The organism is Sphingobacterium sp. PCS056, assembly GCF_023273895.1.
Lineage (GTDB): Bacteria > Bacteroidota > Bacteroidia > Sphingobacteriales > Sphingobacteriaceae > Sphingobacterium.
Genome location: NZ_CP096883.1, coordinates 1,903,156 through 2,133,841 on the forward strand (window position 1 = coordinate 1,903,156; position 230,686 = coordinate 2,133,841).

Annotated in this window: 179 protein-coding genes, 5 tRNA genes and 1 pseudogene (2 of these 185 running past the window's edge); 96 read left to right on the top strand and 89 right to left on the bottom strand. The window is 35.6% G+C overall.

Features of this window, described 5'->3' with window-relative positions; translation table 11 throughout:
* The 3 genes in view from MUB18_RS07875 to MUB18_RS07885 are tightly spaced (at most 59 nt apart) and all read left to right on the top strand, a layout consistent with a single transcriptional unit that may run on beyond the window.
* Window positions 1-311: the 3' portion of an AraC family transcriptional regulator gene (locus MUB18_RS07875; RefSeq protein ID WP_045754457.1), read on the top strand. 571 nt of this gene lie to the left of the window's left edge; 311 of the gene's 882 nt are visible here — the last part of the coding sequence; its start codon lies off the left edge, out of view; the stop codon is at window positions 309-311.
* A 22-nt stretch (window positions 312-333) separates the two neighbouring features.
* Entirely contained in the window at window positions 334-2,070 is a 1,737-nt protein-coding gene (locus MUB18_RS07880; RefSeq protein WP_248755553.1) for a M64 family metallopeptidase, read from the top strand.
* A 59-nt stretch (window positions 2,071-2,129) separates the two neighbouring features.
* On the top strand, window positions 2,130-3,578 hold the full coding sequence (locus MUB18_RS07885; protein ID WP_248755554.1) for a hypothetical protein: 1,449 nt from the start codon (window positions 2,130-2,132) through the stop codon (window positions 3,576-3,578).
* Between the two features lie 135 nt (window positions 3,579-3,713).
* Here the strand turns inward: MUB18_RS07885 and MUB18_RS07890 are convergent, their stop codons facing one another.
* The 4 genes from MUB18_RS07890 to MUB18_RS07905 form a co-directional block, all read right to left on the bottom strand.
* Window positions 3,714-5,183, bottom strand: coding sequence for a glycine--tRNA ligase (locus MUB18_RS07890; RefSeq protein WP_248755555.1), 1,470 nt, complete (start codon window positions 5,181-5,183; stop codon window positions 3,714-3,716).
* Window positions 5,184-5,391: 208 nt separating this feature from the next.
* Complete coding sequence (gene bcp, locus MUB18_RS07895; RefSeq protein WP_248755556.1) at window positions 5,392-5,853, bottom strand: thioredoxin-dependent thiol peroxidase; 462 nt, start codon at window positions 5,851-5,853, stop codon at window positions 5,392-5,394.
* Between the two features lie 37 nt (window positions 5,854-5,890).
* A complete protein-coding gene (locus MUB18_RS07900; protein WP_248755557.1) occupies window positions 5,891-7,612 on the bottom strand; it encodes a M23 family metallopeptidase in 1,722 nt (573 codons plus the stop codon).
* Between the two features lie 6 nt (window positions 7,613-7,618).
* Window positions 7,619-8,230, bottom strand: coding sequence for a fumarylacetoacetate hydrolase family protein (locus tag MUB18_RS07905; protein ID WP_248755558.1), 612 nt, complete (start codon window positions 8,228-8,230; stop codon window positions 7,619-7,621).
* A gap of 310 nt (window positions 8,231-8,540) precedes the next feature.
* On the opposite strand from MUB18_RS07905, the gene MUB18_RS07910 reads away from it, so the two are divergent.
* The 7 genes from MUB18_RS07910 to MUB18_RS07940 all read left to right on the top strand — a co-directional run bounded on the left by MUB18_RS07910 (window position 8,541) and on the right by MUB18_RS07940 (window position 18,662).
* A complete protein-coding gene (locus MUB18_RS07910; RefSeq protein ID WP_248755559.1) occupies window positions 8,541-9,179 on the top strand; it encodes a DUF6266 family protein in 639 nt (212 codons plus the stop codon).
* Between the two features lie 32 nt (window positions 9,180-9,211).
* Complete coding sequence (locus MUB18_RS07915; RefSeq protein WP_248755560.1) at window positions 9,212-9,862, top strand: HAD family hydrolase; 651 nt, start codon at window positions 9,212-9,214, stop codon at window positions 9,860-9,862.
* Between the two features lie 89 nt (window positions 9,863-9,951).
* Window positions 9,952-10,452, top strand: a complete 501-nt coding sequence (locus tag MUB18_RS07920) for a gluconate 2-dehydrogenase subunit 3 family protein (RefSeq protein ID WP_248755561.1) — start codon at window positions 9,952-9,954, stop codon at window positions 10,450-10,452.
* 1 nt (window position 10,453) lies between these two features.
* Complete coding sequence (locus MUB18_RS07925) at window positions 10,454-12,169, top strand: GMC oxidoreductase (RefSeq protein ID WP_248755562.1); 1,716 nt, start codon at window positions 10,454-10,456, stop codon at window positions 12,167-12,169.
* Between the two features lie 533 nt (window positions 12,170-12,702).
* The gene (locus MUB18_RS07930; RefSeq protein ID WP_248755563.1) at window positions 12,703-15,852 is read left to right on the top strand and encodes a SusC/RagA family TonB-linked outer membrane protein; all 3,150 of its coding nucleotides are present in this window, start codon (window positions 12,703-12,705) and stop codon (window positions 15,850-15,852) included.
* 17 nt (window positions 15,853-15,869) lie between these two features.
* On the top strand, window positions 15,870-17,432 hold the full coding sequence (locus MUB18_RS07935; RefSeq protein ID WP_248755564.1) for a RagB/SusD family nutrient uptake outer membrane protein: 1,563 nt from the start codon (window positions 15,870-15,872) through the stop codon (window positions 17,430-17,432).
* 54 nt (window positions 17,433-17,486) lie between these two features.
* Entirely contained in the window at window positions 17,487-18,662 is a 1,176-nt protein-coding gene (locus MUB18_RS07940; protein WP_248755565.1) for a glycoside hydrolase family 76 protein, read from the top strand.
* A gap of 55 nt (window positions 18,663-18,717) precedes the next feature.
* Here the strand turns inward: MUB18_RS07940 and MUB18_RS07945 are convergent, their stop codons facing one another.
* From MUB18_RS07945 to MUB18_RS07965, 5 genes are all read right to left on the bottom strand, one after another.
* A complete protein-coding gene (locus tag MUB18_RS07945; RefSeq protein ID WP_248755566.1) occupies window positions 18,718-20,526 on the bottom strand; it encodes a M60 family metallopeptidase in 1,809 nt (602 codons plus the stop codon).
* Between the two features lie 364 nt (window positions 20,527-20,890).
* Window positions 20,891-21,877, bottom strand: a complete 987-nt coding sequence (gene nrdF / locus MUB18_RS07950; RefSeq protein WP_248755567.1) for a class 1b ribonucleoside-diphosphate reductase subunit beta — start codon at window positions 21,875-21,877, stop codon at window positions 20,891-20,893.
* A 101-nt stretch (window positions 21,878-21,978) separates the two neighbouring features.
* Complete coding sequence (nrdE, locus tag MUB18_RS07955; RefSeq protein ID WP_248755568.1) at window positions 21,979-24,084, bottom strand: class 1b ribonucleoside-diphosphate reductase subunit alpha; 2,106 nt, start codon at window positions 24,082-24,084, stop codon at window positions 21,979-21,981.
* Window positions 24,044-24,451: a class Ib ribonucleoside-diphosphate reductase assembly flavoprotein NrdI gene (gene nrdI / locus MUB18_RS07960; RefSeq protein WP_052627489.1), complete on the bottom strand. Its 408-nt coding sequence runs from the start codon at window positions 24,449-24,451 to the stop codon at window positions 24,044-24,046. The genes nrdE and nrdI overlap by 41 nt, the downstream gene beginning before the upstream one ends.
* A gap of 30 nt (window positions 24,452-24,481) precedes the next feature.
* Window positions 24,482-24,715 carry a thioredoxin family protein gene (locus MUB18_RS07965; RefSeq protein WP_021191847.1) on the bottom strand — a complete coding sequence of 78 codons (234 nt, stop codon included), beginning with the start codon at window positions 24,713-24,715 and terminating at the stop codon, window positions 24,482-24,484.
* A 364-nt stretch (window positions 24,716-25,079) separates the two neighbouring features.
* Between MUB18_RS07965 and MUB18_RS07970 the strand changes: the two genes are divergently transcribed.
* Window positions 25,080-27,482, top strand: a complete 2,403-nt coding sequence (locus MUB18_RS07970; protein WP_248755569.1) for a prolyl oligopeptidase family serine peptidase — start codon at window positions 25,080-25,082, stop codon at window positions 27,480-27,482.
* Between the two features lie 219 nt (window positions 27,483-27,701).
* On the opposite strand, the gene MUB18_RS07975 is transcribed toward MUB18_RS07970, so the two are convergent.
* The 20 genes from MUB18_RS07975 to MUB18_RS08070 all read right to left on the bottom strand — a co-directional run bounded on the left by MUB18_RS07975 (window position 27,702) and on the right by MUB18_RS08070 (window position 54,983).
* Window positions 27,702-28,220: a DUF2911 domain-containing protein gene (locus MUB18_RS07975; protein ID WP_045755287.1), complete on the bottom strand. Its 519-nt coding sequence runs from the start codon at window positions 28,218-28,220 to the stop codon at window positions 27,702-27,704.
* 309 nt (window positions 28,221-28,529) lie between these two features.
* On the bottom strand, window positions 28,530-29,783 hold the full coding sequence (ilvA, locus tag MUB18_RS07980; RefSeq protein WP_045752782.1) for a threonine ammonia-lyase IlvA: 1,254 nt from the start codon (window positions 29,781-29,783) through the stop codon (window positions 28,530-28,532).
* A gap of 139 nt (window positions 29,784-29,922) precedes the next feature.
* On the bottom strand, window positions 29,923-31,086 hold the full coding sequence (locus tag MUB18_RS07985) for a 2-isopropylmalate synthase (protein WP_084405278.1): 1,164 nt from the start codon (window positions 31,084-31,086) through the stop codon (window positions 29,923-29,925).
* Between the two features lie 35 nt (window positions 31,087-31,121).
* A complete protein-coding gene (leuB, locus tag MUB18_RS07990; protein ID WP_045752783.1) occupies window positions 31,122-32,195 on the bottom strand; it encodes a 3-isopropylmalate dehydrogenase in 1,074 nt (357 codons plus the stop codon).
* Between the two features lie 135 nt (window positions 32,196-32,330).
* Window positions 32,331-33,794, bottom strand: a complete 1,464-nt coding sequence (locus MUB18_RS07995) for an ATP-binding cassette domain-containing protein (RefSeq protein WP_248755570.1) — start codon at window positions 33,792-33,794, stop codon at window positions 32,331-32,333.
* Window positions 33,794-34,378, bottom strand: a complete 585-nt coding sequence (gene leuD, locus MUB18_RS08000; protein WP_045752785.1) for a 3-isopropylmalate dehydratase small subunit — start codon at window positions 34,376-34,378, stop codon at window positions 33,794-33,796. The genes MUB18_RS07995 and leuD overlap by 1 nt, the downstream gene beginning before the upstream one ends.
* Window positions 34,379-34,683: 305 nt before the next feature.
* A complete protein-coding gene (locus MUB18_RS08005; RefSeq protein ID WP_248755571.1) occupies window positions 34,684-35,505 on the bottom strand; it encodes a methyltransferase domain-containing protein in 822 nt (273 codons plus the stop codon).
* 39 nt (window positions 35,506-35,544) lie between these two features.
* On the bottom strand, window positions 35,545-36,942 hold the full coding sequence (gene leuC, locus MUB18_RS08010; protein WP_045752787.1) for a 3-isopropylmalate dehydratase large subunit: 1,398 nt from the start codon (window positions 36,940-36,942) through the stop codon (window positions 35,545-35,547).
* Between the two features lie 96 nt (window positions 36,943-37,038).
* Window positions 37,039-38,520: a ketol-acid reductoisomerase gene (gene ilvC, locus MUB18_RS08015; RefSeq protein WP_045752788.1), complete on the bottom strand. Its 1,482-nt coding sequence runs from the start codon at window positions 38,518-38,520 to the stop codon at window positions 37,039-37,041.
* Between the two features lie 39 nt (window positions 38,521-38,559).
* Entirely contained in the window at window positions 38,560-39,036 is a 477-nt protein-coding gene (locus MUB18_RS08020) for a DinB family protein (protein ID WP_094773239.1), read from the bottom strand.
* 62 nt (window positions 39,037-39,098) lie between these two features.
* The gene (gene ilvN, locus MUB18_RS08025) at window positions 39,099-39,689 is read right to left on the bottom strand and encodes an acetolactate synthase small subunit (protein WP_045752790.1); all 591 of its coding nucleotides are present in this window, start codon (window positions 39,687-39,689) and stop codon (window positions 39,099-39,101) included.
* Window positions 39,690-39,691: 2 nt separating this feature from the next.
* Window positions 39,692-41,437 carry a biosynthetic-type acetolactate synthase large subunit gene (ilvB, locus tag MUB18_RS08030; RefSeq protein ID WP_045752791.1) on the bottom strand — a complete coding sequence of 582 codons (1,746 nt, stop codon included), beginning with the start codon at window positions 41,435-41,437 and terminating at the stop codon, window positions 39,692-39,694.
* 60 nt (window positions 41,438-41,497) lie between these two features.
* Window positions 41,498-43,198 (bottom strand): dihydroxy-acid dehydratase, encoded by a 1,701-nt coding sequence (ilvD, locus tag MUB18_RS08035; protein ID WP_045752792.1) that lies wholly within the window; start codon window positions 43,196-43,198, stop codon window positions 41,498-41,500.
* Window positions 43,182-44,072, bottom strand: a complete 891-nt coding sequence (gene ilvE / locus MUB18_RS08040; protein ID WP_094773240.1) for a branched-chain-amino-acid transaminase — start codon at window positions 44,070-44,072, stop codon at window positions 43,182-43,184. The genes ilvD and ilvE overlap by 17 nt, the downstream gene beginning before the upstream one ends.
* 971 nt (window positions 44,073-45,043) lie before the next feature.
* Window positions 45,044-45,292, bottom strand: coding sequence for an ATP synthase F1 subunit epsilon (atpC, locus tag MUB18_RS08045; RefSeq protein ID WP_045755062.1), 249 nt, complete (start codon window positions 45,290-45,292; stop codon window positions 45,044-45,046).
* A 156-nt stretch (window positions 45,293-45,448) separates the two neighbouring features.
* Entirely contained in the window at window positions 45,449-46,951 is a 1,503-nt protein-coding gene (gene atpD / locus MUB18_RS08050) for a F0F1 ATP synthase subunit beta (RefSeq protein WP_045755061.1), read from the bottom strand.
* A 464-nt stretch (window positions 46,952-47,415) separates the two neighbouring features.
* Entirely contained in the window at window positions 47,416-48,048 is a 633-nt protein-coding gene (locus tag MUB18_RS08055; protein WP_248755572.1) for a hypothetical protein, read from the bottom strand.
* A gap of 252 nt (window positions 48,049-48,300) precedes the next feature.
* Window positions 48,301-50,208: a DUF294 nucleotidyltransferase-like domain-containing protein gene (locus MUB18_RS08060; protein WP_248755573.1), complete on the bottom strand. Its 1,908-nt coding sequence runs from the start codon at window positions 50,206-50,208 to the stop codon at window positions 48,301-48,303.
* Between the two features lie 10 nt (window positions 50,209-50,218).
* Window positions 50,219-50,845 carry a 3'-5' exonuclease gene (locus MUB18_RS08065; RefSeq protein ID WP_248755574.1) on the bottom strand — a complete coding sequence of 209 codons (627 nt, stop codon included), beginning with the start codon at window positions 50,843-50,845 and terminating at the stop codon, window positions 50,219-50,221.
* An 85-nt stretch (window positions 50,846-50,930) separates the two neighbouring features.
* A complete protein-coding gene (locus tag MUB18_RS08070; protein WP_248755575.1) occupies window positions 50,931-54,983 on the bottom strand; it encodes a two-component regulator propeller domain-containing protein in 4,053 nt (1,350 codons plus the stop codon).
* A gap of 477 nt (window positions 54,984-55,460) precedes the next feature.
* Between MUB18_RS08070 and MUB18_RS08075 the strand changes: the two genes are divergently transcribed.
* The 24 genes from MUB18_RS08075 to MUB18_RS08190 all read left to right on the top strand — a co-directional run bounded on the left by MUB18_RS08075 (window position 55,461) and on the right by MUB18_RS08190 (window position 96,664).
* The gene (locus tag MUB18_RS08075; RefSeq protein ID WP_248755576.1) at window positions 55,461-56,573 is read left to right on the top strand and encodes a glycoside hydrolase family 88 protein; all 1,113 of its coding nucleotides are present in this window, start codon (window positions 55,461-55,463) and stop codon (window positions 56,571-56,573) included.
* Window positions 56,570-57,808 carry a DUF2264 domain-containing protein gene (locus tag MUB18_RS08080; protein ID WP_248755577.1) on the top strand — a complete coding sequence of 413 codons (1,239 nt, stop codon included), beginning with the start codon at window positions 56,570-56,572 and terminating at the stop codon, window positions 57,806-57,808. Before MUB18_RS08075 ends, MUB18_RS08080 begins: the two co-directional genes overlap by 4 nt.
* A gap of 12 nt (window positions 57,809-57,820) precedes the next feature.
* Entirely contained in the window at window positions 57,821-59,176 is a 1,356-nt protein-coding gene (locus MUB18_RS08085; protein ID WP_248755578.1) for a BNR repeat-containing protein, read from the top strand.
* Window positions 59,177-59,178: 2 nt separating this feature from the next.
* On the top strand, window positions 59,179-61,203 hold the full coding sequence (locus tag MUB18_RS08090; RefSeq protein WP_248755579.1) for a DUF2264 domain-containing protein: 2,025 nt from the start codon (window positions 59,179-59,181) through the stop codon (window positions 61,201-61,203).
* A gap of 547 nt (window positions 61,204-61,750) precedes the next feature.
* Complete coding sequence (locus MUB18_RS08095) at window positions 61,751-64,762, top strand: SusC/RagA family TonB-linked outer membrane protein (protein ID WP_248755580.1); 3,012 nt, start codon at window positions 61,751-61,753, stop codon at window positions 64,760-64,762.
* A 70-nt stretch (window positions 64,763-64,832) separates the two neighbouring features.
* Window positions 64,833-66,575, top strand: coding sequence for a RagB/SusD family nutrient uptake outer membrane protein (locus MUB18_RS08100; protein ID WP_248755581.1), 1,743 nt, complete (start codon window positions 64,833-64,835; stop codon window positions 66,573-66,575).
* 188 nt (window positions 66,576-66,763) lie between these two features.
* A complete protein-coding gene (gene rhaT / locus MUB18_RS08105) occupies window positions 66,764-67,840 on the top strand; it encodes an L-rhamnose/proton symporter RhaT (protein ID WP_248755582.1) in 1,077 nt (358 codons plus the stop codon).
* 16 nt (window positions 67,841-67,856) lie between these two features.
* Window positions 67,857-69,965 (top strand): bifunctional aldolase/short-chain dehydrogenase, encoded by a 2,109-nt coding sequence (locus MUB18_RS08110; RefSeq protein WP_248755583.1) that lies wholly within the window; start codon window positions 67,857-67,859, stop codon window positions 69,963-69,965.
* A gap of 77 nt (window positions 69,966-70,042) precedes the next feature.
* A complete protein-coding gene (locus tag MUB18_RS08115) occupies window positions 70,043-71,317 on the top strand; it encodes a TIM barrel protein (RefSeq protein ID WP_248755584.1) in 1,275 nt (424 codons plus the stop codon).
* 10 nt (window positions 71,318-71,327) lie between these two features.
* The gene (locus tag MUB18_RS08120) at window positions 71,328-72,686 is read left to right on the top strand and encodes an FGGY-family carbohydrate kinase (RefSeq protein WP_248755585.1); all 1,359 of its coding nucleotides are present in this window, start codon (window positions 71,328-71,330) and stop codon (window positions 72,684-72,686) included.
* Window positions 72,687-72,697: 11 nt separating this feature from the next.
* Entirely contained in the window at window positions 72,698-74,014 is a 1,317-nt protein-coding gene (locus MUB18_RS08125; protein WP_248755586.1) for a rhamnogalacturonan acetylesterase, read from the top strand.
* A 116-nt stretch (window positions 74,015-74,130) separates the two neighbouring features.
* The gene (locus MUB18_RS08130; protein ID WP_248755587.1) at window positions 74,131-75,492 is read left to right on the top strand and encodes a glycoside hydrolase family 105 protein; all 1,362 of its coding nucleotides are present in this window, start codon (window positions 74,131-74,133) and stop codon (window positions 75,490-75,492) included.
* A gap of 55 nt (window positions 75,493-75,547) precedes the next feature.
* Complete coding sequence (locus MUB18_RS08135) at window positions 75,548-76,489, top strand: glycoside hydrolase family 43 protein (protein WP_248755588.1); 942 nt, start codon at window positions 75,548-75,550, stop codon at window positions 76,487-76,489.
* 502 nt (window positions 76,490-76,991) lie between these two features.
* On the top strand, window positions 76,992-79,853 hold the full coding sequence (locus MUB18_RS08140; RefSeq protein WP_248755589.1) for a glycoside hydrolase family 2 protein: 2,862 nt from the start codon (window positions 76,992-76,994) through the stop codon (window positions 79,851-79,853).
* A gap of 242 nt (window positions 79,854-80,095) precedes the next feature.
* Window positions 80,096-81,418, top strand: a complete 1,323-nt coding sequence (locus MUB18_RS08145; protein WP_248755590.1) for a glycoside hydrolase family 28 protein — start codon at window positions 80,096-80,098, stop codon at window positions 81,416-81,418.
* 29 nt (window positions 81,419-81,447) lie between these two features.
* Window positions 81,448-83,298, top strand: coding sequence for a rhamnogalacturonan lyase (locus MUB18_RS08150; RefSeq protein WP_317233182.1), 1,851 nt, complete (start codon window positions 81,448-81,450; stop codon window positions 83,296-83,298).
* 53 nt (window positions 83,299-83,351) lie between these two features.
* Window positions 83,352-84,119 carry a rhamnogalacturonan acetylesterase gene (locus MUB18_RS08155; protein ID WP_248755591.1) on the top strand — a complete coding sequence of 256 codons (768 nt, stop codon included), beginning with the start codon at window positions 83,352-83,354 and terminating at the stop codon, window positions 84,117-84,119.
* Window positions 84,120-84,344: 225 nt separating this feature from the next.
* Window positions 84,345-85,139, top strand: a complete 795-nt coding sequence (locus MUB18_RS08160; protein ID WP_248755592.1) for a rhamnogalacturonan acetylesterase — start codon at window positions 84,345-84,347, stop codon at window positions 85,137-85,139.
* A 261-nt stretch (window positions 85,140-85,400) separates the two neighbouring features.
* Window positions 85,401-86,561 (top strand): glycoside hydrolase family 88 protein, encoded by a 1,161-nt coding sequence (locus MUB18_RS08165; protein WP_248755593.1) that lies wholly within the window; start codon window positions 85,401-85,403, stop codon window positions 86,559-86,561.
* Between the two features lie 146 nt (window positions 86,562-86,707).
* Complete coding sequence (rhaM, locus tag MUB18_RS08170) at window positions 86,708-87,019, top strand: L-rhamnose mutarotase (protein WP_248755594.1); 312 nt, start codon at window positions 86,708-86,710, stop codon at window positions 87,017-87,019.
* 24 nt (window positions 87,020-87,043) lie between these two features.
* A complete protein-coding gene (locus MUB18_RS08175; RefSeq protein WP_248755595.1) occupies window positions 87,044-89,827 on the top strand; it encodes a glycosyl hydrolase in 2,784 nt (927 codons plus the stop codon).
* A gap of 395 nt (window positions 89,828-90,222) precedes the next feature.
* Window positions 90,223-93,351 carry a SusC/RagA family TonB-linked outer membrane protein gene (locus MUB18_RS08180; protein WP_248755596.1) on the top strand — a complete coding sequence of 1,043 codons (3,129 nt, stop codon included), beginning with the start codon at window positions 90,223-90,225 and terminating at the stop codon, window positions 93,349-93,351.
* A gap of 37 nt (window positions 93,352-93,388) precedes the next feature.
* Window positions 93,389-95,461, top strand: a complete 2,073-nt coding sequence (locus MUB18_RS08185; RefSeq protein WP_248755597.1) for a RagB/SusD family nutrient uptake outer membrane protein — start codon at window positions 93,389-93,391, stop codon at window positions 95,459-95,461.
* Window positions 95,462-95,626: 165 nt separating this feature from the next.
* Complete coding sequence (locus tag MUB18_RS08190; protein ID WP_248755598.1) at window positions 95,627-96,664, top strand: GntR family transcriptional regulator; 1,038 nt, start codon at window positions 95,627-95,629, stop codon at window positions 96,662-96,664.
* A gap of 66 nt (window positions 96,665-96,730) precedes the next feature.
* Here the strand turns inward: MUB18_RS08190 and MUB18_RS08195 are convergent, their stop codons facing one another.
* Window positions 96,731-97,291 (bottom strand): DUF4136 domain-containing protein, encoded by a 561-nt coding sequence (locus tag MUB18_RS08195; protein ID WP_248755599.1) that lies wholly within the window; start codon window positions 97,289-97,291, stop codon window positions 96,731-96,733.
* Between the two features lie 73 nt (window positions 97,292-97,364).
* Window positions 97,365-99,005 carry an NAD+ synthase gene (locus MUB18_RS08200; protein WP_248755600.1) on the bottom strand — a complete coding sequence of 547 codons (1,641 nt, stop codon included), beginning with the start codon at window positions 99,003-99,005 and terminating at the stop codon, window positions 97,365-97,367.
* A gap of 257 nt (window positions 99,006-99,262) precedes the next feature.
* Between MUB18_RS08200 and MUB18_RS08205 the strand changes: the two genes are divergently transcribed.
* Window positions 99,263-99,946: a hypothetical protein gene (locus MUB18_RS08205; protein WP_248755601.1), complete on the top strand. Its 684-nt coding sequence runs from the start codon at window positions 99,263-99,265 to the stop codon at window positions 99,944-99,946.
* 689 nt (window positions 99,947-100,635) lie between these two features.
* Here MUB18_RS08205 and MUB18_RS08210 read toward each other — a convergent pair.
* On the bottom strand, window positions 100,636-101,262 hold the full coding sequence (locus MUB18_RS08210) for an FKBP-type peptidyl-prolyl cis-trans isomerase (RefSeq protein ID WP_248755602.1): 627 nt from the start codon (window positions 101,260-101,262) through the stop codon (window positions 100,636-100,638).
* 291 nt (window positions 101,263-101,553) lie between these two features.
* Between MUB18_RS08210 and MUB18_RS08215 the strand changes: the two genes are divergently transcribed.
* Together MUB18_RS08215 and MUB18_RS08220 are read left to right on the top strand one after the other, a co-directional pair.
* Window positions 101,554-102,414, top strand: coding sequence for a M57 family metalloprotease (locus MUB18_RS08215; protein ID WP_248755603.1), 861 nt, complete (start codon window positions 101,554-101,556; stop codon window positions 102,412-102,414).
* Between the two features lie 140 nt (window positions 102,415-102,554).
* Window positions 102,555-103,412, top strand: a complete 858-nt coding sequence (locus MUB18_RS08220) for a hypothetical protein (protein WP_248755604.1) — start codon at window positions 102,555-102,557, stop codon at window positions 103,410-103,412.
* Window positions 103,413-103,593: 181 nt separating this feature from the next.
* On the opposite strand, the gene MUB18_RS08225 is transcribed toward MUB18_RS08220, so the two are convergent.
* From MUB18_RS08225 to panC, 7 genes are all read right to left on the bottom strand, one after another.
* Complete coding sequence (locus tag MUB18_RS08225; protein ID WP_248755605.1) at window positions 103,594-105,954, bottom strand: outer membrane beta-barrel family protein; 2,361 nt, start codon at window positions 105,952-105,954, stop codon at window positions 103,594-103,596.
* A gap of 79 nt (window positions 105,955-106,033) precedes the next feature.
* Complete coding sequence (locus tag MUB18_RS08230; protein WP_248755606.1) at window positions 106,034-106,720, bottom strand: hypothetical protein; 687 nt, start codon at window positions 106,718-106,720, stop codon at window positions 106,034-106,036.
* A gap of 634 nt (window positions 106,721-107,354) precedes the next feature.
* Window positions 107,355-107,822 (bottom strand): thioredoxin family protein, encoded by a 468-nt coding sequence (locus tag MUB18_RS08235; RefSeq protein WP_248755607.1) that lies wholly within the window; start codon window positions 107,820-107,822, stop codon window positions 107,355-107,357.
* A 19-nt stretch (window positions 107,823-107,841) separates the two neighbouring features.
* A complete protein-coding gene (locus MUB18_RS08240; protein ID WP_248755608.1) occupies window positions 107,842-110,169 on the bottom strand; it encodes a TonB-dependent receptor domain-containing protein in 2,328 nt (775 codons plus the stop codon).
* A gap of 237 nt (window positions 110,170-110,406) precedes the next feature.
* Window positions 110,407-110,766, bottom strand: a complete 360-nt coding sequence (locus MUB18_RS08245; protein ID WP_248755609.1) for a hypothetical protein — start codon at window positions 110,764-110,766, stop codon at window positions 110,407-110,409.
* Window positions 110,767-110,856: 90 nt separating this feature from the next.
* Entirely contained in the window at window positions 110,857-111,207 is a 351-nt protein-coding gene (panD, locus tag MUB18_RS08250) for an aspartate 1-decarboxylase (protein WP_094773256.1), read from the bottom strand.
* A gap of 57 nt (window positions 111,208-111,264) precedes the next feature.
* The gene (gene panC, locus MUB18_RS08255) at window positions 111,265-112,110 is read right to left on the bottom strand and encodes a pantoate--beta-alanine ligase (RefSeq protein ID WP_248755610.1); all 846 of its coding nucleotides are present in this window, start codon (window positions 112,108-112,110) and stop codon (window positions 111,265-111,267) included.
* Window positions 112,111-112,261: 151 nt separating this feature from the next.
* Between panC and MUB18_RS08260 the strand changes: the two genes are divergently transcribed.
* Window positions 112,262-113,086: a glycogen/starch synthase gene (locus tag MUB18_RS08260; protein ID WP_045755033.1), complete on the top strand. Its 825-nt coding sequence runs from the start codon at window positions 112,262-112,264 to the stop codon at window positions 113,084-113,086.
* 199 nt (window positions 113,087-113,285) lie between these two features.
* Window positions 113,286-113,765, top strand: coding sequence for a 2-C-methyl-D-erythritol 2,4-cyclodiphosphate synthase (gene ispF / locus MUB18_RS08265; RefSeq protein ID WP_045755032.1), 480 nt, complete (start codon window positions 113,286-113,288; stop codon window positions 113,763-113,765).
* On the opposite strand, the gene MUB18_RS08270 is transcribed toward ispF, so the two are convergent.
* A complete protein-coding gene (locus MUB18_RS08270) occupies window positions 113,762-114,979 on the bottom strand; it encodes a TCR/Tet family MFS transporter (protein WP_248755611.1) in 1,218 nt (405 codons plus the stop codon). The two genes, ispF and MUB18_RS08270, sit on opposite strands and share 4 nt — an antisense overlap.
* Before the next feature lie 559 nt (window positions 114,980-115,538).
* On the opposite strand from MUB18_RS08270, the gene MUB18_RS08275 reads away from it, so the two are divergent.
* Together MUB18_RS08275 and uvrC are read left to right on the top strand one after the other, a co-directional pair.
* A complete protein-coding gene (locus tag MUB18_RS08275) occupies window positions 115,539-117,671 on the top strand; it encodes a transglycosylase domain-containing protein (protein ID WP_248755612.1) in 2,133 nt (710 codons plus the stop codon).
* 74 nt (window positions 117,672-117,745) lie between these two features.
* A complete protein-coding gene (gene uvrC / locus MUB18_RS08280; protein WP_248755613.1) occupies window positions 117,746-119,557 on the top strand; it encodes an excinuclease ABC subunit UvrC in 1,812 nt (603 codons plus the stop codon).
* Window positions 119,558-119,636: 79 nt separating this feature from the next.
* Here uvrC and era read toward each other — a convergent pair whose 3' ends face one another.
* Window positions 119,637-120,515, bottom strand: a complete 879-nt coding sequence (gene era, locus MUB18_RS08285) for a GTPase Era (RefSeq protein WP_045756147.1) — start codon at window positions 120,513-120,515, stop codon at window positions 119,637-119,639.
* 115 nt (window positions 120,516-120,630) lie between these two features.
* On the opposite strand from era, the gene MUB18_RS08290 reads away from it, so the two are divergent.
* The 11 genes from MUB18_RS08290 to MUB18_RS08340 all read left to right on the top strand — a co-directional run bounded on the left by MUB18_RS08290 (window position 120,631) and on the right by MUB18_RS08340 (window position 132,920).
* Window positions 120,631-120,703, top strand: a tRNA-Met gene (locus tag MUB18_RS08290).
* 48 nt (window positions 120,704-120,751) lie between these two features.
* Window positions 120,752-120,824: transfer RNA gene (locus MUB18_RS08295), tRNA-Met, on the top strand.
* Window positions 120,825-120,872: 48 nt separating this feature from the next.
* A tRNA-Met gene (locus MUB18_RS08300) sits at window positions 120,873-120,945 on the top strand.
* A gap of 49 nt (window positions 120,946-120,994) precedes the next feature.
* A tRNA-Met gene (locus MUB18_RS08305) sits at window positions 120,995-121,067 on the top strand.
* Window positions 121,068-121,115: 48 nt separating this feature from the next.
* A tRNA-Met gene (locus MUB18_RS08310) sits at window positions 121,116-121,188 on the top strand.
* 556 nt (window positions 121,189-121,744) lie between these two features.
* Entirely contained in the window at window positions 121,745-124,822 is a 3,078-nt protein-coding gene (locus tag MUB18_RS08315; RefSeq protein WP_248755614.1) for a SusC/RagA family TonB-linked outer membrane protein, read from the top strand.
* Window positions 124,823-124,842: 20 nt separating this feature from the next.
* A complete protein-coding gene (locus tag MUB18_RS08320) occupies window positions 124,843-126,576 on the top strand; it encodes a RagB/SusD family nutrient uptake outer membrane protein (protein WP_045752611.1) in 1,734 nt (577 codons plus the stop codon).
* A gap of 172 nt (window positions 126,577-126,748) precedes the next feature.
* On the top strand, window positions 126,749-128,896 hold the full coding sequence (locus MUB18_RS08325) for a beta-N-acetylhexosaminidase family protein (RefSeq protein WP_248755615.1): 2,148 nt from the start codon (window positions 126,749-126,751) through the stop codon (window positions 128,894-128,896).
* A gap of 318 nt (window positions 128,897-129,214) precedes the next feature.
* Window positions 129,215-130,516, top strand: coding sequence for a ribosome biogenesis GTPase Der (der, locus tag MUB18_RS08330; RefSeq protein ID WP_045752609.1), 1,302 nt, complete (start codon window positions 129,215-129,217; stop codon window positions 130,514-130,516).
* 20 nt (window positions 130,517-130,536) lie between these two features.
* Entirely contained in the window at window positions 130,537-132,003 is a 1,467-nt protein-coding gene (cysS, locus tag MUB18_RS08335; RefSeq protein WP_045752608.1) for a cysteine--tRNA ligase, read from the top strand.
* A gap of 32 nt (window positions 132,004-132,035) precedes the next feature.
* Window positions 132,036-132,920, top strand: coding sequence for a DUF4440 domain-containing protein (locus MUB18_RS08340; RefSeq protein ID WP_248755616.1), 885 nt, complete (start codon window positions 132,036-132,038; stop codon window positions 132,918-132,920).
* A gap of 83 nt (window positions 132,921-133,003) precedes the next feature.
* Here the strand turns inward: MUB18_RS08340 and MUB18_RS08345 are convergent, their stop codons facing one another.
* Window positions 133,004-134,353 (bottom strand): peptidylprolyl isomerase, encoded by a 1,350-nt coding sequence (locus MUB18_RS08345; RefSeq protein WP_045755246.1) that lies wholly within the window; start codon window positions 134,351-134,353, stop codon window positions 133,004-133,006.
* A 356-nt stretch (window positions 134,354-134,709) separates the two neighbouring features.
* On the opposite strand from MUB18_RS08345, the gene MUB18_RS08350 reads away from it, so the two are divergent.
* Window positions 134,710-135,804: a lactonase family protein gene (locus MUB18_RS08350; protein ID WP_248755617.1), complete on the top strand. Its 1,095-nt coding sequence runs from the start codon at window positions 134,710-134,712 to the stop codon at window positions 135,802-135,804.
* Here MUB18_RS08350 and mnhG read toward each other — a convergent pair.
* From mnhG to mbhE, 7 genes are read right to left on the bottom strand one after another with little or no spacing between them, the layout of a single operon-like run.
* Window positions 135,794-136,192, bottom strand: a complete 399-nt coding sequence (gene mnhG, locus MUB18_RS08355; RefSeq protein ID WP_045752605.1) for a monovalent cation/H(+) antiporter subunit G — start codon at window positions 136,190-136,192, stop codon at window positions 135,794-135,796. The genes MUB18_RS08350 and mnhG overlap by 11 nt on opposite strands.
* Window positions 136,185-136,460, bottom strand: a complete 276-nt coding sequence (locus MUB18_RS08360; protein ID WP_045752604.1) for a monovalent cation/H+ antiporter complex subunit F — start codon at window positions 136,458-136,460, stop codon at window positions 136,185-136,187. The genes mnhG and MUB18_RS08360 overlap by 8 nt, the downstream gene beginning before the upstream one ends.
* On the bottom strand, window positions 136,457-136,933 hold the full coding sequence (locus MUB18_RS08365; RefSeq protein ID WP_045752603.1) for a Na+/H+ antiporter subunit E: 477 nt from the start codon (window positions 136,931-136,933) through the stop codon (window positions 136,457-136,459). The genes MUB18_RS08360 and MUB18_RS08365 overlap by 4 nt, the downstream gene beginning before the upstream one ends.
* Window positions 136,934-136,942: 9 nt before the next feature.
* A complete protein-coding gene (locus tag MUB18_RS08370) occupies window positions 136,943-138,445 on the bottom strand; it encodes a proton-conducting transporter membrane subunit (RefSeq protein ID WP_248755618.1) in 1,503 nt (500 codons plus the stop codon).
* Window positions 138,442-138,798 (bottom strand): Na+/H+ antiporter subunit C, encoded by a 357-nt coding sequence (locus MUB18_RS08375; protein ID WP_045752601.1) that lies wholly within the window; start codon window positions 138,796-138,798, stop codon window positions 138,442-138,444. Before MUB18_RS08375 ends, MUB18_RS08370 begins: the two co-directional genes overlap by 4 nt.
* Window positions 138,799-138,805: 7 nt before the next feature.
* The gene (locus MUB18_RS08380; protein ID WP_045752600.1) at window positions 138,806-139,219 is read right to left on the bottom strand and encodes a Na+/H+ antiporter subunit B; all 414 of its coding nucleotides are present in this window, start codon (window positions 139,217-139,219) and stop codon (window positions 138,806-138,808) included.
* 1 nt (window position 139,220) lies between these two features.
* Window positions 139,221-141,530 (bottom strand): hydrogen gas-evolving membrane-bound hydrogenase subunit E, encoded by a 2,310-nt coding sequence (gene mbhE / locus MUB18_RS08385; protein ID WP_248755619.1) that lies wholly within the window; start codon window positions 141,528-141,530, stop codon window positions 139,221-139,223.
* Between the two features lie 517 nt (window positions 141,531-142,047).
* Here mbhE and MUB18_RS08390 point away from each other — a divergent pair.
* The 12 genes and pseudogenes from MUB18_RS08390 (at window position 142,048) to MUB18_RS21970 (ending at window position 154,874) form a co-directional block, all read left to right on the top strand.
* Window positions 142,048-142,584, top strand: a complete 537-nt coding sequence (locus MUB18_RS08390; RefSeq protein ID WP_248755620.1) for an RNA polymerase sigma factor — start codon at window positions 142,048-142,050, stop codon at window positions 142,582-142,584.
* Between the two features lie 229 nt (window positions 142,585-142,813).
* Window positions 142,814-143,980: a FecR family protein gene (locus tag MUB18_RS08395; RefSeq protein ID WP_248755621.1), complete on the top strand. Its 1,167-nt coding sequence runs from the start codon at window positions 142,814-142,816 to the stop codon at window positions 143,978-143,980.
* A 201-nt stretch (window positions 143,981-144,181) separates the two neighbouring features.
* The gene (locus tag MUB18_RS08400) at window positions 144,182-147,772 is read left to right on the top strand and encodes a SusC/RagA family TonB-linked outer membrane protein (protein WP_248755622.1); all 3,591 of its coding nucleotides are present in this window, start codon (window positions 144,182-144,184) and stop codon (window positions 147,770-147,772) included.
* A gap of 16 nt (window positions 147,773-147,788) precedes the next feature.
* Window positions 147,789-149,258: a RagB/SusD family nutrient uptake outer membrane protein gene (locus MUB18_RS08405; protein WP_248755623.1), complete on the top strand. Its 1,470-nt coding sequence runs from the start codon at window positions 147,789-147,791 to the stop codon at window positions 149,256-149,258.
* A gap of 16 nt (window positions 149,259-149,274) precedes the next feature.
* Complete coding sequence (locus MUB18_RS08410) at window positions 149,275-150,714, top strand: substrate import-associated zinc metallohydrolase lipoprotein (protein WP_248755624.1); 1,440 nt, start codon at window positions 149,275-149,277, stop codon at window positions 150,712-150,714.
* Between the two features lie 17 nt (window positions 150,715-150,731).
* Complete coding sequence (locus tag MUB18_RS08415) at window positions 150,732-152,039, top strand: DUF4302 domain-containing protein (RefSeq protein WP_248755625.1); 1,308 nt, start codon at window positions 150,732-150,734, stop codon at window positions 152,037-152,039.
* A 272-nt stretch (window positions 152,040-152,311) separates the two neighbouring features.
* Entirely contained in the window at window positions 152,312-153,193 is an 882-nt protein-coding gene (locus MUB18_RS08420) for a hypothetical protein (RefSeq protein ID WP_248755626.1), read from the top strand.
* 503 nt (window positions 153,194-153,696) lie between these two features.
* The gene (locus MUB18_RS08425; protein ID WP_248755627.1) at window positions 153,697-154,011 is read left to right on the top strand and encodes a transposase; all 315 of its coding nucleotides are present in this window, start codon (window positions 153,697-153,699) and stop codon (window positions 154,009-154,011) included.
* Window positions 154,012-154,043: 32 nt separating this feature from the next.
* Window positions 154,044-154,388 (top strand): IS3 family transposase, encoded by a 345-nt coding sequence (locus MUB18_RS21955; RefSeq protein ID WP_411028112.1) that lies wholly within the window; start codon window positions 154,044-154,046, stop codon window positions 154,386-154,388.
* Window positions 154,366-154,551 carry a DDE-type integrase/transposase/recombinase gene (locus MUB18_RS21960; protein ID WP_411028113.1) on the top strand — a complete coding sequence of 62 codons (186 nt, stop codon included), beginning with the start codon at window positions 154,366-154,368 and terminating at the stop codon, window positions 154,549-154,551. Before MUB18_RS21955 ends, MUB18_RS21960 begins: the two co-directional genes overlap by 23 nt.
* A 90-nt stretch (window positions 154,552-154,641) precedes the next feature.
* Window positions 154,642-154,764: pseudogene (locus MUB18_RS21965) on the top strand (integrase core domain-containing protein); the annotation flags it as partial.
* A gap of 2 nt (window positions 154,765-154,766) precedes the next feature.
* Complete coding sequence (locus MUB18_RS21970; protein WP_411028118.1) at window positions 154,767-154,874, top strand: IS3 family transposase; 108 nt, start codon at window positions 154,767-154,769, stop codon at window positions 154,872-154,874.
* A gap of 1,252 nt (window positions 154,875-156,126) precedes the next feature.
* On the opposite strand, the gene acs is transcribed toward MUB18_RS21970, so the two are convergent.
* Window positions 156,127-158,043, bottom strand: coding sequence for an acetate--CoA ligase (gene acs / locus MUB18_RS08430; protein ID WP_248755628.1), 1,917 nt, complete (start codon window positions 158,041-158,043; stop codon window positions 156,127-156,129).
* Between the two features lie 181 nt (window positions 158,044-158,224).
* On the opposite strand from acs, the gene MUB18_RS08435 reads away from it, so the two are divergent.
* A complete protein-coding gene (locus MUB18_RS08435; RefSeq protein WP_248755629.1) occupies window positions 158,225-159,094 on the top strand; it encodes a hypothetical protein in 870 nt (289 codons plus the stop codon).
* 15 nt (window positions 159,095-159,109) lie between these two features.
* Here MUB18_RS08435 and MUB18_RS08440 read toward each other — a convergent pair whose 3' ends face one another.
* From MUB18_RS08440 to rsmA, 4 genes are read right to left on the bottom strand one after another with little or no spacing between them, the layout of a single operon-like run.
* A complete protein-coding gene (locus MUB18_RS08440) occupies window positions 159,110-160,042 on the bottom strand; it encodes an NAD(P)-dependent oxidoreductase (RefSeq protein ID WP_248755630.1) in 933 nt (310 codons plus the stop codon).
* 8 nt (window positions 160,043-160,050) lie between these two features.
* Window positions 160,051-161,196 carry an FAD-dependent monooxygenase gene (locus MUB18_RS08445; protein ID WP_248755631.1) on the bottom strand — a complete coding sequence of 382 codons (1,146 nt, stop codon included), beginning with the start codon at window positions 161,194-161,196 and terminating at the stop codon, window positions 160,051-160,053.
* 15 nt (window positions 161,197-161,211) lie between these two features.
* Window positions 161,212-162,087 carry a hypothetical protein gene (locus tag MUB18_RS08450; protein ID WP_248755632.1) on the bottom strand — a complete coding sequence of 292 codons (876 nt, stop codon included), beginning with the start codon at window positions 162,085-162,087 and terminating at the stop codon, window positions 161,212-161,214.
* 35 nt (window positions 162,088-162,122) lie between these two features.
* Complete coding sequence (gene rsmA, locus MUB18_RS08455) at window positions 162,123-162,902, bottom strand: 16S rRNA (adenine(1518)-N(6)/adenine(1519)-N(6))-dimethyltransferase RsmA (RefSeq protein WP_248755633.1); 780 nt, start codon at window positions 162,900-162,902, stop codon at window positions 162,123-162,125.
* A 192-nt stretch (window positions 162,903-163,094) separates the two neighbouring features.
* Between rsmA and MUB18_RS08460 the strand changes: the two genes are divergently transcribed.
* The 5 genes from MUB18_RS08460 to miaA all read left to right on the top strand — a co-directional run bounded on the left by MUB18_RS08460 (window position 163,095) and on the right by miaA (window position 167,835).
* On the top strand, window positions 163,095-163,586 hold the full coding sequence (locus MUB18_RS08460; RefSeq protein WP_248755634.1) for a GNAT family N-acetyltransferase: 492 nt from the start codon (window positions 163,095-163,097) through the stop codon (window positions 163,584-163,586).
* A 70-nt stretch (window positions 163,587-163,656) separates the two neighbouring features.
* Entirely contained in the window at window positions 163,657-164,712 is a 1,056-nt protein-coding gene (pdxA, locus tag MUB18_RS08465) for a 4-hydroxythreonine-4-phosphate dehydrogenase PdxA (RefSeq protein ID WP_248755635.1), read from the top strand.
* A gap of 117 nt (window positions 164,713-164,829) precedes the next feature.
* Entirely contained in the window at window positions 164,830-166,263 is a 1,434-nt protein-coding gene (locus tag MUB18_RS08470) for a CCA tRNA nucleotidyltransferase (protein ID WP_248755636.1), read from the top strand.
* A gap of 70 nt (window positions 166,264-166,333) precedes the next feature.
* Window positions 166,334-166,921: an IS1096 element passenger TnpR family protein gene (locus MUB18_RS08475; RefSeq protein ID WP_045752488.1), complete on the top strand. Its 588-nt coding sequence runs from the start codon at window positions 166,334-166,336 to the stop codon at window positions 166,919-166,921.
* Window positions 166,921-167,835, top strand: coding sequence for a tRNA (adenosine(37)-N6)-dimethylallyltransferase MiaA (miaA, locus tag MUB18_RS08480; RefSeq protein ID WP_248755637.1), 915 nt, complete (start codon window positions 166,921-166,923; stop codon window positions 167,833-167,835). The genes MUB18_RS08475 and miaA overlap by 1 nt, the downstream gene beginning before the upstream one ends.
* A 125-nt stretch (window positions 167,836-167,960) precedes the next feature.
* Here the strand turns inward: miaA and MUB18_RS08485 are convergent, their stop codons facing one another.
* Window positions 167,961-169,031, bottom strand: a complete 1,071-nt coding sequence (locus MUB18_RS08485) for a branched-chain amino acid aminotransferase (RefSeq protein ID WP_248755638.1) — start codon at window positions 169,029-169,031, stop codon at window positions 167,961-167,963.
* Between the two features lie 388 nt (window positions 169,032-169,419).
* On the opposite strand from MUB18_RS08485, the gene MUB18_RS08490 reads away from it, so the two are divergent.
* A complete protein-coding gene (locus MUB18_RS08490) occupies window positions 169,420-169,566 on the top strand; it encodes a hypothetical protein (protein ID WP_248755639.1) in 147 nt (48 codons plus the stop codon).
* A gap of 66 nt (window positions 169,567-169,632) precedes the next feature.
* On the opposite strand, the gene MUB18_RS08495 is transcribed toward MUB18_RS08490, so the two are convergent.
* Genes MUB18_RS08495 through recJ form a run of 3 tightly spaced genes read right to left on the bottom strand, consistent with a single transcriptional unit; the run spans window position 169,633 to window position 173,656 of the window.
* Window positions 169,633-171,147: a GH3 auxin-responsive promoter family protein gene (locus MUB18_RS08495; RefSeq protein WP_248755640.1), complete on the bottom strand. Its 1,515-nt coding sequence runs from the start codon at window positions 171,145-171,147 to the stop codon at window positions 169,633-169,635.
* Window positions 171,148-171,163: 16 nt separating this feature from the next.
* Window positions 171,164-171,904, bottom strand: a complete 741-nt coding sequence (lptB, locus tag MUB18_RS08500) for an LPS export ABC transporter ATP-binding protein (RefSeq protein ID WP_045753297.1) — start codon at window positions 171,902-171,904, stop codon at window positions 171,164-171,166.
* Between the two features lie 51 nt (window positions 171,905-171,955).
* On the bottom strand, window positions 171,956-173,656 hold the full coding sequence (recJ, locus tag MUB18_RS08505; RefSeq protein WP_045753298.1) for a single-stranded-DNA-specific exonuclease RecJ: 1,701 nt from the start codon (window positions 173,654-173,656) through the stop codon (window positions 171,956-171,958).
* 113 nt (window positions 173,657-173,769) lie between these two features.
* Between recJ and MUB18_RS08510 the strand changes: the two genes are divergently transcribed.
* The 3 genes from MUB18_RS08510 (at window position 173,770) to MUB18_RS08520 (ending at window position 176,502) form a co-directional block, all read left to right on the top strand.
* Window positions 173,770-174,354 carry an MBL fold metallo-hydrolase gene (locus tag MUB18_RS08510; RefSeq protein ID WP_317233183.1) on the top strand — a complete coding sequence of 195 codons (585 nt, stop codon included), beginning with the start codon at window positions 173,770-173,772 and terminating at the stop codon, window positions 174,352-174,354.
* Between the two features lie 401 nt (window positions 174,355-174,755).
* The gene (locus MUB18_RS08515; protein ID WP_045753300.1) at window positions 174,756-175,235 is read left to right on the top strand and encodes a cation:proton antiporter regulatory subunit; all 480 of its coding nucleotides are present in this window, start codon (window positions 174,756-174,758) and stop codon (window positions 175,233-175,235) included.
* Window positions 175,236-175,260: 25 nt separating this feature from the next.
* Window positions 175,261-176,502, top strand: a complete 1,242-nt coding sequence (locus MUB18_RS08520) for a cation:proton antiporter (RefSeq protein ID WP_045753301.1) — start codon at window positions 175,261-175,263, stop codon at window positions 176,500-176,502.
* 30 nt (window positions 176,503-176,532) lie between these two features.
* Here the strand turns inward: MUB18_RS08520 and MUB18_RS08525 are convergent, their stop codons facing one another.
* Both MUB18_RS08525 and MUB18_RS08530 read right to left on the bottom strand, forming a co-directional pair.
* Complete coding sequence (locus tag MUB18_RS08525) at window positions 176,533-176,862, bottom strand: metal-sulfur cluster assembly factor (RefSeq protein WP_248755641.1); 330 nt, start codon at window positions 176,860-176,862, stop codon at window positions 176,533-176,535.
* A complete protein-coding gene (locus MUB18_RS08530) occupies window positions 176,859-178,034 on the bottom strand; it encodes a glycosyltransferase (protein WP_248755642.1) in 1,176 nt (391 codons plus the stop codon). Before MUB18_RS08530 ends, MUB18_RS08525 begins: the two co-directional genes overlap by 4 nt.
* 117 nt (window positions 178,035-178,151) lie before the next feature.
* On the opposite strand from MUB18_RS08530, the gene MUB18_RS08535 reads away from it, so the two are divergent.
* Window positions 178,152-179,120 (top strand): polyprenyl synthetase family protein, encoded by a 969-nt coding sequence (locus tag MUB18_RS08535; RefSeq protein ID WP_248755643.1) that lies wholly within the window; start codon window positions 178,152-178,154, stop codon window positions 179,118-179,120.
* 92 nt (window positions 179,121-179,212) lie between these two features.
* A complete protein-coding gene (locus tag MUB18_RS08540) occupies window positions 179,213-179,989 on the top strand; it encodes an amidohydrolase (RefSeq protein ID WP_248755644.1) in 777 nt (258 codons plus the stop codon).
* Between the two features lie 6 nt (window positions 179,990-179,995).
* Here MUB18_RS08540 and MUB18_RS08545 read toward each other — a convergent pair whose 3' ends face one another.
* Window positions 179,996-180,379 carry a hypothetical protein gene (locus tag MUB18_RS08545; protein WP_045753306.1) on the bottom strand — a complete coding sequence of 128 codons (384 nt, stop codon included), beginning with the start codon at window positions 180,377-180,379 and terminating at the stop codon, window positions 179,996-179,998.
* A gap of 173 nt (window positions 180,380-180,552) precedes the next feature.
* Between MUB18_RS08545 and MUB18_RS08550 the strand changes: the two genes are divergently transcribed.
* The gene (locus MUB18_RS08550; RefSeq protein ID WP_045753307.1) at window positions 180,553-180,999 is read left to right on the top strand and encodes a MarR family winged helix-turn-helix transcriptional regulator; all 447 of its coding nucleotides are present in this window, start codon (window positions 180,553-180,555) and stop codon (window positions 180,997-180,999) included.
* Between the two features lie 59 nt (window positions 181,000-181,058).
* Here MUB18_RS08550 and MUB18_RS08555 read toward each other — a convergent pair whose 3' ends face one another.
* The 4 genes from MUB18_RS08555 to MUB18_RS08570 form a co-directional block, all read right to left on the bottom strand.
* Window positions 181,059-182,609 carry an FMN-binding glutamate synthase family protein gene (locus MUB18_RS08555; protein ID WP_045753308.1) on the bottom strand — a complete coding sequence of 517 codons (1,551 nt, stop codon included), beginning with the start codon at window positions 182,607-182,609 and terminating at the stop codon, window positions 181,059-181,061.
* Between the two features lie 215 nt (window positions 182,610-182,824).
* Window positions 182,825-183,589 carry a Rossmann-like and DUF2520 domain-containing protein gene (locus MUB18_RS08560; RefSeq protein ID WP_248755645.1) on the bottom strand — a complete coding sequence of 255 codons (765 nt, stop codon included), beginning with the start codon at window positions 183,587-183,589 and terminating at the stop codon, window positions 182,825-182,827.
* On the bottom strand, window positions 183,589-186,060 hold the full coding sequence (locus MUB18_RS08565; RefSeq protein WP_248755646.1) for a heme lyase CcmF/NrfE family subunit: 2,472 nt from the start codon (window positions 186,058-186,060) through the stop codon (window positions 183,589-183,591). The genes MUB18_RS08560 and MUB18_RS08565 overlap by 1 nt, the downstream gene beginning before the upstream one ends.
* Before the next feature lie 21 nt (window positions 186,061-186,081).
* Window positions 186,082-186,492: a cytochrome c maturation protein CcmE gene (locus MUB18_RS08570; protein ID WP_045753311.1), complete on the bottom strand. Its 411-nt coding sequence runs from the start codon at window positions 186,490-186,492 to the stop codon at window positions 186,082-186,084.
* A 322-nt stretch (window positions 186,493-186,814) separates the two neighbouring features.
* Here MUB18_RS08570 and MUB18_RS08575 point away from each other — a divergent pair, with 322 nt between their 5' ends.
* Window positions 186,815-187,738 carry a lipid A deacylase LpxR family protein gene (locus MUB18_RS08575; protein WP_248755647.1) on the top strand — a complete coding sequence of 308 codons (924 nt, stop codon included), beginning with the start codon at window positions 186,815-186,817 and terminating at the stop codon, window positions 187,736-187,738.
* On the opposite strand, the gene MUB18_RS08580 is transcribed toward MUB18_RS08575, so the two are convergent.
* Entirely contained in the window at window positions 187,727-188,977 is a 1,251-nt protein-coding gene (locus tag MUB18_RS08580) for a dicarboxylate/amino acid:cation symporter (RefSeq protein ID WP_248755648.1), read from the bottom strand. The genes MUB18_RS08575 and MUB18_RS08580 overlap by 12 nt on opposite strands.
* 343 nt (window positions 188,978-189,320) lie before the next feature.
* Between MUB18_RS08580 and mnmD the strand changes: the two genes are divergently transcribed.
* From mnmD to MUB18_RS08615, 7 genes are all read left to right on the top strand, one after another.
* A complete protein-coding gene (gene mnmD, locus MUB18_RS08585) occupies window positions 189,321-189,986 on the top strand; it encodes a tRNA (5-methylaminomethyl-2-thiouridine)(34)-methyltransferase MnmD (protein WP_094773332.1) in 666 nt (221 codons plus the stop codon).
* A gap of 920 nt (window positions 189,987-190,906) precedes the next feature.
* The gene (locus MUB18_RS08590) at window positions 190,907-192,232 is read left to right on the top strand and encodes a hypothetical protein (RefSeq protein ID WP_248755649.1); all 1,326 of its coding nucleotides are present in this window, start codon (window positions 190,907-190,909) and stop codon (window positions 192,230-192,232) included.
* A 7-nt stretch (window positions 192,233-192,239) separates the two neighbouring features.
* On the top strand, window positions 192,240-192,650 hold the full coding sequence (locus MUB18_RS08595) for a Dabb family protein (RefSeq protein ID WP_094773293.1): 411 nt from the start codon (window positions 192,240-192,242) through the stop codon (window positions 192,648-192,650).
* Between the two features lie 31 nt (window positions 192,651-192,681).
* Window positions 192,682-193,170: a hypothetical protein gene (locus MUB18_RS08600; RefSeq protein ID WP_045753768.1), complete on the top strand. Its 489-nt coding sequence runs from the start codon at window positions 192,682-192,684 to the stop codon at window positions 193,168-193,170.
* A gap of 145 nt (window positions 193,171-193,315) precedes the next feature.
* Window positions 193,316-194,002 carry a response regulator transcription factor gene (locus MUB18_RS08605; RefSeq protein WP_248755650.1) on the top strand — a complete coding sequence of 229 codons (687 nt, stop codon included), beginning with the start codon at window positions 193,316-193,318 and terminating at the stop codon, window positions 194,000-194,002.
* A complete protein-coding gene (locus MUB18_RS08610) occupies window positions 193,999-195,372 on the top strand; it encodes a sensor histidine kinase (protein WP_248755651.1) in 1,374 nt (457 codons plus the stop codon). Before MUB18_RS08605 ends, MUB18_RS08610 begins: the two co-directional genes overlap by 4 nt.
* 252 nt (window positions 195,373-195,624) lie before the next feature.
* Window positions 195,625-196,680: a sugar phosphate isomerase/epimerase family protein gene (locus MUB18_RS08615; protein WP_045753771.1), complete on the top strand. Its 1,056-nt coding sequence runs from the start codon at window positions 195,625-195,627 to the stop codon at window positions 196,678-196,680.
* A 148-nt stretch (window positions 196,681-196,828) separates the two neighbouring features.
* On the opposite strand, the gene MUB18_RS08620 is transcribed toward MUB18_RS08615, so the two are convergent.
* The 5 genes from MUB18_RS08620 to MUB18_RS08640 all read right to left on the bottom strand — a co-directional run bounded on the left by MUB18_RS08620 (window position 196,829) and on the right by MUB18_RS08640 (window position 203,133).
* Entirely contained in the window at window positions 196,829-198,316 is a 1,488-nt protein-coding gene (locus MUB18_RS08620; RefSeq protein ID WP_248755652.1) for an MAC/perforin domain-containing protein, read from the bottom strand.
* Between the two features lie 188 nt (window positions 198,317-198,504).
* Window positions 198,505-199,761, bottom strand: coding sequence for a S41 family peptidase (locus MUB18_RS08625; protein WP_248755653.1), 1,257 nt, complete (start codon window positions 199,759-199,761; stop codon window positions 198,505-198,507).
* Between the two features lie 332 nt (window positions 199,762-200,093).
* Window positions 200,094-200,591 (bottom strand): peptidylprolyl isomerase, encoded by a 498-nt coding sequence (locus MUB18_RS08630; RefSeq protein WP_021190473.1) that lies wholly within the window; start codon window positions 200,589-200,591, stop codon window positions 200,094-200,096.
* 30 nt (window positions 200,592-200,621) lie between these two features.
* Complete coding sequence (locus MUB18_RS08635) at window positions 200,622-202,625, bottom strand: thioredoxin domain-containing protein (protein WP_248755654.1); 2,004 nt, start codon at window positions 202,623-202,625, stop codon at window positions 200,622-200,624.
* Window positions 202,626-202,647: 22 nt separating this feature from the next.
* Window positions 202,648-203,133 (bottom strand): SixA phosphatase family protein, encoded by a 486-nt coding sequence (locus MUB18_RS08640; protein WP_248755655.1) that lies wholly within the window; start codon window positions 203,131-203,133, stop codon window positions 202,648-202,650.
* A 172-nt stretch (window positions 203,134-203,305) separates the two neighbouring features.
* Here MUB18_RS08640 and MUB18_RS08645 point away from each other — a divergent pair, with 172 nt between their 5' ends.
* The 7 genes from MUB18_RS08645 to MUB18_RS08675 all read left to right on the top strand — a co-directional run bounded on the left by MUB18_RS08645 (window position 203,306) and on the right by MUB18_RS08675 (window position 209,988).
* Complete coding sequence (locus tag MUB18_RS08645; protein WP_248755656.1) at window positions 203,306-204,538, top strand: hypothetical protein; 1,233 nt, start codon at window positions 203,306-203,308, stop codon at window positions 204,536-204,538.
* Window positions 204,539-204,612: 74 nt separating this feature from the next.
* Window positions 204,613-204,888 (top strand): glycosyltransferase family 2 protein, encoded by a 276-nt coding sequence (locus MUB18_RS08650; protein ID WP_248755657.1) that lies wholly within the window; start codon window positions 204,613-204,615, stop codon window positions 204,886-204,888.
* Window positions 204,889-205,004: 116 nt separating this feature from the next.
* Window positions 205,005-205,646 (top strand): hypothetical protein, encoded by a 642-nt coding sequence (locus tag MUB18_RS08655; RefSeq protein ID WP_248755658.1) that lies wholly within the window; start codon window positions 205,005-205,007, stop codon window positions 205,644-205,646.
* Entirely contained in the window at window positions 205,643-206,893 is a 1,251-nt protein-coding gene (locus MUB18_RS08660) for a glycosyltransferase (RefSeq protein WP_248755659.1), read from the top strand. The genes MUB18_RS08655 and MUB18_RS08660 overlap by 4 nt, the downstream gene beginning before the upstream one ends.
* A gap of 11 nt (window positions 206,894-206,904) precedes the next feature.
* On the top strand, window positions 206,905-208,062 hold the full coding sequence (locus tag MUB18_RS08665; protein ID WP_248755660.1) for a glycosyltransferase: 1,158 nt from the start codon (window positions 206,905-206,907) through the stop codon (window positions 208,060-208,062).
* Window positions 208,063-208,108: 46 nt separating this feature from the next.
* Window positions 208,109-208,963, top strand: coding sequence for a glycosyltransferase (locus tag MUB18_RS08670; RefSeq protein WP_248755661.1), 855 nt, complete (start codon window positions 208,109-208,111; stop codon window positions 208,961-208,963).
* A 26-nt stretch (window positions 208,964-208,989) separates the two neighbouring features.
* Entirely contained in the window at window positions 208,990-209,988 is a 999-nt protein-coding gene (locus tag MUB18_RS08675; RefSeq protein WP_248755662.1) for a hypothetical protein, read from the top strand.
* 31 nt (window positions 209,989-210,019) lie between these two features.
* On the opposite strand, the gene MUB18_RS08680 is transcribed toward MUB18_RS08675, so the two are convergent.
* From MUB18_RS08680 to MUB18_RS08760, 17 genes are all read right to left on the bottom strand, one after another.
* Window positions 210,020-211,009 carry a glycosyltransferase gene (locus tag MUB18_RS08680; protein WP_248755663.1) on the bottom strand — a complete coding sequence of 330 codons (990 nt, stop codon included), beginning with the start codon at window positions 211,007-211,009 and terminating at the stop codon, window positions 210,020-210,022.
* Window positions 211,006-211,761, bottom strand: a complete 756-nt coding sequence (locus MUB18_RS08685) for a glycosyltransferase family 2 protein (protein WP_248755664.1) — start codon at window positions 211,759-211,761, stop codon at window positions 211,006-211,008. The genes MUB18_RS08680 and MUB18_RS08685 overlap by 4 nt, the downstream gene beginning before the upstream one ends.
* A gap of 515 nt (window positions 211,762-212,276) precedes the next feature.
* Entirely contained in the window at window positions 212,277-213,422 is a 1,146-nt protein-coding gene (locus MUB18_RS08690; RefSeq protein WP_248755665.1) for a glycosyltransferase family 4 protein, read from the bottom strand.
* A 30-nt stretch (window positions 213,423-213,452) separates the two neighbouring features.
* Entirely contained in the window at window positions 213,453-214,493 is a 1,041-nt protein-coding gene (locus MUB18_RS08695) for a glycosyltransferase family 9 protein (protein WP_248755666.1), read from the bottom strand.
* Window positions 214,493-215,098 (bottom strand): DUF4254 domain-containing protein, encoded by a 606-nt coding sequence (locus MUB18_RS08700; protein WP_248755667.1) that lies wholly within the window; start codon window positions 215,096-215,098, stop codon window positions 214,493-214,495. The genes MUB18_RS08695 and MUB18_RS08700 overlap by 1 nt, the downstream gene beginning before the upstream one ends.
* A 180-nt stretch (window positions 215,099-215,278) precedes the next feature.
* Window positions 215,279-216,769, bottom strand: coding sequence for an NADH-quinone oxidoreductase subunit N (locus tag MUB18_RS08705; protein ID WP_248755668.1), 1,491 nt, complete (start codon window positions 216,767-216,769; stop codon window positions 215,279-215,281).
* A 4-nt stretch (window positions 216,770-216,773) separates the two neighbouring features.
* Window positions 216,774-218,375: a NuoM family protein gene (locus tag MUB18_RS08710; RefSeq protein ID WP_045753784.1), complete on the bottom strand. Its 1,602-nt coding sequence runs from the start codon at window positions 218,373-218,375 to the stop codon at window positions 216,774-216,776.
* Between the two features lie 3 nt (window positions 218,376-218,378).
* Window positions 218,379-220,421: an NADH-quinone oxidoreductase subunit L gene (locus MUB18_RS08715; protein ID WP_248755669.1), complete on the bottom strand. Its 2,043-nt coding sequence runs from the start codon at window positions 220,419-220,421 to the stop codon at window positions 218,379-218,381.
* A 2-nt stretch (window positions 220,422-220,423) separates the two neighbouring features.
* Window positions 220,424-220,729, bottom strand: coding sequence for an NADH-quinone oxidoreductase subunit NuoK (nuoK, locus tag MUB18_RS08720; protein ID WP_045753786.1), 306 nt, complete (start codon window positions 220,727-220,729; stop codon window positions 220,424-220,426).
* Entirely contained in the window at window positions 220,726-221,274 is a 549-nt protein-coding gene (locus MUB18_RS08725) for an NADH-quinone oxidoreductase subunit J (protein ID WP_248755670.1), read from the bottom strand. The genes nuoK and MUB18_RS08725 overlap by 4 nt, the downstream gene beginning before the upstream one ends.
* Window positions 221,274-221,837 carry a NuoI/complex I 23 kDa subunit family protein gene (locus MUB18_RS08730; protein ID WP_045753788.1) on the bottom strand — a complete coding sequence of 188 codons (564 nt, stop codon included), beginning with the start codon at window positions 221,835-221,837 and terminating at the stop codon, window positions 221,274-221,276. The genes MUB18_RS08725 and MUB18_RS08730 overlap by 1 nt, the downstream gene beginning before the upstream one ends.
* Window positions 221,838-221,852: 15 nt before the next feature.
* Entirely contained in the window at window positions 221,853-222,926 is a 1,074-nt protein-coding gene (locus MUB18_RS08735; RefSeq protein WP_084405323.1) for a complex I subunit 1/NuoH family protein, read from the bottom strand.
* 169 nt (window positions 222,927-223,095) lie between these two features.
* Complete coding sequence (locus MUB18_RS08740; RefSeq protein ID WP_045753790.1) at window positions 223,096-224,382, bottom strand: citrate synthase; 1,287 nt, start codon at window positions 224,380-224,382, stop codon at window positions 223,096-223,098.
* A 308-nt stretch (window positions 224,383-224,690) separates the two neighbouring features.
* Complete coding sequence (locus MUB18_RS08745; RefSeq protein ID WP_094773301.1) at window positions 224,691-225,602, bottom strand: molybdate ABC transporter substrate-binding protein; 912 nt, start codon at window positions 225,600-225,602, stop codon at window positions 224,691-224,693.
* Between the two features lie 13 nt (window positions 225,603-225,615).
* On the bottom strand, window positions 225,616-226,083 hold the full coding sequence (locus tag MUB18_RS08750) for a DsrE family protein (protein WP_045753792.1): 468 nt from the start codon (window positions 226,081-226,083) through the stop codon (window positions 225,616-225,618).
* Between the two features lie 3 nt (window positions 226,084-226,086).
* Window positions 226,087-227,067 carry a c-type cytochrome gene (locus tag MUB18_RS08755; protein ID WP_248755671.1) on the bottom strand — a complete coding sequence of 327 codons (981 nt, stop codon included), beginning with the start codon at window positions 227,065-227,067 and terminating at the stop codon, window positions 226,087-226,089.
* 80 nt (window positions 227,068-227,147) lie between these two features.
* The gene (locus MUB18_RS08760) at window positions 227,148-228,053 is read right to left on the bottom strand and encodes a LysR family transcriptional regulator (RefSeq protein ID WP_045753794.1); all 906 of its coding nucleotides are present in this window, start codon (window positions 228,051-228,053) and stop codon (window positions 227,148-227,150) included.
* A 391-nt stretch (window positions 228,054-228,444) separates the two neighbouring features.
* Between MUB18_RS08760 and MUB18_RS08765 the strand changes: the two genes are divergently transcribed.
* Window positions 228,445-228,810 (top strand): BlaI/MecI/CopY family transcriptional regulator, encoded by a 366-nt coding sequence (locus tag MUB18_RS08765; RefSeq protein WP_045753795.1) that lies wholly within the window; start codon window positions 228,445-228,447, stop codon window positions 228,808-228,810.
* A 2-nt stretch (window positions 228,811-228,812) separates the two neighbouring features.
* The gene (locus tag MUB18_RS08770) at window positions 228,813-230,558 is read left to right on the top strand and encodes a TonB-dependent receptor plug domain-containing protein (protein ID WP_248755672.1); all 1,746 of its coding nucleotides are present in this window, start codon (window positions 228,813-228,815) and stop codon (window positions 230,556-230,558) included.
* A gap of 83 nt (window positions 230,559-230,641) precedes the next feature.
* On the opposite strand, the gene MUB18_RS08775 is transcribed toward MUB18_RS08770, so the two are convergent.
* On the bottom strand, window positions 230,642-230,686 hold the final stretch of the coding sequence (locus MUB18_RS08775) for a beta-N-acetylhexosaminidase (RefSeq protein WP_248755673.1). 1,992 nt of this gene lie beyond the right edge of the window; 45 of the gene's 2,037 nt are visible here — the last part of the coding sequence; its start codon lies off the right edge, out of view — the gene reads right to left on this strand; it ends in the stop codon at window positions 230,642-230,644.

Below are 230,686 nucleotides of genomic sequence, written 5' to 3' on the forward strand. Positions count from 1 at the left end.
AATATACATTTAAGCATTTTGAGCAAAAGATATCGCTAGAAGATATTTCGGGAGTTGCTCATATGACCCCGCACGCATTTTGTAAATATTTTAAGAAACATACGCGAAAGACTTATATCACCTTTCTTAACGAGATTCGTATCGAACAAGCCTGTAAAATGTTGATCCATGGTCTATCGGAAAATGTATCGGATATCGCTTTTAAAACAGGTTTTAATAATGTGGTCAATTTTAATCGCGTTTTTAAAAAAATCACTAAACTCTCTCCAAGTGAATACTTAGTACAACATAAAATAAAAGACATGAACTAATACTCATCCATACCCTATATTCATGAATATCAAATTACAACCCTTATTTTTAAGCTTTTTCCTTTTATTTCTTTTCTTTCCAAGTTGTTTTGCACAACGTTATGCCATAGATACGTTGCAGTATCAAGGAACCGATCAAAAGGTAGTGAACCTCGTAATTTTAGGCGATGGTTATACACAAGCACAATTGACAGATTTTGAAGAAGATGCCAAACGTTTCACGGATTATTTCTTTCAGACAGAACCTTTTCGTCAATACAGTAATTATTTTAATGTGTTTGCAGTCAAAACACCTTCACCAGAATCTGGTGCAGCACATGCCTGTAGCGCGAGTGACTGTGTGCATGGCCATACAGATTTGAGTAAATATCCTGCGCGATTTAATAAGTTTACAAAAAAATATCCCGTTCCTGTTGCCTCTCCCAATACCATATTTGGAAGTAGCTTTGATAATGGAGGATTACATCGATTGGTCGTTCCCCAGAAATATCGGGTCATCGATCAGGTGTTGAAAGATTATATTCCAAATTATACACAAGTTGTAATTTTGGTCAACTCTCCCTTTTATGGAGGTTCTGGTGGTAAGTATGCGACTGCTACAGTTAACTTTATGAGCAATGATATTGCAGTACATGAGATCGGTCATTCATTCTCTATTCTGGCAGATGAGTACTGGGCTGGTAATCAGTATGCCATAGAGGGACCCAATCGTAGTCAAGAATCCGATCCAACAAAAGTGCCTTGGAAGCATTGGGTGGGTACGCAAGGTATTGGCGTGTATGCTTATGGCGGAACAGGATCAAAGTCTACTTGGTTTAGACCTCATGAATTTTGTAAAATGCAATATTTGGTAGCTCCATTTTGTGCGGTATGTCAAGAAGTTTTTGTGGAAACGATACACCAGAAGACGAATCCAATCGTCGCGACCTTGCCAGTAGAGAGTAAACTAATAGATGCAGATAGTAGTATGTCTGTTTTTACGCTAAAATTATTAAAACCATCTCCCAATACATTGGATGTGAAATGGTATCTCAACGATCTTTTAATTGATCAAAACATCGATTCGATTTATTTGAATGTAGGGATGCTTCAATTGGGAGACAATCAATTAAAAGCGGTTGTGAAAGATACAACGTCTTTAGTTCGGATCGATGACCACCATAGCCATCAATACGAAGCAGTATGGTCGATTACCAATAATAAAGATCGTGAACTTAGCGCCCCATTATCCAATTGGGGAGATACGTTGGAGACCTGTTTTAATGGTGGACAGGTATTGACTATCAAACAGGCAAGTCGCGGATTAACGTACAATTGGTATCGTGAAAATCAAGTAGATGTTCCTTTTGCTTCTGGACCTAATGTGAGTGTGAATGAAGTCAAAGAATCAACTAGTTATTTCGTTGAAAGTGTGTGGAAAGGTAAGACATCTCCTCGAAGCAAAGTATTAGTTAAAGTTTTTGATATGATTGAAAAGCCTAGTGGTGCGAAGGTGAAGTTAGATAAGAAATTAGGTAAAATTCGTATTTCTTTAGATGAAAAATATGATGATCGTTACAATTATTTATGGTGTAACGAAGATGGTACATTGTTGTATGAATGGGATGAGGTTAATGGCGAATATGTGCGTCCTAAAGGAAATAACAATGAATTTGTCTTGAATAAGTCAGATAATAAATCTAAAGTATATGTGCTAAAAGTTAATAAATTAACAACATGTCGTAGTGAAAGATTGGAAATCAATATTCCTAAATTTTAATGTTTAGAAGTAATAAGTATCTTTAAAGTTATTGTTGTATAACTAACCTTAGATATTTTATGAAAAAGAATGCCCAATTTAATTTGAGCATATCTTCTTTATTATTCATCTTTTTATTAGCCGCTGCTTCATCATGTCAAAAGAATAAGAAAATTTCAGATGAATTAGAAGAAAATGTGTTCGCCGTAAAATTCAAGATTAAAGATTTTGAAAGCGTGGTAACGCCACTGCAAAAGACCAGTGCCGTCAAGAAATTAGCCTCTGGAAAAGTCGCAGGAAGTGCACAAGAAGAGATTCTCTTTCAGTGGACTTTTGATTTAGGTAACACTGATCCTGCTATAGCAATTAATCCTTTACCTATCATTGATTATAATAACGGTAAAGTTGATTATAGCTTTACAGCTGGATGGCCAACGACTGGCAAATCAATCAACTTTAAAGGAGCACAGTCAGTTCTGATAAAACTGCCCGTCCAAAAAATTGAATCTCTTCATATCTTGAGCATGGATGTGAATAGCTCGGGAACTGGACCTCGAGCAATATTGATTGACTATTCAACCGACCTCGGAAAGTCTTTCTTTACACTTTCAGATACCCTCCATTATCCAATTGAATTGACAAATAATGGTGTCGCCAAATTTGCCGTGAACCAATCATTGACTGGAATATCTACCGTAGAAAAAAATGATGTTTGGATTCGTTTGCGTTTATTTGAAGGCAAAAGACCTACTGGCAGTATCTACAATCCCACGACTGGGACCTTTAAAATGGACAATTTAGTGATAACAGGAGTGGTCGATGGATCAGTATTAAAAAATAAACTCTATTATCATATTTATAATTCTGAAAGTCAGGCATTGGTTAAACAAGGAGGAATCTCTGCTCAGGAAACCTTTGAGATCGACCTGCCTTTAGGAACTTATTATTTGAGTGTAGTGACTAAAAACTCCAATAGTCCCATTGTTTTTGCGAATAGTGGTCATCGAAATGGTTTTTATATGAGTAATTCATTTCAGGAAAAAGAAGTGGAAATCTATGCTGCAAGAGATACATTTGAGGTGAGCAAAGCAATGGAAAGAGTGTTGACATTAGATCGGATCTTTAGCGAGATTAATGTCGAATTTACGGATATCGAAGATTTAAGTAATATTGACAGTATCCGTATTCAGCAAAAACATCCTAGCTTTTATTATTACCCTTTTAGTAACAGCAGCAATACCCAAATGGATGCCAGTGTCCTGCTGATAGAACCACAATTTACAGCAAATAACAAGAAGTTTTATTTTAATCAATTTATGGGATTTCATGAAACAGATCAATCCATTAAGTATGAACTGAAAGTATTTGCTGAAGGCACTATAATTCGGACATTCGAGCTGAGTACTGATGTTAAAAACAATATGCAAGTTCTTTTTAAAGGATTACTCTTAGCCGGGTTAGATCCTATTCAGGGATTTACAATCCGAAAAAATGAAATCTGGAATGGCAAGCTAGATGTCGATTTTTAAAAATGAAGAGACCCGCATGGGCTAGGTTGTTCTCAAAAGAAACCAGTTAAAAAAGGGTGTAACTGCAATGCCCCCAGAAAGTGTCTAACTTTTGGGGGCATTGCACACTTCAAAGAAGCGACATCCTTTTATCAATTACAAAACCTTTTTTAATAAAGTATTCCAACCCACAAGGTCAGAAACAAATTTTTCCAGATCAGCAATTGCTACACGCTCTTGTTGCATCGAATCACGGTGACGAATAGTAACCATGTTATCTTCTAATGATTGATGGTCAACTGTAATACAGATCGGTGTACCAATAGCATCTTGACGACGGTAACGTTTACCTATTGAATCTTTTTCATCATATTGAACATTGTAGTCTAATTTCAAAACAGACATAATCTCACGCGCTTTCTCCGGAAGACCATCTTTCTTGGTTAAAGGTAAGATAGCTGCTTTTACCGGTGCTATTGCAGGAGGGAATTTCAATACAACACGGGAATCTTGTTTTTCATCTGTAGAAAGATCTTCTTGGACCAATGAATTACATAATACCGTTAAAAACAAACGATCTAAACCAATCGATGTCTCTACCACGTAAGGGATATAATTTTGATTGATCTCGGTATCAAAATATTGCATTTTTTTACCAGAGAACTCTTGGTGTTGTTTCAAGTCAAAATCTGTACGGGAATGAATACCTTCTACTTCTTTAAATCCAAATGGAAAATTGAATTCAATATCCACTGCTGCATTAGCATAATGTGCTAATTTATCATGATCGTGGTAACGGTAATTATGTGGGTTAAACCCTAAAGCTAAATGCCATTTAAGACGAGTTTCTTTCCATTTGTTGTACCATTCCATTTCTGTACCTGGACGAACAAAAAATTGCAATTCCATTTGTTCAAATTCACGCATACGCATGATAAATTGACGCGCAATGACTTCGTTACGGAAAGCTTTACCTATCTGAGCGATTCCAAAAGGAATTTTCATACGGCCAGTTTTTTGCACGTTTAAGAAGTTAACAAAGATACCTTGAGCAGTTTCAGGACGTAAGTATACTTGTTCAGCACCATCGGCCATTGCTCCCATCTGTGTAGCAAACATCAAGTTGAATTGACGAACATCAGTCCAGTTTTTTGTTCCAGAGACAGGACAAACAATATTATGATCTTCAATAATTGTTTTCAAACCAGCAAGGTCGTCAGCGTTTAAAGCAATGTTTAAAGCTTCTAATAAAGCAGTTGCTTTATCAGTTTTACCATCCGCTTCGTAACGGGCTATTTTATCTTCGATCAACTGATCAGCACGGTAACGTTTTTTAGAATCTTTATTGTCGATCATGGGATCGTTAAATCCATCCACGTGACCTGAAGCTTTCCAAGTCGTTGGATGCATAAAAATAGCAGCATCGATACCGACAATGTTTTCATTCAATTGCACCATGGATTTCCACCAATAGGTCTTCAAGTTATTTTTCAATTCAGAACCTAATTGACCGTAGTCATAGACAGCACTTAAGCCATCATATATTTCACTCGATTGGAATACAAAACCATATTCCTTGGAGTGTGATACTATACTTTTAAAGAAGTCGTCTGTTTGTTTGCTCATAAGTAGCAAATATAAATATTAGTATTTAGATTTCAGATAGTAGGGCTTAGATATTGCGATTTAGATTTTAGTACGACATGAATGCATACGTCCATCTGTGTGAAAAGCCTCTTTTGCAGCAATTGAAATGATTACTGCAAAAGGGGGTTTCCAAAGTTGCCGATATCACATGTGTTTTCTGTGAACCAGCAATAGGGTTATCTGCTCTCTATTTTATTAGATCACGGATTTGTTGTGAGGCATTTTTATTATCTACCTTTTTAACAATATGTGCAATATTTCCTTGTTCATCAATGACAAATGTTGTACGTGCTGTCCCCATGTATTTTTTGCCGTACATGTTTTTCTCGACCCATACGCCGTAGTCATTGACAATTTTTTGGTCTTCATCCACCAGCAGTTGAAAGGGTAGTTCATGCTTGTTGATAAATTTTTGATGCGATGCTTCTCCATCAATACTGACACCTATAACTTCGAAACCTTCCTTTTTTAGAGACTGGTAATTATCTCTAAAATTGCAAGCTTCTGTCGTGCAGCCTGGCGTATTATCTTTTGGGTAGAAATACAAAATTACTTTTGTGCCCATAAAATCTGACAAAGAAATGCTTTCTCCATTTTGGTTTGTAGCCGTTATTGCAGGTGCTTTTTGTCCTACTTCTAGTGTTGCCATATGGTATTATTATTAGTCTTACGTACTAAGATACTGATTATCTCGTGAAATTGGCTTCATAAACCCTTACATTGTCTTTCCAATCTTTGACCTCCAGTTTAAAGTTGTGTTTTCCAGCACTTAAATTAGATTCAAAAGTATGCCAAATATGACGGTTTTTAGGGTCATACTTCATCAGTACCCATTCGCCATCGATATAGGCATTAAAGGATTGAATACCGGATAAATTATCTGAAATGGTAAAGTCGATCTGTTTCTGGGCAGAGACATTTTTATTATTTATTAAATTACGAGCCGTAATCGTTGGTGCGATTGTATCGACTGCAATATAGAAATCGCCAAAACTGCGTACCGATCCTGTCACTAAGCCATTTTCATATTTTCCTCCTTGAGATCCACCATCAGTGGACATAAGCATTGCTTTGCTGTAAAGTTCCTTTGTGAGCTCTGCAGTTGGTCTAATGCTTAATATGTACGAACCAAATACAGGAGTAAATTTATTATGAATACGCTGAAGTTGCGAGTAGGCATTGACAGGTTTGGGACCTTCGCTATATGTAAAATTCAGATTGTCGTACAAGGTGTTTTTAGGAACAGTCACCTTTACATTATCAGCTTGAAAAACATTGTCAAGTAGAAAATTGAAGTACTTTCCTGCGTTTGATGGAGTATTTTTCACCACGTAGGTAGCATCCCTTTGCACTTCAAAATTTATTTCTGTTGCATTACCCTGTACATCTTTTACAACGTAGCGAACTTGATGCACTTGGTCATCTTGGAGCTCCATAACACCATTATTTTCCAATTGATAGTAGATGTCTATCGGGTTTCCAGGCTGCTTGAAACTTTTTTGTACGCGAACATTCGATTTTTTCCAGTAGGGGTAATCGATGTACGAATGGATAGCACGTGTTTTATCAAATGGAATTGCTTCGAATAGGACAGTGCTGATATTTTTGTTGTCCAAAAACAGTTCAATCGAGTATACTCCATACGTAAAGGAAATGCCTTTGCGTTTATCCACGGTGTTAATCCCTAAACCAAATCTGCCATTAACAGGAATGGGAGAGTTACCAGAAAGACTATAGTTGCCATTTGCAAGCGCTTTTACAGTCTGGTGTCTTCTTGGTGTATTTTCATTGAAAATGGGGTCTGCAAGATCATAAACTGTTAGACCTCGAATAATGGGTTTAGTATCATCGGGAAAGGTAAGTCCGAATAATTGAGTGTTAAAAGGAAGTTGCTGCTTTGTGTCTCGGATTTCAAAATGAAGATGTGGTCCTGCCGAACCACCCGTATTACCAGAGTTGGCTAAAAGCTGACCTTTTTTTAAATTAAACTGCCCTGGTTTTAGAAATAAATCAACATCAAAGCGCTTTTGTTTATATTGTTCTGCTTTTATAAAAGCATTTAGTTCATTGTTGAAGCTTTCTAAATGTAAATATACAGAAGTATACCCGTTAGGATGATCGACATAAACCGAATTTCCGCCACCACCAATTTGTACACGAATACGTGACACAAAACCATCTGCTACAGCATAAACAGGTATATTAATTTTCTGCTGTGTGCGGTAATCATCGCCACCATGAAAATGAGTAGCCCTCAATTCGCCAAATGAACCAGATGCCTGTGGAGCGATATCCATAGGCCGTCTAAAGTAATTTTGTGGATATTGACGATGTTTGATGATATCTTGTGCTTGTATCGTTGTCGTAGCTAGAGTGAGCAGACTGATTATAAAACTTAATTTCTTCATAATCGCTTACTTAATAACACAACTAAACATTTGCTCTTGACCGATATATCCAACTAAAGTATCACCAATAATTACTGGTCCCACGCCTGCCGGAGTTCCTGTATAAATTAAGTCTCCTTTTCGTAAAGTAATGAACTTGGATATATATACAATTAGATCTTCGTAAGAAAAAATCATATCTTTTGTATTTCCCTGTTGTACAAGCTCAGTATTCTTGACTAATGAAAAATCAAGATTTTTAAGATCACCTAAATTTTCTTTAGGTATCAGTGTACTGATAACTGCTGAACCGTCAAAAGATTTCGCAAGTTCCCAAGGTAGCCCCTTTTCTTTATGTTTTTGTTGTATATCTCGAGCTGTAAAATCTATTCCTAATCCGATGGCATCAAAATATGTATGTGCAAATTTGGCACTTATATGTTTACCCTCTTTACAGACACGTAAAACGATTTCAGCTTCATAATGAATGTCATTCGAAAAATCGGGGTAATAGAAGTCTTTGTTGTCTTTTAGTAAAGCTGTATCTGGTTTCATGAAAACAACGGGTTCTTTGGGAATGGGGTTGTTGAGTTCTTTAGCGTGGTCTATATAGTTGCGGCCTATAGCAATAACTTTCATCGTGATCTATCTTAAAATTAAGGCACCTGAGTATATGAGTTTTGGTGCGGAATATACAAACTTAGCAAATGTAGAAAGTAATTCAAATTGATTCGAGCTAAATACCTACCATATTAGAATTTAAAAGAGGTTTAATAGAGATATAACAGGGGGTTAATAGGGGGTTAATAGGGGTATACCCCTATTAACCCCCTATTAACTCTAGGTAAAAGGTATATTATTCCTAAATAAATCATATATTTTGTATATATTTGGTATTGAGTAGGATAAGTGTGATTGTGCAACCAGAACAATATAAACTAATAAACCGATGGCAATTCAAGAAAACGGTCCTAATGGACTTTTTAAAGGTAAAGTGGGTTCAGTATATGGTTATGAGCTCAACGGACAGAATATTATAAGAGGCGCTCGTAGAAAAAGTAACAAACCACCGAGTGAAGCAGTACTGTTGAATCGACAGAAAATCAAAGTTGCGGGTAACTTTATGCGGCCTATAAAAAGTCTGTTGCAATATGGATACCGTAATATTGCGCCCAAAGGAAGCAAAATCGGTCCATTTCAATTGGCACAACAACACATCTTAAAGGAAACAATGGAATTGGACGCAGATTGCCAATATTATGTCAATGTAGAAAAAGTTTTTATTTTTAAAGGTCCTCTTTCTCCTCCGGTAGGATGTTCAGTAGAGAAACATGGCAAGATGCTACATGTCAAATGGACTGCTATTCCTGATTATGCAGATAAAATGTTTAAAATAAATGTTGCTTTATTCAATACCAATAACTTTATCCAGCTTGATATTGGTATTGCAGAGGTTAATCAAGGGGCATGTACGATACCGTTAGTAGGATATGGTGATGCAGGAGTTCCAATTCACGTTTATTTAGGAATTTGGGATTCTTTACATGATCTGCTTTCTGATTCCGTGTATTGCGGTATTGTCGAATAGGAATTGCCCTAGGGTTTACCTATTTTTAACGGATGAAAGATTTAAGAGCTGTATTTTTTGATTTTGATGGGACCTTGGTAGATTCTGAACGTTTTTATTTTGAAGCATGGAAACCCATTCTTAAACAGCACTTTGCTGTTGATTTGGATTTCGAGACTTGGATTCAGTATTTTGCAGGACATACTTTGGCCCGTAATATACTAACGATGCAAGAACTCTGGGGAGTTGATGTTAAGGAAGAATTCATGTGGAAAAGTACTAGGGAAAATTATGCAAATCAAGATATGTTAACGATCCCTTTGATGCCACACGCAAGAGAATTAATTGATTTTTTGGTGGAAAGGGACATTCAGATGGGTTTAGTGACTTCCAATTTTAGGCCAACCGTTGAGCGCATGCTTGAGCATTACGGCTTGTTGCAACATTTTTCATGGTTCGTAACGCGTGAAGATGTTGTTAATCCTAAGCCGAACCCAACTTGTTATCAAAAAGCCTTGTTATTATCCGGTTTTGATACATCAGAAGTCGTTGCTGTAGAGGATACCGCTACAGGATCTCGTGCTGCATATGATGCCGGATTGACATGTATTGCTGTAACAAAGCAAAAAGCTGAACGTGATCGCTTGGATTTTGTCAACCATCTTTTATTCGATCTTAAGGAGGTTAATGACCTACTCAGATAGTTTTATGTAATTTTTTATAAAAATTAATCGTTTTAGCTTTGTTATTTTTAATATTATCTTTAATATTACAGCAGTAAGAATACCTTATTATGATGAATCGAAGAACCCTTGTTAAGCAGTTATTTATTATCGCAGGAGGAATCGCCATATTGCCTTCTTGTCTTCGTGAACAAGGGGGAGCATCAATTGTGCTCCAAAATATTAAGTTATCAGCTTCAGATGAAGATTTTTTGGCAAAGCTTGCTGAAATTGTTATTCCTAAAACAGACTCTCCAGGAGGATTAGAACTAAATTTGCATTTATTTGTGATGAAGATGGTCGATGATTGCGAAAGTCCTGAAAATCAACAGCATTTTTTGAAGGGGCTAGCTATAATGAAAGAGCGATTGGACTCGATTACGCTGGATCAAACTTTAAGCTCTTTAACGGCTTTGGAGAACGAAAAAGAGGGAGATGAAGCTGCTTTTTTCAAGATATTCAAGAACCGCACTATTCAAGGTTATCTAAATTCTGAATATGTAATGAAGAATAAATTGATTTATAAATTGATTCCTGGTCCTTATGAGCCTGCAGTAAAATTAAAAGCATAAAATGGCAAATATTAATATAGATAGTCAAAAGAATAGAACTTACGATGCAATTGTGATCGGTTCGGGGATCAGTGGTGGATGGTCTGCTAAGGAATTGTGCGAAAAGGGGTTGAAGACTTTGGTTTTAGAGCGAGGTCGGGATGTGAAGCACATTAAAGATTATCCAACCACCAATATGAATCCTTGGGAATTTGAACATCGCAATGAGATGCCTTATGCCATAAAACAGGAAAATCCAATCGTTAGTAAATGTTATGCCTTTCACGAAGATGCGGCTCATTTTTTTGTCAAAGATAAAGAGCATCCTTATGTACAAGATAAACCTTTTGATTGGATTCGCGGATATCAAGTAGGGGGCAAGTCGCTTTTATGGGCGAGACAGACACAACGTTGGTCTGACTTTGACTTTGAAGGTCCAGCTCGTGATGGTTTTGCTGTGGACTGGCCTATTCGTTATGCCGATTTAAAACCATGGTATGATTATGTTGAAAAATTTGCAGGGATTGCTGGCGATAAGGATGGTCTGCCCGAATTGCCTGACGGTGAATTTTTACCAGGATATCCGCTAAATATGGTAGAAAAATATTTCAAGCAATCGGTATCCTCTCAATATCCAGAGCGGAAAGTAATTTCAGCACGCTGTGCACACCTTTCCAAACCGAATCAAATTCATTTTGATCAAGGACGTGTACAATGTCAAAATCGTACTTTATGTCAACGAGGTTGTCCATTTGGAGGTTACTTTAGCTCCAATGCCGTAACGTTGCCTTGGGCTGCAAAAACAGGAAATATGACTCTCCGTCCTTTTTCTGTAGTTCATTCTATTTTATATGATGAACAAAAAGGTAAAGCTGTAGGTGTTCGCGTGATCGACACCAATACCAAGGAGGAAATCGATTTTTATGCGCGTATTATCTTTGTCAATGCAGCAGCAATCAATACAAATTTAATTTTGTTGAATTCGAAATCCAATCGTTTTCCTAATGGTCTAGGTAACGACTCGGGTGTACTGGGAAAATATGTTGCTTTTCATAACTATAGTGCCCGGATTTATGCAGAGTATGAAGGACTACAAGATTATACTACTGAAGGAAGAAACCCAGCGGGTGGGGGATATATTCCTCGATTTAGAAATTTACATAAACAAGAAACGAACTTTCTTCGTGGATATGCGGCAGGTTTTGGTGCTTATCGTGGTACCTCTGCTGATCGCTCAGGTGCTGGGGAATCCTTGAAAAATAATTTATTAAATCCGAAATTAGGCAATTGGCAAGTCGGTTCCCATATGATGGGAGAAACGATTCCAAAAGAATCTGGCCAAGTAACATTGGATACAAAGAAAACAGATGATTGGGGAGTTCCTTTACTTCATATTGCTGTCGATTACGATGATAATGACGCAAAGATGAAGAAAGATTATCTCGATACGATGGAGGATATGTTTAAGACTGCCGGATTTACCAATATTCGACGTGATGATGGTAGTCAGGCTCCAGGCCTGGACATTCATGAAATGGGGGGAGCGCGTATGGGCTTGGACCCCAAAACGTCTATACTAAATAAGTGGAATCAAATGCATTCGGTACCCAATGTTTTTGTTACAGATGGTGCAGCAATGACATCAACTTCTACTCAAAATCCTTCTCTAACTTATATGGCTTTTTCTGCTCGTGCAGTGGATTATGCGATAGCAGAAATGAAAAAAGGAAATCTATAAGATTTATTAAAGATTAAGCTTTTTTTAGAAAAAAGCTTAATCTTTAAAATTAAAATGCTAATTTAAACCAATCTTGATTAATGATTATCTGATTTAATCAAGTTACAATAGTCTAGAAAATCCTTGAAACAGCACTGGTGATGCGGTGTATTTAAGATTATTGTGCAATTTATAGACTCAAGCTTGAAGAAGAAATTATGATATCATGACCAATTATAATGGAAGTTCTCTCTTGAAATATAAATCGAGTTAAAAAAATAATAACCATACTGAATTAAAAAAATTGTTATAGTGTCTTTGAAAGGGAATTCTATTACAATCTTTATTTTTCTAATAAGCTAAAACGATTAAACAAATTATGATATTAAAATCAACTATGACCAAAACTTTTCTTAAGGCATAAAATATGCTTTTTTAATAGATTATAACCAACAAACAAACATGTGTTAACATTTTGAGGGAAACTTATGGATTCATTTTTTTTCCTAAAAATGGCTAAAACGATTAAACAAATCTAAATCATTTTAAAAATTATGAACAAATTTGACGCAAGAACATTATTGCAGTTAAAGAAAAAATCAAAATTGTTTTTTTCATTAGCTGTTATTGCTGGATCTATGCAACATGTCTATGCATCGTCAGTTACTTCGTTAGGATACGTGGAAGTATCAGAAGCAAAAAACCTTGTTGCTAAACAAGGTCAAGTAAGTGGAAAGGTATTGGATGGTACAGGCAATCCAGTACCAGGTGTGACTATCTCGGTAAAAGGATCTCCTGGAGGAACTCAGACAGGACAAGATGGTAGTTTCAGTATCAATGCTAAAGTCGGAGATGTACTCGTTGTATCGTCTGTAGGGTATAAGACCTCAGAAACAAAAGTGACAAGTACCACCGGTTTAACGATTCGTCTCGAATCAACTGCAGATCAATTGGATGAGGTCGTTGTAGTCGGTTATGGTACGATGCGTAAGTCTGATGTGACCGGATCTATAGCTATGGTAAAAGGTGCAGACATGATCAAAGATCAGAATTTTAGTCCATTGGACAACCTAAGAGGTAAAGCATCTGGGGTTAACATCTTTTCCAATTCCAGCCAGCCTGGAGCCTACGGTAATAAGGTAATCATCCGAGGAATGGCAACGATCAATTCTTCATCTAGCCCATTATATGTTGTCGATGGAGTTGTCATGGAAGATTTTCAATTGTTGAATCCCAATGATATTGAAAATATTGAAGTACTAAAAGATGCATCTTCTGCTGCTATTTATGGTGCTCGGGGTGCAAATGGAGTAATTCTAGTTACGACCAAGCGTGGTAATAAAGATGGAAGACGAACCATTAGTTATCAGGGATCACTTGGTGTAAGTTCTCCGCAGCGTTATATGGATCTTTTAAATGCACAAGAATGGACAGATGCATTTATGATTGGCTTGGAAAATGAAAATAAATACCAAGGAAAAACTTGGAATTTAGATCGTTCAACATGGTTTAATGATCCTGATTACTTTGATGCTACGGGTAAACCTTTGTATGATACCGATTGGCAGCGTGAAGCAACTCGAACAGCTATTTCACAAAATCATCAACTCAGTATTCAACAAGGTGATGATAAATCCTCAGTTGGTGCTTTTATTAATTATACGGATCAACAAGGTATCGTTAATAACACGTATAATAAACGTTTGAATGGTAAGTTGGCTTATGATTCTAAACCCACATCTTGGTTATCAACAGCTGTCAACTTAAGTGTGAATCATACTTGGGGACGCTATACGCCTGAGGATGGGGGAGGTCAAGATGCGCGTCGTACAATGATTGAAATGCTTCCTTGGCTTCCGGTAAGAGATAAACTCGGTGAATATACAAATTCTGCTTCTTCATCAATCGCTGATGTTCTTGGTTTTGAAGGTATGGCCAATCCAGTTTCAATTTTAGAACTGCAAAAGCGTATGCGGTATAATACGCAGATTTTTGGTAATGCTGCTTTGACGTTTCATCTTGCTGATGGATTAGATCTGAAAACACAATTTGGTATTGATAATCATGATAAAAAATATCAGGGTTACTCATCTATATCATTGAATAATATCTCTAAACCAAATGGTTGGGCTGAAAGAAATCATACCAATACTTTCTATTGGCAGGAAGAGACTTATTTGACTTATAATAAGCAGTTTGATAAACACCGTATTAATGCAATGGCTGGTTTGTCGTGGCAAGCTCGTACCTATGATTTCGATAATTCAAGAACGGAAGGTTTCTTTGATGATTTTTATGAATTCAATAATATGGGTATCGGAATTTTACCGGCTCCTCCAGGATCAAACTGGAATAAATGGGCAATGAACTCGTATTTTTTAAGAGCTTCTTATTCGTATGATAATCGTTATTCAGCGACTGTTACGAGTCGTTATGATGGTTCATCCAAATTTGGAAAAAATAATAAATATGCTTTTTTCCCGTCAGCTGGTTTAGCATGGAATGTTTCTAACGAAGATTTCTTAAAAGGAAATGAATCTATAAGTAACCTAAAACTACATAGTAGTTATGGAATGACGGGTAATTCTGAGATAGATCCATATAAATCTTTAGCTATTGTTGAAGCTGGAACTATATTATTGAACAATAATAGAGCTCCATATTCTTTTGTGAGTACCATTGCCAATCCTGATTTAAAATGGGAGAAAACAGCTCAGTTTGATTTCGGAGTTGAGTTGGGATTATTTCAAAATCGTTTAAATTTTGATATTTCTTACTATCATAAAAAAACTACTGATTTATTGTTAGATGCGCCTGTGCCAACAGCGTCAGGATTTAGTACGGTAATGAAGAATATTGGTTCTGTACAAAATAAAGGTTTAGATATGATGATCACAGGTACTCTTGTAAATAACGAGAATTTCAACTGGAAATCATCTCTAAATATGAATTACAATAAAAACGAAGTATTGAAATTGGGTGAAAATAATGCCGATATTTTAATGAATAGTTGGGTTGGTGGACCTAATAGTGTGATTCGCGTGGGAGAAAATTTAAATAGTTTTTTCGGTTATCGTAGATTGGGAATTTATACACAAGCAGATGTGGACGCGGGTAATGCTACCTTAAATCAAATAGGTAGACCAAAACGTACAACAGAAAAAGAGATTATTGGAAAGGGAATACCGGATTGGACGGGTAGTTTTATTAATAATTTAAGATATAAAAACTTTGATTTTACTTTAGATCTTCAATTTGTTAAAGGAGTAGAAGTAATGCAACAATTTTTTCATTCTACTTATGACCGTTTTGGTATTACCAATGGCTTAAAAGAGATTTTAACCGATGCTTATAACGGTACAAATCCCAATACCATGGAGCAAGCGATCTACCTCACTAATGGAGGACATGCCGGTCAAGATAGTAACGTTGACGATTCATGGGTAGCAGATGGCTCCTATATTCGAGTGAATTTAATTCAATTGGGCTACACGTTTAAGCCAGAAGTGTTGAAACGGGTGGGGATGTCTAATTTAAGGATCTATGCAAATGCTAATAATCCATTCTTATTTACATCGAGTGATTTCAAAGGATATGATCCCGAAAGTACTTCTCAAGGAACAGGTAATTTTGGACAAAATATGACATTCTTTGCTTATCCAAGAGCGAAGACTTTCTCTTTAGGTCTTAATGTTACATTTTAATTTTTAGAACTGAATACATGAAAAATAAATTAATTATATTGTTACTGGCCGGATTGGCAATGACAACTTCCTGTAAAAAATTTTTGGAAGAAGATCCACAATCAAATTTATCATTAGAATATTATTACAAAAATGCTGGACAAGCCGAAGCAACAGTAAATTCTCTTTATCGACGTGGGGCTCCACAGCGCATTTCATTTGCCAGTAGTGCTTATATTGGACCTACAGCCTCTGTGAATACGATGTTGACTGGATACTTTACCAATAGCTACGAAGGACAGGAAAGAGTCTGCTTATTTTCACGTGAGTTGACTCGTCAAAATAATACAAATTTGATTTCTGGGACGATGAATACCATTTGGGATGATAGTTATAAAGCAATTAATATAGCCAATGCAGGTTTGAAATATATTCCTGAAATTAATATGGCTGAAAATGTGAAAAATCGACTTCTTGGCGAAACTAAATTTTTTAGAGCCTTTAACTACTTCTATTTAGTAAAAACATTTGGAGCAATACCTCTATCTACAACTCCTAATGAGACTTTAAAGGATGATCTTTATTTAGAAAGAACAGATGCTGCGACAGTATATGCATTAATTGAGGCTGATCTGAAAGAAGCTGTTGAATTATTACCGGCAACTAAATTTGCCCAAAATGGTCATCGTATTACCAAATATGCAGCCGCAATGACTTTAGCAAATGTTTATTTGCAACAAGGAAAATTTGCAGATGCAGCCGTCGCAGCTAAAATTGTGGTTAATTCAGGTCATAGCATGACCACCAACTCAGACTTAGGAATGAACAGTGCCTACAATCGTTTACGTAGTACCGATGATCTGGATGAAGTGATTTATGCTCAAGAATATGATGCAACAATTAATAGTGGCAGTTGGTGGCCAACTTATGCTTTTAATTCTTCTGCTGTATCGGTGTTTGATAAGTATGCGATCTTTGAACGTGTATTTGGTCCAACAAAGCAGTTTTTAAATGTGTATGATACCAAAGATCTTCGTATTCAACCCAACCAATTCTTTCATTGGAAATATACAAATCCGAATACGGGTAAGGTTTGGGAGTCAACTGAAGCAGGTGTTTGGTATTATTTTGATGAACAGGCATTACTGACAACGGGAAAGGCAACGAAAGATTGGAATTTTTATCGTTATCCTGAAGCTTTGTTGATTGCTGCGGAAGCTATTGCTAAAAGTGGTAGTGTGACTGCTGAGGCTGCCGGTTACTTAGCTCAGGTTAAAGCTCGTGCTAATACCGAGAACAAAACTGTGGCTGATTTTACATCTGAACTTCAAGGTTTATCTGTTGATAATTTTGTGAAAGAATGTTGGATTGAACGGTTGAGAGAGTTCCCATTGGAGTTTAAAATGTGGGATGATATTTTAAGAACAAAAATGTTTCCTGTTATATCTACGACAGAAGCGGGTAAAATTGATTTCGTTCCTCTTATTGGAGCTAAAAATGGATCAGGTGCAATCTTTAAAGAATCAGATCTTTTATGGCCAATTTCACCAGATGAAATTCAAAGAAACAATAAACTAACGCAAAACGAAGGTTACAATTAAAATCGAAAGGCTGTCCCGTACTCGGAACAGCCTTTTTTAGATCTCATCGCAAATATGAAATTATTTAGTTTTTGTGCAGTTTTAATGATTCAATTGTATATAATTCCGTTGTGTGCACAGGAAAAGGTGCCATTTGATTTGGCAGCTTCACAAACCATGAAGCGGATTTATCAGTTTTTTGGAAATTCGGATAATCGGTTGTTATTGGAGAAATATCCTTTTGATGAAAATTTTAAAGCTGATTATTTAAACAATAATGAACAAGCGGCGCATCAGAAAAAATATGCTTATCTATGGCCTTTTTCGGGTAGTTTTTCGGCAGTGAATGCGTTGATGGAGTTGCCAAAGCAAAAAAAAGAATATCAAAAAATTCTGGATAAAAAGGTGTTGATAGGTCTTCATGTCTATCGCGATGAAAAACGTCTACCAGTAGGTTATGCTTCTTATTTGAACACAGCAGCTGCCTCTGATCGTTTTTATGATGATAATATTTGGTTGGGTATTGATTTCACTGATAGTTATTTGTATACTAAAAAGGATGTATATCTTACAAAAGCTAAGGAGATATGGAATTTTGTAAAAAGTGGTGAAGATAGCCTGCTAGGAGGAGGAATCTATTGGTGCGAGCAAAAAAAGGAATCAAAAAATACCTGTTCCAATGCTCCTGCTAGTGTATTTGCACTAAAACTCTTTGAAGCAACAAAAGATAGTGTATATTTTCTAGAAGGAAAACGGCTTTACCATTGGACAAAAGAAAACCTGGAAGACCCTACTGATGGACTTTATTGGGATAATATGGGCTTAAATGGTCATTTGGATAAAGCAAAATATTCGTATAATTCAGGTCAAATGTTGCAAGCTGCCGCTTTATTATATCGATTGACCAAAGAGAAGCACTATTTGATTGATGCTCAAAAAATAGCTGAAGCCTGTTATTCTTATTTTTTTCAAGATGTCACAGGACAAGACTTTAAGCTGCTGAAAAATAGTAACCTTTGGTTTCATGCTGTGATGATGCGGGGTTTCATTAGTTTATTTGAACAAGACCAAAACCCGAAATATATCACTGTATTCGCTAAAAATTTGCACTATGCGTGGCGGAATATGCGCGATGAGAAGGGATTGTTCTATGCCGATTGGACGCTTAAGAATCGAAAAGAGAAAAAAGATTTACTTGATCAATGTGCATTTGTAGAAATGTATGCTCGATTGGCAAAGCTTAGTTATTAGCAAAAGAGGCTGATTTTTTGTTGATCATATAAAAACCAGCCTCTTTTATTAATTACTATAATACATTCATCCTTGTTCCATCCCATCCGACAGCTTTGACCTGTGTCGTGCCTGCTGGAGTGTGTACAATTGTATTGGACGCATCGTTTGAACCAGCACCAACGAAGGCTACCTTTACCAATTTTTCGCCTGTGTATGTTTCAAATGCTACTGCATTTTTCCACGCATTATTTTGAATAATGATTTTACCTTCCTTTTTTTCAAAACCAGCTCCTGTGTTTCCACTTAGGGGTGATTTGTTTTTATAGATGTCAGCACTATTTGCGGTGATATAATGTAATACTGGTGTTGAGGGTTTAGAATATTTTGCAGCATACTGTTTTATTTCAGCAATATCTGAAGCGGTGATTGTCATTTGTGCGCAGGTATAATCATCTACCCACAGATCTATTGGTATGAGCATACCAGACTGTTCAAAGAAATCTGTCAGATCTAATTTTGATGCATCACATGCGTTTTTGATAAACTCGAGCTGGTAGTATGCGTCTTGTTTATCCGCTGTTGCTGGAGTATTAATTGCTTTCGTAAAGATATCACCATAAAAGTTTTTGTTCTCCCATGGATTTCCTTTTCCCGCAACAGTAAAGTACAGCTGTAATTGCCAAAGGGGAACTAATTTTACGAAGTGATCTCCGCCCCAATCACGTGGACGTTGACGATCCCATCGGTCTGGACCTGCCTGTGTTAACCAAGGTTGACGGTGTACAAATGCAGATTCCATATAAGAGGTGATTCGACCTCCAATTTTAGGTTCATCGTAATCTTTTAAGCGCTCTCTTTCTAATTTTGGACTATGACTATTGTAGACATATTGTGTCCATACCGAATAAATGTTGTTGGTTACTTCTGTTGTACCGACCCATTTCATATTTGGTCGTACTTGATTGACATGACCAAATTCATGGGCTACTCCCCAAGAATTTTTTCTAAGATTAGCGACGTTAGCGACATCTTTCATGGTATTATCGTGAAATGCAGCTCCGATACCATCGGCATGCATAAACCCTTGCCAGATCACACGACCAAACATCCTATTTTTAGGAACTCTTTTAGTTTGCGCTAATCCCATAATTTGGTGTTGAATACCGATAATAGAATCATATAGCTGGATCAGTTCTACGCCTTGGTGAGGTGCATTTTGCTGTAATGATTTGACCGAATATGCCAGTTGTACTTGTTTTCCAACAATGTCTAAAATTGGACCCGAGGCATTTGCCAGCATATCATCCCAATCTTTATTGGTATGCTTACCTCGTTCAAATACATCATTCACTTTCCCACCGAGTATGTGGATATTGATCTTTTTTGACGAAACTTTGTCTTCTGAAAAATATTGAATGTATGCATTTCCTTTATTTTCAATCTTGAAAGCATTATATCCTTCTTTGAGCTGGTAATCTTTTTGTTCAAAATTTTTATCATCCCAATTCGTTACACGAAGAGCAAGTATTGCTCCATTGGTCTTTCCGACCCATACAATTGCATCGTCTCCTGCAGAGAAATAGATACCTGTTGGGTTTTCATATTGAGAGTATGGACTTGTTTTGAGCTGTTTGCTCAAGATGATGGGAGAGAGGTAGTTTGTATAGGCACGTAAACGTTTTTGAAGAGGATAGGATCCATCTTTTAATTGTCTTGCGGCTCTCTGCAAAGTTGGGTTGCTGATACGCGCAATATCTTCATCGTTGACATTCTTTTTTATTTGACTGTAATCGTTTTTTGCAAATAGGTGGCTATACTCCTGCTGTGCATAGGATTGTATACTGATAGCAGATAATAATAAAAATGTAAATAATTTATTCATCTTAGTCGAATTGGTTTGTTGGTAACACCAAATATAGTTCAAAAGAGCTTCCTCTGTATTGCTTCGATTTCAGACAAACGTTTGTGTAATAGAGGTTTTACGTTTTATAGTTTTTGCTCTGTTTCTTCAATTATTGATAACGAGTGTGAAAGTTTGTATTTCAAGTTGATATGTTTGTCTTTTACTGTTTTGGAGTAAAACAAGATATTCGTTATTTCTTATGGCGATTTATCATATGAATATTGGATGTATTCATGTATCTGATTATTTAACTCTACAAATCCATCAAATCATGGATTCGTTTAAAATAAAAATTCCCTTTACTTATTCAGTAAAGGGAATCTATATCGGATTAAATATATCCTTATACGTTTACTGTAGCATCCATTTTAAAATCATCATCTTTAAGATGTACGATTTCCATTGACTTTTCGTAGTTAGTTGATTTTTTAGAGAAGAAGTCATGTTGTGTTGTTTCGGTGTTTAAGCCGTTTAAAACAATTGGATTTACTTGTTTTACTTCAAAAATTGGATCAAATCCAAGATTCATTAATGCCTTATTTCCGTTGTAACGTACATACTCTTTTACTTCTGCTGTTAAACCAACTTCTGTATAGATTTCTTCTGTATATTTCATTTCGTTGTCATACAACTGGTTCAGCAAAGTAATAAATTTTTGTTTTACCTCTTCCTGATTTTTTATTTTTTTGAAGACTTCTTGTGCCATTAATCCAACAAAAACACCGTGGATAGACTCGTCAGCAATGATCTTTTTGATGATGTCTGCAGATGCCACCATTTGTCCTTGTCCACATAACCATAAAGGCAAGAAGAATCCTGAATAGAATAAAAATGACTCTAGAAGCACAGATGCAGCTAAGGTCATAAATAATTCTTCGTTTGTTGGATTTTCCTTATCTAATACGCGATAGTAAGAATCAATGGTAGAGGCTTTGAATTGCAAAAATTTATTTTGTTCTACCCAACCGAAAATATCATTGATTTCGTTTGTCGTAGATACTGTTGTAAAAATAGTTGAATACGATTTTGCGTGAATAGCCTCCATCATACACATATAGGATAATACAGCCTTATTTTGTAAAGACTCCGTGTGGTCAATGATTTTTGGCATACCTGTATGGCTTTGTAATGTATCTAACAAAGTCAATCCGCCCAATGCTTTTTTATAGCATTCTTTCATTTCCCAGCTTAATCCTTTCCAACTATCGATATCTTTTGAAGGGATATATTCGGTATCAATCCAGAATTGTCTAATATTTTGCTCCCAAAACATCAAGGCATAATCATTATCTGGCGTATTCCAGTTTACAGCAGTATATTGTTTACTCATTATTTTTACAGCGAGAATTATTGAATGTATCTGTTAATAAAGCTATTCAAAAGTTTTATTAGCTTTTGAATAGCTTATGGGTTTTATCTTTGAATGAAGAATTATGCAGAACAAGAAACACAATCTTCAATAGATGATTTACGTGTACGTGTATAATACAATGACTTAAGGCCTAATTTATGTGCATAAATATAATATCTAGATAGGTCACGTGTATTATCCTTCGAATTGGTGTGCAAAATTGTACTTACCCCTTGATCTATGTGGCGTTGGATAACGGATACTAATTTAAGCACCTTGAATTGATCCATGTCGTATGCTGATTTGAAGTAGAAGTAATTATCATTTGTCAAATAAGGCATTGGATAATATGTTGTACTATCTCCATACTCACGAACTTCGATGATATCTACAATTGGCATTACTGATGCCGTTGCATTCATGATATAAGAGGTGGATTGGTTCGGTGCAATAGCCAATCGATAAGCGTGATATATACCATGCTCTTGAACTTCTGCTTTCAATTTTTCCCAATCTTCAATTGTTGGAATATGTACCCCTTCAAATAATTCTTTAACCTTATTTGTTTTTGGTAAATAATCGCGTTCTGTATACATGTTGAAATATGATCCATCTGCATAAGCTGATTTTTCAAATCCTACAAATGTTCTTTTGCGGTCACGTGCGATTTCCATAGATGCCTCCAAAGAGTAGAAGTTCATCATCATAAAAAATGCGTTGGCAAAATCTAATGCTTCTTCCGATTCGTACATGATAAAGCTTTTAGCTAAGTAACCATGTAGGTTCATCGCACCAAGCCCGACTGAGTGAAGTTCTTTGTTTGCTTTAGCGATGGATGGAACCATTTTGATATCGGTAACATCAGATACCATTGTCAATGCACGCATCGCCAATTTAACAGATTCTTTCACGCGTTTATTGTCCATTACGGTTGCAATATTCAATGAACCTAAGTTACAGGAGATACCGTATTTGATTTGATCTTCTTCTCCATAAATATTGATTTCTGAAACTTCTGATACCTGCATGATTTCGGTACATAAGTTAGAGAATTTTACTTTACCAATACCATTCAATGCATGAACACGGTTGGTGTTTTCTTTATAGAAAATATATGGGTAACCTGACTCTTTTTGTGTTTGAGCCACTTTTACCAAAAGGTGACGTGCGTTTATTTTTTTCTTCTTGATATTTGGATTCGTAATCAGCTCTTCGTACATCTGGTCCATATCCATCTCGTCCAATGGTATACCATATTCTAGCATCACAGTATGTGGATAGATTAAATAACAAGCTTCATCTTTTTCCGCTAATTCCATGAATTTATCAGGAATAATGATACCGATAGAAAGTGATTTGATACGCACTTTCTCATCAACGTTGATTTTTTTACAGTCAAGAAACTCTTCAACGTCGGCATGGAATATATTCAAATATACCGCACCAGCACCAGGGCGTTGACCCAATTGGTTGGCGTATGAAAACGTATCTTCCATGATTTTCATGATGGGAAGAACACCTCCAGCACGACCTTCCACTCCTTTGATAGCTTCACCTCGAGCACGAATTTTTGAAATATTGAATGAAACACCTCCTCCTATAGAAGATAGCTTCATTGCTGAATCAACAGCATAACCAATGCCATTCAAATTGTCTCCAATCTCATCTAAGAAACAAGATACCAATTCACCAGAACGTTTTTTACCTGCATTTAAGAATGTTGGTGTTGCTGGTTGATATTCTTGATTGATAAATAATTCGGCATAAGCAATCGCTTTTTCCACACCTTCTTGACGTGCTAAAAATAAAGCTACTGCTACTACGCGGTCTTCATAGCGTTCCAAAAATTTCTCCCCTGAGTCGTCTCTTAACGCATAGCTCTGGAAAAATTTAAATGCAGCCATAAAGGATGCAAAGCGGAATTTTTTTGCAAAAACAAAATTATAAACGGTTTCCATTTCTTCGTATGTAAACCATTCGTAGAAATTGATATAGTAATTTTGTTCAATTAAATAATCGATTTTTTCTTTTAGTGTATAAAAGAATACGGTATTCTTATTTACATACTCTAAAAAATAGGCACGAACTGCCTCTTTATCTTTATGTAAGCTAAACTCGTCCTCATGTTTGATCATGATTTCGTTGTTAAGCAATATCCAGTTTTTTGCTACCTCGTTTGCTACCATCGCAGTTGTTCTTTATGATGTCAATAAATTGGTTAATATCCTCCATTGTACCAGACAATTCAAATTTGAAAGCCAATGGGATGTCAAAATCCGCTGAAATTTTGTCAGCTGCTAATCCGAAGTTTTGCCCCCAATTGCGGTTACCACTCGAAGTGACCGAATAGATTTTTGAAGCATTTGCTTTCATAAAAACTGAGGTCGCTTCGGGTACTTGTCCGAAATTAGTTGTAAAAGTCACGAGATGCCCCGATTCTTCAGCAACAAGATCTGCGGTTATTTTATGTCCTTGCCAGCCTGTGATTTGCGTGACCTTATCCATAAAACGTTGTACATTTCCTGTTTTGCTATCGTAATAAATATGTATCATGGATTATAAAAATTTGATACCAGATTATTATTATAATGCGATTGCTCCTAATTCTTCAGGCTTGAAACCGATAATTCGGTGTTGAATTTCGTCATTTTCCAAAACGATAACGGTCGGAACAGTGCGTACTTTAAATTTTGCAGCTAAATCAGGTTGATCAAATGGGTTGATAGACTCATATTTGATACCTTTTTGATCTAGATATGCAGATACTTGAGCACAAGGTGCACAATCGTTTTTCTCGAATTTGATGATTCTTGCCATGATTTTTACTTAAATTTAAAATCGCGCTTCCTAAAAGAAGGCGAGTTGAGTTGAATGATTTTAACAAGTTTGAGAAGCCTAATTTCTCAACTCTAACAAATATCATAAATTTAATTCGAAGCTGTAATTTGACTTTTCCACATTGGTGGAAAAAAGTGAGTGATATATGCCTTTGCGCATGCGCAATATTTGTATTCGATTGGTTATCAGTATTAAATTAATGTTGATAACTTTAGAACCTCTAAAATATATGTATTTTAAGAATGTTTTTTCTGTCTAATATTAGTGTCATAAAGTGACTACATCTTCTAGCTTTTATTTAATTTTTTACTATATTTTGACAGCTTATTATATTACAATATATATGAAAAAATTATTTTACGGTTTATTATTTTTGTTATCTCTGGAAGCCTCTGCACAAGAGAATATTACCTTCCAGCAACCTTCTTCTGAAATTTTAGCTTTAGCTGATTTTGTTCGTCCTCCTCAAATGCGTATATCAAGTGATCGTAATTGGATTTTGTTTATGTATCGTCCTACGTATAAATCACTGACAGAACTGGGGCAGGAAGAGATGAAATTAGCTGGTCTTCGGATTAATCCAGTCACAAATGTTTTAAGTGCAGAAAATTTCTTTAATAAAATATCATTAAAGAAAATTGCTGATGATAAAGAGTTTACCGATTTTAAAGGAATGCCTGAAAATCCAGCATTGTCAAATGTAACTTTTTCTCCAGATAATAAGAAATTGGCGTTTACCCAGACAGATGCTACAGGTACTGCATTATTTGTATTGGATTTAACCACGATGCAGGTCACACAATTAACATCATATGTATTAAATGCTACTATGGATGCGCCATTTAAGTGGTTCAGAAGTTCGGATCGTCTTTTAATTTCAACATTGCCGGCAAATAGATCCAAGTTAATTGATCAAACTAAGGATCTACCGGCAGGACCAATTGTTTCGACAAGTGATGGCCAGGTTTCGCAATTGAGAACTTATCAAGATTTGTTGAAAAACCCACAAGATGAAGCAAATTTTGAAACATTGGTACAATCTGAGTTAAAGATCGTAGATCTAAAGGGTGGAATAGAAAAGTTTAGGGAAAAATCTATTTTTGCAGGAACTTCATTTTCTCCAAATGGTGAATATATCATGGTTACTACAATTAAGAAGCCCTATTCTTATATTGTTCCCTATTCTAGATTTCCACAGGAGACAGCTATTTACGATCTAGCAGGAAAATTAATCACGCAGGTCAGTGATGTTCCTTTGATTGAAGTAATGCCTAAAGGATTTTCCGCGACACGTACGGGTAGACGCAATCTGCATTGGAGAGATGATAAGCCTGCAACTTTGGCTTTTGTTGAAGCGCTAGATGAAGGAAATCCAAGTAAACAGGTGGAGTACCGCGATGCGCTATATACATTGGACTTTCCTTTTACAGGTCAGCCAAAGCTCATCACAAAAACTAAAGATCGATTTGCTGGTGTTACTTGGGGTAATGATCAGTATGCTTTGGTCAACTCACAATGGTACGATACACGTAATGTGAAAACTTTTTTGGTTGATCCTACTTCTGGAAATTCGAGATTGGTCAATGATCGTAATAGCCAAGATGTGTATAATGATCCAGGAGATGTCTTTAGAGATCGTAATAACTTTGGAACTTATCCGATGTACATTCAAAATGGAAAAACCTTGTTGGTTGGAAAAGGTTTCACCAAAGAAGGTGAGTTTCCTTTTATTGATGAATTGGATCTCAAAACTTTAAAAAAGAAACGTCTTTATATAGCTAAAAACTCGGATCTTCAAGAACGCATCGTACAACTTATTGATCCCAAAACAGGGGACATGTTGATTTCTTTGCAATCAGCTTCTGTTTTTCCGAACTATTTTACAAAAAATATGAAATCAGGGAAGCAAAAAGCACTGACTCATTTGGAAAATCCATTTAAAAGTTTAGAAAAAGTGCATAAGGAGATTTTGAATTACAAGCGTAAGGATGGTGTTGATCTTTCGGGAACATTATATCTACCTGCTGGTTATGATTTCAAAAATAAAAAGAAACTTCCTTTATTAATTTGGGCTTATCCAAGAGAATATAAGGATAAAAATACTGCAGGACAGACTACGGCAAATCCAAAAGAATTTACTTATCCTAGCTATGGATCTTTTATTTACTGGGTATCTAAAGGTTACGCTGTATTGGATAATGCGGCATTCCCAATCGTTGGAGAGGGAACACAAGAACCAAATGATACTTTTATCGAACAATTAGTCGCTAATGGTACTGCTGCGATCGATGCTGTGGATAACTTGGGCTATATTGACCGTAAGAAAGTTGCTGTGGGAGGCCATTCTTATGGAGCTTTTATGACGGCACATCTTTTATCTAATTCAAATTTATTTGCAGCCGGAATAGCGCGCTCTGGTGCTTACAACCGTACATTGACGCCTTTTGGATTTCAAAGTGAACAACGTAATTTCTGGGACGATCCCCAATTGTATATGACCATGTCTCCATTTGTGAGCGCCGATAAAATGAAAACACCTTTATTGCTTGTACATGGGGGAGCAGATAATAATCCGGGGACATTTACCTTACAAACTGAACGTTATTTTCAGGCATTGAAAAATCTTGGTGCTCCTGTGCGGATGGTTATTCTTCCTCGAGAGGCACATGGATATGTGGCTAAGGAGAATATTTTTCATTTATTATGGGAGCAGGATCAGTTTCTTGAAAAATACTTGAAGAATTAAGAATTTTAAAAATTAAAGGAAGAGGCCAGATGTTGTACATTCATCTGGCCTTTTTAGATTTCTCCTCCACATGATCAATGAAGTTTATCGGCATATGCTCGACTTCTCATTATGATGGCGACTATTTTGATGATGCAAATACTTGTATCAATTTTTCAAAAATCCAGTGCCAAATTTAATTGGTTTTGTTTATCCTTTGCTATCAATTCTTTTGGTCAGTTAAAGCGCAGATTTGACTTGTATAGGAAGTACATAATCGCCCCATAAAAGACCTATTTTACCCGATTTATCAACATCAATTTTAAATTGTTCTTGTGTTAGATTATTAGTTTCACTGGATACATTAACGCGCAGGGCGTCTTGATTTTTATCATATTTTGTACCCCATTGATCCCATGTTTTATTGAAAATCACAATGGTTTCCTGTTCTCCTGGAATCGTATATAAACTATATTTTCCTTTCGGCAACTTTTCACCTTCGACAAGGACGTCGTGATCAAAAGCTACTGTGGTTGCTTCATTTGCTCCGGTACGCCATACTTCTCCTATTTTAACGATGTCAACTCCAATTTGTCGTCCTTTTAAAGAAGGGCGGCTATAGTGTATATCAATTGTTACCCCATCATTTGTAGTGACTTTAACACTATCAGGAGGGCTTGCTCTTTTGCTTTTGTCTGTCTGTCCAAATACCGTGGTGCAGATGATGCTTAACATGAATAGAATAGCTGTTGTTTTCATAATATTTTTTAGTTTAAATATATGTAAAAAAAATATATTTATCTTATTAATAGGCTGTTCTATTCTCAATTTGTTTTTGGATATGGTATTCGTTCCGAGATCTTTATTGATCAAAAGTAGTGATCATCATGTGATTTGTCACATTCTTAGAAAATGTAAAAAATAAGTGTATGCAAGTAAACTTGTTTGTAAATTATGATTAAAATTAGATCGATAAGGTTTAAAATAGGTATTGGATGTGGATAATGAAAAAAGGGAAATATGCTTTTATTTCATATTTCCCTTTTTTAGATTTTGCATTTGAAGCTCTTATACTAAATATTCAAATAATGTTTGATCTTTATTTAATTCAATATATTCAAATTTATTGTCCGTCATTCTTTGTAACAAAGATTGATAATCTGCCGGATTATTCAATTCAATACCGATCAAAGCTGGCCCACGTTCGCGTTCCGTTTTTTTGATAAATTCAAATCGGGTGATGTCATCTTTTGGACTTAGTACTTCGGATACAAATAGTTTTAAAGCCCCTGGACGGTTCGGGAAACGTACAATAAAGTAATGTTTGTATCCTTCATAAAGGAGTGATAATTCTTGAATTTCACTCATACGGTTGATATCATTGTTTCCACCTGAAATGATACATACTACTTTTTTTCCTTTAATCTCTTCTTTATGGAATTCTAAGGCTGCCACGGATAGGGCACCTGCAGGCTCCACAACGATTGCATCTTTATTGTAAAGTTCTAATATGCATGTACATATTTTTCCTTCAGGTATGGATCGAATATCATCTAAATACTGACGGCTGATCTCGAATGTCAGTTCGCCAACTTTTTGTACAGCAGCACCATCAACAAATTTATTAATCTTTTCTAGTTCTACGGGTTTTCCGACTGTAAATGCAGCTTGCATGGAAGCGGCTCCTTGTGGCTCTACACCGTAGCATTTGATATTTTGATTTTTGTTCTTCAAATAGTAACTCGTACCTGCAGAAAGGCCTCCGCCACCAATCGGAATAAAAACAGCATCAACATCTGGCAAGTCTTGTAAGATTTCTACGGCTACTGTTCCCTGTCCTTCAATAATCTTGGGATCATCAAAAGGAGGGATAAAAGTCATGTTATTTTCTTCGGTATAAATGCGGGCAGCTTTCTGACAATCATCAAATGTGTCTCCGGTCAATATAATTTCAATATTACCATTTCCCCACATTTCTGTTTGTGTTATTTTTTGTTTTGGTGTTGGTCCAGGCATAAAGATAACGCCTTTGATATCGAGCTTTTTGCAAGAAAAAGCTACTCCCTGTGCATGATTGCCAGCACTGGCACATACGACACCTCGTTGTTGCTGCTCTTCACTTAGGGAAATAATTTTGTTATAAGCACCTCTTAATTTGTATGATCTGACGATTTGTAAGTCTTCTCTTTTCAGATAGACATCTGCGCCATATTTCTCAGAAAGATAAGTATTGTATTGCAAAGCAGTGCGATTGACGACATCTTTGATACGGTGGTAAGTGCTTTCTGAGTCGATTTGTAAATTAGAAAAATCTAAACTCATTTTGTTTTATTATGATTAGGTGATTGTTTGTTATAAAAAAACGCCATTTCGACTTAGAATAAAAGTAATTAAGTTTTTTGACTTTTTACTTGTAAAGTTATTCTTTGTCAAAATGACGCTTTAATAAGTTTTTGTTTTATTAAACGCTTTCTGCGAATAAACTTCTGAGATCATCGTCGCAAATATCTTTTTTTGCATCTGCAAGAATTAGAAAGCGCTCATATGTTTGTGAGAGGGCTTCTTTCTCTAAGGTATAGCCTAGGCGTTCCAAGTGATGTTTTAAAGCATGGCGACCAGAGCGAGCGGTTAAGATAATACCTGCTTCTTCTAATCCTACATCTTCTGGACGAATAATTTCATAAGTCTCACGGTGTTTTAGAAATCCATCTTGATGGATTCCAGAACTATGTGCGAATGCATTTCGTCCAACAATTGCTTTGTTTGGCTGAACGGGCATATTCATCATTTCGCTCACTTTACGTGATAGATAAGTGAACATCTTACTATCAATATTTGAGGTTAAATTACCGAAAGATTGATTATGTACTTTTAGAATCATTGCCACTTCTTCCAATGAAGTATTTCCTGCTCGTTCACCGATACCATTGATGGTACACTCCACCTGACGGGCACCATTTTGGATTGCCGCAATAGAGTTAGCGGTTGCTAATCCTAAGTCATTGTGGCAATGTGCAGAAATAATAGCTTGATCAATGTTTTTAACATTTTCTTTTAAAAACTTGATTTTTGCACCATATTGGTCTGGTAAACAATATCCGTTTGTATCTGGAATATTGACTACAGTAGCACCTGCAGCAATCACTGCTTCAACCATCTGCGCTAAATAAACTAAATCTGCACGACCTGCGTCCTCGGCGTAAAATTCTACATCTTCGACATGCGATTTTGCATATTTTACTGCAGCCACAGCACGTTCTAATATCTCTTCGCGCGTGGAGTTGAATTTATATTTGATATGCATATCAGAAGCTCCGATACCTGTATGAATACGTGGTCTTTTTGCATATTTTAGGGCTTCTGCAGCGACTTTAATATCATTCTGATTGGCACGTGTTAATGCACAGATGATAACATCATTTACCGCTTTTGATAATTCAACAACGGATTGGAAGTCTCCAGGGCTAGAAACTGGGAAACCAGCTTCAATAACATCGACTCCCAGTTTCTCCAAATCTTTTGCAATATCGATTTTTTCAGGAGTAGTTAATTGACATCCTGGTACTTGTTCGCCATCGCGAAGAGTTGTATCGAAGATGTATAGATGATTTGGATCGTGTAACATAGCTTTACGTTTTTATTTTAGAAACTCTGTTCAGTCTATTTAATAAATTCTAATACTCGTGCACCCATTTCTTGTGTGCCTAATATTTTATCTGCAGGTGTGTTTGCATTTGCGATATCGCCTGTTCTCCAGCCCGCTTTTAATGTTGCAGCAACGGCTTCGGTAACTTCTTTTGCTTCGGCCTGTAAACCGAAACTAATATCTAACATCAACGCAGCAGATAGGATCGATGCTAACGGATTGGCTTTATTCTGTCCTGCGATATCGTGTGCTGACCCATGAATAGGTTCAAAGAATCCAGTACCATCACCGATGGAAGCAGAAGCCAGCATACCCATAGAGCCTGCGATTTGTGAAGCTTCATCTGTCAGGATATCTCCAAATAAATTAGCGGTCAATACAACATCAAATTTCTTTGGATTTTTAACTAATTGCATGGCAGCATTGTCGATGAACATATGTTCTGTTTCTACATCAGGATATTGTTTTGCAATCTCTTGAACAACTTCTCTCCATAGGCGAGATGTTTCCAAGACATTTGCTTTATCCACTGAGCATAATTTTTTGGAACGTGTACGGGCAGCTTCAAAAGCCTTGTGCGCAATGCGCTCTACTTCATATCGATTGTAATTCATTAAATCTGAAGCGAAATTATTGTCTTCAGAACGATTCTTTTCACCAAAATAGACATCACCGGTTAACTCGCGGAAAAATAATATATCTGTTCCTTTTAATACTTCTGGCTTAAGGCTTGAAGCATCTAAAAGTTCATCAAATAACAAAATTGGACGTAAGTTTGCGTAAAGTCCAAGCTCTTTTCGGATTTTTAACAATCCTTGCTCCGGACGAACTTTTGCTGAGGGATCATTGTCATATTTAGCATGCCCTATTGCTCCAAATAAGATGGCATCGCTTGACTTTGCTTTTTCTAAAGTTTCGTCAGGCAATGGATTTCCAGTTGCTTCAATAGCAACATGCCCCATGATGGCTTCATCGAAACTAAATTCATGACCATATTTTTGTCCGATTGTCTCAAGAACTTTTTTACCCCAAATTGTAACTTCTTGTCCTATTCCATCACCAGGAATAACGAGTATATTTTTTTTCATCAGATTAATTATTTTTGAGTGTAGGATTTCAACGGTATTCATGAACTCATATCACTCGTTTTTTATGTTTGTGATGAAACGATCATCAGCAGATCTACATGATGTTGGGAGTAGTGTGCTGAGGATGGTTTCATGCTATGCGTATTGTAAAATATCTTCAATGGACTGAACCATTCCTTTATCTAATATGATTTTCTTTTCCAGGCATGACGGGAGTTGTGTTTCAAAATGGCCGACATAAATTAATGTCTTGCCATAGGTACACAATTCATCTACTACGGCATTGAAATGTTGTGTTTGTTCGTAATCAAGACCTTGGCAGGGTTCATCCAAAATCAACAATTCTGGATTCTTTATGACAGTCCTTGCTAATAAAGCAAGGCGCTGTTTGCCTAAGGGTAGGGTATTCAATAATTTATTTTTATCTTCTTTTAAATCAAAAAAATCCAATATTTGATCTAATAATTGTTGTTTTTCAAAGCTGAGGTTACGGAATAATCCAACAGAATCAAAAAATCCGGAAGCGACACTTTGCCAAACTTTAGCTGTCTGATCAAAGTACCAATGCATCTCAGGTGAAATAATTCCTAAATGAGCTTTGATGTCCCATATACTTTCTCCAGAGCCTCTTTGCTTACCGAACAGAACGATATCATTGGCATATGCTTGCGGATGATCTCCATTGATTAAACTTAATAACGTCGACTTTCCTGATCCATTATGGCCTTGTAACAACCATTTTTCACCCGCTTTTACTTCCCAATTGATCTTTTTTAATACTTCTTTTTCCCCATATCTAACATCCACATTGGACATTTTTACCATAGTTTGGGAAGTTATACGGGGAGATTTTTGTAAAAAATGTGGAAGTGGTTTTCTTGCACGCTCTTTTTCTCGTGACAATGCTGCTGGTGAAGAAACCTCCTTTAATTGCCCTTGTTGTATTTCCGCAAAATGATTGATACAGGTTGGTAGTGTTTGATCATTACTGATTAAGATCAAGGTCACACCCGCTTGTGCTAAGCCGTCAAATGCATGATTGAGTTCCTGTCGCGATTGGCGATCCAGGCCAGTATAAGGTTGATCAATAATCAAAACCTGTGGCTTCAGCCATAATGCTTTGATCAGCTGTAGTTTTTTATGTTCTCCACTGGACAATTCGATGAGTTGTGTATGTTGAACATTTTCAAATCCAAAAGTTTCGAGGTATGGTTTTACGTCATCGAATTGCAAATGTTTTTCTTTTCCAAAATGTTGAAATTCGGCCTGTACTGTTAACGTATCGTTGGTTTGATGCTTATTGTATCGTTGCTGATAATAAAAATTTTTATCACCTTCTAGATTGGTGAATTGGTACCAATTGGAGACATATAACACTTCTGGGGGAAGAGGTGAGCTGTTATCAAAGTTGACATTTACAATTCCATGATATGACACATGCCTCGCAATAGCTTGTGCCAAAGTGGTCTTTCCCGTCCCGCTTTTACCACCGATTAACCAGTGTTGACCTGGTTCAATTTGCCAATTCAAGTCTTGCAATACCACATGATATTGGTATTGAACAGTTAAATTGGCAATATGGACGACAGGTTCTATCATTATCTTGTTTGTTCGAAGGTTTCGATTGCAGCTTTGTTGTTTAAGATGAAATCAATATCATCATAACCATTGATCAGGCATGATTTTTTGTAAGGATTGATTTCAAAAGATTGTTGAGCTCCTGTTTCAGATAAAGTAACCGTTTGGTTTTCAAGATTAATAATGATTTCGGTAGCAGGATTTTTAAAAACGGTATCAAAGATTGTTTCTAAGAACTCATCTGTAACCTGAATAGGCAATACGCCATTATTCAACGCATTTCCTTTAAAGATATCGGCAAAAAAACTACTGATAACCGCATCAAATCCATAATCTTGGATAGCCCAAGCGGCATGTTCTCGGCTAGAACCGCAACCAAAATTTTTACCTGCGACTAATACTTTTCCTTGATAAGTAGCATCGTTCATCACAAAATCAGTTTTTGGTTGATTGTTGCTGTCGTAACGCCAGTCACGGAATAAGTTATCACCAAATCCTTCACGTGTAGTCGCTTTTAGAAAGCGAGCTGGAATGATCTGATCGGTATCTATATTTTCAATCGGTAAAGGAACTACCGTTGTTGTTAATGTTTCAAATTTTTTCATCCAAATAATTATTTACGAGTGTCTGTTCTTAACTGTATAAATGAACTCGTTTCACTCGGTGTGTTTTTTAATGGTGATGAAGCTATCATGAGCCGAGTATTTATCTCGGTTTGTGAGCTGCTTTAAGCTCATGATGGTTTCATCCAATTCATTATTTACGAGTCTCTGTCTTCAAATGTATAAATAAACTCGGTTTGTTACTTAATAGTGATGAAGCTATCATGAGAAGCATATTTATCTTTATGTGCGTGCCTCGATATACTCATGATGGTTTCATCCAAATAATTTATTGATACTAATGTTTTTTATTTTAAAACTGCCCTCACTTCTCGTAGTTTCATGGTCATACTTACCGCTTCCTGATCAGCCCAATTATTATAATCTTGAATAGCATCTAAACGTTCCTGATCACTCAAATATCCCTCTTCTACCATCTGTTTAGAGTTGGCCACCTTTGACCATATTTTTAGTTTCTCTAGATGTAATGGATTACTACGCTCATAATGTTCATCTGCATTGAACACTTCTATTTGATCAAATCCATGCTCTTCAAATATTTCCTCCAGATCATAGCCTATTCTATTGTTCATACCAGCATCATTTCGCCACATGAGAAACATGTGATAAAAATGTTGCATGCTTCTTGGTATTTTTGGATTCCAATCTATCGCTTCATGATTATAATCTAAAATCGATACTTGCCCATTGGGCTTTAATAACGTTTTCAATTTATCAATCGCTTTATCTAGTGTTGAAATCCACTGGAAGGTTCTTGCTGATACGATTAAATCAAATTTTTCAATACTTTCAAAATCTAACAAATCGCAATGCACCAATTCTAGATTGGTTATGTTTTTGAATAAACTTTTTCCTTCGGTAATAAATGAGGCAGTATTATCAATTCCAATAACATAACCAGATGGCCCTACAATTGTAGCGATGTCTTTGGTGATGGCACCTGTTCCACATCCAATGTCCAAAATACGCATTCCAGGTTTTAAAGCAGACTTTAACGTACGATAATCCTGATCCAAAGTTCTTTGGTTAAAGGTGGTAGCGGAGCTCTGCGATTCTCTATGGATGACTTTATTTTCAGTGACTGCTACGGTCTGACAAATTTGGCACATAAGTGAAGTGATTAAAGAACAGTACTATTCATATTTAATTTATATCAATTCCCGTACATCCGTAATAATACCTGTAACAGCTGCGGCAGCGGCAGTTAATGGTGATACAAGCATGGTACGGGCATTAGGACCTTGACGTCCTTCAAAATTTCTATTTGAAGTTGAAACACAGTATTTCCCTGCAGGAATTTTATCTTCATTCATTCCTAGACAAGCTGAACATCCAGGTTCACGTAATTGGAAACCTGCGGCTTCGAAAATCTTGTCTAATCCTTCTTCGATGGCCTGTTTTTCTACTTGCTTAGAGCCTGGCACGATCCATACCTCTACTTGTTCTGCTTTTTGTTTTCCTTGAACAAAGGCAGCTACTTCACGTAAATCTTCGATGCGAGAGTTAGTACAGCTTCCAATAAAGACATAGTCTACAGGTTTCCCCAAGATCGGCGCATCATCAGTAAAGCCCATGTAGTTGAGTGCTTTTTGATAAGATGGTTGTTCAGATTCTGGTTGCGATTGTGTAGCAGGAATATGTTCGGTGATACCCATTCCCATTCCTGGGTTGGTACCATAGGTGATCATCGGTGCGATATCTGCTGCATCAAATTCTAATACCGCATCAAATTGTGCGTCATCATCCGAATATAATGTTTTCCAGTATGCTAGTGCTTGATCCCATTCTTCACCTTTAGGGGCAAATTCACGTCCTTTTACATAATCAAATGTTGTTTGATCCGGTGCAATTAATCCACCTCGAGCTCCCATTTCAATACTCATGTTACAGATGGTCATTCTTGCTTCCATACTTAAAGAACGGATCGCAGAGCCAGCATATTCAATGAAATAGCCTGTCCCACCTGCGGCAGAGATTTTTGCAATAATGTATAAGATAATATCTTTTGCGCCTACTCCTTTTTGCAAATCACCATTTACTTCGATTTTCATCGTTTTGGGTTTTTGTTGCAATAAGCATTGTGTTGCAAAAACTTGTTCCACTTGAGAAGTGCCTATTCCAAAAGCAATAGCACCAAATGCACCGTGGGTAGAGGTATGGCTATCTCCACATACCATGGTTTTACCGGGAAGGGTAATACCTAGCTCTGGGCCGATAACGTGTACAATGCCTTGATAGGGGTGACCGAGACCGTATAAATTAATTCCAAATTCAGCACAGTTTTTAGTCAACATATCGACTTGGTAACGTGATAATTCTTCTTTAATCGGAAGATGCTGATTTAAAGTGGGAACATTATGATCTGCCGTGGCGACAGTTTGGTTGGGACGAAATACCGGTAAGCCTCTTTTTCGTAAACCGTCGAATGCTTGTGGTGAAGTTACCTCATGGATAAGGTGTGTGTCTATATAAATAATATCTGGAAATCCTTCTTCACGTTTGACGACATGCGCATCCCAAATTTTTTCTACTAATGTTTTTGACATTTTCTTCTCTAATGTTAATTTTTTTTCAATTTAATTCGGCTGTTTTTAGGAACTTCCTAAAAACAGCCGAATTTTTGCAGTCTAAATTACGAAAATTTAAACAGTTTTTATAGCTTTCATTGCAGTCATTGCTTGACGTAATTTACGACCAACAATTTCTACTTCATGATTACGTAAAATCTCATTAATCTCCACTAATTGAGCATTATCTACGGAGCCGTCTTTACCCGTATTGTAATTCTTTCCTACTAAATCAGTTTGTACTGTTTTCATGAAATCAGCTAATAATGGTTTACAAGCTTGATCAAATAAATAACAACCATATTCAGCCGTATCTGAAATAACACGATTCATCTCGAATAATTTTTTACGAGCAATTGTATTTGCGATTAATGGAGTTTCGTGTAACGACTCGTAATACGCAGATTCTGGTTTAATACCAGCTTCTACCATCGTTTCGAAAGCTAATTCAACACCAGCTCTGATGAAAGCAACCATTAATGTATAATTGTCAAAATACTCTTGCTCTGCAATTTTGACATCACCTGCTGGTGTTTTTTCAAATGCTGTCTCACCTGTTTCAGCTCTCCATTTTAAAAGATTGGCATCACCGTTAGCCCAGTCTTCCATCATGGTTTTACTAAACTCACCTGAGATAATATCATCTTGGTGTTTTTGGAATAATGGACGCATGATATCTTTTAATTCTTCTGATAATTCAAAAGCTTTAATTTTAGCAGGATTGCTTAGACGATCCATCATGCCACTTACACCACCGTGCTTTAATGCTTCAGTGATTACTTCTACACCATATTGAACTAATTTGGAAGCATACCCTGCATCAATGCCTTGCTCCACCATTTTGTCGAAAGACAAAATAGAACCTGTCTGCAGTAAACCACATAAGATGGTTTGCTCACCCATTAAATCAGATTTTACTTCAGCAACAAATGACGATTTCAATACACCAGCTCTATGGCCACCTGTACCTACGCAATATGCTTTTGCTTCAGCCCATCCCTTTCCTTGAGGATCATTTTCTGGGTGAACAGCAATTAAAGTAGGAACACCAAAACCACGTACATATTCTGCACGAACTTCAGATCCTGGGCATTTTGGTGCGACCATGATAACCGTAATATCTTTACGGATTTGCATGCCTTCTTCAACAATATTGAAACCGTGAGAATATGACAATGTAGCTCCTTCTTTCATCAGCGGCATTACGGCGTTGATCACAGCTGTATGTTGTTTATCAGGTGTTAAGTTGATCACTAAATCTGCTGTTGGGATCAACTCTTCGTAAGTGCCAACATTAAAATTGTTGTCCGTAGCATTTTTCCAAGAATCTCTTTTTTGCTCAATAGCTTCTTTACGCAATGTATATGATACATCTAAACCGCTATCTCTTAAATTTAGACCTTGATTTAATCCTTGTGCACCACAGCCTACGATTACGATTTTTTTACCTTTTAAAGCATCCACACCGTCTGCGAACTCACTATTGTTCATAAACTCTGCTTGACCTAATTGATGTAATTGATCTCTAAGTGGTAGTGTGTTGAAATAATTTGCCATTGTTATTATTAATTTCTTATTGATGGTTTGTTGATTATTCTATTTATTATTTTTAATTACTCTGCGTTGTGCTTGGGCATATCCCCAGTGCAAATTATCGTGCGATAATGTCGCGATTAGTACTTCTTCGATTGTTTTCATCTCAGAACCATACGTTGCGGTCGCATACGGTGTGATGGATTTGAAAGTTCCCTTTGCATAGTCGCTTTGAATCTGATCGATCGTTGTTAGCGCTAAAGATTTAAATTCATCCACTTCTGCTTGCGTCACCTCGCGTGTTGGTTTTGTGTCTTTTTTATAATCGTCATTGTACTTTACCGTTGAAGCATCTGCTAGGATGCCAGTACGAACGTAGCTCAAAGTTTGAGTGGAAACAACGATATGTGCAAAATTCCAAAAGATATTATTATTGAATCCTTCTGGTATTTGGTTTAATTCGTCTATTGTTAAATCATCGATCAAGCGGATGAAGGCTTTGCGACTATTGATGATAAATTCAAATATATGTTGTGTCATTTTTTACTCTTTTTTAATCGATTTATTTCATTACTCTAGATTGAAGCTAAGCCAAAGTGTGGTTACATGGTAAACACATTATCTCCTTTTTCAAGATATTCGTTTTCAACAACTTCTTCAGAAGGCTCTCTTCGCTCAAATTCTTTTAGCTTAGCATGAAATCCTGCACTTTCTTTAATGATAGCAATACGTGCACCGCGTACAAATTCGATTAAGTTATACTTAGTCAACTCTTCTGTTAGTTTATCAATTTCCTCTCGATGTCCAGCAGTTTCAAATACGGTGTAATCTTTGCGGATTACAACTGCAGATGCGCCATATTGACGCAATAGTCTTTCTACATATACTTTTTCGGTAATGATATCTGTTGGGACTTTATATAAAGCCTGTTCTTGCCAGATGACTTCATCATTCGTATTATAATAGGCTTTCAGTACTTCTACCTGTTTTTCAATTTGACGACACAATTTGCGGACTACTTCCTCAGCTTCCGCGATTAAGATTGTGAAGCGGTGAATGCCTTCGACTTCGGAAGGTGAAGTGTTTAAGCTTTCGATATTGATTTTTCTTCTTGAGAATATGGTTGATATTCTACCGATCATACCGATAGAATTTTCCGTATATATCGTAATTGTATATTCTTGTTTTTCCATTTTTACTTCAATCTAATTTCTGAAACACTAGTTCCTTGGGCAACCATAGGGAATACATTGTTCTCTTTGCCCACCATTACCTCTAGTAAATATGCGCTATCGTGATCCAACATGGTTTTTAACGCTGTTTTCAATTGATCTCTTTCAGATACTTTTTGGCCATCGATGTAGTATGATTTTGCTAGTGCAACAAAATCTGGACTTGTAATATTGACAAATGAGTATCTTTTTTCATTGAAAAGCTGTTGCCATTGGCGTACCATTCCCAAGAATTGATTGTTTAAGATCAAGATTTTTACTTTAGCACCAAATTGCATAATAGTGCCCAATTCTTGTAATGTCATTTGGAAACCTCCATCACCGATAATCGCAATAACATCACGATGAGGTGCACCATACCAAGCCCCTATAGCTGCAGGTAGACCAAACCCCATTGTTCCCAGTCCGCCTGAAGTGACATTCGATTTTGATTGTTTGAATTTTGAGTAGCGGCATGCGACCATTTGATGTTGACCCACATCTGTGGTGATGATCGCATTACCTTCTGTCAATTCGTTTAGTAAATTGATCACTTCACCCATGGTTAGTACATCACCAGTTGGATGAAGCTCGTTTTGGATGACTTCTTTAATTTCTTCTTTTTCTAACGTTCTGAATTGTGCCAACCAATCGGTATGGTCTTTTTTGTCAATCAATTCAGTCAGTTGTGGCAATGTTTCTTTACAATCTCCCCAAACGGCAACTGTTGTTTGTACATTTTTATCAATTTCTGCAGGGTCAATATCAAGATGAACTACCTTTGCCTGTTTCGCATATTTGTCAAGACGTCCAGTTACACGGTCATCGAAACGCATACCAATAGCGATTAAGACGTCACATTCATTTGTCATCACATTTGGCGCATAGTTGCCATGCATACCTAGCATTCCAACATGTTGTGGATGATCTGTTTCTAGTGCGCTCAGTCCCATTACGGTTGCCGCGGCAGGTATTCCTGACTTTTCTAAGAAAGCTTTAAATTCTTGTTCAGCTCTCCCTAGGATGATACCTTGACCAAATAAGATAAATGGTTTTTGAGCACTATTGATTAAAGCTGCAGCTTCTTGTACATATTCTTTTCTGACGATTGGAGAAGGACGGTATGAGCGTATGTGTGTACACTTTTCATATCCTAAATAATCGAATAACTCCATTTGAGCATTTTTTGTAATATCGATCAATACGGGACCAGGACGACCCGTACTAGCAATATGAAATGCTTTGGCTATTGCTGTAGGAATTTCTGATGCTTCTGTCACTTGGTAACTCCATTTGGTGACAGGTGCGGTAATATTAATGACGTCTGTTTCTTGAAAAGCATCTGTACCCAATAAACTAGCGAATACTTGTCCAGTGATACAGACGATAGGATTACTATCGATCATAGCATCAGCCAAACCAGTTACTAAATTTGTTGCTCCAGGACCAGATGTCGCAAATACAACACCGGTACGGCCAGAGGTTCTTGCAAAGCCTTGTGCTGCATGGATACCACCTTGCTCATGACGGACAAGAATATGAGTCAATTTTTCATTGTAATCATATAATGCATCATAGATCGGCATGATCGCTCCTCCAGGATATCCAAATACGGTATCAACACCTTCACACAATAAGGCTTCTAATACCGCCTGCGAACCTGTCAATTGATTAATAGGTTGAGGCTGCTTCGTACATTCCTTACTTTCAGTTTTTTCCAGCGTACTCATTATTTTTAATTTATTCGATTTGTAATTCTTTTGTTTTTGTTGATTATTCGGTCTTTTGCTTTATAGATCTGTTACACAGCCATCTGAAGCGTCGGAAACGGTTTTTGCGTATTTGTAAAGCACTCCCTTAGTTACTTTTAGTGCTGGTTGTTTCCATTGTGCACGTCGAGCTGCAATTGTTGCTTCATCTACTTTTAAGTTTAAAGTATTGTTGACCGAATCGATTTCAATGATATCATCATCTTCTACCAATCCAATTAAACCTCCTTTGTATGCTTCAGGGGTAATGTGTCCCACGACAAAACCATGCGTTCCTCCAGAGAATCTTCCATCAGTGATCAATGCAACCGATTTTCCTAATCCTGCACCAATGATAGCCGAAGTAGGTTTTAACATTTCAGGCATTCCCGGTGCTCCAACAGGTCCTTCGTTTTTAATAACCACTACATCACCTTTTTTAACACGTCCTGATGAAATACCTACGATAAGATCTTGTTCGCCATCAAACACACGAGCTGGACCGACAAATTTCTCCCCCTCTTTTCCTGAAATTTTAGCAACAGAACCTTTCTCTGCTAAATTACCATAAAGGATCTGTAAGTGACCATTTGCTTTAATGGGATCACTCAATTTATGTATGATCTTCTGATCATAATCGATGACGGATTTCACATCTGCCAAATTCTCTGCCAGTGTCTTACCTGTTACAGTCAAACAATCACCATGCAATAAGCCTTCGTTCAATAGATACTTTAAAACAGCAGGGATACCACCATATTGATGTAAATCTTGCATTAAGTATTTTCCGGAAGGTTTAAAATCTGCTAAGACCGGTGTCTCATCCGACATGCGTTGAAAATCGTCTTGAGTGATGTCTACTCCTATAGATTTACCAATTGCAATAAAGTGCAACACAGCATTGGTACTTCCTCCTAAGATGATGATCGCACGAATGGCATTTTCAAATGCTTTACGTGTCATGATATCCGAAGGTTTGATATCTTTTTCTAATAAGATACGGATATATTTACCTGCTTCTAGACATTCATCTTTTTTATCTTGTGAAACAGCTGGGTTAGAAGATGAATAAGGTAAACTCATACCTAATGCTTCTATGGCAGCAGCCATGGTGTTTGCGGTATACATTCCGCCACAAGCACCTGCTCCAGGGCAAGTATTACGGATCACACCGTCATAATCTTCGTCGGATATATTACCACATATTTTTTGCCCTAAAGCTTCAAATGCAGAAACAATATTTAAATCTTCACCTTTATAATGGCCTGGGGCAATAGTTCCGCCATAGACCATAATCGCTGGACGATCCAGACGGCCCATTGCGATAATAGCTCCAGGCATATTTTTATCGCATCCTGGTATCGCAATCAATCCATCGTAATATTGTCCACCACAGATGGTCTCAATACTATCAGCGATAACATCTCTACTCACCAACGAGTAGCGCATACCTGCTGTACCGTTGCTCATCCCATCACTTACACCAATAGTACCAAACGTAAGACCTACTAAATCATTTGACCAAACTCCTTTTTTAACAACTTGTGCTAAATCATTTAGATGCATATTGCAGGTATTACCATCGTATCCCATGCTTGCAATACCTACCTGCGCTTTTTCCATGTCCGCATCCGTCAGACCAATACCATACAGCATCGCTTTTGCTGCTGGTTGTGTTTCATCTTGTGTGAATGTACGGCTGTATTTATTCAATATGTTTTCCTTATCAGATGATGACTTCATAGTTCTCGTTCTCTAATACTAAATTTTTATATCTTCTTTGAATAGAAGCACCTATTGTATGCTCCCAGTTTTCTTTATATATAATATGATCGACTTGTTTTATTCCTATGATCTCTGCTGCCGTTCCGGATAAAAAGGCTGAATCAGCTTCATGGATATCTTGAATAGTTAGTCGTTTCTCAATTAAGTCAATTCCTAATTTTTTGCAAATAAGGATGACATTTTTTCGTGTTATCCCAGGGAAAATATTCTGGATAGGGGGGGTGTAGATTTTGAAATCTTTTTCTATGAATAAGTTTTCACTTGAAGCTTGCGCTACATAACCATCTTGATCCAATAATAAAGCTTCATCAAATCCATGCTGGATTGCTTTGCTGCTAGCTAGGATTGAATTAATATATTGCCCTGATATTTTAGATGAAATCGGAAATGATTTTGAACTCGGACGTTCGATATCTGAAATTTCCACTTTCAATAAATTCTGACCTAAATATGGTCCCCATTCCCAAGCGGCCATCATGATTCTAGCTTCGGTTGATGAGGTCAAGTGCATATTAGATCCTGAAAATACCAATGGTCGAATATAGGCTGAACGTAAGTTGTTAATAGCAAGTAATTCATAAGCACGGTCGATCAACTCACGATTGTCCCAGGAATAAGGAATGTTAATCGCTTCACAAGATTTTTGTAAACGCTCGAAATGTTCGAGTGCCTTAAAAATACGAGGTCCATTATGGGTGTTATATGCCCGAAGGCCTTCGAACGCTCCATAACCATAGTGTAATGCTTGCGTATACAAGTCAAGACCTGTCGCAAAAGCTTTGACGTATGATCCGTCTAAGTAAATTAATGTGTTCTCGTCGTAATACTTCATAGCCTATGATCTACCCCCTCTAGTAAATATTAAAAAATAACTTGTTTTTGTTTCCCTTGGGTAAATGTAATTTTAACCGTAAACTTTGGTGCTAAAATTATTTCTTTAAGTTACTCCGAATAAAAATAATTGGCAATAGCTATATTTGACTTTTTTGATTAAGTATATAATTTTGAATTATGGGTTTTTACAAAATTTAATTTTAAAAATTTAAATAATATTGATATTTTAAAGTGCGTTAAGTAGACCGTATTTAAAATCGGTCTACTTGGTCTGAAAACTTTTTTTTGATTTTTGTGTGAAATTCTTCTTAAAAAAGGATAATTGTGAATTTATTTGATTTTTTTATACACGCTGGAGTATCGGTTTTCGAATCCTTTTATTGGCTTAATAATTAGATTTTTGGTCATGAATGCTAGGTGTAAAATTCTTATAAACTAATGGGAATAATTGGTTTATAATCATGTCAAAAATAAAAATGTACTGTTATATTTTATCTGCTTTGCTACCATGATGTTAATATCTATTGGTAAAAGTGGATAAATAGCATCTACTTTTTAAACCTATGGAAAGTTATAGACATCTTATTGGCATTTGTTAAGAAATGTATATAATAAGTGTAGTCAGTTATGATCTGATGTAGACCTTTGAGCCCTGACGTATGATGAAGAACAGTTTATCTTGGTTTTATAAACATCATGTTGATAAAGGTATATAAAGTGTGAAGTTCTTCCATTTTCTAGGAGGTTATAAACATGTTGTAGACATCTTGTTGACAAGTGTTAAGAAAACGATATACGACGTATAACAAGTTATGATTTGAGATAGGTCTATAAGTGACCATTTAACTGGAATGAATTTTTCCATTCATTTATAAACAAGATGTGGATATCTATTTGGGACAAGTGGATAAAAATACAAAAGCCTCTTATTTTTAAGTAAGAGGCTTTTAGATATCATCAAGAGATGAGTTATGCTTCAATAATTCCTTCAGCTAATATCGTAACGACATTGTTTTTAGCTTCTACCACACCACCTTTGATGCTTAAGGTTTGCTCGTCTTTACCTTGCTGAATAATTACTTTTCCATCTTCTAAAGTAGAAATGATAGCAGCGTGATCTTTTAAGATTTGAAAAGATCCTGCAGTACCTGGAACAGTTACCGCAGTTGCATCACCTTCAAATACTATTTTGTCAGGAGTGATTATAGATAATTTCATTTTATATAATAGTATTTAGTAGTTCGTATTAAGTACTTAGACTTTTACACTGTATTTAGTATGGAGTATTTAGACTTTTTCTATCGATTAGCATCTAAAACCTTCATATTAAGTTTTCGAGATCTAAATACAAGCTACTAAATACTAACAACTAACTTAAACTGCTTCAGCTAATAATTTTTTACCTTTTTCGATTGCTTCTTCGATGCTACCTACTAAGTTGAAAGCTGCCTCAGGATACTCATCAACAGCACCATCAAGGATCATATTAAACCCTTTGATTGTATCTTTGATGTCTACCAATACACCTTTTAAACCTGTAAATTGCTCAGCCACGTGGAAAGGTTGTGATAAGAAACGTTGAACACGACGTGCGCGTTGTACGGTTAATTTATCTTCTTCTGATAACTCATCCATACCTAAGATGGCGATGATATCTTGTAATTCTTTGTAACGTTGTAAGATTTCTTTTACGCGCTGTGCTGTATCGTAGTGCTCGTTACCTAAAACAGCAGGGCTTAAGATGCGAGAAGTCGAATCTAATGGATCTACTGCAGGATAAATACCTAACTCTGCAATTTTACGTGATAATACAGTCGTTGCATCTAAGTGGGCAAATGTTGTCGCTGGAGCAGGGTCGGTTAAATCATCCGCAGGTACGTATACCGCTTGAACTGAAGTAATTGATCCGTTTTTAGTAGAGGTAATACGCTCTTGCATTAAACCCATCTCTGTTGCTAACGTCGGTTGGTAACCTACTGCAGAAGGCATACGGCCTAATAAAGCAGATACTTCAGAACCCGCTTGTGTAAAACGGAAGATATTATCAATAAAGAATAATACGTCTTTACCTTTACCATCTTCTTCACCATCACGGAAATATTCAGCAATCGTTAAGCCTGATAAAGCAACACGTGCACGTGCACCTGGAGGCTCATTCATTTGACCGAATACGAAAGTACATTTCGATTCTTTCATCAATTCGGTATCGATAGCATCTAAAGGCCATTGACCTTTTTCCATCTCTTCCATGAAGTGCTCACCATATTTGATAATGCCTGATTCCAACATCTCACGCAATAAGTCATTACCTTCACGTGTACGCTCACCAACACCAGCAAATACAGATAAACCACCGTGTCCTTTTGCTATATTGTTGATTAACTCTTGAATTAATACAGTTTTACCTACACCGGCACCACCAAATAATCCAATTTTACCACCTTTAGAATATGGCTCTAATAAATCGATTACTTTAATACCTGTGAAAAGTACTTCAGTTTCAGTCGATAGATCTTCAAATTTAGGTGGAACATTATGGATTGAACGACCATTAGTTTTATCTAAATTTTTGATCCCGTCAATGGCATCACCCACAACGTTGAATACACGACCTTTAATTTCTTCACCAATAGGCATTTTGATTGGAGCACCTGTGTCGACAACTTTCATTCCACGAACCAAACCTTCGGTTGCATCCATAGAAATTGTACGAACACGTTCCTCACCTAAGTGTTGTTGAACCTCTAAAACGACACGTTGACCATTTTCTCTTTCGATAATCAAGGCATCGTAAATTTTAGGTAGATTTTCATTGTCGGCGAAGTTGACGTCAACCACTGGGCCGATAATCTGCGCTATTTTACCAATATTGGGCATATTATGGGGACTAAATATTTATTAATCAATTTTATAAAGGCAATATAAACCGCCTCTTTTTGGTCAGCAAAAATAAGATTATTGTCGCTGAAAAACAAATAGAAATTTCAATTAAATTCTTTTTTATTGAAATATGTCAATTTGTTATTCATTCTAATAATATATGTTCTCGAAAAAAGATAATTTCAGCTTAATATGACGGCTTTATCCATTTTAAAGACACTATTCATCTTTTTTTGTCATCATTGGACAAACGATAAAAAATCCTGATTTTAATTCAAATATAGAACGAGTTTGAATCAAATACAACTCCGATCGTTACATATTTGCTGTATCATGACGCTGATTATTCGAAAACATATTGAATTATTTATAAACAAATCCTATTCTCACTCTTTATCTCGAATAAAATAAGGGCAATTGCACGATGCAATTGCCCTTATTTTAAATGTATTAAAAAATCGTTACGATCTTTTGTTTAACTCATCTTGAAGTTGACGTTTTAATGCTTGTTCTTTTTCAAGTGCCTTTTTTCGGAATAACGCAAGCTCTTCTTGTGCTTGATCTGCCGTTTTTTGATATTCATCAGTATTTACTTTCGCTTTACGGTAAGAGAATAGAAAGGTTATTGTACTGATCAAGAGTACGGCAATGATTAACCAAACGATACTGCTATAAGCTGATTTGGTAGTATTGATTCCTAAAAAAGAGAAACTATCGGCTTTTTCTTGTTCCTGAGCCAATTGGTCTTTTAATATCTGAACACTATCTTGTAATCCTTTGGTTGTCGATCCGTAATTTGAGCTTGCAGATTTTAATGCAGTAATTTCTTTTTGAAGTTTGCTGACAGTATCTACTACATTTTTTCTGATGATCTCCAGATTTGATTTACGTACCATCTTGAAATCATAATTATTTTTTGAAATGTAGTTCAAATGGTCAAACTGATTTGCAAGACTACCTTTACTCAAACCTTCAGGGCCAAATTTGTTAGCAGTTGCTGTTGTTGGTTGAGCTACTGGAGCTTGGGCCGAAGCGAATTGGTGATGAGCGCACAGAAGAGATACAGTTATAACTAGTGATTTTAAAATATGCATAGATGAATTAACGTTACAAATTTTTTACAAAATTAATGATTGCTTCTAATATATACTAAAAAGTTAAGATTTTAAGTTTAAATGTTGAAATATTTTTATTAAATGTGTATTTCTGCAAGATAAATAAAGAATATGCAATCCTAATCGTTTAGGTGTTCATCCTATTTATTGTTTTAAAAAATACGCTTAGATGAGCACTTTTTTCACAAGTTCTTGATCGATTATTTTATGTACAGATCAATCGTTTTTTAGCTAGAGGCTGCTCGTAAATTTAAATTTGATACCCAATTGAAAATTGCTAATGGTCTTAAATATTTCTTTCAAAGTTGCTTTTTCAATTTTAGTTAGACTATCGATTCGAATATAATTACTGGGTTCAGATTTTGAGGTTAAAATCTCATTAGTTTGATTTTTTAATCTCAGGGCCATCATATAATAGTATGATTGATATAATTCTTCGTATTGTGTCTGATTGAAGATCCCGAGCTTAACCAATTTTTTAAGCCTTTCGCCAGTATTTTCTTCATAAATTCTATTTTTTAATGCATATACACGCACCAGATCCACAATTGGAGTCATCGCTTTTTTGATATTTAAAAATTCAGCAGTTCCAATGGTTTGTGTTTTTATGGCATTAAAAAATGTTAATGGTGGTTGATATTGCAAAGCATTCTTTGCGATGAAGGAGAAGAAGCGTTCATTTGGTTTTTGTAATTCTATATTTAAAAATAATTTAAGTTCATCGATGATTTCTTGATTTCCATAGAGTCGCCTACAATCAAAGAACGTTGAAAATTTAATCGCATTCTCGGGCATGGTATCTTCTATCCAATTTTTATAATTATTTTTCCAATGGGATAAAGAATGTGTCCATTTAGGATTGCTCGCCATAAATTCACCTGTGCAGTATACAAATCCAATTTTATTTAAATAATCAGAGACTTTCTTTGCAAAAGTTAAAAAATAACTTCTAACAAGTTCACGATGTTCATTCGCTTTATCTTCATATATAATGGCATTATCTTGATCGGTTTTGAGTGTTTGTTCCTTCCTGCCTTCACTTCCTGTTACCATAAAAACAAATTTTGCGGGAGGTTCTCCAATTTCTTGGATCACTTTTTCAATCACTTTGATTGAAATGGTATCGGCAATTGTGGTGATCACTTGGTTGGCAATTTCTGCATGGACACCGCGCTCTAACAATTGGTTTATAATTTTAGGTACATTATTCCATTTATCTCCGAGCTCATCTATAGATTCAGCTAATTTTACAGATTGTATAAAAACTAAGGGAGATTGCCCTTGCTCACTTAGTAAGCGATTTCGGCTTAAAAAACCAACATATTTACCTTCTTTTTCGACTAAAAGATATTTGGTTTTCGTTCGGAACATCATGAGAACGGCTTCATATAGAAAGGCTTGATGAGAGATGCTGACAATCGGATTGTCCATCACCGACCCGATCGGTTGTGTAGCTTCTATTTGCTTCCCTAATACATTGTCGCGTAATGTTATATCTGTTGCGTATCCGATGATTTCTTCTTTTTCCGTTATAAAGATGCAGCTAATTTTATGTCTTGACATTTTTTGTGCTACTTCGAAAATAGGCGTATGGTAGGGAACGGATATAATATCTTTATAGATGATGTTATCAATCTTTCGAGAATATAACTGATCAGCTGCGTAATAACTTTCTTCAAATGGTGCTGGCGATTTTACGAAATGCGAAAAATCTTCTTCTAGCATTTTGCGTCCAAATGAATTTGTAAAGAAATGAAAAAAATCCTCATTGACATGACAGAGTTCAATAAAGTCTTTACGGGGCAATCGGTATATGGTTGTTCCTTTTTTGACCATGACAGATTTTAATGCCTTTTTACGGTTTAGCAGAATAGATATTCCTCCAAAGCAATAAGGATGATGATGGATCTCAATAGAATGTTTATTTTCACTAGTATCTAAGAAAAAAGTTTCGTATTCACCTTTATAAATGAGATCTATTCCTTCAATATCTGTCACATTCTGTCGGTAAAGCAGCTCTTCTTTTGTAAATGTATATTTCGTCATCAGGTCTACTAAACTTTTTTGCACGGAATCGGGCAAGAGTTGAAAAGGTTGAGTTGTTTTTAATAACGATAAAATAACCTCAGAATTATTCATATAAGCGGATTTAAGGTTGAAATATAGGTAGAAATTGAGCTTGTTGGTTTTCAACATCTGCTATTGAAAGTTCATTTCTGCGTATCATTTCAAAATAGCATTTTGCAGTTATTTCGGCATCTTTTTCAGCATGATGCATATTTTCGGGCAATGTTGTAAATAACGCTTCATGTAGGAGTGCTAGATTCATATAGACCATATTGGGATTTCGTACATACTTTTTGCTATGCCATAAGGTACAAAAATAGCGGAATTGTTCAAATGGGATAGGCAGTTTTACTCTAACAAATTCAGCGCACAAGACTTGTAAATCAAATGATAAGAAATGACCAACAATTAAAGGGTTATATTTTTTTAGATCATGTGCTAATTTTCGAAGTACGTTTTTTTTGTTGTCACCATGCTCTCTCAAAAAATGGGGTGTTAAACCATGAATTTTTTCTGATTCTCGACTTATAGGGATCAGTGGTTCATAGATGTATTTGTTTGTGCGTTTGATTTCATTAATCTCCATGTCAAATATGATCCATGCTAATTGCAATACATGAGGCCAATTTTGAATATCGCTGTATTTTTTATCCCATTTTTTAGGAAGATCGGAGGTTTCTGTATCCAGAAATAATATATACTTTTTCAAAAAGTGTGTCGCTATGCTATTTGTTATTAAAAATAAGTAAATTATCGATCATATGGAAAGCCAACAGGTAAAAAAAACGGATCGGCTACACATGTTGTACAGTTGTGTTTTTTTGAAACTCGGTAGGTGTGATTCCAAAAGACGCTTTGAAGCAAGTCGCAAAATAACGTGGATCAGAAAATCCGGTTGCAAATGCCACTTCGCTAACCGTAATAGATTTATCTTTTTCCATCATCTGACAGGCATGTTTTAAGCGAATATTTTTTATAAACTCACTCGGTGATAAATCAAGCAGTACTTTGGTTTTACGGTATAGTGTCGATTTGGATAGTGCGAGTATCTCCCCAAGCTTAATAATATCAAATTGATCGTCACCTAAGTTTTCTTCAACAACCTTGATCATTCGTTGTAAGAACTGTTCATCTACAGGAGTGTAATCCAAAGTTGCGATATTAATTTGTGTATTGTTATTGAAGTTGATCTGCTTCGTTCTTTTATTGATGATAAAGCTCTGAATTTTGGCTTCCAGTACTTTAATATCGAAAGGCTTACTGATATAGCCGTCGGCTCCAGCTTGATAACATTCAATTCGATCTTCTATACTATTCTTTGCTGTAAGCAATAATACTGGAATATGGTTAATTTCCGTATGCTGCTTGACAGCTGTACATAGGCTAAGTCCATCCATTTCGGGCATCATAATATCACTGACAATAATATCAATATCGACTTTGTTTAAAAGGTCTAGACCTTGTTTTCCGTCAGAAGCGACATGGACATGGTATTTCTTTGATAAAATACTTGACATAGTCTGCTGCAGATCTTCGTTATCTTCTACCAGTAAAATATGCAGTTTATGGAGCTCTCCAGAAGTGATTTCATGGATGACTGTTTCGACATCATTGATTTCATAGATCAGTTGATCTTTTTTAGGAAAGGACTCATCCCATATTTGATATCCTTTGTTAAGGTAAAATTCCTTATCAACAGGTAGTATGATCTGGAAGCAAGTTCCTTGGTCAGGTAAACTCTCGACACTGATTTTCCCAAAGTGAATGTCTACTAATTCTTTGGTTACTGACAGACCAATACCATTGCTTTCTTGATTGACAAATGATTTATTGGTATAAAATGGTTTAAATATTTTATCTAATTCATCTTTATCGATTCCCATGCCGTTATCACGTACAAAAAGATAGAGCAGTTTTTGTCTATTGTCTTCTTTTATATAGTATGACAGGGTGATTTTACCATCTTTAGGTGTGTATTTAAAGGCATTAGAGAGTAAATTGAAAAGGATTTTATCCATTTTATCCGCATCATAATAAACATCGGTTGTACATTCTCCATGATTGATTTCAAATTCAATATTTTTTCGAACGGCTAACGGGCTAAAAAAAACATGGCTCAATTGATTTATAAATGCGGGCAAATGTTCTTGACTAACTTTCAATTCCATCAAATTATTTTCTATTCTTCTGAAATCCAAAATTTGTTGTAATAAACGTTTTAAGCGATCTAGATTTAATCTCATTTTTTCGAACTGGCTTAAATGATGCTTTGTTGTCATTTGGACGTCGTCTACTAAGCAAGAAATAATGGTTAATGGTGTCAACAGGTCATGCGAAATACTTGTGAAATAACTGAGTTTGGATTGCGCCAGTGCGTGTGCATTTTCTTTTTCTATTTGCGCAATTTTTAGATCACTTCTTAATTTTAAACGGTGTAAAGTAAAATTAATAAAATAGTAAAATATACCGATCAGTAGGCATGCATATAAAAAATAGGCTAAATTGCTCTCATAAAATGCAGCTTTTTTGTAAATATTAATTTCGGTAATTGTCGTATTCCATTTATTATTTAAATCAGTCGATTTTATTAAAAATCGATAAGATCCTTTTCCTAGATTATTATATGCTGCGAATACCCGATCTCGGGATGCATTGACCCAATCCTGATCAATACCTTCTAACTTATAGGCATAGCGAAGTTTATTATCCTGGGTATAGCCAAGTGATGAAAAAGAAAATTCTATATTTTGATCGTCGGGTTCCAATGTCAGTATCTGTTGATTGAAATTAAATTTTTTTTGATTGGATTCAAGGACAATGGACTTATTATTAATCTTGATATCTGTTACTTGGACTTTAGCTCTATAATTTGGAATATTACTATTATCATCCAATCTAACCATTCCGTTATATCCTCCAAAGTAGACCGAGTTTGATTTTTTATCAATCGTAAATGCTCTTTTGGAAAACATATTGACTTGCAGACTGTCAGTCGATGTAAATTCTAAGATGTCTTTATTGAGTGCATTTATTTTAAATATATTTCTGGTACTAGAAAGCCATACGGTATTATCTAGGCAAACGATATCCAGTAGTTGGTTTTTTCCAAATAAAGCCGAATTTGCTAATTCCTCCATTTTCTTTATACCAGTTTGATAATACAGTAAGCGATTATCTTTGGTTCCGATCCATAGGTTGTCATTTTTATCAATATCTAAGGATTCAATTTGATTCGTTTTAAGAATTGCCGTCGATTGACCAATATGTTGTAAGATCTGATCTGGATCATTTTTATTGATATAATAAATGCCGCTTCCCTTGGTGGCTATCCAAATATTTGATTTTTTATCTTCAGCTATGCTAACCGCTTGATCTTTTATCTTTGTGATCAGCTTTATTTTCTTGCTGCTAGCATCTCTATATAATACACCTTGACTTGTTGCGATCCAAGTTCTCGACTGACTATCTTGGAAAAAGAAGATGGGAACCCCGGAGTGGTTTGCTTCACGCTTTAGATCTATCTTATGATTTAACTTGATATTGTTATGCTGCTTTTCGAAAACATTTATAGTGGCTTCATAAGCAGAACCGACCCACAGTTCCTGCTGTACATCAATGGCACAGCTAGCTGCTCTAATGGAGATCAATTCTCGTAAATTGGCATTACTATATGTGTTTAATAAACCATCGTTTGGGTTTAAACTTCCAAAGCCAAAGCGCTCCAGATTGAACCAAAATATACCCTTTTCATCACGGTATAACATATTCACATTGGGCGCGATGCTATATCTACTTTTAATTTCTTTAAAGGTGTAATTTTGAATCAGGGGCTTATCAAAACTAATCGTTGAGATCCCTTTTCCACCGATAGAAAGCCACAATGTCCCTAATCGATCTTGATATATATCATTGAAAATATTGGTGGTATGATCAAAATAGGGAGCCATATTGACTTCTTTGAGTGCTCCGTTTATATATTGAAAGGTCGATATACCAGAAAACGAAAGGATCCAAATATAATTGCGATGCCGATCTTGCACGATGTTATAGAATAAATCTTCCTTTCCAATGTTTCGACGCTTGTTTTTTATTGCTATTTCTTGGTATAAGTTCTTCTTATTGTCCGGATTAAATAAGTAAACTCCATCTCCCCAGGTACATACCCAGAGTTGTTTGTTATGATCTTCAAATAGCTTGAAGGGATTATTACGTGTTCCAACTTTTGGATAATCAATGAATTGATTTTTCTGTATATCTAACTTAAATAAGCCTTGTTCCCAAATTCCTACCCAAATATTGCCTTTTTTGTCTTCAAATATGGTATTAACAGTTCCTGATGGTAATTTATAAATAGAATTATGATCATCCTGATAATTTTGGATGATGGATAAGTCTTTGTTATATACCACAATACCGTTGTCAGATCCTACCCATAATCTATTTTTTTTATCAATTAATAATGTTGTTATACGTGTTGTGGATTGTAGTTTGTTTTTGAATGGTTTGATCACATAACTTTCTTTTTCTAGCGTATATAACCCTTTCTCTGTACCTAGAATGAGGTAATTTTGATATTCTACTAATGTTTTAATGTTTTGATTTGTTGCTGTTTTGCCCTCTATGGTCTTTAATTTAAAATTAAGGATATTATACGCATCATACCTACTTAATCCCTGTGTAGAAGCAAACCAGATATAGCCATCCTTATCCTGACAAGTTTGATTGATGGTGAGGGAGGGTAATTCATTATTTTTAGCAATGGGATTCAATCCCATTTGTTGGCCATTAACTTGGATATGAAAAAGTAAATATATGATGAAGAAGAAGATTTGATATGTATTTTTCATAATCAATTGGTTTAATCTAATCAGATCTACAATTTGTCCTTCACTTCTAGCTGTTTTTATCGCCTTACTCAATAAAGCCGGTGAATTAATTAACATAAGAAGAAAGGGAGACATCATTTAATTCCTTAATAATGGTTAGCGCTAAATTGCTATTCCTTGCGTCTTAATTGAGTATCTAACTGGTTCAAAAGTCCGATTCAAATTGGTATCTTTTTTAAAGATATAGAATGTTATTTAAAATAAATGTAAAATAAACACTTATTTTAAAAAAAATGGGTTAAATGTCGTTTTCCGAGCACTATTGCTCTATAGTGGATTACTCAAACTATTAAATGATCCAATTTTGTATGTTGAATAAACCCAAATTAAACATCAGATATATGCATTTTAGCTAGATTTGATTTGACCAATCTTCAATAATATTTAGATCTGCTAAACGCTGTTGATTGGATTTTTTTAACCTTAAAACCTTAAGATATGCGCAAATACTTTATTGTATATTTTCTTCTGATTACTTATTCTGTCTTTGGACAAGATCTTAAAAAGAGTGATGTTTTGGCTCAATTGAATCTGGCGAATCACTATTGGCAGTCCAACCATAAGCCTCAAGTTTGGGCATTTTGGGATCAAGCAGCTTATCACAGTGGAAATATGGAATTTTATAAAGAGTTTAAAAATAAAACCTTCTTAAAATATACGGAAGATTGGGCGAATTTTAATGAATGGCAGGGTGCAAAATCAACCGATAAAGCGAATTGGAAATATAGTTATGGGGAGACTGATGATTATGTGCTGTTTGGCGATTGGCAGATCTGTTTTCAAACCTATATTGATCTTTATCATATCGACCCCCAAGCTTACAAAATAGCCCGAGCTCAAGAAGTGATGGATTACCAAATTCATACCAAACAGCATGATTACTGGTGGTGGGCCGATGGACTATATATGGTGATGCCCGTGATGACCAAGATGTACAATTTAACTAAAAATCCGCTCTATTTAGAAAAGCTACATGAATATTTGGAGTATGCAGATGGTATCATGTATGATCAAGATGAAAAACTGTATTATAGGGATGCTAAATATGTCTATCCAAAACATAAGACCGCTCATGGGAAAAAAGACTTTTGGGCAAGGGGTGATGGTTGGGTATTCGCGGGATTAGCAAAAGTGCTACAAGATCTGCCCAAAGACAATGCATATTATAGACATTATGTAAAACGTTTTCAAGATATGGCCGATGCTATTGTAGCGTGTCAACAGAAGGAGGGTTTCTGGACGAGAAGTATGCTAGATCCAGAACATGCACCAGGTAAGGAATCCAGTGGAACGTCTTTCTTCACTTATGGACTTCTTTGGGGAATTAACAACGGGATTTTGAATCGTGAAGAATTTGATGGTGCCGCAAAAAAAGGATGGCATTATTTAAGTAATATTGCTTTACAGCCTGATGGCAAAGTAGGTTATATTCAGCCTATCGGAGAAAAGGCCATACCAGGTCAAGTCGTTGATGCCCATTCTACATCACCATTCGGTGTGGGAGCATTTTTATTGGCGGGTGTTGAAATGTACAGATATTTAAGCAAATGATGATGAAAAATGTATGGACATTATGGGTATTGATATGCTTCGCCAATGTGACTTATGGGCAGAAGAAAAATACTATAGCATGGAAAGAAACTTCAAGAGCCTTTTGGTTAAAGGAGATGGATCGTATGGCAAGACCGGTTATGCGTAGTTTGGCTCATGACAGTCTAAAGATCAATATGCCTCAAATTACTTCTATAGCGGTTGACAATAAAGAACATCGCATTCAAGTGCAATATGTAGAAGTATTAGGTCGAGTTTTAAGTGGAATATCGCCTTGGTTGGCTTTGAATGACGGTTCGGAAGAAGAGCAAATATTGAGAAAACAATATCGCAATTGGACTATTCAAGCATTAAAAAATGCCTTGGATAGTAATGCAAATGATTTTATGCGTTTTGATCTAGGTGGGCAGCAATTAGTGGATGCCTCATTTATTTCAGTTGCTTTTTTGCGTTGTCCTTGGTTATGGGATCAGCTGGATCCTGTAACTCAAGGCCATTTGGTCCAGGCAATCAAAACGACACGTCAATTTAGACCCGTGTTTTCCAATTGGTTACTTTTTTCTGCCATGAATGAAGCTTTTCTAGCCCAGTACAGTAAAGAATGGGATGTTATGAGAGTAGATTATGCCTTGCAACAATTGGAGCAATGGTATGTTGGGGACGGGATGTATATGGATGGTCCTCATTATGCATATGATTATTATAATAGTTATGTTATTCATCCTTTTTTATCTGGAATTATGGATGTCATCGAGCAAAAAACTAAAAACTATGATGGCATGTTTGCGAAAATCAAACTACGCAACCAACGATATGCCATAATATTGGAAAGGTTGATTAATACAGATGGTACTTTTCCACCATCCGGAAGATCAGTCATTTATCGTGGAGCAGCCTTTCACCATTTGGCAGACATGGCCCTGAAAAAACGATTGCCCAAAGAGCTGACGGAGGGACAAGTCCGCGCTGCTTTATCTGCGGTTTTGAAGAAAACATTTGAAAGTCCATCTACTTATCATCAAAACTGGTTAACGATTGGTCTATATGGAGATCAGCCCGGATTAGGAGATTTTTATAACAATCAAGGAAGTCCATATTTATGCAGTACGATTTTTTTACCGCTTGGACTATCTGAACAAGATAGTTTTTGGACTTCAAAAGAAGAAGAATGGAGTTCTAAGCGTGTTTGGTCTGGACAGGATTGGAAAAAAGATCAAAGTAAGGCCATTCAATAAAAGCTATTAGTCATGAGGTTAAGTACATTTTATAGGGTTTTATGGGTTCATTTTTATATGATCCTTTCCTTAAATTTCTGTTTTTCGCAAAACCCACAGGTTCAGACCATGGACGTTGGAGACGGTTGGGCCAAGAATACGGTCAATACAGCTGTTTTTCGAAAAAACTCTCTCGTCAGTGATGCGAAGTTTCAATACATAGCCTACTACAACGAGAAGGGAAAAGTTGTATTAGGAAAAAGAAAGTTGAGCGAGAAGAGCTGGCAGCTACAGGTTACTGAATATTCGGGCAGAGCTCAGGATGCACATAATATTATCAGTATCATGATTGATGGAGAGGGATATTTACATGTTTGTTGGGATCATCATAATGGTCAGTTACGATATGCTAGGGCAAAACAGCCATATACTTTGGATTTAGGGCCTGAGCGGTCTATGATCGGGAAAGATGAACAGTATGTGACCTATCCTGAATTTTTCAAAATGCCTGATGGCTCACTATTGTTTCTTTATCGTGATGGCGGTTCTGGGTCAGGAAATCTTGTGATGAACAGTTATGATCCCAAAAATGGAAAATGGACTAGACTGCATCGTAATTTAATCGATGGAGAAGGGAAACGAAATGCTTATTGGCAGGCTTATGTCGATAACCAAGGAACGATACATCTGTCTTGGGTATGGCGAGAAAGTCCTGATGTAGCCAGTAATCATGATATGGCATATGCTTGTTCAAAGGATGGAGGGCTCACTTGGGAGTCTACTGCTGGAGTTCAATATACATTACCCATAAACGAATCAACCGCGGAATATGCGGTGCGTATTCCTCAAAACAGTGAGCTGATCAATCAAACATCGATGGCTGCAGATGATGATGGTCATCCATTTATTGCGACTTATTGGCGCGCAAAAGGTTCTACTATTCCTCAATATAAGCTTATTTATTATAGGAAAGGTGCTTGGCAAGTCCGTTCTTTTGATTTTAGAAAAATGTCTTTCAGTTTGAGTGGACATGGAACAAAAGAAATACCTATAGCGAGACCCCAATTAATGGTCAAAGGTAAAAGAGACAATGTTGCTGTCATGCTCTTGTTCCGAGATAAGGAAAGATTAAGTCGAGCTTCTGTATTGACCTTAAATAAGTTGACGGATGATGATTATCAACTATTTGATTTGAATGACGAATCATTAGGAGCATGGGAACCCAGTTATGATACTGAAATGTGGCGAAACAAGAGGAGATTATCGCTGTTTGTTCAAGCTACTGATCAAAAGGATGGTGAAGGACTTTTGGAGTCTGGTCCAAGCAAAGTTAGGGTTATTGAATGGACGCCTAGTCTCAAACCAATAAAAAATACAATCAAACATTAATTATGAAAAAATACCTCTTTAGGATGATATCCTGCTTCATACTCATTTTATCTTATCCCATGGATATGTTCGGACAAGGGACAAGAGATACTGTTTTTAATGTTAGAAATCCAGATCTGAATCTCAGTCCCTATACCGGCATGAACCGTCAACATTGGTTAGATGCAGCCGAATATCTTTTAAAGGGCGCGTTTAGTTATGTCAGTAATCTGGATAGCCCAATGGAGTTTCCTAAACAACCAGGAAGAAGCTATCCGAGAGATGGTATTCATACGGAAACAGAACGATTGGAGGGACTTTGTAGGACCTTGTTTATTGCTTTGCCTTTGATGAAGGAAAATCCAGATTATGAAATTGGAGGTCTAAAGATTGCCGATTATTATCGGCATCAGATTACGCAGCTAGTGAATCCACAATCTGCGAGTTTCATACCACCTTTACCCAAAAAAGGAGGACCAAGTCAAAAGCTTGTTGAATTCGGTGGTTTGGCAGTATCGCTTATGGCTGCTCCCGAAATTTTATGGGATCCATTATCCCAAGAGAAAAAGGATATTTTAGCGCATACCCTCTTAAGTTATGGCAACGGACCTACTATTGATATGAATTGGCGTTTTTTTAATGTCATGATTTTAAGCTTTTTTAAGAGTAAAGGTTACCCGATACGTGAAGATTATTTAAAAGAATTGCTGGAGAAGTGTTTATCTGATTATAGGGGGGATGGCTGGTATAATGATCAGCCCTATTATGATTATTATAGTATGTGGGGGTATCAGATGTACGGAACATTATGGGCTACCTATTATGGAGACCAGATGTATCCAGATTATGCGAAGAGGTTCAGGACTCATTTTCGAGAAATGGTTGGTCATTACCCTTATATGTTCAGTAAGGACGGGGAGATGATTATGTGGGGGAGAAGTATTGCCTATCGAATGGGAGCTGCTGTGCCCTTTCCTCTGATGGGTTTTCTAGAGGACAAAAGCATCAATTATGGATGGATGCGACGAATTGCATCAGGAACACTGCTACAATTTCTCAAACAGCCTGATTTTTTATCTGAAGGTATTCCTACACTTGGTTTTTATGGAGCGTTTGAACCTGCTGTGCAGGAATATAGCTGTAGAGGGAGTGCTTTTTGGCTAGGTAAAATATTTTTAGGATTGCTTATTCCGGATGATAATATATTTTGGACAGCGAATGAAAATTTAGGTGCTTGGGAAAGGGAGATTCCAAAAGTGAATGTCTTGAATTCTTTTGCTCCTGATGCTGAAATATTGATTACTGATTATGCAGAAATTGGCGCAGCAGAGATCAGGGCTTGGTGTGATAGTAAGACAGTGGGTTATTATCAGGGAACTGAAAATTATAATAAGCTGGCTTATAATAGCGCATTTCCTTGGCAGGCGGATGGAAAGAATGGTGAAGTATCGATGAACTATATGTTTCATATCGATGGGACAAAATGGGAGGCACTTCGCCGCTATAAATTCAAAGGCTATCAGAATGGAATTTACTACAGGGATGCGGTATTAGCTTCGGATTCGACGATCAGATTGCAACTTGCAGATGTGATACTTCCTAATGGGATCTTGCGTGTGGATCAGGTGTATAGTCAACAAACTGCTGCGCTGCGTTTGGGACACTATGCTTTGCCTCAATATGAGGGTAGGGCAATTGTTGAGCATCAAATTAAATATAAAAAATGGACAGCAACGATCATCGACAATGGACAGTATCAGTTGGCTATTATTCCTCTTGAGAACTGGGGAAATGTTGAAATCGTAAGTGCTCAAGGTTTAAATCCAGTTACTGCTAACAGTAAAGTCTTGAATGTAATTGGAAATACCAGTGCAAATCAAAAGCGTTTGTTCGCGACGTTGATGTTATGGAAAAAATCGGGTGAGCAGTGGAAAAATGAAGAATTGTTCCCTGTAAAAAAATGGGAACTAAACTTGGATCAAGTAAAAATCAGTTGGAAAAATGGTCGTTATCAAACCGTGAGTTTGACAGCCAAAGATCAACTCTGATATTACCTTAAATAATTATTTTCTAAATGGTCATAGTCCCGTGAAAGATGATTTGAAATAGACTTGAATACGATAAAGCCCTAGTTTTTGAATTGTGAAACTTAAATGCAAGCGTGCATGCTGATGATTAAGAACTAGCAGATACCGCAACAAAATTTAAAAACCATTTTATGTAATAGGTAGCGAAGGCACCCTTTACATAAAATGGTTTTTACTTTTTATTGATTTTTAGTGAATAATTTCCTCTCCTGAATAGATTTTGAACCTTATTGAATCGATTTCAAACCGTTTATAAGCGAATCCGCTATAATTTTGACCTTATAAGGAATTCGAAAATAGCTCAGCAGCGTGTTTCTTTTTCTTAACAATGGAACTGTATCGAGCGATTTTCTTGAGTTTGATAAGAACCAATTATAAACAAAAATATAAACAATACGACGATGGGATCAAGTTGAAATCAACCTGTAGGGGGATTATAGGATAATGGTATGGTCCTATAATAAATTGAATAAAATAGTAATTCTAATCTAAAAACCAATTGTAAATTATGTTAACCCACTATTGCAATAAATACGCAAAAAACACATTGCTATTAAATAGTTTATTTTTAATAGCGATGACTACTTATGGTCAAGGAACTTCCATAAAAGGAACTATTCGAGACGCTTCTACAGGAAGAAATATAAGTAATGTCACCGTAAAGGTAAAAGGAAGTTCTGCAAGTACACAATCAAATACGGGCGGTAGTTTTACCATTCAGGCAAATATCGGAAATACCTTAATTATTTCTTCAGTAGGATATCAGGAAAAGGAAGTGATCGTGCCTCAGGGGGGTGTTGTCGATGTTACGCTTATTCCATCTGAAAATGTACTTGAGGAATTAGTTGTGGTCGGATATGGAACACAAAAGAGATCGGATGTTACGGGGTCTGTGGCATCAGTACCAAAGGATCGATTGTCAAAAATTCCGGTTACGAATGTGATGCAGGCTATCCAAGGTGCCGTATCCAATGTGACTGTTTCGCAGGCATCCTCTATACCTGGAGATGCACCTTCTACTCAAGTTAGAGGTAAGAACTCGATCAATGCATCTTCAGAACCGTATATTGTCGTTGATGGAATTCCGCTATCGCGTACAGATGGTTCTATTAATGATATCAATCCCAATGATATTGAGTCTGTCGAGATCTTAAAAGATCCATCAGCTGTTGCGATTTATGGTGTGAATGGTTCTAATGGTGTTATTTTGATCACCACAAAGCGCGGTACATCCGGAACCCCGCGTATTCGTTACAGTGGTTATGGCGGTGTAGAAAATGTTGCACATATTCTTAAGCCCGTTTCGGGAGAAGAGCTTTTAAAGCGTTATGCTGAATATTCCCGCATTAATAATAGTCCGCTATATAATGGTGGTCCGGTTCGCAATCAGTATGAGTTTGATAATTACACCAATGGTGTGACCACAGACTGGTTAGATGCGGTGATGCAGACAGGTGTGATCCAGAATCACAATGTCAGTTTATCAGGAGGAAGTGAGAATGCCAAATACTATGTCTCTGGAGATTATCTGGATCAAAAAGGAGTTTTATTAGGATACAACTATAAAAGGTATTCATTTAGAACGAATACAGATTTTAAACCAACTAAATATTTATCGGTAGGTACATCATCTTATATCATAGCGCATAATAGAGATGGTGGACGCGCGAGTCTTCTACAGGCTGCTGCAATGAGCCCTTATGCCAAAATGTATAACGATGACGGCACTTTAACACAGCATCCCATGTATTCGGAACAGCTTTGGACCAATCCACTTTTGCCAACGACATTAAATCCAGAGCGTCGTCAATTTAATATCACCCTCAATGGTTATGCAGATCTTAATTTTGGGGAGCTTTACAAACCGCTGGCTGGTCTGAAATACAAACTAAATGCAGGATATTCTTATGTCCCTGGTCGTACTAATGAATATGAAGGGGAGAGTGTTTATAATTTTGCCGGGATGGGTCGTATCACAAACAGTGAATCTCAGTCGTATACAGTAGAGAATATATTAACATATAACAAGGATTTTGGTAAGCATCATCTTGATTTCACAGGATTATATGCCTCCAAAAGTAAATATTGGCAACAAGCTATTGCTACAGGAGAGGTATTCCCTAATGATGCCTTGGAATGGGGTAATCTAGGTGCTGCTGCTACACAGAAAGTGTCTTCTCAAGCCGATTTGTACCGTTCTATTTCTCAAATGGGTAGATTAAATTACTCTTACGATAGCCGTTATTTATTTACAGCAACTGTACGTCGAGATGGAGCCTCAATTTTTGGTAGGAACAATAAGTATGGCGTATTTCCATCTGCCGCTGCAGCGTGGAATATACATAATGAATCGTTCATGAATAGCACTAAAGATGTGGTGGACAATCTAAAATGGAGAATATCTTACGGTATTTCTGGAAATGAAGCTATTGGAATTTATGAAACGCTTTCGTTGATGAATGCCAGTACCATCGCGATGAAAGGCTTATCCAATACGGCATTGAATATACGTACACGGATGGGAAATGATAATTTGGAATGGGAAAAAACAAAAGGATTAAATACGGGGATTGACTTTGGGTTATTCAAAAATAGGTTAAGTGGAAGCATCGATGTGTATAAAACCAATTCTTATGACATGCTTTTATTACAACGCCTTCCAAGGCTTACTGGTTTTGAAAACGTATGGTCTAATATTGGAAAAGTTTCCAATACAGGTATAGAGTTCACGTTGAATACCAAAAATATCGTGAAGGATGATTTTAATTGGTCCAGTACGGTTGTATTCTCTCGCAATAAAAACAAGATTGTAGAGGTATATGGTGACGGTAAGGATGATGTTGGCAATAGATGGTTTATCGGACATCCAGTTGGTGTCATCTATGATTTTACGAAAGTGGGGATATGGCAGGAAGAGGAAATAAAAGCTGGAGCTAATAAAGGATGGGATGAACGTGCCGAAGCAGGAAGTGTAAAATTAGCGGATCTAAATGGTGATGGTCTGATCAACGAAAGCGACCGATCAGTATTGGGACAAACTGCTCCGAAATGGACTGCTGGACTTACCAATACATTTAGCTATAAAGCATTTTCATTAAATATTTTTATCAATACGGTGCAAGGAGCACTACGCAATAACCCGCAGATCGGTTCGGCTGCAGATGAAATGGGTCGCAAAAGCACGCCAGCAGAGTTGGGCTATTGGACTCCTGAAAATAAAAGTAACGAATGGCGTTCATTGAGTAATCGTTCCAATGTATATGGTTATGGGTTTCCATCAAATGCAAGTTTTACACGGTTGAAAGATGTGACCTTAAGTTACAATATGCCACAAAATACCTTGAATAAATTGGGTATCAATGGGGCTACGGTTTATGTCAGTGGCCGAAACCTATATACATGGACCAATTGGATTGGCTGGGATCCTGAAGCTCGAGATATCACTCGTGGATCTGCAAATGATAACCTAAACTATCCAATGGTTCGCACCTATGTACTTGGAGTTAATTTAACCTTTTAATGAAATCATGAAACCATCATGAGTAAACGCTCATGATAGCTTCATCACCGATAAAAAACAATATATACTGATGAAAAAATCAATAAATATTCAAAATAAGTTATTACCTGTCTTTGCGATCTTTTTGTTAGGTTCTGCATCTTGTAGTAAGAATTTTCTGGAAGAGAAACCCTATTCTAATTACGAAGCTGGAAATAGTGATCCATCAACAATAGAAAATAGGGTTTTAGGTTTGCATGCGACTTTTGGTCAATTGTGGGGTTACAGTGGGCGTCAAGGATTTTTGTCGTGTTGGCAGATCGGTACTGATATCGCAAATGCTGGTTCTACGGAAGGTGTGGAAAATCCTTTTTTTCAATATGCCGATCTCAATCCAGAAAATGGTGGAGTAAGTTACTTATGGCAACGCTGTTACGAGTTTATTAACAATGCAAATAGCATTATCGAAGCTGTAGGAGGTACTAATCCAAAGGCAGCAGCAGAAGCAAGATTCTTTAGAGCTTATGCTTATCATATGTTGGTCACGCTATGGGGCGATGTGCCTTTGTTGACTACTTCTATTAAAGTTCCAACGTTCAACTATGTACGAAATTCTACTGTAGAAGTGGACAAAGTGATTGTTGAAGATCTGGAATATGCGGCTAAGGAATTGGCTAATGTTGGAGAAGCTGCTGCACCAAGCCGGATCAATAAAGATATGGCAAGACAATTGGCCGCTGAAGTTTATCTTCGAATGGGCATGAGAGATCCTGCTTATTTTGCTAAAGCAGAAGCCATGGCAACAGCCATCATTGAAAGTGGCAGTTATAAATTAATTGACAGTCGTTACGGCAAATACTTAAATGAGGGAGGGGATGCTTTTCGAGATATGTTTAGACAGGGTAATATGCGCCGCGCTCAAGGAAATACCGAAGCCATATGGACTTTTGAAGTTGAATTTAATCGCGAAGTGAATGGTGGAACCATCGATAATCCGCAGCATCGTCGTGTATGGCAACCTTCCTATCATAAGTGGGATGGAATGTTAAATGCTGATTCTCTAGGTGGAAGGGGTAATGGACGTTTGAGATTAAGCAATTTTATGAAGTATACAGTCTGGAAAGGACTTCAAGGTGATATTCGGAATAGCAATTATAATATCCGAAGGACTACGAATTATAATCGACCTAATATGACCGTCAACAATGTTGTAGTAACACCATGGAGTACAGAAATCGGTCTGGATGCCGATGGTTATCGTGTTGCTAAAGGTGCAGGGGTTAGAAATGTGACGATAAAAACTGGTGATAAAGTGATTCCTTTTCGTACAGACAGTCTGGAAGTATGGTATCCTTTCCCAACTAAATGGGGTGGTTATGATCCTTTGGATGATTTTGGTTACGCATTGGTCAAAGATTGGCCAGTTATGCGGTTTGGAGAAACGTATCTATTAAGGGCAGAGGCACGTCTGAGACAAAATAACCTAGCTGGTGCGGCTGATGATATCAATAAGTTGAGAGACCGTTCTTTTAAAGAAGCTCGTAGTCAAACTGGAAATACAGCTCTAGGAAGGGTTCTAGCATCAAACATGACCATTGATTTTATCCTTGATGAACGTGCCCGTGAATTGATATCAGAAGAAAATCGTAGGATGACCTTAGTGAGAACGAATAAACTTAAAGAACGTATTGGATTAAATGGTGATCAAGGACCTGCGAATAAAATCATCAGTGGTTTCCAAGATTATAATGCTTTACTTCCTATTCCTTTGAGTGAAATTCAATTAAATAATAAAGAGGGAGAGGGTCTTAAACAAAATTTAGGTTATAAATAATCTGCTTTATGCCATTGTGATAACTTTAAAAAGGTCAATTTTCAGCATATTGAAAATTGACCTTTTTTGTTAGACACGCCTTGATGCTTTTAGCGGTGAGTTTGGTGCGGCTGTACATAACAGTGCATAACAGTTTACGTGCAGAAATCTTTTAATTTAGTTGATGTCAAATACCTAAAATATATCATATGAATGCTGTTTTCGGAGTATTATTCCATTTCATTGGCGGGTTTGCGTCAGGAAGTTTTTATGTGCCCTACAAGAAAATAAAGGGATGGTCATGGGAATCTATGTGGATCTTGGGAGGGTTATTTTCTTGGATTATCGTACCACCTATAGCTGCCTGGTTAACCATTCCAGATTTTGTAAACATCATCCGATTAGCCAGTTATTCTACATTGAGTTACACGTTTATATTTGGTCTTTTGTGGGGCATAGGCGGACTAACCTATGGTTTGGGGGTTCGGTACCTGGGTGTTTCTTTGGGTAGTAGTATTATTCTTGGTTTAAGTATGGTTTTTGGATCATTGATGCCGAGCATCTATTATTTCTTTAACGAAACGGCAGGCAAACATGGTATTGATTATTTTTTTACTACTCAGTCAGGTATCTGCATTTTGATCGGCTTATTGATTTGTGTCATTGGTGTTTGTTTATGTGGTCAAGCTGGTATATCAAAAGAAAAAGACCTCACGTCACTTTCCACGGAAACTAAATCTGATTATAATTTTGGTTTAGGCATTGTGGTCGCTATTATTTCGGGTGTGCTCAGTGCGTGTTTTAATTTTGGAATCGAGTCTGGTAAACCCTTGGCCGATGTCGCCAATGAATTATGGAAAACGAATCATCCTAACCATGGAGAGTTTCTTTATCAAAATAACGTTACCTATATCATTATTCTTTGGGGTGGTTTTACGACAAATTTTATCTGGTGTGTCTATCTGTTGTTTAAAAATAATACCTTTTCAGATTATACCAAAGCAGATGCTCCGAAAGGTAAAAATTTATTGTTGTGTGCGTTAGCGGGTACAACCTGGTACTTGCAATTTTTCTTTTATGGAATGGGTGAGAGTCGCTTGGGTAATGGTGCCAGTTCTTGGATTCTTCATATGGCATTTATTATTTTGATTTCAAATGCTTGGGGGGTGGTACTAAAGGAATGGAAGGGAGTGAATAAAAAAACATATCGATCCATAATAGCTGGAATAGTGACAATTATTATTTCAATCTGTGTCGTCGGATTTGCAAGAACTTTAGAAAATTAATTTAATATATATAGCAGTGAAAACGTACAAAAATGTCAATTACTTGTGGGACGATCAAAAAGCGAAATCATTGGAAGGCGATGAAGTTGCTTTATTATTATATCGTTCAAATATTTTAGGCGCAGATCTAAGAATTACCAATTATGGAGGAGGTAATACTTCTTGTAAAGTCTGGGAGAAAGATCCACTCACAGATGAAGATGTTGAAGTGATGTGGATAAAAGGATCTGGAGGCGATATTGGTACTTTGAAAAAATCAGGACTTGCAGCATTATATCTGCAGCGTTTACGTCATCTAGCAAATGTCTATAGAGGGATCGATTATGAAGATGAAATGGTGGAATTATTCAATCACTGTATTTTTGATTTAAGTTCTAAGGCTCCTTCGATTGATACGCCATTGCATGGTTTTCTACCTTTCAAACATATTGATCACTTACATCCTGATGCTGCAATCGCAATAGCCGCAGCAAAAGATGGAAAGAAAATTACGGAAGAACTGTTTAATGGTGCCATTGGTTGGGTGGATTGGCAACGTCCCGGATTTGATTTAGGATTACAACTGCAGGCTTGTCTTCATGCAAATCCAGATATCCGCGGTATTATGTTGGGATCTCACGGTTTATTTACCTGGGGGGATACTGCTTACGATTGCTATATCAATTCACTGGATATAATTGAAACCTGTGCCGCATATCTGGAAAAGAATTATGGTCAAAGAGGTCCTGTATTTGGCGGACAAAAGATCGAAAGCCTCCAAAAGGAAGACCGGAATGCTCAAGCTTCAAAATTAGCTCCTATATTAAGAGGATTTTGTTCAAGCGAACGTCATATGATCGGACATTTTACAGACGATGAACGCGTATTGGAATTCATTAATTCTCATGATCTGGAGCGATTAGCTCCTCTGGGAACAAGTTGTCCCGATCATTTTTTAAGAACTAAAATTCAGCCTTTGGTACTCCACTTGGATAAGTCAGAGAATTTGGATGATGTGGAAGAACTGAAAACAAAATTGGAACCCTTATTTGAAGACTATCGTTTGATGTACGAGAAGTACTATGAAAATTGTAAGCATGATAATAGTCCCCTTATTCGAGATAAAAATCCAGTCATTGTTTTATATCCTGGAGTAGGTCTGTTTTCATTTGCAAAAGATAAACAAACTGCTCGTGTGGCTGCCGAGTTTTATACCAATGCCATCAATGTGATGAAAGGTGCAGAAGCTGTTAGTGCGTATACAGCGCTGCCAAGGCAAGAGGCTTTTGATATTGAATATTGGTTGTTGGAAGAAGCCAAATTGCAACGTATGCCGCGACCTAAGGCTCTTTCAGGTAAAATTGCGCTAGTGACCGGAAGTGGTGGGGGTATTGGTAAAGCTATAGCAAAGAAAATGGCACAAGAAGGAGCTGTTATTGTGTTAAATGATATCAATGCCGAACGACTTGCAGCTTGTGAGCAAGATTTTGTATCGGAATTTGGTAGAGATGCCGTTATTACCACGATCCTCGATGTAACCAATGAAGCGCAGATTAAACAGGCACTTAATGATGCCGCATTGGCATTTGGAGGTGTTGATATCATTGTCAATAACGCAGGATTATCCATTTCTAAAACGATTGAAGATCATACTCAAAAGGACTGGGACTTACTGTACAATGTATTGGTAAAAGGTCAGTTTTTAGTTACTCAAGCAGTTACTCCAATCTTGAAGGGACAAAATATAGGGGGTGACATTCTTAATATTGTTAGTAAAAATGCGTTGGTCAGTGGTCCTAACAATGCGGCTTATGGCAGTGCTAAAGGAGCACAGTTACATTTAAGCCGTTTGTGTGCTGCGGAATTAGGTCTATCAAAAATACGCGTAAATGTGGTTAATCCTGATGCGGTTATTTCTGATAGTAATATTTGGGCCGGTGGATGGGCAGAAGGCCGCGCACTAGCATATGGTGTAAGTGTTGAGGAATTGCCAGCTTATTATGCTAAACGTACTTTATTGAACGAGATTATTCTTCCTGAGGATATTGCAAATGCTTGTTTTGTTTATGTAAGCGGTTTGTTAAATAAATCTACAGGAAATGTTCTGAACGTCGATGGCGGGGTTGCAATGGCATTTGTACGCTAATTAAAAGCAATTAGATATCGAGTGGAGGAAATTCACTCGATATTTCTTTAAATTATTAATCATTAACCCATTTAATTATGATACTAAACAAACAGGTCGTAGATCAACATAATAATCAATTACTCGATAAACATAAAAGAAATTTTACTCATCTCTCTTCGGATATTACCCATCTAGACTACATTTTAGAAAAGCTTCAGCAATTTCAAATTGCAATACCTAGCTGGGCTCTTGGTACTGGTGGTACCCGTTTTGGACGATTTTCTGGTGCCGGAGAGCCAGGAAATTTGGAGCAAAAATTAGAAGATGTCGGATTATTGCATGCTTTAAATAAATCCAGCGGAGCGATTTCTTTGCATATACCTTGGGATATCCCTACAGACGCTAACAAAATAAAGGAATTGGCAGATTCTTTAGGGATCGCATTTGACGCAGTGAATTCGAACACCTTTCAAGATCAACCCCATCAAGCCTACAGCTATAAACATGGTTCATTGCATCATGTCGATCAAAGAGTGCGTAAGCAGGCTGTTGATCATAATATTGAGGTGATTAATTATGGAAAATCACTTGGCTCTAAAGCGTTAACAGTTTGGCTGGCTGATGGATCGTCTTTTCCGGGTCAATTGAATTTTCGTGAAGCATTCCAAAATACGCTTGCTAGCTTACAAGAAATCTATCATCACCTTCCAGAAGATTGGAAATTATTTGTTGAGTATAAAGCATTTGAACCTCATTTTTATTCCACCACAATTGGAGATTGGGGACAATCATTATTGCTGGCCAATAAGCTAGGTCCCAAAGCGTATACCTTGGTTGATCTGGGGCATCACTTGCCGAATGCAAATATTGAGCAGATCGTGTCTTTATTGTTGATGGAAAAAAAATTGGGTGGTTTTCATTTTAATGATAGTAAATATGCCGATGATGATCTTACGGCAGGGAGTATCAAGCCTTATCAACTCTTTTTGATCTTTAATGAATTAATCGATGGGATGGACCTTCACGGTATGGATCACGCTTCTGGTTTAGGATGGATGATTGATGCTTCACACAATTTAAAAGATCCGTTGATTGATTTATTGCAATCTGTAGAAGCCATTAAAATTGCTTATGCACAGGCGTTGTTGGTTGATCGTGAAGCTTTAAAAAAGGCACAGCAAAGCAATGATATTGTGAAGGCCCAAGAACTATTGCAAGATGCTTTCCGAACAGATGTTAGAGCGCTAGTGGCGGAGGCAAGATTGCGGATGGGAGGGGCAATTGATCCTGTCCAGCTTTTTCAAGAAAATGAAATCAGAAGTCAATTAATCGCGGAGAGAGGTTTAAATACTGTGGCAACGGGATTATAAGAGCGAAAGCATGAATGATAAGAAAATTCCAGTTGTTGCTATTTTTGATGTTGGTAAAACAAATAAGAAGCTGTTTCTTTTTGATGAGCATTATCACATCGTATTCGAACGTTCGGCTCGGTTTTTAGAAACAACAGATGAAGATGGTGATCCATGTGAGAATCTAGAAAGCCTTCGTTTGTCTGTATTTGATTCTCTTCATGAGATATTTCGAAAAAATGAATTTGAAATCAAAGCAATAAATTTCACTTCTTATGGGGCTAGTTTTGTTTACATTGATGAGCATGGACGCCCATTGACACCGCTATACAATTATCTCAAAGAATTTCCAACTGCTATTCAAGAGGATGTATATGCAAAAAATGGTGGCAAAGAATCATTTTCGATGATTACCTCTTCGCCAGCTTTGGGAAGCCTAAATTCAGGCTTCCAACTCTTGCGGTTGAAAAAGGAAAAACCAGCTATATTTAAACAGGTTAAGTTTGCGCTGCACTTGCCGCAATACTTAAGCTTTCTGGTTTCTGGAAAAACATATTCGGATATGACCAGCATTGGCTGTCATACGGGTCTTTGGGATTTTGAGAAAGGTGATTATCACGATTGGGTGAAAGAGGAAGGTATACAGGAAAAATTGGCTCCTATTGTACAGGGAAACGAGGTATTTGATGGCGCATTTCCAGGTAGCCCTTATCGTGTTGGACCTGGTTTACATGATAGTTCATCAGCCTTGATACCTTATTTGTTGAATTTTCATGAACCCTTTATTTTAATCTCTACAGGTACTTGGTGTATTGCTTTCAACCCTTTTAATCATCGTGCTTTAACCGTTGATGAGTTAAAACAGGATTGCTTATTTTATCAATCCTATGCAGGAACTCCTGTGAAGGCTTCTCGATTATTTGCAGGTTATGAACATGAGTTGCAATCGAAACGAATCGCTGATTTCTTTCAGGTGACGACTGCTAAATTTCGTAATCTACAAATTAATTGGTCGATTGTTGATCAATTATCATTGTCGGAAATTGACAGTGATTTAAAGGCTTTTTCAACAATACCATTAGAAAGATTTCAAAATTACGAAGAGGCTTATCATAGTTTAGTCTTGTATTTAATCAAGGCGCAGGTTCAATCAACTAAGCTTATTTTAGACACCAATCAGGTATCTAGAATATTTGTCGATGGCGGGTTTAGTAAAAATCATATTTATATGAATTTATTAGCAAAGGAATTTTCTGAAGTGGAGGTTTTTGCAGCCTCTATGGCGCAAGCGACGGCATTGGGAGCAGCTCTGGTGATCCATGAACATTGGAATACTCAATCTATCCCTAATGATATTATTGAGTTACGTTATTATAGAGCAAATTATTAATCTTCTTGCACATGGAAAAAATATTTCATCGAATTTTAAGCACCATATTGGGGGGTATTTTTTGTATGACGATATTCACTTGCACGTATGCTCAGGAGCAATATATTTACAGTTTTGGTTCCAAAATAAAAAAGGAGAAAAATGAAATAAATATCAATGATGCGATCCGTTATGATTCGCAGAGCGGTTTTGGATTTGATTTTGGGACAGAAAAAAATATTTTTCTTAAAAATAACTGTTTGATCAGCGACAAGCCTTTTTATTTCTCTTTTAAATTATCAGAAGGTGCATATAAAATAACAGTTCGATATGCTCCTCAAAAAAATAGTTTTACGAGTACCATACGTGCTGAGTCAAGACGCAATTATTTAAATCAGTATGTGGTCCATTCAACCGGAATGCCTGAACAAACATTTGTGGTTCAGGTAAAAGATGCAAAAATTAGTACAACAGAAACCATAAAATTAAAGGAAAGAGAACGTCATAAATTGGATTGGGATGATAAATTGACATTAGAGTTTCAGGGGCAAAATTTTATTGAATCTATTCGAATTGAAAGCGCAAAGGATATAACGTCTATCTTTTTAGCTGGAAACTCTACTGTTGTGAATCAAGAAGAAGAGCCATGGGCATCTTGGGGACAAATGATACCCGCATATTTTGACGATCAAGTCGTTGTGGTCAACCAGGCGGAGTCTGGTCTCTCGCTAGGATCATTTCTTTCTGCTTATCGATTCAATAAAATATTGACAGATGCTCAACCTGGTGATTATCTATTTGTAGAATTTGGACATAATGATCAAAAAGAAAAAGGCGAATATGCAGGTGCATTTTTATCGTATTCGGATAGGTTGAGACTATTTGTAAGGGAGTTTAGGAAAAAAGGAGGTACTCCTATTATTGTCACTTCTACAGCACGAAGAGCTTTTGATGATGATGGAAATGTTGTCAATACTTTAGGTGATTTTCCAGAAGCGGCTCGAATGGTTGCCGATGAATTGAATGTTCCTGTCATTGATCTCAACTTGATGACAACTCAATTCTATCAGGCATTGGGAGTTGAAGGTTCAAAAAAAGCTCTTGTTCATTATGCTGCAGGAACTTTTCCTAATCAACCTGAGCCACTAGCTGACAATACTCATTTTAACACTTACGGTGCTCATGAAATAGCATTGATGGTTTTACAAGGTATTGAGAAAAGCAAATTGCCACTTGCCAAACATATTCAAAATTTTGATGGGTATGACTCCATTCATCCAAATGATTGGAAGAAATGGAATTGGCCCCCCAGTATGATCACTGGTGCCACAAAACCTGATGGTAATTAAATGAAGTCAATGTGACGCCATAAAATTCTGAATTAAGGAGGAAAGTTGAAACGGAATCTTGTTTCTAAATATCAATTTTAGGGACAATCAATTATAAAAATATTAAACCTAGAACGATGATTTTAAAAAAAAGGATTTACAGTCTATCTTTTTTGTTGTTACTATTAGGAAGTCATTCCTTTGGACAGCAGGTGGGGAGTACCATCGAATCCAATGATTCAAATACGCCTTTACATTTACTACAGCCGGATTATCCTGTTCGTTATGGTGAAGTGACAACATCGGGTATTAAAAAAACAATAGATCGCGTATATGCTTATTTGAATAATGTCACTCCTGTGATGTTGGAGCATGCGCAAAGCCATAAGCCAATAAAAGATATTCATCTGATCGATACGAACAGTATTTTTAAAAAAGGTGATTTTCGATTGATCAGTTATGAATGGGGGGTGACTTATGGTGCTATGCTTCGTGTCACGGAAACCACTCATGATCAAAAATATGCTGATTATACACATCGTCGATTAGAATTGATTGCAGATGTTCTCCCTCAATTTCGTGCTTTGGAAGAACAATATCCGGGTTACCGCTCGCCTGTACATTCGGTATTGCAACCACATGCTTTGGACGATGCTGGGGCGATGTGCGCAGCTATGATCAAGGCACAGCGATCCAATGCCCTAAAAAAGGATATTAATGGCATTACTCATCATTACATTGACTATATTTTAAATAAAGAATTTCGCTTGAGCGATGGCACTCTGGCACGAAATAGGCCTCTACCGAATACACTTTGGTTAGATGATCTGTATATGAGTTTGCCTGCTTTGGCACAGATGTCTATGTATAGTGAAGATCCTCAATATATGGATGAAGCGATCCGGCAATTTTGGTTATTTACTGATAAAATGTTTTTACCAGAGAAGGGTTTATATCGGCATGGCTGGGTGCAGGATATGGATCCGCATCCTGCATTTCATTGGGCCAGAGCCAACGGGTGGGCATTATTGACTATGGTCGAACTTTTGAATGTATTATCAGATAAACATGCCGCTAAGGGTGCATTATTAGCACAGTATAAAAAACATGTGCAGGGTTTGGCATCCCTTCAAGATGGTACAGGTTTTTGGCATCAGTTGCTGGATCGAAATAACTCTTATTTAGAAACATCGGCAACAGCAATTTATGCGTATTGTATAGCTAGGGGCATCAATGCGGGCTGGTTGGATAAAAAAGCTTATGGACCTATGGTTCTTCAAGCCTGGAATGCCGTTGATTCTCAAGTCAATCATGAGGGGCAAGTTATGGGTACTTGTGTAGGTACAGGTATGGGGTTTGATCCTGCTTTTTATTATTTTAGGCCTGTCAATAAATTTGCGGCTCATGGTTATGGTCCTGTTTTACTTGCTGGTGCTGAAATATATGAATTGATTAATAATAATAAGTACGTGATCAACGATAGTTCGGTACAGTTTTAATTTTTGGATATAGCGATCAGTTTAAAGTAATTATGCATAATTTGAAAGGATGATGATGAAAAAACTATTTCTTTTCCCACTATTGTTGTTATTGGGATTTTGTGTCAAGGGACAATCTTCTGTTTATCTCTTTTCCTATTTTGTAGATAATGGCGCTGATGGATTGCATCTTGCTTACAGTTTGGATGGTCTAAAATGGGAACCCCTACACCATGGTAAATCATTTCTCAAGCCTATGATCGGGAAAGATAAACTGATGCGTGATCCTAGTATTTGTTTAGGTCCAGATGGAAATTTTCATTTGGTATGGACAACTGGATGGTGGGATAAGAGTATTGGTTATTCGTCTTCTAAAGATCTTATGCAGTGGACAGCACAAAAGTCTATTCCTGTCATGGAGGAGGAGTCTGAAGCAAAAAATGCTTGGGCTCCTGAGGTCTTTTATGACAAAGCTGAGCAACAGTACCATGTCATGTGGGCAAGTACGATACCTGGACGTCATCTGGAAGTGAATACAAGTGCGAGTGAGAAAGGATTAAATCATCGTATGTATAGTGTTTCCACACGAGATTTTACTGTTTTTTCTAAAACCAGTTTATTTTTCAATCCAGATTTTAGCGTGATCGATGCGGCTATTTTTCAGAAACATAACGACGAGTATATGATGTTTCTGAAAAATGAAAACTCTAATCCACCAGAAAAAAATATCCGATTTACGGTCAGTAAAAGTTTAAAAAATGGGTTTCCTACAGAAGTTTCTAAACCGATCACCGGTAGCTATTGGGCTGAAGGACCTGCTCCTCTTCTAGTAGGCGAATATATCTATGTCTATTTCGATAAATATCGTGACCATCAGTATGGTGCAGTCCGTAGTAAAGATGGTGTAGATTGGGAGGATGTTTCGGATCAGGTTAGTTTTCCAAAAGGGACAAGGCATGGTACTGCTTTTAAGGTAGATCGAACGATATTGGAAAATATATGGAGAGCCAGTGAGTAATTGTACTCATAAATTTTAGCATTATAGTTTCGATATTAACTTCTTATAAAAGGAATAGGTGACATAAAAAAAAGGTTTTCAGACAGGGAGAATGAAAACCTTTGTAAAAAAACCAATTCACTTATTATGATAAAAATTTATGGACTTCTTTGATCATTTTAGTTATGTTGCTATCAAGTATACTAACTTTTATGAGGAAGAAGACTGTAATCGTACACATTAACATGTGCCTGAAATCTTACTTTACAATACTAAAGAAACAAAATGAATGGATTGTCCTGTGCTGTCATGATGTGAAAGTGATATCCCTATTTTTTAATCCTATCATTCATTATGCTATGTAGGCATGATTTGATCTTGATGGGGCATCTTTGCTATCTGATGATTCTTTGGAAAGTAGATCAACTGCTTTCAATGATTTGATGGACATAGCAGGTAAGTTCAGGATACTTTTGCATATAAAATTCTATACTTTAGATACTTTCATACAAAGAATCGACCTATGTTAAATATCCGCATTACAATTTCTATCCTATTTTATTTATTGTTAGCGACCCTCGTTGAGGGACAGTCTAAAAAACAAATTCAATATCTTTCTGGAACAGATAATGCGCATACGGTAGCGTGGGATTTTTGGGTCACTGGTGGCCGAAATGCAGGTAAATGGACTCAGATTGCTGTGCCAAGCCATTGGGAACAGCAGGGGTTTGGAGCGTACAATTATGGTCGCGACTATGTTACCTATGGTAAAAATTTTCAATTTAATGATGAGAAAGGTTTATACCGTCATCATTTTGAAATACCAGCACAATGGAAAGGAAAAAAAGTGGCTATTGTATTTGAGGGATCTATGACCGATACGGAAGTAAAAATTAATGGTCAGTTGGCAGGAGAGGTCCACCAAGGTGCTTTTTATAGATTTAAATATGATATTACGGATAAAATTCGGTTTGGAAAACCCAATTCATTAGAAGTAATGGTATCAAAAATGTCAGATGAAAAAACGGTAAACAACGCGGAGCGTTTAGCTGATTATTGGATTTTGGGCGGTATCTACAGGCCCGTTTATCTGGAAGCAACGCCACAGAAGCATATCAGTTGGACAGCCATAGATGCTCAGGCTGATGGGAGTTTTCGTAGTCATGTTTACTTGGAAGGATTGACCCAGAAAGAAGAGCTATTACTTGAGATCAAAGATCGTTTGGATAAGACTATTGCTGTTAAAAAGTTTACTGTACAGCCATCAGATTCTGTTAAATTAATTGAACTGTCTGTAGATAAACCTTTGTTATGGACAGCAGAAACACCTCACTTATATCATGCTGTTTTTACATTGGGAAAAAAGAATGAAGAGGTTTACGAACATCAAGAACGTTTTGGGTTTAGAACAATAGAGGTTCGGGAAGGCGATGGCATTTTTGTAAATGGTGTGAAAGTCAAAATGAAAGGTGTGAATAGGCATGTTTGGTGGCCTGAAACAGGACGATCAGTGAATCGCGATATCGATTTGAATGATGTCAAGCTGATTAAGGAAATGAATATGAATGCTGTGCGTTGTTCCCATTATCCACCAGACAAATCTTTTTTAGAAATCTGTGATTCTTTGGGTCTTTATGTATTGGACGAGTTAGCTGGTTGGCAGAAAGCGTACCAAACGCCTGTAGGAAAAAAATTGGTTAAAGAAATGGTTATTCGTGATGTGAATCATCCATCGATCATTCTTTGGAGTAATGGGAATGAAGGGGGACATAACAAAGAACTGATCGATGAGTATAAAAAATATGATCTTTCTGGACGTACGGTGATCCATGCGCATCACCGACCTGGAAACGAGATCAATGGTATTGATTGTAATCATTACGAAGATTTCTATTCCACCAAAAAGATTTTAGAGGGACCGCATATTTATATGCCTACCGAATTTTTGCATGCTCAGGACGATGGAGGCGCAGCGGCTGGTCTTGCCGATATTTGGGAGTTGCATTGGAATGCAAAACTTGGTGCAGGAGGTTTTATTTGGGATTTTGCCGATGAAGGTTTAGTGCGAACAGATTTTAATGGACAGATCGATGTCAATAAAGTGAATGCGCCGGATGGTATTCTCGGTCCATATCGTGAAAAAGAAGGTAGTTTCTATGCGATAAAAGAAATTTTTTCACCCGTTCATATTACCTTAAAACAATTACCAGCAAATTTTGATGGTGCGATTGAAGTTGAGAATCGCTATCATCATACGAATTTAAAAGAATGTTCTTTTGCGTATAAACTGGTGACTTATCAACGACCTGATGCAGATCGGGCTGGCATGGATGCTATTGGTGGACAGGTGATCAATAGCCCAGCAATAGCCCCTACAGAGAAAGGTGTGCTCCAACTACAGCTTCCTAACGATTGGAACCAGTATGATGCACTCTTATTAACCGCTGTAGATTCGCATGGAGAAGAAATTTATACATGGACATGGCGAATAAAGGATAATAAACGGATCACTGCCGAAATTTTGCCCATAAAATCTGCTAGTGCTGTAACATTAACGGATGATAGTACCAATTATATCTTGAAAGCAAATGGAATAACGGCTTTCATTGCAAAGAAAACAGGACTTCTTGTAGATCTAGCGAATGATTACAGTATGAAATTGGCATTCAATAATGGACCTATATTAACGGATGGACAATCGCATGTCAAAACAGCTAAAACCTGGAAAGACGGTCAAAATCAGATTGTCGAATTTATATTGGAAGGTGGTTTGAGTCTCATTCGTTGGACTATGCATCCTGATGGTTGGCTGAAGCTGGATTATGCCTATCACATAAATAAACCAACTTTATACGCCGGTGTTAGTTTCAGTTTTCCTGAGAATTATATCATTAGTGCTAAATGGTTGGGGAATGGTCCTTATCGCGTCTGGAAAAATAGGATGCAGGGGGTAACGTTGAATACTTGGGAAAAAATGTATAACGATGGGCATGCGGGTATCGGACCATGGATATTTCCTGAATTTAAGGGATATTTTTCAGATGTAAGTTGGGTGCAATTTAATACAGTGCAAGGTAAATTCTTGGTCGCAACAGAACAGGATAATATGTTTTTACGGTTGTTCGAATTTTATGGGATCTCTGGCCCCAAAGGTTATCCTCAATTGCCTTCAGGAGATATATCTTTTTTAGACGCTATTCCGCCAATAGGAACTAAATTAGCATTGGGAATCAACAATAATGCTGCAGTTAACGGTCCTGCGGGTGAGTTGAATCAACTACATGGAGAAACCACCAGAACCTTATATTTTTACTTTGGAATACCTAAAGGAGAAAAGGAAAATACACAGTTCGTGATGCCAAAAATAAATGTGTTAACTGATTAATTGATTATTACGTTCATACCAACTTATTTTTTATGGATATAGAGAAGGAGCTTTGAAAAAATTGGTATTCAGGATACTACAGGACAGCTCTTGGTGAAAATGTTCATACCTTTAAGATCTTTTACTGTTGAGATGATAAGCTTATATGACCTGATTCATAGAGGTAGTACAGGAAACAGAGAAATATACATATGCTGACCAGAATCAGTACAACTATAAACCATCAATAAAAATCTAATATAATGAGAAAAACTTGTTGCTCTTTACTTGTACTCCTAGCTTTTGTTGTGTTCTCCCATGTAAATGGACAACATAAATTTCCAAATGGAGCGCCCATATCAGATTGGTTTGAAACGGTAGTACCTACTGCTATTGAAAGTTTAGGACAAAAATATAGCATAACAGATTTTGATGTTATACAAGATAGCACGATCATACAAACAGCCAAGATCCAACGCGCCATAGATAAGGCGTACGAAAGTGGGGGTGGTGTAGTGGTTATACCTCGAGGTGTTTACCTCAGTGGATCGTTGTTCTTTAAACCAAAAACACATTTACATCTGGAGGAAGGTGCTGTATTGAAAGGGAGTGATGACATTGCAGACTTTGCATTGGCAGAGACACGTATGGAGGGACAGACCTTAACCTATTTTTTGGCTTTAGTGAATGCCGATCAAGTTGATGGTTTTACGATTTCGGGTAAAGGGACTTTAGATGGAAATGGTCTTCGTTATTGGAAATCTTTTTGGCTGAGACGTCAATTTAATCCCAACTGTACCAATATGGACGAAATGAGACCTAGATTATTGTATGTTTCCAATAGTAAAGATGTACAGATTTCGGGCATTCGATTGGTAAACTCTCCTTTTTGGACTTCTCATTACTATAAATGTGAAAATCTGAAATTAATCGGATTACATATTACGGCACCAAAAGCGCCAGTAAAAGCCCCCAGTTCAGATGCTATTGATCTGGATGTATGTCATCAAGTATTGATAAAAGATTGTTATATGTCGGTCAACGATGATGCTATTGCTTTGAAAGGTGGTAAAGGGCCAAAGTCTAATCTGGATCCAAATAATGGACCAAATTATAATGTGATCATTGAAAATTGTTTTTTTGGTTTCTGTCATAGTGCTTTGACCTTTGGTAGCGAATCCGTGCATAGCTATAATATTATATTTAGAAATAATACTTTAGATCAAGCACAGAAGCTTCTTCAATTAAAGATGAGGCCAGATACTCCGCAGGAATATGAAAATATCCTGATTGAAAATATTAAAGGAAATGTACAAAGCATGTTGTATATCAAACCCTGGACTCAATTTTTCGATTTAAAGGGTGAAAATCAAATTAAAATGTCCTATGCAAAAAATATGTTATTGCGTAATATCGATCTTGACTGTGCTATCGTATTTGACGTATTGAATTCACAACAATATGTGTTATCCAATTTTACATTTGAAAATATGAATATTCGTGCTTCAAAAGATCCAGTTATTCATCAAGAATATATTCAGGATTTTACGCTTAAAAATGTCACTGTCAATCATAAAAAACTATAATTTGCTAACCTCAAAAGTTTCATACCTAAATGATGAAAATTAAACTTTTATGGATCATGGTTGTGCTGATCAGTTATTTTGATTTATCAGCACAGAGAAACATGGAGTTTCTCAACAGAGGTATGGTAGGTCTGAAAACAACGGATAAATCGGTTTTTTTGAGCTGGAGATTGTTAGGTACGGATGATTATGAAACCGCTTTTACGCTTTATAGGCAACAAGGGGATGGTCCTAAACAAAAATTAAATAGAACTCCTTTGATTAAAGGAACTAATTTTTTGGATCAAACTGTTGACCTGAAGCAAGAGGTGATCTATACATTGGCTCTTGTCCAAGCTGGGAAAGAAGTAGAAGTGGATAAAATCACGTTGACTAAAGATCAGCAAATCCAACAATACCTAAATATTCCTTTGCGAACTCCAGCTGGATATACACCCGGAGATGTTTCTGTTGGAGATCTGGATGGTGATGGCAGTTACGAATTGATTGTCCACCAAACTGGAATTGCTCATGATAATGCGCATAATGGCATTACATCTGAACCTATTTTTCAAGCTTATCAATTGGATGGTACTTTTTTATGGGAAATCAATCTAGGTAAAAATATTCGGGAAGGGGCACATTATACACAATTTATGGTCTATGATCTGGATAATGATGGACGTGCAGAATTGGTTTGTAAAACTGCAGATGGAACAAGAGATGGGCTGGGTAAGATCATTGGGAATCCTTTAGCAGACTGGCGCGATACGGTAAGAACTTCTATAAATTTTGGAAGGATTTTGACTGGTCCCGAATTTTTAACGGTTTTTGATGGTCTGACTGGAGAAGCGGTGAGTACGGTTGATTATCTTCCAGGTCGGGAAGATCTTCGTTCTTGGGGTGATACCAACGGAAATCGTGGCGATCGCTACTTAGCTGCTGTTGCCTACTTGGATGGGGAGAACCCGAGTGTGATCATGACTAGAGGTTATTATGAAAGAACCGCCTTAGCTGCTTGGGATTTTAAAGATAAAAAATTAGTGAGTCGTTGGGTTTTTGATACCAAAGGGCGTAAACATCCTTATTCGGGACAGGGTTATCATAGTTTGTCGGTAGCAGATGTCGATCAAGATGGTCGGGATGAAATTGTTTTTGGGTCTATGGTAATCGATGATCAGGGTAAGGGTTTGTATAGTACAGGTTTGGGACATGGTGATGCTTTGCATGTTGGTGATCTTGATCCAGATAGACCAGGCCTAGAAATCTTTGGTATCCATGAACTAAAAGGAGGTAGAAAAGGGATTGGTGTTAGTTTATTAGATGCAAAGAATGGTGAGCTTTTATTTAAAAATGCGATCGATCAAGATGTCCCACGTGGAGTAGCTGAAAATATTGATCCAAACCACCGTGGGGCTTACTTGTGGTGGTTGGGTTCTAAGGATATGTATGACGCGAAAGGAAACATGGTGGGTGTTGCACCTGGTTCAACTAATTTTCTGATTTGGTGGGATGAGGATCTAAGTCGGGAATTGCTTAATAGCAATTATATTGAAAAATATAATACAGGCATTATTTTTACTGCCGAAGGCGCTTCTTCTATTAATGGTACCAAAAAAACGCCTAATTTATCTGCAGATATTCTAGGGGATTGGCGCGAAGAACTTATTTTAAGGACAAATGACAATCAAAATCTGCGGATCTATACGACAATTATTCCTACCGATCATCGTATCTATACTTTAATGCACGACCCGCAGTATCGTTTGAGTATTGCTTGGCAAAATGTAGCTTATAATCAACCCCCACATACAGGTTATTATCTTGGCACTGGTATGCAAACTCCAGTGAAACCTATTCTAAAAATTGTAAAACCAAATAGAGAAGTAATCCGAAGATGAGGAAATTCATAAAAGTAGTTAGCAGACATCGTGATTATTTAAATATAAGTAATATGTTAAACGCCAGATGGATAATTCTAGTTTTACTAGCTTTCGTATTTATTTCTTTTGTTGCGGATCAATATCGACCTACCGTGTATTTAATAGGAGATTCTACGGTACGCAATAGTAATCAAGAATATTGGGGATGGGGAACTTTGCTGCCTGAATTTCTGGATAGTAATCAAGTAAGTGTCAATAATCAGGCTATGGCGGGGCGGAGTACACGTACTTTTGTTAAAGAGGGCCGGTGGGCTAAAGTTGATTCGATGTTGCGACCTGGGGACTACCTGTTAATCCAGTTTGGACATAATGAAGGGAGCAAGCCTGACACGAGTAAACAAGGATACCGTGGTGTATTGCCTGGGATAGGAACAGATTCAGTGGTTTTGGATTGGGGAAGTAAGGGCAAAGAAGTAGTATACTCTTATGGTCAAAATTTACGTCGTTTTGTTATTGCGGCAAAGAATAAGGGCGTGACCCCAATATTGATATCTATGATCCCACGCAATCAATGGGATGGTACAGGTAAAGTAAAACGTGCTGATCGGGATTATGGTCTATGGGCGAGGCAAATTGCAGAAGAACAAGAAATCGCATTTCTGGATCTGAATCGTATTACTGCTGATAAATATGATCAACTTGGAGCTGAGTTGGTGAAGAAAAGATTTTTCCCTGGCGATCATACACATACCAATAGAGAAGGTGCTATGGAAAACGCGGCCTCTGTTGTTCAAGGTCTTAAAGAAATCCAGAGCTCATTGATCAATTATTTAAAATAGGCTTAATGATGACGAGCAATTTGCTGTCAGTATAAACTCTTGGGATGGATAAGGGTATTGACCAAGGATCAGTTGCGGATTGGAAGACGAGTTGTGAATGTTTGATGAATTGCCGGAAGTTGTTGAAGTGCATATACTTTTTGTACAAGTAGCAGGATAAGAAAACAGATGTAGATTCTTGAAGCAAAATAAAGTCTTCATCTATGATTTTTAAAACATATTGAAATGAATATTGGGAATAAATTAAAATTATTAAATCTTGTTGGACTGCTATTTGCATTTTTTAGTATGTCATTTTTACTAAAGGAAAATAAACCAACTTTTTTTATAATCGGAGACTCTACGGTAAAAAATGGACAAGGTAATGGATCTAATGGTCAGTGGGGATGGGGAAGTTTTATGGATCCCTATTTTGATCTTTCTCAGATTCATGTGAAAAATGAAGCGTTAGGAGGTACAAGTACAAGAACTTTTTATAATAATCCAAAATTATGGCAACAGGTGTTAGATCGTATTCGACCAGGAGATTTTGTGATCATGCAATTTGGACATAATGACTCAAGTCCCATTGTCGATACCTTACGTTCAAGAGGAACAATTAAAGGTAATGGTAATGAGTATCAAGAGGTATATAATCCCTTATTGAAGCAACATGAGGTTGTTTATAGTTATGGTTTTTATCTGCGACGTTTTGTGAAAAATATAAAGGATAAGGGGGCTACGGCTATTATTTGTTCTCCTGTTCCTCGTAATAGCTGGAATGGTCAGTACGTTAAATCATCTGAGTACGCGATTTGGGCTGCTGAAGCAGCTCAAAATTCGGGTAGCTTTTTTATCCCATTACAGGATTTGGTCATTGCTGAATATGAGAAACTAGGAAAAGAAAAAGTTGAAACCACCTATTTTGATACTAAAGATGCAACTCATACCCTACAAGCTGGTGCTCTATTGAATGCAAAGCTCGTTGCGCAACAGCTAAAACTTCAATCCCGCATCGGTATTAAAAAATTTATGAAATAAATGATGTTAGAAATGGGCTATCTAGCCCATTTTTTTGTGCTTTTAGTTGATCCATCAGGATACCTCAGGATGCGCAAATCCTAAAATAAGTGTATACTAGCTATTTGAAAACCGGTACTAAATCTGAATATCGTTGATCCATATTCTTATTCCTTACTATTTTATGATCTTAAATGACAAAATAACGTAACGAAGAATAAATGCTGTACTTCTATTTTAGTATTTCGGAGGATATTATTATAAAACTATTCCATTATAAATATGAAAAAAACAAAACACTGGTGTTATATGCTTGTGCTACTTACTATCGTCACCATAGCAGGTTGTGCTAGCGCTAAGCAGGTGAAAGCTCCATCTCAGCACATATCTTCCAATCAGGTGTTGCAGTCGCTGAGATTGACAAATCGTTATTTTATGGATAAATGGCCCGATACGGGAAAGCCTATTTATACGAACAGGTGGCGCCCCAGTAATATCTGGACAAGAGCTGTTTATTATGAAGGGTTGATGGCATTATATCAAATCGATCCTGATCAGAGCTATTATAATTATGCTGTAGATTGGGGAAATAAACATAAATGGGGCATGCGCAATGGTGTCGAAACACGAAATGCAGATGATCAGGCTTGTGGTCAAACGTATTTGGACCTTTATGAAATCGACCCACAACCGCAGCGTATTAAGGATATTAAAGCCAATATTGATTTTATCATACAATCGGGTAAAGTCGATGATTGGACATGGATAGATGCGATTCAGATGGGTATGCCTGTTTTTGCAAAATTAGGTGTCATGAATAACGATAAGACCTATTTTGAGTATATGTATAAAATGTACCAGCATTCAAAAGTTATTGAGGGTGGAGGACTGTATAATAAGGCCGATAAATTATGGTGGCGAGACAAAGATTTTGTTCCACCCTATCAGGAGCCTAATGGACAAGATTGTTATTGGTCAAGAGGGAATGGTTGGGTAGTAGCCGCCTTGGTTCGTGTGTTGGATTTGATTCCTCAAGACGAGGCTCATCGGGCCGAGTATCTTCAAGATTATAAGGATTTAATGGAAGCTCTATTGCCTATACAGCGAGCAGATGGCTTTTGGAATGTGAGTTTACATGATGCTAATCATTTTGGAGGAAGAGAAACCTCAGGCACCGCTTTATTTGTATATGGTATGGCTTGGGGAATTAATAAAGGTCTTTTAGATGAAAAAACATATCGACCAGTTGTTGAAAAAGCTTGGATAGCCATGTCTAATGAAGCCATTCATCCTTCTGGTTTTCTAGGCTTTATGCAAGGGACCGGTAAGGAACCAAAGGATGGACAACCCGTAAGTTTTTCAAGTATGCCCGATTTTGAAGATTATGGTTTGGGGTGTTTCTTGTTGGGGGGAACAGAGGTTTATAAGATGCTGAATAAATAACATATCTTAAGATACCCAATTTGAGGTGGAATCTGATGATAAGAGGAGAATAATGAAAATATAAAGTGAGATGCAAGTCTACTATTGGATCATGCTCATGGTAGAAGATGCATGAGCAAAATTAGTATTGAAAAAAATAAAGTATAATGGAAAAAGTAGCTTTTAAAATGAAACTAAAGCCAGGAATGCTGGAAGAATATAAAAAAAGACATCATGAGATCTGGCCAGAATTGGTTGATTTACTTCATTATAATGGGATTTCTGATTATACTATTTTTCTAGATGAAGAAACGGATACACTTTTTGCTGTGCAACGTCTTTCTGGTCATTCTTCTCAAGATTTAGGTAATGAAGTCATTGTTCAGAAGTGGTGGCTATATATGCGCGATCTGATGGAAGTGAATCCGGATAATTCACCCATATCAAAAAATCTACAACATGTATTTCATATGGATTAATGAACTGGAGATAAAGAAAACAATATGAAAAAAATATATGTGTTTTTGTTGATTGCATGTGCTATGAATATGGGTGGTCAATGTTATGGTCAAAATCTTTGGCCCCAAGTTACTAAGGAGATGAAACCTTGGACAAGATGGTGGTGGCTGGGATCTGCTGTAGATAAGGAAAACATAGCACGTGAATTGACATTGCTGGAAAAAAGTGGATTTGGTGGAGTAGAAATTACGCCTATTTATGGGGCGAAGGGCTTCGAAAATAAATACATCAATTTCCTTTCTCCTAAATGGATGGATATACTGAACGCAACAACAGATAAAGCGACTAAACTCGGTATGGGGGTCGACATGAATTTGGGTACAGGCTGGCCATTTGGTGGTCCGCAAATCCAAGAAAAGGATGCTGCTACGAAATTGATATTGGAAGAAATCGTTTTGAAAAAGGGAGAGCAACTCACATTTCCTTTAAAACCACAAGATTCCAAACATAAATATGCTGCATTGCAAGCGCTACGAGCTTATGCAGCAGGCAATAAGGAAATCAATCTTGACGTGAATATAGATCGTATTTCTGGCTATTGGACAGCTCCTGAAGATGTTAGAATATGGGCATTATTTACTGCAAGAACCTATCAAAAAGTAAAGAGGGCAGCTCCTGGTGGTGAAGGCTATACGCTTGACCATCTAGGGAGTCAATCCGTAAAAAACTATTTAAATAGATTTGACCATGCATTTGATCATAAAAATTTAAAAGTCAGAGCTTTCTTTAATGATAGTTATGAAGTTTATGGTGCAAACTGGACGGATACTTTCTTATTGGAATTTGATCGGATGAAGGGATATAAATTACAAGACCACCTGTTGGATTTTGCGGGGAAGGGTGGAGATGTCAATAAGATGGCAAGAATTAAATCTGATTACAGAGAGGTGGTCGATATGTTGTTAACTAAAAATTTTTTAACCCCTTTTACAGCATTTGCACAGCAAAATGGAGCACTATCTAAAAATCAAGCACACGGTTCACCGGGTAATTTGATTGATCTATATGCAGCTACCGATATTGCTGAATGCGAAACATTTGGTTCTAGTTATTTTCAAATTCCTGGTTTAAGAAGGGATTCGGCGGATGTCAGAAATGTAGATCCCGATCCAATGATGGCAAAATTTGCTACTTCGGCAACAAATGTATATGGAAAAAAATATACCTCTTCGGAAACATTTACTTGGTTAACCGAGCATTTTAAGACCTCTTTATCTCAAACCAAACCTGAGGTCGAACAATTATTTCTTGCCGGTGTCAATCATATATTCTATCACGGTACGACCTATTCACCTCAAGAAGTACCTTATCCAGGCTGGTTGTTTTATGCTTCTGTTAATTTTGTTCCTCACAACTCTTTTTGGGATCATCTTTCCGGCTTAAACCAATACATTACACGTGTGCAGTCTGTGTTACAGTCGACGAAGGCAAATCATGAATTATTGGTTTACTGGCCTGTATATGATCTGTGGAATGATGCAGAGAAATTGCAGCATGCATCGCATAGTGATGATGGGAAAGAAGTATGGGATAAAGCTTTGAAAGTCCATGATGTTGATGACTGGTTACACCCAACAGCTTTTTATAAGGAAAGCATAAAATTGCAACGCCGCGGTTATAGTTTCGATTTTGCAAGTGATCATATTTTGAATCAATCCATAATCAAGGGAAATCATATTTTAACTTCTAAGGAGGCTCATCCTTATCAAGCGATCTATATTCCAGCTTGTCATTATTTTTCGGAAAACACAATGAAGAAAATATTGCAGTTAGCCGAAGATGGTGCTACGATAATTTTTCAAGCCATGCCTAAGGAAGTTCCAGGTTTTAGTCAATTGGAGCAACGTACTGCTATGCTTCAGCAATATATCGGTTCGTTAGGATTTGATCAGGAAAATAAAAACCAATATACTGCTTATGGAAAAGGAAAAATTTATTTGACTACGGATATCCATACTGCTTTAGAAACAGAACATATTTTTCCTGAAAGGGTCAGTCAAACTGGATTAAAGTTTACGCGTCGTATTTCAGGGGATCAGATTTATTATTATTTAGTAAATCATGGTTCAGAAACTGTCGATAAAACTATTGAGCTTAATGCAAAAAGTAATTATTATTCTCTACTTGATCCACAAACTGGTAAGATCTATGCATTGACACCTACAGCGGGAAAAATTCGTGTGCAGATCCAACCTGGGTATTCTTGGATCGTTTTAGTTTCTCCAAATCAAAGGGCCGATCAGGCATATGTTTATATGGATCACTTACATGCGGAAGTACAGCTGACTGCGCCATGGAAAGTTAACTTTATTGCGGGGGGGCCAACTTTACCTCATTCAAGAAACGTGAAAACCTTAACCTCTTGGACCAAGTGGGATGATCAAGAAGCTGTTGATTTTTCGGGTACAGCTGCTTATGAAACCAGGTTTTCTCTGAAAAAAAATGATGGAAAGCGCTATCTATTGAAATTGGGAAGAGTGGCTGAAAGTGCTCGGGTATTTATTAACGGTCAAGATGCTGGGATTTTGTGGTCCATTCCTTTTCAGACCAATATCGAACAATTTTTGGTTGATGGTGAAAATAATATACGTGTTGAGGTTGCTAATTTAATGGCTAACCGGATGCGTTATTTAGACAAAAATAAAGTGTCATGGCGAAACTATCATGAAATCAATTTTGTCAATATCAATTATAAAGAATTTGATGCTAGTGATTGGGAACCTATGGATAGTGGGTTGATCGGGCCTGTTGAGCTTTTTAGTTATTGAAAATAAAGTTTTATATCTGACTAAGAGTTTCGTATTGGCGAGGCTCTAATTTTTAGTATAGGTCAGGTATTATCATCATTTTGTTTAGTGTTAATTACTTGGTTTATTGATTATTACCCCCTCTTGTTGATGTGGGAGCCACCTTTTAAGCAAAAGGTGGCTCTTTTTTTATAATCCTGAACAGAATTGGCAGGATTGAGCAGGATGGATAATTTATCTTATCGTTCTACATTTATACATCATTATAAATCTAGAAAGGTCTTGGTTGAAACTGTAACCAGTAGTTGACAAGAGAATAATCACTTTAGCTTTCTATGTAACCATTGCTTAATACTGATTTTTTATAAAAAAAAATCGATAGAAATAATATCTAATTACATCTAAATTATAACCAAATGAGAAGCAGTTTCAAAATTGAGTTTGAACATGTTTTAAAAAAGTACTTGTTGCTGGTCGTGATATCCATCTACAGTACTGTTCAATTGTATGCTCAAACAACATTAAGCGGAAGAGTCCATGATGAGAAAGGATCACCCGTTGAAGGAGTTACCATTCAGGTAAAAGGAAAATCCGCTGTAACAAAAACAAATGCTGAAGGAAATTTTACGATCACAGGCGCACCTGTAGATCTATTGGTGGTTTCAAGCGTGGGTTATGAGTCACAAGAAATAGCTGTGAGAAGTCAAACACGATTTAACATTATTTTAGTACCTAAAATTGATGTCATGGATGAGGTGGTTGTCGTCGGCTATGGAACCATGAAAAAAAAGGATCTAACTGGAGCTATTGCGAGTATTGGGGAAAAAGAATTAAAGGCAATGCCTGTAAAAGATGCTTTACAAGCCATGCAGGGTAAAGTGGCAGGTGTTGATATTACTTCTAATCAAAGACCTGGCACAACTGGTAGTATTCAAATCCGAGGTGTTCGTTCATTAAGTGCAAATCAAAGTCCATTATATGTGGTGGATGGTATGGTGTTGCAGGCAAGTGGTATTGACAATATCAACCCAAGCGATATTGAATCCATTGATGTCTTAAAGGATGCCTCTTCAACAGCGGTATATGGAGCTCGTGGTGCGAATGGTGTGGTGCTAGTGACGACAAAACAAGGAAAAAAAGGCAGACTGACATTAAACTATGCAGGAACGGCTACTTTGGAAAAAATGTATGATGTCACCGAGTATATGAATGCAGCAGAATGGTTAGATTATGCACGTTTGGCAAAAAACAAAACGACGACTCCTGATTATAGCAAGGATTTTTCTTTATGGGGTTCTGTCGCGGCCTCATGGCAAAATATTGCCAAAGGATGGACCAATAATAATACGGTATGGAATCCGGACCTCGTTGGAAACTACGATTGGGCTGATGCGGGTAGAAAAAATGCCTTGTCCACAGAACATACGTTAAGTATTGCTGGTGGTGGAGAAAATTCTAGGGGTTATGGATCTTTTGGTTATTTGAAACAGGATGCCACTCAGCCGGGACAAAAATTTGATCGGTATACGTCTAAAGTAAGTTTTGAAGCGACTCCGACCAAGTGGTTTACGATGGGCGCATCCATCAATACATTTTTCTCTGATCAAGATTATGGGTATAACTTTTCAAAATCTGTGACAGGAGCGGGGGACTACTACAGTGCTCTACGTGGCATGTTACCTTGGACAGTACCCTATGATGAGAATGGTAAATATCTGCGTAATCCTGCTGCAGGTGATATTAATATCATTAATCCAATTAACGAATTAGAATATAATACTAATCAGCGACAAACTTTTGGAGCTAATGGAAGTTTCTTCGGTCAACTTGATCTCGGTCAGATCTATGCTCCATTAAAAGGATTACGCTACAGGATGCAATTTGGTCCCGAGTTTCGCTATTATCGTCTTGGTTTGGCCAATGCTGCAGATGGAATAAACGGTGATGGCAATAATGCGGTTACTTATTCTACTAACCGGAATCTGGCTTGGACATTAGATAATTTAATTTATTATGACCGTGATTTTGGAACGGATCATCACTTGGGCGTTACTTTATTGCAATCCTCCACGGCTCGCAATACTGAAAATTCAAATATGAAAGCTACAGATGTATATAGTGCAGAAGAATTGTGGTACAATATATCTTCTGGAGGTTTTATTGGGTCATATGGTACTGGCTTATCGGAAGAGCAGATGAATTCTTATATGGCTCGTCTGAATTATTCTTATAAAGACCGCTATATGTTAAGCGCATTTGTTCGTTGGGATGGCGCATCTGTCTTGGCTCCAGGCCATCAGTGGCAATCCTTTCCTTCAGTTGCAGCTTCATGGCGTATCGATCAAGAGCAGTTTATGAAGGATGTCTCTTTTGTCAACACGTTAAAAGTACGTTTGGGAATTGGTGTTGTGGGAAACTCCGCAATAGGTCCTTACCAGACAAAAGGTTTATTAACTCAGAATTTTTATAATTGGAGTTCGACAAACTCTACCCCAGGATATATTGCTTCGGATCCATCAGCAGCTAATCCTCAGAAAATGGCGAATCCAGAGCTAGGATGGGAGCGTACCACACAATATAATCTAGGCTTAGATTATGGTTTCTTCCAAAATCGGATTAGTGGAGCATTTGACATCTATAAGACAAAAACAAACGATTTATTGCAAGTCATGAGTATACCTTCCATTTTGGGATATACGACAACTTTTGCGAATGTTGGTAAAACTGAGGGTTGGGGTATCGATCTACAGGTTAATACGGTGAATATTAAAAAAGAAAATTTTCAATGGATGACATCGATTACCTGGTCCAAGGATAAAAACAAAGTGGTGGAATTGGCCAATGGAAGAAGCGAAGATCTTAATAATAATTGGATCGTGGGACAAGAGATTTCAGTACCCTATGATCTCGTATATGATGGGATTTGGAAGACGGATCAAGAGGAAGAGGCTAAAAAGTATGGTGCAAAACCGGGACAAATTCGGGTGAAGGATCTAAGTGGCCCAGATGGTGTGCCAGATGGTAAAATCGATCGTAATTATGATCGTCAGGTTTTAGGATCTTATCGTCCCAAATGGTCTGGTGGAATCTCCAATACCTTCAATTACAAAAACTTTGAATTGTCATTCTTTATTTATTCACGTTGGGGGCAGACCATCAACGCAGGAGCAGAAACATTGGGAGGACGTTTCATGATGCGAAAACTCGATTATTTTATTCCTCAAATCAATGAAGATGCTGAATATTATCAACCCGGTATCAATGGTGAGGCTGCAGATCCGAACAATTCGTCCATGAACTACCGCGATGGCTCATTTGTCAAATTGAGAAATATAAGTTTTGGTTATAATTTCCCAGCTGAAAAATTGAAAAAATTAGGGATCAGTAATTTTAAGGTGTATGGTCAAGTGATGAATCCAGCCATGTTATATTCAAAAATTGATTTTTTAGATCCTGATTTATCGACGTACAATAACAATACGGTGCAGGCTGGATCTGCTATTACCACAAGAGGAGCAGTAATAGGTGTTAATATTGGCTTCTGATGATATGAAAGTATTACATTTTATAGAAAAAAAGAAAATGAAAAATTATAAGATATTACTTGCTTCCCTGTTGGGAGCTGCTGGATTATTCGTTTTGAATAGCTGCAGTAAGAAATTTCTGAATGAAGAACAGATCACTATTCCAGATACGGATTATTTTAAGACCGAAAAAGGACTTGATGATTTGTCCATTGGTGTTTATTCTAAACTGAAGTTTAAGTTTAATTATACATGGGCTATGGGACTTTTTAATTTGGGTGTTGACGAATTTACAGATGCCAACAATCCCTCGCCAAGTTTCAATAGTTATAGTATGGATCTGAATCCTGCGGAATCAACTTATGGAGGAAGTAATATTGCTCCTGTCTTTGACAATATGTACAGTGGCATTGAATCTGCCAATACGTTGATTCAAAATGTTCCACTTTATTACGATAAGTCCAGTTCTAACTATAATACGCGTTTGGGAGAAGGTTATTTTATGCGTGGTTATTTTTATTTACAATTGCTTGTACAGTTTGGTGCTGTTCCGTTAAAATTGACACCATCTCAGGGAGTTCAAACTTTTTTCAAACGTGCTACAGAAGAAGAGTGTTTTTTACAAATTGTTTCAGATTTGAAACAAGCGTATGATTTACTACCGCCATCTGCGACTGAATTTGGTCGTGTGACCAAATGGGCTGCGGCGCATTACTTATCAAAAGCACAATTAACACGTGCTAGCGAATTATATGCGGGTTGGAATGCTTCATTTGTTGCTGCTGATTTGGATGCGGTTATCAAGTACAGTTCAGAGGTGGTTAATGCACATCCTTTAGTAGATGATTATGTCAAACTTTGGGATTATCAGAGGGCAAATGGCGCCAATGAGAAAGTTTCAGAGGTGGTGTTGTCTGCACAGTTTTCGGACGATCAGGCGACTTGGGGTCGATATGGTAATCAAATGCATCTGTACTATCCTGCTGTTTATCAGGATTTAGCTGGGACATCTCGTGATATATCTGGTGGACGTGAGTTTTCTTATGCCCGAGCTACAAACTACACCATGGATGTATTTGACCGTGTAAACGATTCGCGTTTTTGGAAATCGTTTATCACCATGTATGGTAGTAACAACACCAATGGAGCTCCATCGTGGAACGCTAATAATGCCGCTTTAGGTCCAGCAGGAACTGTGGCAGGAACTAAAAGATTTAAAGGTGGAGAATTGGCGATTAAATATATTGTCAATAACGCAGGGGATGGGCGTTATAAGGCTGTTGCTAGTGATGCAACAGGAGTATTAAAAAATGGTGTGATGCAAAATACGCATACTTTTGTTCGCTATTTTGAGGGGCAGCCTCAGGCATGGGTAGGTGTTCATGGTAATAATGGGTATTTTGGGGTGCAGTCCAGATCGGTCGCCTTATCTAAATTTAGAGATGGCTATCGGATAAATATTGCATCACAATTTGGAACCCGTGATGCGATCATGGCGCGCTCGGCAGAAGATGTATTGATGGTGGCTGAAGCTTATATCCGTAAAGAGGATTATGCTAATGCAATCCAATGGATAAATAAACTTCGAGCTCGAGCTGGCTATAAAGCTGGTGAAGATCGTGCGAAAAATGTAGATGGTGGACAAGCATACAAAAATAATTCATATGCAGTTGGAAAAGGAGGTGGTTTTTCTGCTGATGGAGCAATTTATTGGGAGAGAAACTCCTATTATGAATCGAATAATGATATGGCTGTATCAACAAGTGAAACAGCTTCTAACCTATTGATTAATTCGGTGAATGATATTTATAATTCTGTTGTTGATAAGCCTATATATGAAAAGATTGGAGCGACCTCCAATGCACAAAAAATGATGAGTTTTTTACTCAATGAACGCACGCGTGAGCTTTGTGGTGAACTTTATCGTTGGGAGGATCTGGCTCGTACCAAAACATTGGAATCTCGATGGAAAGCATTTAACGACGGTTTTGTGAGAGGCAATACGGCTTTCAATCCTAGTACCCATTACTATAGACCTATTCCGCAATCATTTTTGGATGCAATTACCAATGAGTCAGGAGCTGCACTTTCACCTGCTGAAAAACAAGCTATGCAAAACCCTGGATATTAATAGTGACTATAATCAAGAGACCTATCGATATCAAGATAGGTCTCTTTGTTTTCACCTTTTAAGGTCTAGAGGTATCGTATAGTATCTACTTTTTAAGATTTAAGATATATTCTTTTAAATCTGTGCTCATTAATCGTTATTTTAGGCATTAATCTTAATTATAAAATGACCAATTCAACCTCTCAATTTTTAAAGACACTTGAAATTAGTGATTTTTCAGCTACTCCCAAATATCTACAACTTGCGAATACCATCATTGATGCGGTAAAGAATGAGGTACTCAAGAAGCATGAAATGCTACCATCCATCAATGAATGTAGTGCTTATCTTGAAATATCTAGAGATACGGTTGAAAAAGCGTATCGCTATTTAAAAAAGAATGAAATTATTGCATCTAATCCTGGGAAAGGATATTATGTCAATAAAATTGATGTTCAATCCAAATGTAAAATTGCATTATTCTTAAACAAACTCAGTGTTCATAAAAAAATAGTTTATGATTCATTTGCCAGAGAGCTTGGCGACTTCGCCAATTTGGATTTGTTTGTGTACAATTCAGACCTTTCGTATTTGAAGAATTTGTTAGCAAATCTGACTAAGACCTATGACTATTATGTGCTTTTTCCACATTTTAAAGAAGGACGAGATAAAGCTCCAGAAATTATCCGTCGGATTCCAACGGATAAATTGATGTTATTAGGGAAATTTATCGATGATGTCCCTGGAGACTTTCCCGCTGTTTACGAAAATTATGAGCAAGATATTTACCTAGCATTGGAAGAGGCGAATGAAGCCTTGAGTAAATATAAGATGCTGAAATTGGTATTCCCGGATTATAGTGATTTTCCAAAAGCCATTATAAAAGGTTTCTATAAATTTTGCCAGCAATATGCTTTTGAACATGAATTGGTATCCGAACTCAATAAAGAAAAAATAACAGTGGGTACCTGTTACATCAATATCATTGAAGATGACTTGGTCAAATTACTGAATAAAGTATTACAAAAAAAGCTCATCATTGGCGAAGATGTAGGTATCATTTCCTATAATGAAACTCCGCTAAAGAAATTTATATTAAATGGTATCACGACAATATCTACGGATTTTGAAATGATGGGAAGAATGGCGGCAGATCTGATTAAGAATAAATCAAAGGAAAGGGTGGAAGTACCTTTTCATATTAAAATAAGGGCATCTATCTAAGTTAACCCTTTTTTTAAAAAAAAGCCATGATGGATATCATGGCTTTTTAATATGATGATCATCCTCTTATTTTTTTGAAGAGGTCGGGTATTGTTTGAATATTCCTTTCACGACTTTAGCAATATTCGTCGTTGCCTTTTCAGGACTATTCACTTCACCTGAGCCACGTGCTTGCCATACGACTTTATTTGTTTTACGATCTACGGCTTCTACGATTAAGTGAGCATAGCGGTAGCGCTCTTTAGCAACAGGGTAGCTCGCATATCCGTAGTAAGGTGAAAACCAAGGTCTGTACCAGTTCCAAGGACCACCCCACGCGTAAGAAGTACCGTATACCAAACGGCTTTTGTTATTGACAATTGTTATATAGCGAAACAACAAATCTGGATTGTCCTTACTGTAGGTAAGTCCTTTTGCATTTAGTTCGCTATTACTTGCATCTAAAATATTTGTGCGGGCAATATCATTATCAAAATATGACTTTGATAGTGAGTCTACAGGTGGTAGCCACCCATAAGTACGATATTGTGAGAAGTCAATTTTCTCATCGCGCATCGTATTGTATTGATAAGAGGCGCAAGAAGCAAGAATTAGACTTGCAAATAAGAAATAAATTATTTTTTTCATGACCAATAGGGTTAATTTTCTTTTAATTAGACAAATAGATCTATTAAAGGTTTAATAAAATGTTTAAAAAAAATTATTGATAAACAGCAACCAGTGGCATAGAACGACCAGGACCAAAAGCTTTAGGACTTATACGCAAAATGGGAGGGGCTTGAAACCGTTTAAATTCTGCATTATTGACCAATTTGGTGATTCTTTCTACTGTACTTTCATCAAATCCCAATGCGATTATTTCTTCCTTTGATTTCTGTTTCTCAATGTATTGAAAGAGTATTTGATCGAGTAAATCATAGGGCGGCAATGAGTCTGAATCTTTTTGGTCAGGTCTCAGTTCTGCAGATGGCGCTTTATCGATTGTATTGACAGGAATTATTTCTTGATTGCGATTGATATAACGCGCAAGTTCATAGGCTTTAGATTTATATACATCCCCGATGACAGAAATGGATCCCGCCATATCTCCGTACAAAGTGCCATATCCAACAGCCGCCTCACTTTTATTGGATGTATTCAAAACAATGTGTCCAAATTTATTTGAAATCGCCATCAGCAATGTACCTCTTGTTCGGGCCTGAATATTTTCTTCTGCTATACCGGGTTGCTGTCCTTCAAAAAACGGAGCTAAAGTCGTTTCGAAAGCTTGCGTAATATCTTTGATCGGAATTATATGATGTGCACAATTCGTGTTTTTAACGAGATCTAATGCATCTTGAATGGAGTGGTCAGAAGAATAGATTGATGGAAGTAATATTGCTAATACATTTTCAGCTCCCAATGCTTCGCAAGCAAGTGCCGCTACTAAAGCAGAATCTAAACCACCAGAAAGACCTAATACCGCTTTCTTAAAACCTGATTTACGAAAATAATCGCGAAGTCCTAATAATAGCGCTTCATGGATCAGTGCTATTTCTAGATCTTGAGGTGCGGTATATGTTATCGTCGATTGTATGGTTTGATTGCTGTAATCTACGATCTGCAAATCTTCTTCAAACTTTTTTAATTCACAACAAATTGCTCCGTTTTCATCCATAGCCAATGATCTTCCATCAAAAATGATATCCATATGAGCGCCAACTTGGTTGACATAAATCAGTGGACGTTGAGCTTTGGCTACCTGCGATCTTAAAACGGCAAGTCGATCTTGATAATGGCTATATGAAAATGGTGAGGCAGCAATGTTGATCAATAGATCGGGATTTTCTTGGAGTAGCTCCTGCATAGGATCACCTACATATGAATTATTCCCTTGGTCATCATCCCACAAGTCTTCACAGATGGTCAATGCTATTTTTGTATTTTTATACGTCAAACAAGTGAATTGACGATTGGGTTCAAAATAACGATATTCATCAAAAACATCGTAGTCTGGTAAAAGCCCTTTTTTACTGACATGGATAATTTTACCATTTTCCAAACAAACGGCAGCATTATAGAGTGCTTTCCCTTCAGAATCGGTATTGGGTATAGGAGCTCCGATAATGCATAAAATATCTTGACAATGCGAGGCGATAACAGTTAAAGAATCATGGCAGTTATTTAAAAATGCTGCGTTTTGCAACAAATCTTTTGCAGGATATCCTCCAATTGCTAATTCCGAAAAAACAATAATCTGAGCTTGTTGTGCTTTTGCCTTTTCAATAGCAGCAATAATTTTTGAAGTATTGGAACTGAAATTACCGATATGATAGTTTAACTGTGCTAAAGCTATTTTCATTTTACGATGTTATGTAATGTACTAAAAGAATATGAGAGCAAGATAAGAAGTTTTTTTTGCTTCGGATATTTAATTGTAATGATCAATTACCTTTTTAATCTTTTTGTGTTATTAATATTTTGTATGAAAATTTTTACCTCCCATTAGTTTTATATTAATGTAAAATTCATATTTATGCAAAAAAAATCTTTTTTTTAATTTTAGATTGTTATATTTGTTGTTGCTAGCAAATTTTAAAAAAAATAAATTTTTATATTATGAAAAAGAACATTATTTTAATTTATTTTATCTTGTTGACAGCTTTTACAACATATGCTCAAAGCACAATGCCGCTTGTGCCTGCTCCAACAGATAAGCCAATATTTAAGTATACTTCACCAGATAATTTTCGAGCAACAAAAATTGTTGAAGCAAAAATAGGAAATGATGGTCGTTGGTATTGTTTAGTTAAAATGGAAGCTTTGGGTTACAGAGACGCAAATGGGGGTTCTCTAACCTATATTTCATATCCAGAATTTAGTAATGGACTTTATATAAAAAATCCAAATGTAATTGGTGGAACTCCTATGTATTTCAAATGTAATACTGCTGGGTTTTATGACCCGAATACCCCTGGTCAAAACGAAGTATCTTTATATAAATCCTATAACCAATATAAACCAACGGGAGAAAATGGTTATTTTATTTGGTTGAAAGCAAATTATTTGTCAAATACGCAGGTTGGGATTGTTGATAATCCTGGTTCAAACGGTATTCCTCCATTCTATTCGGGAGAAAATGTTTTTGATGTAATTTATAATCTTACATATTTTTATAAAAATGGTTTATTACCACCCAAAACTGGTCATTGGTATGTATCAATGGATGCTTTTCCTAACGGTATAGGTGGAGGAAGAGGTCAAAATCTTGTAGTAGAGCTTTTAACAACAAAACCACAGTAAATTCAAAAACGACAAAGTCTTTTTTTATATAAAAAGACTTTGTCGTTTTTGAATTAATAGTATATTATCATTGATGTAAAAATTTATATATAATATGTGGAAGGGGAAAATCTAAGATTGTTTAAGCATATTTTATAATTACTACTCTAACTTATAACAATAACCGATGATAATGTTATGCAACATTATCAATTTAGAGTTTTTGAAAATGAAAAAATAAAAAAAATCTTGATGAATAACTTTATGTATCTTATTATCAATTCGTAATTGAATCAGAATTATACGACAAAGGCTGTATTAATACATTAGCAAACAATTTTTGATGTTGTATTTTTCAAACTTTCTTTCACTATTTGCTGGCCGATCTTTTCATTAACCATCGAATCAAAATGCTGGTATAATTTGATCAAGGTAAAAATTTAAGTAATTAACTTTTTCTATATGATAGTTTAGCTGTTCAAAAACTATTTTATTATAATAATGTATTAAACTAATATGAGAGAAAGATAATAGGTGTTTACGGGTACATTCTGATTGAAATATGTTGTTTCAATTTTGAGTTGGTATAAAAAAAAGGATCTTTACAATAATAAAGATCCTTTTTTATGTATAAATTGTACTTATTTAATTTTTATCCTTTAATCATACATGTATTCCAAAAGTTGAAAAACTAACTTTTTGATATTGATTTAATTGCTAATTGAAACAACTTCAATTTCAGAATATAAAGGTGAATTTGCAGGTACTTTATCCTTTACAGTTTGATCATATCCAAAATAAGAAGGTGCTACAATTTTAATTTTACTTCCTTTTTTTAAGCCTTTAATTGTTAATCCTCCTACGTTGACCTCTTTGCCTTGGAATGCCATCTTTTTAGGAAAGAAGGCAATTTGCCAAGCCGCAATAACTCGATCTAATGTAAAAGTTGCAGGAGTTCCATCTTTAGATTCATCCACCAATGTTCCCTGATTCTCTCCATTCAACAAAGTAACTTTGTATTTTGTTACTGCGGTTGGGAATACTAGAGCACCATTAGATTGGAACTGATAGCTGTAAGAAGCGTCTTCTCCTTCTGTAATCAAATCGTACCAAATACCTTTAGCTGTATCTAATTTTGGATTAGTGAAATTTTTCAGTGCGAATGATTTTAATTGAGGAGCTTGTGTTTTAAGGATATTTTGAATTCTCTCATTTTCGATAGAATCTTTAATTCTTTGTTCTTCAGCTAATTTTGAAAAGTCATCTGATTTACTGCAAGATGCTAAAGCAATAATCATAGCTAACATTGCACAAAGGGTTTTTGTAAAATTTTTCATAAAATTCTTAACTTATTTATTTGATTATAGTGTTAAAACGAGTTGTTATCAATATACGCTACAAAGGAATAAAAAAAAATTACCACTTTTAAAGAATGTTATCAAAACTAATCTTAATTAAAGTTTTGAATCTTTAATTGATCATTTATGTTATTTATAATATTCATTTATAAAATGAACTTAATAAGAATTCAGATATTAATTTTTATATAAAATACTATGAAGCGATATTTTTTCCTATTGATATGGTATTGTTGTATATTTGGATATCTGAATCAATATATTTAACGTATGATAAATTTTAAATCATTTAATCGAATTATAGTAATGTTAATTACTATGTTTTGTTTTTCAAATTGTTCTAAGCAAGAAGTTATCATTGATGAGTCAACTCTGTCAAATCTTTCATCAATTATTCATCAATTGGGTTATGATACTACAGGAATTAGCTACAGAGGTGATACTATTACAGTAGAAGGAGATATAATTTTGTATAAATCTAATTTAAGCAATACCACTCCTAGGCAAGCCTCGATGTTTCCTCGTTCCTATACTGCTGTTAGACCAATAAAATATTATATTCCACCAATTATAACAGATGAAGCATCAATCGTATCAGCAATGGAAGCGATTAGTAGTGTTGAGAGACCTCCAGAATTTAAAGTTCCTCCACTTGCTTCTGAGTATCTTAGCCTTGGCTTTACAAAGGTTAATACACCAGCTGAAGCAGATTTGATATTTGTGGCATTTAATGAGCAATCGAAGACTTGTGGTAGTGCTGATGCACCAACTGTTGTTCCTAATTTACCTATTGTAGCAATTGCTCAATTAAAAATTGGTAAAAACATAAGATTAAATTTGTTTCACTGGAATACTCTAAGTTCATCTCAAAGAAAATTTTTAGTTGCTCATGAACTGGGACATAGTCTTGGTTTGCGGCATACTAATTGGAGGGGTAGTGAACCTGAATATGTTTATGTAGGAGGTCTTGGTGTAGGTGCATATAGTGTTCCTGGGACTTCTAATAACTCAAATAATCCTGATAATAATTCAGTTTTTAATATGAATACTTGTGGAAATAATTGGTCTGGATTCACAACAGCCGATAAAAAAGCATTATGGTTTGTCGCGGGAGCAGTTACATCTTACTAAAATGACAATTAAGTTTGTTCTTAAATCAGTTATCACTTAATTATCCCTGCCTTTAGATATATGATAAATTGACCTTCAGAATAGAATCACTTTTATTAAAAGTGGTTCTATTAAATTGTTCTATAGCTAACATCATTTTTATGAAATATGTTCTAAGTTTATTACTTTTTTTACAATCTATTAAATCAATATCTCAAAAAAAAATAGAGTTCCGATTATCTCCAAGCATAGGAATTAGTAATAATAAAACATCGTGGTCAATTTCTGGAGATTTAAATGGAAATAATCCAGACTACTTATCTGAACTTGTATGGAGGAACGTGAATTTTTCTTACGGATTACAGGCTTCTATTACCTTGGAAAATTTGAGTTTAAATATGTCTATTTCATCTTCGAGAACGTTTAAGGGGATTGTTAGTGACATAGACTATACTGCTAATGGTAGAACTGGAATAAATTATCATGAGCAATTCTCTTCTAATAATAGTAACTTTAGAATTATTCAACTTTTACCCCAATATGAACTTTATAAAAATAAGCTTTTCGTAAATGTTGGTTATAATCATATTTCCTCAAATAATATTATAAACCATAATTCTTCAGTAAATAGTACTTATAAATGGTATGTAAATGGATTGCAAATTGGATTTAAGTACAATATGAAATTGTTTCGGGAATTTAATTACAATGTAGGTGCTGATTTACTATTTAGTAGATATTATGCAAAAGCAGATTGGAGATTAAGAAATGATTTAAAGCATCCTACTAGTTTTGATCAAATTGTAAAATTTAATTATGGTTTTAGTACTTTAAATTCTTTGAGTTATAGTTTTAATGAAAAATATTCTATTTCTTTAATAAATAAGTTATTATACTCAATTGGATATAAAGGTGTTGATAAAGCATATTTGAAATCTGGAGGTACTTTATTTACTCAAGTGAAATATAATGAAATTTTAATTATTGAAAATTATTTATCATTAACTGTTCCATTCTAATTTTATGTAATAATATCTAGTCTTCTGACTCCACAGTGTTATCAGTTTATATTTGAAATTCTTAATACCTATTTTTATATGATTACAGTGTTTTAATTACTTATCCAATGTAATAATTTTAATTTTATTTTTAGAGATGGTTTTAAGAATTAGAAATATAATAATTTATCCGTTTATAAGATTAAGATTTTAATCTCTGAAATTTATATGCTAGAGTTAATAAGAAATACCTACCTATCATGTTTGTTTTTGATTCTCTTGTGACTAAGAAATCATTTTTTATAATTTTATCTTGTTTCATTTGATTGAAAATATCAATAATGTTTAAACTTATTTCAAGGTTCTTTTTTAAGTAATTCTGAGATAAAATCATATCTGTTCGATTATTTTTTATTGTAATCCCAGTAGAATTTGTTGTATTATATTGATTACTAACTTCAAAATTGAATATTTTAAAATAATTAGTTTTAATATTTGATGATATTGTCTGATTAACATTTTTAATAATACTATTTAAGGAAGGTTGTTCAATATTTGTAAATTTGTAATTGTTAAACGATATTCCATAGTTTAAATTGATGGAAAAATTATCTTTATAATAAATAGCATTTATGTTAGCTGAGTAATTATCTGACTTGTCTGAAAATTCTTTGTCATTTATTTCTCTTTCTGTTTTTGCACTTGAATAAGATATACTATTTTGTAGATTTAAATTAGTAATAATAAAATTAGCTTTTGTATATGATAATGATAAAGTTGAATTAGGACTATTGCTATTGTTAGAATTGGAGTATGTTAGCATTTTAGTACCTTCATTTAATTTTATTCCAGAAATAATAGTGTCATTCTTTAATACAAATAGATTTTCTATAATTTTATCTTTATTTAAAGAGGTTGAGATCGTTAAATTCACATTATCTGAATTTTTCATTTGATAATTCGTATTTAAATTAAAATTATATACAGATTGGTTAGTCAAATTTGGATTACCCATACTGGAATAATTGTCGGATATAATCACATTTGTTTGATCTCTTTGAGATAAGGTTGTGTAAATTAGAGATTTTTGAAATGTAAATACATTATTTAATCTTGAATTTATTGATCTTAAAGTCAGGGATGAGTTATATAATAGTCCCTTATTATTATTTGAAAAATTATTATTTGAATCACTTTTAAATGTATCGAATGCTTTCTCAAAATAAATATTCGAACTAAAATCTATTATAGATTTAGAAAATCTAATTGTTGTTCCAATATTTTGATTATGTTGTTTCAATTTTGAATCAACATTTTTTATAACATTTATAATATTATTTGAAATTGAATTTGAGTTAGATAAGCTATAGTAAATGTCACCTAAAAAAACTTTTTTAAAATTGAATTTTAATGATGTTCTTGATTGAAAAAAAATATTTTTGTCTTGGCTCAGCAGTTTATTAAAGATGGTGTCATTCTCATAAAAGTTTTGCTTCTGTGATCTGTTTTCCCCTATCGATGTATTTGTACTTAAAAATAAATTCTTTTTATAGAGTTTATATATAATGTTGAAACTTGCTCTATATCCCTCTGTTTGCGAAGTATTATTTGAAATAAATTTATTTATACTATTAATATTTGAATTTTTTTTCATCATGTCAAAATATTCTTTTTGAACATTTAGAGATGCATCAAAATAGAACTTATTAAATGTTTTGTTTAATGAGGAATTTATATGAAAACTTCGACTAAGATTTTCTTGAGTTCTATCAATATTTTTATTAGTGATAGTATCTTTAACTACAGAAAAACTGTCAATAATCTGATCTTTAGAAATGGTGTTATTTTCACTATGCAATATTTTAAAACTGAATTCTCCATTTTTTAACTTTGTGTTATTCTGAATTGATATTTTGCTATTTATAGCTTTATCGGAATTATTACCAATGTCAGCAGCCCAATTCCAAGAATTATTATTAAGATTTATATCTATTAAAGTGTTGTTGTTATTTTTAAAATAAATGATGTTTCCATTGAGATCATATTTGCTCTTAAAATTGTATCTGAGAGAAGAATTTCCAATCAATCCTGTTATTTTACCATTTGGTGTTCTTAAATTAATTGAATTAATATCTTTATTTTCATTACCCCAAAATTTATTCATTGAATCTGTATAGGCATCTAAATTATATGCAGATAGTATACTTGATGGAAATATCTTTAATAACTCCATTACTGAAATGAAATTAAAAACTTGACCATTTATTTTTATTATCGTTATTAGTTTACCCCGATAATAAACGCCATCATCCTCAAATCTGAAATCTGTATTGCTCTTCAACAAATCATATGCCGTTGGAAACATTTTCCTTTTTAATGAATCGACGACAATTGTATGTTGATTCCAATTAATATCTACGGTATCTAAAATGTTATTTTTTAAGGTGTCTTTTATATGTGTAATTTTGCTGTGTCCATGAAATTTTGAGGAATGAATACTCCCCCATGTACTCGCGGATACCAAAAATAGAAACAGGAAAATATTAAATGTTGCAATCTTCATACTTGTGGCAAGTAGATAGGTTATTTATCAAAGTGGTAAAAGACTATTTTATAAAACATTCTTTTACCACTTAGCTTTTCTAATTATTAGGTCTTGCGATGACTAAGTCTATCTTTAATGGTTCGCCTGTTAGGCCAATTGGAAAAGGAAGTAAAAACCATTCCAAGCTCACAAGCCAGCCACCAAAACGTATGTTTGATGGAAATCCACTTTTATAGGTATAGCCTATCTGATAACATAGATCAAATGTGTCGCCACCAATAATATTTGGTGTAGGTAGACTATTGGCACCTGGGTTTGGAATAATACCAATTTGATAGTCAGTAGCATAATTTGCTTTTAACCAAACGAAAAATCCCTTCTCACCTGTTGGCATATATTGATTATAACTCTTATATTTCGACACTTCATTTTGACCTGGAGTATTAGGAGAATATCCTCCATTATTGAATGGTCGAGAGTGAATATATGTACCGTCGTAATTTGAAAAATATACCGCATCAATAAATGAGGGTGCATCATAAAATTTAATGTTGGGTGCATGATTCTTGATTGCTAGTGCTTCTAATTTTACTAAACAATACCAAATGCCATTATTATCTTTTTTTGCTTCTACAATTTTTGTTGCTTTAAAATTATCCTGTGGGGAAGAATAAGGGTGGGGCTGTACACCTGCAGGTAGCGGTCCAGCAGGTAATGAGCTTTGTGCAAATAACGTTGCTCCGGTAAATAACATTGAGCAAAACAATAAAATACTTTTTTTCATAATATTTTTAATTTATTAAATTGTAATTTTTCTTAAAGAAACTAGCTAGTGCCTCAAAGGTATGAATAAAATTATTAAAGAAATGTTTTTTATGAAAATTATTTATTATTATATGTAATAAAGTGTTGGTTTATTATTTACTTTCGATTATTATTGTTATCTTTTTATTTTGGGGTTAAATATTGGGAGTAATTTTTTTTCTAAAAATCAGTTTTACAGTTGTTTATATAATTTAGGGTGTAAATCCTTGAAATGATTTTTTTACAAAAAAATCACTATTTTTCATTTAGGAAATGAATGTAATTTGTTAATTTATTCAATTATTGTAATTTTGTTCGATTAATTTTAAATTTGATGTAAAAAAATTATTTCATCAGTGGTTTGTATAGTTTAGTGTTTTTTTTATTGGCTATTTAATTCCTTTTAAAGACCTTTTTCTTTAAAAATTCTTTTATGTTGTAGATGTTGTTTTGTAATTAAAATGGCAGGAAAATTGTTTATATTAATTAAGGCGTAGACTATGTCTATGAAAATAACAGCTATTTAACTTTAACTATTTTATTCAAGACTTAATAATCGAATTCCAATTACACTAATTAAAAAGTGTGTTATTTTTATGAAATTTTCAAATCAACTATCTTAAAAAACTAGCCAACTCTTTTGAACTAAGATATTTTTGTTGTACAGCTTTTAGCTTAAATGTTTTGTCATAACGAAGGAGTGTGGGAAAAATCATCTTTTGATTGGTTAACAATATGGATGCTAAAGGATGATATACTCCTGTCTGCTTTTTGAAAGATTGAGGTTTCCATGTATGTTGATCAAAATTAATTTCTTCGACTGATTCAGCATCTAGTTTAATCAGGTAGTAATTATCATTAATCAATTTAGCGATTTCTTTTTTTGTAAATACCTCTTTTTCCATCTTTCTACAATAGCTACACCAATCAGTATGAATAAAAATGATCGTTTCTCTTGGGGCTACGCTTAATAAAGAATCTAATTGTTGAAAAGAGGTATAAATTATCCGCTCTTGTCCATAATGGCTGAGCGGATAAAGGATAATTATCGTCAATAAAATAATTTGGTTTAAATATTTCATCTTTCTTTAATCAAGAGGATTAGTGAAAATGACCAATTTTAATACCAAAAGTTATTGTACGTGGTTTTGTGGGACCGTAGATATAATTTGAATCACGATTAGCCCCTCGGTCAAAATCTTTTTGGAAGGCATTGAACATATTTTGTACGCCTCCAAATAATTCGAGATTAAAATCTTTGTGAATAGCAAAAGTGTAACCTAATCTTAAATTTAATTCCATAAAATCATGCGTATTTTTCAGTGTCATGATCTCTTGTTGGATATGCGAAATTTTCATATCTCCGGTATATACACCAGTAACATCGACGGCGAATCTCTCTGTTGCTTTCCAATTGACATTTAAGTAGCCATAAACATTCGGAGTACGTAAAAAATCTTTAGACATGATGGCTTCTTGGCCTGGTTTGGCCTCTGCGATCAATTGTTCAGATTGGAATCTGGATCGTTGGATTGTTCCTCCTGCTTGTAAACTGAATATACTTGAGGGGGCAATGTTTAGTTCCACGTTTGTTCCAAATACATAAGCATCTGTACCGTTTCGCATTTCTTCAATCATGATATCGTTAGATTCGGATTTCAAAACAGTTGTAAAAGGATTATTCAATTGCGTGTAGAAACCTTCCACTAAAAGACTGGTCTGTGTATTTCCAAAGTTTCTGCTTAAATTAAATGAGCCTGTATAGGCATTGGAATATTCCGTTTTTAAATCTTCTCCTATTAATACAAATACCTGTTTTCCACCAATTGAAGTGACGTGCATATCTTCATTAAAGGCTTGTGGAGCACGAAATCCACGTGCATAACCTCCGCGAAACTGAATATTGTTATTGATATCGTACAAAATAGTTAGACGGGGATTCCATGATCCGAAATTTTTCTGACTACTCCGTTCCACCTGCTGCAATTGATAGTTGCCATCTACAAAAATATAGTCATATCGCATACCGATCAATGCTTTAAAAGAGGATATTGGTTTCCACTCGTATTGAGCATAGGTACCTATTCCTTTTGTTTCTTGGTCAATAATGCGTTGATAACCTGGAATCTGATCATTTGTTTTATTATAATTGAACTCAATACCACCTGTGAACACATCTTCATCAAAATTATTGGTGTATTGTGTGCCCGTTACGAAAGATACATCGTCAGTATCACCATATGAGTTTGCCGCTCTTAAACTATCCGTTGCTGTTGGAGCTTCGCCCAGTCCACCATAAAAACTTTTACGTGTTGTTTTCTGTCCCGAGGCGTAAACAGATATTTTCTGTTTGTAATCTGACAGATAGTGATCATAGGTGATCCCTCCAATAAGGGAGCTTGTTTCCAGCTGTTCGGTGATAGCTGTAAAATGAGGTGCTTTGTTAAATTGATCTCCTCCTCTTCTGAATTCCTGAATGGTACTAAAATCTACGGTTATTTTATTGAAATCGGAAGGCTTAAAAAATGCTTTAGTACCAAAAGTCGTATTCTTTAGTTTTGTAATTTCTGAAAATCCATCTTTATTTTTGTCAAAAGGTTGACGATTACGATGCATACCATAAAAGGTAACACCGGTTTTCAGGTCTTCATCTACATATGAGGTGTTGAAATCTACTGTATTATCCCAACTGCTGCCACCGATTAAAGAATTGGTGGATTTAATTTGCCAATCGTTTTCAACAGGATCCTTGGTAATGATATTAATGGTTCCGGCAATTGCGTTTGCTCCAAATAGGGCAGAACCACCACTACGAACGACTTCAATACGGTCGATCATACTTGTGGGAAGTTGGTCTAGTCCATATACACTATTTAAAGCGCTGAATACGGAACGACTGTTGATCAAAATTTGTGAATAAGCACCTTCGAGACCATTGAGGCGAACCTGTGAAAAGCCACAGTTTTGACAGTTGTTCTCTACGCGCACTCCCGGTTGATAGTTTAAAGTCTCAGACATAGCGACAGACTGTGTTGCCTGAAAAAGTTTAGGACCTAAGACTTGTACGATAACCGGAGCTTCTTTTTTACTTACTCCATAGCGGGTGGCGCTGACAACAACTTCATGGAGATGTAGATTGTCCGTATTTAATTTAAATGGTATGATTGTATCAGAAGGAAGTACCGTTTGTTTTAAGGTTTGGTATCCTATAGCACTTATTTGTATACTTTGTTTTTGGCCCGTTATTTTCTGTAATTCAAAATTTCCGCTTGTATCAGATACAGTTGTATGAGTTCCGTTTTCCAGACTGATGGTTGCTCCAGAAATAGCTTTCCCTTCATGATTGCTGATTTTTCCTTTTAATGTGTGTTGTGCATAGGTATGTATACTGATTAGCATAAAGCAAATCAACAGTTGTATATTTTTCATTAGGATATTTGTCTTTTATAGTTACAGATCGATCATGAGCTGGACTAGTCATAATAAGGGTGTTGCCATATGGAACACGGCTATCATAAATGTCAATTTGAGCAAAAGGCTCATGATACTTTCACTTTTTTTTGTTTAAAATAATTAATATAGCACAGTTGATCGCGATGTGACTTGCGACTGCACGACGAATAGCATTCTTCTCTGACTTAGACGAATGCAAAAGATGATGATATTTTAAACTAACGGGGGAGGACCTCTAAGGAAAGCATGGTCGACGACACAATTTGTGAAAAGAGGTGTGTAGACCTGGTAACTGTAAACGTGAAAGATAGTCCGAATGGGATCTTCAAAAACTATAAATTCACTTTGAACAAAATTTTGATAATAGACAACATTTAGAAAATCAATTTGATCATCGGATTCTTGCTGTCGGGGTTGATCGTCTGTAAAATCATACGGGTGATTGTGCATGACAATCTCGCCGTTTGACTTGACTTCTTTGTGCATAAAAATAACACCAGAAATAATGATCAAGCTGATCAATGCAAGTTGCATGGATGCTAAGACCTTTCTGATATTTATTTTATATGACATGTCGCTAATAAAAAAAAGCACTCGATTTATACGAGTGCTAAATTATTGAAAATAAACGTAGCTTTCTATGGAAAGTTTATTTTTATCAGATTATTTTATAAGTTGATTGTTATCATCTGGAAAAACTAAGCTTGGAATATGTTTCTTCGCCTCTTCCATCTCCATTTGTGCGTAGGATATGATGATCACAATATCACCTACCTGAACCAGTCTTGCTGCTGCTCCATTTAGACAAATAGTACCAGAGGCTCTTTTGCCAGGAATAACATATGTTTCTAAACGTGCACCATTGTTATTGTTAACGATTTGAACTTTTTCGTTTGCAATAATATTTGCTGCATCCATTAAATCCTCATCAATTGTAATACTACCAACGTAATTCAATTCGGCCTGTGTAACCCGAACACGGTGGATTTTAGATTTCATTACCTCTATAAACATGTGGCAAAGTTAGATTTTTCTTGTAAAAATGTAAAGCTATTAAGTATAATGTGACAATTAATTCAAAATCATATTATCAATTAGGCGCACATCTTCCACTCTGGCGGTAACCAGAGCGACATATTGTTTACCGTTTTCAATAACGATAGCTTCCTGTAATGTGGTTGTTTCGCAGATAGCTAGATATTCTAAAGCAATACCATCGCTCGTTTCTAACCGATTGGTGGCCATTTTTTTCAATTCAGGCAAATCGATGTTCTGAACATTATTCTTAATAAATTGAAGTGTCCTGAACAAGGCCAGCGCCTGTTGCTTTCCCTGTTCAGAAAGGCGCATATTTCTAGAACTTAAGGCAAGACCATTGTCATCTCTGATGATTGGACAGAGTGCAATGGTGATCGGTAAAGCTTTTTCTTTGATCATCTGTTCAATAACCATCACTTGCTGAAAATCTTTTTGGCCGAAACAAGCGATATCAGGTTGAACTAAATTGAATAATTTATATACGACTTGTGTAACTCCTTGAAAATGTCCAGGTCTCATTTTACCTTCCCATATTTCATCCAATCCATGAAGGTTGATATGCCATTTTTCATCTTGATCAGGATACATTTCTTCCACTGTAGGTAAAAATAGAATCGTACAATTAGCGGCTTCCAATAAGGCAATATCCTGCTCAATTGGTCTGGGATATTTTTCTAAATCTTTAGGATCATTGAATTGTGTGGGGTTGACAAAAATACTGCAAACGGTTATATCTGACAACGGTTTAGCGTAATTCAATAACGAGATATGTCCTGCATGTAATGCACCCATTGTTGGGATAAGAGCTATTTTTTGCTGGTTGACTCGCGCTGTTTCCAGGTAATCTTGAAGCTCTTTTTTAGTCTTGAAAATTCTCACTTTTAGAAATTTTAATGCAGGGCAAATGTGAGGAATATATTTGTGAATATAAAACGATGATTTGTAAGGAATTGTATTGTCGGGATATTTTACGTATCTTTGTAGACCGATTTTACTGTTCTAATAAAAATAAAATAAATAAAAACTGGAGATGGCAAAAACGAAGATATTGTTTATAACCCACGAGATGTCGCCTTTCCTCGAATTAACTAAAATTTCTGAAATTACGCGTCAATTGCCACAGGCTATGCAAGAAAAAGGATTTGAAATCCGAATTCTTATGCCTCGTTTTGGTAATATCAATGAGCGTAGAAATAGATTGCATGAGGTGATTCGTTTGTCAGGCTTAAACATTGTGGTGGATAACAATGACAATCCGCTAATCATTAAGGTAGCTTCATTGCCTGCGGCACGTATGCAGGTTTACTTCTTGGATAATGAAGACTATTTTCAGCGGAAAAAAGTTTTTCGTGACGAGAATGGAGAATTTTTTAATGACAACAATGAGCGTTCGGTGTTCTTCTGTAAAGGAGCATTGGAGACGGTTAAAAAATTAGGCTGGTCGCCTGATGTGGTACATTGCCATGGATGGTTTTCAGCATTGGTGCCGGCTTATTTGAAGACGACATATAAAGATGATCCTACTTTTAAGGGAGCCAAAGTGATGTATTCGTTATATAACGAAGAATTCTCAGGTACTTTAGGAGATAAATACAGAGAGATTGCTCCTGAAGGTGCATTGACGCAAGAAGATGTTGCTACTTATGGTGACGGAAGTTATGTCAACATCTATAAAGGTGCATTGGATTTTACAGATGTAGCTGTTGTAGCTGAGGAAGGTGTGAATCCTGAAATTCTAGCATACGCAAAAGAAAAAGGCGTTCAGGTATTTGAGCCGAATGGTGATGAAGACTATGAAGCTTTTAGTGATCTGTTTGATCAATTCGCTCCGGTAGAAGAAGAGTCAACGGTCTAAGGAAAAGATAGGTAAGAACAAAAGCGTCTAAGTAATTAGGCGCTTTTTTTTGTTCCATCTACCAGAGCTAAAAAAGGATGGTCTGATTTGGGATAGAATGGGTTATATGAAATGATCAAATCTATCCTGTGGTTGCTAATTGTTTTATGATGGAATTAATGGCAGGGATGATCATTTAAAATGTTACCTTAGCTATATTATGAAAATTAAAGTTGGCTTTGGCTTTGATGTCCATCAATTAAAGGAAGGACATCCATTTATAGTAGGTGGAGTTGAATTGGATCATCATGCAGGTGCATTTGGACACTCTGATGCAGATGTTTTGGTACATGCAATTTGTGACGCATTGTTAGGTGCGGCTAATTTAGAGGATATTGGCTACCATTTTCCCAATACTGATGATCAGTGGAAAGGTATTAATAGTCTGGTTTTATTACAGCATTGTATTAAATTGATTGCAGATAAGGGATATACTTTAGGAAATATTGATGCCATGTTATGCTTAGAAGCTCCTAAGATCAAACCCTATATTAGTCAGATGAAAGAAAAAATCGCAGCCGCATCAGGTCTTGATGTGGAGGATATCTCTATTAAAGCAACGACCAATGAAACGATGGGTTTTATTGGGAGACAAGAGGGCGTAGTCGCTTATGCAGTTTGTTTGATTGAAAAAGCTTAACGTTTCTTTTTGCTTCTAAAAAAGAAACAAGCGATGATAAAACTGACCGCAGTCAGTACAAATCCGAGATAGAAAGGAGCTCCTGGTAAATAGAGAGCTTCTTTTTTGTCTGTAAAATGGGCAAATAGCCAGCTCATCACCGGTGGGCCAATGATGGCTGTTAGACTGATGATACTCGTCAACCCACCCTGTATCTGACCTTGTTCATTGGATGGTGTTTCGTTGGATATCAGACTTTGGATCGCAGGACCGGCTATTCCAGCAAATACATAGGGTACAATAGCTAAAAAAATCAACCAAGGAGCAAAGGCCATCCCCATTAAAGGCATAGAGATCATATAAAGGCCGCAACCGATTAAAATACTTTTTTCTAAACCTAGTTTGGGAATAATAATACGAATAAGACCCGCTTGAACGACAGCTACTAATGCCCCAACAAAGCCTAAAGATATACCGACCATCCTTTCATCCCACTGATATCTTTCCATGGTGTAGTAAGACCAGGTACTTTGTACTGCATGCGCTGAAACATTGATTAAAAAAATACAGAAAAAGAGTTGTTTTAAGTGAGGATATTTGGCCAGTTGCTTGAAAGCGCCTACTGGATTGGCATTTCTCCACTTAAATGGTCTCCGATTATCTTTTTGAAGGGATTCAGGAATTAGAAAATACCCGTATAAAAAGTTGAGAAAACTCAATATCGCTGCAGCATAAAATGGAATTCGCGCACCATAATGCCCCAACAGTCCGCCTAATAATGGCCCTACAATAAATCCTAAACCAAAGGCAGCTCCTAATAAACCGAAATTCTGAGCTTTCTTTTCCTGTGAGCTGATGTCTGCTATAAATGCAGCAGCAACGGTATAACTTGCGCCAGTAATGCCGGCAATAAATCGACCTATAAATAACCAAAGAATAGTCGGTGCTAAGCCCATTAAAAGGTAATTGATGGAGAAACCTAGTAGTGAAATCAATAAAATAGGTCTTCTTCCAAAGCGATCACTTAAGTTGCCTAATACAGATGCAAAAAAGAACTGCGTAAGGGCATAGCAAAACATAAGCAGTCCGCCATAACGAGATGCATCACTCAATGTTCCACCAATTAATTCTTCTATTAATTTGGGCATGACCGGAATGATAATACCCAATCCGATGACATCAATTAAGACAGTCAAAAAAATGAAGAATAAACTTTTTGAGGTACTAACGGACATATATACTGCGTTTTGTTTTAATCACGTAAAATATCAATGAAGCGATAATAAAATTAATCATCAGGTGGACGCATCCAAGTATAGATGGCCAAGATATTTGAGTTTAAATCTAAACTAAATTTCTGAAATACCAAGCTTCAGTGATATTCAAAATTGTAATTCGATCGCTTCCATAGTTTGGGTTTAACCCAATAGATTTGATTAATTGTGAGATATGGACCTGAACAGGTAATAATTTTTATTGATTTTAACTTGTTTTTAAGTTGTGAATGATTCTTTTTTAGGTTTTTTTTTACGGATGTTGTATGGAATGGAGATTCCTCAAAATATTTGTAATATCTTTGTTGTCATGCATATAATCTTTGGCACATTATCTGATGTTGTAGCGAAGAATTATGTTAACATATTTATAACGATCAAATCGAGAAAGAATAAGGTTCAATGAAGAGAGAATCAAAAAAAACTGCAACCAGAGGATGTCAAGCGGTATACACGTAATTTCTGGAAATTTATTATTGGAATAATAGCTTTTGGATTTCTATTTATATTTAGTGTACGCATGGGGTTATTTGGCAAATTGCCATCTTTTAGCGATTTAGAAAATCCTAAAAGTAATTTAGCTTCTGAAGTTATTACCGAAGATAATAAGGTTTTAGGTACTTATTATATTCAGAATAGATCTAATGTAAAATATAGTGAATTATCTCCTTATTTGGTGCAAGCACTGATTTCAACAGAAGATAAACGTTTCTATGATCACTCAGGGATTGATTATACGCGCACATTTACAGTTATTTTCCACACACTGACAGGGAATAAACAAGGTGGTAGTACCATTACCCAACAATTGGCACTCAATTTATTTTCGGATGGCCGAGCTAAAAGTGCTCCCAAACGTATCATTCAAAAATTTCAAGAATGGATTACTGCTGTTCGATTAGAACGTAATTATACAAAAGAAGAGATTATAACAATGTATTTTAATACGGTAGATTTTGGAGCCTATAATACTTTTGGTATTAAGTCTGCTGCACGTACCTATTTTAATACGACTCCAGATAAACTTACCGCTGATCAAGCAGCATTATTAGTCGGGATGCTTAAAGGTCCCGGTGTTTATTCTCCAGTAAGATATCCTAAAAATGCATTATCACGTAGAAATACAGTTTTAGATAATATGAATAAGGCTAACTTTATTTCTTTGGAGGAAGAAGCTGCCGCTCAGGCAAAACCGCTTGGATTACAGTTGAAAATTGCAAACTATGGTGAAGGTCTAGCACCATATTTTCGTGCAGTATTGAAAGAAGAGATCAAAAAGGAGTTTTCAAGACTTTCGATCACCAAATCTGACGGTACTCCTTATGACTTGGATCGTGATGGATTGAAGATTTATACAACGATCAATATGACGATGCAACAATATGCGGAGGATGCTCAAAAAGAATGGATGAAATCATTGCAAGTAAAATTCAATGCGCAATGGAAAAGTAGAGATGCATTTAAAGGAGCTAATGCCAAATTATTGACTACAGGTATGCGACGTTCTGAACGTTATCGTATCCTTAAAGAGAATGGACTTTCTGAAGATGAAATTAAAAAAGCATTTAAGGTAAAAGTACCGATGTCAATTTTTACTTGGAAGGGCTCTGTTGATACAGTTATGACTCCATTAGACTCTATTCGATATAATAAATTGATGTTGCGTAATGCGATGATGTCTATGGAACCGAAAACGGGACATATTAAAGCATGGGTTGGTGGCATTAATTTCGAACACTATAAATATGATCAAGTAAAAATGGGTACTCGTCAAGTAGGATCGACAGCAAAACCTTTTACTTATGCCGTTGCAATTGATAATGGCTATTCTCCATGTTACAGTATTCCCAATTATCAGCAAACTTATGGTAATTGGACACCTCGCGGGACAGCTGAAGGTGGAAACCCAATCACATTAGCAAATGCGCTAGCTTTATCTCAAAACTATGCGACAGCATATCTTGTAAATCAGGTAACGCCAGAGGCAGTTGCAGCTTTGACCAAGCGCATGGGTATCACAAGTGATGTTCCTAATTATCCTTCCATTTCACTTGGAGCTTATGAAGCTTCTGTATTTGATATGGTAGGCGCTTATTCTGCTTTTGTCAATCACGGTACTTGGATAGAGCCAAATGCAATTTTAAGAATTGAGGATAAAAATGGAACACCTATTTATGAAAAAGCTCCTAAAGTGGTCAAAGCATTGAATAGTGAATCTGCCTACATTATCGTGGATATGTTAAAATCTGTTGTTTCCAAAGGTACAGCAAGAAGAATTCAATGGAAATATCATTTAACGAATCCGATTGGAGGTAAGACAGGTACTACAAATGATAACTCAGATGCTTGGTTTATCGGAATAACACCTGAATTGGTTTCGGGTGTATGGACTGGTGCTGAAGATCGAGGTATCAGCTTTGCGAATATGCAAGATGGACAAGGTGCGGCAGCTGCGATGCCGGTATTTGCACTATATATGCAGAAGATATACGCTGATAAGAACCTAAATTATACGAAAGGTGATTTTGAACTTCCTGAAGGAGGATTGACCCGAGTGGTAGATTGTTCCAAATACTGGAGTGGGGGCGGAAGTGCCGGTAGTGATAGTACGGGTTCTGAATCAAGCTTAAATGATGATCGTTTAGGTTTTTAAATAATATTAAATATAGGTATAAAGCCAGGTAATAGAGTTTTTCGAAATTTGTTATCTGGCTTGTTTTATTGAAGATGAACGTGTTTGATTATAAAGAAGAGCTCAAAAGAATTCCACATAAACCGGGTGTTTATCAGTATTTTGATAAGCAGGATATACTGATTTATATCGGTAAGGCCAAAGATCTCAGAAATCGGGTAGGTTCTTATTTTGTAAATGAAACGCAACACAACGGTAAGACAAGGGTATTAGTGCGTCAGATCAACCGTATTGCTTTTACAATTGTAGATACAGAGATTGATGCTTGGTTGTTGGAGAATTCATTGATTAAGAAGCATAAGCCTAAGTATAATGTATTATTAAAAGATGATAAGACCTATCCGTGGATCGTTATTAAAAATGAACGTTTTCCTCGAGTTTTTTGGACACGCAAGCATATTAAAGATGGTTCCCGCTATTATGGCCCTTATGCGTCTATAGGGATGATGCACATCGTGCTGGATGTCATCCGGGATTTATTCCCGTTACGTACTTGTAATCTGGCATTGACTCAAGAGAATATTGCTCGAGGTAAGTTTAAGATCTGTCTCGAATATCAGATCGGAAATTGTAAAGGACCGTGTGAAGGTTATCAGTCTGAAGAGGATTATGACCAAAATCTGAGCGATATAAAAGATATTTTGAATGGTAAAATTTCGGTTGTCACCAATCGGATTAAAGAGCAAATGCAAACAGCTGTTTCAGAAATGAATTTTGAAAAAGCACATGCTTACAAGATGAAATTAGACAAATTGGATTTTTATCAAAGTAAATCCACCGTTGTCAATTCATCCATCACGAATGTAGATGTCTTCAGCATTGCATCGGACGAGAGCTATGCTTTTGTCAATTACTTAAAAGTAATGAATGGTGTTATTATCCAGACACAGACCGTTGAGATGAAGCGACGCCTGGATGAGACCGAACAAGAACTTCTAGCTTTGGCTATTCCTGAAATTCGAGATCGATTCAAAAGTTTATCACGAGAGATCATCGTTCCTTTTGAATTGGACATTCAAGAAAATGATCAAATCAAATTTACAGTTCCAAAATTAGGCGAGAAGAGAAAATTATTGGATCTATCGCTGAAGAATGTGGCTTTTTTTAAGAAAGAACGCTTGTTGCATTATGAGAAACTAAATCCTGATGTAAGAGTTGATCGTATCTTGACGCAGATGAAGAAAGATCTGCGGTTGAATGTGTTGCCCCAACATATCGAATGTTTTGATAATTCCAATATACAGGGAAGTTATCCTGTATCGGCCATAGTGGTATTTAAAGATGCAAAACCATCAAAAAAAGATTATCGACACTTCAATGTGAAGACAGTGGTTGGGCCTAATGATTTCGCTACGATGGAAGAGGCGGTATATAGGCGATATAAGCGTGTTTTAGATGAAGGGACCGGATTGCCTCAGTTGATTATTATTGATGGCGGTAAGGGGCAGTTAAGCGCTGCGTTGAAAAGCTTAAAGTTATTGGGGATAGAAAAACAGGTGACGGTGATCGGTATTGCCAAAAGATTAGAGGAGTTGTATTATCCAGGTGATCAATATCCCCTATATTTGGATAAAAAATCGGAAACACTAAAAATTATACAACACCTTCGTGATGAAGCCCATCGATTCGGAATTACTTTCCATAGGAACCAACGTAGTCGAAAGACTTTTGTTTCTGAATTGGAGGATATCCCTGGAATAGGAAAAACCACAGTGGAGAAACTGTTGACGACCTTTAAGTCTGTCAAGAAGATTAAAGAGGCGCCTGAAGAAGAGCTAAAAAAAATATTAAACCTCAAACAGTTGCATGCTCTTTTAACTTATTTTAATCGCATTGATCAGAACTAAAATTTATACTATAGAAAAGCCTCTAAATTTTAGAGGCTTTTCTTCTTAATTGTAATTGATCAAAAAATATAATCTAGAATTAGTCGTCGTAACCGAATCTTTTTAAGTAATTCTTTTTACTTCTCCAATCTGGGATTACCTTAACAAAAACTTCTAAGAATACTTTCTTGCCAATAAATTCTTCAATATCTTGACGAGCATAGGTACCTACTTTTTTAATCATGGAACCTCCTGTACCGATGATAATATTTTTTTGCGAATCTCGTTCTACGATGATCTCTGCAGCAATCCGTGTGATCTTAGGTTCTTCTTTATAAGAAGTGACAATGACCTCAGAACTGTATGGAATTTCCTTGTCGTACAGTTTGAATATTTTTTCACGAATCATTTCCGAGACAAAGAAACGCATTGACTTGTCTGTCAGTTCATCCTTTTCATAGTAAGGGGCATGTACCGGAAGTTTTTCCTTGATATAGTCCATGACACCAGTTACATTGTGGTTAAGCAGTGCTGATACAGCAAAAATAACTTCCGGATTGATGGTTTCTTTCCAGAATTCTACTTTAGCCATCACTTCTGCTTCGTTAGATTTATCAATTTTATTAATCAGAACGGCTACCGGAGAACTTGTTTTTTTCAATTTCTCGATAACATCATTTTCATCATATTTTTCATTGATATCTGTAACAAATAAAATAATGTCCGCATCGATTAGCGATCCTTGGACAAAATTCATCATTGATTCTTGTAGCGAATAGTTTGGTTTGATGATACCTGGTGTGTCTGAAAAGACAATTTGGTGCTCCTCATCATTCACTATTCCAATAATGCGGTGTCTTGTTGTTTGAGCTTTAGGAGTGATGATAGACATCTTTTCACCCACTAAAGCGTTCATTAGCGTAGACTTACCTGCATTAGGTTTACCGATGATGCTTACGAATCCTGCTTTATGCGACATTTTTTTTAATTTAATTAGGATTACAAAGAAACAAAATATATCTTTGTGCTCCAATTCGGAGGTAAAGATATCTTGCTTTTTTGTATTTAAAAGTAAGATTGACCAAAAAATATATTGCGGGATGGAGCAGTTGGTAGCTCGTCGGGCTCATAACCCGAAGGTCATCAGTTCGAGTCTGATTCCCGCTACTAAAGAGTCCGTTGCAAGACACGGATTCGAAGACATTAAAAATACATTGCGGGATGGAGCAGTTGGTAGCTCGTCGGGCTCATAACCCGAAGGTCATCAGTTCGAGTCTGATTCCCGCTACTAAAGAGTCCGTTGGAAGACACGGATTCGAAGACATTGAAAACACATTGCGGGATGGAGCAGTTGGTAGCTCGTCGGGCTCATAACCCGAAGGTCATCAGTTCGAGTCTGATTCCCGCTACTATAAGAGTCCGTTGAAAGACACGGATTCGAAGACATTGAAAATACATTGCGGGATGGAGCAGTTGGTAGCTCGTCGGGCTCATAACCCGAAGGTCATCAGTTCGAGTCTGATTCCCGCTACTAAAGAGTCCGTTGAAAGACACGGATTCGAAGACATTGAAAATACATTGCGGGATGGAGCAGTTGGTAGCTCGTCGGGCTCATAACCCGAAGGTCATCAGTTCGAGTCTGATTCCCGCTACTATAAAGAACCCCTTAGTCAAAAGCTAAGGGGTTTCTTTTTGCCTGTTTTTTAGAGAACATGTTACTAAAGCTATGATCGTAACAGGTTAAAAGTAGGTTGTGAAACTGAAGGTCGCTTAATTCGTACCGTCTCTATATCCTGAAGTTAGAGAAATTGGTGATATTCCTGAGTCACTGAGGTATTGACTGAAGAAGAGTGTATAATTGCTCGTATAATAAAAAAGAAATTAATTGATTTTCTTATTCAAAGAATTGCAAAAAGGCATACAAAAGCAGCTATCTCCTATGGATACCTGCTTTTTTTATAGTGTCTGTATTTTTGAGTTTTTATTGTGTCTACGGATACGCTAGATCGATATATCAAGAGATAAAAGAACAGTATGATTTTTAATTTCAAATTGAACTATGTATTAGTTAGCTAAACAAACGATTGCGTTATTTTATGCAATCGATTTCGTTTCATATTAAATTTATATTAAGTAATCTTTACACTATTTTGCAGAAGATAAATTATGATAATTAACTAATTTACTGATTATCTTGAAATTAAGTTTATGAATAAGAGATTTACAAAACCTTTTTTTGTGACTAAATTTTATCCCATTACGTCAGCTTTGATGTTGGCGCTAATTGCTCCAAGCATAGCTGAAGCACATGATGATGGTGATTTAATTAGCTCAACAATCAGCAGTTCGCAGCAGAAAATTTCTGGTACTGTTACTTCTAGTTCAGGTCCATTAAGTGGCGTGACGATTTATGTGAAAGAGAATTCCACGATTGCGACTTCAACAGATAGCAATGGACGCTATTCTATTCAGGTAGCAAATGGTCAGACTTTAGTGTTTTCAGCTGTCGGATTTGACAAGGTTGAAAAACCTGTGCAGGGCGCAACAGTGAATGTCGTACTTGTAGCATCAAATGAGGCATTAGAAGAAGTGGTTGTTGTTGGTTATGGGAGCCAAAAAAAGGAAAACTTAACTGGTTCATTGCAGACTGTAAAAGGTGATAAATTGCGCGATATTACTTCTCCTTCAGTTGAAAACATGTTAAATGGTAAAGCTGCGGGTGTATATGTCGCTCCGGGAACGGGAAGACCAGGCGCAAAAGGTGGTGTAGTCATTCGCGGTCAAGCCACTTTAAGTGGTACGACAAGTCCACTATGGGTTGTCGATGGTGTTATTCTCGGATCTAGTGCTGGTGATTTAAATCCAGATGATATTGCTACCTTAACGGTATTAAAAGATGCAGCTTCAACGGCTATATATGGTTCACAGGGAGCAAATGGTGTGGTTGTCGTCACCACAAAAAATCCAACTGCAAATAGCACTTCAATCAATTTCTCTTCAAAAATCGGATTTAATCAACTTACCACTGGTAATTTGAAAATGATGAATGGTGCTGAACTTTATGATTATTATGCTTCTTTTGCAAACCAAGCGGCAATTAAATTTCCCCGTTGGAATGCTGATTTGAGAAATAGTGATTTCGATTGGTGGAAAGTGGCTACACAACATGGTTTTACCCAAAATCATAATATTTCTATCCAATCGGGTACTGAAAAGCTACAATCTTATCTATCATTGGGTTACTACAATGAAGTAGGTGCTGTGAAAGGCTATGATTACGATCGTTATAATTTCCGTATGAATACGGTTTATAAACCGACGAAATGGTTGACCGTTAAACCAACTTTAGTTGGAGCACGTAGAGGAGTAGAGGATAGACAATATTCTACAACAGCGATGTATTCAAATTTCCCTTGGGATAACCCATTTGATGCAGATGGCAAGCCGGTTCCTCATCGTTATAGCGGGTGGGTAAATAGTGCGAACACAAACTACCTGTATGATTTACAATGGGACCATAGTGCCAATACCAATTATGAGTTCAGCGGTAATATGGACTTTGATATCAAATTCACCAATTGGTTGACTTTTTCATCCGTCAATAACTACCGCTATAATACTTATAGTGCTGCGGGGTATACAGATCCTCGTTCTAGTGGAGGAGAAAGTGTAAAAGGACGTTTAACAGATTACCGCTCAGAATATGCGCGTCGTTATACCAGTCAGATATTGCGTTTTAATAAATCTTGGGGTAAACATGCTGTGAATGCATTAGCAGCTTATGAATTCAATGATTATTGGGACAAGACATTGGATGTTTATGGTACAGGTTTTATTCCTGGCTTCGAAGTGTTAAATGTTGTTGCTAAACCAGAACGTACTAGAGGAAATATTAATGAATGGGCAGTCCAATCTTTATTATCGAATGCAAATTATGCTTACGATGGTAAATATTTGGGACAGGTATCTTTCCGTCGTGATGGTGCTTCCAATTTTGGAGATAACGCTAAATATGGTAATTTTTTCTCCGTGAGTGGAGGATGGAATATCAATCGCGAGAGTTGGTTCAATGCCGCCTGGATTGATAATTTGAAAGTCCGTGCTTCATATGGATCTGTTGGAAATCGTCCAAGTTCTTTATATCCACAGTATAGTTTATATTCTGTGTCCTCTTCTTCGGGGTATAATGAATATTCTGGGGCATTAATTAGTCAAATTGGAAACAAGGACCTGACGTGGGAACGCACCTTTACAACAGGTGCAGGATTTGATGCAACGATGTTTAACAATCGTGCTCGTGTCAGTTTTGATTACTATGATAAGAAAACGGACAATATCTTATATCAAGTACCTATTAGTGGTTTGACAGGTGTTACTAGTGTTTGGAAGAATATTGGTAAAATGCAAAATAGAGGTATTGAGCTTACTTTAGGCGGTGATATCATTCGTAAAAATGATTTCACTTGGAGCTTAGATATCAATATCGGCCATAACAAAAATAAGTTAACCGAATTGATTAAGAGCAAAGATGCTAATGGCAACGATGTGATAAGACCTCTTATCATCGGTGACGGTTTAGGAATCGCTGGTTCTGCTAGTCGAGTTTTGGAACCTGGATTACCAGTTGATACTTATTATATGCCGATATGGGCTGGGGTCAATGTCGAGACTGGTGCTCCTGAATGGTATAAAGTTGAAACCGATCAGGATGGTAATCAAACTCAAGTAAAAACTTCTAATTACTCAGCAGCTACCTTGCAGAAGGCAGGAAAAGCATCCCCAGATCTATTTGGTGGATTCAATACAGGAATCACTTACAAACAGTTTGATCTCAATGCATCATTTGGCTACTCCATTGGTGGGAAGATCTATAATTATTCTCGTCAAGAATATGATTCTGATGGAACTTATACCGATAGGAACCAGATGAAATTGCAAGACGGCTGGAGTCGATGGGAAAAACCAGGAGATATTGCTACACATCCAATCGCTAAATACAATAATAACGATAAAGGAAATTCTACATCAACTCGTTATTTAGAAGATAGTGATTTTTTAAGATTACGTTCATTGACCTTGGGCTATAACCTGAAATTGGAACAATATAAATTGAAAAATGTCCGTGTATTCTTTACGGGGGAGAACTTGTTTACCATTACGAACTATTCAGGTGTAGATCCTGAGATTTCGATCAATGAAGATACAGGCGCTATCTTAGGTTCGGCAGGTCCTGCTATATATCCTGCTACACGCAAATTTATGTTTGGTCTTAATGTGACATTTTAGTTAAAAGAGAGAAAAATTTTATGAAAAAGATACTATCTGTACTATTAGTAGCTGCTACGATTACATCATGTAATATCGATCGCTTACCTTACGGCTCGATGGATTCTGAGAATATTGCTGCTAATCCAGATGCCATGATAAATGGTACTTATGCACAATTGAAAGCCTGGTCGGATCCGATGCATCGCGCTGGCGAGTATGCTGGTGATAATATGATGATTCGCGGAGCTTCGACGGATGCATTTTATGAGTTTATTTCGTATGCACGTACGCCAAATAACGGGCGTTTGTCTAGTTTTTGGGATGCAGGATATAAGGCTATTGCGCAGTCATCTAATGTAATGAAAATCATTACTGAAGGTGAAAGTCCTGAAAAAGACAACCAACTAGGAGAGTGTTATTACATTCGCGGCATGATGTATTTCTACTTGGTTCGTGCCTATGGACGTCCTTATTATCAAAGTCCTGAAACCAATCTTGGATTACCTATTGTAAATGGTACCCCTGATGATGTATTTAATGATCTACGTTTACCAGATCGTGCTACCGTTAAAGCAACGTATGAACAGGCGATCAGTGATTTGAAGAAGGCAGAATCGTTATTGACAATTAAAAAAGGCAATATCTATGCTTCTAAGGGAGCAGCTCAAGCCATGTTATCTCGAGTTTACCTGTATATGAGCGGTACATACCAGTCTCCAAATGCTGAATACGCGAGATTGTCGGTAGAATATGCGGATAAAGTGATCAACTCTGGAGACTATACGTTGTTGGATCGAGACAAATTTATGAAATATAATACCTTTACACCAGAGAATAATGCTGAGACGATCTTTGCTATTAAAAGAGTGGCATCTGAATTTTCGGGTTATGATCATTATTATGGTATTGGTGGTATGTATTCAAATATTGGCGGTATGGGCTGGGGTGAGATGTATGCAAGTGCAAAATACATCGATTTGCTAAATGAAACAGGTCGTAACGACTGGCGCCCAGACAACTACCGTATCGTAGATGCGCGTGCTTCCTTTATAGAACCCACTTATTCCGAAGATGAAAAGACAGGGAAGTATACCGAGGTCTTTCGCTTTATAAAAGAAGACGCTGCAAATACATTAAATTATGCCCAATTTATTATTGAGCGAACAGGTAACACCGTTACTGCTATAGAGGTAATTCCAAAAACGGCGACTACTGCCGAACAAAGAATACCTTATGCATTAACAGTGATCAACGCCAATGAAGGAACCTATAGTATAAAATACAAGGATGGTAAAACGTATAATGGGGTATTGGATTATTATATTTCATTAAATCGTGTATATCCTCAGTTCTATATTACGAAATGTTCTAAAGAAGGTGAAAATTCGCAATTACATTCACCAGTCATCAGCAGATTAGGAGAGGTTTATCTCAATAGAGCAGAAGCACAAGCAAAATTGGGTAATTACGGTGCAGCATTAGCGGATTTAAATAAAATAAGAACCCGCTCGATTACAAATGGTGCGTATTCATCCTTAAATGCTTCAAATGCAAGTACATTAATTGATAAAGAGCGTGAATTGGAATTGGCATTTCAAGCAGAACGTAGCTATGATGTATTTCGTAATGGTAAAGCATTGACGCGTCAATATCCAGGACCGCATAATCAATCTGAGGTTATAGCGCCAACGGACTTTCGTGTCGTATACTATATCCCGCAGAGTGCGATTAATTCATACCCTGGAGTGTTGACTCAAAATCCAACACAATAGATTAAGTTGATCATTTTTAAAAAATGGCTTTGCAGATTTGCAAGGCCATTTTTTTTATCGTATTTCCTCTCTTGTTTTCACGCAAACGATTTCATGCCTTTCGAATTTGTGACATTCATCTTATACCATTATACTTGTTTTACTTTAACCTAATTCAATTTCTACAATCATTATGTTATCCAGATTTTTAATTTTATGTTTTGTTATTTGTACGTTATTTGCAAATAGTCGAGCCCAGCACATTTACCCCATCCCTCAAAAAACAATTCTAAAGAAAGAACATATTCCTTATGCAGGTATCGTACTAAAGGGGAATATAGATCAGCAGATCTCCTCTATATTGACACCCTATTGGGCTAAGTCAGGTATTCCTGTTCGATTTAAAATGTCAAAAACGGTGACAAATCAGGAAGGATATGATTTATCTATTGGTCCAAAGAGCATTGAAGTAACTTATAAAACTCAACGAGGTGCTTTTTATGCTGCTCAAAGTTTAAAACAACTTTTAGATACTGCTAAACAAACCTCCTTTTTACAAGAGCAGCTTATACATGATTTTCCTGACGTTGCCTTTCGAGGGACAGTCGAGGGTTTTTACGGCGAGCCATGGAGTTTCGAAGATCGCATTGCACAGTTGAAGTTTTATGGGCAATGGAAAATGAATACCTACTTGTATGGTCCTAAAGATGACCCTTATCATTCATCACCCAATTGGCGTGAACCATATCCTCAAGAAGAAGCAAAGCGCATACAGGAATTAGTGCAGGTTGCCAAAGATAATGAAGTAGATTTTTATTGGGCGATTCATCCAGGGAAAGATATTAAATGGAATAAGGCAGATAGTCTGGCCGTATTGCATAAGTTTGATTTAATGTATGATTTGGGAGTAAGACACTTTGCTGTATTTTTTGATGATATTTCTGGTGAAGGAACAAAAGCAGAGAAACAGGCAGGTTTGTTGAATTACTTACAAAAGGAATTTGTCGATAAAAAGCAACATGTAGGGGCATTGATCATGTGCCCGACGGAGTACAATAAATTATGGTCCAATTTAAAGCCAAATACTTATTTAGATCTATTGGGAGATCAGTTGGATAACAAGATTGAAATCATGTGGACGGGCAATTCAGTTATCCATGATATCACGAAAGAAGGACAAGTTTGGGTCAATAATCGTATTAAAAGACCTTCATTTGTTTGGTGGAATTTTCCAGTGAGTGATTATGTTCGAAATCATCTTTTGTTAGGACCTGTCTATGGTTTAAGTCGCGATATTAAATCAGATATGTCAGGTTTTGTAACTAACCCAATGGATAAGGCCGAAGCTTCTAAAGTCGCTATTTTTTCAGTTGCGGACTATTCTTGGAATTTGAAATCTTTTGATTCAAATAACTCTTGGCTCCGAGGTATACACGAAGTAATGCCTGAGATTGAAACATCATATGCTTTATTTTCAAAACATAATACAGATCCTGGTCCAAGTTATCATCAGTATCGACGTATAGAATCGGAAGGTTTTGGTCCATTACTAGATAGTTTATTACATGTTACACCGAAATTTAAAACTTTTCCCATTGCATTAAAATCTGATCATTATATTTTACTCCAAGCTGAGTTTTCAAAATTTGCTCCTGCTGTCCAGCATATTGTTGAACGTTCGCGTAATCAAAAGTTAGTAAGCGAATTAAAACCTTGGTTATTTCACTTCGCAAGCTTGGGCCAAGCAAGTTTATCGCTACTGGATCTTTTAACTTCGAAAGATGATCAGGAAGCTTACCGACATTTTCTTGAACTGCAGACGGAGCGTAATAAGTTGGTTGATATTGATCGAAATAATAATCGGAATCCCTATCAGCCCGGTATTGTAACGGGTAGCCGTCATATATTACCCTGGGTGGAGAAATCGTATTTTCATTTTGCACAATTATTTCGAGAAAAAGGTTTTGCAGTACCTCAATCCATTGATCAGGCTAGTGGCCATGTAATAACGAGTTTGGCTCCATTAAAGGCTTTACCTGTATTGAATGATGTGATTACAGGAAATAGACCACAACAGATACTGAAATTAAGTCCTATGTTGGAGGTTGTTAAATTAAATCCTAAAGATAATATTGGTCTGGAGGTCACCTCTTCCCAGTTTATAAAAGACGTGCTTTTTGAAGTTTTGCCAAAACAAGAGTTGCTGAAATTAGAATTTAGCGATGATGGGGAGACTTGGTCAGCAACTAAAACGTCCAAATCTAAAGCTGCCCGATTAATCAATAGCGCAGACCATATTGTTGAAATTAAGATCCATAAATTTGAACTTGTACTGCAATAGGTTGTATGCTATTTAGTATTGTTGGAAAGTCTCAGTATGTTCACTGAGGCTTTCTTTTTAGTAACTCCTTTGGCTGATCGGAACCAGCTAATTGCAGTCAAAATCGGATTCTGACTATAAAATTTTTATAAGCGGATAATCGCTCTGTTTAATCGTGTTATACCTGATTGTTGTCATGGATTAGAAAAATGGTAGAGATTACGATAAGATTAGATTGATTTTCAAAAATACCAGGTATAATGTGTAACTTTGCCCACTGAGTTAAATTGTATTTAAATAAGTTGCCGTGAGGTAACGAGAATAATATATAGTAAAAATATGGCAAATATTGTTGCAATTGTAGGTCGTCCAAATGTTGGGAAATCCACGCTTTTTAATCGTCTGACGGAGAGTAGAAAAGCTATTGTTGATGACTTTAGTGGAGTGACGCGCGACCGTCACTATGAAACGGCAGAATGGATAGGGAAGAATTTTACAGTTATTGATACTGGTGGGTTTGTACATGGATCGGATGATGTTTTTGAAGAAGCAATTCGTGACCAAGTTCATATCGCAATAGAAGAAGCATCTGCTATTATATTTATGGTAGATGTAACCACAGGAATCACTGATTTAGATGATGAGATTGCTGATATTTTAAGAAGAAGTTCTAAGCCTGTATATGTGGCAGCAAATAAAGTTGATCATGCTAAATTACATCATGATTCGGCTGAGTTTTATGCATTTGGTTTAGGTGAGATCTATAATGTTTCTTCAGCTACAGGATCTGGTACAGGAGAGTTATTAGATGCAGTAGTTTCCACTTTTGAAGATGAACCCGAAGACGATACGACATTACCAAAATATACGATTGTAGGTCGCCCTAATGTGGGGAAATCTTCTTTAACAAATGCATTGTTAGGTGTAGATCGTAATATCGTCACTCCAGTAGCCGGTACTACTCGTGATTCGATTCGTATCCATTACAAACAGTTCGGTCATGAATTCTTATTGATCGATACCGCTGGATTGAGACGTAAGTCTAAAGTGAACGAAGATATTGAGTTTTACTCTGTCATGCGTACGATCAAAGCTTTGGAGGATTCGGATGTTGTTCTGTTGATGTTGGATGCCAATGACGGTATTGAAGCGCAGGATATTAATATTTTCCATCTTGCAGAGAAAAATAGAAAAGGGATTGTAATCGTTGTCAACAAATGGGATACCATTGATAAAGATAATAAAACAATGAAAGAGTTTGAGGCGCGTATCAAAGAGAAAATCGCTCCTTTTACAGATATTCCTATTGTTTTTACTTCCGTTACTGAGAAACAGCGTATTTTCAAAACTTTGGAAGTTGCGGCAAAGGTTTACGAAAATAAAACAAAGAAGATTCCTACTTCAAAATTAAATGAAGTGATGTTGCAGGTGATCGAAAATTATCCGCCACCAGCTCTAAAAGGTAAATATATCAAAGTGAAGTATGTTACCCAGCTTCCTGGACGTACACCCATGTTTGCATTCTTTTGTAACTTACCACAGTATGTAAAAGATCCATACAAACGTTATATTGAAAATAAACTGCGTGAGCACTTCGATTTCGAAGGGGTTCCAATTCAAATATATTTTAGACAAAAATAGAAACTGATATTTTTCTAGACATGGAAAACAATCTTTATTTATACAATACGTTAACACGTAAAAAAGAAAAATTCCAACCATTACATCCCTCTTTAGTAGGGATGTATGTTTGTGGGCCTACCGTATACAGTGATGTTCACTTGGGGAATTGTCGCACTTTCGTGTCGTTTGATTTGATATTTCGATATTTAAAGCATCTTGGATTTAAAGTCCGTTATGTACGTAATATAACAGATGCTGGCCATCTGGAAGGGGATAATGACGAAGGTGATGACAAATTTGCTAAAAAGGCAAAACTGGAGCAGCTGGAGCCGATGGAGATTGTGCAAAAATATACACTTGGTTTCCATGATGTTTTACGTCTTTTCAATACCTTACCTCCTAGCATCGAGCCTACAGCTACCGGTCATATTTCAGAACAGATCGAAATGGTTCAACAAATCATTGCTAATGGATATGCTTATGAGGTCAATGGAACCGTGTATTTTGACGTTGAAAAATATGTGAAGGACTACGATTATACCGTTTTGACTAATCGTAAGCTTGATGATATGTTGAATAATACACGTGAACTCGGTGGTCAGGATGAGAAACATGGTCGTTTGGACTTTGCCCTATGGATCAAAGCTAAACCAGAACATATTATGCGTTGGCCTTCGCCCTGGAGTGTAGGTTTTCCGGGCTGGCATATTGAGTGTTCTGCTATGAGCCGTAAATATTTGGGTGACCAGTTTGATATACACGGTGGAGGAATGGATTTGGCAGCAACTCACCATACCAATGAAATAGCACAGTCAGAAGCATGTAATCATACTGCTCCGGCTAAATATTGGATGCATACCAATATGTTGACGGTCAATGGTGCGCGCATGTCAAAATCATCAGGAAATGGATTTTTGCCACATCAATTGTTTACGGGAGATCATCCTTTATTAGAACGGGGTTATACACCTATGGCCGTGCGTTTCTTTATGTTGCAGGCTCATTATAGAAGTACATTGGATTTTTCTAATGAAGCATTAGATGCAGCTGATAAGGGCTTTAAACGTTTGATGACAGCTATTAATCTATTGGATAAATTGAAGCCTTCAAAAGGTAAGTCAGCATTGAATATCGCCGATTTACGTGCAAAATGCTATGCTGCAATGGATGATGATTTCAATAGCCCTATTTTAATTGCGGAGTTATTTGAGGTCGTTCGGTTGATTAATTCAATTTATGACGGAAAAGCAGCTATCAGCGCTCCTGATCTAGAGGAATTGAAAACATTATTACAACATTTTGTTTTTGATATTCTCGGACTGCAAAATGATCAAATATCCAGCAATGATAGTATCGATGAGATTATGTCTATTGTCATCAAATTACGCGATGGTGCTAAGCAAAATAAAGATTTTGCAACATCGGATCGTATTCGTGAGGAACTCAATGCCATCGGTATACAACTGAAAGATAGCAAAGATGGGACGCTTTGGAATAAGATTTGATAGTTAGTGTCGAATTAATATCAAAACATTACATGAATATATGGAATAAAATGTCGGCAATAGTTTTCATGAGTGCTTTTTCAGCACAAGTGTATGCGCAGATTCCCGATAAAGTAGGTAGTTTAATCCGTGCAGATAAAGAAGCTGCATTGATTTCTAAAACAACTACACCGCATCAGGCACTTCTGTCCATTGTCGATAAAGAGTCTAAATTTTTTGTTCCTTCAGAGGTCAATGCTTTAGATTACCTGAATAATAGACCCAATATACCAGATGTATTAACTTGGGAACCTGCATTAGCGATGGTTTCAAAAAGTCAAGAATTTGGTGTCACTACGGGGCCGATGGAATTTCAAAAAGTCGGAGCCAGAAAACGTTTTGGGCAATATTTGACGGTCTGGAAAAGAAATAAAAAAGGAAAATGGTTAGTCGATATTCGAGCTGAAGTCGAAAATTTTGGCAATAAGGAAAATTCTGAATTGGAATTTTATGAGCCAAGCGAAGCATGGTATTTAAAGCATCGTTCACAAGTACGATTAGATCAACGTAAAGAGATTGTTTTTGAGACGGACAAGCTTTTGTCGACCGTATTAAAAGCAGATAACCAAGCTGGTTATAAAGAGTTTTTACATGAGGACTCGCGTTTGCTTTTTCCTTGGATTCAACCGATAGAAGGCAAAAAGAATATACTGGCATATTTGAAAAAGTCTCGAATAAATATTGTCACAACTCCTGAAAAAGTGGGTAGAGCTTATAGTGGTGAATATGCCTATTCTTTCGGAACGGCTACTGTAAATGTGCAAGATAAGGTTGTTAAATATAATTATATTCGAATCTGGAAGTTAAGTGAACTTGCTAAAGATGATGTGTCAAAAGCAAACTGGAATGTCTTGGTTGAAATGATGTTCGAGCGATAGTCGACCTATATAAATTTATACATAAAACGAGAAAGGGCTTCAAATCAAATTTGAAGCCCTTTCTCGTTTTATGATATTTGATCTTATTTTTTGGAAATCCAAACTTTAAGTTCGTCACATTCTTGAAAGTCATCAGCAATATCGATGTAAGTACTTTCTCTTTTGGATTCAAACCAAGTGTTTAGTTTGCGATTAACCTTATCTTGTCTTGCTGCTTCTTTTATTTTTACATAATCTTCATCCAAATTAGCTTTGTGAGGAGCTACACGGGATTTTAGATAATTGAAACGTAGGCCAACTTCACCAGTGCGATCTGTAAATTGAGCTGGTTTAGAATACTCTCCTGGTTTTAATGGATCGATAGCTTGGAATACAGATGCCTCTAACTTATCTACTGGTATTAGTGTAGAACGTGTTTCACCTTCTTGGTTAAGTACCATACCGCCATTAAATTTGGTTTCTTCACTGTCCGAATTTGTTGTAGCAGCATGATAGAAATCCAATTTACCTGTTGTTACTAAGTTGTAGATACTGTCCATTTTTGCTTGCGTCCGTTCAATACTAGCTGTCGTTGGTTTAAATTTGATCAAGATATGTCTCACATGTACTTCTTCACCACGTCTTTCCAAGACTTGTAGAAAGTGAAATCCATATTTGGTTTCAAATACGGGCGAGATCTCGCCAGCTTTTAATTTAAAAGCCATAGCAGCAAATTCTTTTACCCAGTTGTCACGCGTGTTGAATCCTAAATCTCCACCATAGGGGGCAGAGCCATCTTCAGAATATAGACGAGCGACTGTTCCAAATTCAGAACCATCCATAACTTGCTTGCGAAGCCCTTCTGCTTTTGTTTTAAACTCAGCTTTCTCTTCTACAGTTAGTTTAGGAAACATCACAATCTCACCAATTTCAACTTCTGTGTTGAAGTATGGTAAACTGTCTGTATTTAGGGCTTCAAAATAACGTTTTACTTCGATAGGAGTTACATCAACTTTCTGAACAATATTTTGACGCATTTTATTCGCTTTCAATTGTTCAAAAATGCTAGGACGCATATCTTCTTTATATTGCAGTAAAGATCTGTTTAAGAATTTTTCCAGTCGTTCCTGTCCGCCAGCTTGTTGCGACATATAACGTAAGCGGCTGTTCAAATTATCATCTACCTCTGTTTCACCAACTTCAATGGAATCGATTACAGCTTGTTGTGAAAGTAACTTTTGCGTCAACAATTGTTGAAGCATTTCACATTTGAAATTTTCATTTGCTTTATTACCGCTCGAAAGATATTGTGCATATTGCATATCAACATCTGACTGTAAGATAATACCAGAGCCTACTGTCGCAACTACCCGATCGATTACTTGTTTTTGAGCAAATACTGTTTGTGCTGTCACAAATACCAATAATAGCAACGTATATATGTTTTTTTTCATTAGAATAATATGTCTTTTAATGGTGATGAAGCTATCATGAGCAGTTATGACTTTCTTTTTTAAGCTATTTAAGCTCATGATGTTTTCATTCGAGGAATGTAAATTAAATACTTTTAATAAATAAACTGTTCAAACTTAAAGTTTTGAAAGCCTGCACAAAATTATTAGAATATATTAATTATTCTTAATTTTATTTCAATAATATTTCCAAGGTATCTTTGCCTTTTTCTGTTCCATAATGACAAAGAAATACGTAACATCCATGGAACAGCTAAAATAAGTATTTACACCGTATCAAAAGTAGTTTTAACCAATTTTAACACTACTTTTTAACACAAAGTTTTAATTTTGAAAACATGAAAAAAATTCTGCTTTTTATTTTGACCTGTTTCCCTTTTTTAGGTTGGTCCCAAAACATGACGATGTTTGTCGGTACCTACACGTCTAATACAGCGAGTAAAGGTATATATGCTTTTGACTTCAATGCTAAAACAGGTGCAATGGAGTTGATTTCTACCACGCCAATGATTGATCCGTCTTTTCTAGCCCGTAAAGATAATATTATATATGCAGTAAGTGAGCAAGGTAAAAATAAAGGAAATTTAGCTTCATACTCTTATAATAATGGTCAATTTACCTTATTGAATGTCGTACCGACAAAGGGTGATGCTCCCTGTCATGTTGCGGTGAGTCCCTATAAAAATTTGATTGCAGTATCTAATTATTCAGGAGGCTCATTTGTACTTTATGGATTAGAACCAAATGGTGTAATTGGCAATTTAAAGGAATTTATACAACATGAAGGTAAAGGTGTCGATAAAGTAAGGCAAGAAGGTCCACATGTTCATTCTGCTTTTTTCTCCAAAAAGGGAAATGAACTTTTTGTTCAAGATTTAGGACTAGATCAAATCTCGATTTATAAGTTTATCAACCCTAAAAAACCTGATGTCAAATTGGCTGAAGATCCTGCAGAAGTATTTTCTTCGGCCGGCGGTGGTCCAAGACATATCGCTTTTGATAAGAAAGAGAAATATATGTACGTGGTGTTGGAAATGACAGCCGATATTGCCGTATATAAACGAGACGGCCAAGATTGGTTATTTGATCAGTCTATTAATATTAATCCTGACGGATTTAAGGGGGCAAATGGTGCCGCAGATATTAAAACATCTCCAGATGGTAAATTTCTTTACGCAACAAATCGAGGAGATGCAAATACCATAGGTATTTTTTCAATTGCCAAAGATGGCAAGTTAGTAAAGGTTGCAAATCAAAGTACGATGGGCAAGGGACCACGTAATTTTAATATCAGTCCAGATGGTAAGTTTCTTTTGGTGGCTAACCAGACGACCAACGAAATCGTTACTTTTAGTCGAGATGAAAAAACAGGACTATTAAAAGAGACTGGAAATCGTGTTCATGTTCCAGCCCCAGTCTGTATTATTTTTTAAGGGGTTCATCCTGTGATGAAGAGTCGTCATGCGTACCTGTGCCTTTAAGCTCATGCGTCTCTTCATCATACATACCCTCCAACTCATCCATAATGGTGCCCTTCCATACTTTTATACCGGTGATATAGGCAACTCTTCCAATCATGTGTGCAGCTACAGGGGCAGTTAACATGAGGAAAAATGCAATAGCAATTGTTTTGGTTGTTACGGAGACATCCGGAAACACAATGGCGGCACAAAGTAATAATAATCCTACACCTAAGGTTGCAGCTTTAACGGTTACGGATAGCCGTAAATAAAAATCAGGCATTCTTAGAATACCAATGGAGGCAAAGAGAATGGCTAGTGCACCAATGGTGCTCAGCACGGCAATAATAATATCAGTCATGGTGATCTTGTTTTTCTAAATAAAATGCAAAGGCTATTGTTCCTAAAAATGCAATTAATGCGAGAATCATCGCTACATCAAGAAAAATTGCTTGAGCGGTAGTGATACTGTACACCGTGATGATACCAATACCTGTAGTAATGATTAGGTCTAATGCAATCACACGGTCTGCCACATCAGGACCTTTAAAAAGACGAATAAATGTGATTACTGTAGAAAGAATTAAAATCGGTAGAATCACATAATCCAAATATTCAGTTAAGCTCATCGTAGAATTTCTAATAGTTTACGTTCAACATTGTTTTTCAACTCTGTCATGAATTTTTGTTTATCATGAAGGTACATGACATGGATATATAAAATCTTTTTATCATCACTAACATCAAGAATCAATGTTCCTGGTGTCAATGAAATGAATGTCGATAAGAGATTGATCTCAAAATCAGATTTTGCATCCATCCGGTATTTTACAATTCCAGGTTTGAAAAAGTATTTAGGAGTAATGACATCATAAGCTACTTGTAGATTAGCGATAATCATTTGATAAAAGAAGAAAAAGAGAAAACTAATCGTTTTTGGTACACGATAAAAATAACGTTGATCCACCTCATTGCGATTCATCACCCAAAGGATAAAGAAACCCAGTAAGAATCCAAAAAGAAAATTAGTATAGTACATTGAACCTGTTAATGCTACCCAAATAAAAGATAGCAGCAGATTCATTAAAAACTGTTTTATCATATGTTCTTTTTATTTACCTAATACTGCTTGTATATAAGGTGTTGTGTTTAACATTTCAGATGATATGCGATCAGCTACTTGAATAATAATTTCTGCATTTAAGCCAATATATAAGGAGCTTGCTGCCAAGATACAAATGGGTAGGATTAAAGCTATTTTTCGAATACCGATTAGATCCTTAAACTTATCTTCAATGGTATCTGGATCCGGTGATTTTTTCCAGAATACTTCTGACCAAAATTTTGCAATGACGAATAGCGTGATGAAGCTACCCAGTATAAGTGCTCCTGCATAAAAGTAGTGGGCGTTTTCAAAGGCTCCTTGCAACAAATATATTTTTGGCCAAAAACCAGACAACGGTGGAATACCCGCCAGTGAAAATAAAACGATGGCCATTAATAACGAAATTTTAGGATATTCAGCATAAAGCCCCCCTAATTTTTTCATGTCCATAGAACCGCGCATCTGACGAATTAATCCTGCAATTAGAAAGAGATTCGTTTTGACCATGATATCATGAATCAAATAAAATACCGCTCCCAAAATAGCTAATTTGCTATACATACCTAATCCACCGATCATAAATCCAATATGACAAACAATCAGGTAGGAAAAAAGCCTTCTTACATTTGTTTTAATCAATGCGCCAAATGCACCAGTTAAAATCGTCAATATAGAGAGAACTAGTAGTAAATCACGAATAAATTCATTCGGAATAAAAATCAGCGTAAAAACCCGAAACAGGGCATAGATGCCTACTTTGGTAAGCAGACCGCCAAAAATTGCTGCAACTGCCGATGGAGGCGTGTGATAAGAAGAGGGGAGCCAAAAATAAAGGGGGAAAATAGCAGATTTAATACCAAACCCAATCAAAAAGAAAGTGGCTGTAATATCAACTATTGCCCGGTTTTCAATTTTGGGCACTATTAAAGCCAAATCAGCCATATTTAATGATCCTGATATACCATAAAGAAGCCCAATTCCTGTTAAGAAGAACGTTGAGGCAAGTATATTCATGGCCATATATTTGACAGCACCTTCTAATTGAGCTTTCCGGCCACCTAATGTCATCAGAACAAAAGAGGATATAATAATAACTTCAAAAAATACATAAAGATTGAAAATATCACCGGTTAAAAATGCACCGTTTAATCCCATTACTAAAAAGTGAAAAATGGGAAAATAACCGTACAGTATACGTTGGCGTCCGATACCTGTTGCTGAGAAAATAGATACTGCAAGAGCAGCTATAGCGGTCAATAGGACTAGAGTTGAGCTTAATAAATCGGCTACGAATACAATTCCGAAAGGAGCTTCCCAATTTGCAGCATGCATAATGAGAATATCCCCATTGAATACTTTTGTAAACAATTTGACAGCAAATATTAAGCTGATAAAGCTACCACCTATGCTGAGTACGCGTTGTGGAACTGTTTTTCTCCAAAAACCAAGCTGTATGATTGCTGTAAATAAATGTACAAGTACTGTTGCTATAATTTGATTGTCAATCATATATCTTCGTCTTCGGGTGTGTTTAAGTTATCTAGATCATCCGTGTTAATTAATGCATACACACGTTTTAATAGTACAATGGCAAAGGAAGTCAGTCCAAAACTGATGACAATCGCGGTTAAAATCAACGCTTGAGGTATAGGATCAGCATATATATCTTGAAAGACTTTCAATCCATCACTGATAAGTGGCGGTTTTCCTTTTGTGATATTGCCTAGTAGAAATATCAGCATATTTGTTCCGTTGCCTAAAAGCATGATTCCTAGAAGTAATTTTACCATACTTCTTCTTAAAATCAGATATATGCCTGTTGCGTAGAGTACGCCTATGAGTAAAATAAGTAGTAATTCCATAGTTTTGTTAATCTGAACTTAATGAAATAGTAAATAAAATAGTTAAGACCACTCCAATGACCACCAGATAAATTCCTATATCAAAAAGGAGGGCAGTACCGATCATACCAATAACGGGAATGGGGTGCTCTAACCAAAGTCCTGTCATCACTGGTAGACCAAAAATTGCGGGCATAAACATGCTAAAAGCAGATATTCCCAATCCAATAGGTATTAGAGAAAGTGGTTTATATCGTAATATTTTCATCGTTTCATTGGTACCATGAGCAAAACTATGTAGTACAAATGCGATCGAAGCAACTAGTCCACCAACAAAACCTCCTCCAGGAAAATAATGTCCTCTTAGTAATAAGAAGAATGAGAATAAAAGCAGTATAGGAAGTAGGTAGCGTGAAGCTGTCTGTAAAATTGTACTTTTCATATTATTCCTTCTCCGATGATTTTAAACGTAATTTTAATAAACTATAGACTCCGAGAGCAGCGATACTGAGCACAACAATTTCAAACATGGTGTCAAAACCCCTGAAGTCAACGAGCAATACATTAACAACATTTCTTCCTTTAGCCAGTAAGTAAGCATTTTTACCGTAAAACTCACTGATGGCAATATTGGTAGGTACATGGAGTACGCGTATGGCCACCATGGATAAGATAATACCAAATACGATAGCAACGACGACATCTCTGATTAATATTCTTTTTTTTGCGAGATTAAGAAATGGAGGTAATTTAAAGAGTACAAGCACAAATAGAACAACTGTGAGTGTGTCGATCGTAAATTGTGTCATAGCCAAATCTGGGGCACTATAAAAGACAAACAATAAACAGATACCGTAGCCGATGACACTTGTCGCTACGACAGCTGTAAGTCGCGAGGCAGTGCTTAGTGTGAGTGCAACAGCACCAAAAACAATCAAAACGGTAACCACCTCATATACACTAATGGCAGATAATAGATCCCAGTTGATATGAAGTGGACCACCAAGGTAGAGTTGATAAGCTAATAGTACTTCTGCGAATATGATAATTTTTAAAAGATAGGAACGTAAGTATCCATTATGAAAGTAGTTGGAATAACTGGTTGAAAATTGATAAATGCGCTGATATGTTTTTTGAAAAATAGTCAGTGGCGCAATAAAATTTAATCTTTCAATCCACTGCAATTTTCGTGGATGTGGTTTATTTATGAAATAAAGGATAGTCCCTAAAATAATAGTTAGGGCACTTAATAGTAATACTAAATTAAAGCCATGCCAAATTTGAAGATGAAAATCTGTTTTCACTTTCATGATACTATTGACTGTGGGTTGAGCGATCCAGTCTCCAATGATATGGGGAAAACAACCGAATAGCCCACCTAACAGAGCAAGTAATAAAGGTGGTATCCATAGGGACTTCGCTGGCATATTGATCTTTTCAAACTTTTCAGGAAGAGTACCCATAAAAGGTTTGATACCAGCCATGAATCCCGCTGAAACCAATAAGATATTGGTTATTACTGCTGCAACGGTCAGATATATGGCTACATGTTGCTCACTGTGTAGGGTTGCTTCATAGATTAAATCTTTACCAATAAACCCCAAAGTCAAAGGCACACCAGCACTGGATAAGGCTGCTAAAAATCCGGCTATTGCTACAGGTAGTAAAACTTTTCTCAAACCCTGTAATATAGAGAGATCTCTGGTATGAGTAGCATGATCAATGATGCCTGTAATTAAAAATAAAGTTGCTTTGTATAGCGCATGGACAACAATAAAAACCGCAGCAGCGATGATCGCATCTGGAGTTCCAATTCCTAATAAAAAAACTAGAATCCCCAAAGCAGAAATTGTGGAGTAAGCGAGCACTCCTTTCATATCGGTTCTAAAGAGTGAATGAAAAGCGCCATACAGCATGGTAACACCTCCAATAATCATTAAACTATAGGTCCATGCAGGGTTGCTGCCCAAAATTGGGAAAAATCTCGCAAGGAGATATATTCCCGCTTTCACCATAGTTGCGGAGTGTAGATATGCGGAAACTGGTGTTGGGGCTTTCATTGCTCCAGGTAACCAAAAGTGAAATGGAAATTGTGCCGATTTGGTCATGGCACCTAAGATGATCAACCCTAATATATAGGGAAATAATTCATGATCTTGAATAAGCTGTGCTTTTTCTGCTAATTCAGAAATCGAGTAAGTCTGAGCAATATTACCCATGAGCACAAATCCAGCTAGTAGAAAAAATCCACCTAGTCCGGTGACACTTAAGGCTGTTAGTGCACTTTTTCTAGAAACTGCATGGTCATTATTGAAACCGATCAGGAAAAATGAGCTAATACTGGTCAGTTCCCAAAAAGTAAATAATAAAAAAATATTATCGGATAGCACCAACCCAAGCATGGCAGACATGAACATGCACAGATAACCAAAGAAACGATCGATGTAAGGATCATTTTTTAAATATGATTTCGCATAAAAAAAGATACATGTTCCAATTCCTGTGATTAATAACGAAAATAGGAGTGACAAACCATCTAACCTAAAGTCGAAATTTATACCTAATGATGGGATCCAATCGATATGTTGAACGTATGATTTATCCCAACTGATCAACGGAATATATTGTAGGTAATAAAGAAATAAAAGTAGCGGTATGAATGCGAGAATAATCCCCCACTTGGTTTTAACAAATCTGCCAAATGGAACAATAAGGCTCGATGTTATTAGTCCTAATAGAACAGTAAATAGCATTTAGTCTTTGTTTAAATATTTGTGAAACGCTACAATATAAGCAAATTTCACGGTTTTTATAGGTTTTTTGATCAATATTGGTAAAAAAAACATAAAAAAGATCCTGTTTTCAGCATTACTATGGTTGGTCATGTTGTTCTATGAAAGTGAGTTTTCAAATTAGAGAGAGGGTTTTGAATATTGCTGTGACGTCTTTTCTTTCCGATACGAATAGTAGAAAAAATGATGCTAAATTATTATTTTTTATTGAGAGTCTTTGTGGAAATATATTGGTTGAATTAATCTATGCAATAGAAAAATGTTAGTAATATGAGAGGAATGAGTCCATATTTAAAAAGCATCATCGTATGTGTGATAATGAAGAAAATAGATTGTTAAAAAAATTACTAATGAAAATAATTTCGAGGAGCTATAGTATTTAACAAAATTTAACATTAACTTCGTTTTAAACTAACACGCCGAGCCGCTAACTGACTAACTAATAAGTATTTTCTTCCTTTACCAGATTTATGTTTAAATGAGCAGTATCGTTAATAAAGAATTATTTGAGCAACACTATAAAAGCTTATGTCATTTTGCTTGGAAGCTCTGTGGAGATCTTGCCGAAGCGGAAGATCTGGTACAAGATGCTTTTATTGCCTATTTTAACCATGAAGATCATGTTTCTACAAATGAAGCAGCAGTAAAGAATTTCCTATATACCTCGGTAAGATATGCTTTTTTAAATAGTAAGCGTAGAGAAAAAGTTGTTGAAAAATATTGGTTAACCACACCATTTAGCGAGTATAGTCAGGAATCTTTAGAATTAAATATCATCCATTCGGAAGTTATTGCAGAAGTACATAAAATCATGGAAAGCATGCCGCCTGGCTGCCAGATTGTATTTAAGATGGGGTATTTTGAAGGTTTGAGTAACCAAGAAATTGCTAAAGAATTGAATTTAAGTATAAATACGATAAAAACTCAGAAACAGCGCGCATTAAAAACAATTATGAAAAAGTTGAATCCTGAATTTTTGCCTATTGTGCTTCTCTGGTTTACCATAATTCGATAATTTGTACAAAAATATATTGAAGTAATATTTATTTGTAGTCAGTACTCGCATTCTTATGCTACAATCATATCAGACCGTCACTAAATTCCTGAAAACTTTATAGTTACCTGTGTATTTTTTCATTTAGCAAATCTGCTAATCTGAATTGTTCCTAGAAATTAGATTTAATTTCATTTTTTTTTACTTGTTGTCACCCATTTGGTTCGATAACGTTTCTTTATGATATATTATGAAAAGTAAACCCTTTGTTATAGCTGAAATTATTAAAAAATCACTTGTTGAAGAACTTACAGGAGATGAAATTGCTATGCTTGAGTTTTGGATAAACTCAAAAGAGGAAAATAAACAATTATATGATAGTTTTAAGAAATCTCATTCTATAGAAGAGGATTTAACTATCATAAACCGTATTGATCTTAACCAAGCTTGGAATAGTTTAGAAAAAAAGGGTAATGATTTAAAAAATTCGAACCATGGCTGGAATTTAAAAATTTGGATTCCTTTAATTGCTTCTTGTTTTGCGCTATGTTTTTATATTTTCTATTTCCAGGACAAGCCACCTCATCATGATACCAAAATTGTAGCCATACAGTCGTCGATACATAAAAATGATGTTAAACCTGCATCTAGCGAAGCTGTTCTAGTTTTAGATAATGGAGAAACTTTAGATTTAACAACCATTCAGAATGACTCCATTCAAGCCAACATCAAGCTAAAAGATGACCAACTGGAGTATGTCAAGGGAACAAGCAATGCAGTAGCATTGAAATACAATACCTTGATTGTTCCAAAAGGAGGATATTATAAAATTGAACTTTCAGATGGTAGTAAAGTATGGGTAAATGCGATGTCAAAATTGAAGTTTCCCGAATTATTTGCCAAGGAGGAACGTCGTGTTGATCTGCAGGGCGAAGCTTATTTTGAGATTTCAAAAGATGCAGATCGTCCCTTCATTGTTCAAGCTAATGGTACAGACATAAAAGTTTTAGGTACACATTTTAATGTAGATGCATATGAAGGTTTAGTGAGAACAACATTAAAAGAAGGCAGTGTTCAAGTTGTCAATGCGAATAGGTCTGCAATATTGAAGCCAGGCGAATTTTGTGAATCTTCAGAAATGGTTATGAAAACAGGCTTAGCAGATTTAGATCGCGATTTAGCTTGGTATAATAATGAGTTTTATTTTAAGAAGGATAATATCCACTATATTCTAAATCAATTGTCCAATTGGTATAATGTAGAAGTAAAGTTTAATAGAGCCGTTAATAGAAATAAAGTACTTACAGGCTCTATTGATCGCAATGTGCCACTTTCTCAGGTATTAGAGATGTTAGAATATGTTGGTGATATTAAATTTAAAATAAGCGGAAATCAATTAATTGTTAACAATAAGTAATAATATATGTAAAACGAATACTTAAATCTAAAACAAAAAAATACAGAGATGTTGCAGCATCCCTGTATCCATTCTTAATTAAGAAGCTAACCAGAAAAAATTAACTCTTTAACCAAATGTAAATGTATGAATAACTTACCATTTGGCAAAAAGCGACCTTGGGATTCTCAAGACTCGTTATTTTGCAAACCTATACGTATTATGAAAATTAGTACCTTTTTAATGTTTGCTTTTGTTACCGGTGTTCAGGCTAAAGGTATCGCACAGAAGGTCAATCTTAACCTTAAAAATGTTAAAATTGAAGATGCTTTGTCAGCTATTGGGAAACAAACAAAGCATCGCTTCCTTTACAGCAATGATGTCACAAAAGGAGCAAAACTTATTAATTTGAACTTGAAAAATGTGAGTCTAGAAGACGCACTTCAACAAGTTTTAAATGAAAATAATTACTCGTATAAAGTAATTGCCAATACGATTACAATCAATAATATTGTAAAGAATAGTGATAAATCATCTGAAGATTTATATCAAAATGCTGTTACAGGTACAGTCAGAGATAAGGATGGTAAATTATTAAGTGGGGCTAGTATAACTGTAAAGGGAACTTCTGTCGCCACTCAAACAGACGAAAGAGGTAATTTTAGAATTAATGCTTCAGAAAATGCTGTTTTAATAATTCGCTATGTAGGATATAAAGTTGAGGAAGTATCGATATCATCAAGATCGACGATCAGTATTACTTTAGAATCCTTAGATAATCAATTGGATATTGTCGATGTTGTATCCACAGGTTATCAAAATATTAATCGTAAGCTCTTCACTGGCGCAGCTACAGCATTAAAAGGAGCAGATGTTAAGCAAGATGGTATAACAGATGTAAGTCGTATGCTTGAAGGGCGAGTTGCGGGTGTGTCAGTACAAAATGTTTCAGGTACTTTTGGAGCAGCACCAAAGATACGGGTGAGGGGGGCGACCTCTATAACTGGAGATAATAAACCTTTATGGGTTGTTGATGGTGTAATCTTGGAGGATGTTGTTAACATATCTAATGAGCAATTATCATCTGGGGATGTGAGTACTTTAATTGGATCATCCGTTGCTGGAATTAATGCCGATGATATTGAGAGTTTTAATATTTTAAAAGATGCCGCGGCAACTGCTCAGTATGGAGCACGTGCCATGAATGGTGTAGTTGTAATTACGACAAAAAAAGGAAGGATCGGTAAACCGTTAGTTTCATATACTGGAAATTTTTCAACTTATTTAAAGCCGAGCTACGACAATTTCAATATTATGAATTCCTCGGATCAAATGTCAGTCTATTCAGAGTTGGCGCGTAAAGGATGGTTGAATCATTCTAGCGCATCTAGAGCCACAGACGGCGGGGTTTTTACCAAAATGTATCAGCTTATTAATACATATGATGCAAGCAGTGGACAATTTGGACTAGCTAATACTCCCGAAGCTCGTAATAAATTTTTATCGCGTTATGCTACAACAAATACAGACTGGTTTGATGTTCTTTTTAAAAATTCACTTATTCAAGAACATGGTATTAGTGTTTCTTCAGGATCAGAAAAATCACAATTGTATTTTTCAACAAGTTATTTAAACGATAACGGATGGGCAAAAGGAAATAAAGTAGAGCGGTATACATCTAATGTCAATGCTATATTTAATTTGACAGATAAACTTTCTCTGAACTTTATTACCACGGGTTCTATTCGAAATCAACAAACTCCGGGCACAATTGGACGTGTTAGTAATCCTGTAGAGGGAACTTATTCTAGAGATTTCGATATTAATCCGTTTAGTTACGCGCTTAATACAAGCCGTACTTTAACCGCATTTGACGAAAATGGTAATCGAGAAAATTTTACAAGAAATTTTGCTGACTTTAATATTCTTAATGAGTTAGATAATAATACGCTCGATCTAAGTATGTTGGATTTTAAATTGCAAGGAGGAGGAGGTTATAAATTCTCTAAGCACTTTAAATATGATCTATTGGCTTCGATGCGATATGTTAAAAGTGGTAATGAACATAAAGTAAGAGAAAACTCGAATATGGCCAATGCTTATAGAGCAAATGGAGATTCATATATTCAAGATAATAATCGTTTCTTATTCCGTGATCCAGAACATCCAGAGTTACAGCCTGTAGTTGTACTTCCATATGGAGGATTCTACAATACCACAGATGATTTCTTAAAATCTTATATGGTTCGAAATTCATTTGAATATGATAATACTTTCAATGAAAAGCATTTATTTAATGTTTATGCATTTCAGGAGACACGAATAGCAAATCGACAGGCACGAAGTATGATCGGATATGGCTACCAATTTGACAAGGGTGGTGTTCCTTTTATAGATCCTAATATTGTTAAGCAATCTGTATTAAGCAACCTTCCTTATTTTTCAATGAATAATAAGTATGACCGGTTTTCTGCCTTTATGACCAGAGTTGCATATTCCTTCGATGGTAAATATTCTTTCAATGCCACGGGTCGTTATGATGGTTCCAATCAATTGGGCAGTTCGGCAACAGCTAGATGGTTACCAACTTGGAATATATCAGGAGCTTGGAATGTGGATGAAGAAGACTTCATGAAACATCAAGATATTGTGAACAGATTCACTGTGCGAGCAACTTATGGTTTGACTGCAAGTTTGGGAAATGCAACAAATTCTGCGTTAGTGCTAAGAAACGGAAGCGCCTTACGCCCTTACATATACGAGACAGAATCTGTAATGAATATCGAGTATATTGAAAATAAGGACCTAACATGGGAAAAACAGTATGAAACGAATATTGGTTTCGATCTTAGTTTCTTTAAAAGTAGGTTAAATTTGACAGTTGATTTATATAATCGAAATGGTTTTGATTTAATAAGTCCTTTAAGAACGTCAGGTATCGGTGGACAATTTTTGACCACTGCCAATTATGCGGACATGAACTCTAAAGGTATTGAGGTTACGTTGAGTGGTCCAATCATTAAAAATGATGAATTCAGTTGGAGAAGTAATTTCAATTTTGGATATAATAAAAATAAAGTAACAAAGCTTTCCAGTCCACAAACTATCTTCAATTTAGTAACAGCTGATGGTGGACCTCAAGAAGGTTTTCCTTACCGAGGGTTATATTCAGTGGACTTTACCGGTTTAAACCCGACGACAGGAATACCTGAATTTATAAATGAAAAGGGAGAGAAGAGTATGGATGTTTATATGCAAAGTTTGAATGCAAGTTATTTGAAGTATGAAGGTCCGACAGATCCAAAATTGACAGGAGGTTTTTATAATACTTTGAGTTATAAAGGTTTTACTTTTAATGCTTTATTGACATTCTCTGCGGGTAATAAGATTAGATTAAATCCTGCTTTTGCAACTCAATATTCAGATTTGGATGCTATGCCAAATGAATTTAAAGATCGATGGACGTTACCTGGTGATGAGCTTATCACCAATGTTCCATCAATTTTGGATGTCGAAGCCGCAAACAACATTGCAGGAACATACCCTTACAATACCTACAATTATTCAAATGTTCGTGTTGCCGATGGTGGTTTTATCAGATTGAAGCAATTAGCACTTTCTTACGCATTGCCGGCTTCAACATTGAAATCTTTTGGAGCGAATAATGTTTCTTTAAGTTTAGTTGCGAATAATTTTTGGTTGATCTATTCCGATAAAAAATTAAAGGGTCAAGATCCAGAATTTTTTGCTTCGGGAGGGGTGGCTTTACCTATCCCTAAACAATATACGGTCTCTTTAAAAGTTGGATTCTAGTTTAAATTGAAAGAAAATGAAAACATATAAAATATTTATATATATAATAGCGCCAAGTTTATTTCTGTCTGTCAGTTGTAATAAATTTTTAGAACACCAACCAGATGATCGAACAGAGTTAACAAGCCCAGTCAAGGTAGCGGAACTGTTAGCAAATGCATATCCTCATGGAAATTATATTGCTTTTGCAGAAGCAATGAGTGATAATGCAGGAGATAAGGGAATAAAAGAGCGTCTTTTGCCGAATTCATCACCATGGAATTATATTGATCAGATCGATGCGGAATCTGAAGACACCCCCTCATTTTATTGGAATGCATGCTACAAAGCTATTGCCGCTGCAAATTATGCTTTGGAAGCTATAGAGAAAGCTGGTAATACTGCTGAATATTCTTCGAGCAAAGGCGAGGCTTTAGTTGCGCGTGCGTATGCACACTTTATGTTGGTAACCTTCTTTGCGAAACCATATGATCCGGCGACAGCTTCATCATCTCCAGGAATTCCTTATGTAATATTACCGCAAAGAACCGTAGAAGGTGACTATAACAGAGGTACTGTGGCTTCTGTTTATGAGCAGATTGAAAAGGATTTAGTTGAGGGAATACCATTGATTCAAAATAACAAATATAGAATCCCGAAATATCATTTTACTACACAAGCGGCTCATGCGTTTGCTACACGTTTTTACTTATTTAAGCAAGATTATCAAAAAGTTGTCGATCACGCAAATTTGGTTTTTCCAGGGTCTACTGTTGTTAATAATTTGAGAGATTGGAATACAACATATACCGGACTGGGGTATTATGAGCTACAAGCATTATATACGAATTCGACTGAACCAGCGAATTTATTATTGCAAGAAGCAGCATCATATTGGGGCAGGAGCTTCGCTAGCTATAATTATGGGTTAAGTTCAGATGTTAGAGCAACTGTCTTTAATGCTTCGAATAATCCTTCACGAAAAGCTTTGGCCATGAGTACTAAGGTTTTTGGAGGAACGGAAACGGTTTATAATATTCCGAAATTTAAAGAGCATTTTGTAAAACAAACAATCAATGCTACCTCAGGTGATGGTTATAATATGGTCCCTTTGTTAACAAGTGAAGAGGTCTTATTTAATAGAGCGGAGGCTAATGCACTGCTAGGAAATAGTACACAGGCAATAGCAGATCTAGATTTGTATTTGTCGAAAAGAATTGTGGGCTATTCTTCAGCAGTAGATAAATTTACAGAAGCTAAAGCTATGGCATTTTTTCCAACATTATCTATTAAAGAAGCTTTAGTAGGTACAGTTTTAAATTTTAAACGAATGGAATATATGCACGAAGGATTAAGATGGCTGGATATTCTTAGAAATAAAATCGTTGTTGAGCATGTAAATATAAATGGAAAAGATAAGATTGTTTTAGGAGCCGATGATCCGCGTAGACAAATCCAGATTCCTCAAGATGCAATTGCTGCAGGGCTAGAAGCAAATCCTCGTTAATTCTAAAAATAAAATTATGAAAAAGACATTATTTAAAATATCATTATTTGCTTGCATTGTTATTTTTCTAACGGGATGCAGTAAAGATGAAAAATTAACATCTGATATCGTTGGGCTTGGAGGTGATACATGGGAAAAAGGACCTATTGATGAGTGGATAAGTACCAATTACACCAATCCGTATAATATCGAGGTTAAATATAAATGGGATCGTTCTGAATTAGGAGAAATCTATAAGAACGTTGTACCAGTAAAAGAAGAACTTGTGATACCCGTAATGGATATTATAAAGAAAACTTGGATAGATCCATATATTGCTATAAAAGGAGAAGATTTTATAAAAACATATAGTCAGAAACAGTTTTATCTGGCAGGTAGCCCTTCTTATAATAGCAACGGTACGATTACTTTGGGTACGGCAGAAGCAGGGCGTAAGATTGTTTTATTAGATTTGAATACATTTGATACAAAAAATAAGGCCGCTGTTAAGCAGATTTTGCATACTATGCATCATGAGTTTGGTCATATTTTGAATCAAAATATTGCTGTAACGGCCGATTATCAACGAATAACTCCAGCTGACTATACCGCTACTTGGTTCAATATTTTTAGAGGTGCTTATTCAGCAAATTCAGTAGAAGATAAAATTTTATATGAAGCAGATTTTTGGGGTAAAGGTTACATAACCCCATATTCTAGATCTAATAAAGATGATGATTTTGTAGAAATGTTGGCAACTCTTCTAGAAGGTGGAGAAGCTAATTTTAATAATATCATCAATAATCTTTTTATCTATGATGGTTTGTATATAAAGCGTAATGGTAAAGGTGTTTATGAGCAAAACAGTGATGCCCGATCTAAATTATTAAAGAAGAAAGCAATAGTAGTAGCTTATATGAAAGATAGTTGGGGTATTAATCTAACTGATTTACAAATAAAGACCCAAGAAGCAATTGACTTAAGCTCTCCTGTTGCAGATTTCAATAGTTTATTAGGTCCAGGAAAAACGTATAGTAGAATCGACATTAATCCTCAGAAATTAACAGGATTATCTTCCAGCTTTTTAACTGCATATGATAATGCAAATACTGGTTTGCAAAATGGAATGGGATTATACATCGATAATATTTCGTTGCTTTTTACCTCAGCAAACAGAATGATACTCCGTGTTAACTTTATGGATCCTACAATTGCATTAGGTACAGGTTATAATGCTGATTTTAACTTTACCACTACAAATAATAATGGAGTACTTTCATTAGCGTATACAAATCCGCAACCAACAAATGGTAATGCAAGAGCAATTGAAGCTTCAATTCCCTCTTTATTGGCATATTTCAATAATCAAACTTTTCATGTACGTTGGGTGGAAGATATTATTCCGCAATCTAAAAGTATATTTGGAGGTCTTGTGAAAACAACTAATCCTAATTCTTATTTATTTGGAACATTGTAATATTTAAAAATAACAAGATGAAAAAACATTTATTATATTTTTTCTTTTTTGCAATGGCATTAAGCTCATGTAAAAAAGAAAGTACAGAACCTATTATAGGGGATGTCGATGAAAGGTTGTCAGAGGTTCTAGCTTCGTATCAAGATCAGTTAATTTCTGCTGAATTTGGATGGAAGGGTTATTTGTTGACTGACAATGAAACTCCAGCAACTTTTTTGTTCAAATTTAATGACAAAAACAGAACACTAATGTCAGCAGACTATGAGCCTACTGAGGTAGAAAGTTCATATCGTCTAAAAGCTTTGCAAAGACCAACACTAATGTTTGATTCCTATTCAACATTACATTTAATTGCGGATCCAACATCGAGTGTTTTTGGAGGTGAGACAGCAAATGGTTATTTTTCTGATTTTGAATTCGCCTTTTTATCAGCGAATGCTGATACCATAAAATTAGAAGGTACTTTCAATAAAAGTAAACTGATATTGATAAAATCAAAATCTGCAGAAGAAAGTAATGCTGTATTTACTTCACTACAGGAGATTAGTAATGTTGTTTCAAAATTAAAAACATATTTTAAAAGAACAACGATTGGAGGATTAGAATGTGAAGTAAAGTTAGATGGAGTAGCTCAGATTTTAGCATTTTCTTATTTAGACGGAGAAATACTAAAAACATTGAAGTCAAACTATTATGTTTCTGGTAATGACCTTATTTTGCATAGCCCTCTAATTATTGGCAAGGAAACGATTACACAGTTGACCGACCTAAGTTTTGATGTTCCAACTGGTTTTATAAATGCTAATTTTAATGGAAATTCTATTCAAATAAAAGAAGCAGTTTCGCCTTTAAAAATGGATATGGGCGCAGCACAAAGGTGGTATAATCAGAGAGCTGCAAATTTTAATGATTGTTGGGTTTCAGACTATGCATTTCATGCGAATGGAGTCGATGATTTTTGTAAGTTTAGAGATGTACCAAATTTTCAAACATTATGGTATGCAGGTGCATCAGTTTTTGGTGGTCCATACGATGGAATGATCACCTTTACTACTGGATTGGCCGCTCCATACACTTTCTCAAATACCCCAATAGATATTCATGAGGGCAAAGCAAAATTCACATTATTTGCAAGTGCTGGGACATTTACTGGAACATCACCTATAGCGCAGGCTATGTCAGCCGCTAGAAAAATATTGTATGGTGCCGCGACAGCTGGTAGTTCTGAAGAATGGTATTTAATACCAACCTCTGAGGACGGAAAAAAATATGATATGGTTAGAGTATCTGACGCTCAGGCTTGGATAAGCTGGAGACCTAGATAGGTTTAAATATAATTAATAATATTGTAAAAGGCCATGTTACGAAATTCTCTAAACAGGCTTTTTACAATTAATATTTGTTTTCTGAGCATTTCTAGGGTGTATCTTAGCATTCTTGTATTCAGAAATTGAAACATATAATTCTCATATTTAGATAAAATATCTTGGTATTATATAATTCTAGAAGTTATTTTTTTATATCAGAAAGAAAAAAAATAATTCAGTTTTAGAACTATATATACATTTAATCAATTTTAAAATTGAACTTTTTTATTATGAAACTCAAAATTTTTGTTTTTTTTATCATCATTGCTTTATTTAGCAATTGTAACAAAGAATCTGTCCAAATTTCACCAGATAATGAAATTGAAAAAATTTCATCTAAATTAATGAATAGTGAAATTTTCTCTAGTTCATTAGATAGTATTATTAATAATACGATGACGATTTTACAGGAGATCAATAGTGCAGGAGGTAAAAAACTAGTAAAAGAATATTTAACATTATCTTCTAAAAATCCATCTTACAATCAGCTTTCAAAATTTTATTCCAATAATAATCTTGATACTGAAAAACTTCTATTTTTAAATGCTAAAAATCTTGCAAATGTTTTAGTAATTATAGAAAATCATCCTGAGTTATCATCGAAAGATGGTGAAACACAGTCTAATGTATTTTATAATATTGCGGAAAATTTAAAATCTACTAGCTACATTTCTAATACGAAAATTCGCAAGTATGCAAACAAAAAATTAAACCCGTTCAAGAATAAAATACAATCATCATTGTCTGCTTCAAACAATGAGCCTACTACTCCAGATGATCCGAAAGTCCCTGAAAGCAGTCTATCTTGGCAACAAGTAGGATCTTGCGCCTTAACTTCCGTTGGAGGTGCTATTGCTGGCTCTACAAAATTGTTTAAACAACTGCACGGTGTTATAACAGGGTATAATTTAGGGTATTCAGCTATTGTGAATGTTGCAACGTCTGCATTTAGGACTTTTGCGGGTAGTAATGCAGCTGGTATGGCAATTACATTTGGAGTTTGTATTGCTGCTGAAATAATTTTTGGAGATGAAGAAATGCCTGTACCTGCACTTGATACGACAGAATGGGCTATTCCTGACGAACCTTTAGTTGAGCTTATCGAAAATTAGATAATTATTACAGGATTTAAATTGATACTTTAGTGGCCATAGGTTATTAATATGTTTTGAACATTTATAATTTAGTTGGATGAAAATTAAGAATACTCTCGTAGTTATATTTTACGGTCTAGTTATATTTATTTTAAGAAAAAGTAACGAACCATATATTATAGTTTTATGTTACATATTATTAGTTCAGCCGTTTCTATCCATGGCAACTAAATCACTCAATTTAAATCTAGATCAATTTTGGAGCAAAGATAAAACTGAGGCGCTAATAAAAGATAAATTGAGGTTAGAGAATCATTTGTTTGATTTATTACTATTTGTCCTGTCTTTATTAGTTTTGATATTTCTGTCATGGTATACTTTTACTATTAAGCTATCTTTTTTATTGAAATAGTAATTATGTATCATTAGAATATAATTATTTATGGTTAAAATTTACCTAATGGAGTTGCTATATTTGAGTAGACATTAAGTTAAAGTAATTCTATACCTTAACAGAAATTATGTCACGAGAAAGAAAAACGTATCCAAAAGAGTTCAAGCTTATGCTTGTTGAACTGAGTAATAAACGTACAGATCTGGCTGAGTTAGCCAATGAATTAGATGTTAAGCCCTCATTATTGTACCGGTGGCGGAAAGAGTTTTCTGAAAAGCAGACCTCCAGCTTCCCGGATAACGGAAAAGTAATTTTGAGCGCAGCGGAACAAGAACTGGCTCAATTGAAAAAAGAGCTTCGGGAAACGCAAATGGAGCGCGATATTTTAAAAAAGGCTATCAGCATTTTCTCAAGGGGCGACAACAAATATTCGGGTTCATAAAGGCCCACAATAAAATATTTGTTGTTGAGAAGATGTGTTCAGTATTTAAGGTAAGCAGGAGCGGATTTTATAGGTGGTTGAAAAGCGGTGCCTCAAAAAGAAGTATTGAAAATGAGTTGATTGAATGTGAGATGATGCAGATTTTTGAAAAGAGTAAAAAAACATATGGCAGCCCCCGGATCACTATTGAGCTTAATAAAAACAATATCAAAGTATCACGACCAAGAATAGCTAGAATGATGCAAAAAGCAAAGCTGAGAAGCATTGTGAAAAAAGATTTAAAGTCACCACTGACTCCCAACATAAATTTCCGATACCAGAAAATTTACTGGACCGTGATTTTAAACGGGGGTATTGGGATCGGCCTGGGTATCTGATATCACCTATATCAGAGCCAAGAAAGGCTGGCTGTGCTTGACTACAGTTATAGACCTTGGTGATCGCAAAATTATAGGCTGGGCATTAAGTGTCACAATGAGGGCTGCTGATACTATAATCCCTGCTTTTAAGATGGCACAAAGCAATCGTCCGATCATATAAGAACTAATCTTTCATTCTGATCGCGGAGTACAATACTCATGCGATGAATTCAAATGTCTATTGGATAGAAACCCGATGATAATTAGAAGTATGAGCAGGAAAGGAAATTGCTGGGATAATAGTGTTGCAGAAAGCTTTTTTAAAACGTTGAAAACCGAGTGTGTATACCAATATAGATTTACTGATAAAGAGCAGGCCGCACTTATAGTTTTTGAATATATAGAGAGACTTGGTATAACCGCAAAAGATTACATTCTGCGCTGGGATACATGTCCCCAGAAGAATTTGGAAGAAAATTAATGAAACGAAAGATTGCAGCTTAACTAAATGTTCACTTTATTGTTGCAACTCCACTTTCATCATTTAGTAATATAGTGAAAGGATTGCTTTAGATCTGATATACACGTCTATAAAGATATGGGTTCTTTTGTGCGTAATGTATTGCACTACGCTGCAATACAAATAGGAAAGGAGTGCAATATATCTTAAACCTGTAACCATGGTCTGAAAATAGTGATATCATGGTGAAAATACTATAAACACGGACTTAACACGGACTCACCACGTACTTAACACGGATTCTTGCAGGATTTATGTTGTAAATCGTAAGAATATAGTATGTACAATGGGTGAAGAAAACTCGAATATTCAGCTTAGATTCGTTATACTTGTTCATAAGCTTATAACAATGAAAATTAGGTTTATGCCACTTTAAACATTGTTTTTTTAGATATTTAATAAAATGTTATCAACATCCTCAAGGGGTGGATTGGTATAAGCTTGATTTACGTGTGATCGTATAACAATGCATCAGCGAGTCCGAGTCAAAAATGAAAATCGCATATTTTTAAGTCTATTTATACGCTTCGATTTGACGATAAAGGGTTCATAAGTAATCAATAGCATCACGATATCAGATCCAGTAGTATGATTGTACATTGTCATAATAATCATAGGTGTATTATTATATGTTTGCTGATGTAAGTTAATTTTTAGCCCTGATGGTATTTTGACAAATTCATTTTTTGATCTATTGGAGAGAAAGTGTGATTAAAAAAAATCCGACAGTTGCAAGTTTAATAAAATATAGGGTTACATTCTATTGTTGCATCGATAAATTTCTCCTTGTTAATACAAAATTTGATTAAATTGTTGAAAATAAAAAAAGGTTTTCAGACGGGGAGAATGAAAACCTTTTATAACCAATTATAAACCTATTAAGGTGTTGTAAATATATAGTTTTTTTTCATGATTACCAATGTTATTTTTGTTTTTTTTATTATTTTTTTTGAATTTTATTGAAAGTGATGGTTATTTTTTTTATTTATCCATCAAATTATGATTTTTTTATTTTTTTTCACTGAATTTTTAGAGAATTTGCTGTTGTGAAATGTTTTAAAATTAATTTTTTAAAGAATTTTGTTTAATTTTTAATATTAATATGCTTTTTTTTGTTTATTTTTCTAAAAAATCAATTTAAATAGAATATTTTTCAATAAATATGATGTATTGTTCTATAAAAACAGAAGCCACCTGATGAGGTGGCTTCTGTTTTTATAAAAATATTAAATTCTTTTATTTCTTCAAGTTATCAGCTCCTTCGATGATAGCGTCAACAACAGCAGGATCTTGTAAGGTAGAAGTATCTCCTAAATTTGATCTTTCCCCTTCTGCAATTTTTCTAAGGATGCGGCGCATGATTTTTCCAGAGCGAGTTTTTGGAAGATCAGATACAAATTGGATAATATCTGGTTTCGCAATGGCACCAATCAATCTCGTAATCGTCTGCATAATATCTTTACGCGTGCTTTCATCATCGATATGATGGTGTGCGATTACGTAGGCATAAATACCTTGTCCTTTGACAGGGTGTGGATAACCCACTATTGCCGATTCGACAACATCAGAGTGCATATTGATCGCATTCTCTACTTCGGCAGTACCGATACGGTGTCCTGAAACATTTAAAACATCATCTACACGGCCAGTGATTTTGTAGTATCCTTCAGGGTTTCTATAGCAACCATCACCGGTGAAGTACATGTTTTCATAGGTTGCAAAATAGGTTTGACGACAACGCTCATGATCCCCCCAAGTGGTACGTAACATACCTGGCCATGGGAACTTGATACATAGATTGCCAGAGACATCATTTCCTTCAATCTCTTTTCCATTTTCGTCCATAAGGGCTGGTTGCACCCCTGGTAATGGCAACATCGCATATCCCGGTATAGTGGGTGAAATCCCAGCCATAGGAGCGATTAAGATACCGCCATTTTCAGTCTGCCACCAGGTATCAACAATTGGTGCTTTTTCTTTACCCACTTTGCTATTGTACCAGTGCCATGCTTCTTCATTGATAGGCTCTCCAACAGATCCCAGTTTGCGGATGCTGCTCAGATCTTTACCGTCAATAAACGAATCGCCAAAGGCCATCAACGAACGGATCGCTGTTGGTGCTGTATATAAAATATTGACTTTATACTTTTCAACGATATCCCAGAGGCGACCAGCGTCAGGAAACGTTGGTGTTCCCTCAAACATCAATGAAGTAGCTCCCTGCGAGAGTGGACCATAAACAATATAAGAGTGGCCTGTAATCCAACCAATATCTGCGGTACAGAAATATACTTCTCCTTGCTGATATTGAAATACATTTGAGAAAGTATAACCCGTGTAGACCATGTAACCACCTGTGGTATGTACGACTCCTTTTGGTTTCCCTGTAGATCCAGAGGTGTAAAGGATAAATAACGTATCTTCCGAATCCATCTCTTCAGCAGGACAAGCTGGATTTCCTTGTGTTTCTACTTTCTTGATCTCATCTTCCCACCAGACATCACGGCCTTTGATCATGGATACAGGTGTACGTGTTCTGGTCAATACAATTACTTTTTCAACGGTATCACATTGCATCAGCGCATCATCTACAATGCTTTTTAATTCCAATACTTTTGGTCCGCGATAGCTACCATCGGACGTAACCACTACTTTACATGCTGCATCATTAATACGGTCAGCAATAGATTGTGCTGAAAAACCTCCAAATACGACATTGTGGATAGCGCCGATACGTGCACATGCCAGAGTTGCAATGACCAATTCAGGTACCATAGGTAAATAAATACACACACGGTCCCCTTTGCGGATATTGTTATTTTTTAGAACATTGGCAAATTGCTCAACCTTCTGTAAAAGTTGTTTGTAAGATAAAATACGATGTGCTTCATTTGGATCATTGGGTTCCCAAATAATAGCTGGTTTATCTCCTAAATTATAAATGTGACGATCTAGACAATTTTCTGTAATATTTAATTTACCACCTTCGAACCATTTTACATTAGGTTCCGTGAAATTCCAATTCAGAACATTTGTCCATTTTCTTTTCCAAAAAAAGTTTTCCGCTATCTCTCCCCAGAAAGCTTCCGGGTCTTCTACACTTTTTTTATAAACTTCTTGATATTCTTCAAATGATTTGATTTGTAGACTCATATTTTGGTTTTATTAATTTCAATCCCTAAAAACGCAATTTGGTTGATTAAACAAGTTCATTAGGAATCAGCTAATTTAGTTTTTTTTGCGACAAAAGGCAATTTATAAAATTTATAATTTGAAATTTAACTTTTTTATAACACTATTGTTATATTGCTCATGATATAATAGATTGATCTGTATGGATGTACTAAAAAAAGTATATTATTTTTTGATTTTTAGCAATATACTAATTGCTCTTGCAGCGGCTTCACAATGCGTATTGACATATGTGATCTTGGATCAGGAGATCAATGTTTATATCGCACTAATTGAAGGGGCGGCGACACTTGCTCTTTATAATTTTAGTTTAATCTTATCCAAACCTCAACATCCCGAAAGATCCATATATGCCCGAACAAGATGGGTTTTTAAATACGAACGATTTTTATTGATCAATACCGGTATTGCAGCATGTATATGTATATGGTGTCTTTTTCATATCCATCTTTATGCGATCTTTTTCTTAGGTATCATCGGGCTTGTGAGTGTATTGTATAGTCTTCCTATCATTCCTTTAAGAGGACGATGGGGGGGATTAAGACAGATTCCAGCAATGAAAATTTTCCATATTGCTTTTGTCTGGGTGTTGAGTAGTATATTTTTACCTTATGTCGAGTTGTACAGCAATAATATTTTGGTAAATCTCAATTTATTATATTATCTCGCTGGATTGAAGTTTATTTTCTTGATTATCTGTACATTGCCTTTCGATATTCGAGATATCAAACAAGATTCGTACTATCATCTCCGAACATTGCCTAATATGCTCGGAGAAAGTAGAGCAAAGAGCCTATGCTATTTATTGCTAAGCTTACATAGTCTCTTGATTTTAGGTGCTCCTTATGATCTCGTGCTCAAAATGGGGCTTTTACTCACTAATGTAATCATTGTACTTTTATTGAGGTTGATTGTTTTCAAGAGGAACGACCATTATCATTATGCTTATTTATTAGACGTAAGTTTGGTTCTTCAATTTGTAGTGGTTGTCTTTGTCCAATATTTTGCCTGACCGCAATGTAAATGCTTATTTATTAAAAAGTGCAATAATCTTTTCAGCAACAACATCAGATAGTTTATAATAACTCTCAAATGTCCAGCCTGCTACATGTGGACTTAATAATACATTGTCTCTACTGGCTAAATCAGAAAACCAGGATTGCTCTGCAAGGGTAGGAAATTTTTCAACAGGTAGCACATCAAAAGCTGCTCCTATGATTTTACCTTCATCCATCGCTTTTAAAACAGCTGGAACTTCAACAATGCCCCCGCGAGCTCCCAGCAATAAAAAAAATGGTTTCTTAAAATGAAACAGATATTCTTGATTTATCAACCCTTTAGTTTCTGGAGTTAGCGGGATGTGAAAACTGAGTACATCCGCCTGTTTGACCACTTCTTCCATAGCAACTTCTTTGGCAAATTGATCTGTAAATCCCGTCTTATATTTATCATAGGCAATCACGTTAACATCAAATCCTGAAAGCTTTTTTGCCATCGCTTGTCCATTATGACCATAGCCAATGAGTGCAACAGTTCTTCCTTTTAATTCATAGCCTCGATTGGGTTCTCGACGCCATAGACCATTTTTAATTTCTTGATTTCCGTTGTTGAGATGATTCATTAAAGAAAGTAACATGCCGATCATATGCTCTCCAACAGCGTCTCGATTTCCCTCATTTGCACTGATGAGTTTAATTCCTTTCGATACAGCATAAGCTTCATCGATGTTGTCCATACCCGCTCCACAGCGTGCGATAAATTGCAGATTACTTGCTAAATCTATAAACTGTTTGTCAACTTGAAATTTCGATCTGATGACTAATCCGGTATAAGCTACGATTGCATTTTCAGCATCAGTTCTGGAAAAGTCTGGTTTGTAATCATAAGCAATACCAGCTTGCTCCAATTTTTGAAGAAGTACGGTATGCGCATCATCTACGATTAATACTTTTGTTTTCATTTGATTTTTTATTTCATAAAATCAACACTTAAAAGTGTTTTCAATTGATGTTGTTTGATTTTCTCTGGAAGTATGGTCATCAGCGTATTTCGAGCCATGATACTGATCGGGTTTTGCCATTGTGCGATCTTTCCTATAGTCCAAGAAGTTTCTGTGATATACCGCGTTCTTTTTAATCTCCTTTGTTCGAAATGTTTAAAAGCTAGCGTGACATCCTCTGTCTTCTTCAATTCGTCCACTAATACGGCTACGTCTTCTATCGCTTGGCAAGCACCTTGTCCCATGTTTGGAGTAGTTGCATGTCCAGCATCTCCAATAAATAAGATATTGCCTAATGCAAGATGTTTTAGAGGTTTAATATCAATGATATCATTCCAGATGAGTTGTTCGTCTTTTGTTTCGGCTAACACCTTTGGTATAGGGTCATGGTAATGAGCAAAATTTAGCTTGAGATCCTGAATGGTATAATTGCGATATCGTGCACTATTGGCCTCAGCATTGATGCAAGCATACCAATAGATCTTGTTTCCAACAAGTGGAGTCATTCCAAAACGTCCTTTACTACCCCAAGTCTCGAAACCAGTTTTGAGGTTTATATGGGCATTGTTAATGGTGGCACGCCAACAGGTATAGCCTGCATATCGAGGAGCTGAATGAGGGATTAATTGCTGCCTGAGTTGAGATTTTACACCGTCGGCAACAATCAAATAATCAGTTTTGTGTACAGTTCCATCTTCAAATAAAATGGCAATACCGGCTGGGCCCTCTTCAACTTTGAATGCTCTTTTTCCTAAATGTAAGTCCGTAATATTTATTTGCTCAAGTAGAAATTGATGTAAATCGGCGCGGTGTATAGCAAAGTTATCCTGTTCATACTGCACGCTGATCTTCTTGGTCTCAGGAGATGCCAGAATTTTCCCTTGTTCATCTAAGATATTGTAGTTTTCCAAATAATGACCCAGTGGGATGACACCAGCTTTGAGATCTAGATAGTCCAGTGCCTGTATGGCATTGGCAGCTAATCCAAAACCAGCACCGATACCTGCTAATATTTTTGCACTTTCAAAGATTGATACCTGGATCCCAATCTTATTTAAACCAATTGCTGCGGTTAATCCAGCAACTCCACCACCAATTATCGTAAATCTTTTCACATACAGCGAATTTAATTATTCAATAGTCAAGGTACGATCTTTTTTATTAATGCAAAATTTCAATAGACGTTTTTTAAAGGAAGAAATGTGTCGATGATAGGGTGTTTTTATCCATTCTTCGGTATCGATTAGCTCAGCTACATCTTCGGGCTTATGAGCGGCAAGCAGCAAAGGCATTAAAAAATCTAAAATTTTTTGATGCCACTCCTCTTTATTTCCCCAATAGTGCAGTATCCAAGAATCAGCAACTTTTAAATTTCCGTGTTTTTCTAACACAACCGAGAATGCGAATTGTTCTTTTACACGACAAACAATTTTTTGGTCGCACAGTGTATCATTGAATAAAAGTACATCATCCAATAATTTGATTTTGTCCTGCTGATTTAATGCGATGATGCCAGAATTCCACATCCGAATCGTATCATCCATCACGATATTATTAATTTTTGTACCTCGAATGATTTTCCACATCCTCTTATGGTCGTTGGTAATCTGCTTATCCGACAGGAACCGCTCTTTTAAATGAAGAAAATTGTGTCCGGAAGAAAGCTGACCGATCAGTTGATCTAAAGGTGCAATTGCCATCGTATCTGAATCTAAAAAGATGAGGTGACCATCATCTTTTAAAGCAGCATCTTGCATGGCTTTAATTTTAGTCCTATAGAAATATTGAGTAGGGCCTATCCAATTCTCGAATGTCTGAAGATCGATATGGCGAATCTCAATTAACGCTGATAACCACTTATAATATTCAGGATGGTCTGTGTAAATGACATATTTAATTGCTTCGTTTCTAAATTTCACAAGACTGAGCAAGCTGAATATGGTCTGAAGGTGATATGCAAATTTTTCACCTAAAGCGATATATATAAAAGTGGTCTTCAGATTCATAAAAATCAAATCAGGTTAAAAAACAAGATATTAACTTACAGTTCGCTGGCAATTTCATTAGTCAGGACTATAAAGTCATTGACAGTTAGTCTTTCTGCACGTAGCTCGTACAATGGATTGTCAGACATTTTATCTTTTGTAACTACCGCCGACAATGAATTTCGTAATGTTTTTCTTCTTTGATTAAAAGCTGATTTTACCACTCTCCAGAATAACTTTTCATCACAATCTAATTCCTGACGCTCATTTCTAGTCATTCTAATCACCCCAGAGAGCACTTTTGGTGGGGGATTAAATGCACCTGCTTTAACTGTAAAAAGATATTCAACATGATAGTATGCTTGTAAGAAAACACTTAAAATCCCATATTCCTTGCTACCAGCTTTTGCCGTACACCTTTCAGCAACCTCTTTTTGAAACATACCCGTCATTTGGACCACACGATTGCGTTCGTCCAATATTTTAAATAAGATCTGAGAGGATATATTATAGGGGAAATTACCGATAATAGCTATTTTTTCATCAAAATGCTTTGCAAAATCCAGCGTCAGAAAATCACCATGAATCAATCGGTGTTCTAATTGAGGGTATTTGTCTGCTAAAAATTCGATAGACTCATCATCCACATCAATCATCCATGTTTCATATGCCGTATTTTGCAGTAGGAAATCGGAAAGAACACCCATTCCAGGACCAACCTCTAGTACTTGTGTAAATCCTAACGTAGGATTTAAAGCATCAACTATTTTTTGTGCTGCATTTTTATCATTCAAAAAGTGTTGCCCTAAATGTTTCTTGGCTCTTACTGTACTCATATTATGCTCGTATTTGCTACAAACTTAGATAAATTTGTTTTATTCACAATTTTAATTAAGTCATATAATAAAAAATAAAGTTAACGATTTAATTGCTTTGAGCTCGAAAGTTCGTTCTGCTCTTACAACGTCATTATTTTATTATGGAAAAAGCAGTAACTTGTCTAGTAGGAATGTAATATGATAAACCCAATGATAGAAAATTTATTATCCGTTTCTTTAGTTAACTATGAAGACGCGCATTATGAACAATTGTCCTATGTGTTAGATGAAAAGCAGCGCCACTTCACAAAAACTGTATATCAATATATTGTAATTGACGAAGTTCAAAAAATCAAGAATAAATATCCCATTACTATATTATATCACGAAAATCCTGTTGGTTTTTTCCTATTAGATCGTACTGTGGATCACCTGCTCTTTACGGGTAATCCAAATTCAATATTATTGAGAGGATTATCTTTAAATCCTAGTTTTCAAGGGAAAGGAATCGCAAGACAGGCATTGTTATTATTAGATTCCTTTGTTAAGAGTCTAATTGAGGATATTGATGAGATTGTGCTGACGGTGAATATTGAAAATCATCATGCGTATCAATTATATCGCCAAATAGATTATCAGGACAGTGGTCGATTTAAAAATGGTCGTTATGGTTTACAGCATATGCTTTTTAAACGAATTTGATATTTCGATCAAACCTTGACTATTTCGTATAATTTTAATTACTTTTGAGTCAATAATTTCATTTTTTACTATGGCTGACAAATTAAAAATAGGTATTACAGTAGGCGATATTAATGGTATCGGATTGGAAGTGATTATAAAATCATTGTTGGACAATCGTGTATTAGAATTTTTCACTCCAATTGTTTATGGTAATACAAAAGTTGCGTCTTTTCATAGAAAGGCATTAGGCGTCAATGATTTTAGTTTTAATGTGATCAACGATCCTGAACAGGCCAATCCTAAACGTGCTAACATGATTAACTGCTGGCAAGAGGATGTTAAGATTACCTTAGGGGAAGAAAATGAAATTGGGGGTAAATATGCCTTTATTTCGTTAGAAAAAGCTATTGAAGACCTGAATGCTGGAAAGATAGATGCGGTTGTGACAGCTCCTATAAACAAACACAATATTCAACAGGAAGGCTTTCATTTTCCTGGACATACAGAATATTTGCAAGAGAAGACAAATGCTAATGATGTGTTGATGTTTATGATTTGCGATGAGCTTCGCGTTGGTGTTGTGACAGGTCATATTCCGGTGAAAGATGTTGCCGAGCATATTACAGAGGAAGCAATCATGAATAAATTGGTATTAATGAATGATAGTCTCAAAAAAGACTTTTGGATTCAAAAACCAAAAATTGCTGTATTGGGGCTCAATCCTCATGCAGGAGATAATGGTGTGATCGGTACGGAAGATGATACGATCATTAGACCAACTTTGGAAAAGGGGCGAGAGAAAGGAATGCTTTGTTTTGGACCTTATCCTGCAGATGGTTTTTTTGCTAATCATGCGTATGAAAAATTTGATGCTGTATTAGCGATGTATCATGATCAGGGATTGATTCCCTTTAAGCATATAGCAAAGCGTAATGGCGTTAATTTCACTGCTGGTTTGCCCATTGTGCGGACTTCTCCCGATCATGGAACAGGTTATGATATTGCAGGAAAAAATATTGCTGCACATGAATCATTTATGGAAGCGATATTTCAGGCCGTCCATATTGTTGGCCGTCGTCGTGAGCAAGCTGAGCTTACCCAAAACCCATTAGCTTTTCGCAAGCTCTCTCGAGATCGTGACTAGCAAATCGCTAATAATATCATTAGTCTTGTGTGCTTATATCATAAGACTAATGCCTATTTTATAATAAATTCCTTACTTTTGCATCCTAGTGGTTTTTTAAGGACCTAGATTCATGCTATGAGTGATAATTTACAACATCCTATTTTCCCAATCATTAAAGAGTTAGCCGAAAAAACGAGCACGGAATGCTACGTTATTGGTGGTTATGTGCGTGATCGAATCATGCAACGGCAGTTTAATAATGATGTGGATATTGTTGTTATCGGAAGTGGAATTGAATTTGCTACTGCTCTCGGGAATCTTTTAAAAACGAAAGTCGCTGTTTATAAAAGTTTTGGAACAGCAATGCTGGTTTTTGAAGGATTGAATGTCGAATTTGTCGGTGCCCGTAAAGAATCTTATCGCAGCAATTCGAGAAAACCTATTGTTGAAGATGGCACTTTGGAAGATGATCAAAATCGTCGTGACTTTACAATTAATGCCATGGCTTATTCATTGAATAAAGAAAATTATGGACAATTGTTAGATCCATTCAATGGAGTAGGAGATATTGAATTGCGGACTATTCGTACACCACTTGATCCTATTGTCACTTTTTCGGACGATCCTTTACGCATGTTGCGTGCAATTCGTTTTGCTACACAATTGAATTTTAAAATAGATCTGGATGCCGTTCGGGCAATTACTGATACGAAAGAACGGATACGTATTATTTCTAAAGAGCGGATTATTGATGAAATCAATAAAATTATTTTATCGAAAAAACCTTCTATAGGTTTTAAATATTTATTTGATACAGGTTTGTTACCATTGGTTTTTCCTGCTATGCAAAATTTATATGGTGTAGAGATTATTGATGGTAAGGGACATAAAGATAATTTTTACCATACGTTAGAAGTTTTGGATAATGTGTGCGAAACAACAGATGATCTTTGGTTAAGATGGGCAGCCATCATGCACGATATAGCAAAGCCTGCTACAAAGAGATTTGATAAGAAATTAGGATGGACATTCCATGGGCATGAGGACAAAGGAGCAAGAATGGTTCCTAAGTTATTTGCTGAGCTGAAACTGCCATTGAATGAAAAAATGAAGTTTGTACAAAAGCTCGTATTGTTACACCTACGACCGATCGTACTGGCTCAAGATATTGTTACTGATTCGGCAGTACGTCGTTTGTTGTTCGAGGCTGGTGATGATATCGATGCGTTGATGCAATTATGCCATGCAGATGTAACAACAAAAAACGAATATAAAAAGAAGAAATATCGTCAGAATTTTGAATTGGTCAAGCAGAAGCTTAAAGATGTGGAAGAACGCGATCAAATTAGAAATTGGCAGCCCCCGATTTCTGGAGAAGATATTATGGAAGTCTTTGGAATAGGTCCTGGCCGTGAAGTTGGAAAAATAAAAAATGCCATTAGAGAAGCAATTTTGGAAGGGGAAATACCTAATGCCAAAATGAATGCTTATCATTTTATGGTCAATAGAGCTGAAGAATTAGGCTTGACTATTAGAAAGGCATGGGATTTGAATACAACTGTTAAATAAAAAAAGTAATTTTAATTGTTTCAATTTATATTGAAACTCATCTTGTTAACAAACAAAACGAATATTAAAAATGGCTATTTATAGATTCAGAATCACTTTTGAAGATTATGAGGATGTGTATAGAGAAATCGATATGCTTTCAAAACAAACTTTTTTAGAATTACATGAGGCTATCCATAAGACAACTGCTTATGAAGCTGAACGTACATCTTCCTTTTATGTCAGTAATGACCAATGGAAAAAAGGAACTGAAATTGCTTTTTTACCAACTGCCCGTAAAGTATCAGAGGGTGTTTTATTAATGGAGAATATTCGTTTAAGTAAGTTTATCGATGATCCCCATCAAAAGTTTTATTACATCTATAATTTTGATCACCCTTATGAATTTCATGTGGAATTGATTAAGATTTTGAAAGAAGAGGAAGGTAAAACTTATCCAGTAGTATTTAAAACTGTAGGAGCAGCCCCTAAATCTTTAGGAGCAGCCAATTTTCCAGTCGCAGATCCGCTAGATGATGATGAGGAGGAAGAAGTTTTAGTTGATGAAACACAATATGGTGTGGATGACGACGAAGAATTTGATTTGTTTGACGGAGATGATGAAGAGGAAGAAGATAAATCTGAAAAAGAGAGTGGCGGCTCGTTTGACGAATATTAATGTTGAATAGTAAGCAAAAGCATAAAAAAACGTTAATCTCAATAGTAGGTCCTACAGCAGTAGGTAAGACTGCTATGGCGATTCAGCTTGCCCAGCATTTTGATACTGAAATTATATCGGCAGATTCAAGACAGTTCTATCAGGAGATGAATATTGGGACAGCTAAACCAACGCCATTTGAATTAAGTCAAGCTCCCCATCATTTTATTAACTCTCATACGATTGAAGCAGATTATTCTGCGGGTGATTTTGAAAGAGATGCCCTTGATAAAATTACTTCCTTGTTTGAAAAAAAGGACATCGTCATTATGGTCGGTGGATCGGGTTTATTTGTGCAAGCAGTATGCGAAGGTCTTGACAATTTACCGAAAGCTTTGCCGGAAGTTCGTGAACAATTAAATAAAAGATTTGAAACTGCTGGTATAGTACCCTTGCAAGAGTATTTGAAAGAAGTAGATCCGATCTATTATAATCAAGTTGATCTTTCAAATGTCCAACGTGTGATTCGTGCTCTGGAAGTGTTTGAGACTACAGGATTACCGTTTTCTAATTTTTTAAATCATACAAAATCGGAGCGTCCATTTCATATTGTGACTATTGGACTAAATATGGATCGAGCTGATTTATATGAACGTATCAATAAACGGGTCGATTTAATGTTACAAGAAGGATTATTGGAAGAGGTGAAATCATTGATTCCTTATCAGCATAAGCCAGCGTTAATGACTGTCGGATATGCTGAAATATTTGCTTTTTTAGATGGAACTATTTCTTGGGAGGAAGCTGTTGACAAAATAAAACAGAACTCGAGAAGATATGCGAAGAGACAAATTACTTGGTTCAAGAAGAATAAAGATACCACTTGGTTTGATCCGCAAGATAAAAATCAGATTATAGACTATATTCAATCCTAATTTTTGCATTTATCAACAGAGTTATCCACATTATGTTAATAACTCTGTTGATAAAGAAATATAGATAAAAAAAAGCGCTATGTTAAGAGTATGAACATAGCGCTTTTTTTGGATCTAATAATTTTCTATTCTACAATCATATTCCATCCAAATTCATCTGTAATTCTGCCATAACGAAGATCATCTAAATAAGTTAATACTTTTTTAGAAAAATCGCGACCTTCAACTGGCGGCAATTGAAATAATTCACCTTCATATCCGATCGTAGCAATTGGTGTTAATGTCGCGGCAGTTCCAGCTGCAAATGCATCTGTCACAATACCTGCTTTAATACCATCGATAAGCTCTTTTACGGACACTCTGCGTTGTTCTGTTTTATAGCCCCACTTATCTGCGAGTTCCATAATAGTACGGCGTGTCACTCCATGCAATATCGTATCACCATGCGGTGTAATGATACTATCGCCGATACGGAAGATGAGGTTGGCGGTACCAGCTTCCTCGATGTACTGATGTTCCGAAGCATCTGTCCACATCAATTGGTCAAAACCTTCATCATTCGCTAAGCGAGTTGGATATAGAGATAATGCATAGTTACCTGCATTTTTTGAAAATCCTACACCACCTTCAGCTGCACGGGTATAGTGTGTTTCTACCTTTAATTTTAAAGGATTACTGTAATAAGCACCTACTGGACTAGTAATGATGATAAATTTGTATGAATTAGAGGGGTGTACGCCCAATGCCGCCTCTGTTGCGAACATAAAAGGACGAATATATAAAGAGGTGCCAGGTGCATTAGGTACCCAATTACTATCAGTCGATAGTAGTTTCTTTAATCCACCTAAAAAGATTTCTTCGGGTACTTCAGGCATTTCTAAACGTGCTGCAGACTTGTTAAATCTTTCCCAATTTTTGTCAGGACGGAAAATACTGATGGTACCATCTTGAAATTTGTACGCTTTGATACCTTCAAAAATAGCTTGACCATAATGTAATGCTGACATCGAAGGACTTATATTAATATCGCCATAAGGCACAATACTAACATCTGTCCATGCTCCATCTTGATAGTTTGCGACCAACATGTGGTCGGATAATATTTTTCCAAATTTTAGATTGTTAAAATCTACTTGCGAGAGTCTCGATTCTTTTGTGGGCTCTACGCGAATTGAATAATTTTCTGTCGCGCTCATTGTATTTAAATTACGTATGCTAAAGTAGGAAAAAAACTATGAATTTGAAGGATAAATACACAGTTTAAGCTATTTTGTTCTATTACAATATATTTTATTATAATAAGATAAAATTGTCTCTTTTTTAGGATTCGCGTTTTTTTTTATGGACACTAACTTATTAGGGATGAAAGGCAAATCACTTTTTTGTCATCGTTTTATAGCAATTTCTTAATTTAAAATTTCTTCCATATTAAATTTATATGAATTCACATAGAAATCATAATGTGGCATGTTATTTGGTTTAACGCAATCACAATGGTTAACTGTCCAAGACAGTAGACTTTAAGTTAGCTCACACTTTTTAAACAGATATTAATTAATAACAACAAACTAAATGATTAAAGCCATGCAAGAATTAAACAGTAAAAGAAATGCATTGGAAGAGGATGAATTAGAGTTTGATCAAAAGACAGCTGTGGAAAAAAATGGATTTTCACTAAATTTTATTTTAGGTTTTTTTGTTTTCCTTTATAAAACAGCTATCAAACCGTAAGTACTTCCTAATTTTTCAGTAGAGACAAGTACTCAACAAATGAATAGGAGAAATCTAAAATTTCTCCTATTTTTTTATTATCGCTAATAGGGGCTCTAAGTAATCACGGTTATTGGATAACCTCGGAACTTTATTTTGACCACCAAGTTTTCCTTTTGATTTCATCCATTCAAAGAATGTATAATTAGGGGCATTATGAATCACGGGAAATTGTAGTGCCATGTTTTTATAACGTTTCGCGTCATAATCAGAATTAATCTCTCGGAGCGTTTCATCCAATATTTTGCAGAAGGTTTCAAAATTATCAGGTTGTTGTTCAAATTCTATAATCCATTCATGAGCTCCAGCTTCACCTTCCTTGAAGTAAATCGGACCAGCGGTATAATCTTTCACAATAGCATGGGTTATTTCACTCGCTTTCTTTATAGCATCCTCAGCATTGTCTACGATAAGTTCCTCTCCAAAGGTATTGATAAATTGCTTTGTACGTCCTGTTATCTGAATACGGTATGGAGATAGGGTGACAAATTTAATGGTATCTCCGATCATATATCGCCATAAACCAGCGTTGGTCGAAATAATCAAAGCATAGTTTTTATTTAATTCTACTTCATGCAAGCCTAATGTTTGCGGATTTTCGTCGTATAGATTTTCAATAGGTAAGAATTCGTAATAGATACCATAGTCAAGCATTAATAGTAATTCTTCAGAATCGGACATGTCCTGTAAGGCAAAGTATCCCTCAGAAGCATTGTAATTCTCTAAATAATACATTTTATCGGAAGGAATCAATTTTTTAAATTGTTTACGGTAGGGTTTAAAACTTACACCTCCATGCGTATAAAATTCTAAGTTAGGCCATACCTCCAGTAAATTATTCTTTCCTGTAATTTCCAATATTTTCTTTGCCAGTACAATATTCCAAGTCGGAACTCCTGCTAGATTAGTGACATTTTCATGAATGGTAATATTCGCAACCTTTTCTATTTTTTCTTCAAAGTCAGGAAGCAAAGTTACTTCTAAATTGGGCGTTCTTTTGAACTCAGCCCAAAAAGGGAGATTTCTTAATAATATGGAAGATAGATCGCCATAATATGAATCTGAACTAAAACTATTAATTTGTGAACTACCTCCGAGTACAACAGATTTACCGCTGAAAATTTGGCTCTCTGGCTTATTGTTGAAGTAAATTGTCAACATATCTTTGCCACCTTGGAAGTGACATTCAGTTAGGCACTCTTCACTTACCGGGATAAATTTACTCCGGTCGGATGTTGTTCCCGAAGATTTAGCAAACCACTTGATATCTGAAGGCCACAATATATTTTGCTCCCCTTTGATCATACGATCAATATAAGGTTTTAACGAATTGTAATCTTGTATAGGAACTCTGTTTTTAAATTCTTCTGGAGTTAAAATACTATTATAATCATATTTTTTGCCCCACTCTGTTGCTTCTGCTGATGATATTAAACTTTGAAACCATTCTTCTTGTACATCATGTGGATATTTCATGAACAATTCAATCTGATGAATCCGCTTCTTCATGAACCAAGTTAATAGTGAATCTAATATTGCCATATCAAGTGGAGTAAGTTTAAGTATTTAACTTTTTGCGACGGAGTTCGAAATGTTGTCCCAGATAAAATTTACGCGCCATTTCATTGCTAGCAATTTCCTCGGGAGTACCTGTCAACATAATTTTTCCTTCTGTTAGCAAATAAGCTCTGTCAGTAATGGACAATGTTTCTTGAACATTATGGTCAGTGATGAGGATTCCGATATTGCGTGTTTTGAGTTTCGCTACAATCGTTTGAATCTCTTCTACCGCAATTGGATCCACACCCGCAAATGGCTCATCCAACAGGATGAAAGAAGGATTGGCTGCTAGAGCTCGGGCTATTTCTGTACGACGTCTTTCGCCTCCAGATAATAAATCACCTCTATTTTTACGAACCCGATTAAGACTAAATTCGGCTAGTAGTTCTTCCAGTTTTTCCAAACGCTCTTTTTTATTGGGGTAGTGTATTTCCAATACAGAGAGGATGTTGTGTTCTACAGACAGCTTTCTAAAGATAGAAGCTTCTTGGGCAAGATAACCAATTCCTTTTTGAGCACGTTGGTACATGGCATCCTGCGTGATTTCCTGATCATCTAAATATACATGACCTTCATTGGGCTTTATCAATCCAACAATCATATAAAACGAGGTGGTCTTTCCTGCTCCATTAGGTCCTAAAAGACCTACAATTTCGCCTTGCTCTACTTGGAAAGAAACATCGTTCACAACAGTACGTTGTTTGTATTTTTTGATGAGATGTTCAGCTCTTAGTATCATTTTATGTCGTATTTTAACTCAAGATAACAATCTGATTATTAAAAATATATTTTAATATCGAATTCCTTTTAAATTTAATTGTAAATTCTTTTTACCCCGCCATACATTTTCTTCTATGCTGTAGCACATATCAAATGGTTTGCCACTATTAATGGTTTCAATATGTTCAGAAAGTCCAAACCCGATACAATCAAACGAAGGTGAATGCTCTTGTTTAACAGTCATTTTTAAATGATTGGATCCTACCAGATAGGCCGATCCAATAAGACTTACTTTTTGACTTAAAAAAATGGGACTTTCATTTTGTGGTCCGAAGGGTTCGAACTGACTTAATATACGGTGAAATTTGGCATCGATATCCTGAAGATGGAGTTTTGTATCGATCAATATTTCTTGTGTTAACATTTCAGGTTTGATAAGTCGAGTCACCACTTGTTCAAAACGATCTTGAAATAATTTAATGTTTTCAATTTGCATGGTCAGCCCTGCGGCATATTTATGGCCTCCAAATTGATCCAATAAATCACTACATTCACTTAAAGCCTCATATAAGTCAAAGCCGATCACCGATCGACATGACCCAGCAATGTGCCCATTGGTTTCTGTCAGAATAATGGTCGGTCTGTAATATCTTTCTGTAAGTCTGGAAGCAACGATCCCAATGACACCTTTATGCCAGTCTGATTTATATAATACCGTTGATTTTCGAGTTTTAAGCGAATCATTGTCATCGATAATGGCCAATGCTTCTTCCGTTATTCTGAGATCGAAATCCTTACGTACATTATTTTGATCATCAATATTGATACTAAAATCCTTCGCTTCTTGCAATGATTTTGAGATCAATAATTTTACAGCGTCTTTTGCATGATCTATTCTTCCAGAAGCATTGATTCGGGGCCCAATCTGGAAGACAATATCATTGACAGTAAATGTCTTTGTTTTATTGGTGGAAAGATCAACCAAAGCCTGTAATCCACAGCACGGATTCGTATTTAATTTGATCAATCCAAAATGTGTCAGAATACGATTTTCACCTGTGATCGGTACAATATCAGAAGCGATGCTCACGGCTACTAAATCTAGATATTGATAACAGATATCCAAGGACATATCATTTTTCATGATGAAAGCTTGAATCAGTTTAAATCCTATTCCACAGCCTGATAATTCTTTGTAGGGATAATTGCAATCTTTTCTTTTCGGATCCAATACCGCAAATGCAGGAGGAAGTTCATCACCAGGTAGATGATGATCTCCTATAATAAAATCGATATTTTTTGAATTTGCATATTCAACCTTATCGTTTGCTTTTATACCACAATCCAATGCAATAATTAAAGAAAAGCCATTTTCGGCAGCGTAATCAATGCCTTGTGTAGAAATACCATAACCCTCAGCATAGCGATCTGGAATATAGAATTCGATACGCGAGTGAAATTCCCTGAAAAAACTGTACACCACAGCTACAGCTGTAGTACCATCCACATCATAATCGCCATAAATTAAGATCTTTTCATTTTGGCCTATTGCAGTAGTAATTCGTGCAATGGCTTTTTCCATATCTTGCATCAAGAATGGGTTGTGGAGCTGGTCTAAAGACGGTCGAAAAAAATGTTTAGAAGCATCAAAAGTCTCAATATTTCTACTGACTAATAATTCTGCTAATACTGGATTAATACCAAGTTCATTGCTTAATTGATTAACTTTTTTGACTTCACTTTTAGATTTTAGTACCCACCTTTTTTGCATATCTTTGCATCGTAATTATGTGTAAATATACGTTTTGTCTATTGACTAACCTAATAATACAATAGGCTAATCATGGTGTGGTATATAACACGCAAGTTTCCAATAAATTAAAGATGGCACTAGCACATTCCTTATTCGAAGGCTCATTTTCGGTCGATGCTTCGAAAAAATTTATTCCTTTTGATCCGACTATTCATCGTGCCATAGATCGTCCTTCCTCCATGTTTATCCATGTTCACCCTTTTCTCATTGAAACCAATGACGGACTTGTTTTATGTGATACCGGATTAGGACAAACAAATCCTGACGGTGAACTATTCCTTCATCAAAACATTAAAAAACTTGGATATGAAACGAAGGATGTGAAATATGTGCTGATGTCACATCTGCACAAAGATCATGCTGGCGGAATGGTCAGTTTTGAGGAAGGAGTAGGCCGTATTGCATTTCCAGAAGCAGAATATATAGTACAGCGTGGTGAATGGGAAGATGCCTATTCGGGAATTAATAAATCTTATCGAACAGAAATTTTTGATGTAGTGCAACGCAGCGGTAATTTGCAGTTAGTGGAAGGAGATGGGATTGTTAACGACGAAATACGCTATAATTTAAGTGGTGGTCATACACAATACCATCAAACTTTTCATATTGAAACAGGTAGTAAGCACTATTTTTTCGGTGGTGACGTTTTGCCATAACCACAAGAGATTTTTCAAAATTATAATGCCAAGTACGATTTTGATGGACGGCTGTCAAAGGAGTTGCGTAAAGAATATTGGAAAGAAGGTGCTCCACAGGGTTGGATTTATTTATTTTATCATTCCAAGACCGTGGCAATTGGTATACCTGAACGACAAAAAGATGATCGTTATACCATTGTAGATCTAAAGTAACACAAAAATTTTACTATAAACATAAAACAGTTTTTTTGTTTATCTGGCTGTTTTATAGTTTCATTTTGCCGATGATTAGCAGCTAAACAGGTGGTAAAATGCTGATATGATTGAATTTTTAGCTAAGTTTGTATGAAGCTGTTTGATCATAACTTTTTCTTTCAGCGAATAAAATAAAAATTAGTTTTATAATAAAGCAAAAAAATATGTCTGTTGTAAGAGAGTCGGATCTTATTGGTATTGGGAAAAAATATCAAATTGAAACTGAAGCTGGAGACAATATGGTCGTGGTTATACATGACGATGGTCGAAGAGAATTATATCGTTATGACGAGGAAGAAAGTGAATCTCGTTGTGTGATGACTTTAAGCGACGAAGAATCTAGACAGGTCGCAGGTATTATCGGTGGATTATCTTATAAACCAAAAGCTTTGGAGACCATTGAAGTTGCATTAGACGACTTGAGAATTGAATGGTATAAAGTGGAAGGCAAATTTGAGGGTGCTAACAAAACAATTGGTGAGCTAGAAGTACGTCAGCGAACAGGGGCATCCATTATTGCGGGGATACTAGGTGAAAATACCGTTATTAATCCAGGTCCTGATTATATGATTAGTCCAGGTACAACCTTAGTTATCGCAGGGAAGAAGAATAATATTAAGTTATTAAAGGAAATACTAGTGTAACATACTCAAAACAAAATATATTTATATGCCATCACACACACTTATTTTAGAAATCGGAATTGCCGTTGGTCTTGTTGCTTTTGTAGGCTTGATAGCCAACAAGCTAAAGTTTTCTGTTATTCCATTTTTTATATTGATAGGTATGGTGTTGGGCCAACATGCTCCCCAGATTGGTACTATTGATCTTACATTTACCGAGAGTAAACCCTTTATAGATTTTATGGGACGCCTTGGCGTTTTATTTCTTCTCTTTTATTTGGGTCTTGAGTTTTCTGTAGGTCGTTTAATTAAATCTGGAAAATCAATTGTCACAGGAGGTACTGTTTATGTACTGCTCAATTTTATATCGGGTTTACTGATCGGGTGGATGATGGATCTTCCCTTCAAAGAGATGATGGTACTGTGTGGAATTATGACAAGTTCTTCAACAGCTATTGTTGCCAAGGTATTAACCGATTTGAAGCGAACCGCTAATCCTGAAACAGAGGTAATTATGGGGATGATTATGTTTGATGATTTGTTTATCGCTATGCATATCTCATTCCTTTCGGGATTGATTTTAACAGGAAGCAGCTCGTTTTGGACTGTAGCTGGTACTTCATTATTGGCATTAGGATTTATCTTGACATTTTTAATTTTAGGAAGGAAGCTGGTTCCTGCGATCGACAAATTATTACAGGTTAAGTCGTCCGAATTATTTGTCCTTGTTATTTTTGCATTGCTATTTATTACGGCTGGTTTTTCCGAAACTATACATGTTGCAGAAGCAATCGGTGCCTTGATGGCTGGATTGGTTTTAGCGGATTCCCAGTATATCAAGAAGATTGAAGCTATGGTTTTGCCTTATAAAGATTTCTTTGGAGCGATGTTTTTCTTTAGCTTTGGTTTATCAATAGATATGCTTTCCCTTGGAGGTGCCGTATTATGGGCTTCTATAGCAGCAGCTGTTACGATCTGTGGCAACCTGGCATCAGGTTATTTTGCAGCCAAATTTTCAGGGATGAAAAATAAAACTTCGTTTGATATTGGATTTACATTATCCGCACGGGGAGAGTTTTCGATCATTATGGCTAATATTGGAAAGGCGGGAAGTTTATTGCCCGTTATACAGTCATTTGTTGTTGTATACGTATTGATACTTTCCATCGTATCACCATTATTGACAAAAGAATCTCGGAATATCTGGACAAAATTATTTGGCAAAGATGAAATTAAGCCTAAGGCAATTAAAAGATTAAGTGATTTGGAATCTGGTCAAACACCATAAAAAAAGCGAATCCATTGGATTCGCTTTTTTTTACAAGAAGCCCAATTCTAATTTTGCTTCTTCGCTCATCATATCTTTTGTCCAAGGTGGATCGAATGTCAATTCTACAAGAGCTTCAGTTACTCCTGGTACCGCAGCAACTTTTTGCTGCACTTCGTCCATTATTTGACCAGCAACTGGACAACCAGGTGCGGTTAAAGTCATCACTATCTTTGCAATACCATCTTCTTTCGTTATGATTTCATATACCAAACCTAGGTCAACAATATTTGCTGGCTTCAGCTCGGGATCATATACCGTTTCTAACGCTTCTTGAATAGCAGGTGCAATATTTAACTTATCTAAAATTATAATACTCATATTGACGATCGTTTAGTGTTAGCTTGAATTGCCTCCTTGTAAATAGATAGCAATTTATTTTTATTCTCCTCAGGAGTAAAATTACTAAAATAGAATGCTTTTGTTGTTTGTCTAATGTTAAATTTTTCTTGTTGACTATAATCTTTCCATTGCTGCAAAGTTATCAACATATTATCCACATCTTGTGGATTAAATAATAAGCCCGTCTTATTGGGGATTATCAACTCACTCAATGCTCCGATATCACTACCTATAACTGGAGTTCCGACTGAGAATGCTTCGAGTATGGTCATAGGCATACCTTCAAACCACAAAGATGGAACGATTAATGCTTCCGCTTTTTCAACCAATGGTATTATTTCAGCACGAGATTTAAAACCTAAATAATGGATATTGGTATTTTTTTGAGCAGCTTCGATGACCTCTTGTTTCAAGATACCATCTCCAATGATCAGTATTTTGATATCAGTTTTTGAGAAAACCTCCAATAAGTTTAAAATTCCTTTTTCTTCAGTCAGTCTACCAATATATATAAAATAATCTTCTGTGGGCGATATGGAACTTTCAATAGGAAAAGTGAAATTGGGTTTAACAACAAATTTCTTTGCCTCCACCGGCAAAGTTGAATTAACGAATATATTTTTTGCAAAACACGATAAAGTGATATAGCGATCGACCCTATTCCATGTTCCTATTTTTCTATGAAACCAATAGTTTGCAGCCAAAATAAATGTTTTGATGGCTGAGTTGTCCATGACTTTATTTTTGATAGCCGTCCATGGAAAATTTTGACTCAAACTCGAAAGGAAGAGTTGATTGTTGTGATAAAGAATAGCAGAGGGACAAAGTAGACGAAAATTGTGTAGGGTCATCACCAATGGAACCCCCAATTTATAAATTGTTCTGATAATAAGCGGCCCGCTGGCATAGTGGGTGTTGTGGATGTGAACTAAGTCAGGATTGAATTCGGCTAAAGTTCTTTTTACACGATATAAAGCAGCTATATTCCAAAAAGAAAAAATTGTTTGTAAAGCACCTTTCCATCCCTTTTTATTTTGAAAAGTGAGCGATAACACCTCATGATCCACAGCTAGCAATTCTTGCTCCTGTTGAAAAACGGTATCTTCACCACCAGGGCTTTGATAAAAAGTATGGATGATTAAAATGCGCATGAATACTTGCTTTTTTACAAACTTAGATAATTAAACTCTTTTCATCGTAGTGAACTCAAAACTTTCTTTTTTTAATTCTTATCTTCGCATATCTTAAGGAGATGATGATTAGATAATATGCAGCATTTACAACAATTAATCGTTGACTCGATTCAAAACAGTCAATTTCCGAATCAGCCCGCTAATCTTTACGATCCAATTCGTTATTTTTTGAGTTTAGGAGGTAAACGTATTAGGCCCACTTTAACCTTATTGGCTGCTGAAATGTTTGGTATACGAGAAATTACAGATGCCTTACCTGCTGCAAAATCGATCGAGTACTTCCATAATTTTTCACTTATACATGATGATGTCATGGATCAGGCACCGCTACGTAGGGGGAAACAGACCGTGCACGAAAAATGGAATTTAAGTGTAGCCATTCTTTCAGGAGATGGGCTGTTAGTGAAAGCGTATGATGAATTGGCAAATTGCGACCCAATTTATATTGCAGATCTATTAAAAACCTTCAATCGTGTTGCGATGCAGGTCTGCGAAGGACAACAAATGGATATGGATTATGAACATGCTGATGCAATCAGCATGGAAGAGTACATTGAAATGATTAGATTGAAAACCTCTGTATTATTAGGAGGAGCATTGCAAATGGGTGCAATTTTAGCTGATGCAAGTCTTCATGATCAAAAATTGATCTATGAATTTGGTGAATATATCGGTATTGCTTTTCAACTTCAAGATGATGTTTTAGATGCTTATGGAGATCCAGAAACTTTTGGTAAGCAAGTAGGTGGCGATATTTTGATCAATAAAAAGACCTATCTATTGGTCAAATTATTGGAAATCATAAAAGAAGAAGATCGAAACTCCTTACAAAACTTATTAAACTCTACCTGGGCAGATAATCCAGAGAAATTGAAGGACATGTTGACATTATATCAAAAATATAGCATAAAATCACTTGCAGATCAATTGAAAGAATCTTATACACAACTTGCATTTGAAAGATTATCTGCGATCGATATACCAAATGATAGAAAGAATACGTTAATAACATTATCAAATCAACTCCTCATCAGAGAACAGTAGAAAGCGCTATTATTTGTCTATTTTATCTTTATTTGGTAAAAAAATTCTTAATTTGTAGACTTAGTTCATCATAATATACGAAACAACTAAAAATGGAACCGTTAAAAGTAACAATCTTTCAAGCTTATATTTTTTGGGAAAATATAGAAAAAAACTTGAGTAATCTTGCGCTTAAACTTTCAAATTTGAGAGAAAAAACGGATCTCATTATCCTACCAGAGATGTTTAACACGGGGTTTACCAACAATGTTGATAAGTGTGCTGAGACATCTGATGGTAAGACGATGCAATGGATGTTCCATATGTCTCAGACTTTAAACTGTGTTGTTGCAGGTTCTTTGATCATTGTGGAGAATGGAAAATATTTCAATCGTTTTGTATGGATGTCTCCCGACGGTACGTATGTAAAGTACGATAAACGTCATTTGTTTGCAATGGCAAGAGAGGACCAATACTTTACAGCAGGGCGTGAACGTATTGTCGTTAATATCAAGGGATGGAATATTTGTCCTATGATTTGTTATGATATCCGTTTCCCAGTTTGGTCTAGAAATGTAGGTGGAGCTTATGATTTATTGGTGTATACTGCCAATTGGCCAGATAAACGTTCGGCTCATTGGCGTACATTGATTCCGGCGCGTGCTATTGAAAATCAAGCATTTGTTATTGGTGTGAATCGCGTGGGACATGATGGCAATGACATCTATTACTCTGGAGGCTCAATGTGTATTTCTCCATTGGGGGATGTGGTATATTATAAACCTGAAGATGAGGATTTATATACATTTACGATTCAACCTCGAGATCTTCAAGAAGCCAGAAAATCATTCCCATTTCTGCAAGATGCAGATAGCTTCAATATAGATTAATAGTTGTTATTTGTATGGTCTATCCAATATTACAGACATAATAACTGCTTTTCTAAGATCAAAATCTTCCGCGATAGTTTTTTCTTTTTGTTCAGAGCTTGACGCTTTAGCTTTTTTGCTTACTGCCAAACGATGCTCTTCTCTTTCTTTCTTAAATCGTTGGATTTCATTTGTTTCTTTAATTTTTTCAGAATAAAATGGTGCTGGAGAAACTGCTGGTGTTTTTTGCGGAATAGATTTATACGTAGCAGGCTGCTGTTTCGTTTTCGCAGGATCAGGGGCAATACCTTTTCTTCTTTTTAAGGCAGCCTCTTGTTCTTTCATATAGTTTTGATATGACTTAAAACCAAAGATTGCTAATGCAATTAATAGGGGTACCAACTTTTCCATAGCATGAAGATAATAAAAAAAACAATTTAATTTTTGTTATACCGTGTAAAACTTTATATTTATAAATATAAACCTATTTGACTAACGCGTTCTAGTTCATTAATTTTTTTTGAAATAAGTAACAGTTGGTTAAAAAGTACGATATAGTATAACCTAAAAAGACTTTAATTATTATGCTTAATGAAGATTTAATTGGAAAGATAGAATTCTATGATTTTCTAACGGGAAAAGCGACTACTGCCATATCACGTAGAATGCAGCGTAATTTAAAAGATGTGGGAATCAATATTACGGCTGAGCAATGGAGTATTTTGTACAATTTATGGCAAGAGGAGGGACTTACGCAGCAAGAGTTAGCCACACGAACTTTCCGAGATAAACCGAGCATCACTAGGCTGATTAATAATTTGGAAAAATTAAATCTAGTAATCCGTGTTAACGACAAGGAGGATCGTAGATCCAATTTGATTTATTTGACAAAGTCAGCACGCAAACTAAAAGATGTTGGCATGCAACAAGCCAATAAGACCATTGCTGAAGCGCTTGAAGGTGTATGTGCTGAGACTATTAGTATTGCACAAGTTACCTTACAGCAAGTTATTTGTAATTTGAGGAAATAAAAACAGCAGGGGTTTTATGATAATACCCCTGCTGTTTTTATTTCCTCTTGCTGTTTTATTTAAAACATTTTTGCTTCAAAATCGGTATGACTTTCGATCAGGCGTCCTTCTCTACCAAAGTAGATGTCTTGAAAACTTAACGTATTGACCGCATCAACTTTTCTAAAAAACTTGTCGGCACTGACATCAGATAAAGTTTTGAAACCACAAGCTTCCATAATTTCTACTGTTGCACGTAAAGTATTGCGGTGAAATTGTGCAACACGCACATATTTGTCATTCACATCTAATCCTTTGTATAGATGTGGCTGTTGTGTTGCAACACCAACAGGACAAGTATCTTCGTTACATTTTAAAGCTTGAATACAGCCTAATGCAAACATCATACCTCTTGCACTATAACAAGCGTCTGCTCCAAGCGCAATGACTTTTAATAAATCGAAACCGGTCACAATTCTACTGGATACTAGTAGTTTGATATGTTTCTTTAAGCCAAATGCAATAAGAGTTTTTGTTACAAATGCTAATGCATCATATAACGGCATACCTAGATTATCTGTAAATTCAAGTGGTGCAGCTCCGGTCCCACCTTCAGAGCCATCAATAGCAATGAAATCAGGGAAGATCTGTGTCGTTTGCATAGCACGGCAGATTTCGATAAACTCTTGTTTGTCACCGATACACATTTTGAATCCTACAGGTTTGAAATCACTTAATTCCTTCATTTTATAAATGAACTCCATCATTTCAATAGGATTTGAAAATGCACTATGTGCCGGTGGAGACATCACATCTGTCCCCGGAATGACGTGACGTATCGCCGCAACCTCAGGAGTATTTTTAGCTGCAGGTAGGATACCTCCGTGGCCAGGTTTTGCTCCTTGGGAGATTTTCAACTCGATCATTTTGATATTTGGACGAGCTGTTTTTTCTCTAAAAAGTTCAGGATCAAATTTACCATCATGGGTTCTACATCCAAAATAACCTGTACCCACTTGCCAGATCAAGTCACCACCACTGTTATGATATTCACTTATACCACCTTCACCCGTATTGTGTGCGAAATTTTGTAGTTGAGCACCTTTGTTTAAAGCTGTAATGGCTGTTTTACTCAATGCACCATAACTCATTGCAGAAATATTAAAGACGCTTAAGTTATAGGGATGTTTACATGATTCATTTCCTACTACAGTCCGTAAATCATGATTTTCAATATGACAAGGAAAGACAGAGTGTGCAGCCCATTCATTTCCTACAGTTTGAGGATCGGTTTGCATACCGAAAGCAACAGTCTCTCTTTGATTTTTTGCACGTTGGTAGACTATTGAACGTTGACGTCTGTTAAAGGGACGGCCATCGGTGTCAGATTCCCAAAAATATTGACGTAATTCTGGACGAATAGACTCAAAGAAATATCGGAAATATCCTACTAAAGGATAATTGCGTAAAATAGCATGTTTATGTTGGAAACTATGATATATAGCTACAAATAAAAGAGGCATTGGAATGACTAATAACCAAAACCACTGTGGTGTAAAAATAAGACCAAAGGAGATTATAATCAAATTGATTACAGTCATGGTGCCAAGAATTAATTTTCTAACGGTCATAATTTAAATAATATTTAGACTCTACTTGAATAAAATTTGATCATTGACCAATCAAATGTGTTGGACTGGCGTGATACATTTTTTAATGTTATTATACTTTCAAATATTGAACCAATGTTCGATTTTGACAAAGCAAAAGTACTAAGTTACTTGTTGTAAACGAAAATTATTGGCAGGTATGAAGAAGATTTAAAATCTTGGTAAAGAAATGATATTTAGCTTTTTCTTTTCACAATCTCTTGTGATAATAGTTGATAGATTTGTTTCCAATCATCCTGTTCTCTGATAAAATTTAAATGCTTTTTTATCGTTATTTTGTCATTTCTAACAGCAGGTCCGGTTTGAACCTCTTTTGGAATCTTTGTTTGTACTTTTTTTGCTGTTTCAAGAATAATTGGTCGTACTAAATCAAAGGGTAAATCATGCTTTTGCAAAAGTTCATAGCTGATCTGGAAAAGTGCATTCGTAAAATTATTAGCAAATACCGATGCCACATGAATCGCTAATCTTTGACTTGTGCTACATGCAAAAGATTTAGGCGCTATGGTATGCATGAGTGTTAATAAAGTGTCCTGTGTTTTGGGTGTATTCCCCTCGATACAGAATGGAATGTGGCTGAAGTCCGAATCTTCATTTTTAGAAATAGATTGTGGAGGATAAATGACTCCGTAGTGCTTAAACTGATGTAATATGTCCATCTCAGTTGCTCCAGAGCAGTGCACAACAATGCCTGATACATCTGCTGGGAAATCTATGATCAAGGAACTGATCGCTTGATCTGATATGGCTATCAAATATAAATCTGCATCTCTTTGCACTTCAGAGATCTCGCTTATGCTGTTCGCATGTACAGCAAAGGCCAATGCTTGTGCATTGGCCTTTTGTCGACTGAATATTTGTTTTATTTTGTGACCTTGATGATGAAAGTTTTGTCCAAAATGAGTTGCTACATTTCCACTTCCTAAGATGACAATATCCATTAGCTTTGTTTTTTATCTAATCGTTTTGCTTCACTATTTCTTCTAAATATAGACATGAAGAATCCGATTGACATCACGATTGTTCCACACCAGAAGAAATTAATATATGGGAATTTAATTGCTTTGAAAACAATCCATTTTTTCTCTGGTAATGGTTTTTGATAGACCATAATTTCTAGCTTATCTTTTTTAGGCAAGATATTCGAAAAACGGAAGCGTAATCCTTGTTCGTTCACATCCTTATTAAAATCGTAAGAAGTACCGTCTTTAATTAAGAATATAGGCTCTACATGGTACTCTTTGTTGTCAGAAGCCACCACTTTAATTTTCAGCCCGACGATCACATCTTTATCTCCTTTTGGTATATTCTCTAAGTGTGCGTTTCGATTAACCCCTTCGATAACGAAAAATCCATTTCTATAACGGAGTGTATCGCCCACGTTAGCCTCATAAGTTGCAGGTTCTTCATAATCTTCAAAACCCGTTTTTTGTTCGGCAGGAATATTCGCATTTTTTGCCTGCTGATCCGAAGCCGCAGCTGTGATCAGGGTGTAAATATCATGAGTAAAGTAATGTTTAGTTGCTGGAGTACCAATCAATCCTCCCATTTTTTCATTATTTTGAGCAAATGGCATCAGTACAAATGAACTTTCGACTTTTCCACTTTCTTCATCAATTTTTTCGTATTTTATTTTATAAAATACATTAGGTTGAGCAACACTATCACCGATATAGGTAATACGGTAATCACCCATTTGAACAGGCTCTCCCTCTGTTAAAAACAAGTTATCTCCAGGTTTCTCCACTTTATCAAACCCTGATACCGCGATATAACCGGTGTTATTGATGGAGATGACTTCGTTTGTGGAAGCAGCTACCATAGCTCCAATTAATAACAGTCCAAAGCCAATATGTGCTACAGACGAACCCGCTAATTTCCATTTCCCTTTTATAGCATCGGCTAATACACGGATATTAGCAAGAATACAGAATAAAGAAGAGAAAGTAATCAATATGAAAATGAGGTTTGTATATGTTTTAGTGATATAAGAAACGACAGCAGTCAATACAACCGCAACGATTAAGGAGGCAATAGTAGATGCGAAAAATTTTCTAGGATCTGTTTTTTTATATTTTAAAAACTGAGTAATAGATGTTAAAATCATAATAATAACAGCAAAACCTGATTGCCATTTATTATAATGTTGGATAGGATCTAAAGGAGGAGCCACTTTGGTTCCAAAAATAGCATTAAAGACGGGGATTGATGTGGACGAAATCATTTGAACACAGGCTACAGTCAGTACTAAAGCGCCGATGAACAACCAAAATTCTCTAGAATAGATATCTTCCTCCTTTTGTGTTGTGGGCATATGTTTTTTCCGAACAACCAAGGCTACAACCATAATGACAAAGAATGTGGCATTAAATGCGATCAACTGTCCGTTTAAACCCAGATCTGTAAAGGAGTGAACAGATGTTTCTCCAAGAATACCACTTCTTGTTAGATATGATGCATAGATAACCAGTACAAAACTCACCAATGCTAAAAATGTGGCAGTGAAATAAGAATGACCGGAGTTTTTGTATGCGATCATGACATGGACAGCAGCAATTAATGTAAACCAAGGAATAATAGAAGCATTTTCTACTGGATCCCAAGCCCAAAAACCACCAAAGTTAAGGGCTTCATACGCCCAAAAAGAACCCATAATAATACCTACTCCCAAAATCATAACCGCAAAAAGCGCCCATGGCAATGCAGGTGTGATCCATTCTTTGTAACGTTTGGTCCAAAGTGCTCCAGCTGCGTATGCAAAAGGAACAACCATAGAAGCAAACCCTAGGAATAGGGTAGGAGGGTGGATCACCATCCAATAATTTTGTAATAACGGATTTAAGCCTCGACCATCGGGAATTAAGGAAAGGTAATCAGCTTGACTGAAAATTGGTCCTTCAATAGCCTCTCTTAATAAGATAAAAGGCGAACTACCGAAGTGAAATCCAAAAATTTGAACCCCTACTATCATCGAAGCCAAGAATACTTGACACAGCATGATAAAGGTCATCACTGGACCTTCCCAATCCTTTGCTTTAAACAGTAGGACTGATCCTAATACACTTTGCCAAAACATCCAAAGCAAAAAACTACCTTCTTGACCTTCCCAAAAACTGGAAATGATATAATGCGTTGGAAGTGCTTTCGAACTATGGGCCCAAGCATAATGATATTCAAATAAATGATTGTATATGATGTAAAATAATGTCGACCCAATTGCAAGAATTGAAACGGCATTGATCCAAAAGGAGATCCTAGCGATCTTTAACCAAGATTTGTCCTCTTTATTCGTATTAGTTGTCGCAAAATAATAACTGATGAAAGAAAGTAGTGCTGTTCCAAATGAGAGAATAACGAAAAATTGACCTATTTTTCCAGGCAATAGATTCTCGCCTACGTAGTTTACGTCCATTTATGAGGTGATTATGAAATATTATTTATTAAAAGCTACTGCGTTCGTTTCGATAACTTCAACCTGATCTTGGTTGTATTTTGAAGGGCATTTCATCAAAATTTTTGATGCGTGAAATACATCGCCATCCATTTTTCCTGTTAACACGATCTGTTCTGAACGTTCGATATCTTGTGGTTTTGAACCATTGAATACCACGACGCATTCAGTACTATCGTTGTCATACATGTAAAATGAAAAGTGATTGGCATTTGTTTTTGGATCGTAATGCAACGCTTTTTCTTTATTAAGTACACCTACAACATAGAGCTCTGTCTTTTTCTCTTTCGCTTCAGTAAAAGTTGAATATGTACTTGAATCTGTGTAAATAACAAGAATCATAGCAATAGCAACAGCAATGATGGCGATTAGAACAATGGAACTTTTTTTCATTCGAGTAATTTTTTAATGTTCATGATCATTTATGAACAGTTATTCATGTTTATTGATGAGCTGATTTAAGCTCATGAAGGTTTCATTCTAAAAAATTTAACACCTTATCGACTACAAAATTACAAATAGATTGGCGAAGTAACTAAATTTGCAACTCTGATAGTTTATTTATAACCTTTCTAAATAATTACTTGTTGTCGAAAACATATCTTTAAATGATTCTGCACGAGATACCTAGAATCTTGTTAAATATTTTTAATTTAGTTTATATCTTAATTTTTACAATCAGTTGAATAGCATCAAAATAATTATTCTGTCTTTCATGTATGTATGTTTAGCAATATGTAGTGTCAAGCATTCATGGTCACAAACAAAAAATATACGGCATGAAGTTGTTATTCAAAATGATAATGATGTTTATTTGCTGACTTCTCAGGATCGTTATTATACAAATGGAATTAACATCAACTATCGATTGGGGCTAAGGTCGGATACTTCTCGACTAAAAAATCGGGTACTGGATATAGAATTTGGACAAAAAATGTACAATGGGATTAACTTATATACGACAAAGTCTTTACAGTGGGATCGTCCTTTTGCCGGTTATTTATATTTGTCCGGAGAATTGAATCAGTTTTATAATGATGATCAAGTATTAAGTTTAAAAGTAGAATTAGGTCAAGTTGGCCCACTTGCAAAAGGAAAGGAAGTCCAACAAGTAATTCATCAAGTATTTAAGATGTATGAAGTTTCAGGTTGGGATCAGGAAATATCGAATGCTTTTGGAGTTGATCTTGGTGTGAAATATCAAAAATTAATTTACAGATCGATAAACAATAATTTTGAAATATCTGGTGTGAGCTCCAGTACATTAGGGATGAATCATATCAATGCGCATATAGGGTTGCCTATACGCTGGGGAAGCTTACGCTCATTCAGTCATTCGGTTTTTACAAAGGGGCATGTGCAAAGCAGGAGAAACGATCGCGAATTATTTTTATACTACGTACCTGCTGTTTATTTTAATGGTTATAATGCCACTATTCAAGGTGGGTTGGGGCATCAAGACATCAACAAAGGACAATATCAGATTGAAAAAATCATCTATAGCCATAAAATCGGTTTTATGCTTGCAAACGGTAGATCATCTTTAGGACTATCCTATGTATTTCAATCGCGGGAGGCAAAAGAGATGCTTTATAAAACACATCAATACGGTACTATATTTTATGGATTAAGATTCTAAGGAATCTACGGCTGCCACCTGAAATTTATTGCCCGTAAATTTTGTTACAAGCATGCTCGCTACGGTATCTCCTGTTGCATTTAAGATGGTAGCTAAGGGGTCAACTAACGTTCCGATTATCATAACTGCAGGAACAGCTTCAATAGGTAGGCCAAGAACTGAAATCATAAGCATTTCGCCAATATATCCACCATTTGGAATTCCTCCAGCGACAACGCTTACCAGTACAGTAATACCAAGTGCTGTGATGAGCGTAGTAGGATCAAAGAAATCTTTCCCTATTAGTAGAAAAGCAACATATATTTTAAAAATAGACGATATACTCGAACCTTGTTTATGCAAGGTTGTTCCTAATGGGATGACAACATTTGCGATCGCATCTGGAATTCCAATATTTTTTGCGGCAAGTAAATTCGCGGGCATCGTGGCCAAGCTGCTACATGAACCTAACGCAGTCAATGTGGGTACAATATTGTTTTTCCAGAATGACGTTAGACCGTATTTTCCATTAGAAATAAAAGCAAATACGCTAAAACCCAAAATGAAATAGAGGGTACCAAAAAGGTAGTAAAGACCTAGAGGTTTAGCATAGAAACCAAATAATTGTGGACCTAAGCTACTCACTTGATAGGCAAAATATGCGCCTAAACCTAAGGGTGAAATTTTCATGATTAAAATCAGTAAATTCTTCATTACCTCGTTTCCACCATTTAAGAAGGCGAGAAAAGGTTGTGCAGCGGTACTGGATTTTCGAGTGGCAATGCCAACTAAAAATGAAAATATAACGAGGGCGAGCATATTTTCCCTGGAGAGTAATTTTCCAAATTCTGAAACCGTAATAAAGCGAACCATTTTATCGCTCCAGGTATCATCAGGATTGTTGTCAAGCAGATGAGCCCCATCGGCTACATGTGGAGCCTCCAAAGGAAAAAAATAAAGTACCGCAATAGTTGCGCAAGCGGAAATTAAAACCCCCATTAAAAATACCATACTCATCGTACCAATTATCTTTCCTAACTGGTTTGTACCTTCAATATTGGCTACTGAGGAAGAAATAGCGAAAAATACTAAAGGAATAACCGCTACAAATAGTAAATTAAGAAAAATATCACCTATAGGTTTGATATAAACCACCACTTGGGGTAGATATATCCCTAAAATACTACCTAGAAGAATACCTACAATAAGTAGGATGATATTCCCATAATTTTGGAGGAATAAATTGATTGAATATGTCATTGTGAAGACTAAATTAGTTTTTTTTCTAATATGTTTTATTAAAAATGTTTTAATAGCATATTTCACTTAACATTTTAGATCAATAGCTTAATATATATTCAAATTCTCGATATGAAATTTATATAAATTGAGATGAATATGGATCTTTCCTTATAGGATTGAGCAAATTTTATCCAACCATATTTTTTTGGGGGTATAGTAAGTCTATCTTTCAATTATAATTTAGGCAATCGTCCTAGCCTTTTGTTTGTTAATATCATTAAGGTTAGATAAAGATGAATAACACTAGAATACATGTATCGATTAAGATCTATTTATTTTACTTTTGTTCCATATGCAAGAAATGGAATTTGTAACAACAGGAGATGGTTCAAAGACATTGTTCAATGAACAAATAGGCGAGTGTTATCACTCCAAACATGGTGCAGTTCAGGAAAGTAAACATGTTTTTATTCATACAGGGCTTGATTATTATATACAACAGCATCAGTTAGATAAAGTTGCAATTTTAGAAGTCGGGTTTGGAACAGGTTTAAATTTTACACAAACGCTAGCTTACATTGCTGATAAACAGGTTGAGATAGATTATGTTGGAATAGAGGGATTTCCATTACCTCTAGAAGTGATCCAAGAAATTGGTTATGATGCTTTTGTGTCAGAGGAAGATTGGAAAAATTATATCTCGCATTATAAGGACGCATTAACTGGAACCATGCAGATCAACAAACAAGCGCAGTTACATATCAATCATACTTTATTGATGAATTTTAACTCCAATAAGATTTTTGATATCGTGTACTTTGATGCATTTGCTGCGGTCCATCAACCCGAAATGTGGTCAGATGAAGCATTAGCACATGTCGCTAAATTTATAAAGCCAGGAGGCGTATTTGTTACCTATGCGATCACTGGAAATCTTAAAAGAAGCATGAAGGCTTTAGGATTTACGATTGAAAAAGCTCCTGGTGCACCAGGAAAAAGGGAAATGCTACGGGCAACAAAAATTTAATAGAGAAGAGCGAGCCTATCTGATCTTTTTCTGGTCAAAATGGGGCTATCGTCCTTTCTATCCCATAACGACAAATGATAAAGGCATCATCTTCTTATGATGATGAAGTATTCTTGTAAGAAGAAGGGATTAGCAGTGATTAAAATAGTTAGCGTGCTAATTTTTATGTTCAACATGCTGCAAGACCCTAAGATAGTATGCAAAAGTTGGATCCCTTCTTGGTTCGGAGCGATCCCTTCTTCTCAAGAAGGGATCACATGTTATTCAGAAGTAAGACAATCTTTTCAACAAGTAACCCCTTTTTGAAAAGATTGTCCTGATTATTTGGTTTTATCTTGGATTCTTTACAAGAAGGGATCCCTTCTTGTAAACATTGAGGTGCTTCTTCTCTATATGCAATCCCTTCTTATTAATAAGCAGTCCCTTGTTTGTAAGGTTTAGCTCCTTGTTTATAAGTTTTCGTCGCTTGTTTTCAAGCTATGATCGTTTGTTTTCAGGATATGATCACTTTTTTAGAATAATAAACAAAACTATTAAAGTTGATCCTTTTCTTTTCACTAAGTACAAGGTTATTAAACAAACATAGAACCGTTTTGGTAGGTAGTCTGATCTTTTTTAGAAAGAGGGTGTCCCTTGTTTGAAAGATTGGATCGCTTCTTTAAAAGAAGGAGCTCCTTCTTTTAAAGAAGCGATTACAGAAAGCCAATATATCGAGTAAAATATCTCCTATTATCGTTTAAAGGCGTATTTCCTGTTAACAATCCAATAAAAAATAAAATCTTTATAAATTTGAAATATACTTGTTTCGCTAACCTTTTTAAATTATTACAGCTATATTTCTAATAGTTTTCTAATAATTTGCCTCTCTATTCCAAGCTAAATTTGTCTTAACAAACGAATCATATTAAAGACAAATTATCATGAATAAAAAGCCGCTGTTTGCGTCATTATTATTGACCATTGGTCTTACTGGAGTACAAATAAGTAAGGCACAAACAAATGATTTTGGAAATCCCAAACTTACCCATTATTTAAATAAGGAGCATACTCGTTATGTGAGCTTCAGTGGGTATGCAGAACTGTGGGCACGTTATACTCAATTAAATCCAGGAAGCCTTGTTAATAATGAACCAGTAGGAAGTGTATCCGATTTATCATTGCGCCGTATTCGTGCCAAGATGACGTATAAACCAACTGAAAATTTGTATTTCGTACTGCAAATGGGACCCACAAATGTCAATGTTAATAGTAAAAATAATACCTATATGGATCTTCTAGATGCATATGCAGAGTATAGCTTTAGCCCTAAGCTTGCAGTAGGTGCTGGACGTTCTACTTGGAGAGGACTATCTCGTTTTACAACAGGACCTCAGGCAACTTTACTCTATGATCTTCCCTTATATGCGACTTCAAATACAGGTATTACAGATATGACTGTTCGGGAGATGAGTGCTTATATTAAAGGTCAACTTGGACGTTTTGATTACCGACTGGTGGTGGCGGACCCTTATACGGCAACAAATGCTGATCCGGAATTAAATGTCGCTAAATTTAGTAAAAATGAAGCCCGTAAAGATGTGTCAGGTTACTTTAGATATGCATTTTTTGATAAGGAGAATATTGAAACGCCATTTAATGCGGGTACCTATCTAGGGAAGAAAAAAGTATTAAGTGTAGGTGGAGGTTTTGAATATATGAACCATGCGCTATGGCATTTAGATGCTAATAAAGCAGTACAAAACGACGATATGAAAAGTGTTGCGCTCGATGTTTTCTATGATGCGCCTCTCAATAAAGATAAAGGAACGTCTATCAGTGCATATGCTATGGCTATGCATAATGACTACGGACCCAATTATGTCCGATTTTCTGGAACAAATAATCCAGCTACGGGAGTAGTGGCTGCCAATTCAAGTTTAAATGGAGCTGGGAATGCTTTACCTACCGCAGGAACGGGTAATACATTTTATGCTCAAATAGGAGGTACATTGCCCTATTTTAGCCCCAATAATCATAACCTGCAACTGCAGCCCGCAGTATCCATACAACTTGCCAACTACAATGCTTTAAAAGATAATAGTGCGATATACGATGCTGGAATATCGATGTTATTTCATGGAAATAGTAGCCGCTTGACCTTCGATGCTCAAAATAGACCAATTTATAGTATGAATGCAGCAAAAGAAAGTTTGGTCACCGATCATAAATGGGCCTTTATCCTCAAATATAGAATAGATTTTAATTAATAATAACATGAAAAGAAAAAATTTCATACAAACATTAGGTACTGTAGGCGTCTTGGGCGTAACAAGTTCTAATTTACTAGCAGCAAATCATAAAAAAGTAAAACCCGTGTTTTTTCATTATCTGCTTTTTTGGCTGAAACCTGATCTTTCAGTAACGCAAGTTGAAGAATTTAAACAATTTTTTGAAGGACTCAAAAAATTGCCCTACGTCAAAAATGTACGTTATGGTAGACCTGCCGCTTCAAGTCCACGTACTGTTTTAGATAATAGTTTTACGTACAATGTCTCGATGGAATTTGATAGCCTCGAAGAATTAGAAGCTTACGGAAAATTACCGCAGCATCTTGCTTTGGTAGCGCAGTATAAGCCTTACTTTGACCGTATGATGGTTCACGACAGTGTATATGAAAATTTGTAAAAATAATAATAGATCTTAAAATTAATAAAAAATGAAAATTATCTCAAAAGCAATCATGCTTGTCAGTTTAGCATTTATTGGTCAATCAGTAAAAGCACAAGAAAACCATGGAAACATCACATCGGTAAAAGTGGAAGAAAGTGAAGGTAAAATGCCCGCGATACGCTTGATCAATAATCCTGACGGAACTTGTTCTTTTGAAAAAGGATATATTCCAACATTGAAACATGCCAGTACAACTACTTTTTGGTCTAGCAATAAAACAGAGGATTGGGAAAAAAATGCTCACCCTGCTCCCAGACGTCAATATGTAGTGACACTAAAAGGCAAAATCCGTTTTAAAGTTAGTGATGGTTCCACATTTTTGATTAAACCAGGAGTGATCTTACTCGCAGAAGATTTGAAAGGGAAAGGCCACAGTTGGGAAATGGTTCATACCAAAAGCTGGGAACGTTTATACATACCGCTACAAGAAGGGGCCGATGATTTATTTGTCGCCAGTTATGACTCGAAAAAATAGAGATGCCAATAGGAGAAATACTATTTTTTCAATAGTATAATGATCAAAGTAAAGATAGATTTTGCTGTGCATGCTGTATATAACAGTATGCATAGCAATTTCTTGTTGATTTTATTTTATTTAAAAAGTATCTACATTTGTTTATATGAGGGTATTGGTCGTAGAAGACAATGAACGTGTAAGTTCGGTATTACAAAAAGGATTAAAGAGCCAAGACTATCAAGTTAGTGTTGCCCCTGATGCTGAATCTGCTTTAAAGCAGGTGAAGTTACTTGATTATGATATGCTCATTATCGATATTATGCTTCCTCGCATGAGCGGCATCGAATTGAGCAAGCGCATGAAATCTATTTATCCTAAAATACCGATTATAATGCTGACAGCTCTTGGTCAAATCGATGAAAAGATTGCAGGTTTTGATGCCGGTGCTGACGATTATATGGTAAAACCCTTTGATCTTCGCGAATTATATGTCCGCATTGCAGCTGTTTTAAAAAGAAACAAAGAGTTTGGCGATTGGGAAAATAGTGAAACTTTAGATTATGATTTGCTATCGGTCAATTTGAGGAGTAAAAGTGTGACACGCAATCATATGGACATTAAATTGACCCCTAAAGAATTTGATCTACTTGTATTCTTTATGCGCCATCAGGAAACGTTATTGAGCAGAGATGAGATCGCCAGAAATGTATGGGGAAAAAACTTTGATACTGGGACTAATTATATTGATGTATATATCAATTATCTTAGAAAAAAAGTAGATAAAGATTTTGAAACTAAACTCATCCATACCAAATCAGGACATGGTTTTATCTTATCAAGTAAAGAATGAAAATAGCTTCTCGGACCTCGTTAGTATTTACGTTATTTTCTGCGGCAATACTATTTCTTTTTGCCTATAGTATCTATTTCTTTTCCGAGAAAAATAGGGAGGAAGAATTTATAGACCGGTTGAGGTATAAAATTACTTGGCGTGCAGAATTTATTTTTGATGCCAAAGTGAGTGAAGCGCAATTGCGTCAGATTCATGAACAAAATAAAAAAATGATCAATGAGGCTCAGATAACAGTTTTTGACAATCAATTTCAAAAGCTCTTTGTAGACTTTGGCGAACAAAATTATGATCGAGCTCTATTAGAGAAGATTCGAAATAAAAATTTTATGACTTGGAATCAGGGTGATGAGCTGTTTATGGGGATGCATTATCCTTTTCAAGGCAAACAATACTATCTCATTGGACATGCGTATGACCAGACCGGTTATGCCCATATGCAACGTTTACAGCAACTTCTGATTAGTATTTACATCGTTGCCATTATTTTTATATTTATAGCTTCTTTTTTCTTTGCCCAATATATTCTAAAACCAATCAAACATATTATTAATGAAATTAGGGACGTCTCTGAACATAATCTAAGTAAAAGGGTATATTATCGAGAAGCAAAGGATGAACTCTCTGAATTGATCGATACATTTAATGGGACTTTCAATCGACTGGAGAAATCGTTCAACAACCAAAGACATTTTGTTTCTATTATATCACACGAATTTCGGACTCCTTTGTCCGCTATGATCGCTGAACTGGAACTTGCCAAAGAGTTGAATACTACTTTGGAAGATTATCAGCATTCGATCGATACCGCTTTACTAGATGCTAAAGAAGCAACTGTTTTATCTAATTCCTTGTTGGATTTTGCACGTGCGAACTATGATAGTTCACAAGTTAGTTTTAGTTCCCTGCGATTGGACGAAATTCTAGTTGAATCAAAATTTTTGGTTCAGGATAAAGATAAGGATTACCGTGTCAGCATATCTTTTGATTATGAATTGCTCCATGCTGGTGAAGATCAAGATGAAATTTTGGTAATGGGCAATGCCTATTTACTTAAAGTGGCTTTTGCTAATTTGATCGAGAATGCGTGCAAATATAGTGCTGATAAGCATTGCTTAGTAGAGATCATGTACAATAAAGGGATTGCAACAATACATATTTCTGACAAGGGGAGAGGAATTTCATCTGAGGATTTACCGCATATATTTGAACTTTTTTACCGATCAGCATCTTCTCCAGACCAAAATGGACATGGTATCGGACTTTCAATTGTGCAGCGAATCATTGATATGCACGATGGTCAATTATTTGTTCAATCTGCAATTGGTGAAGGTTCAACCTTTACAGTGCAATTTAATAGAATTGTTTAATACATGGATGAGGCCAATAAGTCTGGTGATCACTGGCTGATCATAATCTTCAAGTAGTGTAGCAGAAACAATATCATCGTATTACATTTATGAGTTAGCATGCATCATATATAATAAAGTGGAAGTAGATCATACTGTAAGATGGATTTTTTCAGTACTAGTATGCTAGATTATAAACAGTATAATGGTTTTTAAAGCAATTTATGTTCATTTAATTTTTTAATTTTATTATATTTAGCAAACGATTTATTTATGAAGACACTAAAAGGACCAGGAATTTTCTTAGCCCAATTTGTTGCTAACGAGGAACCTTATAACACACTTGAAAATATTGGTAAATGGGTTAAATCTCTCGGATTTAAAGGCGTACAGTTACCGACCAATGATCCACAATACTTTGATTTACAAAAAGCCGCTGAAAGTAAAACGTATGCGGATGAAATAAAAGGAAAATTAGGGGAGATAGGTTTAGAAATTACGGAACTTTCTACACATTTGCAGGGCCAGTTAATTGCCGTTCATCCAGCATATGATCAGCTCTTTGACGGATTTGCTCCGGCAGAAGTTCGTAATAATCCAAAAGCTAGAACCGAATGGGCTACACAGCAATTAATATATGCCGCAAAAGCATCTGCAAATCTAGGATTAAATGCGCATGCGACTTTCAGCGGTGCTTTGTTATGGCATATGGTTTATCCTTGGCCACAAAGACCTTCCGGTGTTGTTGAACTTGGTTTTAAAGAGTTGGCGAATCGTTGGGTTCCCATTTTAAATGAATTTGACAAGCATGGAGTAGATCTTTGTTATGAGATACATCCAGGGGAGGATCTGCACGATGGTGTGAGCTACGAGCGCTTTTTAGAAGCTGCAAATAACCATCCACGAGCGTGTTTACTTTACGATCCATCACACTTATTATTACAAGGTATGGATTACTTAAGTTATATTGATCATTACCATGAACGCATCAAAATGTTCCATGTGAAAGATGCGGAATTTAATCCTACAGGTAAGCAGGGGATGTATGGAGGCTACAGTAGCTGGTTGGATCGTGCAGGACGGTTCCGATCGTTGGGAGATGGACAAGTAGACTTCAAAGGGATATTTAGTAAACTTGCCGCTTATGATTTTGATGGCTGGGCAGTGATGGAATGGGAATGTGCATTAAAAAACAGCGTAGATGGTGCAACTGAAGGGGCAGAATTTATAAAGAAACACATCATTAAAGTAACTGAACGCGCGTTTGATGATTTTGCAGCATCGGGAGCAGATGATCATTTTAATAGAGAAATCTTAGGTATCAAATAGGAATGAAAATATATAAGGGAAAAAGAGTTTTCCATTTTATATTGTAATTTTAGAACTTATAAAAAAAGCGGATGCCAGTTTAAAACCAGCATCCGCTTTTTTTATTTATCTCGATCAGAATTAGTGACCTAACAGTATGGAAATTATGTTAATTAGTTTTCACACCATAAAAAGCGATTCCCTCGTTTCTAAAAGTTCCATTTGCCAAAGTTGGTGAATTTTCTGTTGAAAACATATGATCTTTTGCTTGAGAAGAATAATATTGATAAATTGGTGTAGACCCTTGAACATTAGACGGGTAAGCATAAAATGCAATTCCCTCATTTTTAAAATCCCCATTAGATAAAGTAGGTTTATTTTCTCTACTAAATAAATGATCCGAATATTTAGATGCAAAATATTGATATACGGGTACAGTACCAACCTTTTGTTTTGAAAATGCATAAAAGGCAATTCCTTCATTTAAGAAATTTCCATTTGCTAAACTAGGTTTATTTTCTGTACTAAAAAAGTGATTTGTGCGAGCTGAATAGTAATACTGAATTACAGGAACTTCTTCTAATTCTGTAATTTGAGCATCTTTTATATATTTTTCAACTGCCGCTTTAACCTGTGCTTTTTTTATCGGATCCGTAATAAATTCGTAGATAAAAACAGCTCTATCAATATCTATTAAAGCTGCGTTTCCATCATTAATGCTTGATTGCCAGCTTGATGAACTGAAGTTTTCACTTGTGTTACCATCTTTATCAATTGAAAAAGTATGTCCAGAGTTCGTTCCTCCATAGTAGATTCCTTTAGATTCTCTCTGATAAATTTGCTGATTCGTCTTGGTTATCTCTTCCTTCGTTTTTGAACCAGTAATATTAATATTAAACATTTTCAAAACTCCTAATCCCAATCCAGAATTTATTGCCGATAATTTCCTGTCATATTGACTTTCGGTAGTAATGTTTCCATTATAGTTTATTTTTATAATGCCTCCGATACTGATATCTAATAAAATATGTGTGCCATATCTATTGACAAGTTCTGTCGCAGTGTAAGCTGCAACATTGTTTTTAAATTCTTGGGTTAAGGATTGTTTTAACTTATCCATACTAACATCCCCAGTAAAGCGGATCCTTTTCACCCTATGCTTATGCTCAAATGATGCATAAGAATAACGACTTGAATGGGTCGTAATACTTTTATCTTCAGTACTTTTTTTAAAGCTTGCGCTAAAATTGCTTGCGGAATCGTTGTTTATGAATGGTATTTTAATAACTTTACTTCCATCTGCCTTTACTTCGATTGACTTGTTCACACTTAATTCCTTTGAATAATCGGATGCTGTTACTCCATAATAGGCATTATCATATCCTTCCGTTGTAGTATTTTTATCGATCCATTTTTTTTCATCGATTCTAAAAATATTCATGTCAATAATTCCAATATCTGAATGACTTCCTAATTCGGAGATATTGCCCGTAATATCAATGCCGTAACCCAAAAGATCAAAGTCTCGATCACCACCTGATGCTTGATTTTTGGAATTATTGTTCAATAATGAGTCTGTTGAAGTATCAATTTTTGAACAATTTGTTAGAAGTGCTATTGAAAGAACCAATGCGCCAATTAATTTATTTCTTTTCATTATATGTTTTAATATTTAGCGCAAAAGTACGTAATATTATTAAATATATATATATATATTATATTAAAACATTGTATTTTGCAGTAATAATTGGTGTTTGGTTTAAATTTTTAAATCGCTAAAGTGTACTTTTAAATACTTGTATATCAATTTTTTAAATTTTATTTAAAAAGTGAAATGAATATCTACTATTGATTTTTTAGTTTTAATCTATTTTCAGTAAAAAAAACATTTTTATTTAACTGCTTACTCGGGTGTTTCATTTTAAGAATTTCTCTATTAGCAATCTTTTGCGATGGTTTAGCTATTTTGGAATTTCCATAAAGATCTATAATAATACTTTTTAAACAGGCTTCATTTGGGTCTCCTAAAGTAGGATTAGTAGGTAATTCTACTCTAATATTGGGATCCATACCACTATAATAATCCGACCATCCATTGGCATTTTTAATTAAAAAACTACTTAAATAAAAGGAATATTTATCGATGTGAATGGGGAAAAATCCAATTGGCTTTCCGTAAGTTTTTTCTCCTACCAATTTAATATTAAAATAAGGTTTAAATAAACTTATTAACATTTCACTTGCTGATGCAGTTATAGCAGAAGTGATAAAATAAATATTTTTTACACTTTCTAAATTTCCTTTCTTATTAAAGAAATAGGTATTTCCTTTTTCACTATAATCAACATCGGCCATTGTTGCCTTTCTTCCGTTTATAATAACAATATCTCCTTTACTGTCTAAATAAGGCTGATTCTTCAGTATTTTTGTATTTCTGAACTGTAATGTTTGATTAAAGATTTCTGAATACATTACCTTTCCATTAAGCAAACTGGGAGCAATCAAATTGGCTAAATATTCAGCTGTTTCAATATATCCACCATTATTGTATCGCAGGTCCACTACTAGGGTACCTAAATTAGAAGATGCTATTTTTGAAAAAGCTTCATCTAAATCTGATTTGATATTATTCAATTCTGGAAAAGAATGTACAGCTAAATAAGATATATCATTGACTCGAGCAACTACTATTTCATTACCAATATTAGTTCCCTTTGAATAAGCATTTAATTTAGATGCTCGTGTAGTCTTTTCTTCGAAAAAACTATATTTAGGAGAACCATAATTTGTAAATTCATAGGGTACATTTGTTGTTTTATTAACTTTTAGTTGTGTAATATCAAATAATTCCTTTTTAATGGCTTCGTTTTCTGCTGTTATGTTACTATATCGATCTCTAGGTAAAAATGTGCTGTATTCTGGTAACGCTTCATTCCATAGATAAATTTCTTTGGCATATAGATACAAGGAATCAATTGTCAATTCTTTTCGAGCACCTGTTGTCGGAGAAAGATTATTATCATCTAATGAGCTTTTTTTACAGGAAAATAAAAAGAATATTAATAATATTGAATATAAACATCTGAAATTTAAATTATACATGGCGCAAATTTATTTAATATAAATTAGTTTTCTAATAATGTTGGAAATTATTTTGAAAAAAACTAATAGTAGAGTACTTTTTCATTGAAAACAGACGCAGAGTTGGGGCTTAAGGTAATATGAGGTTTTAGTTGATTATATTGAAAAAATTAAATGATTTATATTGTAATTTTAGGTATTAGGCTCTGTATAAATATGAAGTGAGAATTTGTATTATTGTATTTTACTAGATTGGGAGATCAGAGTAGGGGGTGTACAAATAATAGCAATAGCAAAAAAGCGGATGCCAGTTTAAAACCAGCATCCGCTTTTTTTATTTATCTCGATCAGTATTAGTGACCTTGAGTACCGTCTACACCATGAGAGTGACCATGAGATAACTCTTCTTCAGTTGCAGGGCGCACATTTAAAATTTCAATTTCGAAATGTAATGATTTACCAGCCATTGGGTGATTTAAGTCAGCAACAACAACTTCTGGAGTTACTTCTACAACTACAGCACGGAATTGGTTACCTTGGTTATCTTGTAATGGGATAACTTCTCCAACTGGAGGTAAACCCGTTTCTTTAAACATATCTGCTGGTAATTGGGCAACAGCACGTTCGTCTTTTTCACCATATGCATCTTCTGCAGATAATTCAAATGCAGTAGTGTCACCAACATTTAAGCCAGCGATGTTTTCTTCAAATTTAGGAAGCATCATGCCAACACCGTATAAGAAGTCTAAAGGATTTTCTGTTGTTGTTTCTTCTACGAAAACTTTTTCGCCGTTTTCGATTGTGTGAAGTTTGTAAGTTAACGCTACTACGTCATTAGTTACTATTGCCATTTGTTTTGATTTTTGGGATTTTCCCCGTTATTATTCTATTATTTTTATAAGTTCTGCAATCGTATTCTGTGGCAGACTGCATGTTTTATTTCTACAAAGGTAGGCTTTTGATTTTAAACCCTCTCTATTTAATAACAATGGTAGACTGCCTTTTGTTCCACCTAATACGATTTTATTCGGAATGTAATAATGATCTAGCTCTTTACGAAATGCCTGAGCATCCTCTCCAGTTAGCGCAATCTCATTGCAACCATACAATTCTTCTAACAATAATATTGCCCAATTTGAATAAGCAGAGCCATATGTCTTGATTTGTGGAAATACATTTGCAAATAATTGATCTGATAACGCTATATATCCCTCATTATCAAATAGTAGTCCTATTTTTTTTAATTGATGACAGATTGTAGATGTAGATGACGGAATGACATTATCCATGACTTCACTTTTTCGAGCAATTAATTTTTCTGAATTAGAAGCGCTGTAGTAGAAGGTTTTTTCATGATTGTCGTAAAACAGTTCGATTGTTTTATCTAATAATCCTTTTGCTGTATAAAGCCATTTCTCTTCGAATGTAGCTTCATACAATGCTGTAAATGCAGCGATAGTGAAAGCATAATCATCTAAAAATCCGGGAATACTCCGATTAGAATCTTTCGGTTGATGGAGCATTGTGAAATCTTCTGCAATCAATTCATGCATCAAGAATTCCGCATTTTCCAAAGCGAGTTCTAAATAGTCTTGCTTATCAAATACGCGATACGCATCGATTAGACCATTTAGAAGAAGTGCATTCCAAGTGGCGAGCTGTTTATGGTCAAGTCCCGGATGAATACGTTTTTTTCGGTAATCAAATAATTTTTTCTTAATTGTACGCAGATAAGCTTCCCATTCTTCGGAGGTATATCCTGCTTCTTGAGCCATTTGATCTGCATCAATATCACAATTCAGGATATTGATTTTTTCTTCTTCCCAATTTCCCTCAGCTGTAATATTAAAGTAAGCGATAAATAAATCAGCATCATCGCCCAAGATGGTTTTAATTTCCGATAAATCAAAAGTATAAAACTTTCCTTCTACTCCTTCACTATCTGCATCCAAGGCTGAGTAAAAGCCCTTATTTGGAGCTAACATCTCTCGCTTGGCCCATGTAATTGTTTCTTCAACAATACGTTTGTACAAAGGTAAAGGATGTTGTTGATATGCTTCTGCATATAAGGAAATCAGTTGACCATTGTCGTAAAGCATTTTCTCAAAATGAGGGACATGCCATTCACTATCAACCGAGTAACGAGCAAACCCACCACCAATATGGTCATAAATACCTCCTGAGGCTATTTTTTGAAGCGTAAAATGCACATGATTTAAGGTTTCATGATCATGCGCTAAGACGGCATAGCGTAATAAGAATAACCAGTTGTTTGGAAGAGGAAACTTAGGACTACGGTGATAGCCGCCATCTTTTGGATCGAATAGTTCTTTCCAGGGGTTGATGATATCTTTCAAATCATCCAATTTATATTGTTCAGGAATTGGATTTATGGGAAAACGTTCACTTTGTTGAATACCTCTTGTCAATTTGTCAGCATATTCCAGTGTCACCTCAGGTTGTTCTTCCCACATTCGGGCAATTTGAATTAATATATTTTGCCAGTCATGTGCTTTAAAGTAAGTGCCACCGTAAATCGGTCTACCATCAGGTAAACAGATACAGTTTAATGGCCATCCGCCCGCATTAGTCATGAGTTGTACTGCAGTCATGTATACTTGATCAATATCCGGACGTTCTTCCCGATCAATTTTGATCGGTACATAGAACTTGTTCATGGTTTGAGCGATCACTTCATTTTCAAAGCTTTCCCGTTCCATGACATGACACCAGTGGCACGCAGAGTAACCAATACTGATGATGATCAATTTATTTTCTTCTTGAGCTTTTTTTAAAGCTTCCTCTCCCCATGGCATCCAATGAACTGGATTGTGAGCATGTTGCTTCAGGTAGGGAGAATTTTCAAATTGCAATTGATTTGCCATAACCCGAAGGTACAAAAAGGAATTATACTATAGTATTTAAAAGCGTTGCGGAGTTGGAAGTCAAAGTATTAAAATCAAATCCATCATCAAGTACTAAGTGTACGACCTGTGAAGTTGACAACGGAACTGATTCATTGCTGACGTATTCAATAAAGTCGGATAGGCCCGGGTTATGACCAAAGATAAAAAGCGTATTGATATGTGCAGGTACCTGATTGATTAATGTTAATATATCCAAGTACGTTGCTTCATAAAGTTGATCTTCTTTAATCAAAGCAATTTGTGGATATTTAATCGCTTTAATAAATATTTCGGCTGTTTGGTATGCTCTATCTGCTGAAGAAGAAATACAAAGCGTAGTTGCATCAGCTTGCATGTGTAAGGACAATTGATAGGAAATGCGTTGTGCTCTTTCAATGCCTTTGTCTATTAATATACGGTCGAAATCCCTTTTGGAAAATGACTGTTCAGCCTTTGCATGACGGACGATATAAAGATTTTTAGACATAATATGATGTTATCTATATAAATATACTAAATCCACTTATATTTTGTTTCAGACTGCGTGAAATTTAATATTAAAAATATATTTTTGGGCATTGAAAAATCATCAATAATTTTATGTTTTATAAACGAATATTATTTTTGAATTTCACCTTACAATTTTGGTTTTTAAATATATGTATAAAAGTATATTAGCAGTTTTATGTCTGTTAAATTTGTTGTTTTCCTGTACTCGTGTCGATGAAAATTTTTACGCACAAGATCCTGATCAATTGGATTTAATAGCTAAACCTTTAGATTCTGTATTATTTGATGATGAAAAGGGAATTGTTAATATAAATATCATGGCAAATGCCAATTTCTTTGGTCTTAATTATAGTAAATTTCTGATAGATATCGCTAAAGAAAATCATAGTTACTGTCATCCAGATGTGTTGTATTTTCCTCAAGGATTTAATGGCTACAAATATTGGATGGTATTTACCCCTTATTTTGGAGCGGTTGGTACACATCAGAATTCGAAGCGATTTGAAAATCCCACTGTTGTTGTCTCAAATGATGGTATAAATTGGGTAAGCCCAGTTGGTTTGAATAATCCAATTATGGCAACTCCTTTCCCACAGGAAAGCATAAGAGAGAATAACCGTGATCCCAAGCAGGGGTTTTGGTCAGATGTTGATTGGGTATATGTAAATCATAAATTTTATCTATACTACAGAGCTAGTTTCATTTCGGCATTATCATTAAAGAAAAAAGTTGAAAAAAATAGTGAAAATCTAAAAAAGTTAGAAGTGGACGCTCAAAGGACGATTGTACAGCAAACTTCATCAGATGGCGTTAACTGGTCTCCAATAAGCATTGCCTTTACTAGTAATCCACCTTATGCTCCTCGTAATAATCATGTTTTATCTCCATCTTTTATTCATGATGGAAATAAATTCACAAGCTATGAAATAGAATTAAATTTTGGTAAGAGAAACTTTAAAGGAAATGATCCATCTTATGTAATCAGAAGAAATTCCAGTGATGGTATTAATTTTGAGCACTTTAAGGACAGTAAGATTGTGAATTTTTTGAATAAACCTTGGTTAAAATTAAATCCGGCTTACTCACCTTGGCATATTCAAGCAACATATGTTGATGGATATTATTTTTTATGTATTGCAATTGGCGATGTTAAAAAATATACTTCAGAAGCGCTGTATATTGCCTATTCTAAAGATGGGTTAAATTATCAGGTTTTCCCAAAAGCTATTATTGAGAACAACGCCTACAGATCTTCAATCTTTCCCATGAGGACTGATGATAAGATGATTCAAATGGGAGCAATGATCGCCAACAAATCGGGAGAATTTAGGTATAAAGAATTTACACTTAGTAAAGAAAAGATTGATAATTGTTGGAAGTAGCATGTTTTTTTGAGTCGAGGTACCTATTTTGCTACCTTTGCTATCCACTAGCTATTTAGTGCTAAAATGTTTGTATGCAGTCAGACCAAATATTGATATCAGTAATAATTCCAATTTATAATCAAGAATTATATTTGGAGGATGCTATACAAAGTGTCTTAAGTCAGGATCATGGATTTGTGGAATTAATCTTAGTGAATGATGGGAGTACAGATAAGTCATCAGAAATTTGTTATAAATATATAGAGCAGTACAATCATATACGTTATTATGAACAAACCAATAGGGGGGTATCGGCTGCGAGAAATAGGGGGCTTGAAGAAGTTTTAGGTTCATATGTTTTTTTTTAGATGCAGATGATACTATTGATGTAAGTTTTTTAAGAGAAGCACTGGAAGTCGCTGTTTCTAATCAAAGTGATATTACAGTTGTTGGATCCTATTATTGGTTTCGTTCAAAACATATTATGGCTTTGCCTACATGTGCGATGTTTTTAAAAACAGATTTTCTTAAAAAATATTCTGAAATTAGATTTCCTGTGGGTATTCAGCCTTGTGAAGATGGATTATTTTCCCATCAATTGTTAGCATTAACTTCTCAAGTTAGTTTGTATCCTGATGGGGTATATCATTATAGGCAACATGATAATCAAAATCATATTGTAATTAATCAAAGTACAGATAAGGTACTATCACAAATTCCAGAATGGTTAAATATATTGCATAATTTTTACACAAAACATGATCTTTATCGATCACATGCTTTGCATTTAGCACTTTTTATTGAGCACGAACCCTTTGAATTTCGTTATTTAGGGATGTCATTTGATAAGGATCAAAAAAGCCAATTATATAAAATAATTAGAACTTTTATTCATGAAAATGTGCTTCCCTTCTTAAACAAGATAGAAAAAAGAGAATTTAGTAATGCTTTTAATCATTTTATAGAATTGAATAATGTGGATGATTTCGATCACTATTTTATAAAATATAAAGTGAGAAAACGTCGGATGAAAACAGTAAAGTTGTTTTTTCTTAAATTTCTTCCCTTTTCTAAGATGAGGAGAAAATTACGTAAACAAATCATTGAAATGTATCATAAAATATGAAAATATTATTTGTACAACATCTTCATTTTATCAATGGAAGTGGAGGAACAGAGAAAATCTGTTCTTTTCTAGCGAATAATTTTGTCAAACAAGGTCATCAAGTTGAAATTGCTACTAATGAAAATATTTCAGGATCAGCGATTTTTCCATTAGATGATCTGATTCAGGTGACAAATATTTATAAGCCTGATATTGTACAGAAAGAACAAATCCCTACTTTTAATTATCGAGGTAGAAATCCATTTTTGTGGATTTTTTGTAAAATGAAAAAGAAGTTTGCAAAAATGTATAATGCTATTCTAAAATGGAGAATGAATGGTGAAGAAGGGATATTTATTTTTAATCTAAAAAATCGGTCAAAAAAATGGGAAGAGTACATTAATGAATTGCATCCAGATATAATTATAACTATGTCTATAAGTTCATTATTGGAAATTACATATAATACTAAAATAAGAATCCCAATTTTAAACTCTGTAAATGGAAGACCAGATTATGATTATACTAATTTTTTTGGAGGAAGAAAGCCATTTGAAGTCAATTTATTAAAAGAATCTTTCCAAAAACTCGCAGGTGTTCAATTATTGTTTGATAGTTATCGATCCTATTTACCCGATTGTTTTAACGGAAAAACTGTCATTATCCCTAATCCTGTCATTCAGACCCTATATACTGTTAATCATTTTCAAATTAAGGATCGGTATAAAATAATTCATGTTGCGAGATTAGATATAGGATGTAAGCAACAGCATCTAGCAATTAGGAGTTTTGCACAGTTAGCATCTAAATATGTAAATTGGGACTTTGAATTATGGGGAGAAGGACCCGATCGACAATTTTTAGAAAAACAAATTTTAGACCTCAACATGCAAAAACGGATTTTTTTAATGGGATTTACAGATAATCCAATTCAAAAATTGAGTGAAGCAGATGTATTTGTTTTTCCAAGTAAATATGAAGGCTTTGGCTTAGCTTTAGTTGAAGCAATGTCAGTAGGTCTGCCTTGTATTGGTTTAAAGAGTTGTTCAGGTGTTAACGAACTCATTAAGCATGAAAATACAGGTTTTTTAGCAGAAAATGTTGAGGAATTGCTGTTGTTTATGGATAAATTGATGGAGAATACAATCCTTCGCAATTATCTAGGAAGGAATGCCAAGAATTTTGTAGAAGTTTTTAATGAATCAAAAATTTTGAAAGATTGGAATAAATTCATTAAGGAAATGCGTAAATTATCTATCCACAATTGAAAAGTTTTTTTATGTCTAAAAAGAAGATCTTATATTATATGCCCGATAATCCCTTGAATGGAAAGGGGGGAAATTTAACCAGGTGTAATCAGATGTTAGCCTATTTCGAAAAAAATAGTAATACTCTGGATGTAACATTTGTATCCTCAATGGATTGGGACGATGAAAGTAAACGGGCATTTACTGTTAGATATCCTAATTTAAATTTAAAGATTTTTCATTTTAAAATGTCTAAATCTAATTTATTTCGATATCTGATTAAGGACAAGATTCCGAAGCAATTAAATAAAGCTTTTATCAGGAACGCATCAGATTTTACAACTCCATATTTTAGAAGTAAGTTTAAACAAGATATTTATGATAATGATTATGATATCGTAATTATAAGTTATTCTATTTGGGGAAATGTTATTAATAATATTAAAGGACCTTATTTTATTCTAGATACGCATGATTTTATGACATTGCAATATAAAATCAATTATGAAGATAGTAGAGATTTTGATATTGGAAAGCTTTTCAAAAACGAAATGAATGTTTTAAAAAAATATGATGAAGTATGGACCTATTCCATTGAAGAACAGTATATTTTTGAACAATTTACAGGTCGTAAAGTAACGCTTATGCCAGTATCATTTCCATTAGTACATTTGAATGATCATAGAATTGTAAAATATGATATTCTATATGTGGCTAGTGATAATCCGCACAACGTTAAAAGTATAAAATGGTTTTTAAATTATGTTTTTCCTCTGCTAAATGATATTAATATTTATGTTGTTGGAAAGATATGCGATTTTATCGATGATATGCCAAATATTATTAAATTAGGAATGGTAGATGATTTAGATAGTGTCTATAAAAGGACTAAAATTTGTATATGTCCGATGGTTACAGGTACAGGGGTGAAAATAAAAGTTCTAGAATCATTATCTTATGGATTACCTGTTGTAACAACTAGAAGAGGGGTGGATGGATTGGTTAATAAATCTCAAAACGGTTGTATTGTTAGTGATGAGCCATTAATTTTCGCTGATAATATTAAAAAACTACTTAATGATCCAAATTTGTACTCAAAAATTCATAATGAAGCGTTAGCATATTTTGAACAAAATCATCATGAAACAAAAGAGGAGGAGATTCTCAATCAAATTTTTATTCCAAATTAAACTTATACTATTTTAATGGAATTTTATAATAATAAAATTGACCTGTATGATTGATAATCAATTGGTAAGTGTTGTAATACCGTGTTGTAATAATGAAAGTACTATTATAGATACTATTCAATCAATTCAAAAGCAATCGTATACTGAAATAGAAATTATTATCATAGATGATGGGTCAATTGATAATACATATCAGATAGTTTCATCTTACGTTAGTCAGCATTCAGGAATTGTTTTCAAAAAACAACTAAATCAAGGCCAATCTGTTGCTCGAAATATAGGGTTAGAAATAGCTAAAGGAGAGTTTGTTGTTTTTGTGGATGCTGATGACTTATTGGCTCACAATTATTTAGAAGAGTGTTTGACAATATTTTCTAAACAACCTGAATTGCTAATGGTTTATTCCAATATGTATGTATTTGAGCGAGAAAATAGTGTTTTTAAATTAGATGATTTTAATATTTTGAAGTTCTTGTTAAAAAATTGTATACCTATTTATGCAATGATGAGGACAAAGAAGTTAAAAGAATTAGGAGGTTTTGATTCGCAGCTTAGGAATCATGAAGATTGGGAGTGTTGGATTAGAATGATAAAAACTTATGGTCCGTTTATTGTCAAAATAAACGAACCTTTATACTATTACAGAAAAAGATTGAGTAGAGATTCTATTACTGATATCAGCTTAAATAAATTAGCTGAAGAAAATTCTTTTTTTTATATCTATAAAAAACATTATGAATTTTATGCGCATCATAATATAACTATAATGAATCTTTTTGATAATCTCTATCAAGGAGAAAAGTTTAGAAAAAAATATTATAATGTGTGGTATCGTAAACTTTTATACAAATTATTTAACCCCAAAAAGTATAATGAAATTTACGGAAATATTAATAACTAAAATTTTAGAGCTGTATCAAACTCGATATGATTAATAATAAAAAAAAGCTTATTCTAGGCATGCCTAGAACTTTTGGTATTTATAAGGTTATCATTGAACGATTAAAACAATTAGGATTTGAGGTAATTGATATTAGTTATGATGATGATGTCTTTAAATATAAAAATTTATGGGATCGTTTTGTTAATCTAGTTCGAAAAACAATTTTTAATGATAGAGGATATAAAAATAAATTAAAGTTCAGATCCTTAGGAAATTCCGTGTTAAATCAATTAGTAAAGATAGAAGGAAAAGCAGATTATTGTTTATTGATTAGGGCTGATATATACCCCACTGAAGTGGTTAAAGAGATTGTATCAAAGTCTAATAAAGCGATTGCTTATCAATGGGATGGTGTAGAAAGATATCCTGCTGTAAAATCTTTAATAGGTCTGTTTGATCGCTTTTATGTTTTTGATAAGAAGGATATGAATGCTGAAGGTTCAAATTATTTATCGACAACTAATTTTTATTTTGAACATCTTTATAATAAAAAGATTAAGCTAAATGCTAATACCTTCTTTTTTGTAGGAACGTTTATGAAATCTAGATGGGAAGAGATTCAGAAGACTGCTAAACTAATCGTTCAAAATTCAGGAATTCCAAATTTTATTTTATTTAGTAAAGATAAAAATCTTTCAAATCAATATGGTTGCGAGGGAATAAAGCTAGTGGATAGTCCTGTCGATTATGAAGAAATGGTAAAAAAAATATTAGAAAATGATATCCTTGTAGATTTTTTAACAAACGTACATACAGGACTATCTTTCAGAGTATTTGAAGCGATCGGATATCAAAAGAAGTTATTAACGAACAATATAGATATCAAAAATTATGATTTTTATCATCCGAATAATATATATATTATTGGACACGAAGATCGCTCTTTAGCAGATTTTATAAAATTAAATTATCAAAAAATTGATGATAATACTTTAAATCAATACAATTTTGATAATTGGATTATCAAAATGTTAGAAAATTAATGAATGGTTAGCTCAATAAAATCTGATATATTTAATTAATATCAGATTTTAAATTAAACACAGTTTCCACCCATTTATCCAACGTATATTTTTTAAAAATATCATTAGGGAGTTTATTATAAGGGTTTTCAAAAAATGTAGCATCTAAATTAGCTAAATTTTTATCAAGGTATAAAATATTTTGGGGATCATAAAAATCATACTCTACGATACTTGGATTATCTGTGATAATCTTTTTTTCCAATGCCATTGCTTCAAATACTCTAAAGCTTAATCCTTCTTGACCATCTCTAATCAGGTCTAACGTGACGTCACTTTTTTCATATTCAATCAAAACTTCGTCAATGCTAATGGGCTTTTTGATTAGGCAAACGTCTTTAAAGTTTAAATTTTGCGTTAAAAAGCGATTTAATTTCTCTTTCCAAACTTGTTTACCAACAATAACAATCTTATACTTGATATGGAGTTCAGCTAGTTTTGAAACAATTTTTCGGAGTGTCTTGATTCTTTTTTTATCATAAGAAGTAATGTAAAAAAGATCTTGGTGATTTTTCTGAGATGATTTTGGCTTATTGGATAAATAATTGTAATTCGTTATTTTATCAAAACCATGTTCCAAAACGTCTTTATCCTCGAAGGAATAGACCTGATCAAATAACTCCAATTTATTTTCTACCGGATAGCGGCCAAGATTATCATACAAATAGGTGATCAGATGGTTGGTATAAGACTTTATTTTTGCTATAGTCGTGTAATCTAATGTATGAGGATTTAAAACAAGAATTTGATCTTGAAATCCAATTTTACTCAAGTATTCAAGTACATATTCTTGGCGCTTTACATGCTTAATATTTCTATTCAAAAAGATCTTACTTGCCGCGTTATATATTTTTTCCCCAAAGTTTTTGTAACGATAAGTACCCATATTAATGTGCGTGGCTTCAACACCTTTCTCTTGTAATTTTTTGGCAATATGACAATCATAATTCCAATAGTCAAAACTTATAATGGAGATCTTCATACTTGTTCTTTTCGCTTCAAAGAGAGGTAAGTTTGATGTACACTTAAACTTTGTAAGTATGAAATTTCCCATCCTTCTTTCCCGTCTAATATGCCCAATTTAATAATGTATGCTTTGAAAAATTTAAAGCTTGTTTTAGCGATATGAGTCACTAAATTATACTTCTTGTGAGATAACTGCAGTTCTTGTCCTTTGAGTATGCCATAATGAATCATTTTATTTTTGTATGACTGATAATCAGAAAACGAATAATGTAAAATCTTGTGTTTTAAAATTCCAATAGAACCATTCACATCTAAAGTTTCATGTACTTTTTTTAATTCACTATATTTTGCTTTAGATTTTCTAAAAAGCCTAAAGTTTTTGTCATTCTGTGTGCCAGAAAATCGTATTTTTTTGTTACAAAAGAAAAAGGTTCTATAGACATAATATGCGTCATGAGCAGTAGAATCATTGATGGTATTTTGAATCTCTTTTTGAAGAGGTGGTGTTAATCTTTCATCAGCATCTAAAAAGAGTATCCAATCATTACTGGCATAAGAAATAGCTAAATTCCTTTGCTTTGTAAAATCTTCAAACTTGTGTTGGTAAACACGAACTTTTGGATTTTTCTTGGCAAGACTAATCGTTTGATCATCACTGAATGAATCTACTATAATGATTTCATCCGCAAAGTCAAGGCATTTTACGACATCAGAGATGTTCTTTTCCTCATTATATGTAATCACCAATGCACTTAATTTCTGATTCACTTTAACTGATTTCAAATTATAAAATATGATTAACTTGCCTTTAAACCCTGGATATAAATGTTACCTAAATTATGAATGTCAAAAGTATGAACACAATATATTGGAGATTTCCTGATCTTCAAATAGGGTTAACCGTTTTATTCATAGATTATTAAACTCATATTTATCTAGAGCCCGTTGTACAATCTCTTTTATGTATATTGACATAACGAGAATTGTCTTGTTTATGTTACAATAATAATGTTAATTAATGTAAATATTACGCTTTAGACTATGTTTTTTATTCTGTCATCTTTATTATATAAAAATATAATGATCAAAAAAAAATTAGCTACTTAAGGTTTTTAGGCGCAAAAAAGATTATGAACCAATATTTTAAGATGATTAATAATACAAATGAACAAATTAATAGGATAGAGGTCTAATAAGAACTTTAGATAGATGCAGAATTATAACTGATATATTACTCGAAGAAGAGATGTATTTAATATCCATCAACAGAAGTTTATTGGTCATCAAATTTTATGGGATCTATGTGATGATTCACCCTTTATTTCAAGATAAAGATTCATCCATTGGCTTGCTAAGGTATCATCATTGAATTGTTGTGCATATTCCAATCCTATTTTACTCATTTCCTCTTGCAGAACAGGTGAATCTAAAATCGTATCGATAGCATCACTCAGTTGGTCGATATCGTGAGGGTTGACATAATAAGAGGATGGACCTCCTGCTTCTGGGAATACACCAGAAGCTGTTGTAATTACTGGAGTGCCGCTATATAATGCTTCAATAATTGGAATTCCAAAACCTTCAAATATAGAAGGATAAACAAATATTTTAGCAATGCTATAGAGTACAGATAATTCATGCATAGATAAACCCTGTAAAAAGATAACACGATCTTGCATGCCTTTAAGGGTTATAAATTCCTGGATTTCTTTTGCATAAGCGGTTGGTTTCCCAACAATGACTAAAGGTATATCCTTATTTAGAATAGCTTTGACAATTGACAATGCATTTTTTCGAGATTCAATAGTCCCTACATTTAAGATGAAATCTGTTGGTAAACCAAGTTTGATCCTTAAGTCTTTTTTTTCCTCTTCGGTCTTGATGGACTTAAATGATTCATGGCAACCTTGATAAATGACTTTGATCTTGTCTTCAGGAATATGAAAAAATTCACAGATATCTAGTTTAGTCTGTTCGCTGATCGCAACGATTTGATCAGCATGCTCGCAAGCATATTTGAACTTCTTGTGATAAACAGTACGATCGATCTTTTTATATAGCTCAGGATAACGTATGAAAATTAAATCATGTATGGTCACAACAGATTTAATAGAAGTTTCCTTTAGGCCAACTGGAATTTCTCCAGATAAACCGTGAAATATTTGAATCATATCCCTTTTCAGGTCTTCAACAATACCATCTCCTCGCCAGTAACTTTTGAAAGTTCTATTAATAAAACCAGCAGGTTGTCTTACAATATGATTTGGGACAAGTTGATTGTATTCTTGTTTTCCAAGCTGTGGAGTATACAATAAATAAGTTACTTCAGGAAAATATGTTCGTAAGATACGAATCAGATCACGACTATAATTTCCTAAGCCTGTTTGATTATTAAAAAAACGTTTTGCATCAAATCCTATCTTAAACATTTCACTAAATTGCTTATTGTTATATTACCTCTAACTCCCTTTTTTCTGAATAATTTGATTGATGCTTGAAATAACCATTTCGGAAGAGACCAAGTCGATCGCTTCAGTTCCATCACAAAGGCAGGACTTATTGCCGTAAACAGAATTAGGTCTATTTGGATGTTCCACTTGTATGCAATCTGATAGCGTTTGTCCATATCCTAGAAATCCAGCAAAAGGATGAGTTGCCCCCCATATTGATAAGCAACGTACGCCCATTAAAGAAGCCATATGCATTCCGGACGAATCCATGCTGATCATTAAATCTAAATTAGAGATAATGGATAATTCTTCCTTGAGTTTGAAGCGACCGATCGTACTATGCACATTGGGATATAATACCTGCCATTTTTCTGCTTGTGTCTGCTCAGTTTTACCGCCTCCAAAGATATAGACATCCACATTATTGTGCGATAAGTAACTAATTACCTCTTGCATTTTTTCGAGTGAAAAAACTTTGTAGGGATGTTGAGCAAATGGTGCAATCCCAATTTTTTTACTGTCATCATTAGCAAATAGAGCATGTGCTAGATTGGGTAATGGCAATTGATTTGGTATTAATTTATTTTGAAGTACAAATTGAAAACCCAGTTGGCGAAATACATCCGCATAGCGTTCAACAGTGGGTTTCAAGGGTTTCAGAACCTTGTTAGGGAAGCGAGTCAGTTCTTTTTTCTCTTTACGCCCTTTATCCAATTGCTTTACCTGTAAGCCAGAGAACTTAAAAAGAGCCGACAAAATCCTAGATCTTAAATTAAAATGTAGATCTGCAATAGCATCAGCACCTTCCGATGCTAATTCTTTCTTTAGAGCTATAATCCCCTTTAATCCCTTATGTTTTTCCTTAGGGTAAAAACTATGAAATTTGATATTGGGTATTCCTTCAAAAAAGGCTTGAAAAAGCGGACGACTGACCATAATGATAGAGACTGATGGATATTGCTCTGCAAATTCTTTCAACACAGAAGCAACCATGGCAACATCTCCCATGGCAGAAAAGCGTGTAACAATTATTTTTGAAGGTAAAGCCATTATTTAGCTGCCTGATATAACACGGGATTTAAACTTGGGTCATTATACATTTTCATCTGTTTGTAGACCTTCATATATTTTTTGCCTGCTTGAATATCCGAAAGCAATTCGTCAATACTTTGAGACAAATCAATGCGTTGTTCCAATAATACATTTAGTTTAATTTGACAAGCATCGATATGACTTTGCTCGACATCTTCACGTAATGTCTCTTGCTCCATATGGTAGATTTTCAATGCAAGTATAGACAAGCGGTCAATTGCCCAAGCTGGACTTTCCGTATTGATTTTAGCATCCTCATTTGGAGTAATATGCTGAAACTTTAAAAGATAATAACTATCTATATATTCTACTGTATCTGTGCGGTGCTGATTGGACTCATCAATTCTTCTTTTCCAGTATAAACCTTCTTTAGGATCGATCTCTGGATTTCTGACCACATCTTCCATATGCCACTGTACCGTATCAATCCAACATTTCATATAGAGTAAATGTTCTAATGACGACGATTCAAATGGATTTTTAATAACTTGATCAATTTCGTTTTCAACGTGATAATCTGCGATTGCACGTTGAAAAATAGTGTTAGCTAATGCACTTATCATACTACAAACTTAGATAAATTTGTTTTATTTACAATCTTAATTACGTCATATATAAAAACAAATTTATTCATCAGAATCTCTTTTAGACGGTCTTCATGATGGATTTGCAATCGTCACGCGCTTTTGTCTGATTCCAAATTATTTTATAATTGAAATATCATGATAAATGAAATAGGTAACTTAATTTATGAAATTCAATAGTAAACTGGGATAAATACCCAGAATCACGACCACAATACTAATCGAAACGGCTATAGAGATTAAAAAGATATTGAATTTGGGTAAATCTGTAACTGCTTGATTTTCTCTTAAAAAAGCTTGTAATGGAATTTTAAAATAATAGAATAAAGAGATCACCGATGTTAGTGCACCTACGATAAGTAAGATGAGTAAGGATACTTCATTTACAACTTGATATTGTTCGAAAACCTTGGAAAATACCAGAAGTTTACCGATAAAACCAGCAGTAGGAGGCAATCCGATCAAAGAAATCAAGAGGATTGAGAAGCATACGAATAGAAGAGGATATTTTTTGCCCAAACCGGTATAGGATTCAATTTTAGTGTTGCCAATCCCATTTTCCAATTGATCAATCAATATGAAAACAGCAATATTCATCAAAGCATAAATCGTTATATAGAATAATAGGACAGCGATATCATGCTGGACATAGACGAGAGCTACCATCAACAAGATACCCGTATGACCAATAGAAGAATAAGCCATCATTCTTTTCACATCTTTTTGTTTTAAGGCAGCTAAATTTCCGATCAGCATCGTGGCGATAGCAATGATGATGATGATCGTGGTTAGAAACTCGGAATAATAGAAAGGACTAGCGGTCCAACTTGCCAATAAACGTGATAAAAGAACGAGGGCGCCGATTTTAGGAACAGTTGATAAATAAGCAGTGATCGGAGTCGGAGCGCCTTGATATACATCGGGACTCCATACATGAAAAGGAGCGAAACTCAACTTAAAACCAATGCCAGTAAGCAGAAATAGAAATGCGATGCTGCACATGATTTTAGGAGCTTCAATAAGTCCTTGTATATGTTGTGCCGAGTCAAAATTTAAGTTTCCCGTGAAACCGTATATCAGCGATAATCCATATAACATCACTGCAGCACAGATGGAACCGAAGAGGACATATTTCATTGCAGCCTCAGCCTCAAACTTCGTTTTGGAAAAGTATCCTACCATCACGTACGAACTGATGGATACAGTTTCTATAGCAATAAAGATCAACAGCCAATTGCTGCTTAGAGTCAATAGATGCAGTCCCAAGGTTGCAGTGATCAAGACCGCATACAAATCTCCAATTGGGCGAATTTGGTTTGAAAAACGCTGCTGTATGAAAACCGATATGAATAATGTCGATACCGATATGATGATGCGAGATAGAATGGATAATTGATCAATTTTGATCATTTCAAAGAATCCAGATTGACCAATGAATAACTGATGCTGATCCAAAAGGAAAATTAAACTAATGATTAAACCTGCTACAGTAATGATAAAGGAACTGAATTTCCATATTTTGTCTACAAACAAACTGCAAATGATACTGCATACAAAAGCAATCATTAAAGTAAGCTCCGGCTTGAAAAGGGGAATACTTGCAATGATATGATCTAAGATTGATGAAATTGATGAAGCAAATGCTGACATGTTCTTAGTTATACTGTTGAATAAATGCAACCAAATTGATAACCGAGGCGTTCATTTGATCAAATACAATAAATGGGCATATCCCCAAAATCAACGCAAGTGCTAATGTAGGGAACAGGATGAGTTGCTCTCGTCCTGTTAAGTCCACCAGAGCCGTATTCCAAGAGTCGCCACCTTTCAACCTTGTTTGTCCAAAAAACATACGTTGCAGAGTCCATAATAGATAAGCAGCACTCATCAGTATACCAACAGAACCCGCTATAGCCATCCATCTCGGAAGACCAGTACCGAGACTTGCAGAATTAAATGTACCAATAATAACAAATGCCTCTGCTATAAATGCCGAGAATCCAGGTAGACCTAGTGAAGCAAAAAATGCGATCGCAACATAGGCTGTGTACTTGGGCATAATGGTAGCTAAACCTCTAAAATGTGGAATGTATCGATCATGCACACGATCATAAATCACACCGACTAAAAAGAATAAAGCAGCAGATAGAAAGCCATGGCTAATCATTTGGAACATTGCTCCAGAGATACCTTCTGTAGTAAATGATGCTAAGCCAAGCAAAACAAAGCCCATATGTGATACGGAAGAATAGGCAATCAGACGTTTTAAATCTTTTTGAGCCAAAGCGTTAAAAGCCCCATATAAAATAGAAATGACACCAATGAGACCCAGCCACCAGTTACTTTGTGCTGCAGCATCAGGGAAGATGCTAAAGCAAACGCGTATGATACCGTATCCACCAATTTTTAATAATATACCGGCTAATATGATCGATACCGGTGTTGGAGCTTCCACGTGGGCATCAGGCAACCAAGTATGTAGCGGAACAATGGGGACTTTAATGGCAAAAGCAAAGAAAAGTACGATAAAACCAATTAAGCGGGCAGATATACCAAATATTTCTTGATAACCATCAAGCGCAAATATAGAACCATCCACATAGTTATCTGGATTCATCATATGGATCATACTAAAGGTATGAGCACCTGTTACTGGATTAATGACAGAAAAATAAAGACCAACAATAACCAACAGCATAAATACAGAACCAAATAAGGTGTAGATGAAGAATTTCATCGCAGCATACTCTCGTCGTTCTCCCCCCCATATACCAATCAAGAAATAAAGGGGCAGTAGCATCACTTCATAGAAGAGGTAAAATAAGAAGAAATCCAAAGCACAAAAGATACCGATCACCGCCATATTCAATAACATCAATAAGGCAAAGTACCCCTTCAGGCTTTTCTTCATATTCCAAGAAGCACCGATAGCCATTAACATCACAAATGTACTTAATACCAATAAGGGCATCGATATACCGTCTACACCCAATAAGTAATCAATTTCTAATTTTCCAATAGTGCCCAAATCCAGTCGGATCCAAGGTAGCTGTTCGACCAATTGATACCCAGCTAATGTATTGATACCAGTTGAAGTGGGGTTAAAGGAGAAATAAGCCATTCCTGCCAGAACAAGCTGTACAGCAGTTATAGCAAGGGCAATGTATTTATAAACATCTTTGAATCGACTAGGAAGCGCAAGTATGATCGCTGTGGCTAGAAGAGGTAAAAAGATTAATAAGGATAGTGTAGGCATTTTCTAACGTAATAAAAGATAAACTAAACCAACTATAACAAGTAAAAAAACAGAATATAAATAGGTCTGTAGTTTTCCATTCTGTGCTGACCGTGCAAAATTTCCTAATGTAAGTGCAATTTTCCCAAAAGCATTAACAAGGCCATCAACAATGTTTTTATCCAACCAATGACTCAAAAGGGCTATTTGCTGGATTAATTTTGTAAATATATGGATGAAACCATCAACAATATGGCGATCTATCCAATAAGAAAATTTACTTAAATTCAACACACCGTTGACTATAACTTTCTCATTAAAAAGATTGAGATAACCCTGATTGAAAGATATTCGATTAGCAAGGCTATTGGCATGCAGTGGATATTGTCCTTGAGCATACCATCTCCATCCCAATACCCATACCGATAATGCACCAGCAGTTAAGATTATTGGAATAATAAGATGTGCCGTATGATTAGTTTCATAGGGATACTGTACAAGCAATCCATCCATGACCCATGCATCATGGTAGGAAATGGGGTTTATGGAAAATAGGGGAAAGAAACAGCAAATTCCTAAGAAGTACATGGGCCAGAGCATCAATTTAGGAGAGTCATTCAAATGAACTGATGACCCCAATAAATTTTTAATGCGTAACTCCGAAAAGAAGGCTTTAAAAATGAGACGGCCAATATAAAATGCAGTCATGATACTGACGATAATCAAAATTGTCGGCACGATCTGAAAGATGGGACCTTTTGCTGTTGCCCATTCAAATGCAGAAATAATAATACTGTCCTTAGATAGATAGCCTGACGTCAGGGGAAATCCTGCGAGTGCTAATGAAGCAACGGTCATTAAAATAAATGTTTGAGGCATATATTGACGTAGTCCCCCCATGTTACGCAGATCTTGAGGGTCAAAATCAAGTTTATGATGTACTTTAAGATGTGCCATCTCATGGATGACAGCTCCAGCACATAGAAACAGTAAACACTTGAAAAAGGCATGAGTCAATAAGTGAAACATCGCTGCATCCCAAGTACCGATACCGATACCCACCATCATATAGCCCAGTTGTGAAATCGTAGAAAAGGCTAATATCTTTTTGATATCATACTGCGCTAACGCAAAGTACGCTGCAGTAGTAGCCGTTATCGTACCAATGATGACCATGATCAAAAGTACAGTATCATTAAAAAGTGGAAATAAGGTACTCATTAAAAATACTCCCGCTGCAACCATGGTCGCAGCATGTATTAATGAAGAAACGGAGGTAGGACCCTCCATGGCATCAGGTAACCAGACATGTAGTGGAAACTGCGCTGATTTTGCCATGGCCCCTAAGAAAAACGAAATTCCAGTTACCGTTAACCAGATCGCATCCATACTGTTGTATGGTGATATCCAGAGTCCATTTTCAATAGTTGTGTTCGCAATCAAACCATCGTTTCCAAATAATGTGACGAGATTTAAAGTGCCAAATTGCGAGTAGACAATGGCTATACCAATTAAGAATCCCAAATCACCGATTCTGTTGACTAAAAAAGCTTTTTTATTGGCTTGTACAGCAGCATCCTTGGTATACCAGAATCCAATCAATAAATAGGATGCAAAGCCAACAAGTTCCCAAAATACGTACATGAGCAGTAAGTTGTTCATGATGACAAGTCCGAGCATTGCGAAACAGAATAAACTGAGATACATCCAATAACGGTGTATTCCAGCATCGCCGTGCATGTAGGATTTCGAATAAATATGAACAGGAACTGCTATGATGGAAACCAGAAGCAGCATCAGCGAACTGAGGTTATTCAGCAATATACCAACCGTAAATGTCGTGTTGCCTATTTTAAACCAGGTGATTTCAGAGGATAGGGGCATGGCATTCCATACATCAAGAAATGTCAGTAAGCTCAAGACGAAACTGCATATAATCGCTAACGTCCCAACGAGACCTGATTGGTCTTTTCTACCAACAATAGCTTGATATAAAAAAGCCAATAAAGGGATGACCACAGTTAAAAGTGCAGTACAAATAGGCGATATGTTTAATAAAAAGTCCAATGCTAATCTTTTAATTCCCGAATTTGATCCGGATTAACGGTTTTGTAGTAGCGGTATACGTTGAGAATAATAGCTAACCCAACTGCAACCGCAGCTGCAGCTAATACAATTGCAAATAAGGCAAATATCTGCCCACTATAATTGATCTTGTCATACTTACCAAAAGCAACAAAATTGAGAATAGCAGCATTGATCATTAATTCAATACCCACCAAAATCATAATCGCATTCTTTTTTGCTAATACAGCATATAGGCCGATACAAAAGATACAAGCTGAAACAACTAAAAAGTGTGTTAAGGTGATCATTTTTGTAAATCCTTTCGTGATAAATGCGATGCACCTATTAAAGCCATCATCAAAAAGATGGATATCACTTCAAAAGGCAACACATATTGAGTCATAAATTTAATACCCAGTTGATGGATATTATTATCTGTGCTTTTGATAACGGTATTATTTTCAATAGCTGTAGTCATCCACACCACAGGGGTCTGTTGCCATTCTATAATACCGAAAATCATCATTCCTAAAAATGCCAAGATCAAAGGAAGTACTTTCCATGTAGGGAGCGAAAACAAAGATCCCGTAGTCTGTTGTAGATCGTTGAGCAATTCTTTATTCGAAAGCATAAAGGCGAATAATAACAAAATAAGTACACCACCGACATAGACCATGATCTGTGTGATCGCGACAAAATCGGCTAATGCAAATAAATAGAGGCCCGCCATAGCGAATAATACTACAAAAAATAAAAATAGGGCCCGTGCTATATTTTTTAAACTCACCACCAATATAGCTGAACCGACAGCTAGGGTTGCGAAAGCGTAAAATAAAAAAAGTTCTATATTCATTATTTTGCTTTTGCTGCCTCCTTTTCAGCTTGAAATTTAGTCCATTCCGATTTTCTTTGCGCTACCTGATCATCTGTCATGTCCGAAAACCCATAAATTAAATCGGTCAGTTTGGTTGAACTACGATCATATTGATTGGTCATAACAATACATTCTGTTGGACAGACCACGGTACACAATCCACAGTACATGCATTTAGCCATGTCAATATCAAACTTTGCTGGATATAATCGTTTGACACTGCCATCAGAAGTTTTTCCTATCGCTTCTGGCGATTTGATGGCCTCAATTGCAATACAGTCGACAGGACACGCTTTGGCACATAAATCACAGACGATACAATCGTCAATTTCAACCTCAAGTTGATAGCGTGCAACTTCAGGGATGGGCATTTTGACTTTGGGATATTGAACTGTGGCAATACCGTCCTGCTTGTCAAAATAATTATCTTTTGTAATATCCAGTTCTTGACGCGCCTTACGAGCACCAAATAGATGCTTTACTGTCAGAGATAATCCTTTGAAAGCAGTCGTTAATGCATGAAAAGCAGTTTTGAATATCATATCAATTTAACCAAATTAAACAATTACTAAAATTCTCCAGATTGCAGAGATTGCCATACATAGAAATGCTAGTGGTGTTAATACTTTCCAGCATAAATTCATCAGTTGGTCTGCACGTAAACGAGGTAATGTCCAGCGGATCCACATCTGCACACCAACTAAAAAAAGCGATTTTGAAAATGTCCAAAATATTCCCCAAGCAAAGCCTGTTGTCCAATCGGCAAGCTTCAATGCGCCAATATTAGGTAAAGGAGTGTTCCAAGCCCCTAAGAAGATGACCACTCCCAACATAGACACTAAAAACATCATCGCATATTCAGCTAAAAATAAGAATGCAAATTGTATTCCTCCATATTCGGTATGAAAACCACCTACTAATTCTGATTCTGCTTCGGGTATATCAAATGGGGCACGGTTACATTCTGCCAATGTCGCGATAAAAAAGATGATATAGGTGACGATCATATGTGGAGCCTGAAAGATATTCCAAGCGAATATTCCACCAACATTTTTGATCGACCAAATACCTAAAAATTTGATTTCTTCTGTTGCCAATACGCCTTGGTTGGTTGCAATATCATTTAAGTTTAATGTTTGTGTCAGCATAACAGCAGCGATCAGTGATAAGCCAACAGGGATTTCATAGGAGACCATCTGTGCAATGGCACGCATCGAACCCAGTAATGAAAATTTATTGTTGGAACCCCAGCCTGCCATTAAAATCCCGATTGCATCAATGGATACAATGGCCATAATAAGGAATAAACCCGTATGTGTATTGACGGGAATAAAATCTTGTGACCAGGGCATAACAGAAAACCCCGTGAAAACGGCCACGAAAATAATGATCGGAGCCAGACGGAATAAAATTTTATCAGCTAAGAGTGGAGTGATTAATTCCTTTTGTAGCAGTTTTAAGATATCAGCAATGGTTTGGAGAGAACCATATTTTCCAGTTTCCATAGGACCAAGTCTGTCTTGAACAAACCCAGCTATTTTACGTTCAGCATATACTGCAAACAACGTGAAGATCGCTATAAACATGAATATAGCGACAGGAACAAGGATATGGATAAATAAATCTAACAAGTCTTATTTGTAATGATTATGAATAAGTGAAATTCTAGTAGGCAAATTTAAGTAAAAGGTATGAATTAAGAGCAGGAAAAACAAATTATATACTGGTTTAATAGACATTTGTTTTTAGAAACAAAAAAAGCATCTTAAAAGATGCTTTTTTATAGAAATATTTTAACGATTAACGTTGTGTAATTTCAACATAATTACGTTCTGTTTGTCCAGTGTAAACTTGTCTTGGACGGCCGATCGGCTCTTTGTTTTCACGCATTTCTTTCCATTGTGCGATCCATCCCGGAAGACGACCTAATGCAAATAATACGGTAAACATTTCCGAATTAAATCCTAGTGCGCGATAAATAATTCCTGAATAGAAATCGACGTTTGGATATAATTTTCTGTCAATAAAGTATTGATCGTTTAATGCAGCTTCTTCCAATTTTTTCGCGATATCTAAAACAGGATCATTTACTCCTAATTTTTCTAGAATATCATCACATGCTTTTTTAATAATTTTAGCACGTGGATCGAAGTTTTTGTAAACGCGGTGACCAAATCCCATTAAACGGAAAGGATCATTTTTATCTTTTGCTTTTGCTAAATATTTTTCTGCATCACCACCATCATTTTTGATTGCTTCCAGCATTTCAATGACAGCTTGATTAGCACCACCGTGTAATGGACCCCAAAGCGCATTGATACCGGCAGATACCGATGCATATAGATTTGCATTTGAAGAACCTACGATACGTACCGTAGAAGTCGAACAGTTTTGTTCGTGGTCAGCATGTAAAATCAACAATTTATGCATGGCATCAATGACAACAGGATCAAAAGTCTTTTCTTGATTGACTTCTCCAAAAATCATATTTAAGAAATTGTCGATATAGCCTAAATTAGTTTTAGGATAGACAACAGGATGACCTAAAGATTTCTTTTGAATCCAAGAAACAATAGTCGGCATTTTTGCCAATAAATTGATGATTGTTTTATCTTCTTCTTCTGGTGTAGGGTTAGGATCTAAAGATTCTGGATAGAATGCCGATAAAGCACCAACTAGACATGATAATTGTCCCATTGGATGAGATTTTGAAGGAAAACCTGCAAAGAAGTTCTTCATGTCTTCATGGATCATCATTTGTGATTTGATGTCCGTGCGGAATTGTTCTAAAACGGCTTTTGTAGGAAGATCTCCGTATATCAATAGATAAGCAACTTCTAAGAAAGTCGATTTTTCAGCTAATTGTTCAATAGGATATCCGCGGTATCTCAAAATACCGGTTTCACCGTCTAGGAAAGTAATGGCACTTTTTGCTGCTCCTGTGTTTTTAAAACCTGGATCTAAAGTAATATATCCAGATTGATCTCTCAATTTAGAGATGTCAACTGCTTTTTCGTTTTCTGTACCAGTAACAACTGGAAATTCGTATGACGAACCATTTAAAATAATAGATGCTGTTTCAGACATAAGCTTCTTATGTTATCATGTGTTTATGCAAATGTAATAAAATTGATAGCTAATATACTAGATTTTCGTAATAATAATGCCATAATCCGCTTGTTTTTGACTTTAATTTTAATTACAAATGGCAGTTTTTACTCATAACTGCCATTTGGTTATCCAAAAGTTTTAGATGGATAAAAAAGTTAAAAAAATAATTTTTCAAGCATAATATAAGGGATCTACACGATCGGAGATTGATCGTTTTCCGCTCCACAGTAAGGATCCATATGTTATTCTTTTACAGTAAAATTGATTTTAAAAAAGCTTAGTTTTTAATCAACTTGAAAACCATATTTTTTATAGATATTTTTAGCCGATGATGACTGTAGATAAGTCATAAAATCAGTTGCGGCCTGCTTATTTTTTGATTTTTTTAATTTACCAGCCATGTATTTTGCCGTTATATTTTCATGATCTGGAATAGCAATACTTTCAATTGGATGATTTTTTATCTTTTGAAAGTAGGCTTCAGAATACCATACCGGAGCCACATCAGCTTGTCCCTCCAGTATTCTCAAAGGACTTTCCCGATGATGAATTTTAGTGAGGTAAGTTGATTTATCGGCTACTTTTTCTTCCATGACAGCATGAATGAGTTCTTCTCCGCCTGCTTTCCGATAAGCCGTTTTTATTTGTTCTCCAACCCCTTCCCATGCTGGATTTGGCATACTGATGCGAACATCTTTGCGTTTCAGATCTGTTAAAGACTTGATGTTTTTTGGATTTCCTTTAGGAACCATAAGGGTCAGTTTATTGGTCGCATATGCAATTGTGTGATCGAAGTAGTCTGCCATTTCGGTGATCCTTCTTTGACCAGCCGTATAGATATCAGGAGTGTGTGTGATCTTCAGATTACCAATCGTCAAAGATCCACCCTGTATTTGTTTAGCTAAAATTCCAGGAGGAAGTGTTTCTACAAAAATACGTTCATACTGTGGGTATTCCTTTTTAAACGTTTTGATGAGATCGTCAATAACCATAAACTGATTTCCTGCAAAGAAAATAACCAATTGTGGGTTTTCGATCTCACCGTATAGATCAGGAATATTATCAATACCTGGAATCGTAAAATTTACTGCAGATTCAGGTGGTGTATTCCATGGGGGATGAAATTGGTAATCTTGGGCATATGTAAATGCTGTTCCTAGCAGAAAAGCAAGAAGTGTTTGAAAGAATATTTTCATGTGTTGTCCTTAATTATGGTTTAACAATATTCCATCCTTGATGAGCTCTGATGATCAATTCACCGTTGCCACTCGGTACATAACCGATAAAGTCAAAAAGCTGTTCTTTCGTGAGGTTTCTTTCCTTTAGCGAATTGGTACATTGTGCTACAATAACACCTCGGGCAATTAGCTTTTTGAATTGTTCCTCATATTTAGACGTGCTTTTTAGAAAAGCCTCCGTTCCTCCAGAAAAAGTAATGAGCTCTACTGTTAATTTTCCCTTTAATCTTGGATCATCTAATACATTATTGATATTTCGAATCGCTTTTTCAATCGTTTTAGGATCGTTACTATCCAATTGATAGATCGTATGATAAGCTTTCTTTTCGGCAATAGCTCCCTGAAATGAAGCATTTTTAGTCAATTCCTCTGGGGTCTGAGCGGATAATTTCCCTACACTTAGTAGAGAAATGATCATGATCATCATCGTTTTATTCATTTTTTAAAAATTAAAAGGTCCAAATTTATGTTGTATTGCACTAATTTTATCGTTGTAGGGTGGGTAAGGAGAGTCCTTTGGTTTCTTAGCTAAATTGGGATAGTCTTTTTCTTTATTTGCTTTGATAGGTCTCGAAAAAGAATTAATGTATGCTGCTACATCATATGCCTCCTCATCTGTTAAGATGGGATTGTCATGTGTAGCACCTAAAGGCATATTCCCTTTAATAAATTTCATTGCCGTCAACACGCGTGCCATTCCTGCACCATCGTTGTAGGAATCATCACCCCATAATGGTGGATATTGATAACCCTTACTATCTGTAAGTTTTTGACCTTCCCCATTTGCACCATGACAACTTTGACACTGTTGTTGAAATACGGCAGCACCATTTTTTTGATTGGCGGCCCGTTCTGGAATGGTGACTTTCACAAATCCCTGACCAGCAATTCTTTTTCCAATAGGTACATTTTTGCTGATATATTTGATATAAGTAATTATGGATCTCATTTCAGTACTGTTGACATCAATAGCATGACCATTCATACTGCGTTCAAAACAACCATTGATACGTTCTTCTAACGATTCTATTTTATCTTCTCTTCCGATGTAAATAGGGAAAACACCCGTTAGACCAACGTAAGGTGCAGCAAATGATTTTGTGCCACCATTGAGATGACAATTGGTACAAGCTAAATGATTACCGATTTTTGTTCCATTGTTCTGATAAAAATAATTGTAAGTCTCCCGAATCAATTTTTCCCCATAACTTGCCATCTTATCTTCGTTAGTTTGCTCATAGGGACTTCGTTTTAATTGATCCACATGTGTGATCATTTCTTCACTTTTATGCTCTTTGGGAGAAGACTTATCAGGCAGAGCATTTGTCATGTAAGCAAATAAAATGATAAAGCATACTAATATACTCGTGATCACCATAATGGTACTACTACTTCTCCTAATTTTTTTTATTTCCTCTTCCATTCATACTTGGGTTTAAAACAAAAGTAGCTGAATCGAAAGCAACACTATAATTCAAAATTATTATTACTCATAACATATGGTTATGAGTAGATTTTACCTTTATGCTGCTGTATAAAGTTCATAAATTTAATAGGTAGACCGGTTAAGCCGCCGACAAGATGTGTGATATAGAAATAACGTTCTATACTGAAATTATCAAATTCTATAATTTTGAGTTCACCATTTTTAAGTTCTTCTTGGATAGCATGAATGGATAAAAATGCTGCAGCATGGCTATATTTGAGATAACGCTTTATACTTTCAGAAGAAGATAACGTAATTTCTGTATGAAGGTGTTGTATAGAAACTCCTGCTTCTTTTAATTTCCGATCAATAATATCGCGGGTACCAGAACCTGCCTCTCTAAAGACGAGAGCTAGTTTGTAGATATCGTTAAGCGCATATTTATCCTCATTGCATATCATATTATTGCATCTGGTGACCAAAACAATTTCATCTTTGATATAAGGAATAAATTTTAACGATCTATTATCGGGCAATCCTTCTGTAATACCTAGATGAATCTCATTTTTTATCAGCAACTGTTCAACACGTTTTGAATTTGCTTGGATCACCTTAATTTCATTTTGTGGAAAATGCTGATTAAATGCTACTAGCATTTTAGGTATGACATACTGGGATATAGTCGTACTTATGCCGAGTAAAAGATTTCCATTTTCCTTTCCAATGATTTCGTTGATTTGATATGTCGCCAGATTATATTGCTCCAAAATAATTTGTGCATGATGATAGAGGATTTTTCCAGCAGGGGTAAGCGCTAAACGATTTCCTAACCTTTCAAATAGGGCAGTACCTATTGAATTTTCAATTTCTTGAATATTTTTACTCACTGCAGGCTGAGAAATGAACAGTTCCGATGCTGCTTTGGTGAAGTTGAGTGTATGAGCTGCAACATAAAATACTTTTAGTCTAAAATCGAAATCCATATAGCCTTATTGTGATGTCATGTATTGCTCCAAATCTATAAAAAAATAGATGCGATTTCATGGATTAACAATATTGTCACAATAGCGAAGAGCTTTATAAGAGGTTTATTATTCACAAATGTATCTTTTATGCACATTAAATCTGGCAAAAGTTTATGTCATATCCTTCTTTTGTTGTCGGATGATTACACTGGAGTACGCCTAAATCTTGCTTGCACAAATAGGGTATAGGACAGCTCTGTAAGCTGAAAGCTTGCAAGCATTTTTTGTTTTACTTTTATAGGGGACAAGTGGCCGTATGTGACTATCGAAAGAAAAAAATAAAATATTTCTTTTGTTTGTTACGATTTATTCGTAGACTTGTGTATAATTAGTAGTTTAATAATCAGATATGGAAAAGTTAACAGCACAAGAAGAACAAGCGATGCAAGCAATTTGGAATCTTAAGGCATGTTTCGTGAAGGAGATTTTAGATCATATTAAAGGAGAGAAAATGCCTTACACCACATTGGCTTCTACAGTTAAAAATTTAGAAAAAAAGGGATTCGTCAAATCTGTTAAATATGCAAATGCCAATCGATATGAGCCCCTTATATCTGAAGAGGATTACAAGGAAAAATTTATGCACTCCTTTGTTGGAGATTATTTCAAGAATTCATACAAAGAGATGGTGTCATTCTTTGTGAAAGAAGAAAAACTTTCTGCATCTGAATTGGAAGAAATCATGCAGATGATTAAAGATAACAAAAGCGAATAAGTATGGAAAATATCCTAAATTATGCTATTCAAATTAATGTATTACTTACTGTTGTCTACTTAGGTTATGCATTTTTATTAAAAAACCTAACATTTTATATGCTCAATCGGGTGTACTTGTTGACAGGTATTGTCTTTTCATTTGTATATCCGTTTCTTGACATACAATCTTGGTTTAGTAAACCCATTCCATCCGTTGGGGAGATCGCGATGGATTGGTCTATGTTTTTGGATCAAGATGTTGAGCAATCATTTTTCACTTTAAATAACATATTGATTATCATATTGGGTATAGGTATTGCTGTTTTATTTATACGGTTTTTGATCCAGATGATCAGTTTGTTGCGCATTCATATCTATTCGGAACCTGCACAATGGCAATCTTATCTTTTTAGAAATGTTTTTATACCTATTGTTCCTTTTTCATTTCTGAATAAAATCTATGTCAATCGAGACCATCATGACGAACCTGAATTATTGGATATTTTTAAACACGAAGATATCCATGTTAAAGGTCTGCACTCTATTGATATTTTGATCAGCGAATTTACTTTAATCAGTAGCTGGTTCAATCCTTTAGTCTGGTTGATGCGGAAAGGGATACGTGAAAATTTAGAATTTTTGACAGACCAACAAGTACTTAACCATGGAGTCGATAAACAAGCATATCAATATAGCCTGTTGCGTGTCAACAGTAGTGGGGGTGCTGCTACATTAGGGAATCAATTTAGTTTTAAAGCCTTAAAAAGAAGGATTATGATGATGAATAAAAAACGATCAGCAAAAATACAAATGAGCAAATATGCTTTTATGCTTCCTGTATTTGTATTAACTGCCGCAGCATTTACTTTAAATAAAGCTGAAGCGAAGATTACAGAAGCGGTAGATGCGGCTAAGGAAATGACTTTGGCACCTGTCGTATCAGAGGTTCAAAAACCTGTTGATACCATAGAGAAAGAAATCGATATCAAGCCAGATACATTAAAAGGAAAAGTAATCGGTTTTAAGTTAAACACCGATACTGTTATCAGAGGAAGTGCAATAGTAGATGCTTCTTTTAAAACAACTGAAAGTAATGGGGTGAAAACTGTTATAATAAGAGGTAATTCATCTTTAGGTAAGGATGTCTTATATATAGTGGATGGAAAAGAGACTCAAGCTGATGATATCAGTAGTATTGATCCATATCATATAAAAGAAATTAGTGTGGTTAAAGATCAGGTTGCTACAGTTAAATATGGTGAAAAGGCGAAGAATGGAGTGATATTTATAACGACCAAATCCTCTGCGGAAAAATTTTCAGCACCAACAGCCTCAGAATCTACTAGTAGCTTGAAGAATAAAAATGACGGAATTGAAATTAAGGAAAGAGCTTCTGCAACTGTCATAAGCACCACCTCACCAAGGATTACTATTCATAAAAGAGATAGATTGGCTAATGACCCCTTATATCTAGTTGATGGAAAAATCTATGAGGGTGAAATAAGTTCAATTCAACCTGATCATATCGAAAGTATAGAAGTTTTAAAAGATGCTTCTGCAACTGCGCTTTATGGAGCCAAAGCAGAAAATGGCGTCATTATCGTAACAACAAAAAAGGAAACCTCCGGAAATTCGACTACATTAAAAAGTGATAACGGAAAAACAATTAAGGGAGTCAGCATTAAAGTGAAAAATAACCACGATTCGGTAAAAACTATACCTGAATCTCAAATGGATGAGATCACTATTATTGGTATTAAAAAATAGAATGGCCTTCATCATAAGATTAAAAAAACTAAAAAAGCTCTAAAATTTTTAATTTTAGAGCTTTTTTAGTTTTTTTAAGACTTTTATCTTGGTTCAGATACGGTAAAAGGTTGATAGGGACTCAGATT

Bases quoted from the DNA above. Each gene is read 5' to 3' on its own strand.
- MUB18_RS07880 (WP_248755553.1), top strand. From the start codon at position 334: ATGAATATCAAATTACAACCCTTATTTTTAAGCTTTTTCCTTTTATTT.
- MUB18_RS07885 (WP_248755554.1), top strand. From the start codon at position 2,130: ATGAAAAAGAATGCCCAATTTAATTTGAGCATATCTTCTTTATTATTC.
- MUB18_RS07890 (WP_248755555.1), bottom strand. From the start codon at position 5,183: ATGAGCAAACAAACAGACGACTTCTTTAAAAGTATAGTATCACACTCC.
- bcp (WP_248755556.1), bottom strand. From the start codon at position 5,853: ATGGCAACACTAGAAGTAGGACAAAAAGCACCTGCAATAACGGCTACA.
- MUB18_RS07900 (WP_248755557.1), bottom strand. From the start codon at position 7,612: ATGAAGAAATTAAGTTTTATAATCAGTCTGCTCACTCTAGCTACGACA.
- MUB18_RS07905 (WP_248755558.1), bottom strand. From the start codon at position 8,230: ATGAAAGTTATTGCTATAGGCCGCAACTATATAGACCACGCTAAAGAA.
- MUB18_RS07910 (WP_248755559.1), top strand. From the start codon at position 8,541: ATGGCAATTCAAGAAAACGGTCCTAATGGACTTTTTAAAGGTAAAGTG.
- MUB18_RS07915 (WP_248755560.1), top strand. From the start codon at position 9,212: ATGAAAGATTTAAGAGCTGTATTTTTTGATTTTGATGGGACCTTGGTA.
- MUB18_RS07920 (WP_248755561.1), top strand. From the start codon at position 9,952: ATGATGAATCGAAGAACCCTTGTTAAGCAGTTATTTATTATCGCAGGA.
- MUB18_RS07925 (WP_248755562.1), top strand. From the start codon at position 10,454: ATGGCAAATATTAATATAGATAGTCAAAAGAATAGAACTTACGATGCA.
- MUB18_RS07930 (WP_248755563.1), top strand. From the start codon at position 12,703: ATGAACAAATTTGACGCAAGAACATTATTGCAGTTAAAGAAAAAATCA.
- MUB18_RS07935 (WP_248755564.1), top strand. From the start codon at position 15,870: ATGAAAAATAAATTAATTATATTGTTACTGGCCGGATTGGCAATGACA.
- MUB18_RS07940 (WP_248755565.1), top strand. From the start codon at position 17,487: ATGAAATTATTTAGTTTTTGTGCAGTTTTAATGATTCAATTGTATATA.
- MUB18_RS07945 (WP_248755566.1), bottom strand. From the start codon at position 20,526: ATGAATAAATTATTTACATTTTTATTATTATCTGCTATCAGTATACAA.
- nrdF (WP_248755567.1), bottom strand. From the start codon at position 21,877: ATGAGTAAACAATATACTGCTGTAAACTGGAATACGCCAGATAATGAT.
- nrdE (WP_248755568.1), bottom strand. From the start codon at position 24,084: ATGGTAGCAAACGAGGTAGCAAAAAACTGGATATTGCTTAACAACGAA.
- nrdI (WP_052627489.1), bottom strand. From the start codon at position 24,451: ATGATACATATTTATTACGATAGCAAAACAGGAAATGTACAACGTTTT.
- MUB18_RS07965 (WP_021191847.1), bottom strand. From the start codon at position 24,715: ATGGCAAGAATCATCAAATTCGAGAAAAACGATTGTGCACCTTGTGCT.
- MUB18_RS07970 (WP_248755569.1), top strand. From the start codon at position 25,080: ATGAAAAAATTATTTTACGGTTTATTATTTTTGTTATCTCTGGAAGCC.
- MUB18_RS07975 (WP_045755287.1), bottom strand. From the start codon at position 28,220: ATGAAAACAACAGCTATTCTATTCATGTTAAGCATCATCTGCACCACG.
- ilvA (WP_045752782.1), bottom strand. From the start codon at position 29,783: ATGAGTTTAGATTTTTCTAATTTACAAATCGACTCAGAAAGCACTTAC.
- MUB18_RS07985 (WP_084405278.1), bottom strand. From the start codon at position 31,086: ATGTTACACGATCCAAATCATCTATACATCTTCGATACAACTCTTCGC.
- leuB (WP_045752783.1), bottom strand. From the start codon at position 32,195: ATGAAAAAAAATATACTCGTTATTCCTGGTGATGGAATAGGACAAGAA.
- MUB18_RS07995 (WP_248755570.1), bottom strand. From the start codon at position 33,794: ATGATAGAACCTGTCGTCCATATTGCCAATTTAACTGTTCAATACCAA.
- leuD (WP_045752785.1), bottom strand. From the start codon at position 34,378: ATGAAAAAATTTGAAACATTAACAACAACGGTAGTTCCTTTACCGATT.
- MUB18_RS08005 (WP_248755571.1), bottom strand. From the start codon at position 35,505: ATGTGCCAAATTTGTCAGACCGTAGCAGTCACTGAAAATAAAGTCATC.
- leuC (WP_045752787.1), bottom strand. From the start codon at position 36,942: ATGTCAAAAACATTAGTAGAAAAAATTTGGGATGCGCATGTCGTCAAA.
- ilvC (WP_045752788.1), bottom strand. From the start codon at position 38,520: ATGGCAAATTATTTCAACACACTACCACTTAGAGATCAATTACATCAA.
- MUB18_RS08020 (WP_094773239.1), bottom strand. From the start codon at position 39,036: ATGACACAACATATATTTGAATTTATCATCAATAGTCGCAAAGCCTTC.
- ilvN (WP_045752790.1), bottom strand. From the start codon at position 39,689: ATGGAAAAACAAGAATATACAATTACGATATATACGGAAAATTCTATC.
- ilvB (WP_045752791.1), bottom strand. From the start codon at position 41,437: ATGAGTACGCTGGAAAAAACTGAAAGTAAGGAATGTACGAAGCAGCCT.
- ilvD (WP_045752792.1), bottom strand. From the start codon at position 43,198: ATGAAGTCATCATCTGATAAGGAAAACATATTGAATAAATACAGCCGT.
- ilvE (WP_094773240.1), bottom strand. From the start codon at position 44,072: ATGAAGTATTACGACGAGAACACATTAATTTACTTAGACGGATCATAC.
- atpC (WP_045755062.1), bottom strand. From the start codon at position 45,292: ATGAAATTATCTATAATCACTCCTGACAAAATAGTATTTGAAGGTGAT.
- atpD (WP_045755061.1), bottom strand. From the start codon at position 46,951: ATGCCCAATATTGGTAAAATAGCGCAGATTATCGGCCCAGTGGTTGAC.
- MUB18_RS08055 (WP_248755572.1), bottom strand. From the start codon at position 48,048: ATGCATATTTTAAAATCACTAGTTATAACTGTATCTCTTCTGTGCGCT.
- MUB18_RS08060 (WP_248755573.1), bottom strand. From the start codon at position 50,208: ATGAATAATTCTGAGGTTATTTTATCGTTATTAAAAACAACTCAACCT.
- MUB18_RS08070 (WP_248755575.1), bottom strand. From the start codon at position 54,983: ATGAAAAATACATATCAAATCTTCTTCTTCATCATATATTTACTTTTT.
- MUB18_RS08075 (WP_248755576.1), top strand. From the start codon at position 55,461: ATGCGCAAATACTTTATTGTATATTTTCTTCTGATTACTTATTCTGTC.
- MUB18_RS08080 (WP_248755577.1), top strand. From the start codon at position 56,570: ATGATGATGAAAAATGTATGGACATTATGGGTATTGATATGCTTCGCC.
- MUB18_RS08085 (WP_248755578.1), top strand. From the start codon at position 57,821: ATGAGGTTAAGTACATTTTATAGGGTTTTATGGGTTCATTTTTATATG.
- MUB18_RS08090 (WP_248755579.1), top strand. From the start codon at position 59,179: ATGAAAAAATACCTCTTTAGGATGATATCCTGCTTCATACTCATTTTA.
- MUB18_RS08095 (WP_248755580.1), top strand. From the start codon at position 61,751: ATGTTAACCCACTATTGCAATAAATACGCAAAAAACACATTGCTATTA.
- MUB18_RS08100 (WP_248755581.1), top strand. From the start codon at position 64,833: ATGAAAAAATCAATAAATATTCAAAATAAGTTATTACCTGTCTTTGCG.
- rhaT (WP_248755582.1), top strand. From the start codon at position 66,764: ATGAATGCTGTTTTCGGAGTATTATTCCATTTCATTGGCGGGTTTGCG.
- MUB18_RS08115 (WP_248755584.1), top strand. From the start codon at position 70,043: ATGATACTAAACAAACAGGTCGTAGATCAACATAATAATCAATTACTC.
- MUB18_RS08120 (WP_248755585.1), top strand. From the start codon at position 71,328: ATGAATGATAAGAAAATTCCAGTTGTTGCTATTTTTGATGTTGGTAAA.
- MUB18_RS08125 (WP_248755586.1), top strand. From the start codon at position 72,698: ATGGAAAAAATATTTCATCGAATTTTAAGCACCATATTGGGGGGTATT.
- MUB18_RS08130 (WP_248755587.1), top strand. From the start codon at position 74,131: ATGATTTTAAAAAAAAGGATTTACAGTCTATCTTTTTTGTTGTTACTA.
- MUB18_RS08135 (WP_248755588.1), top strand. From the start codon at position 75,548: ATGAAAAAACTATTTCTTTTCCCACTATTGTTGTTATTGGGATTTTGT.
- MUB18_RS08140 (WP_248755589.1), top strand. From the start codon at position 76,992: ATGTTAAATATCCGCATTACAATTTCTATCCTATTTTATTTATTGTTA.
- MUB18_RS08145 (WP_248755590.1), top strand. From the start codon at position 80,096: ATGAGAAAAACTTGTTGCTCTTTACTTGTACTCCTAGCTTTTGTTGTG.
- MUB18_RS08150 (WP_317233182.1), top strand. From the start codon at position 81,448: ATGATGAAAATTAAACTTTTATGGATCATGGTTGTGCTGATCAGTTAT.
- MUB18_RS08155 (WP_248755591.1), top strand. From the start codon at position 83,352: ATGTTAAACGCCAGATGGATAATTCTAGTTTTACTAGCTTTCGTATTT.
- MUB18_RS08160 (WP_248755592.1), top strand. From the start codon at position 84,345: ATGAATATTGGGAATAAATTAAAATTATTAAATCTTGTTGGACTGCTA.
- MUB18_RS08165 (WP_248755593.1), top strand. From the start codon at position 85,401: ATGAAAAAAACAAAACACTGGTGTTATATGCTTGTGCTACTTACTATC.
- rhaM (WP_248755594.1), top strand. From the start codon at position 86,708: ATGGAAAAAGTAGCTTTTAAAATGAAACTAAAGCCAGGAATGCTGGAA.
- MUB18_RS08175 (WP_248755595.1), top strand. From the start codon at position 87,044: ATGAAAAAAATATATGTGTTTTTGTTGATTGCATGTGCTATGAATATG.
- MUB18_RS08180 (WP_248755596.1), top strand. From the start codon at position 90,223: ATGAGAAGCAGTTTCAAAATTGAGTTTGAACATGTTTTAAAAAAGTAC.
- MUB18_RS08185 (WP_248755597.1), top strand. From the start codon at position 93,389: ATGAAAAATTATAAGATATTACTTGCTTCCCTGTTGGGAGCTGCTGGA.
- MUB18_RS08190 (WP_248755598.1), top strand. From the start codon at position 95,627: ATGACCAATTCAACCTCTCAATTTTTAAAGACACTTGAAATTAGTGAT.
- MUB18_RS08195 (WP_248755599.1), bottom strand. From the start codon at position 97,291: ATGAAAAAAATAATTTATTTCTTATTTGCAAGTCTAATTCTTGCTTCT.
- MUB18_RS08200 (WP_248755600.1), bottom strand. From the start codon at position 99,005: ATGAAAATAGCTTTAGCACAGTTAAACTATCATATCGGTAATTTCAGT.
- MUB18_RS08205 (WP_248755601.1), top strand. From the start codon at position 99,263: ATGAAAAAGAACATTATTTTAATTTATTTTATCTTGTTGACAGCTTTT.
- MUB18_RS08210 (WP_248755602.1), bottom strand. From the start codon at position 101,262: ATGAAAAATTTTACAAAAACCCTTTGTGCAATGTTAGCTATGATTATT.
- MUB18_RS08215 (WP_248755603.1), top strand. From the start codon at position 101,554: ATGATAAATTTTAAATCATTTAATCGAATTATAGTAATGTTAATTACT.
- MUB18_RS08220 (WP_248755604.1), top strand. From the start codon at position 102,555: ATGAAATATGTTCTAAGTTTATTACTTTTTTTACAATCTATTAAATCA.
- MUB18_RS08225 (WP_248755605.1), bottom strand. From the start codon at position 105,954: ATGAAGATTGCAACATTTAATATTTTCCTGTTTCTATTTTTGGTATCC.
- MUB18_RS08230 (WP_248755606.1), bottom strand. From the start codon at position 106,720: ATGAAAAAAAGTATTTTATTGTTTTGCTCAATGTTATTTACCGGAGCA.
- MUB18_RS08235 (WP_248755607.1), bottom strand. From the start codon at position 107,822: ATGAAATATTTAAACCAAATTATTTTATTGACGATAATTATCCTTTAT.
- MUB18_RS08240 (WP_248755608.1), bottom strand. From the start codon at position 110,169: ATGAAAAATATACAACTGTTGATTTGCTTTATGCTAATCAGTATACAT.
- MUB18_RS08245 (WP_248755609.1), bottom strand. From the start codon at position 110,766: ATGTCATATAAAATAAATATCAGAAAGGTCTTAGCATCCATGCAACTT.
- panD (WP_094773256.1), bottom strand. From the start codon at position 111,207: ATGTTTATAGAGGTAATGAAATCTAAAATCCACCGTGTTCGGGTTACA.
- MUB18_RS08260 (WP_045755033.1), top strand. From the start codon at position 112,262: ATGGCAAAAACGAAGATATTGTTTATAACCCACGAGATGTCGCCTTTC.
- ispF (WP_045755032.1), top strand. From the start codon at position 113,286: ATGAAAATTAAAGTTGGCTTTGGCTTTGATGTCCATCAATTAAAGGAA.
- MUB18_RS08270 (WP_248755611.1), bottom strand. From the start codon at position 114,979: ATGTCCGTTAGTACCTCAAAAAGTTTATTCTTCATTTTTTTGACTGTC.
- MUB18_RS08275 (WP_248755612.1), top strand. From the start codon at position 115,539: ATGGGGTTATTTGGCAAATTGCCATCTTTTAGCGATTTAGAAAATCCT.
- uvrC (WP_248755613.1), top strand. From the start codon at position 117,746: ATGAACGTGTTTGATTATAAAGAAGAGCTCAAAAGAATTCCACATAAA.
- era (WP_045756147.1), bottom strand. From the start codon at position 120,515: ATGTCGCATAAAGCAGGATTCGTAAGCATCATCGGTAAACCTAATGCA.
- MUB18_RS08315 (WP_248755614.1), top strand. From the start codon at position 121,745: ATGAATAAGAGATTTACAAAACCTTTTTTTGTGACTAAATTTTATCCC.
- MUB18_RS08320 (WP_045752611.1), top strand. From the start codon at position 124,843: ATGAAAAAGATACTATCTGTACTATTAGTAGCTGCTACGATTACATCA.
- MUB18_RS08325 (WP_248755615.1), top strand. From the start codon at position 126,749: ATGTTATCCAGATTTTTAATTTTATGTTTTGTTATTTGTACGTTATTT.
- der (WP_045752609.1), top strand. From the start codon at position 129,215: ATGGCAAATATTGTTGCAATTGTAGGTCGTCCAAATGTTGGGAAATCC.
- cysS (WP_045752608.1), top strand. From the start codon at position 130,537: ATGGAAAACAATCTTTATTTATACAATACGTTAACACGTAAAAAAGAA.
- MUB18_RS08340 (WP_248755616.1), top strand. From the start codon at position 132,036: ATGAATATATGGAATAAAATGTCGGCAATAGTTTTCATGAGTGCTTTT.
- MUB18_RS08345 (WP_045755246.1), bottom strand. From the start codon at position 134,353: ATGAAAAAAAACATATATACGTTGCTATTATTGGTATTTGTGACAGCA.
- MUB18_RS08350 (WP_248755617.1), top strand. From the start codon at position 134,710: ATGAAAAAAATTCTGCTTTTTATTTTGACCTGTTTCCCTTTTTTAGGT.
- mnhG (WP_045752605.1), bottom strand. From the start codon at position 136,192: ATGACTGATATTATTATTGCCGTGCTGAGCACCATTGGTGCACTAGCC.
- MUB18_RS08360 (WP_045752604.1), bottom strand. From the start codon at position 136,460: ATGAGCTTAACTGAATATTTGGATTATGTGATTCTACCGATTTTAATT.
- MUB18_RS08365 (WP_045752603.1), bottom strand. From the start codon at position 136,933: ATGATAAAACAGTTTTTAATGAATCTGCTGCTATCTTTTATTTGGGTA.
- MUB18_RS08370 (WP_248755618.1), bottom strand. From the start codon at position 138,445: ATGATTGACAATCAAATTATAGCAACAGTACTTGTACATTTATTTACA.
- MUB18_RS08375 (WP_045752601.1), bottom strand. From the start codon at position 138,798: ATGGAATTACTACTTATTTTACTCATAGGCGTACTCTACGCAACAGGC.
- MUB18_RS08380 (WP_045752600.1), bottom strand. From the start codon at position 139,219: ATGAAAAGTACAATTTTACAGACAGCTTCACGCTACCTACTTCCTATA.
- mbhE (WP_248755619.1), bottom strand. From the start codon at position 141,530: ATGCTATTTACTGTTCTATTAGGACTAATAACATCGAGCCTTATTGTT.
- MUB18_RS08390 (WP_248755620.1), top strand. From the start codon at position 142,048: ATGAGCAGTATCGTTAATAAAGAATTATTTGAGCAACACTATAAAAGC.
- MUB18_RS08395 (WP_248755621.1), top strand. From the start codon at position 142,814: ATGAAAAGTAAACCCTTTGTTATAGCTGAAATTATTAAAAAATCACTT.
- MUB18_RS08400 (WP_248755622.1), top strand. From the start codon at position 144,182: ATGAAAATTAGTACCTTTTTAATGTTTGCTTTTGTTACCGGTGTTCAG.
- MUB18_RS08405 (WP_248755623.1), top strand. From the start codon at position 147,789: ATGAAAACATATAAAATATTTATATATATAATAGCGCCAAGTTTATTT.
- MUB18_RS08410 (WP_248755624.1), top strand. From the start codon at position 149,275: ATGAAAAAGACATTATTTAAAATATCATTATTTGCTTGCATTGTTATT.
- MUB18_RS08415 (WP_248755625.1), top strand. From the start codon at position 150,732: ATGAAAAAACATTTATTATATTTTTTCTTTTTTGCAATGGCATTAAGC.
- MUB18_RS08420 (WP_248755626.1), top strand. From the start codon at position 152,312: ATGAAACTCAAAATTTTTGTTTTTTTTATCATCATTGCTTTATTTAGC.
- MUB18_RS08425 (WP_248755627.1), top strand. From the start codon at position 153,697: ATGTCACGAGAAAGAAAAACGTATCCAAAAGAGTTCAAGCTTATGCTT.
- MUB18_RS21955 (WP_411028112.1), top strand. From the start codon at position 154,044: ATGTGTTCAGTATTTAAGGTAAGCAGGAGCGGATTTTATAGGTGGTTG.
- acs (WP_248755628.1), bottom strand. From the start codon at position 158,043: ATGAGTCTACAAATCAAATCATTTGAAGAATATCAAGAAGTTTATAAA.
- MUB18_RS08435 (WP_248755629.1), top strand. From the start codon at position 158,225: ATGGATGTACTAAAAAAAGTATATTATTTTTTGATTTTTAGCAATATA.
- MUB18_RS08440 (WP_248755630.1), bottom strand. From the start codon at position 160,042: ATGAAAACAAAAGTATTAATCGTAGATGATGCGCATACCGTACTTCTT.
- MUB18_RS08450 (WP_248755632.1), bottom strand. From the start codon at position 162,087: ATGAATCTGAAGACCACTTTTATATATATCGCTTTAGGTGAAAAATTT.
- rsmA (WP_248755633.1), bottom strand. From the start codon at position 162,902: ATGAGTACAGTAAGAGCCAAGAAACATTTAGGGCAACACTTTTTGAAT.
- MUB18_RS08460 (WP_248755634.1), top strand. From the start codon at position 163,095: ATGATAGAAAATTTATTATCCGTTTCTTTAGTTAACTATGAAGACGCG.
- pdxA (WP_248755635.1), top strand. From the start codon at position 163,657: ATGGCTGACAAATTAAAAATAGGTATTACAGTAGGCGATATTAATGGT.
- MUB18_RS08470 (WP_248755636.1), top strand. From the start codon at position 164,830: ATGAGTGATAATTTACAACATCCTATTTTCCCAATCATTAAAGAGTTA.
- MUB18_RS08475 (WP_045752488.1), top strand. From the start codon at position 166,334: ATGGCTATTTATAGATTCAGAATCACTTTTGAAGATTATGAGGATGTG.
- miaA (WP_248755637.1), top strand. From the start codon at position 166,921: ATGTTGAATAGTAAGCAAAAGCATAAAAAAACGTTAATCTCAATAGTA.
- MUB18_RS08485 (WP_248755638.1), bottom strand. From the start codon at position 169,031: ATGAGCGCGACAGAAAATTATTCAATTCGCGTAGAGCCCACAAAAGAA.
- MUB18_RS08490 (WP_248755639.1), top strand. From the start codon at position 169,420: ATGCAAGAATTAAACAGTAAAAGAAATGCATTGGAAGAGGATGAATTA.
- MUB18_RS08495 (WP_248755640.1), bottom strand. From the start codon at position 171,147: ATGGCAATATTAGATTCACTATTAACTTGGTTCATGAAGAAGCGGATT.
- lptB (WP_045753297.1), bottom strand. From the start codon at position 171,904: ATGATACTAAGAGCTGAACATCTCATCAAAAAATACAAACAACGTACT.
- recJ (WP_045753298.1), bottom strand. From the start codon at position 173,656: ATGCAAAAAAGGTGGGTACTAAAATCTAAAAGTGAAGTCAAAAAAGTT.
- MUB18_RS08510 (WP_317233183.1), top strand. From the start codon at position 173,770: ATGGCACTAGCACATTCCTTATTCGAAGGCTCATTTTCGGTCGATGCT.
- MUB18_RS08515 (WP_045753300.1), top strand. From the start codon at position 174,756: ATGTCTGTTGTAAGAGAGTCGGATCTTATTGGTATTGGGAAAAAATAT.
- MUB18_RS08520 (WP_045753301.1), top strand. From the start codon at position 175,261: ATGCCATCACACACACTTATTTTAGAAATCGGAATTGCCGTTGGTCTT.
- MUB18_RS08525 (WP_248755641.1), bottom strand. From the start codon at position 176,862: ATGAGTATTATAATTTTAGATAAGTTAAATATTGCACCTGCTATTCAA.
- MUB18_RS08530 (WP_248755642.1), bottom strand. From the start codon at position 178,034: ATGCGCATTTTAATCATCCATACTTTTTATCAAAGCCCTGGTGGTGAA.
- MUB18_RS08535 (WP_248755643.1), top strand. From the start codon at position 178,152: ATGCAGCATTTACAACAATTAATCGTTGACTCGATTCAAAACAGTCAA.
- MUB18_RS08540 (WP_248755644.1), top strand. From the start codon at position 179,213: ATGGAACCGTTAAAAGTAACAATCTTTCAAGCTTATATTTTTTGGGAA.
- MUB18_RS08545 (WP_045753306.1), bottom strand. From the start codon at position 180,379: ATGGAAAAGTTGGTACCCCTATTAATTGCATTAGCAATCTTTGGTTTT.
- MUB18_RS08550 (WP_045753307.1), top strand. From the start codon at position 180,553: ATGCTTAATGAAGATTTAATTGGAAAGATAGAATTCTATGATTTTCTA.
- MUB18_RS08555 (WP_045753308.1), bottom strand. From the start codon at position 182,609: ATGACCGTTAGAAAATTAATTCTTGGCACCATGACTGTAATCAATTTG.
- MUB18_RS08560 (WP_248755645.1), bottom strand. From the start codon at position 183,589: ATGGATATTGTCATCTTAGGAAGTGGAAATGTAGCAACTCATTTTGGA.
- MUB18_RS08565 (WP_248755646.1), bottom strand. From the start codon at position 186,060: ATGGACGTAAACTACGTAGGCGAGAATCTATTGCCTGGAAAAATAGGT.
- MUB18_RS08570 (WP_045753311.1), bottom strand. From the start codon at position 186,492: ATGAAAAAAAGTTCCATTGTTCTAATCGCCATCATTGCTGTTGCTATT.
- MUB18_RS08575 (WP_248755647.1), top strand. From the start codon at position 186,815: ATGTATGTATGTTTAGCAATATGTAGTGTCAAGCATTCATGGTCACAA.
- MUB18_RS08580 (WP_248755648.1), bottom strand. From the start codon at position 188,977: ATGACATATTCAATCAATTTATTCCTCCAAAATTATGGGAATATCATC.
- mnmD (WP_094773332.1), top strand. From the start codon at position 189,321: ATGGAATTTGTAACAACAGGAGATGGTTCAAAGACATTGTTCAATGAA.
- MUB18_RS08590 (WP_248755649.1), top strand. From the start codon at position 190,907: ATGAATAAAAAGCCGCTGTTTGCGTCATTATTATTGACCATTGGTCTT.
- MUB18_RS08595 (WP_094773293.1), top strand. From the start codon at position 192,240: ATGAAAAGAAAAAATTTCATACAAACATTAGGTACTGTAGGCGTCTTG.
- MUB18_RS08600 (WP_045753768.1), top strand. From the start codon at position 192,682: ATGAAAATTATCTCAAAAGCAATCATGCTTGTCAGTTTAGCATTTATT.
- MUB18_RS08605 (WP_248755650.1), top strand. From the start codon at position 193,316: ATGAGGGTATTGGTCGTAGAAGACAATGAACGTGTAAGTTCGGTATTA.
- MUB18_RS08610 (WP_248755651.1), top strand. From the start codon at position 193,999: ATGAAAATAGCTTCTCGGACCTCGTTAGTATTTACGTTATTTTCTGCG.
- MUB18_RS08615 (WP_045753771.1), top strand. From the start codon at position 195,625: ATGAAGACACTAAAAGGACCAGGAATTTTCTTAGCCCAATTTGTTGCT.
- MUB18_RS08620 (WP_248755652.1), bottom strand. From the start codon at position 198,316: ATGAAAAGAAATAAATTAATTGGCGCATTGGTTCTTTCAATAGCACTT.
- MUB18_RS08625 (WP_248755653.1), bottom strand. From the start codon at position 199,761: ATGTATAATTTAAATTTCAGATGTTTATATTCAATATTATTAATATTC.
- MUB18_RS08630 (WP_021190473.1), bottom strand. From the start codon at position 200,591: ATGGCAATAGTAACTAATGACGTAGTAGCGTTAACTTACAAACTTCAC.
- MUB18_RS08635 (WP_248755654.1), bottom strand. From the start codon at position 202,625: ATGGCAAATCAATTGCAATTTGAAAATTCTCCCTACCTGAAGCAACAT.
- MUB18_RS08640 (WP_248755655.1), bottom strand. From the start codon at position 203,133: ATGTCTAAAAATCTTTATATCGTCCGTCATGCAAAGGCTGAACAGTCA.
- MUB18_RS08645 (WP_248755656.1), top strand. From the start codon at position 203,306: ATGTATAAAAGTATATTAGCAGTTTTATGTCTGTTAAATTTGTTGTTT.
- MUB18_RS08650 (WP_248755657.1), top strand. From the start codon at position 204,613: ATGCAGTCAGACCAAATATTGATATCAGTAATAATTCCAATTTATAAT.
- MUB18_RS08655 (WP_248755658.1), top strand. From the start codon at position 205,005: ATGGCTTTGCCTACATGTGCGATGTTTTTAAAAACAGATTTTCTTAAA.
- MUB18_RS08660 (WP_248755659.1), top strand. From the start codon at position 205,643: ATGAAAATATTATTTGTACAACATCTTCATTTTATCAATGGAAGTGGA.
- MUB18_RS08665 (WP_248755660.1), top strand. From the start codon at position 206,905: ATGTCTAAAAAGAAGATCTTATATTATATGCCCGATAATCCCTTGAAT.
- MUB18_RS08670 (WP_248755661.1), top strand. From the start codon at position 208,109: ATGATTGATAATCAATTGGTAAGTGTTGTAATACCGTGTTGTAATAAT.
- MUB18_RS08675 (WP_248755662.1), top strand. From the start codon at position 208,990: ATGATTAATAATAAAAAAAAGCTTATTCTAGGCATGCCTAGAACTTTT.
- MUB18_RS08680 (WP_248755663.1), bottom strand. From the start codon at position 211,009: ATGAAGATCTCCATTATAAGTTTTGACTATTGGAATTATGATTGTCAT.
- MUB18_RS08690 (WP_248755665.1), bottom strand. From the start codon at position 213,422: ATGTTTAAGATAGGATTTGATGCAAAACGTTTTTTTAATAATCAAACA.
- MUB18_RS08695 (WP_248755666.1), bottom strand. From the start codon at position 214,493: ATGGCTTTACCTTCAAAAATAATTGTTACACGCTTTTCTGCCATGGGA.
- MUB18_RS08700 (WP_248755667.1), bottom strand. From the start codon at position 215,098: ATGATAAGTGCATTAGCTAACACTATTTTTCAACGTGCAATCGCAGAT.
- MUB18_RS08705 (WP_248755668.1), bottom strand. From the start codon at position 216,769: ATGTCAGCATTTGCTTCATCAATTTCATCAATCTTAGATCATATCATT.
- MUB18_RS08710 (WP_045753784.1), bottom strand. From the start codon at position 218,375: ATGCCTACACTATCCTTATTAATCTTTTTACCTCTTCTAGCCACAGCG.
- nuoK (WP_045753786.1), bottom strand. From the start codon at position 220,729: ATGATCACCTTAACACACTTTTTAGTTGTTTCAGCTTGTATCTTTTGT.
- MUB18_RS08725 (WP_248755670.1), bottom strand. From the start codon at position 221,274: ATGAATATAGAACTTTTTTTATTTTACGCTTTCGCAACCCTAGCTGTC.
- MUB18_RS08730 (WP_045753788.1), bottom strand. From the start codon at position 221,837: ATGATATTCAAAACTGCTTTTCATGCATTAACGACTGCTTTCAAAGGA.
- MUB18_RS08740 (WP_045753790.1), bottom strand. From the start codon at position 224,382: ATGTCTGAAACAGCATCTATTATTTTAAATGGTTCGTCATACGAATTT.
- MUB18_RS08745 (WP_094773301.1), bottom strand. From the start codon at position 225,602: ATGAAAATATTCTTTCAAACACTTCTTGCTTTTCTGCTAGGAACAGCA.
- MUB18_RS08750 (WP_045753792.1), bottom strand. From the start codon at position 226,083: ATGAATAAAACGATGATGATCATGATCATTTCTCTACTAAGTGTAGGG.
- MUB18_RS08755 (WP_248755671.1), bottom strand. From the start codon at position 227,067: ATGGAAGAGGAAATAAAAAAAATTAGGAGAAGTAGTAGTACCATTATG.
- MUB18_RS08760 (WP_045753794.1), bottom strand. From the start codon at position 228,053: ATGGATTTCGATTTTAGACTAAAAGTATTTTATGTTGCAGCTCATACA.
- MUB18_RS08765 (WP_045753795.1), top strand. From the start codon at position 228,445: ATGGAAAAGTTAACAGCACAAGAAGAACAAGCGATGCAAGCAATTTGG.
- MUB18_RS08770 (WP_248755672.1), top strand. From the start codon at position 228,813: ATGGAAAATATCCTAAATTATGCTATTCAAATTAATGTATTACTTACT.